General features: G+C 44.5%; 153 protein-coding genes, 2 tRNA genes, 1 rRNA gene, 1 pseudogene and 3 riboswitches (1 of these 160 cut by a window edge). Of the genes and pseudogenes, 124 read left to right on the top strand and 33 right to left on the bottom strand.

Going from position 1 to position 162158, the window contains the following annotated elements:
* The first annotated feature begins 191 nt into the window (after positions 1 to 191).
* The 8 genes from rrf (at position 192) to tsaD (ending at position 4484) form a co-directional block, all read left to right on the top strand.
* Positions 192 to 307, top strand: a 5S ribosomal RNA gene (rrf, locus tag ABVF09_RS12515).
* Between the two features lie 47 nt (positions 308 to 354).
* Positions 355 to 431 (top strand) — tRNA-Met (locus tag ABVF09_RS12510).
* Positions 432 to 616: 185 nt separating this feature from the next.
* A tRNA-Asp gene (locus ABVF09_RS12505) sits at positions 617 to 693 on the top strand.
* Positions 694 to 855: 162 nt separating this feature from the next.
* Complete coding sequence (thiL, locus tag ABVF09_RS12500) at positions 856 to 1839, top strand: thiamine-phosphate kinase (protein ID WP_371069333.1); 984 nt, start codon at positions 856 to 858, stop codon at positions 1837 to 1839.
* Between the two features lie 12 nt (positions 1840 to 1851).
* Positions 1852 to 2307 (top strand): tRNA (adenosine(37)-N6)-threonylcarbamoyltransferase complex ATPase subunit type 1 TsaE, encoded by a 456-nt coding sequence (tsaE, locus tag ABVF09_RS12495; protein ID WP_371069332.1) that lies wholly within the window; start codon positions 1852 to 1854, stop codon positions 2305 to 2307.
* Complete coding sequence (gene tsaB, locus ABVF09_RS12490) at positions 2304 to 2999, top strand: tRNA (adenosine(37)-N6)-threonylcarbamoyltransferase complex dimerization subunit type 1 TsaB (RefSeq protein ID WP_026770882.1); 696 nt, start codon at positions 2304 to 2306, stop codon at positions 2997 to 2999. The genes tsaE and tsaB overlap by 4 nt, the downstream gene beginning before the upstream one ends.
* 1 nt (position 3000) lies before the next feature.
* The gene (rimI, locus tag ABVF09_RS12485; RefSeq protein WP_026569148.1) at positions 3001 to 3447 is read left to right on the top strand and encodes a ribosomal protein S18-alanine N-acetyltransferase; all 447 of its coding nucleotides are present in this window, start codon (positions 3001 to 3003) and stop codon (positions 3445 to 3447) included.
* Positions 3441 to 4484 carry a tRNA (adenosine(37)-N6)-threonylcarbamoyltransferase complex transferase subunit TsaD gene (gene tsaD / locus ABVF09_RS12480; protein ID WP_153464578.1) on the top strand — a complete coding sequence of 348 codons (1044 nt, stop codon included), beginning with the start codon at positions 3441 to 3443 and terminating at the stop codon, positions 4482 to 4484. The genes rimI and tsaD overlap by 7 nt, the downstream gene beginning before the upstream one ends.
* Positions 4485 to 4930: 446 nt before the next feature.
* Here the strand turns inward: tsaD and ABVF09_RS12475 are convergent, their stop codons facing one another.
* Entirely contained in the window at positions 4931 to 6859 is a 1929-nt protein-coding gene (locus ABVF09_RS12475) for an ABC-F family ATP-binding cassette domain-containing protein (protein WP_371069331.1), read from the bottom strand.
* A gap of 832 nt (positions 6860 to 7691) precedes the next feature.
* Between ABVF09_RS12475 and ABVF09_RS12470 the strand changes: the two genes are divergently transcribed.
* Positions 7692 to 8342: a redox-sensing transcriptional repressor Rex gene (locus tag ABVF09_RS12470; RefSeq protein ID WP_371069330.1), complete on the top strand. Its 651-nt coding sequence runs from the start codon at positions 7692 to 7694 to the stop codon at positions 8340 to 8342.
* Between the two features lie 70 nt (positions 8343 to 8412).
* Complete coding sequence (locus tag ABVF09_RS12465; protein ID WP_371069343.1) at positions 8413 to 9822, top strand: MDR family MFS transporter; 1410 nt, start codon at positions 8413 to 8415, stop codon at positions 9820 to 9822.
* 30 nt (positions 9823 to 9852) lie between these two features.
* On the opposite strand, the gene ABVF09_RS12460 is transcribed toward ABVF09_RS12465, so the two are convergent.
* Both ABVF09_RS12460 and ABVF09_RS12455 read right to left on the bottom strand, forming a co-directional pair.
* Positions 9853 to 10056, bottom strand: coding sequence for a YdiK family protein (locus ABVF09_RS12460; protein WP_026569153.1), 204 nt, complete (start codon positions 10054 to 10056; stop codon positions 9853 to 9855).
* A gap of 7 nt (positions 10057 to 10063) precedes the next feature.
* Positions 10064 to 10774: a CPBP family intramembrane glutamic endopeptidase gene (locus ABVF09_RS12455; RefSeq protein WP_026770878.1), complete on the bottom strand. Its 711-nt coding sequence runs from the start codon at positions 10772 to 10774 to the stop codon at positions 10064 to 10066.
* 299 nt (positions 10775 to 11073) lie between these two features.
* Here ABVF09_RS12455 and groES point away from each other — a divergent pair, with 299 nt between their 5' ends.
* The 4 genes from groES to ABVF09_RS12435 all read left to right on the top strand — a co-directional run bounded on the left by groES (position 11074) and on the right by ABVF09_RS12435 (position 15753).
* Positions 11074 to 11358 (top strand): co-chaperone GroES, encoded by a 285-nt coding sequence (gene groES, locus ABVF09_RS12450; protein ID WP_026569155.1) that lies wholly within the window; start codon positions 11074 to 11076, stop codon positions 11356 to 11358.
* Between the two features lie 58 nt (positions 11359 to 11416).
* On the top strand, positions 11417 to 13054 hold the full coding sequence (gene groL / locus ABVF09_RS12445) for a chaperonin GroEL (RefSeq protein ID WP_371069329.1): 1638 nt from the start codon (positions 11417 to 11419) through the stop codon (positions 13052 to 13054).
* A gap of 299 nt (positions 13055 to 13353) precedes the next feature.
* Positions 13354 to 14886, top strand: a complete 1533-nt coding sequence (locus ABVF09_RS12440; RefSeq protein ID WP_371069328.1) for an AAA family ATPase — start codon at positions 13354 to 13356, stop codon at positions 14884 to 14886.
* Positions 14887 to 14892: 6 nt separating this feature from the next.
* The gene (locus tag ABVF09_RS12435) at positions 14893 to 15753 is read left to right on the top strand and encodes a hypothetical protein (protein WP_371069327.1); all 861 of its coding nucleotides are present in this window, start codon (positions 14893 to 14895) and stop codon (positions 15751 to 15753) included.
* Positions 15754 to 15902: 149 nt separating this feature from the next.
* Here ABVF09_RS12435 and ABVF09_RS12430 read toward each other — a convergent pair.
* Positions 15903 to 16391: pseudogene (locus tag ABVF09_RS12430) on the bottom strand (site-specific integrase); the annotation flags it as partial.
* A 588-nt stretch (positions 16392 to 16979) separates the two neighbouring features.
* On the opposite strand from ABVF09_RS12430, the gene ABVF09_RS12425 reads away from it, so the two are divergent.
* The 10 genes from ABVF09_RS12425 (at position 16980) to ABVF09_RS12380 (ending at position 30375) form a co-directional block, all read left to right on the top strand.
* Positions 16980 to 17789 (top strand): hypothetical protein, encoded by an 810-nt coding sequence (locus tag ABVF09_RS12425; RefSeq protein ID WP_371069326.1) that lies wholly within the window; start codon positions 16980 to 16982, stop codon positions 17787 to 17789.
* A gap of 466 nt (positions 17790 to 18255) precedes the next feature.
* Entirely contained in the window at positions 18256 to 18606 is a 351-nt protein-coding gene (locus ABVF09_RS12420; RefSeq protein WP_371069325.1) for a hypothetical protein, read from the top strand.
* Positions 18549 to 20816 carry an AAA family ATPase gene (locus ABVF09_RS12415; RefSeq protein WP_371069324.1) on the top strand — a complete coding sequence of 756 codons (2268 nt, stop codon included), beginning with the start codon at positions 18549 to 18551 and terminating at the stop codon, positions 20814 to 20816. Before ABVF09_RS12420 ends, ABVF09_RS12415 begins: the two co-directional genes overlap by 58 nt.
* A 1297-nt stretch (positions 20817 to 22113) precedes the next feature.
* Entirely contained in the window at positions 22114 to 22734 is a 621-nt protein-coding gene (locus ABVF09_RS12410; protein ID WP_371069323.1) for a class I SAM-dependent methyltransferase, read from the top strand.
* Positions 22735 to 23005: 271 nt separating this feature from the next.
* Complete coding sequence (hutP, locus tag ABVF09_RS12405) at positions 23006 to 23458, top strand: histidine utilization transcription antiterminator HutP (protein ID WP_371069322.1); 453 nt, start codon at positions 23006 to 23008, stop codon at positions 23456 to 23458.
* Between the two features lie 110 nt (positions 23459 to 23568).
* Positions 23569 to 25095, top strand: coding sequence for a histidine ammonia-lyase (gene hutH / locus ABVF09_RS12400; protein WP_371069321.1), 1527 nt, complete (start codon positions 23569 to 23571; stop codon positions 25093 to 25095).
* 14 nt (positions 25096 to 25109) lie between these two features.
* Positions 25110 to 26768 (top strand): urocanate hydratase, encoded by a 1659-nt coding sequence (gene hutU, locus ABVF09_RS12395; RefSeq protein WP_371069320.1) that lies wholly within the window; start codon positions 25110 to 25112, stop codon positions 26766 to 26768.
* Positions 26769 to 26889: 121 nt separating this feature from the next.
* A complete protein-coding gene (hutI, locus tag ABVF09_RS12390; RefSeq protein ID WP_371069342.1) occupies positions 26890 to 28104 on the top strand; it encodes an imidazolonepropionase in 1215 nt (404 codons plus the stop codon).
* Positions 28097 to 29056 (top strand): formimidoylglutamase, encoded by a 960-nt coding sequence (gene hutG, locus ABVF09_RS12385; RefSeq protein ID WP_371069319.1) that lies wholly within the window; start codon positions 28097 to 28099, stop codon positions 29054 to 29056. The genes hutI and hutG overlap by 8 nt, the downstream gene beginning before the upstream one ends.
* A complete protein-coding gene (locus ABVF09_RS12380; RefSeq protein ID WP_371069318.1) occupies positions 29056 to 30375 on the top strand; it encodes a Na+/H+ antiporter family protein in 1320 nt (439 codons plus the stop codon). The genes hutG and ABVF09_RS12380 overlap by 1 nt, the downstream gene beginning before the upstream one ends.
* 340 nt (positions 30376 to 30715) lie before the next feature.
* On the opposite strand, the gene hpaB is transcribed toward ABVF09_RS12380, so the two are convergent.
* A complete protein-coding gene (gene hpaB, locus ABVF09_RS12375) occupies positions 30716 to 32173 on the bottom strand; it encodes a 4-hydroxyphenylacetate 3-monooxygenase, oxygenase component (RefSeq protein ID WP_371069317.1) in 1458 nt (485 codons plus the stop codon).
* Between the two features lie 357 nt (positions 32174 to 32530).
* On the opposite strand from hpaB, the gene ABVF09_RS12370 reads away from it, so the two are divergent.
* From ABVF09_RS12370 to ABVF09_RS12305, 14 genes are all read left to right on the top strand, one after another.
* Positions 32531 to 33238, top strand: a complete 708-nt coding sequence (locus ABVF09_RS12370; RefSeq protein ID WP_371069316.1) for a nucleotidyltransferase domain-containing protein — start codon at positions 32531 to 32533, stop codon at positions 33236 to 33238.
* Between the two features lie 262 nt (positions 33239 to 33500).
* Positions 33501 to 33866, top strand: coding sequence for a DUF2089 domain-containing protein (locus tag ABVF09_RS12365; RefSeq protein ID WP_371069315.1), 366 nt, complete (start codon positions 33501 to 33503; stop codon positions 33864 to 33866).
* A gap of 12 nt (positions 33867 to 33878) precedes the next feature.
* Positions 33879 to 34280, top strand: coding sequence for a hypothetical protein (locus tag ABVF09_RS12360; protein ID WP_371069314.1), 402 nt, complete (start codon positions 33879 to 33881; stop codon positions 34278 to 34280).
* A gap of 12 nt (positions 34281 to 34292) precedes the next feature.
* Entirely contained in the window at positions 34293 to 34574 is a 282-nt protein-coding gene (locus tag ABVF09_RS12355; protein ID WP_371069313.1) for a hypothetical protein, read from the top strand.
* Positions 34575 to 34852: 278 nt separating this feature from the next.
* Positions 34853 to 35533: a polyphosphate polymerase domain-containing protein gene (locus ABVF09_RS12350; protein ID WP_371069312.1), complete on the top strand. Its 681-nt coding sequence runs from the start codon at positions 34853 to 34855 to the stop codon at positions 35531 to 35533.
* A 78-nt stretch (positions 35534 to 35611) separates the two neighbouring features.
* Positions 35612 to 36253: a DUF4956 domain-containing protein gene (locus ABVF09_RS12345; RefSeq protein ID WP_209369088.1), complete on the top strand. Its 642-nt coding sequence runs from the start codon at positions 35612 to 35614 to the stop codon at positions 36251 to 36253.
* 16 nt (positions 36254 to 36269) lie between these two features.
* Positions 36270 to 38345, top strand: a complete 2076-nt coding sequence (locus ABVF09_RS12340; RefSeq protein WP_371069311.1) for a carbohydrate-binding domain-containing protein — start codon at positions 36270 to 36272, stop codon at positions 38343 to 38345.
* Positions 38346 to 39146: 801 nt separating this feature from the next.
* The gene (locus ABVF09_RS12335; RefSeq protein WP_026569174.1) at positions 39147 to 39827 is read left to right on the top strand and encodes a response regulator transcription factor; all 681 of its coding nucleotides are present in this window, start codon (positions 39147 to 39149) and stop codon (positions 39825 to 39827) included.
* Entirely contained in the window at positions 39811 to 41250 is a 1440-nt protein-coding gene (locus tag ABVF09_RS12330; RefSeq protein ID WP_371069310.1) for a HAMP domain-containing sensor histidine kinase, read from the top strand. Before ABVF09_RS12335 ends, ABVF09_RS12330 begins: the two co-directional genes overlap by 17 nt.
* A gap of 120 nt (positions 41251 to 41370) precedes the next feature.
* The gene (locus tag ABVF09_RS12325) at positions 41371 to 42216 is read left to right on the top strand and encodes an SPL family radical SAM protein (RefSeq protein WP_026569176.1); all 846 of its coding nucleotides are present in this window, start codon (positions 41371 to 41373) and stop codon (positions 42214 to 42216) included.
* 544 nt (positions 42217 to 42760) lie between these two features.
* Positions 42761 to 43417, top strand: a complete 657-nt coding sequence (locus ABVF09_RS12320) for a TetR/AcrR family transcriptional regulator (protein WP_371069341.1) — start codon at positions 42761 to 42763, stop codon at positions 43415 to 43417.
* A 31-nt stretch (positions 43418 to 43448) separates the two neighbouring features.
* Positions 43449 to 44330 (top strand): ABC transporter ATP-binding protein, encoded by an 882-nt coding sequence (locus tag ABVF09_RS12315; protein WP_371069309.1) that lies wholly within the window; start codon positions 43449 to 43451, stop codon positions 44328 to 44330.
* Positions 44331 to 44355: 25 nt separating this feature from the next.
* Entirely contained in the window at positions 44356 to 45969 is a 1614-nt protein-coding gene (locus ABVF09_RS12310) for an ABC transporter permease (RefSeq protein WP_371069308.1), read from the top strand.
* A 102-nt stretch (positions 45970 to 46071) separates the two neighbouring features.
* Positions 46072 to 46200: a hypothetical protein gene (locus ABVF09_RS12305; RefSeq protein WP_371069307.1), complete on the top strand. Its 129-nt coding sequence runs from the start codon at positions 46072 to 46074 to the stop codon at positions 46198 to 46200.
* 95 nt (positions 46201 to 46295) lie between these two features.
* Here the strand turns inward: ABVF09_RS12305 and ABVF09_RS12300 are convergent, their stop codons facing one another.
* Entirely contained in the window at positions 46296 to 47186 is an 891-nt protein-coding gene (locus ABVF09_RS12300) for a glycine betaine ABC transporter substrate-binding protein (RefSeq protein ID WP_026569180.1), read from the bottom strand.
* Positions 47187 to 47374: 188 nt separating this feature from the next.
* Entirely contained in the window at positions 47375 to 47926 is a 552-nt protein-coding gene (cudC, locus tag ABVF09_RS12295; RefSeq protein WP_026569181.1) for a choline uptake/conversion transcriptional regulator CudC, read from the bottom strand.
* A 294-nt stretch (positions 47927 to 48220) separates the two neighbouring features.
* On the opposite strand from cudC, the gene betB reads away from it, so the two are divergent.
* Together betB and betA are read left to right on the top strand one after the other, a co-directional pair.
* Positions 48221 to 49693, top strand: coding sequence for a betaine-aldehyde dehydrogenase (betB, locus tag ABVF09_RS12290; protein ID WP_371069340.1), 1473 nt, complete (start codon positions 48221 to 48223; stop codon positions 49691 to 49693).
* 126 nt (positions 49694 to 49819) lie between these two features.
* Positions 49820 to 51505: a choline dehydrogenase gene (gene betA / locus ABVF09_RS12285; RefSeq protein WP_026569183.1), complete on the top strand. Its 1686-nt coding sequence runs from the start codon at positions 49820 to 49822 to the stop codon at positions 51503 to 51505.
* Positions 51506 to 52011: 506 nt separating this feature from the next.
* Here betA and ABVF09_RS12280 read toward each other — a convergent pair.
* The 7 genes from ABVF09_RS12280 to ABVF09_RS12250 form a co-directional block, all read right to left on the bottom strand.
* Positions 52012 to 52872, bottom strand: coding sequence for a methyl-accepting chemotaxis protein (locus ABVF09_RS12280; protein ID WP_026770851.1), 861 nt, complete (start codon positions 52870 to 52872; stop codon positions 52012 to 52014).
* 20 nt (positions 52873 to 52892) lie between these two features.
* Positions 52893 to 54350: an aldehyde dehydrogenase family protein gene (locus tag ABVF09_RS12275; protein WP_026770850.1), complete on the bottom strand. Its 1458-nt coding sequence runs from the start codon at positions 54348 to 54350 to the stop codon at positions 52893 to 52895.
* A 229-nt stretch (positions 54351 to 54579) separates the two neighbouring features.
* A complete protein-coding gene (locus tag ABVF09_RS12270; protein WP_026569186.1) occupies positions 54580 to 55020 on the bottom strand; it encodes a cell wall hydrolase in 441 nt (146 codons plus the stop codon).
* 170 nt (positions 55021 to 55190) lie between these two features.
* Positions 55191 to 56111 (bottom strand): methylisocitrate lyase, encoded by a 921-nt coding sequence (prpB, locus tag ABVF09_RS12265; RefSeq protein ID WP_026569187.1) that lies wholly within the window; start codon positions 56109 to 56111, stop codon positions 55191 to 55193.
* Positions 56112 to 56128: 17 nt separating this feature from the next.
* Positions 56129 to 57571 carry a bifunctional 2-methylcitrate dehydratase/aconitate hydratase gene (locus ABVF09_RS12260; RefSeq protein ID WP_371069306.1) on the bottom strand — a complete coding sequence of 481 codons (1443 nt, stop codon included), beginning with the start codon at positions 57569 to 57571 and terminating at the stop codon, positions 56129 to 56131.
* Positions 57572 to 57641: 70 nt separating this feature from the next.
* Positions 57642 to 58757 (bottom strand): citrate synthase, encoded by a 1116-nt coding sequence (gene mmgD, locus ABVF09_RS12255; RefSeq protein WP_026569189.1) that lies wholly within the window; start codon positions 58755 to 58757, stop codon positions 57642 to 57644.
* A gap of 553 nt (positions 58758 to 59310) precedes the next feature.
* Positions 59311 to 60198 (bottom strand): SDR family oxidoreductase, encoded by an 888-nt coding sequence (locus ABVF09_RS12250; protein ID WP_026569190.1) that lies wholly within the window; start codon positions 60196 to 60198, stop codon positions 59311 to 59313.
* A gap of 562 nt (positions 60199 to 60760) precedes the next feature.
* Here ABVF09_RS12250 and ABVF09_RS12245 point away from each other — a divergent pair.
* The 3 genes from ABVF09_RS12245 to ABVF09_RS12235 all read left to right on the top strand — a co-directional run bounded on the left by ABVF09_RS12245 (position 60761) and on the right by ABVF09_RS12235 (position 65960).
* On the top strand, positions 60761 to 61984 hold the full coding sequence (locus ABVF09_RS12245) for a sugar ABC transporter substrate-binding protein (protein ID WP_237648679.1): 1224 nt from the start codon (positions 60761 to 60763) through the stop codon (positions 61982 to 61984).
* A gap of 78 nt (positions 61985 to 62062) precedes the next feature.
* Positions 62063 to 64423: a beta-galactosidase gene (locus tag ABVF09_RS12240; RefSeq protein WP_371069305.1), complete on the top strand. Its 2361-nt coding sequence runs from the start codon at positions 62063 to 62065 to the stop codon at positions 64421 to 64423.
* 91 nt (positions 64424 to 64514) lie between these two features.
* Positions 64515 to 65960: a sulfatase family protein gene (locus ABVF09_RS12235; RefSeq protein ID WP_371069304.1), complete on the top strand. Its 1446-nt coding sequence runs from the start codon at positions 64515 to 64517 to the stop codon at positions 65958 to 65960.
* A 773-nt stretch (positions 65961 to 66733) separates the two neighbouring features.
* Here ABVF09_RS12235 and fabF read toward each other — a convergent pair.
* Positions 66734 to 67969: a beta-ketoacyl-ACP synthase II gene (gene fabF, locus ABVF09_RS12230; protein WP_026770843.1), complete on the bottom strand. Its 1236-nt coding sequence runs from the start codon at positions 67967 to 67969 to the stop codon at positions 66734 to 66736.
* The gene (locus ABVF09_RS12225; protein WP_026569194.1) at positions 67966 to 68547 is read right to left on the bottom strand and encodes a TetR/AcrR family transcriptional regulator; all 582 of its coding nucleotides are present in this window, start codon (positions 68545 to 68547) and stop codon (positions 67966 to 67968) included. The genes fabF and ABVF09_RS12225 overlap by 4 nt, the downstream gene beginning before the upstream one ends.
* Before the next feature lie 238 nt (positions 68548 to 68785).
* On the opposite strand from ABVF09_RS12225, the gene ABVF09_RS12220 reads away from it, so the two are divergent.
* From ABVF09_RS12220 to ABVF09_RS12210, 3 genes are all read left to right on the top strand, one after another.
* Positions 68786 to 69481, top strand: a complete 696-nt coding sequence (locus ABVF09_RS12220; protein ID WP_026770842.1) for a response regulator transcription factor — start codon at positions 68786 to 68788, stop codon at positions 69479 to 69481.
* Complete coding sequence (locus tag ABVF09_RS12215; RefSeq protein WP_371069303.1) at positions 69474 to 70589, top strand: sensor histidine kinase; 1116 nt, start codon at positions 69474 to 69476, stop codon at positions 70587 to 70589. Before ABVF09_RS12220 ends, ABVF09_RS12215 begins: the two co-directional genes overlap by 8 nt.
* A 93-nt stretch (positions 70590 to 70682) precedes the next feature.
* Positions 70683 to 71540 (top strand): M15 family metallopeptidase, encoded by an 858-nt coding sequence (locus ABVF09_RS12210; RefSeq protein ID WP_371069302.1) that lies wholly within the window; start codon positions 70683 to 70685, stop codon positions 71538 to 71540.
* Positions 71541 to 71709: 169 nt separating this feature from the next.
* Here ABVF09_RS12210 and ABVF09_RS12205 read toward each other — a convergent pair whose 3' ends face one another.
* Positions 71710 to 71871: a hypothetical protein gene (locus ABVF09_RS12205; RefSeq protein WP_371069301.1), complete on the bottom strand. Its 162-nt coding sequence runs from the start codon at positions 71869 to 71871 to the stop codon at positions 71710 to 71712.
* 170 nt (positions 71872 to 72041) lie between these two features.
* Between ABVF09_RS12205 and ABVF09_RS12200 the strand changes: the two genes are divergently transcribed.
* The 9 genes from ABVF09_RS12200 (at position 72042) to ABVF09_RS12160 (ending at position 80842) form a co-directional block, all read left to right on the top strand.
* The gene (locus ABVF09_RS12200) at positions 72042 to 73700 is read left to right on the top strand and encodes a peptide ABC transporter substrate-binding protein (RefSeq protein ID WP_026569198.1); all 1659 of its coding nucleotides are present in this window, start codon (positions 72042 to 72044) and stop codon (positions 73698 to 73700) included.
* Between the two features lie 253 nt (positions 73701 to 73953).
* Positions 73954 to 76032, top strand: a complete 2079-nt coding sequence (locus tag ABVF09_RS12195; RefSeq protein ID WP_371069300.1) for a BglG family transcription antiterminator — start codon at positions 73954 to 73956, stop codon at positions 76030 to 76032.
* Positions 76029 to 76535, top strand: a complete 507-nt coding sequence (locus ABVF09_RS12190; RefSeq protein WP_026569199.1) for a PTS sugar transporter subunit IIA — start codon at positions 76029 to 76031, stop codon at positions 76533 to 76535. The genes ABVF09_RS12195 and ABVF09_RS12190 overlap by 4 nt, the downstream gene beginning before the upstream one ends.
* The gene (locus ABVF09_RS12185; protein ID WP_371069299.1) at positions 76514 to 76798 is read left to right on the top strand and encodes a PTS sugar transporter subunit IIB; all 285 of its coding nucleotides are present in this window, start codon (positions 76514 to 76516) and stop codon (positions 76796 to 76798) included. Before ABVF09_RS12190 ends, ABVF09_RS12185 begins: the two co-directional genes overlap by 22 nt.
* A 90-nt stretch (positions 76799 to 76888) precedes the next feature.
* A complete protein-coding gene (locus ABVF09_RS12180; protein WP_026569201.1) occupies positions 76889 to 78154 on the top strand; it encodes a galactitol-specific PTS transporter subunit IIC in 1266 nt (421 codons plus the stop codon).
* Positions 78155 to 78178: 24 nt separating this feature from the next.
* Positions 78179 to 79210, top strand: a complete 1032-nt coding sequence (locus ABVF09_RS12175) for a zinc-binding dehydrogenase (RefSeq protein ID WP_153464310.1) — start codon at positions 78179 to 78181, stop codon at positions 79208 to 79210.
* A gap of 44 nt (positions 79211 to 79254) precedes the next feature.
* Positions 79255 to 79479, top strand: a complete 225-nt coding sequence (locus ABVF09_RS12170) for a hypothetical protein (protein ID WP_035426504.1) — start codon at positions 79255 to 79257, stop codon at positions 79477 to 79479.
* On the top strand, positions 79436 to 80488 hold the full coding sequence (locus tag ABVF09_RS12165; RefSeq protein WP_371069298.1) for a galactitol-1-phosphate 5-dehydrogenase: 1053 nt from the start codon (positions 79436 to 79438) through the stop codon (positions 80486 to 80488). The genes ABVF09_RS12170 and ABVF09_RS12165 overlap by 44 nt, the downstream gene beginning before the upstream one ends.
* Before the next feature lie 168 nt (positions 80489 to 80656).
* On the top strand, positions 80657 to 80842 hold the full coding sequence (locus ABVF09_RS12160) for a hypothetical protein (protein ID WP_026569204.1): 186 nt from the start codon (positions 80657 to 80659) through the stop codon (positions 80840 to 80842).
* Positions 80843 to 80971: 129 nt separating this feature from the next.
* On the opposite strand, the gene ABVF09_RS12155 is transcribed toward ABVF09_RS12160, so the two are convergent.
* On the bottom strand, positions 80972 to 81334 hold the full coding sequence (locus ABVF09_RS12155; RefSeq protein ID WP_371069297.1) for a spore coat protein: 363 nt from the start codon (positions 81332 to 81334) through the stop codon (positions 80972 to 80974).
* A 263-nt stretch (positions 81335 to 81597) separates the two neighbouring features.
* Between ABVF09_RS12155 and ABVF09_RS12150 the strand changes: the two genes are divergently transcribed.
* The 5 genes from ABVF09_RS12150 to ABVF09_RS12130 all read left to right on the top strand — a co-directional run bounded on the left by ABVF09_RS12150 (position 81598) and on the right by ABVF09_RS12130 (position 89579).
* Positions 81598 to 82560: an AAA family ATPase gene (locus ABVF09_RS12150; RefSeq protein ID WP_153464314.1), complete on the top strand. Its 963-nt coding sequence runs from the start codon at positions 81598 to 81600 to the stop codon at positions 82558 to 82560.
* A complete protein-coding gene (locus ABVF09_RS12145) occupies positions 82560 to 83825 on the top strand; it encodes a DUF58 domain-containing protein (RefSeq protein ID WP_371069296.1) in 1266 nt (421 codons plus the stop codon). The genes ABVF09_RS12150 and ABVF09_RS12145 overlap by 1 nt, the downstream gene beginning before the upstream one ends.
* Complete coding sequence (locus ABVF09_RS12140; protein WP_371069295.1) at positions 83825 to 86032, top strand: transglutaminase TgpA family protein; 2208 nt, start codon at positions 83825 to 83827, stop codon at positions 86030 to 86032. The genes ABVF09_RS12145 and ABVF09_RS12140 overlap by 1 nt, the downstream gene beginning before the upstream one ends.
* A 63-nt stretch (positions 86033 to 86095) precedes the next feature.
* Positions 86096 to 86197, top strand: a riboswitch (purine riboswitch).
* Between the two features lie 182 nt (positions 86198 to 86379).
* Positions 86380 to 87900, top strand: a complete 1521-nt coding sequence (gene guaA, locus ABVF09_RS12135; RefSeq protein WP_371069339.1) for a glutamine-hydrolyzing GMP synthase — start codon at positions 86380 to 86382, stop codon at positions 87898 to 87900.
* 105 nt (positions 87901 to 88005) lie between these two features.
* A riboswitch (purine riboswitch) is annotated at positions 88006 to 88107 on the top strand.
* A 137-nt stretch (positions 88108 to 88244) separates the two neighbouring features.
* The gene (locus tag ABVF09_RS12130; protein ID WP_371069294.1) at positions 88245 to 89579 is read left to right on the top strand and encodes an NCS2 family permease; all 1335 of its coding nucleotides are present in this window, start codon (positions 88245 to 88247) and stop codon (positions 89577 to 89579) included.
* Positions 89580 to 90311: 732 nt separating this feature from the next.
* On the opposite strand, the gene ABVF09_RS12125 is transcribed toward ABVF09_RS12130, so the two are convergent.
* Complete coding sequence (locus ABVF09_RS12125) at positions 90312 to 90743, bottom strand: Hsp20/alpha crystallin family protein (RefSeq protein WP_371069293.1); 432 nt, start codon at positions 90741 to 90743, stop codon at positions 90312 to 90314.
* Positions 90744 to 90859: 116 nt separating this feature from the next.
* Between ABVF09_RS12125 and ABVF09_RS12120 the strand changes: the two genes are divergently transcribed.
* The 38 genes from ABVF09_RS12120 to rlmD (ABVF09_RS11935) all read left to right on the top strand — a co-directional run bounded on the left by ABVF09_RS12120 (position 90860) and on the right by rlmD (ABVF09_RS11935) (position 133422).
* Entirely contained in the window at positions 90860 to 91453 is a 594-nt protein-coding gene (locus tag ABVF09_RS12120) for a DUF2179 domain-containing protein (protein WP_026569211.1), read from the top strand.
* A complete protein-coding gene (locus ABVF09_RS12115; protein WP_081718050.1) occupies positions 91398 to 91646 on the top strand; it encodes an NETI motif-containing protein in 249 nt (82 codons plus the stop codon). The genes ABVF09_RS12120 and ABVF09_RS12115 overlap by 56 nt, the downstream gene beginning before the upstream one ends.
* Before the next feature lie 110 nt (positions 91647 to 91756).
* Positions 91757 to 91856, top strand: a riboswitch (purine riboswitch).
* A gap of 164 nt (positions 91857 to 92020) precedes the next feature.
* On the top strand, positions 92021 to 92512 hold the full coding sequence (purE, locus tag ABVF09_RS12110) for a 5-(carboxyamino)imidazole ribonucleotide mutase (RefSeq protein WP_026569213.1): 492 nt from the start codon (positions 92021 to 92023) through the stop codon (positions 92510 to 92512).
* Positions 92499 to 93626 (top strand): 5-(carboxyamino)imidazole ribonucleotide synthase, encoded by a 1128-nt coding sequence (gene purK, locus ABVF09_RS12105; RefSeq protein WP_371069292.1) that lies wholly within the window; start codon positions 92499 to 92501, stop codon positions 93624 to 93626. Before purE ends, purK begins: the two co-directional genes overlap by 14 nt.
* Before the next feature lie 62 nt (positions 93627 to 93688).
* Complete coding sequence (purB, locus tag ABVF09_RS12100; protein ID WP_371069291.1) at positions 93689 to 94981, top strand: adenylosuccinate lyase; 1293 nt, start codon at positions 93689 to 93691, stop codon at positions 94979 to 94981.
* Between the two features lie 61 nt (positions 94982 to 95042).
* Entirely contained in the window at positions 95043 to 95756 is a 714-nt protein-coding gene (gene purC / locus ABVF09_RS12095; protein WP_371069338.1) for a phosphoribosylaminoimidazolesuccinocarboxamide synthase, read from the top strand.
* On the top strand, positions 95753 to 96004 hold the full coding sequence (gene purS, locus ABVF09_RS12090; protein WP_026770828.1) for a phosphoribosylformylglycinamidine synthase subunit PurS: 252 nt from the start codon (positions 95753 to 95755) through the stop codon (positions 96002 to 96004). The genes purC and purS overlap by 4 nt, the downstream gene beginning before the upstream one ends.
* Entirely contained in the window at positions 96001 to 96684 is a 684-nt protein-coding gene (gene purQ / locus ABVF09_RS12085; protein ID WP_371069290.1) for a phosphoribosylformylglycinamidine synthase subunit PurQ, read from the top strand. Before purS ends, purQ begins: the two co-directional genes overlap by 4 nt.
* On the top strand, positions 96668 to 98893 hold the full coding sequence (gene purL, locus ABVF09_RS12080; RefSeq protein WP_371069289.1) for a phosphoribosylformylglycinamidine synthase subunit PurL: 2226 nt from the start codon (positions 96668 to 96670) through the stop codon (positions 98891 to 98893). Before purQ ends, purL begins: the two co-directional genes overlap by 17 nt.
* The gene (gene purF, locus ABVF09_RS12075; protein WP_371069288.1) at positions 98869 to 100281 is read left to right on the top strand and encodes an amidophosphoribosyltransferase; all 1413 of its coding nucleotides are present in this window, start codon (positions 98869 to 98871) and stop codon (positions 100279 to 100281) included. The genes purL and purF overlap by 25 nt, the downstream gene beginning before the upstream one ends.
* Positions 100282 to 100316: 35 nt before the next feature.
* Positions 100317 to 101345, top strand: a complete 1029-nt coding sequence (gene purM / locus ABVF09_RS12070) for a phosphoribosylformylglycinamidine cyclo-ligase (protein WP_371069287.1) — start codon at positions 100317 to 100319, stop codon at positions 101343 to 101345.
* A complete protein-coding gene (purN, locus tag ABVF09_RS12065) occupies positions 101338 to 101937 on the top strand; it encodes a phosphoribosylglycinamide formyltransferase (protein WP_026770825.1) in 600 nt (199 codons plus the stop codon). The genes purM and purN overlap by 8 nt, the downstream gene beginning before the upstream one ends.
* A complete protein-coding gene (purH, locus tag ABVF09_RS12060) occupies positions 101934 to 103466 on the top strand; it encodes a bifunctional phosphoribosylaminoimidazolecarboxamide formyltransferase/IMP cyclohydrolase (RefSeq protein ID WP_153464330.1) in 1533 nt (510 codons plus the stop codon). The genes purN and purH overlap by 4 nt, the downstream gene beginning before the upstream one ends.
* A 74-nt stretch (positions 103467 to 103540) precedes the next feature.
* Positions 103541 to 104812, top strand: coding sequence for a phosphoribosylamine--glycine ligase (gene purD, locus ABVF09_RS12055; RefSeq protein ID WP_026770824.1), 1272 nt, complete (start codon positions 103541 to 103543; stop codon positions 104810 to 104812).
* Positions 104813 to 105617: 805 nt separating this feature from the next.
* Complete coding sequence (locus ABVF09_RS12050; protein ID WP_371069286.1) at positions 105618 to 107360, top strand: adenine deaminase C-terminal domain-containing protein; 1743 nt, start codon at positions 105618 to 105620, stop codon at positions 107358 to 107360.
* 52 nt (positions 107361 to 107412) lie between these two features.
* Complete coding sequence (locus tag ABVF09_RS12045; protein WP_371069285.1) at positions 107413 to 108483, top strand: DUF3048 domain-containing protein; 1071 nt, start codon at positions 107413 to 107415, stop codon at positions 108481 to 108483.
* 39 nt (positions 108484 to 108522) lie between these two features.
* Complete coding sequence (locus ABVF09_RS12040; protein ID WP_026569227.1) at positions 108523 to 108837, top strand: YerC/YecD family TrpR-related protein; 315 nt, start codon at positions 108523 to 108525, stop codon at positions 108835 to 108837.
* Between the two features lie 70 nt (positions 108838 to 108907).
* Entirely contained in the window at positions 108908 to 109894 is a 987-nt protein-coding gene (locus tag ABVF09_RS12035; RefSeq protein WP_026770821.1) for a Gfo/Idh/MocA family protein, read from the top strand.
* A 203-nt stretch (positions 109895 to 110097) separates the two neighbouring features.
* Positions 110098 to 110502, top strand: coding sequence for a VOC family protein (locus ABVF09_RS12030; protein ID WP_026569229.1), 405 nt, complete (start codon positions 110098 to 110100; stop codon positions 110500 to 110502).
* 136 nt (positions 110503 to 110638) lie between these two features.
* On the top strand, positions 110639 to 111478 hold the full coding sequence (locus ABVF09_RS12025) for a DUF4037 domain-containing protein (protein ID WP_371069284.1): 840 nt from the start codon (positions 110639 to 110641) through the stop codon (positions 111476 to 111478).
* A gap of 39 nt (positions 111479 to 111517) precedes the next feature.
* Positions 111518 to 112132, top strand: coding sequence for an HAD-IA family hydrolase (locus ABVF09_RS12020; RefSeq protein ID WP_153464343.1), 615 nt, complete (start codon positions 111518 to 111520; stop codon positions 112130 to 112132).
* 53 nt (positions 112133 to 112185) lie between these two features.
* Positions 112186 to 112767 carry a hypothetical protein gene (locus ABVF09_RS12015; protein ID WP_026569232.1) on the top strand — a complete coding sequence of 194 codons (582 nt, stop codon included), beginning with the start codon at positions 112186 to 112188 and terminating at the stop codon, positions 112765 to 112767.
* Between the two features lie 275 nt (positions 112768 to 113042).
* The gene (locus tag ABVF09_RS12010; RefSeq protein WP_026770817.1) at positions 113043 to 113486 is read left to right on the top strand and encodes an RrF2 family transcriptional regulator; all 444 of its coding nucleotides are present in this window, start codon (positions 113043 to 113045) and stop codon (positions 113484 to 113486) included.
* Between the two features lie 63 nt (positions 113487 to 113549).
* On the top strand, positions 113550 to 114449 hold the full coding sequence (locus ABVF09_RS12005) for an NAD(P)/FAD-dependent oxidoreductase (protein WP_371069283.1): 900 nt from the start codon (positions 113550 to 113552) through the stop codon (positions 114447 to 114449).
* A 40-nt stretch (positions 114450 to 114489) separates the two neighbouring features.
* Positions 114490 to 115077, top strand: coding sequence for a class I SAM-dependent methyltransferase (locus ABVF09_RS12000; RefSeq protein WP_371069282.1), 588 nt, complete (start codon positions 114490 to 114492; stop codon positions 115075 to 115077).
* Positions 115078 to 115358: 281 nt separating this feature from the next.
* Positions 115359 to 116051 carry a heptaprenylglyceryl phosphate synthase gene (gene pcrB, locus ABVF09_RS11995; RefSeq protein WP_026569236.1) on the top strand — a complete coding sequence of 231 codons (693 nt, stop codon included), beginning with the start codon at positions 115359 to 115361 and terminating at the stop codon, positions 116049 to 116051.
* Positions 116052 to 116077: 26 nt separating this feature from the next.
* A complete protein-coding gene (gene pcrA, locus ABVF09_RS11990; protein WP_371069337.1) occupies positions 116078 to 118291 on the top strand; it encodes a DNA helicase PcrA in 2214 nt (737 codons plus the stop codon).
* A 15-nt stretch (positions 118292 to 118306) separates the two neighbouring features.
* The gene (gene ligA / locus ABVF09_RS11985) at positions 118307 to 120310 is read left to right on the top strand and encodes an NAD-dependent DNA ligase LigA (protein WP_371069281.1); all 2004 of its coding nucleotides are present in this window, start codon (positions 118307 to 118309) and stop codon (positions 120308 to 120310) included.
* A gap of 11 nt (positions 120311 to 120321) precedes the next feature.
* Entirely contained in the window at positions 120322 to 121437 is a 1116-nt protein-coding gene (locus ABVF09_RS11980; protein WP_153464355.1) for a CamS family sex pheromone protein, read from the top strand.
* A 118-nt stretch (positions 121438 to 121555) separates the two neighbouring features.
* The gene (gene pruA / locus ABVF09_RS11975) at positions 121556 to 123103 is read left to right on the top strand and encodes an L-glutamate gamma-semialdehyde dehydrogenase (RefSeq protein WP_026770812.1); all 1548 of its coding nucleotides are present in this window, start codon (positions 121556 to 121558) and stop codon (positions 123101 to 123103) included.
* A 242-nt stretch (positions 123104 to 123345) separates the two neighbouring features.
* Positions 123346 to 124611, top strand: coding sequence for a helix-turn-helix domain-containing protein (locus ABVF09_RS11970; RefSeq protein ID WP_026569241.1), 1266 nt, complete (start codon positions 123346 to 123348; stop codon positions 124609 to 124611).
* Positions 124612 to 124623: 12 nt separating this feature from the next.
* Positions 124624 to 124815, top strand: coding sequence for a hypothetical protein (locus ABVF09_RS11965; protein ID WP_371069280.1), 192 nt, complete (start codon positions 124624 to 124626; stop codon positions 124813 to 124815).
* 568 nt (positions 124816 to 125383) lie between these two features.
* On the top strand, positions 125384 to 126898 hold the full coding sequence (gene putP / locus ABVF09_RS11960; RefSeq protein WP_026569243.1) for a sodium/proline symporter PutP: 1515 nt from the start codon (positions 125384 to 125386) through the stop codon (positions 126896 to 126898).
* Positions 126899 to 127427: 529 nt separating this feature from the next.
* Positions 127428 to 127718, top strand: coding sequence for an Asp-tRNA(Asn)/Glu-tRNA(Gln) amidotransferase subunit GatC (gatC, locus tag ABVF09_RS11955; protein ID WP_026569245.1), 291 nt, complete (start codon positions 127428 to 127430; stop codon positions 127716 to 127718).
* Positions 127719 to 127733: 15 nt separating this feature from the next.
* Positions 127734 to 129203, top strand: a complete 1470-nt coding sequence (gatA, locus tag ABVF09_RS11950; protein ID WP_153464363.1) for an Asp-tRNA(Asn)/Glu-tRNA(Gln) amidotransferase subunit GatA — start codon at positions 127734 to 127736, stop codon at positions 129201 to 129203.
* Complete coding sequence (gene gatB, locus ABVF09_RS11945) at positions 129203 to 130633, top strand: Asp-tRNA(Asn)/Glu-tRNA(Gln) amidotransferase subunit GatB (protein ID WP_371069279.1); 1431 nt, start codon at positions 129203 to 129205, stop codon at positions 130631 to 130633. The genes gatA and gatB overlap by 1 nt, the downstream gene beginning before the upstream one ends.
* 255 nt (positions 130634 to 130888) lie before the next feature.
* Complete coding sequence (locus tag ABVF09_RS11940; protein ID WP_371069278.1) at positions 130889 to 131824, top strand: diacylglycerol kinase; 936 nt, start codon at positions 130889 to 130891, stop codon at positions 131822 to 131824.
* A gap of 218 nt (positions 131825 to 132042) precedes the next feature.
* Positions 132043 to 133422 (top strand): 23S rRNA (uracil(1939)-C(5))-methyltransferase RlmD, encoded by a 1380-nt coding sequence (rlmD, locus tag ABVF09_RS11935; protein ID WP_026569250.1) that lies wholly within the window; start codon positions 132043 to 132045, stop codon positions 133420 to 133422.
* A 120-nt stretch (positions 133423 to 133542) separates the two neighbouring features.
* On the opposite strand, the gene ABVF09_RS11930 is transcribed toward rlmD (ABVF09_RS11935), so the two are convergent.
* Both ABVF09_RS11930 and ABVF09_RS11925 read right to left on the bottom strand, forming a co-directional pair.
* A complete protein-coding gene (locus ABVF09_RS11930) occupies positions 133543 to 133884 on the bottom strand; it encodes a hypothetical protein (protein ID WP_026569251.1) in 342 nt (113 codons plus the stop codon).
* 12 nt (positions 133885 to 133896) lie between these two features.
* Entirely contained in the window at positions 133897 to 134358 is a 462-nt protein-coding gene (locus tag ABVF09_RS11925; protein ID WP_026569252.1) for a DUF4879 domain-containing protein, read from the bottom strand.
* A gap of 264 nt (positions 134359 to 134622) precedes the next feature.
* On the opposite strand from ABVF09_RS11925, the gene ABVF09_RS11920 reads away from it, so the two are divergent.
* On the top strand, positions 134623 to 135618 hold the full coding sequence (locus ABVF09_RS11920) for a tRNA dihydrouridine synthase (RefSeq protein ID WP_152525491.1): 996 nt from the start codon (positions 134623 to 134625) through the stop codon (positions 135616 to 135618).
* A 250-nt stretch (positions 135619 to 135868) separates the two neighbouring features.
* Here the strand turns inward: ABVF09_RS11920 and ABVF09_RS11915 are convergent, their stop codons facing one another.
* Genes ABVF09_RS11915 through ABVF09_RS11895 form a run of 5 tightly spaced genes read right to left on the bottom strand, consistent with a single transcriptional unit; the run spans position 135869 to position 137575 of the window.
* Positions 135869 to 136204, bottom strand: coding sequence for a hypothetical protein (locus ABVF09_RS11915; protein ID WP_371069277.1), 336 nt, complete (start codon positions 136202 to 136204; stop codon positions 135869 to 135871).
* Between the two features lie 19 nt (positions 136205 to 136223).
* Positions 136224 to 136565, bottom strand: a complete 342-nt coding sequence (locus tag ABVF09_RS11910; protein ID WP_371069276.1) for a DUF1433 domain-containing protein — start codon at positions 136563 to 136565, stop codon at positions 136224 to 136226.
* Between the two features lie 18 nt (positions 136566 to 136583).
* Positions 136584 to 136865, bottom strand: coding sequence for a DUF1433 domain-containing protein (locus tag ABVF09_RS11905; protein WP_371069275.1), 282 nt, complete (start codon positions 136863 to 136865; stop codon positions 136584 to 136586).
* A gap of 59 nt (positions 136866 to 136924) precedes the next feature.
* Complete coding sequence (locus tag ABVF09_RS11900) at positions 136925 to 137263, bottom strand: hypothetical protein (protein WP_026569259.1); 339 nt, start codon at positions 137261 to 137263, stop codon at positions 136925 to 136927.
* Between the two features lie 15 nt (positions 137264 to 137278).
* Positions 137279 to 137575 (bottom strand): DUF1433 domain-containing protein, encoded by a 297-nt coding sequence (locus ABVF09_RS11895; RefSeq protein WP_161629524.1) that lies wholly within the window; start codon positions 137573 to 137575, stop codon positions 137279 to 137281.
* Between the two features lie 122 nt (positions 137576 to 137697).
* Between ABVF09_RS11895 and ABVF09_RS11890 the strand changes: the two genes are divergently transcribed.
* The 12 genes from ABVF09_RS11890 (at position 137698) to ABVF09_RS11835 (ending at position 147934) form a co-directional block, all read left to right on the top strand.
* Entirely contained in the window at positions 137698 to 139092 is a 1395-nt protein-coding gene (locus ABVF09_RS11890; protein WP_371069274.1) for an alpha/beta fold hydrolase, read from the top strand.
* Between the two features lie 30 nt (positions 139093 to 139122).
* Entirely contained in the window at positions 139123 to 139443 is a 321-nt protein-coding gene (locus ABVF09_RS11885) for a hypothetical protein (RefSeq protein ID WP_110943264.1), read from the top strand.
* Positions 139444 to 139605: 162 nt separating this feature from the next.
* The gene (locus tag ABVF09_RS11880; protein ID WP_371069273.1) at positions 139606 to 140451 is read left to right on the top strand and encodes an ion transporter; all 846 of its coding nucleotides are present in this window, start codon (positions 139606 to 139608) and stop codon (positions 140449 to 140451) included.
* A 245-nt stretch (positions 140452 to 140696) separates the two neighbouring features.
* Complete coding sequence (locus ABVF09_RS11875) at positions 140697 to 141269, top strand: histidine phosphatase family protein (protein WP_371069272.1); 573 nt, start codon at positions 140697 to 140699, stop codon at positions 141267 to 141269.
* 50 nt (positions 141270 to 141319) lie between these two features.
* Entirely contained in the window at positions 141320 to 141793 is a 474-nt protein-coding gene (locus ABVF09_RS11870; RefSeq protein ID WP_026770799.1) for an 8-oxo-dGTP diphosphatase, read from the top strand.
* A gap of 308 nt (positions 141794 to 142101) precedes the next feature.
* Positions 142102 to 142791: an aspartate/glutamate racemase family protein gene (locus tag ABVF09_RS11865; RefSeq protein WP_371069271.1), complete on the top strand. Its 690-nt coding sequence runs from the start codon at positions 142102 to 142104 to the stop codon at positions 142789 to 142791.
* Positions 142792 to 142952: 161 nt separating this feature from the next.
* Positions 142953 to 143507 carry a cysteine hydrolase family protein gene (locus ABVF09_RS11860; RefSeq protein ID WP_371069270.1) on the top strand — a complete coding sequence of 185 codons (555 nt, stop codon included), beginning with the start codon at positions 142953 to 142955 and terminating at the stop codon, positions 143505 to 143507.
* Positions 143508 to 143998: 491 nt separating this feature from the next.
* Positions 143999 to 144436, top strand: coding sequence for an RDD family protein (locus tag ABVF09_RS11855; RefSeq protein ID WP_153464594.1), 438 nt, complete (start codon positions 143999 to 144001; stop codon positions 144434 to 144436).
* Entirely contained in the window at positions 144397 to 144789 is a 393-nt protein-coding gene (locus ABVF09_RS11850; protein WP_371069269.1) for an HIT domain-containing protein, read from the top strand. Before ABVF09_RS11855 ends, ABVF09_RS11850 begins: the two co-directional genes overlap by 40 nt.
* 35 nt (positions 144790 to 144824) lie before the next feature.
* Positions 144825 to 146165: a M3 family metallopeptidase gene (locus tag ABVF09_RS11845; protein ID WP_371069268.1), complete on the top strand. Its 1341-nt coding sequence runs from the start codon at positions 144825 to 144827 to the stop codon at positions 146163 to 146165.
* Positions 146147 to 146626, top strand: a complete 480-nt coding sequence (locus ABVF09_RS11840; RefSeq protein ID WP_371069267.1) for a gluzincin family metallopeptidase — start codon at positions 146147 to 146149, stop codon at positions 146624 to 146626. The genes ABVF09_RS11845 and ABVF09_RS11840 overlap by 19 nt, the downstream gene beginning before the upstream one ends.
* Before the next feature lie 57 nt (positions 146627 to 146683).
* Complete coding sequence (locus ABVF09_RS11835) at positions 146684 to 147934, top strand: MFS transporter (protein ID WP_371069266.1); 1251 nt, start codon at positions 146684 to 146686, stop codon at positions 147932 to 147934.
* A gap of 75 nt (positions 147935 to 148009) precedes the next feature.
* On the opposite strand, the gene ABVF09_RS11830 is transcribed toward ABVF09_RS11835, so the two are convergent.
* Positions 148010 to 148927: a class I SAM-dependent methyltransferase gene (locus ABVF09_RS11830; RefSeq protein ID WP_153464392.1), complete on the bottom strand. Its 918-nt coding sequence runs from the start codon at positions 148925 to 148927 to the stop codon at positions 148010 to 148012.
* Between the two features lie 106 nt (positions 148928 to 149033).
* The gene (locus ABVF09_RS11825) at positions 149034 to 149906 is read right to left on the bottom strand and encodes a LysR family transcriptional regulator (RefSeq protein WP_371069265.1); all 873 of its coding nucleotides are present in this window, start codon (positions 149904 to 149906) and stop codon (positions 149034 to 149036) included.
* 117 nt (positions 149907 to 150023) lie between these two features.
* Here ABVF09_RS11825 and ABVF09_RS11820 point away from each other — a divergent pair, with 117 nt between their 5' ends.
* The 3 genes from ABVF09_RS11820 (at position 150024) to ABVF09_RS11810 (ending at position 152121) form a co-directional block, all read left to right on the top strand.
* On the top strand, positions 150024 to 150743 hold the full coding sequence (locus ABVF09_RS11820) for a GNAT family N-acetyltransferase (RefSeq protein WP_153464397.1): 720 nt from the start codon (positions 150024 to 150026) through the stop codon (positions 150741 to 150743).
* A gap of 1 nt (position 150744) precedes the next feature.
* Positions 150745 to 151281 (top strand): GNAT family N-acetyltransferase, encoded by a 537-nt coding sequence (locus ABVF09_RS11815; protein ID WP_026770793.1) that lies wholly within the window; start codon positions 150745 to 150747, stop codon positions 151279 to 151281.
* 339 nt (positions 151282 to 151620) lie between these two features.
* Complete coding sequence (locus ABVF09_RS11810) at positions 151621 to 152121, top strand: hypothetical protein (RefSeq protein WP_153464401.1); 501 nt, start codon at positions 151621 to 151623, stop codon at positions 152119 to 152121.
* 63 nt (positions 152122 to 152184) lie between these two features.
* Here ABVF09_RS11810 and panF read toward each other — a convergent pair whose 3' ends face one another.
* Both panF and ABVF09_RS11800 read right to left on the bottom strand, forming a co-directional pair.
* Positions 152185 to 153618 carry a sodium/pantothenate symporter gene (panF, locus tag ABVF09_RS11805; RefSeq protein ID WP_153464403.1) on the bottom strand — a complete coding sequence of 478 codons (1434 nt, stop codon included), beginning with the start codon at positions 153616 to 153618 and terminating at the stop codon, positions 152185 to 152187.
* Positions 153615 to 153902: a YhdT family protein gene (locus ABVF09_RS11800; RefSeq protein ID WP_026569275.1), complete on the bottom strand. Its 288-nt coding sequence runs from the start codon at positions 153900 to 153902 to the stop codon at positions 153615 to 153617. The genes panF and ABVF09_RS11800 overlap by 4 nt, the downstream gene beginning before the upstream one ends.
* A 253-nt stretch (positions 153903 to 154155) precedes the next feature.
* On the opposite strand from ABVF09_RS11800, the gene ABVF09_RS11795 reads away from it, so the two are divergent.
* The 4 genes from ABVF09_RS11795 to ABVF09_RS11780 all read left to right on the top strand — a co-directional run bounded on the left by ABVF09_RS11795 (position 154156) and on the right by ABVF09_RS11780 (position 157023).
* On the top strand, positions 154156 to 154509 hold the full coding sequence (locus tag ABVF09_RS11795; RefSeq protein ID WP_026569276.1) for a DUF4260 family protein: 354 nt from the start codon (positions 154156 to 154158) through the stop codon (positions 154507 to 154509).
* Positions 154510 to 154677: 168 nt separating this feature from the next.
* Complete coding sequence (rlmD, locus tag ABVF09_RS11790; RefSeq protein WP_371069264.1) at positions 154678 to 156072, top strand: 23S rRNA (uracil(1939)-C(5))-methyltransferase RlmD; 1395 nt, start codon at positions 154678 to 154680, stop codon at positions 156070 to 156072.
* Positions 156073 to 156264: 192 nt separating this feature from the next.
* Positions 156265 to 156732 (top strand): HI0074 family nucleotidyltransferase substrate-binding subunit, encoded by a 468-nt coding sequence (locus ABVF09_RS11785; RefSeq protein ID WP_321172159.1) that lies wholly within the window; start codon positions 156265 to 156267, stop codon positions 156730 to 156732.
* The gene (locus tag ABVF09_RS11780; RefSeq protein WP_026569279.1) at positions 156733 to 157023 is read left to right on the top strand and encodes a nucleotidyltransferase domain-containing protein; all 291 of its coding nucleotides are present in this window, start codon (positions 156733 to 156735) and stop codon (positions 157021 to 157023) included.
* A 221-nt stretch (positions 157024 to 157244) separates the two neighbouring features.
* Here the strand turns inward: ABVF09_RS11780 and ABVF09_RS11775 are convergent, their stop codons facing one another.
* A complete protein-coding gene (locus tag ABVF09_RS11775; protein ID WP_371069263.1) occupies positions 157245 to 157472 on the bottom strand; it encodes a hypothetical protein in 228 nt (75 codons plus the stop codon).
* A gap of 84 nt (positions 157473 to 157556) precedes the next feature.
* Positions 157557 to 158168, bottom strand: a complete 612-nt coding sequence (locus tag ABVF09_RS11770) for a TetR/AcrR family transcriptional regulator (protein ID WP_371069262.1) — start codon at positions 158166 to 158168, stop codon at positions 157557 to 157559.
* Positions 158169 to 158358: 190 nt separating this feature from the next.
* Here ABVF09_RS11770 and ABVF09_RS11765 point away from each other — a divergent pair, with 190 nt between their 5' ends.
* Both ABVF09_RS11765 and ABVF09_RS11760 read left to right on the top strand, forming a co-directional pair.
* Positions 158359 to 159120 carry an SDR family oxidoreductase gene (locus tag ABVF09_RS11765; RefSeq protein WP_371069261.1) on the top strand — a complete coding sequence of 254 codons (762 nt, stop codon included), beginning with the start codon at positions 158359 to 158361 and terminating at the stop codon, positions 159118 to 159120.
* Positions 159121 to 159258: 138 nt separating this feature from the next.
* Positions 159259 to 159507 carry a DUF3949 domain-containing protein gene (locus ABVF09_RS11760; protein ID WP_371069260.1) on the top strand — a complete coding sequence of 83 codons (249 nt, stop codon included), beginning with the start codon at positions 159259 to 159261 and terminating at the stop codon, positions 159505 to 159507.
* A gap of 12 nt (positions 159508 to 159519) precedes the next feature.
* Here the strand turns inward: ABVF09_RS11760 and ABVF09_RS11755 are convergent, their stop codons facing one another.
* The gene (locus ABVF09_RS11755; protein WP_371069259.1) at positions 159520 to 160218 is read right to left on the bottom strand and encodes a class I SAM-dependent methyltransferase; all 699 of its coding nucleotides are present in this window, start codon (positions 160216 to 160218) and stop codon (positions 159520 to 159522) included.
* A 191-nt stretch (positions 160219 to 160409) separates the two neighbouring features.
* Here ABVF09_RS11755 and ABVF09_RS11750 point away from each other — a divergent pair, with 191 nt between their 5' ends.
* The 4 genes from ABVF09_RS11750 to ABVF09_RS11735 form a co-directional block, all read left to right on the top strand.
* The gene (locus ABVF09_RS11750; protein WP_371069258.1) at positions 160410 to 160910 is read left to right on the top strand and encodes a hypothetical protein; all 501 of its coding nucleotides are present in this window, start codon (positions 160410 to 160412) and stop codon (positions 160908 to 160910) included.
* Positions 160911 to 161231: 321 nt separating this feature from the next.
* On the top strand, positions 161232 to 161714 hold the full coding sequence (locus ABVF09_RS11745; RefSeq protein WP_371069257.1) for a DUF2975 domain-containing protein: 483 nt from the start codon (positions 161232 to 161234) through the stop codon (positions 161712 to 161714).
* A 10-nt stretch (positions 161715 to 161724) separates the two neighbouring features.
* Positions 161725 to 161946 (top strand): helix-turn-helix domain-containing protein, encoded by a 222-nt coding sequence (locus ABVF09_RS11740; protein WP_153464450.1) that lies wholly within the window; start codon positions 161725 to 161727, stop codon positions 161944 to 161946.
* 95 nt (positions 161947 to 162041) lie between these two features.
* Positions 162042 to 162158: the beginning of a DUF817 domain-containing protein gene (locus tag ABVF09_RS11735; protein ID WP_371069336.1), read on the top strand. 654 nt of this gene lie beyond the right edge of the window; 117 of the gene's 771 nt are visible here — the first part of the coding sequence; it begins with the start codon at positions 162042 to 162044; its stop codon lies beyond the right edge, outside the window.

The following is a 162158-nucleotide window of genomic DNA, read 5'->3' as shown; positions in this document are numbered from 1 at the left end:
GACGACCGTTAAGGTCCGACTGGATAAGTAAGACCGCGAAAAGGCTGGTTTTCAGCCTTGTAGAGGAATTGCTTATACAGCGAGGACCTGGGAGTCGGAGCTGGATTAAAGCACTAGCACGTGTGAAATTCGTTGATGTCTTCCTTCTTATCTAGTTTTGAAGGTACACTTTTCTTAAAAGAATACCGATGTCTGGTGGCAATAGCGGAGAGGCCACACCTGTTCCCATGCCGAACACAGCAGTTAAGCTCTCCAGCGCCCATGGTAGTTGGGGCTTTGCCCCTGCGAGAGTAGGACGCCGCCAGGCATAAATACTTTTCTTATAAATAACGTTTATTATGTTATTTACAATGTCGCGGGGTGGAGCAGTCTGGTAGCTCGTCGGGCTCATAACCCGAAGGTCGCAGGTTCAAATCCTGCCCCCGCAACCAATTAATTTTCTTACAACGTTGAATTTACTTCTTCGCTAGAAAATGATAATAGTGCTTGAAAGAGTGCAACCAAAATATTTCACTTACTACGTCGAGTTACTCCTTGGCAAGTGAAGAATCCAAGTACTTGAAAGAGTGCAACCAATTAATTTTCTTACAACGTTGAATTTTACTTCATACATATTGGTCCGGTAGTTCAGTTGGTTAGAATGCCTGCCTGTCACGCAGGAGGTCGCGGGTTCGAGTCCCGTCCGGACCGCCACTTACATATCAAACAATGACAAGCCTTAGGAAAAATTCCTAGGGCTTTATTTATGTCCGTACGACACTAAAGGAGAATCTCTAAGCGTGACGCCTCCTTTTCTTTTTCTTACCTGTTTTGCTATGATGGAAATAACATTATAAACTGAGTGAGGAATTGCGAATGGATGAGTTCTCTTTTATTCGATCCATTGCCCCGAAAGTACATCGTCAATCCGGACTAATAAAGGGGATCGGCGATGATACAGCAGTGTTTCGACAACCATATCAGGATATTGTAACAGCAGTGGATACCTTTGTAGAGGGCGTCCATTTCACCAGGAAAACAATGGCCCCTTATCATGTTGGTTATAGAGTGTTGGCGGCAAATATAAGCGATATTGCCGCAATGGGAGGTACGCCTGCCTTTTATATGATATCAATCGTTATCCCGGAAGGATGGAGCGAAGAAGACTTGGCATCCATCTATAAAGGAATGGATGATCTTGCTTCCCTGTATCATATCGATTTAATTGGCGGGGATACTGTCTCAGGTAAGGAGTTATCCATCTCTGTCACCATCATCGGGTATGTTGAACAGAATAAAGTACGGTATAGGAGTCATGCAAGAGAGAAGGATATCGTTTTTGCCACGGGTACTTTGGGTGATGCGTCTGCTGGACTGGATCTGCTGACAAATGCGGACAGTGGTCGAGGTCTGCCTGAAGAGGCAAGAAACTATTTTATTCACAGACACCGGATGCCGTCTCCAAGGGTTTCATTTGCCAAAGCGTTGCATGCCGCTGAAAGAGTCGCTTTGAATGATATCAGTGACGGGATAGCCAATGAAGCTGCAGAAATTGCGGAAGCTTCCAATGTTTCCCTTCATTTATACGACGAGCAAATTCCTGTTCATCAGAGCTTTAAAAGGTTCAACAGGGAACAGCAGCGGAAGTGGAAGCTTTTTGGCGGCGAAGATTTTGAATTGCTCGGAACGATTCCAGAACGAGACTGGCCCATCGTTTTATCGGCAGCAAATAAGGCTATGATTCCTGTTGCGAAAATAGGCGTAGTAACCACCCCGTCTTCTGGGGCAGGCAATGTTGTATTGCACGAAGGAAATCGTCATACAATCCTGGACAAAGCAGGCTATACACATTTGAAATAGGTGAGAATAGAGATGGAAGAGTTAACGATAACGACACAGACAGAAGCAGAAACAAGAAAAGTAGGAGAGAGACTTGCACTTTTACTGAAGCCCAATGATGTCTTGACACTTGAAGGGGATCTGGGAGCAGGAAAAACAACCTTCACTAAAGGGCTGGGTGCAGGTCTGGGAGTGCGTAGAACGATAAACAGTCCTACTTTTACCATCGTCAAAGAATACACAGGTGAACTCCAGTTATACCACATGGACGTGTATCGATTGGAAGACAGCGATGAAGACATCGGTTTTGATGAATACTTTCATGGCGGAGGGGTCACGGTGATCGAATGGGCTCACTATATTGCCGATTTTTTGCCGGACCACCGCCTGGATATTGACATTCGATTGAATGAACAACAGGAACGGGAGATTACATTTTACCCGAGAGGACATCATTTTGAATCCATTTGTAAGGAGCTAGCTCGATGAATATACTTGCGATAGATACCTCCAATCAAGTATTGGGGATTGCTATTCTTAAGGATGGTTCGCTGGCCGGAGAATATACAACCAATGCTAAGAAAAATCACTCCGTCCGCCTCATGCCGGCGATAGACCAACTGATGAAGGAAACAGAGATGACACCGGAGCAGCTCGACCGGATAGTCGTGGCTAAAGGACCTGGCTCCTATACCGGTGTGAGGATTGGTTTGACCACTGCCAAAACAATGGGATGGGCACTGAATATTCCGGTGACAGGAGTGTCGAGTTTAAAAGCACTCGCATTGCAGGCACAGCTGACGGACGCGTCGATCTGTCCGTTTTTCGATGCGCGTAGAGGGCTCGTTTACACCGGACTCTACAAAAACAAAGACGGCGCCCTTTCATTAGAAGAAAATGAAGTGAACATTCCATTTGCCGAGTGGTTGGAAAAATTGGCGCAACGCGGGGAACATGTCGTGTTTTTAAGTCCGGACATCGAATTGCACCGACAGGTTATCACCGATTATATGAAGGATTTGGCCATCATTCCGGAACTCGTCAGCCACTATCCGCGGGCTGGATATCTGGCTGAAGCCGGGGCATTGGAAGAATCGGGGCCGGTCCATGCTTTGACGCCAGAATACCTAAGGCTTGTAGAAGCCGAGGCCAAATGGCTGGAACAACAGGGGAAGAACTAATATGTCAGATACAATCATCAGGCAAATGAGGGTAGAGGATATCGACCAAGTCATGCAGGTGGAAGCTGTCAGCTTCGGAACCCCGTGGACCAAGGACATTTTTGTGAATGAATTGAAAGAAAATCCATATGCTGTTTATTTCGTCGTCGAAAAAGACGGCACGGTCATTGGTTACTGCGGCTTATGGGTGATCATCGATGAAGCACAAATCACCAATATCGCGATTCTTCCGGAGCATAGAGGGAAAAAATACGGCCAGGCATTATTCCACTTTGTTATCAATCAGGCAGTAGCCTTAGGGGCAAAGCAGCTTTCCCTGGAAGTGAGGGTATCCAATCTGCCTGCTCAGAACATGTACAAAAAATTCGGGCTCGTTCCGGGCGGAATCAGGAAAAACTATTACACAGACAATTATGAAGATGCATTAGTAATGTGGGTGAAATTATGACAAAGAACGATGTATATATATTAGGAATAGAAACCAGCTGTGATGAAACAGCCGCAGCCATCGTCAAAAATGGAACGGAAATTGTCTCGAATGTGGTTGCTTCCCAAATCGAGAGCCACAAACGGTTTGGCGGGGTGGTGCCGGAAGTGGCGTCCAGGCATCATGTCGAGCAAATCACCATGGTATTGGAGGAAACGTTTCAACAAGCTGATATGACTGCGGAGGAAATGGATGCCATCACCGTGACGGAAGGACCTGGATTGGTCGGCGCACTGCTGGTAGGTGTCAACACGGCCAAGGCGCTTGCTTTCGCCAAGCATAAACCGTTGATCGGCGTCCACCATATTGCCGGCCATATTTATGCCAACCGCCTTATCAAGGAATTTCAGTTCCCGCTATTGGCGCTCGTCGTTTCCGGAGGCCATACTGAATTGATTGTCATGCATGAGCATGGTTCATTTGAAGTGATCGGCGAAACGCGTGATGATGCAGCGGGTGAAGCCTATGATAAGGTTGCCAGGACATTGAATCTGCCTTATCCCGGTGGTCCGCAAATGGATCGACTAGCTGCAACAGGAGAAGCAAATATTGCTTTCCCAAGGGCATGGCTGGAAGAAGGCTCGTATGATTTCAGTTTCAGCGGGCTGAAATCTTCGGTCATCAATACTCTGCACAATGCGGCACAGCGCAAGGAAACGTTAAAAGATGAAGATGTAGCAGCGAGTTTCCAGGCGAGCGTTGTCGAGGTATTGGCGGAAAAAACGTATCGGGCGGCACAGCAGTACGATGTGAAGCAAGTCATAGTGGCAGGCGGAGTAGCTGCCAACAAAGGATTGCGGACAGCGCTGGATAATAAGTTCGACGATGCTAAACAGGAACTATTGATACCTCCTCTGGACTTGTGTACAGATAATGCGGCGATGATCGCTGCTGCAGGCACAATCGCTTATCAGCAAGGACATCGTGCAGGCTGGGACTTGAATGCCAATCCATCGCTGGATTTGGAACGATACGGCAAAAGAGGATTAAAGCGATAAATTTAAAGGCAAAGAAAAAATCTGTCCCCTGGGTGTGGGCAAAACTCAGCAGGACAGATTTTTTTGCTGCAAGAAAACCACTTATCAACAGGATAGCTTTCAATATGTGGAGAAAATCAACCGAGCTTTGGGAGAGTAAGCGTGGATATGTTGACAGCTTTTGTGGATAAATGAATGCTTATTTGTGGATAATGGGGATAAAATGGTGGAAAACTTATTAGACCGGTTTTGGCATGTGTGTAAGTTTGTGCATAACTCACTATTTTGATTGGAATGAACCTGCCAATCGTTATAGCGATGGAAAGGTTAGGAACACGCAACAAACCACAGGATAAAAGAAGTCTATTTAAGGGACACAAAAAAGAAAAAAACGAACGGATTTGATGTATGCACCAAACCGGTTCGTTTTTTACTTTTATGGCCAGGGTTTTGTCCCGGCCACTTCGTCACTCTTCATGAAGCTCTTCCCATTCTTCCACCAGGTTTTCCAATTGCAAATCCTGCTGTTCTTTTTCTTCCGTCAGCTTCAACGCCTTTTCGTGATCCTGATAGATATCTGGGTCGCATAACAACGCATCGATTTCTTCCACTCGTTTTTCCACTGATTCGATTTCCTGTTCGATTTCCTGGATGCGGCGTTCTTTCTTCCGTTTTTCTTTTTTTAATTCTTTTTCCTGTTCAAAAGTCGTCTTAGCCGCAGCTGCCGGCTGCTCTGGAGTACGGTCTTGTTCGTTCAGCTGTTGTAATTCATATTCCTCTTGTTTTTTATCGAGGTAATAATCATAATCTCCTAAATAAATCGTACTGCCGGCAGGCTGCATTTCGATAACCTGTGTCGCCAGTCTATTGATAAAGTAACGGTCGTGGGAAACGAACACTATCGTGCCGGGGAAGTCGATCAATGCTGATTCCAGTACTTCTTTGCTGTCCAAATCAAGATGGTTGGTCGGTTCGTCGAGGATCAGCAGGTTGGCTTTTTCCATCATCAGCTTGGCAAGCGCCAGTCTGGCTTTTTCGCCACCGCTCAAGCTCGTTACATTTTTCAGCACGTCGTCTCCGGAAAACAGAAAGTTCCCGAGCACAGTACGGATGTCTTTTTCATTGGTCATCGGATACTCGTCCCAAAGCTCGTTTAATACCGTTTTGTTGGAATGTAGCCGGGTTTGTTCCTGATCGTAGTAGCCGATTTGTACATTGGTTCCGAGCTGGATGTTCCCCTTGGCTTGCTTCAAGTCGCCGACAATCGTTTTCAACAACGTGGTTTTGCCGACGCCATTCGGTCCGACCAAGGCGATGCTATCACCTCGGGAAACATCGAAGCTTAGGTTGGAAAAAATAGGTTTATCGCTATCCTCGTACCGAAAGGCAAGGTCCTGCACTTTCAATACGTCATTACCGCTGCGGCGGTTGATATCGAATGTGAATTTTGCCGAGGATTCATCTCCCTGCGGCTTATCCAGGCGCTCCATTTTTTCCAGCTGTTTACGGCGGCTTTGTGCCCGCTTTGTCGTAGAAGCACGGACGATATTTTTCTGGACAAACTCTTCCATTCTTTTAATCTCAGCCTGCTGTTTTTCAAATTGTTTTACATCCCGTTCGTAATTGGCTGCTTTCTGTTCCAGGTACTTGCTGTAATTCCCATGGTACTTTGTAGAATGGTTCCGGGATATTTCATAGACAGTTTCGACCGTTTTATCCAAGAAATAGCGATCATGGGAAACAATCACGACGGCACCGCTGTAATTGTTCAAATAGCCTTCCAGCCAGGAAAGGGTTTCGATATCAAGATGGTTGGTGGGCTCGTCCAAAACCAGGATGTCCGGCTTGGATAGGAGCAGCTTGCCCAGTGCCAAGCGGGTCTTCTGGCCGCCGCTCAATTCTGCTATCGATGTATCCCAATCCTGTTCATAGAAATGAAGGCCATTCAAGACGGCCTTGATGTCTGCTTCATACTGATAACCGCCCTCCATTTTGAAGGCTTGTTGTTTGGCGTCATAAGCAGCCAGCAATTTTTGATAGGCATCCTGATTCTCCAGCACATCCGGGTCACCCATCTGCAATTCCATTTCCCGCAGTTCTTGTTCCGTATCGACAAAATGCTGAAATACGCCCAGCATTTCCTGCCAAATCGTCTGATTTGATTCGAGACCGGTGTTTTGGGCGAGATAGCCAAGTGTCGTCTCTTTCGGCTTGTGGATTTCCCCCTCGTCAAAGGGCAGGATTCCCGCGATGATTTTCAACAGCGTCGATTTTCCTGCTCCGTTCCTTCCGACGACAGCAATCCGGTCATTGGTCTGCACTTCTAACTTTATATTGGATAAGATAAGCTCGGCGCCATATCTTTTTGTGATGTCATTGACTTGCATCAAAATCATTTTGTTCACCTCAATGCTTTAAGTGTATCTTAATCCTCTTTGCGGTGGCAAGCGTCACAGCAATGCTTCCGGTGATTATTTTGCTTCATGCGTTCCCCCGATTTCGATATAGTGATAAGTATGGAAAAGAATGTGAATAAAATCACGACTTATTGCTGAATTTTTGATAAACTAAAGAAGTTAAACAAAATAAGCAAAAGTACTTGTATAAAGGAAAGCTCTTTCCCCAAACTTGTAACATTGTAAATGATAAACAGCATCTATTTGATAGAAACTTCGTTGGTTTGCTAGTAAGGTTCAGTGCTAGAGCGAACTCCGCATAACACTTCGCTTTTGATGAGCACGGTTGTAAATGTGGGGCTGTTTTTTTACTTGCGAGGAGTCGGTGTCGAAGCGTTCCTTGTCTTCATAAGTAATTGCTTCTGCTAGGGTAGCTGTTTTTGGAGTGTACGCATTCAGAAGCGGCTGATATACCGACTAAAAAGGAAAAAGATTTGTGAAAAACAACAAACATACTCACGGCGGAGGAAATCCACGAAGACTCCTGCGGGAGGAAAGGCCTAGGGGAGACCCCGCAGAGCGCAGCTCGAGGAGGCTCACCAGCCGCCCGCGGAAAGCGTAGTGGATTTCCGCAGCCACACCCATTTGTCTAGAGAACAAAGCAAAGTGTTTGTGGAAAACTGCCTAATCAAAAAAGATAACGGTTACGAAATGAAATTATGTACAGGAGCTTGATAGCTGGTCATCGATTATCCGAAAAAGGCATCGATAAACCTGATTGCTTCTTAGAAAGCGGACACAGGACAGAAGGGCAACTGTAAGGAGGATATGTATGAACAACGAGCAAAATAAAATACCACAAGCAACGGCAAAGCGCCTGCCACTATATTACCGATTTATCAATAACCTGCATCATCAGGGAAAGCTGCGCGTTTCATCCAAGGAACTGAGCGACGCGGTCAAAGTAGATTCTGCCACCATCCGCCGGGATTTTTCTTATTTCGGTGCATTGGGAAAAAAAGGGTATGGCTACAATGTCGAATACCTGCTCAGTTTTTTCCGGAAAACCCTTGATCAGGACGAAGTGACCAAGGTCGCACTCATCGGAGTCGGGAATCTTGGAACAGCTTTTCTCCATTATAATTTTATGAAAAACAACAATACGAAAATCGAAATGGCCTTTGATGCCGACCCGAATAAAGTAGGATCCGATATTGGCGGTGTCCCTGTGTATCATGTAGATGATTTGGAAGATCATTTAAAAAACACGGCTGTCGCCATACTGACGGTACCTTCCACAGAAGCACAGGGAATTACCGAGCGACTGGTAGATGCCGGTGTCTCCGGTATCCTTAACTTCACACCCGCACGGATCACCGTTCCCGATCATATTCGGGTGCATCACATCGATTTATCCGTCGAGCTTCAGTCGCTGGTTTACTTTCTCAAGCATTACCCTCTGGAAGAAGAAGCGGGAGAGTAACCCTGCATACCCTCTCGCTGAAGAGGGTATAGGTTTACGATTTACCGTAAACTCATAGGGGGGTGGACGTATCAAGAAAATAGATTCTAAATGGCTGGTTGTCGTTTCTGTTTTATTTGGCACTTTCACCGTGATTTTAAACAACAGCATGTTGAATCCGACCTTGCCGCACTTCATTGAGCTGTTCGACTCCAACGCAGTGTCGGTGGGCTGGATTTTGACAATTTTCATGGTATCGATGGGGATGACGATGCCGCTGACCGGCTACCTGGGCGATCGGTTCGGGAAGAAAAAGATTTACCTGATTGGTTTATCGATTTTTCTGGTCGGCTCGCTGTCCGGTGCATTGTCCCATACATTGGGAATGATGATTGCCTCGCGGGCGGTACAGGGCATGGCAGGCGGACTGATGATGCCGATCGCCATGGCCTTGATTTTCCAGGCCTTTCCCCGAGAGGAACGCGGGCTCGCCGTCGGTATCTATGGAGTTGCAGCGATGGTGGCCCCGGCAATCGGGCCGACCATCGGCGGCGTGATCATCGAATTTTTGCCGTGGAATTTTCTATTCTTATTCAATATTCCATTCGGACTTATCGGGTTGATCATCTCCAGTAAATACTTGATTCCGACCAAGCCGGACCCGAATCTGAAATTCGACTTGACCGGTTTCCTGCTGGTGACAGCTGGTGTCGGGGCGATTTTGTTTGCCCTCGGCAGGGGCTCGACATGGGAACTGTTGACACAGCCGTTCAGTTTTCTCATGATCGGCGGAGGCGTGGCGGCCGTTATTCTGTTCATTATTTACGAACAAAGACAAGACCAGCCACTACTGGAACTGAGTGTTTTCAAAGTCCCGACCTATGCTGTTTCCATCGTAGTGACGGCCACCGCATCGATCGGACTGTTTTCGGGTATTTTTTTATTGCCGCTATTGATCCAGAATGTGTACGGCTTGAGCGAAATCCAGACCGGCTTGTTGTTTCTGCCGGCGGCTTTATGCAGCGGTTTGTTCATGACCCTCGGCGGGAAACTGCTGGATAAAAAAGGGCCACGCTATGTGGTTCCGCCAGGGCTGCTGCTGTTGGCGGCTACCACCTTTGCCCTGGGGAACCTTCAGTTATCGACACCATTTTGGTTGATATTGCTGATCAACACGGTCCGTGGTGCGGGTCTTGGCATGTCCAATATGCCGGCGACCACTGCCGGGATGAATGCCATACCCGAAAAGCTGGTCGCTCAAGGATCGGCGATGAACAACGTATTGCGGCAAATTTTTTCTGCCTTCGGGATTGTGTTTTTCTCGATTTACTATGAAGTAAGAAGAGCGCAAATTTCTGCTGTCAGTGGATTGGCCGGAGAAGAAGCGGCCTTGCAGGCAATCAACGAAGCTTTTATTTTTTCTTCGATATTGATGCTTGTTGTCGTTCCCGTTTCTTTTATCCTGAATGGAAAACCAAACAATGATACAAAAAACAGCTGACGGGTGTCAGCTGTTTTTATATGGCTGGAGCTATTTGTTTTTTTTCGATTTTCGAATTTTAAAATGCAAGCCGATCAATCGGAAGGAAACGACAAAATCGAGGGTGGCGAAAATAGCCAGCAGGATCGTGATGAAGTTCCAAATCGTTTCTTCCACCGATTGGGCTGCAATATAGGTGAATACAGCTCCCATTGCAAAATACAAGAAAGCCATAAACAACGGGGATGTTCTCATAAACTGATTAGCCTCCAATTAAGATCATTTGCATTTTTTCCCATTGTTCAAGCATTTGATCAAGTTCTTCCGGGTCCACACTGAACTGGGCGATGACCGTGATGGTGTTCATGGCCATATGGGTGATAATCGGAACGATGATCCGGTTGGTGTGCACATAAAGAAAGGCAAACACCAGTCCCATGCCTGTGTAGGTGATGATGTGAGTGACATCCATGTGGACAAGACCGAAAATAATCGAAGATGCTAGAGCGGCGATGAAAAAATTCGTCCGCTTGTACAGACTGCCGAAGATGATTTTCCGGAAAATGATTTCTTCTAAAATCGGTGCAATCAGAGCAGGAATGATGATGAAAATCGGAGCTGCTCTGGCAATCTCCATAATCTGCATCGTGTTTTCAGAGCCCGGTTTGATACCGAGAACCAACGTTTCGATGATGACAGCCGCATATTGCGCCATGTAAGCCATCGCCACTCCGAGTACACTCCAGCCGATGATGCCGCCGGCTCCGGAAGCGTTCCGGTCACTGCCCTGCCGCATGTCCGGCCGTAATAACAGCAAGGTGATCACAAGAGCCGCAACAAAGCTGATGATGCTCCAGCTGACACTGAAGGTGAACCGATCTATGTTCCACATATCGATGAACGGTACGAGAAAAGCTCCGGAAAGCTGCATGATTATATAGGTCATGATGACATACCAATATCGTTTAGGCACCTTAAACTACTCCTTCAAAAACAGATTTACTTTACTACATCATTGTACGTATTTTAACATACAATTAGAATAGTCATGTAGTAGAAGGACTGAACAGCTCCTGCTGCAGCCGTAGTGGAATGCTGGCGGGAGTCCTTTTTTGCTGTTTGCAGGCCGTTCATAATTTGTCGAAAAAATTTCTGATTGCATTGCTTGCAAAATGAAATCGAATTGATTATTATAATAACTGTGTTAGCACTCATCACTCACGAGTGCTAACAAACAAACCAATTAAATAACGGTTAGGGAGGGTTTCACACATGTTAAAGCCACTAGGTGATCGTGTCATTATTGAACTTGTAGAGCAAGAAGAGAAAACAGCAAGCGGTATCGTGCTTCCTGATTCTGCAAAGGAAAAACCGCAGGAAGGGAAAGTCGTTGCGGTAGGTTCAGGACGTGTCACAGATAATGGAGAAAAAGTTGCCCCTGAGGTAGCTGAAGGAAACCTCATCATCTTCTCGAAGTTTGCTGGTACAGAAGTAAAATACGAAGGCAAAGAATACTTAATTCTTCGTGAGAGCGACATCTTAGCTGTAATCAGCTAAGGAAGCGAAGGACCATTTACAATAACATAATTTTTAAAAGTTCAAGGAGGGCATACAAATGGCTAAAGAAATCAAATTTAGTGAAGACGCTCGCCGTGCGATGCTTCGCGGTGTAGATACATTGGCAAACGCAGTTAAAGTTACATTGGGACCAAAAGGCCGTAACGTAGTACTGGACAAAAAATTCGGCTCCCCATTGATTACGAACGATGGTGTTACCATTGCCAAAGAAATCGAGTTGGAAGACCACTTCGAAAACATGGGTGCGCAATTGGTATCCGAAGTTGCTTCGAAAACAAACGATGTTGCCGGTGACGGTACGACAACCGCTACTGTGTTGGCTCAAGCAATGATCCGTGAAGGATTGAAAAACGTTGCTTCCGGCGCTAATCCTGTAGGAGTCCGCCGCGGTATCGAACAAGCGGTAGAAGTTGCAACCGAAGAGCTTAGAAAAATCTCCAAGCCGATCGAAGGCAAAGACTCCATCGCGCAAGTAGCGGCTATTTCTTCTGGCGACGACGAAGTAGGTAAGCTGATTGCAGAAGCGATGGAGCGCGTAGGTAACGACGGTGTTATCACAATTGAAGAATCCAAAGGCTTCAACACCGAGCTTGAAGTAGTGGAAGGTATGCAGTTCGACCGTGGATATGCATCTCCTTATATGGTTACAGACCAGGATAAAATGGAAGCTGTCCTTGAAGATCCGTACATCCTGATCACGGATAAGAAAATCTCCAACATCCAGGAAGTACTTCCTGTACTGGAGCAAGTCGTACAACAAGGCAAGCCACTTCTAATGATCGCTGAGGATGTAGAAGGCGAAGCACTTGCTACATTGGTAGTAAACAAACTTCGCGGAACATTCAACGCTGTTGCCGTTAAAGCTCCTGGCTTCGGTGACCGTCGTAAAGCAATGCTTGAAGACATCGCTACCTTGACTGGTGCAGAAGTCGTAACTGAAGATCTTGGACTGGATCTGAAAAACACTAGCATCGAACAGCTGGGCCGCGCTTCTAAAGTTGTCGTAACCAAAGACAACACAACAGTTGTTGAAGGAAGCGGAGATCCAGAAAAAATCTCTGCACGCGTAGCACAAATCCGTGCCCAAGTAGAAGAATCTACTTCTGAATTCGATACAGAAAAACTGCAAGAGCGTCTTGCTAAACTTGCAGGCGGTGTTGCTGTCATCAAAGTCGGTGCAGCTACCGAAACAGAATTGAAAGAGCGTAAACTTCGCATTGAAGACGCCTTGAACTCTACTCGCGCTGCAGTAGAAGAAGGTATCGTTGCCGGTGGTGGTACCGCACTTGTCAACATCTACAACGCTGTAAAAGGATTGACGCTGACAGGCGACGAAGAAACAGGCTCCAACATCGTGCTTCGTGCGCTTGAAGAGCCAGTTCGTCAAATCTCCCACAACGCTGGCCTGGAAGGTTCTATCATCGTAGAACGCTTGAAAGGCGAAAAAGTCGGCGTAGGCTACAACGCTGCAAGCGGCGAATGGGTAGACATGGTTGAGTCCGGTATCGTCGACCCAACAAAAGTTACCCGCTCTGCCCTACAAAACGCAGCATCTGTTGCAGCTATGTTCCTGACAACCGAAGCAGTCGTTGCTGATCTTCCAGAAGAAGACAACAACGCTGGCGGCGGCATGCCAGACATGGGTGGCATGGGCGGAATGGGCGGCATGATGTAAGCTGTCCCCAAACCCTTTGCTATACAAGGATTTGAAACCCTATAAATGAATATTGACTGGATTTTGACTGGATTTCACATCGAATTCTAATTAAAATCTAGAGCCTCTGGTGATTAGTAAGTTCATCAGGGGCTTTTTATTTGAAAAAAAGCTTTTTTGAATTTTTAATTCCGATGATTTTCCCATTTTTTCATTTTGAAGAGTATATCTACTTGGGTTAAAATGGGATATAACAACACCGGAAGTTTTTTTCCGTCTAATCTATATTATAAATTAGAAATTGTATAAGGAGATTAACAATGGAATTTTATGATACCCCATATGGAAGACAAAAAGTAAAAAATGGTGTCCATCTAGTAAAAGATAATTGGAATGATTATGGTTTTTATACACTTTATAAAGCATTTTTCGTAAATGAAGGTCAAATATCTGAAATAGGTCTGGTTAAAATAGGTAGGGAAGATATGGACGATGAAGAAAACACGCGGACTAACATCCCTGATGAATTCACCGAGTTAGAGGATACATATTTTAGTTTGGGTCAAGGTAAAAGTTACTATGAAAATCTGAAGAAGCTGGGTTCAGAAGTACGCCGTGACATCTTATATAGTTTAAAAGATATAGCTTATGATTTAGACTTATTTGAACAAGTTAAAAAATATGAAGTCACTAAAACATCTTTATTAAGAGACTTCAAAGTATTTAGTGTTAAGAACCAATTTCATAGGATAGCTAATGGGGGAGTCCCCCTTACACCATATGAATTTAGCTATAGACATAGCCTAAATGGAAGTGAACCTGTAATTTTTGACTTTGAAGTAGAACCGGACTCAATGCCTCCGACAAATATTCATGCCTTAATTGGAAGCAATGGTGTTGGAAAAACCACGATTATCAATGATATGATCCACTCGTTGTTAAATGGTTCTACATTGGAAGGTAATAATAACGCTTTTTATGATACGGAAACACTGGATACTACCAATCTTTTTGCCAATACAATTTTTATATCTTTTAGTGCATTTGATAACACTCCCCATTACCGTGATAAAACAGATGAAGAAGACGGCCCCCTCTATTCATATATAGGTCTCAAAGATAGTGAAGAAGTAGAAGTAGGAGATAATGAAGAGGAACTTGATGTTATAGAGAAGTATTTTTCTAAGAGTCCAGAAAATTTAATCATAGAGTTTATTGATAGTATTAAAAGGATTAAAGATACTAATGATTTATGGAAACTGCATAAATGGGAAGAATCAATTTCAATGTTAGAAAGCGACCCTCTTTTTAAAAGTTTTGGAATAAAAGACATGGATATTAGGGATATTGAGGAGCTGAAAATTACCTTTAATAGTCTTAGTTCTGGCCACAAAATCATTTTATTAATTATAACTAAATTGATTGAGAAAGTTGATGAGAAATCCTTATTAATATTAGATGAGCCTGAGTCACACTTACACCCACCTCTACTGGCTGCTTTTATTAGAGCATTATCTGATCTATTGATTTCTCAAAATGGTGTTGCAATAATAGCTACACATTCACCCGTGATACTTCAAGAGTTGCCTAGGAGTTGTGTCTCCATAATTAAAAGAAGAGATAGTGAAAATATTAAGATACAGAGACCTGATATTGAAACATTTGGAGAAAATGTGGGTACTTTAACAAGGGAAGTTTTCGGTTTGGAAGTTACATATTCTGGATTTCATAAGATGCTAGAAGATTTGGTGGAAAAAGGTAAAGATTACGACGAAATTATAGATTTATTTAATGGTGAACTAGGAATGGAAGCCCGTACCATACTTCGATCACTTTTACTTTATGAGGAGTAAACATATATGCGAACATTGCCTAAACCGTCATTTTCTACAGGAGAAGTATTACTAAAGTGCATTAGCAATTATTCCGATACTGAATTGTTAAATCGATTTACTAATTCCAAAGAGGAGATTGTTGATTGGAGCAATTTCCTTGAAGAAAAAATCAATAATAATGAAGTCTACACAATTGAAGAAGGCGTGACTCCACGAGAAATTACTGATACTGAAATGGTTAAAGTATATAAGGATAAATTTTCTAAGCAGAAACAACCTGGTAGAACTTATTACGATAAATTGATGAATTTACCCATAAACGACATGTGTCCAATATGTGGTTATAGAACGGTCGATAGTTTAGATCATTATCTCCCAAAGGAGAAATACCCAATATTTTCTATTAGTCCAATTAATTTAATTCCTACATGTATGGGATGTAATAAGAAGAAATTTAGTGACGCTCCAACTAGACCAGAAGAAGAATATATACATCCTTATTTTGATAATATAGAAAATGATCTTTGGTTATATGCAGAAATAATTGAAGAGCTTCCTATATCTGTATTATATAAAGTAAAGCCACATAATTCCTGGGACGACGTTATGAGTGAAAGAGTTACTAAGCACTTCAAAAGATTTAAACTTGGTCAATTGTACAGTAGTTATGCAAGTGAGGAACTATCTGGGAAAATTTTTTCTCTAAAGCAATCATTTGAACAAGGAGGAACTTCAGTCGTAAAAAGAGAATTACAAAAAGAAGTAGAGAGTCTACGTTTCTCGCATGTGAATTCTTGGAAGACAGCTCTTTATACTGCGTTATATGAGAGTGACTGGTTTTGTGAAGTGGCATTAGATTATTCAATTGAAAAAATATTAATGTAGTTTGAATGAAAATCTATATAAAATATTGATATTCTTACCTCTTTAGTATTTATACCATAAGATATCTATTAAAAATGCCCGAATATACAATACGTTTAAGCCTTAATGTGTACTCGGGCTTTTAAATGTGAATTAGATTATCCAGAAAGTCATTCCAACGCTCCTTTCATAAGCTCACTAAATTTTTGTGATGCAACCTTTTCCATGTTTTTGGTTATATGAGCATAAATATTCATAGTGGTATTAATGTCCCCGTGCCCCAATCTCTGCTGAATTTCTTTTGTTCCAACACCGGCCTCAATCAATAGAGAGGTATGGGTATGCCTGAATGAATGGGGAGTAACTTTCTTTTCGATACCGCTAAGCTTCAACAGCCACCTCATACGGTTTTCAACTGTCTTTATAAAATCGGGATAACCGGGGTTGTTGATTTCTTTAGCAAAGATAAATCCAAAATCATTGTACTGATTTCCAAGAGCCATTTTCATTTCTTTTTGATATGTTAAATGCTTCTTAAACTCACATATTACTTGCTTGTCCATTTTTATCGTCCGTATAGATCCTTTTGTTTTAGGAGTGAGCAGCTGATAATTCTTTGTATTATTATTAGGATTATAATAGGTCTTTGTAATACGGATATATTTTAATTTTGCCTTTTGACATTATCTGAATATACACTTAATTACACCCGTTGGAAAATCTATACCTTGGTTTTATCACTAAGCTGACAAAAAGTAGTATAGATACAGACTGTTTACCATTGGAACCCTTCTGATAATAAATTATATAAAACATAGTTTTGAAAATTAAGTATGGTGTATAACTTCCATAAGATCAGTCTTCAGCAGATAGGCGATATTAAAAATTGTATTGCGTAGTAGACTAAATACTGTGCAACAAGGAGTCATCCATTTTCAATCAATTTGTGAAAGAGAGTGCTTAATTCTAACGAGTTCTTTAATTGAATAAAGATTTACAAAAACATAGCCCTTAGGTCTATGCTTTTTATTGTTAAATACAGTGTTAATATACTGCTTTTAATGTATTAATTTAGGTGTGAATTAATGATTTCACTTCCTGCAAAGAACTCGTTACTAACTTACTGGAGGGCTTTTTATTTCACTAGTTTTTATACTAATTAATTATTTTATAAACTACTAAATATCAGCGTATAATCCTGTAATATATTAAGGTGGTATGATTATCTTAATTTTTAGGAGGAAATTATGTTACATGAAGATGATGAAAATGTTCTAATAATCACAACAGAGGAACTCAGAAGAGAAACAGCGCAATTTAAAGAATGGTCTGGACCAATCTTAATAAAGTTTTTAGCCGATAATGAGGATTATATATATTCGCTAGGTTCCGGTGGATTGGTCAAATATAAAGAGCGGTACTTTGCAATTACTAACGAACATGTCGTTAGGTCAATAAACCAGAATGAAAGAATAAGTGGAATTAATATACCATACAAAGATAAAAATGGTGTTGATAAACGCATGACAATCATTGCTGAGGCTGAAGATAAAGATAATGACATTGCTGCTTTTGAAATAAGTCCTCACTCGGTAATAAATATAGATAACTGCCGATTTCTAGAAGAAGACCAGATGGAGAAGAATGTAAAAGGTTATATTGAAAATACATCAAATATAGTCTTTTCTCATGGATATCCTATGTATGAAACTACAATTGACTATGAGGAGAAAGTTGTATCAATGGAGACACTTCCTTATACAACTTTCGTAGATAGTTACGATGAATTTTCAGATATTATTATGTTAACCTGTGACCTAAAGGGGACGTCAGAATTTGGAAATGAAATTGAGATATCAAGCTTTGGCGGAATGAGTGGATCGTTAATATATGGTTATTATAAAGAGGATGATAAAACTAATTATAAGTGTTTGGGTATCTTGTCTTTCTGGGAACAAAATAATAATCGACTAGGCGTATATCCAATAAATGATGTGCTCAACTTTATAGAAACTGTCTTTTTCTCTTCGGGTGGAGACAAAAGACTACAGATTTAATTATTGAATAGTACAACCATACTATTCAATAGAAAAAGATGTTAAAAATATCTTACGTTTCTATATGGTAAATTCGTTAATAGCAAGTTGTAATTTTCGTGGCTGTAATCAGGCGAGTAAATTGCTAACATTTTGCTAACGCAATACCATAAAAAAACGGTAAATCGACGTTAAAGATGTTCCAACCAGCGATATCCAAAACGTTGATTTACCGCACTTCTTGAACCTCTCGTTAACGATATTACACACTCTCAGCTTACGGGTGGCATGATGTGATTAGCCCTCGAAAACACTGATATATAAAGGTTATAGAGTTTGTCTTCAAAATAGAATCCGAAAAAGCGACAGATAAAAAGAGATATGTCTCAGAAACCTGGGCACATATCTCTTTTTATGTGAAAAATGTAAAATTTTGTAGGAGGTTATATGCTTATTATGTAGAATTAGGTCTGAAGAGGTGATTTAAATGGAAACAAAATACCAAGAAATAATTGAATGGTTAAAACAAAGACCCCTTTGGCTACAAGATGCGGCTAACAAAGTAATATCGAATGGGAACCTATCTCAAGAGGATTTAAATCAAGTCGTAGCAAATTGTAAAGCCGAAGAAGGAATAGGTGAAACTAAAGAAATTAAAGGGGTAGAGCGTAGTATTAATCTAAATGAAGAAAAATTGGACCTGTTTCTTGAGTCGATCTCAGATACACAAAATATTAATGCTTTATCATCAAGAGAGCCTTTAGATTTTGTAATACAAATTTGTCTATCATTTATGGACCAAATGGTACGGGTAAATCAGGTTACACAAGGTTATTAAAACACATTTGTGGAGCTAAAAACAAAGGGAAACTTTTACATAATATTTATGATACTTCGAATAACGAACAAGTATGTACTTTGAATTATAGGATAGGAAGTGAAAAACAAGTAATTAAATGGAATGCGAAAGATGGAATCCTAGATCCTTTGAGGTATGTGGAAATTTATGATTCAGAAACAGCACTGGATTATATTAATCAAGAAAATGAAGCTACATACGAACCATGGGTATTAACAATATTAACCAAGTTGATAGAGATATGCACGTATGTTCAAAAAAGTATTGATGAAGAAATTCAACAATCTGAAACATCTTTAAATAAGCTTCCTTTTGAGTTTAAAAAAACAGATATTGGTATTTGGTATGAAAGCTTGTCCCACAAAACTACTCCCCAATCTATTAATGAAAAATGTGCATGGAGTGAAGAACTCTCTGAAGAAGAAGAAAGTATAAAAGCAAGGTTATCTGAGTTAAATCCTGCTCAAAAGGCTAAAGATTTAAAAAATACGCATGATAACCTATCCAGTTTACAACAAATGATAAACAAGATTGTGGATGAGTTGTCTTTTGAAAATTGTAAAAAAGTTATTTCTAAAAATTATGAGGCAGTAAAGAAGAGAAGGGCTGCTGAACAAACAGCTACTAAAGTATTTAAAGATTTCCCATTAGATGGTGTAGATAGCGAAACCTGGAAAGTTCTTTGGGAAAAGGCAAGGTTATTTTCAGAAAGATACGCATATCAGGAGAAAACCTTTCCACATGTAGAAGAGAATTCTCTGTGTGTACTATGTCAACAACCTTTAGATAAAGAAGCGAAAGATAGATTTATGACATTTGAAAGCTATATTAAAGGTGCATTGGAGAATGAAGCAAAAAGTGCAGAGATTTCATTAGAAAAACATATAGATTCAATGACCGAGATTCCTGAAGCAAAGTCCATAAAATTGTTGATGGACTCTGCCTTAATTACTAGAAATGAAGAAAGAGCAAAAATAGAAAAAGTTTTTGACATGTTATCTAAAAGAAAAGAAACATTACTTAATCACTTTAGTATAGAAAAATATATGCCATTACCTGAGTTTGATAATATTAATTTTATAAAAGAAAAAATAGCTGCTCTTAGAAAAAGTATAGCTTATTATGAAAAAGACGCTCATATGAAAGATGACGAAAAGATGAATTTAAGGTTACTCGATTTAAAAGCATTATATTGGATTAGCCATCAAAAACAAAATATCGAAAAAGAAGTTGGTAAATTAGCTCATGTAGAAAAGTTAAATAAAGCAAAACGAAAAGCCTCAACAAGACCTTTATCCGTAAAAAAATCTCAGCTATCAGAGGTCCTAATAACTGAGGCTTATGTAAGCAGGTTTAGGAAGGAACTAGAGTTTTTAGGTGCATCACACTTGAAAATTGAGTTGATAAAAACCAGAACGCGTAGAGGACAGGTTCTCCATGAAATTAAGCTGAATAATACTTCAGTTAAAGCTACTACTTCTGAAGTACTAAGTGAAGGTGAACAAAGAGTTGTTTCACTGGCAGCATTTTTGGCAGATGTGGAGGGGAAACCCCAGAATTCTCCATTTGTATTTGATGATCCTATATCCTCTCTTGATATAATTTATGAAGAATCGACCGTCAATCGGTTAATAGAACTAAGTAACCAGAGACAAGTGATCGTATTTTCTCACCGGATTTCTTTGGTTACTCTATTAGAAAGCATGGCAGAAAGAAAAAAGGTAGAACATAAAATTATAGGATTAAGGAGAGAGGGGACTAGAACAGGGGAAACGGGCGATACCCCTTTGTTTGCTAAAAAACCTGAAAAAGCGTTGAACAAGCTTAAAAATGAGAAACTAGACAAAGCAAAAAGAATATTAAATGAATTTGGAGAAGAGGAATATCAGCTAATTGCAAAAGGAATTACAAGTGAATTCAGAATTTTGTTGGAGAGATTAGTGGAATCTATACTATTAAGAGATATTGTGAAAAGGTTTAGAAGAGAAATTAATACAAAGGGGAAAATTCACCAATTACCAAAAATCACAAAGTCAGATGTAGCAGTGCTAGATGAATATATGACTAAATATTCTAAGTATGAACACTCACAATCGGTAGAAACGCCAATTACTTTACCTTTACCAGACGAATTACAAAATGATATGGAAATAGTTAAAAATTGGATTGAAGATTTTAAAAAAAGATAAAGATTTTAACACTTACTCTCTTTAACGCACTTCTTTAAAAAGGAGAGGGAGTATGAAAAAAAACTATTAGCTTCGCTATACGGTTTTTTCTTTTTCCTAGGAGCTGTACTTTCAGTAAAATTCATCCTTAACGAAGATAACTCGCTTACTTTTATAAATTTTATGATATTTGTTTTAAGTCTCTTGGTAACAGCGGTGTTCAATTATTTTACTCGATTAGAAGTTAGTACTGGAACAGCTATTGTTTTTGTTTTTATCACTTTGGTTTTAATAACCCTTAATACTTTGGTTAGAAATCGAAAATAAAAGCAGGTAATCTATCCATCTCAGTGATTAGTTTATGACGTATGTAGACCATTATGTATTTCAACTCATTAATGAAATTAATATTTGATACCTTGATTTCGAGTCTTCAACAATAGGGGCGATTAGTGAATAAGAGATGGCCAATCCAGGTTTGAATTGTGACAGGTAAATAGCGTAAAGGAGCAATATATTGAAGAAATTTATGTAGCATAAAGTTTTAAGAATATTGATACATTTCTTTACGTTAGGCAGACAAGATAATGATTCACTAAGAATAAAGAACCAATACTTTCTCCCCTGCTTAGAAGAAATTTTAAATAGTTCTATGTTAAATTACTTGAAAACTAATAGTAGTGCTTACACCTTGATAACACAACCCCATAAAAAACGGTAAATCAACATTAAAGATGTTACAGTAAATAAAATCCAATACGTTGATTTAACCGAACTTGTTGCACTCAATGTTAACAATTTTAACTCTAGCAACTTACGGGTGGAATGATGTGATGGTCGCTCAACCCCTTGCTATATAAGGGTTTTGAAGTGATGTGCTAACAAAATGCTAACATCAAGTATATAAAAGAGGCTTCTCATTAGTTGATTTGAACTTTTGAGAAGCCTCTTTCTTTTTTTAGTGAAACTAGTTCTTATGTTCTCATACCTTATTATAATTACTTAAAAAAATTTCACCATAACAGTTATAGTGATTGCCTAGGGCCAGATTAGTAGCCCATTACTTCGTAGTAAAGCTCTGCCTTATATGAATAAATGTGAAAAAGAGCCAAACCGGAAGTAAATGGGTTTCTTAAACATTTGTGGGCATTTATAAATATGTTGTTCAATTGAATGGCGTTGTTTTTAAATTAAAGGAGTAACTCTTGTAGATGTGGAATTAACTTTACTATAGAGACCAAGTTTGCCCTGCGGGAGCTTATCTTGCCAAGCAATTTTGCACACGTACTTTTTAATCGATTTTGGGAGGTAAAAGTAATTGGGAAAAGAAAAGCTAATCAAAAAGTATGATAATCAGGTAAAGATGTATGAAAGACATCGTAGAAATAAAATGCTTGCTGACTGGAGAAATAAACTGATTAAACATGCGTCTGGAAGAGTACTGGAGGTAGGTATTGGTGTTGGCGCCAATTTTCCTTACTATGATAGAGAGCAAGTTGAGATAACTGGTGTTGACTTCAGCCCAAATATGATTAAGAGTGCCAAGGAAGCTGCTTCCATTTATCAAGTAAAAGCAAACTTTATTGAAGCAGATGTTGAAGACCTGATTCTTGAAGATAACTCTTTTGATAGCATTGTTTCTACCCTATCCCTCTGCAGCTATCCTGATCCTATTGACACATTAAATCAATTTAATCGTTGGTGTCGGAAGGATGGGCTCGTATTGCTTATGGAACATGGACTCAGTACCAATCGATTATTTTCTGTTACGCAAAAAATAATTGACCCCCTATACTCAAAGATTTCTGGATGTCATTGTGACAGAGATTTAAGTATGGTTTTGGAGAAATCAAATCTTCAAGTGTTACATATAGAACGCTACCGTTCAGATATTTTCTATCTAATACGAGCAAAGCCTTCTAAGGATTCGTATGTTTAATGAAGGCGAGACTGAAGAGTACAACCATCCTATTCAATAGAAAATGATGTTAAAAACATCAAACGTTTCTATATGGTAAATTCGTTAATGGCAAGTTGTAATTTTAGTGGCTGTACTCAGGCGAGTAAATTGCTAACATTTTGCTAACACAATTCCATAAAAGACATTAGTGTTAGTAATAATATAAATTTTCAAAAAATACTTTGACATCACCTTTGTAAGCGATTACAATAGTGGTAGTTCTTTAGATATTAGAAGAGAGTGATCGAACTTGCTGTTACAGGTTGACCGACGAATTGGCAAGCAGGCGATGCTGTTGGTATTAAATGAACAATTTGAAAACGATCCTGATTTTAATAAGCAAATTGAGCGTCAAAATTGGCAGTTTTGTACAGGGAAAGTAGGTTCGATGGATTCACACAAGGTGGTTGCAGCTATCGAAACAGCGGCGAAAAGAAACGGTATTATCAAAGCCGATCTTTACAGGGAATTGCACGCCTTGTACCATGCGACCATCGAAGCGCTTCACGGTGTGACCCGCGGGCAAGTCCAGTTGGGTACAATATTACGGACGGTCGGATTAAGATTCGCGCTCGTGCGGGGAAATCCGTACGACAACGAAGAAGAAGGCGAATGGTTGGCCATTGCGCTTTATGGAACGATTGGTGCTCCTGTCAAGGGATTGGAGCACGAAACCATTGGATTGGGAATCAATCACATATAATGTAGCCCATAGATATTAGCGAATAGGGGGCTGTACCGAAGAAATCAAATTTTCTTTGGTACAGCCCCTTTTTATATCCACTTTATTACGGTAGAGGAAAGGAGCATAAAATGATTACATTGGAAGGACATTCATTAACGTTAGATGATGTCAAACACGTTTTGTACGATCAGGAAAAAGTGCAGGCTTCAAAGGAGAGCTGGGAATGTGTCAGCAAAAGCCGCCAAGCAGTAGAGAATGTAGTCAACGAAGGAAAAACCGTTTACGGAATCAACACCGGATTCGGAAAGATGAGTGACGTGTTAATCGAAAAAGGAGATGTCGAAGAACTGCAATTGAACTTGATTCGCAGCCATGCCTGCGGTGTCGGCGAACCGTTTCCCGAAATCGTCAGCCGTGCCATGGTGTTGCTTAGGGCGAATGCGCTTCTGAAGGGATATTCGGGTGTAAGAAAACAACTGATAGAAAAATTGTTAGTCTTACTGAATGAGCATGTTCATCCCGTTGTTCCCCAACAAGGTTCACTTGGAGCTAGCGGTGACCTTGCTCCTCTTTCCCATTTGGCATTGGTTTTAATCGGGGAAGGGGAAGTGTTTTATAAAGGTGAGAGAATGCCGACAATGAAAGCTTTTGGCACTGTCGGACTTACGCCGATTACATTAACCGCGAAAGAAGGCCTGGCTCTGATCAATGGTACGCAAGCCATGACAGCGGTGGGAGTCGTTTCTTATTTGGAAGCGGAAAAACTCGCACTACAAACCGAAGCCACTGCTTCCGTGACGATGGAAGGGTTACGCGGAATCATTGATGCGTTTGACGAAGATATCCATTTCGCAAGAGGGTACCCGGAACAAGTTGACGTGGCAGAACGGATGCGTCGATATCTTGATGGAAGCAATCTTATTACCAGGCAAGGGGAAATCCGGGTCCAGGATGCTTATTCACTACGCTGTATTCCTCAGGTACATGGCGCGACTTGGCAAACCCTTAACTATGTAAAAGATAAGCTCGAAATCGAGATCAATGCGGCCACAGACAACCCACTCATTTTTGAAGGCGGCCAGAAAATCATCTCAGGCGGCAATTTTCACGGCCAGCCGATTGCATTGGCCATGGACTTTTTAGGGATTGCAGTTGCCGAGCTTGCCAACATTTCGGAACGCCGTATTGAACGGCTAGTCAATCCCCAGTTAAACGATTTGCCGGCGTTTTTAAGCGCCAAGCCGGGGCTGGAATCTGGAGCGATGATCATGCAATACAGTGCGGCTTCCCTCGTGTCTGAAAACAAAACACTTGCACATCCAGCCAGCGTCGACTCGATTCCGTCATCAGCTAACCAGGAAGACCACGTCAGCATGGGAACGATCGCGGCCAGACACGCTATGCAAATCATTGCCAATACAAGAAGAGTTGTAGCGATCGAAATGATCTGTGCATTGCAGGCTTCAGAGTTTCGGGGTGTCCAACACATGGCCCCACGAACACAGAGGATATACCGGAAAGGGCGCGAGATTGTCCAATCCATGACAAAGGACCGTGCCTTTTCAAAAGATATTGAGTCTGTTGCATTATGGATGAAACAAGGAAATTGGGATTCGATTTTACATCCATTAAGTGAAGAAAAACAATTCATATAAAGGGAGAGATGATCATGGCAGAGGTAAAAACAAACATTCGTGCACCAAGGGGAACCACATTAAATACGAAGGGATGGATTCAGGAGGCCGCTTATCGGATGCTGATGAACAATCTCGATCCGGAGGTGGCTGAAAAGCCTGAAGAACTTGTAGTATATGGCGGGATCGGAAAAGCGGCCCGCAACTGGGAAAGCTATCACAAAATTGTCGAAACGTTAAGGACGCTTGAAAATGATGAAACGATGCTTGTCCAATCCGGAAAACCGGTTGCCGTATTCAAATCACATGCCGATGCGCCGCGTGTATTGCTTGCCAACTCAAATATTGTTCCTGCGTGGGCAAACTGGGAAACGTTCCGGGACCTTGAAAAAAAAGGCTTAATGATGTACGGCCAAATGACGGCCGGAAGCTGGATTTATATCGGCTCACAAGGTATTTTACAAGGAACATATGAAACGTTTGCGGAAGCAGCACGCCAGCACTTTAACGGCTCACTTAAAGGGACGTTGACGGTTACTGCCGGCCTCGGTGGCATGGGTGGAGCTCAGCCTCTTTCTGTCACGATGAATGAAGGGGTGGTCATCGCCATTGAATGTGATAAAAAACGTATTCAGCGCCGGATTGATACGAAATATTGTGACTTGATGGTAGAGTCTTTGAATGAAGCGCTCACGTTGGCGAAGGAAGCAATGAATGAAGGCAAACCCCTGTCGATCGGGCTTTTTGGCAATGCCGCTGAAATTTTGCCAGAACTCGTGCGTCGCGGGGAAGTTCCGGATCTTGTGACAGATCAAACCTCTGCACACGATCCATTAAACGGTTATTTGCCGATAGGGATGTCCCTTAGTGAAGGCGAAGAGCTTCGAAAAACCAATCCTGACGAATACTTAAAGCGAGCGAAATCAAGCATTAAAGACCACGTTCAAGCGATGCTTGAGTTGCAAAAGGCGGGTGCGGTTACGTTTGATTACGGGAACAACATTCGGCAAGAAGCGTATAACGAAGGTCTCAAAAGTGCGTTCGATTTTCCTGGGTTCGTCCCGGCATTTATTCGCCCGCAGTTTTGTGAAGGAAAAGGTCCGTTCCGCTGGGTTGCGCTTTCGGGTGATCCAGAAGATATTTATAAAACAGATGAAGTGATATTAAGAGAGTTTGCCGATAACGAACACCTATGCAAGTGGATCAAAATGGCAAGGGAGCAGGTATCTTTCCAGGGACTTCCTTCCAGAATCTGCTGGCTCGGTTATGGAGAAAGAGCAAAGTTTGGCAAAATCATTAATGAAATGGTCGCATCTGGTGAAATTTCAGCACCGATTGTCATAGGTCGCGATCACCTTGACTGTGGTTCGGTTGCATCGCCGAATCGAGAGACAGAAGGGATGAAGGACGGCAGTGACGCAATTGCCGACTGGCCGATCTTAAATGCCATGATCAACAGTGTGAACGGGGCCAGCTGGGTGTCCGTCCACCACGGCGGCGGTGTCGGAATGGGGTATTCAATGCATGCGGGCATGGTTATAGTTGCCGATGGGACAGAAGAAGCGGCGAAACGTTTGGAACGAGTCCTCACCTCAGACCCGGGTATGGGTATTGCCCGCCATGTTGATGCCGGTTACGATCTTGCGATTCAAACCGCGAAAGAAAAAGGTGTTCATTTACCAATGATGGAATAGACATGACGGGAGTGCAGACAGTCCAGAATACTGTCTGCTTCCCATTATCTTTTACAGGGAGTGGAGAAGAGTGACACAAGAAGCAGATATACTGTTATATCAAATTGGTCAACTGTTAACGATGGATGGCAGCGAGGGGCCGGTGAAAGGCCAAAATATGAGCAAACTCGATGTTTTAGAGGACGGCGCAGTCGCTATCAAAGACGGCAAGGTCATTGCTGTTGGAAAAACAGATGACTTAAAACACATCGAGGCAAAAGAAAAAATTGACTGCCAAAGAAAATTAGTGACACCAGGACTCGTCGAGCCGCACACGCATCTCGTATTCGGCGGATCACGTGAGCACGAAATGGCGTTGAAACAACAAGGCGTGCCATACCTTGATATTTTAAAACAGGGCGGAGGCATTCTTTCAACCGTCCAATCCACGCGTGAAACGCCGGAGGAAGAGCTGCTCGAAAAAGCAAGATTTCATCTCAACCGGATGATGAGCTATGGAATTACAACGATGGAAGCGAAAAGCGGATACGGGCTTGATTATGAAACGGAAATGAAACAAATGCGGGTTGCGAAACAACTTCAGGAGGAGCACAAACTTGATGTGGTTTTGACCTTCCTGGGCGCCCATGCGATACCTGAAGATTATAAAGACGACCCTGATACGTTTTTAAATGAAATGATAGCAATGCTTCCCGAAATCAAAGAAAAAAACCTTGCCGAATTTGTTGATATCTTCTGTGAAACGGGTGTTTTCAGTGTGGAGCAGTCCCGTGAGTATTTACAAAAAGCAAAAGAATCCGGGTTCGAGGTTAAAATTCATGCCGATGAAATTGATCCTCTCGGGGGAGCGGAAATGGCTGCGGAAGTCGGGGCGATTTCAGCTGATCATCTTGTCGGCACAAGCGATAAAGGCATCCAAATGCTTGCGGAAAACAACGTGATTGCTACATTGCTTCCCGGAACTTCGTTTTATCTTGGGAAAGAAAAGCACGCAAGAGCGAGAGACATGATAGAAGCAGGTGTGTCGGTTGCACTTTCGACCGATTTCAATCCGGGTAGTTCCGTAACCGAAAACTTACAATTCATTATGAATCTGGCTGCCTTGAATCTGAAAATGACTCCGGAAGAAATTTGGCATGCGGTAACAGTGAATGCGGCTCATGCAATCGGCCGCGGGGATCAAGCAGGAATAATTGCTGTGGGCCGAGCTGCGGACATCGTCATCTGGGATGCGCCAAACTACTTGTATATTCCATATCACTATGGAGTGAATCATGTTAACACTGTATGGAAAAACGGTGAAAAAGTGTTTGAAAGAGGTGGTTGGCATGGCTGACATCCCCTATTTATGCCCTGCGGGAAAAGCGACTTTCAAAGATAGCGAAGTGACAAAGGCGCACGAACTCATCGTGCCATGGAATGGGAAAAAAGTGAAAGGCTTTGGTGTTCTTGGTGCCCCGCTTTCCAAGCCGTCTATCAGTCATTCTGGTGCGGCGAGTGCACCCGGGGCCATCCGTTCCGCTTTTTCTTCCTACACCACATATGCCATTGAGGACAATGTGGATCTGAAGTCTATCCAATTACATGATTTTGGCGACGTGAACATGCACGTGACGGACCTGATTAAATCCCAGCAACGCATTGAAGATGCATTTTATGAAGTATTCCGATCACAGACAGAAATGACTCCGATCATTTTCGGAGGTGACCATTCGATAAGCTCCCCGAGTATCAAAGCTTTTTCCAAAGCAAGGGGAACAGTCGGCGTTATTCAATTCGATGCCCATCATGATTTGCGGAATTTAATAGATGGGGGGCCTTCCAACGGTACGCCTTTCCGAAATCTAATAGAGTCCGGTACGTTAAAAGGAGAAAATCTCGTCCAAATCGGCATCCGCAGCTTTTCAAATAGCCGCGAATACCATGATTACGGGAAGGACCACGGTGTATCCATTTATACGATGAAGGATGTGCGGCGGCGCAGCATCACTGATATTTTACGAGAAAGTGTAAATCGTTTGAAAGAAAAAGTCGATGTAATCTATGTCTCCGTTGATATGGATGTATTGGATCAAGCGTTTGCTCCCGGGTGCCCCGCAATCGGCCCAGGAGGCATGGACAGCGAAACGCTTCTGGAGGCGGTTCATTATCTTGGAGGTGAAAAATCTGTACGTGCCATCGATATTGTTGAAATTGATCCGACGATTGACTTTCGTAACATGACAAGCCGGATTGCAGCACATGTGGTATTACAATTTCTGAATAGAAGTAAAGAGGGGGAAGGTTAATGGAATGGGTTGTTATTATTTCAGTTCTTGTTCTCATCGCATTAAGTTTAATGCGGGTGAATGTCATATTTGCCATTATTGTAGCTGCTGAGACAGCCGGACTGCTGACCGGTCTCTCCTTGACAGAGACAACGAATCTACTGATTTCCGGCATGGGTGGGTTGGCCGATACCGCATTAAGCTATGTTTTGTTGGGAATTTTCGCTGTAATGATCGGTTTTTCCGGGATCGTCGGTTTTTTGGTGAAAAGACTTGTAAAACTAATAAGCGGAAAACGTTCGATTCTTTTACTAGTGATTGCCGGAGCAGCATGTTTATCTCAGAATGTCGTACCAGTTCATATTGCGTTTATTCCAATACTTATTCCACCGTTGTTGCATCTGTTTGACAAGATGAAGGTGGACCGACGCGGTGTGGCAGCGGCGTTGACTTTTGGTCTGAAAGCACCTTATTTGACGATACCAGCTGGTTTTGGGTTGATTTTTCAGGGAATCATCGTAAGTGAAATGTCTGCTAATGGCATGGACGTAGCACTTTCAACTGTTACAAAAGCGATGATCCTTCCGGGTGTTGGTATGGTTGCCGGTTTACTATTTGCCATATTTATTACCTACAGAAGAGACAGGGAACTTAGTGCAATAAGTGATTCCCCGTTAGCAGAAGGGGAGATTGCTGCGTCGGCGGAACACGAACAACTTGTATTTTCAAAACATCATTTCCTTACATTAATAGCCATTGCCGCCGCCCTCGTTGTTCAACTGATTACCGAGTCTCTGGTTTTGGGGGCGCTTACAGGGATTGTTTTCATGTTTGCACTTGTTGTCGTCCCGTTTAGAGACGGGGATCGTTTTGTGAACGAAGGTATTCACATGATGGGTATGATTGCATTTGTCATGCTGATTGCTTCAGGTTATGCAAAGGTTTTGACAGGTACAGGCGCAATCAAAGCACTTGTTACTTCAGCCTCCCAATTTTTGGGTACCAGTCACCTTGTTATTGCAGTGGTGATGTTGCTTGTCGGGCTATTGGTAACAATAGGGATCGGCTCTTCCTTCGGCACCATTCCGATTATTGCAGCGCTGTTCGTGCCGATTTGTTTGGAAGTCGGTTTTTCACCGATGGCTACTGCGGCTTTGATTGGAACGGCTGCAGGATTGGGGGATGCAGGCTCGCCGGCTTCCGATAGTACGTTAGGTCCCACCTCTGGGTTGAATGCGGATGGAAAACACCATCATATATGGGATACATGTGTACCGACATTCATGCATTACAACATCCCTTTGTTTATTTTTGGTGTGCTGGCTGCTGTGGTGCTATAACGAAATCCCACTAGATCAAGTCCTTCCGTCCATTTGCTTGATTTGCATCCGGACTGTTTATTCCGTTCGATGATGGAACTGGACATCACGCCTCCATTCACAAGGGGACAGTTCTATGAAGCCAACAAACATTTTAAACAGGTTTGTTGGCTTTTTTCATACAATAATTCTTTTCATGCTAAAAAAGAAAAGAAGATAAGGTATGTCAGAAACAAACCGATGTAAACCGTGCATAACCTAAAGCGATAAGATAATTACGAAAACGTGTCGCAAAACTCTTTCAAATCAGTGGAAACATGAAAGAGTACGTGACCTTATAAAAAATCTTTAATAAAATTCATTATTTATCATCCGATTCCAATCCTAAAAAACCCCCGACTTCCTTCACATAACCAGCAAGTGGATAGGCTTTGTACAGGCGGCTTGATAATCGGATCGGGTCTCCAAAAAAGTACCTTTCAAATTGAGTTTGTCTCGTTCCGAACGAACTCATGGTCAGGTCCCAGGCCAACCGGAATATTTTCACCCGGTCCTCTGCGTTCTTCGTTGCGGCTTGGAGATACTGATCGATATCAGATCGGATCGAGGAATGAAAGGCGTTTTCCGTAGGTAATCCAACCAGTCCGCTGGCCCCGATTAATTGAACAATTTCAGTGAAGCGAGGATAAATTTTGGGAAAGATGTTATTGGCAACCTGCAGTGGAACATCACTTGGACGCATGGTCCCCCACTTATCCAAAGCTGCATCGTTTTCTGCCTTCTCCAATAGAGCTTTCATTGTTTCAAGACCAACGATGATTTCTGACAGCTTATCTTGGATATGTTGATACTCGCTCACATTGATTGTTTGTACGAGAAGCTCCGCCAGCCCTAGAAAGAATTCGGTTTTGACAATTCGTCTGATCAAGGATTGATGGGCTGTAAAAGTATGAAAAGAATTTTGGAATGAGAATTCAGCGGCTGCAACTCCATTGTCATAATAAAATACCCGATTCCACGGTACGAATACATTGTCGAAAACAAGGATGGTATCCATCTCTTCGAATCGAGAGCTTAAAGGGTGATTGAAAAGGGACTCCCCGCCCACAAATGACTCTCTGCAAATAAACTTTAAACCTTTCGTATCTGACGGAATGGAGAAGGCAAAAGCTTCATTTTCATCCAGTAAAAAATTAGGAGTACTAGTAACTAGCACTTCGTCGGTCAACCCGCCTTGAGTAGCTAAAAGGCGTGCGCCTTTAATAATTATTCCTTCTTCGTTTCGATCAATCACCCGGGCGACGATGGGTTCTTCCTCAGAGGACTCAGAGTAGGTAATGGAACGATTTACTTGAGGGGTGACAAATGTATGGGTGAACGAAAGGTCTTTTTCCATAGCCATTTCATGTAAGGATCGGATATTCTCTGGAAAACAATTGACTTTTCCTTTTAACAGAGGAGATGAGGAAGCGAAGCTCATCACAGCGGAATTGAGATAATCAGGACTTCTTCCCATAAAGCCCTTCGTTTTCCTGGCCCAATGCTCACTTACTTTTCGTCTTTTGATTAAGTCCTCTTTTGTTTTGGGCTGCAAGAAAGAAAGCCCGACAGCATCCCCTGTATTCGGTGAAAAGAAAGTCATTTCATCTTTCAATTCAGGGTCATGCTGCATATCATATAGGGAAGCCTTTGTCTGAAGGATTCCTTTGAATGCGGGGTGCTCAGAGATTTTTCCCTGAACCTTTTTTCCATCTAGCCAAATTTCAGTTTTCAGCGAATTGATGCGGTCAAGAAATTCTGCCCCCTTGATAGCTCCCATAATAACACTCCCATATCCATTTACTTTTATAAGGACCTGTGGTTTTAACTTGCACAAGGGCCCTTTGTTTTTAAGTACAAAGTAAGGACTGGATAACAGGCGACAAACCTTTCAAGGAAACCGTACAATTGTCCGGCGTGTACCAGTCCATATATCAATCAGTTGGGTAAAGCCAGAATCCTTTTCCATTTATGAGCCAAATATACATAGTCGATCTATAATATGCTGAAAAACAGTGGAAAGTTAAAAAGGGAGGACGAAAATCTATAGCGAAAATGATTCAGGACTTTTCAGATAGATAATGCCTTTTAGAACACCAATCATTTAGGTGAATATCCTGGTATGGGAGGTGTTTATATGAGAGAGTCGATCAAGCGGATAGCTCAACAGTTTATCGTTTCACACTTTCCTGAGTCAGATGTAGCTTTGTTAGGTGGAAGTGCTGTTTATGGAAATGTGACAACAGAATCGGATATTGACTTCATTATCATTGATGAAACAGAAACACCAAGACTTGAATGTTTTCATTTTCTAGGGTGGAAAATCGAAGCATTTATTTATACAGCTTTTTCTCTTGAGTTGGAATTTCAAACAGCTAGATATAAAGGGATGCCCACCATCCTTAAAATGTGTGCCGAAGGTGTACTTATAGAAGATAAACATGGGGATGGAAAGAAACTGCAAAGAGAGGCAAAAGAACTTTATGAACAGGGCCCGCAACTTTGGGATGAGGACAGAATAAATGCAGCGAGGTATCAGATCACAGATTTTTTGTCAGACTTCAGAATTTCAGAGGATTTTGAAGAAAGTTTATTTATTTTAAATAAGTTGATCCATACGTTAACCGAACTGGTTTTAAGGGTGGACGGCAATTGGTTTGGGGAAGGGAAGTGGGTTGCTAGAAACCTTAAATCATATGATAAAGATTTGTCTGATAAACTGGTTAAATATACAAAGGAATACGTGAAGACAGATGATAAAACGGAATTGATTTCATTCATTCAATCTACACTTGATAGGTATGGTGGACAATTATTTGCTGGTTATAAAGGATTCTTTTTTTAGATGCCTCTGTACAGGGCTTTGTGTTTGTCATAGGCATCTTTTTTGTGTCTATAAACAGGATGATTAAGTTTCTGCTTTCCGCTTAATCAGCCGAATCTCGTGAGTGCATGGAGTATATTTTAAATTTAAACATCATCGATTGAAAAAATAAAACTAAAAATCAATAAAATTAATTATTTAATTAATAATATAAACAATTTAAGTTTACATTATTAATTTTGTTGTATATAATCAAATCAAACAAAAAAGAAAGGAATCAGATATGGCTCATCCACTACTAACCAATTGTCCTGTTTGTTCACAAAAACTCACGGTTACGAAACTGAATTGCTCACATTGCCAGACGACCATCGAGAACGAATTCGAGTTATTCAAGTTTGCTTCATTAACGAAAGAGCAGCTTCATTTTGTTGAAGTTTTTCTCGTATGCAGAGGCAATATTAAAGAGGTTGAAAAAGAACTTGGAATTTCCTATCCAACCGTTCGGGGCAAGCTGAATGACATTGCATCCGCATTGGGTTATGAACGAAAGAAGAAGAAGGAAGTAGACGAGAAAAAGGTCGTCATGATGCTGGAAAGGGGAGAAATCTCCGCAGATGAAGCAATCAAAATCTTAAAAGATGAATAGGAGGAATGTGAAATGAAAAATGAGATTGAAAAAGTGTTGGCAATGGTCCAGGAAGGCCAGGTTGATGCGGAAAAGGGCGCTGAACTAATTCAAGTTTTAAAAGAAAAGGAACAGAGTGCTTCGGTTGAACCAAGTGATACTTCCCAGAAGACTGCTGGCTTCATGGACAAAACATTAAAGATACGCGTCATCTCTACTGAAAATGACAACGTCAATGTGAACCTTCCGATCAAGCTGGTAAAGGTCGTTTTATCGGCCGGTCACAATATTGCTTCCAAAATTCCTCAGTCTGAACAATATGTGAAAGATATCGATATCGATCTGATTTTAGAAGCGATCGAAAATGAACTGGACGGCCAAATTGTTGATGTGAAATCAGCAAACGGTGATACTGTTTCGGTAGTTATCGAGTAAAGGGTGCAGAGCATGTTGCATGTTAAGGTGAAAACAGATGAAGCAAAATTCGTGATACCTGTCCCTTATGTCCTCTTAAATGTAGGTGTATCCATTTGCACCTCGAAACTGTTGATTCGGTATGCAAACAAATGGTCTAAACCTCATCTGGAAAAGAAAAATATATCTTTTACCATTCCCTCCATAGATAAAGCAGACCTCAAGCGTATTATCAAAGAATTGAAAAAGAACAAAGGTCTAGAGTTGGTTAACGTCAAAGCTGAAGATGGGACAGAAGTAATCGTGAGATTGTAGAAACGAGGTGAATTCCTGTGTTTCAGGATGTCGATATTTATTATGAGTAGGGACGGGGACTAATACCTCGTCCCTTTGTGTGCCAAAAAAGGAATATAGTGAAGTTAAAATAAAAGAAAAATACTTTTATACCGTGTTTTCTCTGTTTACACAATCTCTCTCATGAACTACCCAATGAGCCCTCTCTGCATAAAAAACCAAACAAAAACTTTACTTGACATCTTGCTGACACTTTTCTGCTTTAACATAACAAATGTACCAGGAAGGAGGAAGACAGGATGTCATTGGGAAGACAAGAATTAAAACACGCCATCTCACATGCGGAATATCAAGTGTTGAGAAAAAAACTCGCTCATTTTATGAGAATCGATCCACATGCAGCGTCCGATGGAAAATATATGATCCGCTCTACTTACTTTGATAATTTTGACAACAAAGTGCTACAGGAGAAAAAGGAAGGTTATTTAAACCGGGACAAGTATCGGGTGAGGATATATGGAAAGTGTGATCATGTCATTAATTTAGAAAGAAAAAGCAAGCGGAATAATCTTACCTTTAAATCCAAATGTCAGATCACAAAGCGTGAATTTGAGAAGATCAGAAAATCAGAGATTGCCTGGATGGAAGAGGATGACCGTCCTTTAGTAAGGGACTTGTTTTTTGAAATGTACCATTATCAGTTAAGGCCAAGGACGGTCGTCGATTATATCCGGGAACCTTATGTCTATCCGTTCGGGAATGTACGAGTCACGTTCGATTTGAAAGTACAGACAAGCATGCACAATACGAACATGTTTGCCCGGGACTTGCCGATGGTGGACGTATTAGAGCCGGATATCGTGATTCTGGAAGTGAAATATGATGAATATTTGCCAGATGTGATTAAACATTTGCTTCAGCTGTCAGATACGAGGCAGGAAGCATATTCCAAATACCAATTAAGCAGAATGTATGGATAAAGAAGAGGAGAGAAAAAAGTGCTATATACAACAACCACAACTACAACCAATTTTTCAGATATATTTAAATCCAGTTTTATGGAGAATACCGCGTCATTTTCTATTATTGATTCCTTGCTAGGGCTGGGTGTTGCGTTCTTGATCGGTTTGTTTATTTACGGAGTCTACAAGAAAACCTTTAAAGGGGTGATCTATTCCCATTCCTTCAATATATCGCTCGTGATTATGACGATGGCAACCTCGCTTGTGATTATGGGAATAAGTCAGAACGTGCTCTTGTCACTTGGAATGGTCGGGGCCCTGTCAATCGTTCGTTTCCGTACTCCGATAAAAGACCCGATGGATTTGGTGTTCTTGTTCTGGTCGGTGATTGCAGGAATTCTGAGTGGTGCAGGTTTCGTTTTATTAGCCGCAGTAGGTTCGTTTTTGATCGGCGTAGTGATTGCTTTATTCTCGAACAAAATCAAAGTGGAAAATCCTTATTTGTTAGTGGTGAAATTCGATAAAGATGCAGTTGGAGAGAAAGTGGAACAAGTTATCGGGAACAAGGTGAAGAAATATGTGCTGAAATCAAAATCGATGATGCAGGGCGATGAAGTGGAAGTGACGTATGAAGTACGCGTGAAAGAAAACGATGCGCAAGTGACATCGACCGTTTCGCAAATCGATGGGGTCCGTTCAGCCGTGATGCTGAGCTATGACGGGAATTTCACTGCGTAATCCAGGAGGGAATAACATGAAAAAATCAATCAAGGGAAGGTTTCTCCTTCCCTTTTTTATAGGAACGGCAATCATGATTGCCGGCTGTAGTAAAACAAATGACAATGGAACATTAACCGAGCAGGCCCAATCGGCAGTCAGCTATGATGCAGAGGATGCGTACACCGGATGGGAAGAGCAAGATGCCACGAACATCACTTTCGATGACCAGTCAATTGACGTAGAAGAAGACAACAACGGTGTCATTGTCAATGAGAATACAGTGGAAATCCATACTTCTGGAACCTATGTTTTAGAAGGAAGCGCAACAGACAGTCAGGTGCTTGTCGATGCAGAGGATGAAGGAACCGTTCGACTGATACTGAACGGACTGTCACTTGAGTCGACGACAACAGCTCCTATTTTTGTCAAACAGGCGAAAAAAACCGTTGTTTCAGTCGAAGAAGGGACAAGCAACACCCTCACGGATCCCTCGGAATATGTGTATGAAGAGGACGCAGATGAACCGAAAGCCGCCATCTACAGCAAGGATGATCTGACGGTAAACGGCACGGGCAATCTAATCGTAAATGGCAATTATAATGATGGAATTACAGGCAATGATGACTTGAAAATCATCGGAACAACCATAGACATTACAGCAGAAGACGATGGCATCGTGGGCCGTGATTTGTTTGCATTGAATGAAGCACTGGTAACGATCGACGCAGGCGGTGACGGGGTGAAATCCTCCAATGATGCGGATGAAGATAAAGCAAACATTGTATTGGAAAGCGGCTCCTTAACCATAAATGCTGGCGGTGACGGTGTACAGTCAGAAAACACGGTAACCATATTGGATGGAGAATATGAGATTACGGCTGGAGGGGGCAGCCCGGAAACGATCGAGGCTACAACTGAATTTGGAGGCGGCTTCGGCGGTCAGGGGCAGGGCACAATGCCTGGCGATCAGGACTTCTCCGAAGATAACATGCCGGCGGAACGGCCGGACGGAATGGAGCCGCCGACAGAAGGTGATGGCGATGATTTTGAAGACAGACAGCCTCCTGAACAGATGGAGGAAGAACAAGCACAAACTAATGCAGAAACAGAAGAAGACGATACACCAAGTACCAAAGGAATCAAAGCAGAAAACAGTCTGGAAATCGCCGGTGGCACCATTGCGATCGATGCGAATGATGATGCCTTGCACAGCAATAAAGAATTGACCGTTGCAGCTGGTGAAATGACGTTGGCCACCGGAGATGATGCGGTTCACGCAGATGAGGAAATCATCATCACGAATGGTTCCATCCAAGTCGAAAAAAGTTATGAAGGAATCGAAGCGGAATCAATAACGGTGTCAGATGGAACGATCCATCTTGCTGCAGAAGACGACGGTTTTAACGTGAATGGCGGGACAGATCAGATGGGGATGCAAGGATTTGGGGAAAACGAAACGGAGGATGAAGAGGAAAGCACGGAAGAAGAAGCAGATCAAGGAAAATTGTTGATTGAAGGTGGGTACATCTATGTCGATGCAAATGGCGATGGCCTTGACTCCAATACTTCCGCCGAAATGACAGGTGGTACAGTAGTCGTGTACGGTCCGACGAACGATGGCAACGGAGCCTTGGATTACGATCAATCCTTTGAAATCAAGGGTGGAACTTTGATTGCTGCTGGGAGCAGCGGGATGGCTCAAGGCGTTTCCGACAGCTCGGAACAAGCTTCGTTTATGATGACTTTTCCTGAAATGCTCGAAGCCGGTTCTACGGTTTCCGTACAGGATGGCAATGGAGACATTGTTGTCGCGGTTGCACCCGAAAAGGATTTTCAATCGGTCGTCATCAGTTCACCAGATTTACAGCAGGACCAATCTTATACGCTTTACACAGATAGTGGGCTGTCCGGCGATGAAACAGATGGATTCTTTGAAGATGCCACAATGGAAGGCGGCACAAAAGTGCTGGAGTTTTCGTTAACAAGTACGATGACGTATTTGGATGAAACAGGCGAAACCGAACAAGCGAGCGGCATGTTTGGTGGCGGACGCGGACAAGGCCGGCAAGGGCAAGATGGAAGCGAAATGCCACAGCCCCCATCCCAGTAAATAGCAAGCAGGGCCCAAATAAGAGATCCAAAGAAAAATCGAACGATGATTCGACCCTTAAACAGTCGAACTCGTTCGATTCTTCATTTCTGGTTTTTATTAATTCAAATTAATCCGAATTGGTAGCAAGCACTCCGGCAAGGTACTTCGCTTTCCGCGGGCACGGCTTCAGCTAACTTGGTAAAGAAAGTCGCTTTACCAAGTGGATCTTCAGCTCGCGCTGTTCCCGCTGGAGTCTCCGTACCTTGCCTCCGTTAATTGAAGCGGTTCTGTTTTAGTGAGAGATTCCTTGTTAAAGATAACTGTCTCCGGAAGATAAGCAACATTGAATCAATGTTAATTGCTCTATGCTAGTAATTGTAGTCTTCATAACACTTTGTTGGCGGAAATGAAATCGAAACACCCTGCTGATTTTTATTTATAGAGTGTCCATTAGAATTACCTTTTTATACTGTTCAAATCCTGGTCCATGGTCAATGCAAAGTAGTAAATGCTGGTTTTTTAATTGCATCCACCATCCTGTATGCAGAACACTGTAAAACAGCGAAGGCAAGATGCGGAGACTCCTACGGGAACAGCACGAGCTGAAAATCCCACAAGAAAGCGATCTATGCTTTCTGAGGAAGTTGAAGCCGTGCCCGTGGAAAGCGTAGTGTCTTGCCGTAGCGATTAGAAGCACTCATCAAACAGCAGAACGAAAAGAAATTTATTTTGGTAGAATCATTGTTGGTAATCACCTGAGTAATATCAGGAAAGTAAGGCTTACTTTCTGTGATAAAATAACCTTGGGAGTTGAAAAGAATGAGCAGAGTGTTGATCATAGAAGATGAAGTCGCTATTAGCAAAGTGTTGAATGTTTATTTGCAAAAAGCCGATTTTGAAACAAAAGTAGTAATGGAAGGAAACCAGGCCATTCCGGCTTTTCAAGAATGGAATCCTGATTTAGTATTATTAGACATTATGCTCCCGGGAACAGACGGCTGGCACATACTAAAGGAAATAAGAGAAACAAGTACATGTCCGGTTATTATGTTGACTGCTCTAGGAGACGTCAACTATCGGCTGGACGGTCTGAACGGAGGAGCAGACGATTATATTACAAAACCGTTTATCGGAGATGAAGTGATCGCCAGAGTGAACGCCGTATTACGCAGGTTCCGCACCGATGATAACCAATTGAAAAAGTTCGGAGCCTTGCATATAGATCACGAAGCACACCGGGTCCTCCTCCATCAAAAAGAAATCGAATTAACACCACGTGATTTAGCATTGCTGTTGTTCTTATCCGAGCACCCGAATAAAACGTTTACGAGAGACCAATTGATCGAGCAAGTATGGGGTTGGGATTACGAAGGCAGCGACCGGGCTGTCGACTTATCGATCAAACGGTTAAGAAAATCATTGAAAGACTGGTCCGGTGAAGAAGGAGAAATAAAAACGCTCAGAGGGGTGGGGTATCAGTTCCGTGTTCAAGAAAAATAAAAAAGTATCATTACAACGATATTGGACAACCCGATACCTGATTACACTTGTGGTTGGACTTGCGGTTATCACGGTTCTTTCAGCGATGTGGATTCGCCATACCACCCTGGAAAACCGTCTGAACATGATGGAATTCATGGCAGAAGAAACAGCCAACCGAATTGAAAATATGACAGATGATACGCTGCCACCCGAATTTGAGATACATCGCCTTTTGACAGATAGAGGCAGATTTATGAATATGGAAAGCAATCCGGTCATTTATGCAACCGACTCAGAGGGCACGATCATCAGTAGTAATTTGCCCCCGCAATCCAATGGCCAGGAAATCCATACTTCTATATTGGAAAAAGAAGATACCATTCAAACCATCACTTCTGATAACGAGGAACAAGTCAAACTTTATGTTGTGAAAAAGCCGATTGAGACGGAAGATGCGACCCTTGGCTGGGTGCTCTATGTGGAATCAAAGGCGGAACTGACGAAAGTTCGCCAGGAATATGGACAATTAATGATTGTAATAGGCAGTCTGCTAATATTGGGCTGGATTGCCATTTATTTTATAACGGGCCGATTATCCAAGCCGATCAAGGAAGTTGCTGCAGCTGCCAAACAAATAGAAGAAGGCAACTATGATGTCCGTTTTTCCATGGATGCAAAGGAAGAGGAAGTCCATGAGCTGATAACCTCCTTCCAGCAAATGACGCAAAAATTAGAACATCTGGAAGCCCTTCGGACGGAGCTGTTGGCAGGGGTTTCTCATGAACTGAAAACACCGGTCACCTCGATAAGCGGGCTGTTGCAAGCGATTGATGAAGGTGTCGTCGACAAAGAAGAAGCAAAAGAGTTTCTGCAGCTTTCCATCAGAGAATCCGAAAAAATGAAAAAAATGGTGGAAGATCTGCTGGCGTTTAATAAATTTGCAGCAAACGCAGTACCGGTTTCAATGGATACCTATTTGATCAATGAATTGATGATGGATACCCTGGACGTTTGGAAAAAAACCAACATGCAAGAAGGCATACAAATGGATGTTTCGTTGTTGAAAGATGATCGGACGGTTGAAGTGGATCCTTTGCGCATCCAGCAAATCATGACCAATCTCTTGAACAATGCCTCTCAGGCAATAGGGGACAAAGGAAGGATCACGGTAAAACTCCATACTAGTCAGGATAAGGTAATAATCGATGTGAAGGATACCGGCGAGGGAATTCCGGTGCAGGAACAATCGTATATATTTGAGCGGTTTTACAGGGGAGAGAACAAAAAGTACAAAGTTGGCGGATTAGGACTGGGACTGCCTTTCAGCAAAATGATTGCGAATGTGTTGAACGGTGAGCTCATGCTTGTTGAAAGCAGCCATACCGGAACAACTTTCCGCGTTGAATTACCTCTTTCCGAACAAGACCGTGTTGTGGAATAGTGGGGGTCTTACACAATAGAAGGAGTTATACGGCGGAAGTTTTACAAGTTAAGATTGGAAGATTGTGTGAGTACACAGGATTCTTAGTCGGACTGGAAAGTTGGTGAACAGGAAAAGAGTATGAATACACAGTTGAAAGAAACGCATACGAAGAAAATTTTAACGGAAGCCAAAGGATATCTGAATGTTGGCTTCACCCATTCCTTGAATCCATACAGTGGTTGTGGATTCTCTTGTTTGTACTGTTACGTCAGAGAAATGCCTATTCAAACGTTCAGAGACAGTGCATGGGGCGAATGGGTGGATGTAAAACTAAATGCAGCCGATAAATATCGGCATGAAATAAAAAGACTTCGGAAGAAACAGTCTTCCGTGAATCTTTTCATGTCTTCTGCGACAGACCCGTATCAGCCGATAGAACGCAAGGCACAGATAACAAGGGGCCTGCTAGAAGAAATGGTTGAAAATCCGCCCGATTTTTTACAGATCCAAACCCGTGGCCCTCTTATCACGCGAGATATCGATTTGCTAGTTCAACTACAAGAGAAATGTAAAGTGCTTGTATCCATGACAATTGAAACGGACAGAGAAGATATAAAGAAGCTGTTCGCCCCTTATGCTCCGGGGATCAAATTGCGATTAAAAACGTTGAGAGAAGTCCACGAAGCCGGTATCTTCACCCAGGCTTCGATTTCACCGGTTTTGCCATTTACTCCTGACTTTCCAAAGGCACTGGAAAACATCGTGGACAGCATTTGGATCGATACATTGAATATCGGAGATGGTATGTCGGGAAAGCGTTCCGCCAGATTGGGTATGCCCAGGTTATTTAAGGAAAATGGACTGGAAAAATGGTATCAGAAAGATATCCACGTAAGAGTGAAAAATTATTTTAAAAAATACTTTCCCGAACATATGGTCAGAGTTTCAAGAGAAGAAGCATTTCCGGCATTATGGAATAAGTAGTTTAAAGACAAGCTTAAGCACAGCCTCGAGGGAACAGGCGCTGAAACTAGACATCTCTGACATGTATCCTTGCTTATCTTATAAAAAGAAATCAATTAAAGATTTGAAAAAGAACAAAAGCCTGGAGTTAGGTAATGTGAAAGCCCGAGAGATGGTAAGATTATAAAAACGAGGAGAATTTGGTGTTTCAGATGGCGATACTTCGGCACATCAGCACCTGTTCTCCTCTTCGCGTCTTTGCACGTCGATTCTCTCTTTTTCACTCATGGTTTTTTATAGCATAATCTCCACAAAAAACACCTCCATTCTAAAGATTCTTTCCTTTCACTTCAGCTTCACAACTTAATTAAAACTTCTTGCCCATAAGGAGTGTTAAGGCGATGACTTTGTATATTTTTCGCGGCAATATTGACTAAAGGTGACTCTTTCTAGTCGCATCAGAGCTGGATATCAATCTACAGTGATAATCAAAGACCAACGCAAAAAGAAAGACGAGTTTACGTATTGACCAATGTGGTCAATACTGTTAAGATAAAAATGACCAATCTGGTCAAATAATCGAGGGAAGGAGATCGCGATTATTAACATTCATTTTCATAAATTACACCCGGAGAAAAAAACACTTATTATTAATGCCGCAATAAAGGAATTTATCCAAAATGGATTTAATCGGGCATCCACAAATGAAATGGTAAAAGAGGCAAAAATATCTAAAGGTTCCTTGTTTAATTACTTTAATAGCAAGAAGGATCTTTACGTCTATTTAATTGAATATGGCATTCAAGTGATTGAGCGTCTTTATGAACAAATTGATTTAAATGAAACGGATTTATTTAAAAGAATCGAAAAAATCGGCTTACAGAAAATGCACATTCAAAAAGAGTATCCTCACGTATTTGATTTTCTGGCTTCCTGTGTGCAAGAGGAATCGGCTGAAGTAACCGATATGATTAAGGACAAAGTCAATCCAGTCCAAGAAGATGGGAAAAAGCTAATCTATAAAGATATTGATTACACCAAGTTCCGTGAAGATATCGATATCGAAAAAGCAATTGAAATTCTGAATTGGACCATGTTTGGTTTTGGGGAGAAATCCATCCATCAAATCGATACCTTTGAAGATATCGGGAAATTCGGAGATTACTATCTCAAAGAATGGGAGAGCTATGCCCAAATTCTGAAGCATAGCTTCTATAAGTGAGCGTTAATTCTAATTAAGGAGTGGCATGGTGATGACAAACATTGTAAGCATTCAAGGTTTGCAAAAAAGGTTCGGTAAGTTCCAGGCGTTGAATGACGTGAATTTTACTGTGAATGCTGGAGAGGTTGTCGGTTTTATCGGCCCCAATGGAGCTGGTAAATCTACAACGATCCGGATATTACTGGGAATTATCAAGCGGGATGCCGGTAATGCGGAGATATTCGGAAAGGATGTTTGGAAAGACAGCCTTGAAATTCATAAACGCATTTCATATGTTCCAGGAGACGTCACGTTGTGGGGAAACCTGACAGGCGGTGAAATGATTGATTTATTTCTTAAATTGCACGGCGGGGGAGATAAGCAAAAACGCGACGAGTTAATCAAACGATTTGAATTAGATCCAAAGAAAAAAGCGAAGGGGTATTCAAATGGAAATCGCCAAAAGGTAGGGTTGATTGCCGCGTTGGCTGCTGATTCGGATTTATACATTTTCGATGAACCGACATCCGGACTTGACCCTTTGATGGAGGCCATATTTCAAGAGGAAGTAGAAAAAATCAAAAAATCCGGTAAATCCATTCTTTTATCCTCTCATATTTTGAGTGAAGTAGAACGCTTGGCAGACAAGGTTGTGATCATTCGCCAAGGTGAGGTCGTGGAAACTGGCACCCTCGATGAACTCCGGCATCTGACTCGTTCTACTGTCACGTTGGCAACAAAGGGGGATGTAGCAGAAATGGCTGGTTTAAAGGGTGTATTTGATTTCAACCAAAAAGATGACGAAGCGACATTCTCCGTTGATAACCAACACCTTGATGACATTTTAGTAAAAGCGAGCAAATTAGGGGTTAAGAAATTCGAATCCGTCCCGCCCACCCTTGAAGATTTGTTCATGCGTCACTATGAAGGATAATCGCCTGGAAGGAGGTTGACAATCGATGAAGGAAAAACTTGCAAGTTGGCCTACACTGTTTCTGCTTTTTCTAAAACGTGATTGGAAAAAAATAGTTGTTTGGGTGGCAGGACTAGGTTTATTTTCAGCTGCTTATGTTCCAGCTTTTGAAGAAATAACCAAAGGGCAGGGACTAAAGGGAATGTTCGAAACATTACAGAATCCGGCTATGATAAGTATGGTTGGCCCTACGCCTGTCGAGACAGCTGCTGATTACACTTTAGGTGCCATGTATGCACACGAAATGTTGCTCTTCTGCAGTTTATTTGCGATGGTCATCGCTGCTTTACATGTGGTAAGTCATACTCGTAAAGAAGAGGACCATGGTTTGCTGGAACTTGTGCGCTCATTTCAAATCGGTCGCCAGGCAAACTCGCTTGCCGCGATGATGGAAATCCTTTTCATCAATGTCTTACTAGCCCTCTTTATTGGTGGGGTGATGATAAGCTTTGGTGCTGATACGATTACTGTCGAAGGCTCCTTTTTATTCGGAGCATCCATCGGAATGGCTGGTATTCTCGGCGCCGTGATTGCTTTGGTTATGGCACAAATCATGCCTGCTTCCTCCGGGGCGACGGGATCATCCCTTGGCATTATCGGTTTGCTTTATATCATTCGTGCGGGGACAGATGTCTCCAATGCTGACTTTTCTATGGTCAATCCTTTAGGATGGACTTATTTAACCTATCCTTTTACGGATAATAACTGGCTCCCGCTCATCTTTGCTTTGATTTTCAGTATCATTTTGGTGGTCCTTGCTTTTACGCTTGAAGGGAACCGGGATTTGGGGGCTGGCTATCTCCCTGAAAGAGAAGGACGAGATAGAGCCAAGAAATCCTTGCTGTCCGTCCGTGGTTTGTTTATTAAAATGAACAAAGGCGTCATGATTAGTTGGTTGATTGCGTTTGTCATTATGGGAGCTGCGTATGGTTCCATTTATGGAGACATGCAAACCTTCCTTGGAAGTAATGAAATGATGGAGCAAATGTTTGCCCAATCAGGCGTTTCGATTGAAGAATCCTTCACCGGAACAATCATGGTGGTCATGATCAGTTTGGTTTCCATTTTACCCATTGTCATTGTAAACAAACTTTTTTCGGAAGAAAGGCGATCGCGCTTAAGCCAGCTTTATGCGACTAAAGTGACCCGCAGCCAATTTTATTGGACCAGTATTGGTTTAGCTGTTTTGGCAGGCCTGGCAGGTATTTTCTTAGCAGCAGGCAGTCTCGGAGGGACAGCTAGCGCAGCCATGGGGGATAACGTAACGATGGATGTGGTTGATTTTTTTGCTGCTGGTTTCAACTTCTTGCCGTCTGTATTCTTTTTTATTGGTCTAGCGGCTTTAGCTCTCGGTTGGGCACCTCGATTAGGTAAAGTGGTTTATGTTTATCTTGGCTACTCCTTTGCGATAAACTATTTTGGCAACATTTTAGACTTGCCGGAGTGGTTTTCCAAAACGGCCATTCAAAGCTGGCAATCTCGAATGCCATTAGAAGATTTTAATGCTCCAAGCTTCCTTACAATCATTGTCATTAGCATCGCTTTGATGATAATTGGTTATCTGGGCTATCATAGACGGGATTTGATGGAAGGGGCTTAATAGGATGATAGAAACACCTCCTTGGTCGAAAAAACGTAACGGCTGAAAGGAGGTGTTTTTCTATTATCGCCCTTTTTGGTAAAAGCGAAAGGAGGCTATCAAGTGTATCAAAAAACGGATAAACAGGGAGTGAGAAATGTAGCTGCCGGTAAAACGATGGAGAAAAGTGGGAAACATTTTCGGAACTTGAAAAGGGAAATCATGCGGGAATCGGGCTGGATGTGTTGTTAGGGGGTAGAAACCGTGAAAGGCGTCATTCAAACAGGAAGCCAGTCCCTCCAAAATAGAGAGACTGGCTTCCTTTCATCCTTCTCCTAAAAGGCGCTTTATTTCACCCATTCATCAATCAAATCCTGATTCTCTTCGACCCATTTTTTCGCCCCGTCTAGCGGTTCTTCGGCATTTTCTGTGTAATCGATCAGTTCGCCGATTTGCTTATCATTCATCTTCCAATTTTTAAACCATTCGCTTACTTCAGGGTAATCTTCCGCAAACCCTTGTCTTGTGGCATGATGGATTTTTTCTACACCGCCGAATGTTTCTTGCGGGTCCTCCAGGAATTTCAGATCATATTTGGAGAATATCCAGTGCGGGCTCCAAAGCGGTGCAACGATTGGTTCCTCAGCTTTTACCGCTTCCCCTATTTCAGCCAACATGGCAGGTTCAGAGCTTGGCAGCAGCTCATACTCGAGATCATAGTCTTTAATTAATTGTTCGGTTACTTCCATCGTACCAGCGCCAGGATCAAAACCGACAATTTCGCCATCGAATAGTTCTTTGTGGTCGTTTAAGTCCTCTACACTGTCGACTTCTTCCAAATAACTTGGCACGACAAGTCCTACTTTTGCATTGTCGAACCACGTTGCATCAGAGAAATTGACCGTATCCTGGTATTTCTCCAGGTAATTGGCATCCTGGACGGGCAGCCATATTTCCAGGCTGGCGTCCAACTCGCCATCTTCCAAAGCCTTCATCGTTGTACCCATGTCCAGTACATTTAACTTCACGTCATAGCCTTTCTCTTCTAAAATAGCTTTCCACATATTTGTAACAGCAATATTTTCAGCCCAGTTAATTTGGCCGATCGTTAATGGTTCTTCACTTTCTTCTGTTCCTGCTTCGCTGTTAGATTCTCCGCTTGTGTTTCCGCATGCTGTCAGTACTGCGAGCATGAGAATCGCCAAAATAAGACTAAGCTCTTTTTTCCAAGTATTCATGTTGAAAAAAACTCCCCTTTGTTTTTGTATATTTATTTAAATACATTCAAAACATTAAATGTATTTAGAAATAATTTAACTAAATCGTCGAAAGAATCCATCTCTTTTCCACAAAGAGACGGTAACATTTAGATGGCCGGGTAGTCTATCGTCATCTTTCTATAGACTACCTGATAACCATTTGTCATTTATTCTTGCTTATCTTTTGGTAAAAATTCAAATATCTTCCCGCTTCTAATGCTTGCAACTAAATCATTCAACCAGTGGTAGTAGGTTTTCGATTCCTCCAATTGATCATAGTACTTTTTGGCATCGGCAACGATTTCCGTTGTACTGCTGGTTTCTTTTATGACATCGATTAAATCTTCTTGTGCTTCCTCGATTGCTTCCATATTCATTTTCACTTCGCGTTCCCACATCTGACAATAAAACACCATGAAGGAACGGAAGAAATTTTTCTCCGCAGCATAGGTATGCTTCCGGGAACCGCGTGTGAAAGTCTTTTTCACCATGGCTATTTCCTGGAGTTTGCGGACACTGGTGCTCATGCTCGGTTTGCTCATGTCCAGCTCCGTACGCATTTCATCCAAGGTCATCTGGTCTTTAAAATACATGGTCGCATATAGATTTGCTGCAGAGGGAGTTACCCCATATAAGTCCATTGTCTCGGCAATGGCGCCAATGACTTTGTCTTTGGCCTCTTCTATTTTCATTCTGGATCTTTCTGTCGAATCACTCATAAAGTCGCTCCTTCGCGATAAAGTAAAGCGGGTTAAATAATAATTAAATCTTTTTTACAAACTTCATGTTAACGTGTTCAGATGAAATGTCAAATCAAATTGCTGCATTTTCTCGTATGCAATTGCCTCTTACCGTAGAATTCGCAACTATTAGCACGTAATTCAATTTATTAAAAAATATTGGAGGATGAATTTTTTTGACAGCTTTAAAAAGACGTGTTACGATTTTAAAACGTTAAATATATTTTTAATAAACTTAATCTAAAATGAAAAATGGAGTTGATAGATTTGGATTTGAATCTAAAACAACAACAATACATCAATGGAAATTGGGTCGACGCCAATGTCGGAAATACGCGAGATATCATTAACCCATTTAACCAGGAAGTGATTGCCACGGTTGCGGAAGGAGATGCATCCGATACAAAAGCAGCAATTTCTGCAGCAAGGGAAGCATTTGATAAAGGCGAATGGCCGACTACCCCGGCAACAGAGCGGGGTGCGATCGTAAGAAGAATTGCTGAACTGATTGAAAGAGATAAAGAAGAGCTTGCTCGTCTGGAGTCGTTGGATACTGGTAAAACAGTAGAAGAAAGCCGCGGGGACATGGAGGATATCGCCGGTGTTTTCCGTTATTTTGCCGAGCTTGCCGACAAAGATGGAGGCGAGCTGATCGATTCTCCAATCCCTAATTCCATCAGTAAAGTGGTCCGCGAGCCGGTTGGTGTTTGCGGCCAGATTACGCCTTGGAATTATCCATTGCTGCAAGCGTCCTGGAAATTGGCTCCGGCGCTTGCGACCGGCAATACGTTGATCATGAAACCAAGTGAAATCACACCACTGACGACGATAAAAGTCTTCGAACTAATCGAAGAGGCAGGGGTGCCTGCTGGTGTTGCCAATTTGGTGCTTGGTGCTGGCAATACCGTTGGTGCTGAGCTGTCTGATAACACGGATGTAGACCTTATTTCTTTTACAGGCGGTATTGTAACCGGAAAGAAAATCATGCAAGCAGCAAGCGTGAATGTGAAAAAGCTGGCGCTTGAACTTGGCGGAAAAAACCCGAACGTCGTCTTTGCGGATGCCGATTTCGAGGTAGCAGTCGACCAGGCGTTAAACGGGGTCTTTTTCCACGCAGGACAAATTTGTTCCGCCGGCACCAGACTGATTGTCGAAGAAAGGATTCATGATGAATTCGTAAACGCACTTGTTGAGAGAGTGAAAAAGTTCAAGCTCGGAAACGGATTTGATGAAGATACGCAAATGGGCCCGCTTATTTCGGCTGAGCACCTTGCAAAAGTAGAAAAATATGTAGAGACAGGTATTAAAGAAGGTGCAACAGTAGCAGTTGGCGGCAGTCGTCCGGATGATCCGGAACTACAGGATGGGTTTTTCTATCTGCCTACCATTTTCACAAACTGCACAACCGATATGCGTATCGTTCAAGATGAAGCTTTCGGCCCAATTATCACGGTCGAAAAATTCCGGACAGAAGAGGAAGCGGTAAAGCTTGCAAATGACTCTATCTATGGTCTTGCCGGCGGCGTTTGGACCAATGATATTGCAAAAGCGGAGCGCTGTGTGGCGAAGATGCTTATGGGGACGGTTTGGATCAATGACTTCAACCTTTACTTCCCGCACGCACCATGGGGTGGATTCAAGCAGTCTGGCATCGGACGCGAACTAGGGAAACTGGGGATGGAAGAATATACCGAAACAAAGCATATCTTTCAAAACCTGAAACCTGAATCGATGAACTGGTTCTAAGCTATCAATCTATTAGGATGTCCATAGTTGGGAGGGATACTTTTCATCCCTCCCAACTTAACGCCCTGATCTTACAGTAAATGACAGATGAAAATAAAAACAACCTACACCGAGGAGGAACAGAAGATGAGTGAAACATACGATATTGTGATTGTTGGCGGGGGGAGTGCGGGTTCCGTGCTTGGTGACCGCCTGAGCGAAGACGGGAAAAAAAGTGTCCTTGTTTTGGAGGCGGGACGCAGTGATTATCCATGGGATCTATTGATTCAAATGCCGGCGGCTTTGCCATTCCCGGCAGGTAAAAGCCTTTACGACTGGAAATATGAATCGGACCCCGAGCCGCATATGAATGGCCGACGTATCAAGCATGCGCGTGGAAAGGTACTCGGAGGATCGAGCTCCATCAACGGGATGATTTATCAACGCGGAAACCCGATGGATTATGAACGCTGGGGAGCCGACGAAGGGATGGAAACGTGGGATTTTGCTCATTGTCTTCCATATTTCAAACGCTTGGAAAATGCTTTGGGATCACCGGACGATGATCTTCGCGGCCACGACGGGCCGATCAAATTGGAGCGCGGGCCGGCCAAAAATCCTTTGTTCCAAGCCTTCTTCAATGCAGGGGTAGAAGCCGGTTACTCACGGACCCCTGATGTGAACGGTTTTCGCCAGGAAGGATTCGGTCCGTTTGATAAACATGTTTACAAAGGCCAGCGATTGTCAGCTTCACGCGCTTATCTGCGCCCGGCGATGAAGCGGGAGAATCTGACGGTCAAGACGCGCGCTTTTGTGATGAGCATCGATTTCGATGGTACGCGTGCTAAAGGATTGACCTATCGGCGCAACGGGAAGACGCACCAAGTGAACGCAGGGGAGGTCATTCTCGCAGGCGGTGCAATCAATACACCGCAGCTGCTTCAGCTGTCCGGTGTAGGCGATGCGGAACATCTGCGTTCTCTGGGCATTAAGCCAGTGGTCGACCTTCCGGGTGTGGGAGAAAACCTCCAGGACCACCTTGAAGTCTATGTGCAACATGCTTGTTCAGAACCGGTTTCCGAACAGCCGAACTTGAATAAATTGCGGATGCCTTGGATCGGGCTGCAATGGATGCTCGGACGTACGGGAGCTGCGGCGACCAATCATTTCGAAGGCGGAGGTTTCGTCCGTTCGAACGAGGACGTCGATTACCCGAACTTGATGTTCCATTTCCTTCCGGTAGCGGTCCGTTACGATGGACAAAAAGCGGACACCGCACACGGATTCCAAGTGCACATCGGACCGATGTATTCCGATGCCCGCGGATCATTGAAGATTCGTTCAAAAGATCCGAAAGAGCATCCGAGCATGGTTTACAACTATCTATCGACAGAACAAGACAAACGCGAGTGGGTGGAAGCAATCAGAGTCACTCGTGACATCATGTCACAACCAGCTATGAAGCCTTACAACGCAGGGGAAATTTCGCCTGGCCCTTCCGTCCGGACAGATGAGGAGATTCTGGAATGGGTGCGGAACGATGCGGAGACGGCACTTCATCCGTCTTGCACGGCAAAGATGGGACCCGCTTCCGATCCTATGGCTGTTGTAGACCCGCAGACCATGAAGGTTCATGGTCTCGACAATGTACGCGTGGCAGATGCTTCGGCGATGCCTTACGTCACGAACGGCAATATCCATGCGCCGGTCTTGATGCTGGCGGAAAAAGCAGCGGACTTAATCCAGGGGCGCAAACCGCTCGAACCTATTCATGCGGATTACTACCGTCATGGAGTACATCCGGCCGATGCAGGCACCGTAACTGCTAAATAATTATGTTTTATGAGAAGGCCTCTTTTATGATCTGTGTATGCTCGAAAAGCATTCAACCTATGAAAGAGGCCTTCTTTTTTTAGGAGAAAGAAAAGAATCCTGACATGGATGCTGTATCTCGGGGAACATTCCGTTAAGAAGCTGGAACAAAAAACGAATGATTCCAATTCGCTCGGTTTATGAGTTGTAAAAAGTAAACCGTTCTAACATTCACTAACCTAAAGAGTTACGCTCCACTCCGGCAAGGTACTTCGCTTTTCGTGGGCACGGCTTCAGCTACCTGGTAAAGAGAAGCACTTTACCAAGTGGATCTTCAGCTTGCGCTCATCCCGCAGGAGACTGCGTATCATGCCGTAGCGATACGAAGGACGCATCAAACAACAGGATGAAAAGAAGTCTATCTAAGGAATACAAATAGTAAAAACCGAACGAATTTGGTTGATAGCTCAAATTCGCTCGGTTTTTGTTTTGGTGGCCTAGCTTTTGTCCCGGCCACTTTTGGTTCTTTATTTGGTTTCCAGTTGAGTTTCAGCTAATTTTGCCAGGTCCTGGGCGTTTGTGCTGATTTCTTGGACTGTGGCAGAAATGTCTGTGATTGCAGTTGCCTGTGTATCCGTCATTTGATGGATACCGGAAAATGCATCATCCAGTTTGGCAATGAGCGTTTGGATATTTTTGGTGGCATCGTTGATTTTTTTAACGTTATCTTTTGAGTTATTGGCAAGTTTCCGAATTTCCTCTGCGACAACACCGAATCCTTTCCCCGCTTCACCCGCACGTGCGGCTTCAATCGATGCATTCAGACCCAGCAGATTGCTTTGTTCGGAAATGCCCTTGACCACTGTTGATATTTCGCCGATTTCTTCTGTACTTTCACTTACTTTTTTCACTTGTGAAGAAACATCTGTTACGTGTTCCGCCAGATCATTTATGGAGCCTGTGATTTCCTGAACAGAAGCTGCAGACTGTTCAACAATTGCTAGAAGGCTTTCAGCCACTTCGTGCAATTTATTGGCTTTTTCCAGACTGGTTCCGATTCCGACTCCCCCGATAACGGTTCCATTTTCGTCGCGCAATGGAATAGCACGGGCGATTAGTGGGAAGCCGAATAATTCTTTCGGAACTATTTCCGACTTCGGACAGTTTTCCCTAATGGCCTTTGTGATGATGTCCCCCTCTGTAAGCGGATCGCCGGGGTTGACGTTAAGGGAGAATGTTTCACCTGGAATATTGATGATCAGTTTCTCCGTATCATAGATGCCGACCGTGATGTCATCGTTTATTAATTGATTTAAGACGGGTGCCACCTTGACAAAAGAATCTAACAGCTCTGAATCGGTCCCGGTTTGAATTTTAACTTCGGTCATTTTATTCCTCCTCGTTTTGTTTAGTATGGAAACTGGCGCTGTCCATAATTGATCGAAATCCATTTCAACGTCGTAAATTCCTCAAGACTCCATTCCCCATTAAGTCGACCTAGACCGGATTGTTTTTCTCCTCCGAATGCAACAATTGGTTCGTCATTGATCGTAATGTCGTTCACGTGAATCATGCCGGTCTGTACCTGCTTTGCCAACTGGACTCCGCGTTCTCCATCTCTTGTGTGCACAGCACCACTTAGACCAAAGTCGGTATCATTCGCAATCTGTATTGCTTCTTCATCCGTATTAAATGTCATAACACTGACTACAGGGCCGAACATCTCCTCCCGAGCAATGTCCATGTCCGGTGTCACACCTGTCAATATGGTCGGTTCCACCATATTACCTGAAATATTGCCTCGTAGCAGTGGTTCAGCCCCTTGTTCTATGCCTTTCTCGATGATTGCTTTTAAGGTCTGGGCCGCTCTTTCGTTTACGACAGGTCCAATAACGGTATCAGGGTCTCGCGGATCGCCCGTTTTAAGGGAAGCAATTTTTTCTCTATATTTGCTGATGAACTCGTCATAAACAGACTGATGGACAATGATACGGTTTGCGGACATACAGATTTGGCCCTGATGGGTAAAACGGCTGAATGCAGCTGCGTTCACCGCATAGTCGATATCTGCGTCGTCCAAAATGATAAATGCGCTATTCCCGCCTAATTCGAGCAGGGCTTTTTTGAAATGCTTTGCTGCCAGTTGTGCGATATGTCTACCTACGCCGGTGGATCCTGTAAAGGAGATAATCCTTGGGATAGGGTGCTCTACAAACGAATCGCCGATTTCATTAATGTCCGTGACTACTACATTGAAGAGACCTTTTGGAATGCCGGCTTCTTCAAAAATCTTTGCAATCAATGTACCTCCGACGATAGGTGTTTCCTCGTGCGCTTTTAGAACCACACCATTTCCAGCGCCGATTGCTGGGGCAATCGATTTGATGGACAAGAAAAATGGAAAGTTGAATGGGCTGATGACTCCTACTACACCAGCAGGCATGCGATATAGTCGGTTCTCCTTCCCGTTTTCAACGGATGGCAGGATTTTGCCTTCCTTCTTAAGTGGAAAAGTTGCTGCTTCCTTGATCATATTTTTGACAAGGCCTATTTCGAACGCGGCTTTTAATCGTGTTCCACCGAGTTCATCGATAATGAGGTTCGTGATCTCTTCTTCATGGGCGTCAATATAGGTTACCGCACGCTCAAGAATGTCACGTTGTTGGTAAGGGTTGATTTGATTCCATTCATCCATGGCTGCTTGTGCTGCTGAATAGGCAGCATCTATATCCTCTGTTGAAGCCATTTTGAATTCTGTTATTACATCACCGTTATATGGATTTATATCTTTCAATGTGCGGCTGCTTTTTCCATCAATCCATGTGCCGGCAATGTATTGTTTGTTGAGCGAGTTGATGTCTAACATGCTATTCCCCCTGGTATGTAAAATGTAAATACTTTCTTTTCTAATATCGGTAAATATAGCCTATAAGTAAAGGGGTGTTTGCGAGGTAGCTTCATGCCTTTTGGAGATAGCATTCGTTGGCGGATCGACGGAACTTGATTGTATGGGCATTCTTGAAAGCGATAAAAAGCTGCGGAGAGATGAAAAAAGGACGAAAAAAATCCCCACATAGTTGTGGGGGGAGAGGGGCCTACCAGCCATATACGCCTTCGCACGTATTGGCCTGTGGTTCATAATAACAATGTTGTTTAAATTGTCCCGTGAATGGCTGGCCGTACCACTCAGGAGGACATTCACCATAAGGGTTGAAATACCAGAGGGCAAATTTGGAAGGGTGCTGTCTCCAAAAGTCCAACACTTGTCTGGCCAGCCTTTTTTCTACACCTCTGGCTCTGTTATAAAAAACATTCCCCTTTTGCACAGCTTCGAACGAGTAGTTGCCACCTTGCACTTGAAAGATGACATCCCGTATCGATCGCAAATCTTCAAAATCCAGACAATTTGCTTTCATCCGATTCACAATGACATTGCCCACCATCAGCATTCCTAGTTTTCCTTCCCCTTCTGCTTCTGCCCTCATCATTCTTGCGACAAGGTTGACATCGTTCTCCGTATATTTTACTCTTGCCATTTTTGTATCACCTCTAAGAGCATTCTATGTAAAATGCCCATAAAGTTGCTTTTTATGTGAACAATATAGTGAAAGAAGATGAGTATGGCTAACTGGGCTGCTTATATACAAACACCCGATGGTCGGATAATTGCTTGGAGCGCTTTGGTCTTAGTGACCATTTTCCTCGATTACTTATTTTCCTTCCCTATCTCCGGGAGTACGGTCTTTGCCACTTTTTCATCCAATGCTTCATAATCGTAATACTTGATGGTTTCATATAGCTCTTGGCGGGACTGCATGTCTCCGAGTTTTTCCTTTTGCGTGTCGTGTTCCATGATTTCCATGAACACCCGCTCGTAAGCTTTGGCTGCAACGCGTAAGGACGTAACGGGATAAATGACCATACTCATTCCGAATGAAAGGAAATCCTCCCCTGTAAAATAAGGGGTTTTTCCGAATTCAGTCATGTTGGCGAGCAGTGGTGTTTTGATTGCTGACGATGCCAGCCGAAAGTCTTCTTCACTTGTCAATGCTTCAGGAAAGATGGCATCGGCTCCAGCGTCGACATACATATTGGCACGCTCGATGGCTTTTTCCATTCCTTCCACCGACTTTGCATCTGTCCGGGCTACGATGACAAGTGTGGGCGCGACTTCTCTGATGGTCCGGATTTTTTGCATCATTTCTTCTGGTTCGATCAATTTTTTGCCATTCAAATGCCCGCATTTTTTCGGCAGCAGCTGATCCTCTATTTGCACGGCTGCAACTCCGGCTTCGACCATTTCCCTTGCGGCCCGGGCTACGTTGATGACTCCTCCGTAGCCTGTATCGATGTCGACGAGCAGGGGAAGATCGGAAGCCCGGATAAGTTCCCGGGCTTTTTCAGCCATTTCATTTGAATAAATGAGACCAAGATCAGGAAGCGCCCGACTGGCCGTATAGGCAGCACCGGACAGATAAATGGCCTGGAATCCGACATCCCGGGCGATTTTGGCGGAAATCCCGTCGTGAGCGCCGGGGATTTTCAGCAATTCCGGTCGGTTGATCAATTTTCTAAAGGTCTCTGCTCTTTCTGACTGTGTTGATTTTGGTTCGACAATCCATGACATCTATGCTTCCTCCTTCATTATATGCGGAATAGCTCCATGAACTGATTGACAGGTGTATCTGTCAATTCTTCATAGTTCTCGCACAATTCAAGTATCCGGTTGGCCTGGCGAAGCGGGAACCGGGTCTTCACATTGTGCTGGAACTTTTCCAAAAGTAACGGAATGCCTTCGTTGCGGCGGCGTCTGTGTCCTATCGGATATTCTACAGCTATTTGTTCGGTATGTGTCCCATCACGGAAGAACACTTGGACAGCATTGGCGATCGAGCGCTTATCCGGATCTAGATAGTCTTTGCTGTATTGTTCATTTTCGGTTATCACCATTTTGTTTCTCAAGCGGTCGATTTCCGGGTTGGCGGCTACCTCGTCTTCATAGTGGTCCGCATTCAATGATCCATATAGAAGGCCGATGGCTGTAATGTATTGGATACAATGATCTCGGTCTGCCGGATTGTAAAGCGGTCCCTTTTTATCGATAATGCGGATGGCTGATTCATGCGTTGTAATGGTTACTCGCTCGATCTCTTCGATTCTTCCGTCGATTTGTTCATGCAGTTTGATTGCTGCTTCCGCTGCAGTTTGAGCATGAAATTCAGCAGGGAAAGATATCTTAAACAAAATGTTATCTATTACATAGGAGCCAAAAGGACGTGCCAACGTCAGTTCTTTCCCGCTAAAGAGTACGTCCTGGAATCCCCAACCCGGCGCCGAAAGGGCAGTCTTATAGCCCATTTCTCCATTCATGGTCATTAAGGCCAGTCTTACCCCGCGGCTTGTCGCATCTCCGGCCGCCCACGATTTCCTTGATCCTGTGTTGGGTGCATGACGATAGGTTCGAAGGCTGGAATTATCGACCCATGCTTGTGAAACCGCATTGATGACATCTTCTTTGCTGCCTCCAAGCATGGCGGTCACTACGGCTGTCGTGGCCACCTTGACGTAAAGCACATGGTCAAGCCCCTCGCGATTGAGGCTGTTTTCCAGAGCCAAAATCCCTTGAATTTCGTGAGCTTTTACGATATTTTCCAGGACAGTGCTCATCTGCAGCGGCTGGTTTCCTTCCGAACATCTTTTACGGCTGATATAATCAGAAATTGCCAGGATTCCTCCTAAGTTGTCAGAAGGATGCCCCCATTCTGCAGCAAGCCAGGTGTCATTGTAGTCGAGCCAGCGAATCATGCATCCGATATTGAAGGCTGCGTGGACAGGGTCCAGTTCATAAGATGTACCGGGAACACGGGAGCCGTTCGGGACGACGGTGCCAGGTACGATAGGCCCTAAATGCTTGGCGCACTCTGGATAGCGTAAAGCCAAGAATCCACAGCCAAGCGTATCCATCAATACATATTGTGCTGTTTTCAACGCTTCTTCGCTATCGATTTTTCCATAAACGGCATAATCTGCAATACGTTCTAATACTTGGTCGGCAGTTTTTGCCGTTTTTACATTCATTTCTGTCATTGTCAACGCCACCTTTTCATTATGTAGTAGTTTTAAAAAAGCCAGCCGGGTTACCCCGGCAGATTGAGTTTTAAGGGTGGAGCCCGCGTGGTCCAGTATAGAGAACTCTTGGTCTGAACAACTTATTGTTGGCATACTGCTCAGATACATGGGCACATAATCCCAGCGTCCTGGCAGCAAAGAAAATAGGGGTATACAAGTCGATCGGGATACCCAATAAGTAATAAACAGGCGCTGCATAGTAGTCCAGATTCGGATAAAGTCCTTTTTCTTCTTTCATCAATTGTTCCCCGGCTTCACACATTTCCATGAGGTCATTCCGGTTATTCACCGCTGCCAGTTCGCGTAATGCTTCTTTCATCAGCAAAGCTCTCGGATCCATCTTTTTCATATAAACACGATGTCCGAAGCCCATCACTTTTTCTTTCATTTTAAGTTTTTCATAGAGGAGATGGCGGAAACCATCGGTTGTTTTTCCTTCCAACAACATATACATAACTGCTTCATTCGCTCCCCCGTGCAGGTTTCCTTTCAACGAAGCGACTGCTCCGGTCAACGCCCCGTATATATCTGAGTTCGTCGACGCTATGACGCGTGCAGTAAAAGTTGAATTCGGCATTTCGTGTTCACTGTAAACCATCAAAGACTGATCGAAATATGCAGCTTCTGTTGCTGTAGGCTTTTTACCTGTAATCATATGCAAGAAATTCTCACTGTACGACAGTTCCTGACGCGGCGGTATCACTTTCTCGTCATGAAGAAGGTGATAGCTGTTCGCCACAATGTTGGGGATCTTTGCCAATAAACTGAGCGCAATTTGTCTGATTTGTTCTTCGCTCCGTCCGTTCAGATCCTGTTCATATCCAGCGAGTGCGGAAATCCCTGTCCGTAATGCATCCATCGGGTGTGTTTGCTTAGGCAGTTTGTGGAAAAGAGAGAAGAAATCATCTGGGAGGTCATATTCTTTTTTTAATTGTTGTTCAAGAGTGGAGCGTTCTTGTTGATCAGGCAATTCTCCCTGAAGTAACAGCTGAACGAGATCTAAATATTCCCTGTTTTGGGCGAGCTCGATCAAATCATATCCTCTAAGGACAATTTCTTCCGCTTCCACATCCAAGTAAGAAAGCTTCGTTTCGGATGCAATCACCCCGTCCAAACCGGGTTTATAACTCGTTTTTTCTTGCATAAGACCCCTCCTAGCAGTTTTTAGTAAACGCTTTCAAAAAAGCGATAAAACAAACACGGCTGGTGACAATCTTCCAAGCTTTGTGAAATTCCACTCTATGCGCATTTTCACTTCTTCAATATAACAAATTTTTAGAATGTAAACAATTTTTGTAAGAGAGGGGGACGGGTTATTTTCACTATGGAAAAAGGAGAAGTCAGCATTCTTTTTTTATCCATGGGGGGTGAAGCTATCCACGATATTGGGTGGACCCCATACAAACGTCAAGTTGGGAGCCCGCAATACATGAGCGTACTAACGTGTCTTGGAAAAAACAAGTCCGGTCAAAACGGTTTTTTGGTTGCAAAAAGTAAACCGTTCTAAATTTCCCTTTTATAAAGAGGAACGCTCCACTCCGGCATCAACTAACAGGATAATAAGAAGTCTATCTAAATAGTAAAAACCGAACGAATTTGATTGATCGTTCAAACTCGCTCGGTTTTGGCTTTGGTGGCCATGCTTTTGTCCCGGACAAGAACTTCTAAGTGAGACATGTTTTCTTACGGACCGAAACTTAGTTTGCGTTCAATCCTCCGGTTGCGCTATAAACATGACCGGTTACATAACTAGCTTGTTCCGATGCCAGGAATACATAAATCCCGCTCAGCTCGACCGGCTGACCTGCTCGTTGCAATGGCGTTTCCGGTGTTTCTTTTCCGAAGGTCGGAATGTTTTCCTGCGGCTGGCCGCCGGAAATTTGCAGGGCAGACCAGAACGGTCCTGGTGCTACGGAATTCACGCGTATGCCCTTGGAGGATAGTTGTTTCGCCATGGACTTGGTGAAGCCTACAATCGCACTTTTCGTTGCCGCATAGTCCGGTAAAAGCGGGGATGGATTATAAGCCTCTACGGAGGAAGTGGTAATGATCGAACTTCCTTCAGGCATATGAGGCAGCGCTTCTTGGACCATCCAGTACATGGAAAATACATTGGTTTCGAACGTGGAAACAAGTTGTTCGGTTGTAAGGTCGGCGATATCTTTCACTGCCTGTTGTTTACCGGCTACAAGGACCAATGTATCAAGGCCGTCCAATTCTTTAACAGCATCCTGTACGAGAGACCGGCTAAATTCCTCACTACGCAAGTCTCCCGGCAGTAGGACTGCTTTTTGTCCTTCTTGCTCGATTAATGCTTTCACTTCCTGCGCATCTGGTTCCTCGACGGGAAGATAATTGATTGCAATGTCTGCGCCTTCCCGAGCATAGGCGATTGCAGCAGCACGGCCGATGCCGGAGTCCCCACCTGTAATCAATGCTTTTCTTCCTTTCAACTGGCCGGAGCCTTGGTAACTATTTTCCCCACAGTCGGGAACAGGGTCCATTTCTTTTTGAATACCTGGCGGATTTTGATATTGTTTCGGGAAATCTTTATGATAATACTTTTCTAATGGATTCTTAGGCATGAATAAAACCATCCTTTCTTTAAATCTTGTAAGGACATGTATTTGTGTACCTCGTAAGAAGCAAGAATAAACCTAACTCGATCAAGCAAAAGGAACATACAGGGAGGATGGGGAGGGATAAAAGAATGGAATAAAAAAAGTTGAAAGCGCATTCATTTTTTGGTAGTGTATAATTATCGAAACGTTTCAATTATTGTGAAAAGAGATGAAGAGGAAAGTTGGAATGGAGGGAGGGAATGGTGTTTTTTTCAACTTAGAGGATGCATAAGTGGCAAACGAAAGCAAATGAAGGAAAGGTGATAGGTGAAAATTGGAAATGGTAGAAGATCGCGCCAGATGAGACTAATTTTCTGGCTGTTAACTTGATGTAACAGGAATGTCTGAGTGGGAAACGAAAGAAGAGGTTCAGCAGGAAGCAATCCGGCAAAAGATATGTTACTGGAAGACAGTACAACGTCAAGAAGTGCATTGACAGCTATTGTACGGATGGTTTCATGATGGTTTTGATTGAAACGTTTCAATGAATGGCGTGGTTTTATAAATATCAAAGGAGCGTGGAAAGTTGAAAAAGGGAATCAAAGTCTTTCTGTTTGCAATAGTCCTGGTTGGCACTGCTTTTGTGTTGGGGGCATGTTCCGATGCATCCTCTGGTTCTAACGATGCGCTTCAAGTATGGACGATGTCTGATGAGTTGGAAGGGTTTGTAGAAGATTATGAAGCAGAACATGATGTCGAAATAGAAGTGCAAACAATACCTTGGGAAAACGCGCATGACAAATTATTGACGGCAGTCGCTTCCGGAAAAGGTCCCGATGTGCTGCAGATCGGCAACACGTGGGTTGCGGAATTTGCGGAAGCAGGAGCATTTTATGATATGTCGGATGATATTGGCGACTATGAAAATTTAGATTTGAATAATTTTTTTGATGGGGCGAGAGGGACAGCGGAGTATGAAGGTCAAGTAATCGGGATTCCATGGTATGTGGATACGCGTGCTCTTTTTTATAGAACGGATATTTTAGAAGAAGCGGGTTATCCAGATGGGCCGAAAACATGGGACGAGATGATCGATGTTTCTGAAAAACTTGCGGACAGAGGGGACGGTCAATATGCGATCGATTTACCACGGACTGACCCGCAGTTTCCGTTTATGTTGGGATGGCAGCAAGGTTGGACATATGAAGTAGGCGAAGGATCAGCAAATTTCGATGACCCTGCTTTTAAAGATGCGGTTGATATTTATACCAAATTCTATGAGGAAGGCTATTCCCAGTTGGAAGAAGGCAAGGAGATTGTTCAGGCATTCAGCGATGGATCTAAACCGATGTTCTTCAGCGGTCCGTGGGATATCAAGACATTAAAGGATAACGGCGAAGATATTGAAGGGAAATGGAATGTCGCGCTAATGCCAGAAGGAGAGACAAATAAATCGATGATGGGTGGAGCGCATTTGTCGATATTCCATAATTCGGAGAAGGTGGACGAAGCGCTTGATTTCATTAACTGGATGGCTGATACAGATACGCAATTGGCCTGGTATGAAACAATGAGCGAGCTGCCGGCCAATCAAGCGGCATGGGAAGATCCGATTTTAGCCGATGACCCGATGGTGAGTACCTTTGGAGAACAATTGCAGTCAACGGAACCACTGCCATTGATTCCAGAATACGAAAGAATGGGCAACGAGCTGTTAGACACACTGGAACAGATTTATCGAGGAGATGCGGATACTGACGAAGCACTCGCAAACTATCGGAAAGAAGTAGACGATATTTTGGCCGATTAGGTTTTTAGTAGAGAGGGTAATGTGCACCTCTCTCCTTTTCTTATAACACTTCGATAACCGAATAAGAGGAGAATGGAAATGATAGAAGTCAAGGACGAAAAAATGATCATTGACGGGAAAGAGGTACTGCTCTTTGGAGGAGAACTGCATTATTTTCGAGTGCCGAAGGGGGAATGGAGAAACCGCATCAGGCAAGCAAAGGAAGCAGGGCTGAACATGATCAGTACGTATATTCCCTGGGGAATTCATGAATATGAAGAAGGCAAAATCGACTTATCGGGTACTTCGAGAGAGGAACTCGATCTCCTTTCCTTTCTGGAAATCATCAAGGAGGAAGGGATGTATTGTTTGGTCCGTCCGGGTCCGTATGTAATGGCCGAGGTGATCGATCATGGAATTCCGACCTGGTTTATCGACCATTACCCAGACGCCATGGCAAAAACGGAGGAAGGAAATGTCCATCCGACCAGAGTGGTAAGCTACATGCACCCGACTTATTTAGAGAAAGTGGAAAATTGGTACAGGCATGTTTGTCCGATCATCGAAAGATTTCAGTGGCGTCGTGGCGGACCGATTATCATGTTTCAATTAGACAATGAAGTCGGGATGTTTCATTGGGTCACAAACCAGGGAGATTTTAACTCTGTCACATTGGATTTCTTCACGAACTATTTAGAAAACAAGTATTCCTTAAACGAGTTTAATGACACATTCGGTGTAGAGGAAAATAGTATTGCCCGTTTCGTGGAAACAAAGCTGTGCCAACCGCAAGCGGCCTACGGCATGCCGTTGAAAAACGAGTTCAGTTTATTTATGCGACAACATTACCGGCAGTACATCGAACATTTGAAACAGCTGGCAGATAGCGAGGGCATTCAGGTGCCTTATGTGATAAACATCCATGGGTTTGACACCGTGGACCACTTGAAACGGGGAACAAAATACCCGATTGGATTATCGCAGTTAGTAGAGGTTGCCAAAATAGATGGAGTGATGGCTGCTGGCGATTATTATATCGGTAATATCGACTATGATAATTTCGTGGACATTGTCCTGGCGAATGCTTTCACCAAATCCATTCAATGGAAAGAGCAGCCTCTGTTCTCGGCTGAATTCCAAGGGGGCAGCATTCCCGATCGGCCGAGGCTGCAGCCAAGCACGTTCGACTTAACGACTCGTCTTTGCATTGCCAACGGGATGAATGCGGCAAACTATTATATGTTTGTCGGCGGCGAAAACTTTGGGGGGATCGGGATACTGGGCAGGCGTCATGAATGGCAGGCCCCTTTAACAATGATGGGGGAAAAACGGGCACACTTCCAAGTGATCCAGCATCTGGGGAATATGCTGCAGGTTTATCAGCAGCCATTGACAAGTTCGAAGCCGGAAATCGATACTCACTTTGCTTTCTACCCGGATTACTTCATGACCGAATTCAGCAATCAGTTCACGGCTGAACTGGATGAATCGCTCCAAAAGGAAAGAGAAGCCAATCTCTTTAACGGGCTGGCGAAAGGCTTGCGCGTGAACAATATCGTCTATGATGGCTGCAACTTATTGAAGGACGGCGATATAAATCCGGCAGAAGTACCGTCCCTGTGGGTATTTGCCCACGACCGGATGGATGGAAAAGTCCAAAGTAAGCTGATGGATTATATCGAAACGGGCGGCGAACTCGTCTTGTTTCCGGTTATCCCGACTAAAGATATTAACGGGGAGCCATGCACCGTTTTAAAAGATTACATTCAGGTGGAGGTAAAAGGGAGTGAAGCTGGCGGGTTTGTTCAGGTAGATGATGTGGACAATGTGAAAATCGACCGCATGGAAATGTATGACATCCGGGAAGGTGCCTTCGGATGGGCTGAAAACAGGGAAAAGTCCGTGGTCGCATTTGAGAAGCGCTTAGGAAAAGGCAAATTAGTGATGTTCGGTGTCAGCATGGAATTTGACTATCAATATAAAAAAGAAATATACAGAAATCTAGCCGCGAAAATCGGTGTGAGTAGCAAGTTCCGTGTTGAGGAGGAAGTGGATGTTTCAGTGAGAGATGGCCGGAATGGAAAGTTTTTATTCTTGAACAACTTTGATGAATACGAAAAGGAAACAACGGTCGATTATCGAGACAGCCAGTTGTTCGACGGGAAAGCCATAATCGTTCCTGGGAAAGGCGGCCTCCTGCTACCGATAAATGTGCGGCTGCGCGAGGATTTAACGATTCTGTATGCCACGGCGGAAATCGTCGAGCTGACAGAGTCCTATCAAAAACTGTCGATGGTGATCAGGAGAAGACAAAGCCAAGAAGAAATCGTATTTCAGTCACCACACTGGCGCCCCGAACCGAATGGAAATATTCAGGTCGTTGAGAAAGGAAGAGGAACGTATGGTGTGAAAGTTAATGTTCTGACGGAGTATGCAACAATAGAGCTCCTCCGAAAGTAAAGGGGATACTTTGTTGTATTGTCGGGAGCAACACACCTGTCGCATTTGGAAATGATCTTTCTTGGATTTTGTTGAAAGGGAGGACAAGTCTATGAAAATACTCTATCTCGATATCGATGCCTTGCGCCCTGATCATTTAGGCTGCTATGGTTATCACCGTAATACCTCGCCGAACATCGACCGTATTGCGGAACAGGGCGTCCGTTTCACTAATCATTATGCCTCCGACGTACCGTGCGCCCCGTCACGCTCTGCTTTGTTCAGTTCACAGTTCGGAATCCATAATGGAGTCGTCAACCACGGAGGGTTGCAAGCGGATATGCGTCCTATCGGAAAAGACAGACCATTCAACTTTCATGATTCGCAGTACCAGACTTGGGTGGACACGCTGCGAAGCAAAAACATGCATACGGCGATTATCAGCCCATTTCCCGGCAGGCATGAAGCTTGGCACATATTACGCGGATTCCTGGAAACATATGATACAGGGAAGCATGCGGGAGAAACAGCGGACGATGTGACAAAAGAGGCGCTGGATTGGCTGGAGTCCCGCGGCAGGGAAAAAGAGGATTGGTTCTTATACCTCAATGTTTGGGACCCCCATACACCTTATCGGACTCCTGCATCGTATGGGAATCCATTTGAAAAGGAGCCCGCCCCTGAGTGGCTTACCGAAGAAATGATTGCCGAGCATCGGGACAGTTTCGGCCCCTACAGTGCCCGGGATCTACCACCGGTAAGACAATGGCCGGGAATACCGGAAGAAATCCGTGACCGGGATGACTTCAAGGCATGGATAGATGGGTATGACACCGCCATCCGTTACGTCGATGAGCATATTGGGAAAATCATCGATCAGTTGGAGAAGCAAGAAATCCTGGAAGAAACAATCATCATCATTTCCGCTGACCACGGGGAAAACCAAGGGGAATTGAATGTCTATGGTGACCACCAGTTAGCCGATCACATCACTTGTCGTATTCCTTTTATCATTTCCGGACCGGATATCGCAAGCGGCCTTGTGGATGAAGATTTGCATTACCAAATCGATGTGGGGCCGACACTTGCAGAACTTGCTGGCGGGAAGCGGCGTGAAAAGTGGGACGGGCAAAGTTTTTTGCCTGCCATTATTGATGGAAAATCGTCGGGGAGGCCACATTTGGTTGTCAGTCAGTGTGCTTGGAGCTGTCAGCGAGGCGTGCGTTTCGATCATTGGATGCTTATCCGAACGTATCACGACGGATTAAAAGAACTTCCCGATTTCATGTTGTTTGATATTGAAAAGGATCCGCACGAAACCAATAATCTGATAGACGAACACCCTGAGGTGGTGGCGAAAGGCCTGCGCATCCTGGATGAGTGGGTGACAGAACAGATGAAGACATCTGATTCACCCGTCGATCCGATGTGGAGTGTGATTCATGAAGGCGGCCCTTTTCATACGAGAGATGACCTGGATTTGGACCGATATTTACAAAAGTTGTACAAAGAAGGCAGAAATGAGCCAGCCGCGAGATTGGAACAGCGTTATCGATAAGAAAAATCATAAACCAAATGGTAAGATGGAAGAGCGCTGTCCAGCAAAGAACATAAAAAGAGCTTGGGACAAAAGCATAGTGACCATAACAAAAACCGAACGATTCGTTCGGTTTTTTGTTTTATCATAATCTGGCGTTTAACCTTTTCTTATGAATAGGCGTCCCACTAATCCGGCAAGATACTTCGCTTTCCGCGGGCACGGCTTCAGCTAACTTGGCAAAGAAAACCTCTTTGCCAAGTGGATCTTCAGCTCGCGTTTATCCCGCAGGAGTCTACGCACCTTGTCCCCGTTGAATGAAGATGGTTCTTTTCTGGCGTGATTTCCGTCTTGTCTATTGCTGTTATGGATAGAAAGCTAAACCGCATGGAAGCGAGGAGTATTTTCCTTCTTATACTGTTGATCTGCGTCCTCCAATTTCTGAAGAATAACGAATCTTCCCCTGCTGATTTTTCGTCTTTGTCACTATTTAGAAACTTAACGTCAATAGAAGAATACAGTTCTGTTTATTTTGTCTTGATAGGTAGAGATCAGACCACGAAAACGTAGCGGAGGCAAGATACGGAGGTCCAACGGAACAGCACGGGCTGCAAATCCCGCAAGAAAGCGGTTGGTGCCTTCGGAGGAAGTGGAAGCCGTGCCCGTGGAACGCGTATTGTCTTGCCATAGCGATGCGAAGCGCGGATCAAACAACAGGAAAAAAGAAGTTTATGAACATACAAGTAAAAAACGAACAAATTCGATTGATACTTCGAATTCGCTCGTTTTTTCCTTTACTCAGTAAACTTTTTAAATGCCAGCACGGCATTGTGTCCGCCGAAACCAAAACCATTGGAAATGGCATGGTTTATCTCTGTTTTGACAGCTCGATTTGGTACGTAATCCAAATCGCATTCCCCATCGGGTGTTTCATAATTAATGGTCGGCGGAGCGGTGTCTTCCAGGATGCTTTTCAGTGTGATGACTGCTTCAAGCCCGCCTGCTGCTCCGAACAGATGCCCGGTCATCGATTTCGTCGAGCTCACCTTCAGGTCATAAGCGTGCGAGCCGAATACACGTTTAATCGCGTTTGTTTCCGATTTGTCTCCGTCGGGCGTGCTTGTTCCGTGGGCATTGATATAATCCACAGCCGTCGGTTCGATATTCGCCATATTCAAAGCAAGCTTCATGGCGCTGGCAGCGCCCTCGAAATCAGGAGCGGTGATGTGATGGGCATCCGTAGTCGATCCATAGCCGACGATTTCTCCCAATATGGCTGCCCCTCTTGCTTTGGCATGCTCATATTCCTCCAGGAATAAAATGCCCGACCCTTCTGACATGACGAATCCATCCCGGCCGCTGTCAAAAGGACGGCTGGCTTGTTCAGGAGCATCATTGAAAGTGGACATGGCCCTCATTTTAGAAAACCCTGCAAAAGCAACCGGTGTGATAGAGGCCTCCGCCCCGCCGGCAAGGATACCGTCGGAATAACCGTGTTTGATATTCAGATACGCCTCCCCGATTGCCTGATTCCCTGTGGCGCAAGCCGAGACAGGGGAAAAGCTTGGACCCTTGAAGCCATTTTTGATGGAAAGGATGCCTGAAGCCATATTGCTGATCATCATCGGCACCATAAACGGCGAAACCCGCTTCGGCCCTTTGTCGAGAAATGATTTGTGCTGTTCCAGCGTTGTATGGATTCCTCCGATGCCGGATCCGACATAAACGCCGAGTCTTTCCTTGTTTGCTTTTTCCAAATCCAAGCCGGACTGAGTCAATGCTTGTTGAGCTGCGGCAACGGCATACTGAATGAATAGGTCATACTTACTTATTTCTTTTTTTTCGAGATATTGTGTGGCATCAAAATCGGTAACATAACCGGCGATTTGTGTGTTTATGTTTTCATAACCATCCGCTTCGATTCGTTTAATGCCGGATTTTCCTTGTTTCACCTTGTCCCAGAGAGCCTCGACAGTGTTCCCGAGCGGCGAGACAACTCCATATCCTGTTACTACTACTCTTCTTGTCATATCCCTGAATCTCCTTGATCACATTTTAAAAGTCTAGTGAATGTTGTCCATATCTTTGAAAAAACTTCCTCTCCCAGTACGCGCTGATACTGCAAGCCGCCTTTCGCACTGGCGATTAGGAGGGCTGCCAATCCTTCCGAATCCTCCATCGCTTTCAAGCCGCCATCCTGCTTGGCGTCTTCAAGCAGCTCTGTCATTATCCCGATTTCCCTTTGGCTGATCTGTCGGACTTTAACCTGCATAGTTCCGGGCAAGTCATTATAATCAGCCTGTAACGCCGAAATCGGACAAACGGCATGTGAATCAACTTGAACTGCTCTTTTGGAGAGGAAAGCAAGCGGTTTGTCGATGTTTTTCATTTTATCCTGTTTGATGGCGGAGTATGTTCGTTCAAGTGTTTCCTCTAGATGTGTACAAACGGCGACGCCCAATTCCTCTTTCTTTTCAAAATGATAATGAATGCCAGCCTTTGTGACACCGAGTTCTTTGGCCAAGTCATCATAGCTGAAAGCTGAAAAGCCTTTTTCTTTTATAAATTTCATCGTTAATAAAATGATTTGCTCTTTTTTAGTGGTCATGGCAATACACTAACTTACTAGTAAGTAAGTTGTCAAATGATCAAGATCCGGGAAAATGGAAATGTCGGTACCCCGACCCCGCGTTCAGGACAGGGATAACCTTGATAATCCCCAGGATATAATAGAGAATGAATAGCAGGACAGGAAAACTTGTCACCCTATGTTTTCCTGAAGCCGTTTGATTAAGGTGATCCAATAAGTCAAGATACTACTCGACAGTTTTTGGGGAGTGACCAATATGCAGGATATTTCTATTTTAATAGCGGAAGATGAAAAGGAAATTGCCGATTTGATTTCCATTCATCTTGAAAAAGAAGGGTATCGCGTTTTTGTGGCAGCGGATGGCCGAGAGGCGTTGGACATTGTGCAGAGCCGGTCTGTCGATCTGCTTGTGTTGGATATCATGATGCCGAAAATGGATGGTTATGAAGTGACCCGTCAGATCCGGGAGCGTTACAGCATGCCGATTATTTTTTTGAGTGCAAAGACTTCGGATTTTGACAAGGTGCAAGGGTTGGTGATCGGTGCGGATGATTATATGACAAAGCCCTTCAACCCGATTGAGTTGATCGCCCGGGTCAATGCACAGCTGCGCCGGTTCAAGAAATGGAATCACAAGCAGACAACACAGACTTCCGACCTGGAGTTCGGTGGTTTGCATATTTCTCCTGACCAGCGACGTGTATTGCTTTACGGAGATACGGTTGAATTGACGCCGAAAGAGTTTGATATTTTGTTTTTACTGGCCAGTCATCCGAATAAAGTTTTCAGCGTGGAAAATATCTTTCAGCGCGTCTGGGACGAAGCGTATTATGAAGGGGCCAATACCGTGATGGTCCATATCCGCACCCTCCGGAAAAAGCTGAAGGAAGACAAGCGGAAAAATAAATTCATCAAAACAGTTTGGGGCGTGGGGTATGCATTCAATGGGTAACCTGTTACATAGTTTTCGGGCAAAAATGGTCATGTTATTCGGTTTGAGTATGCTGCTTTCCGGGCTTGTCACGTATCTGATCTATAAGGTTTTGCAATATTATTACCATACAATGGTTGATTACCAGGATCCACTCACACGGTTGCGTGCCTTTATTCTCCAAGTGGGTGATTTTAATTTCTTTTTAATCATTTTTATACCGGTTGCCATTTTGTTTTTCTTCGTACTCACGAAGCCATATTTAACTTATTTCGATGAAATATCGAAGGGAATACACAATCTTGCCCGAGGAGATTTTCAACACACGATTGCCATCCAGACAAATGATGAATTCGGAGATATAGCAAAAGACATCAATCTGGCAGGAGAGAAACTGAAAGAAGCGATTGAAAGAGGGGATTTTTCAGAGAGCAGCAAAGACCAGCTGGTAGTGAATCTGGCGCACGATTTGCGGACACCGCTCACCTCTGTTTTGGGATATTTGGATTTGATATTGAAGGACGATGGCTTGACGGAGGAGCAAAAAAAACATTATATCACCATCTCTCATACGAAATCCCAGCGCTTGGAGAGACTGATTGATGAATTGTTCGAGCTGACAAGAATGAATTATGGCATGTTGACCGTCGAAAAAAAACAGATTAACTTAAGCAATTTACTGAATCAATTAACAGAAGAACTATACCCGGTTTTCGAACAAAATCAATTGGCTGCCAGATTGGATATTGTTCCGGATTTGCCCGTTTCGGGAGACGGCGAACTCTTGGCCCGGGTATTTGAAAACCTTCTGACCAATGCGATCCGCTATGGGCAGGATGGTCAATTCGTAGACGTGAAGGGATTTATAGACGGAGGAGATGACGTGGTAGTCCAAGTCATCAACTATGGAGACAGTATTTCGAAAGAGGAATTGCCCTACCTTTTCGATATGTTTTATAAGGGGGATAAATCCAGGGCGCACCAGGAAAACAGTACTGGTCTCGGTTTGTTCATCGCTAAGAACATCATGGAACAGCATGGCGGTACGATTGCTGCGGACAGCAATTTGATTCGTACGGTGTTCGAAGTCCGGATACCGCTGAATGGAGGAGAGACCGACCAGCAGTAAGCATCATTTAAGAAATATTTAAACTTTACCCCACTTCTTTTTTAAAAAGTTTTTCCTATTCTAATACCAGTTCGGAATGAGGAGGAAACAGAAATGAAGAAGTGGGTTTTATTATTGTTGTTACTATTAATCGGTGTTGGTTATTTTTACGGAGGTAAGGCCACTCCGTTTTTACAGGAGAAGGTGAAAGTAGAAGAAAAGGAACAGGAAGGTTTCCGGGATGTTGAGAAAATAGCAGTAGGAAAAGAGCAAATATATGAGGGAGAGTTATTGTTGGTGAATGAGCAGCATGCAGTACATGAAGAGAGTGTCAGGCAAGATATAGTAGAATTGTTTGACCATCCGGAATTGACGAAGAACTATGGACTGCTGAACAATGACATAAAACTATCGGAGGCATTGGCAGAGGATTTTTTATCGATGGTACAAGCTGCTGAACAAGACGGTGTACACGATTTTTTGATCAGCAGTGGCTATCGCGGTTTTGACGAACAAAATCGATTATATCAAGATATGGGTGGGGATTACGCCTTGCCGGCAGGAAAAAGCGAGCATAATCTCGGGCTGTCACTTGACGTGGGATCGACAGAGGGCGAAATGAGGATAGCAGAGGAAGGGAGATGGATAGAAGATAATGCTTGGAAGCATGGTTTTATCCTGCGTTATCCAAAGAATAAGACGGAGATCACGGGCATTTCCTATGAGCCGTGGCATATTCGGTATGTTGGCTTGCCGCATAGTGCGATTATACACGAAAAGAACCAGGCGTTGGAAGAATACCTCGATTATTTGAAACAACATAAAGAAATAACCGTAGAAGTGGATGGAAAAAAATATGTCGTTTGTTACTATCCGGTATCGGAAACCGAGACCATCGAGGTGCCGGCGGATGGCGATTATACTATATCCGGCGACAACATCGGCGGTGTCATTGTGACATCGGAGAAATAATAGAGCGGAAGCCGGCAGATTAACAGGTTTGGAAAAACAAAAACTTGCAGAAAACCGGAGTAAGGTTTATCTGCAAGTTGAACGGCATTGCCAAGGGAATGTCGCTGTGCGATGAACATATGTTGCCATTGCCTGTACGGCCCGGTCTGAAGCCGATATGGTTAATCCGTTAGTGGGGGTGGTTTTTCTCTGTATTCTGCAGGTTGTGTTTCCTCTCATGTTGTAACTCCATCACGTATTCCTGGTTATCCTTAATGTCTTTCAATTGTTTCAGGATAATGGCCAAACAGACTACTATAACGAATGAGAATAAAATGATTCCGAGCTCCATAAAGAAAAATGCCTCCTTTCCTCTTTCCTCTGATTAGGTTTAAGTGTACCAGGAAGCTTTTGCAGAAACATCAGCTGTGAATCTTCTGAAAAGGAACCTTCCCGGTTGAATTTCTTGTCTAACCCTCTATATAATGAAAAGCATTGCAGCAAAGAATAGGGGGAGAAAAATTGGGATACATAAGAAAATTTTTGCCGGTGGTGGCATTCGTGCTGCTGTTGGCGGCCTGCAGTAACAATGAATCCAGCGAAACAAACGATGGAGATGAAGGTGGAGAGGAAGAGAAGGTGCTCCAGTTAAGTGCACCGGGTGAAATTCCTGGACTGGATCCGACGATGGCAGACAACGACTTCAGCTTTAACATGATCAATCAAGTATTTGAAGGTTTATATCGTCTCGATAAGGAAGGGAATCCGGAACTGGCCCTTGCGGCAGAAGAGCCGGAAGTAAGCGAGGATGGAAAGGTCTACACTTTTTCCATTCGCGAAGACGCAAAATGGTCGGATGGAACTCCTGTTACCGCCGGTGATTTTGAATACGCATGGAAAAAAGCGGTCAATCCGGATACGGCGGCGGCTTACGGTCCGCAGTTTGAGGAAATCGTCGCCAATGCTTCCGAAATCCTTGTCGGCGACAAGCCGGTCGATGACCTCGGAGTCGAAGCCCTCGATGAAAAAACCTTGAAAGTGACATTGGAAAACCCGATTCCATTCTTCAAGGAACTGCTGACAACGGCCATTTTCTTCCCGCAGCCGGAAGACTTTGTAGAGGAACAAGGGGAAGCATATGCGAGGGATTCGGAACATATTCTGTTCAACGGGCCATTTGTCATCGAAGACTGGTCTGGCACCGACACTTCGTGGACCTTCGAAAAAAATGACCAATATTGGGATAAACAAGCGGTCAACGTTGATAAAATCGAAATGAATGTAGTCAAAGATACGTCGACGGCTGTGAACCTTTACAAAAAGGGCCAGCTGGATCGAATTGATTTGACCGGCGACTATGTCAATGAGTATAAAGATAGCGAAGAATACCACACCTTTTTGACCGGTGCCACTTCTTACTTGAAGATGAATCAGGGCAAGGATGGCGAAACGACAGATTTAGCCAATTTGCATATCCGCAAAGCGATCAACATGGCGGTGAATAAACAGGAAATCGTCGATACCATCCTTAATAACGGGTCGATCGTCATCCAAGGCAATGTGCCAAAGGGACTGGCAGAAAATCCGGAAACCGGAGAAGATTTCCGTGCCGAAAACGGTGCTTTGGTCGAATATGATGTGGAGCAGGCGAAGAATGAATGGCAAAAAGGATTGAAAGAGCTTGGTAAAGAGGAACTGGAATTTACCTTGACTACTTCTGACTCCGGTACGTCAAAGCAGTTTGCCGAAAACCTCAAATACCAGCTAGAATCGAATCTTTCCGGCATGACGTTGAATGTCAAAAGCGTGCCGCCGAAGGCCAGCATTTCGGCGAACGTGAACCAGGAGTATGAACTGATTTTGACCGGATGGAATGGGGACTACCAAGATCCGTTGACATACTTGAACCTGTTCATTACGGATAGTCCCGGGAATCACACAGGATATTCGAACGAAGAATACGACAAGCTAGTCCTCGGTGCCAAATCCAATTTGGCCGACAAGCCACAGGAACGTTGGGATGCCTTGTTGAAGGCGGAAAGAATGCTGATTGAAGACAGTGCGGTGCTCGTGCCGCTGTATCAGAAAGGCAGTGCTTATTTACAGCAAGATTACGTGAAGGACCTGGTTACCTACCAGGTGAGTGCTGATAATTATAAGTGGGTCGACATTGAAAAATAACGATTGAAATTGTGAAGAGGCCATTCTGTCGAGGTGGAGAAAACCCATCGACGGAATGGTCTTTTTTTGTTAGATGAGAGGGAGTTATAAATCTCATTCTAAACCAGCGCCTGTCATGACTGTAACAAGGCGGTATCTGGATAAGTAAATCACAATACTGCACAATGATTGCTCATCAATCTAAACTGAAAGCGTATACAACGGTGTTTTTTTCCGTGCTACAATGAAACCAGCAAGAGGGGGGTGATGCAGTGTGGACGATCGCAGTGATCGAATCTTAAAAGAGATACTGAATTATCCTGGAACAACCAGCAAGCAGCTGGAAAAGAAATATAACTTGTCACGTCGGCAGCTTGGCTATAGTCTCGGCAAAATCAACAGCAGGCTCAAGGAGAACAAACTCCCTGCCATCGAACGGACTCGGCAAGGGCAGTTTCTAATCGGTCAGGAAGTATACTTTTACTTCAACCGGGATTCCGAAGTAATCGAAACGTCGGCTCCGGCTTTATCGGAAAAACAGCGTGTACAGTTGATAGCTTTGATGCTTGTCAGCAGGGAAGACCTATCTCTTTTCCATTTCACGAGTGAATTTTATGTCAGCAAAAACACGATATTACAGGATTTGAAACTAGTAGAGGAGCTTGTCGGAAAATTCACCCTTTCCGTCCGCTATTCCCGGAAACAGGGTTATCTTTTGGAAGGAAATGAGTTTCAAGTCCGGCGTTTATTGACATACATCACGAACAAAACCCTGGAAATGGTCAATGGCAAAACACATTTTCTTCGTATTACCGGCATTGGAGAAAAAGACATCCAGGCACTTGCAGAAAGAGTCGGTGGGGTGGAAAAAGAGCTTGGCTTGAAATTCACCGATGAGAAACTGACCACGATGCCGTACATTCTTTCTCTGGTCATCAAAAGAATCGACAAAGGGTGCTTGATCAACTCTTTTTATATCAAATATGAAGAACTGTCGGATACCAAGCAATATCAGGCCACGGAAAAAATATTAGCCGATATCGGGCCGATTCCGATGGAAGAGCGACTGTTCATCACGCTGTTTCTCTTGTCTACCAATGTTTACTGGTCGGGTTTTTTGACAGAAGAAACGATTCCCAATCTGATCAGTGCGCTCAGAAAAATGCTGCGGATATTTGAAAAACGGGCATGCATTACCTTGCAGGATAAGGAACAGCTGCTCAACAAACTCCTTTTGCATGTCAAACCTGCTTATTATCGTATTAAATACCACCTGACGGAAATGACGGAACACCTGCATGAACAGAACAAGCAGCTCCAAGAACTGCATCATTTGATAAGACAATCTACCGGACCGCTGGAAGAGTTGATCGGAATGCCGATACCCGAAAGCGAAACAAGTTATTTAACGCTGCTGATCGGCGGATGGATGACCAGACAGGGGGAAGATATCCGCAAAAAATGGAAAGCGATCGTTGTCTGTCCGAAAGGGGTATCAGTGTCCAGGATGATGTACAGCGAGCTTCGTAATTTATTTCCGGACTTTATTTTTCTCGATACCTTGTCGATGAGGGAGTTTCAGGAATATCAATTGGACTACGATATCGTCTTTTCCTCTGTTCCGATAAACACCACGAAAAAGCTGTTCATTGCCAGCCCGATTATGGAGCTGGAAGAAAAGGAAAGGCTCAAAAAGCAAGTGATGCTCGAGCTTAGCGGGGTCATCCCCTCGGCCATCGAGGTAGATGATTTGCTCGAGGTCATTTCCGACCATGCCGACATCCGGAACGAAAAGCAGCTGGCCACTGCCCTGTATCAATACATCCACCGAGATCCCACTGCTGCAATAAAACGAAGCAGCAAGGGGCAAGATGGTCTGGCACTGGCCGATCTGTTGACTCCGGAACAAATCACACTGAAACAAGCAGCAAGCTCTTGGGAAGAAGCCGTCCGAATTGCCGGCGGTCCTTTGCTGGAAAACGGGACTGTCACGGAAGAATATGTAGAGGCGATGCTGGAGAATGAAAAAGATCCATATATTGTGCTTGCGCCAAATATGGCGATTCCCCATGCCGCACCTGATCAGGGTGTCCGGAAAGTGGGCATGAGCATGCTCCGACTGGAGGAGGGAGTCCCCTTCACAGATGATTACTCGATCCAAATCATTGTAGTAATAGCAGCTGTGGATAAGAAAAAGCATTTGAAAGCCTTGGTCCAGCTCATGGAGCTGGCCAGGTCGGAAGAAGCGCGCAGCCAGGTGATGAACGCCGATACCTCTGCCGCTGTTCATGCTGTGATTCAGCAATATGCCGACACATATAATTTACAACTAGGTAGCGAGGTGGAGACATGAATGACTTCTATTTTGAAGAAGCGAACGTACTTTTGAATCTGGAAGCAGAAAACGATAAAGACGTACTAGTGCGGATGGGGAGAAATTTGCAGAAGCTTGGCCTGGTACGGAAGAGCTTCATCGACGCGATTGTCGCCAGGGAAGAAGAATTTTCAACAGGGCTTCCGACCAGCAGCGTTTCCGTAGCGATTCCCCATACCGATATCGAGCATGTGAAACAGAAGTCGATCAGTATCGGCGTTTTAAAAAATGAAGTGGCTTTCGGCGTGATGGGCGATCCCGAAGAAACGACGCCGGTCAAGGTGGTGTTCATGCTGGCGATGGATGAAACACATTCCCAGCTTTATCTGTTGCAGCGATTGATGAGCATTTTTCAGCATAACACCATGTTGACCACCATCGCCCAGGAGCAGGACAAAGCAAAGATTGTCAGGCTTGTAAAGTCAGAATTGGAAGAGATCAATGAAGGAGGAGAAGTGACATGGCAAAAAAACAAGTATTAGTGGCGTGCGGGGCAGGAATAGCGACATCGACGATCGTAAACAATGCAATCGAGGAAATGGCGAAAGAGCATCAGCTTGATTTGGATATCAAACAAATCAAAATAGCAGAGGTGAACAGCTATGTGGAAACAGCGGATTTTCTGGTGACGACAGCGACCATTCAAAAAGACTACGACTTTCCCGTCATTACGGCTCGTTCCTTTTTGACTGGTATCGGAGTGGAAGATACCAAAAAGCAAATACTCGATGCACTGCTGAAATAATAAAAAGTGGAGGTAGGAAGAGCGTATGGGTATGGTTGGAATACTACTTGTGAATTATTTCACATTAAATGAAAATCAGGGGGGATGAAAGTGCAGGGATTTGTCGATTTTATACAAGGATTTCTGGATTTAGGAGCCACGGTCATTTTACCGGTAGCGATTTTTATATTGGGATTGGTCTTCGGGCAAAAGCCGGGGAAAGCATTCCGCTCCGGCTTGACCATCGGGGTGGCGTTTGTCGGTATTTTCCTGGTCGTCGATCTGCTCGTCAACAACTTAGGACCGGCTGCCCAGGGGATGGTGGAAAGACTTGGTGTGGAGTTGAATGTCATTGATGTCGGATGGCCGGCAACGTCGTCGATTGCCTGGGCATCTGTGGTTGCGGCCTTTATCATTCCTGTAGGCTTGGTTGTCAATGTCGTCATGCTGTTGACGAAAACGACCAAAATCATGAACGTGGATATTTGGAACTTCTGGCATTATACCTTCATGGGTGCAGTCGTATATTCCATCTCCGGTAGTATTGTCCAAGGGCTTGTCGCGGCGGTCATTTTTCAAATTATCACCCTCAAAATTGCCGATTGGACAGCGCCGATGGTAAGGGACTTTTATGATTTGCCCGGGGTGGCCATTGCAACAGGAAGTACGGTTTCCTATGCGCCGGGAATCTGGCTGGTGAAATTACTGCAGAAAATACCAGTCATCAAAGACTTGAACGCCGATCCGGATACGATTCAAAAACGTTTTGGGATTTTCGGGGAGTCGATTTTTATCGGGTTGGCTTTAGGAGCGATCATCGGCGCTTTGGCAGGATACGGAGTCGGTGACATCATTGATATCGGCATGGCGATGGCGGCTGTCATGGTCTTGATGCCTAGGATGGTCAAAATTTTAATGGAAGGCCTGATGCCAGTGTCGGAGTCGGCACGTGAATGGCTCAACAAACATTTCGGCAACCGCGAAATCAACATTGGCCTCGATGCTGCAGTATTGCTCGGTCATCCTTCAGTTATTGCAACAGCTTTGATCCTGGTGCCGATAACCGTCATCCTCGCAGTCATTTTACCGGGAAATGCCTTGCTGCCTTTCGGCGATCTGGCTACCATTCCGTTCGTGGTCGCTTTCATCGTAGGGGCCGCCCGGGGTAATATCATCCATTCCGTCATCGTAGGGACAGTGATGATCGCACTGTCGCTGTACATGGCGACAGATATTGCACCAGTGTTCACCGAGATGGGTGCCAACGCTGATCTGGAAATGGATATAGCCGAAAAGTCGACAAGGATTTCCAGTATCGACCAAGGCGGCAACTTAATCAATTGGGTTATCTGGAGAGTTTTCGAAATATTCAACTGATGAAAAGGGAGGAGCAATCGCTAGATGAAGTCATTAGTCAAAACAGCACCCGGTTTCGGTCACCTGGAGATTCAGGAACGTCCGGAGCCGACGCCGGGGAAAGACCAAGTGAAGATTCAAGTAAAATGTGCCGGTATCTGCGGGTCCGACATTCATACGTATGAAGGCAACTATCGCGTGGCAGTTCCCGTGACACTGGGGCATGAATTTTCCGGTATGGTGGTGGAAACCGGCGAAAATGTTTCGGAGTTCAAGGTCGGTGATCGAGTCACTTCTGAAACGACTTTCCAGATCTGCGGCGAGTGTGCCTACTGTCAGACCGGAGATTATAATCTCTGTAGCAATCGCAAAGGGCTAGGTACCCAGCAGGATGGCGGTTTTGCCGAATATTTGATTGCCCGGAAAGAAAGTGTGCATCTTTTACCGGAAAATGTTGATTTTCAAGCTGCTGCCATGACAGAACCTTTGGCCTGCACGTATCATGCCATAGAAAAATCCGTTATCCATCCAGGTGACCTTGTCGTCGTCCTTGGGCCTGGACCGATTGGTCTTTTGACTGCACAGGTTGCTAAAAGCCGCGGTGCCGTTGTCATTATTACCGGCCTTGATCAAGATCAGATCCGTCTGGATAAAGCGGCGGAAATCGGAATCGATCATGTGGTGAATATTCAGCACGAGGATTTGAAACAGTTGGTGGACCACCTAACGGATGGCTATGGAGCAGATATAGTGATGGAATGCTCAGGGGCTGCCCCTGCAGCAAAACAAGGGTTGGATTTGCTGCGGAAGAAAGGGCAATATGTCCAGGTCGGATTGTTTTCGAAGCCGGAGATCCCGTTCGACCTGGAGAAAATCATCCAAAAAGAAATCCGTGTATTGGGGACGAGGAGTCAAAAGCATTCGGACTGGGAGCCCAGTCTGGCTCTGATGGAAGAAGGAAAGGTGGATGCGGCTGCACTGGTCACCCATGAATTTCCGATTACGGAATGGGATAAAGCTTATCAAGCGATAAAAAGCGGGGAAGCGATAAAAGTGCTTCTTAAACCGGTTGGGTGAACTAAAGCGTCGTTGCACCAGACATACTAAAAAGGGGTGGGAAAATGGTTGATGGATTTTTGGATTTGATGCTTGGCAATTTCCGTATGATCAGTACCTTTTATTTTCAGCACCAAACTTTGTTCAATGCACTCATAGTCGGAGCAGCGGTTTATCGGCTGTTTTTCCTAAGAACAACCCGGCTCGCAGCTAAACGCGCGGGGAAGGATAGAAAGGAGGGGGAGGATGAAAGCACTCAATCTTTACGGGGTGAAGGACATCCGCTGTGAACAATCTCCGGAACCTGTCATAGAAGATGGAAAAGAGGTCATCATAAAGGTGAAAGCAGCGGGTATTTGCGGATCAGATATCTCCCGCTATCAAAAGCTAGGTCCCTATGTAAAAGGGATGACATTCGGCCATGAATTTTCGGGAGAGGTCGTGGAAACCGGGGAAGCTGTCACCGAAATAAAAACAGGCGACAGAGTTGCTGCCTGTCCGGCGTACGCATGTGGAGATTGTGAAAGCTGTCGCCGTGGCGAACCGGCCCGCTGTGCTCAACTGTCTGTCATCGGTGCCCGCCATCCAGGAGCCTATGCAGAATTTGTGAAGCTTCCTGCCGGGCATGTCATGCGGCTTCCTGACAATGTGGACTATGACACAGCGGCTCTTGTTGAACCGGCTTCAGTCGTAGCCCACGGGTATTACCGTACAGATGTCCGGCCCGGGGCGGAAGTAGCGGTGATGGGAGCGGGCAACATCGGCCTGTTGGCGATCCAATGGGCAAGGATATTCGGTGCCCGAAAAGTATATGCTATCGATGTCGACGATCAAAAGCTGGAAATCGCCAGGGAGTTGGGGGCCGATGTGACGGTCAATCCATTGGTCCAGCCAGCTGACGAACAAATCATGGAACAAACTGGCGGGCGAGGTGTCGATCTGGCGGTGGAATCTGCCGGATCCCCCGCAACTTCTGCCCAGGTGCTGGCATTGCCTCGGAAAGGCGGAGAAGTGGTTTTCCTCGGGATTCCCTACGCCGATGTTACACTGGAGCGGGATTATTTTGAAAAAATCGTCCGCAATGAACTGCGGGTACTCGGTTCCTGGAATGCCGTGTCTGCACCTTTTCCGGGAAAGGAATGGACGTCGGCTATCCACTATATGAGCAGCGGTGCAATCCAGGCCGAACCGATGATTTCACATCGCTTGCAGCTGGAAGAAGGGCCGGGTATGTTTCAAAAACTCGTGAACCGTGAAGAGCAAGCCGCTAAGGTGCTTTTTTACCCGGATAAGGAATAGATGCCTTCCAGGAAAAATGATTTCAAAGCTAGTGTCACCAGCCATTGCTGGATTTATCAGAATAACAATCTCCAAATTATGGACTGCTTGCCTTGATAATTCCTTGTATCAAAAAGGATGGGAAGAGGAAAAGTAACAAGGAACGACCATCTAGGGGGTGAACAGCTCATGGACAAGCAACGAGGTATGTGGATTCCGCTGATTGCCTCAGTAGGAATCGGTGCCGCAGCTTACTACAGCATGACGAAAGGACAGGGGCTGGGCAAAACAATCCAGCAGTCGATGCCAATGATGTCCGGCATCACAGGCCAGGGCGGCAATGCTCATTCACCGCAAGCCCAGAACCTTTTCTAGAAGCCCTATAGATATATGAAAGAAGCACCCTGTACAGGGTGCTTCTTTTTGCGGGGACTGACCCCCACCGTGTCAGCGCGGTGCAGTGGTAGAGTGGTGGGGGTCAGTCCCTTCGATTCTCCCCTTGTTTTAGTCGAAGTCGTTGTAATCCTCGTAATCATAGTTGAAGGGTTGCTGTCCGTATGGGTTGTAGCCTTGACCGGGAAATCCTCCTCCATATCCTGGGTAACCGCCCTGGCCAGGAAAACCGTATCCAGGAAAGCCTTGGCCGGGATATCCATGCCCGTGTCCGGGATAATTCCAGTTGGGACCGCCGTGAGGGGATCCAGGGTAATGCTGCCATGGCTGGCCGCCGTAATGTGGCTGGTACCCATGCCCGCCATAGCCGATTCCGAAGCCTGGATAGGAATACCCTTGGTTGTAGCCGGGAAAGCTGCCTCCCCCTGCATAGCCGAATGGTGAAAACTGCCTCATTTCTTCTTCATGGAACAAACTCAATCACCTTCTTTTCTGGATTCATCATTATCTTATTGTGCCGGTGCCCAGAATGAGCTTATCCTGAAAGGAATTAGGCGTTTATCCAGGTGACGGCCAACATTTTTGCCAAGAACGGTTGTTTTTTCAGAAAAATCCGGTTATTTCCTTCTTTTCCTGCTGTTGCAGCTTGGACGCCTCTAGTCCGAATGTAGTATAGTTATTATAGGGAATATGTGTACAACCTGCACATAAAAAATTTGGAAGGAGTATGTATCTTTATGACCCAGCACGCTTTTTTGTACAACTCCAAGATTAGTAAGGTACTTAGAAATATCAACCAAGTAATCGTAGGAAAAGATGAACCCGCAACACTGAGCCTTGTCGCTTTATTGGCCGAAGGACATGTCCTTCTGGAGGACGTTCCGGGTGTGGGAAAAACCATGTTAGTCCGGACTTTGGCCAAATCACTAGATTGCGATTTTAAAAGAATACAGTTTACTCCGGATTTGCTTCCATCCGATGTGACCGGAGTTTCGATATACAATCCGAAAGAGTTGGAATTTGAATTTCGAGGCGGGCCGATTCTCGGCAACATCGTCCTGGCAGATGAAATCAACCGGACCTCTCCGAAAACACAATCTGCTTTGCTGGAAGGGATGGAAGAAAACAGCGTCACGGTCGATGGCAATACAATCGAGCTGAAACATCCTTTCTTTGTCATGGCCACCCAGAATCCGATTGAGTATGAGGGGACATACCCGCTGCCGGAAGCACAGCTTGACCGGTTCCTGCTCAAGCTGAAAATGGGCTATCCAACTGCACAGGAAGAACTGCAAATGCTGGAAAAAACATCGAAAACCCATCCCATTAACGACATCGAGGCCGTGATCGACAAAGAGGAATTGGTCACGATACAGCGGGAAGTCAAGGAAGTATATATGGACCAGAACGTCCAGCGCTATATCATCGATATTGTTACAGGAACAAGAGAGCACCGGGGAGCTTATTTAGGGGTCAGTCCCCGTGGGTCTATTGCCCTGATGAAAGCGGCCAAGGCATATGCTTATATTCATGACCGCGATTACGTGCTGCCGGATGATGTGAAATATTTGGCGCCGTTCGTATTGGCCCACCGGATCATTTTGACTTCGGAGGCAAAGTTTGAAGGCATAACGGCAGAAATGATCATCGAGGAGCTGCTCAGCAATGCCTCGATCCCTGTGCGAAAGGAATATAGTTGATGAAACGCTCGTTTTCCATGGGCTTTAAGTTTTTTTTCGTCTTGCTGTTATTCGGCACCTTTTTTGCCTATGCCATGTTCCAGGGGGGCTTCGTCAGCTGGTTTTTGTTTTACAGCTTTCTGCCGATCATTGTCTACATGTTCTTGTTGCTCATCTATCCAATTTCCAATTGGACGGTTAAGCGCCGTTTGTCCAAACATATTATCCAGGCTTCCGATCACCTTTCAGTCGAAGTGGAGCTGAGCCGTCGCTTCGCTTTTCCGCTTTATTACTGCATTGTCGAGGAATACTTTCCCACAAGTCTGCAAAAAGAAGATACCAGTCGGTCGAAATTCCAGCGTATGAGCAAGACAGATGCACTGGCGAAACGTAGGGTCGTGAAACGCGTGTCCTTTCCATGGTTCAAGCGGAAATGGACCTATCGTTATACCTTGGACAACGTGCCGCGCGGGGAGCATCACCTCGGTGCCTTCCGTGTCAAAACCGGTGATTTCTTCGGGTTTATCAAAAAAGAATATGTATATCCCACTCCCAGTTATCTGCTTGCATATCCATCGGAACGCGATATTGTTTTTCGCGAAAAAGTGAACAGTTTCGAGGAAGGGGCGTCTGCTTCTTACAATGTCAATGCCAAGAACACCAACGTTGTCACAGGCGTAAGGGAATATATGCCGGGAGATCGTTTTTCCTGGATTGATTGGAAAACGACTGCCCGTAAAGACACGGTCATGACCAAGGAATTCGAGCAGGAAAAGAGTTCGAACATTATGCTGATTCTTGATGCCATTTCCTTTCCTGCTCAGGACCAAATCGCCTTCGAAGGAAGTGTCGAATTGACTGCTTCCCTGTTGAAAACGTTGAAACGGAAAGCTTCGCAAATGACGTTCATCGGGCTGGGGGAAGAGCGCGTGTTTTTCCCTTTGCAAGAAGATCCGGCAAAAAATGTATTGATTCAGAACTATCTCGCAAGGGTACAGCCTGGCGGCAATATGCCGTTTTCCAGGCTGCTTGATCAGGAAATACGCAATATCCCGCAAGGACTGATCGCCATGGTTGTAACCAATCAGCTCGACCAAGCCACTATTGAAGCAATGGAACGCCTTAAGCGCAAAAGCAAAAAAATCATCGTCTTTTTGATCAAACCTTCTGCAAAAATTACGGAGGAAGATAAAAGGATGATTCACCAATTATCTGTTGGAGGCGCATCAGTGAATGTTCTGACTGAAGAACAGCTGGTGCAGCAGAAGCTGGAGGTGAGCAGCTGATGGCATTGTTTTCGAGCAGTAAACGCCAGCTCGTTTTCCGTATGAGCATCTACTTGTGCGGTTTCTTCTTGCTTTGGGAATGGCTGCGTCCCTTGGAAACGTTGACGGATACAGGGAGCCTTTCCGCTTTTGTGCTTTACACCGGATTTTGTTTTATCATATCGGTGCTGAATATGAAATGGTGGCTGTCGGTGCCGTTGAAATTGGGTGGGTTATTGTTTGTGCTGGATGGGTTGTTTATCTCGGAAACCATGTTTTCAAAAGGCTGGTTTTATTTACTATACTTGCACCTGCAATATAACTTCGAGATGATTTCCAGTCAGAATTGGACGGAAATCACACCGTTGTTCCGCAGCCTGCTGTTTTTGATTTTATTATGGCTGATGAGCTATTTAATGTATTACTGGTTTGTTATTTCAAAAAGAATATTCTTGTTTGTACTGCTCACTTTTATCTACTTGACGGTGCTCGATACATTTACTGCCTATGAGGCAAACACTCCCATTGTCCGTGCCTTTATCGTGTCGCTGATTGCACTTGGTGTCTCGAACTTTTATAAAGAATTGGGCAGGGAGGCAGTGACCTTTACTGGGCTAAAACGGGTCTCCGCCTGGGTACTGCCATTGGCTGCAGTGATCGCCTTTTCAAGTCTCGTCGGCTTTGCGGCCCCTAAATTGGACCCGCAGTGGCCTGACCCGGTTCCATATTTGACCAGTACTTCACCGGATGCCGGTTTCGGAGAAGAAGGTACCGGCGGGGTGCAAAAGGTAGGTTATGGCGAGGACGATTCCCGTCTCGGAGGTTCCTTTTTCCAGGACGACTCGCTTGTCTTTCAGGCACAAGTCGAAGAAAAACATTACTGGCGGATTGAAACGAAGGATATCTACACCGGCAAGGGGTGGGAGCGATCGACGGAACCGGAATATAACCTGACCAGCGATGGATCGATAGATTTCGATACATTTGAAAGCACCGTGGAAACAGAGTCGCTTCAAGGAATCGTCACTTTTCAATCCAATGCCTTTTTCTCTAAGCTTGTTTATCCATATGGAATCAAGCAGGTGGAAGGGGAGGAAGGTGTCAACTATCTCGTCGACGATCAGTTCGGTTCGATTGCCGTAGAAGCACCGGAAGAGCAGGGAATTGTCGATCAATACCAGATTTCCTACGACAAGCCGTCCTATTCGATCGATCTCTTGTCGGAGGCGGGGGACGAGGACCCGCAAGCAATTAAGGATGATTACCTTCAGCTTCCGGAAGATCTGCCAGACAGAGTCGGAAATCTTGCCGGTCAAATCGTTTCTGAAGAAGAGACGAGATATGATCAGGTAAAAGCGGTCGAACAGTATTTCAACCGCAACGGCTTCGTTTATCAGACAGAGGATGTGGCAGTGCCGGGCCGCAACCAAGACTATGTCGATCAGTTTTTATTTGAAACAAAGGCAGGTTACTGTGATAACTATTCGACGTCGATGACGGTAATGCTCCGTACACTCGGCATTCCCGCACGCTGGGTGAAAGGTTTTACAGGCGGAGAATTGGCGTCGGCTTCGGACGACAGCATCGAAGGCCTGAATAACTATAAAGTAACCAACTCGAATGCGCATTCCTGGGTTGAAGTGTACTTTCCGGAAGTAGGCTGGGTGCCATTCGAACCCACCCAAGGCTTCAGCAATCCGGTTGATTTTTACCGGGATGTCAACCAGGAGGAGGACAGCCCGGATACCGATGAAGCTGCTGAACAGGAAGAGCAGGAACGTCCCGGCAACCAACAAGAAGTGGGGGCGGATGAGGATGAGTCAGCTGCAGAGGGTGACGCCAATGTCCAGTTCACGGATGGGTGGAATTGGACAGTTGCCGTGGTTGCAGCGGTGCTGGTTGGAGCAGCCGTGATCATCTATCTTACCCGGTACCACTGGATGTCGGCCTGGGTACGCAGGAAGTTTCATCACCAGCAAACTCCGCAAGTTTACCAGGAAGCCTATCTGTTCCTGTTGAAGCTGCTGACCCATAAAGGCATGGGCCGTCAGGAAGGCCAGACTTTGAGAGAGTATGCCTTCCAGGTCGATAAGCGTTTTGAATCGCAGGATATGGTACGGCTCACACATCAGTACGAACGGATGCTTTATCGGAATGAAACAGATTCGGCCCAATGGGGGAATATTACTGAATTGTGGGAAAACTTAATTAAACGGGCATTGTCTTGACCAGCTGTCTGCAGCGCTGATAGAATAGTAACAATTCAAACGGGCCTGACTAGTCAGGACTGGAAAACAAAGGAATCAACACTTCATATATCCTCGATAATAAGGTTCGAGAGTCTCTACCGGAGCACCGTAAACGCTCTGACTATGAAGGTGGAAATCATCAGCTGTTTCAGGCTGTGCCGTATAGATTTCTGCCTTCCTCGAGACGGGAAGGCGGAAATCTATTTTTTTTGCGTTTTGTATAGAGGGATTATCGGTTTCTAATGATAAAACCGGCAGCTGCTACAGGAAAATGACAGCAATCAATTTGCAGAGCTAAGGAGATGGATGGGTTGGAAAACAATGAAATGATATTGGTCCTTGATTTTGGCAGTCAGTACAATCAGTTGATCACCAGAAGAATAAGAGAATTCGGCGTATATAGTGAATTGCATTCGCATCGCTTGACGGCTGAAACAATCAAACGGATGAATCCGAAAGGGATCATCCTCTCAGGTGGACCGCACAGTGTCTACGATGAGAACAGCTTTCGTTGTGATAAAGAAATTTTTGAACTGGGAATCCCGATTCTGGGAATCTGCTATGGCATGCAGCTGATGACCCTGCACTTTGGAGGTCATGTCGAAAGAGCGAAAGAAAGAGAGTATGGAAAAGCGGACATCGATTTGTCCGGCAGTCCGATTTTGTTCAATGGCACTCCGGCCAAGCAGACGGTTTGGATGAGTCATGGCGATAAAGTGATCGAGCCGGCAGAAGGTTTCACAATCGACGCGACCAGTCATTCAACACCGGTTGCAGCCATCAGCAACACGGACAAGCAGCTGTACGGCGTTCAATTCCATCCGGAAGTAAGGAATACGGAGTATGGCAATAATTTGTTGAAACAGTTTGTTTTCGATGTCTGTCAGGCAAGCGGTGATTGGACAATGGAAAACTTCGTCGATCAGGAAGTGGAAAAAATCCGTGCCAAAGTCGGAGACAAAAAAGTCCTCTGTGCACTTAGCGGCGGTGTGGATTCTTCTGTAGTGGCGGCATTGATTCATAAGGCAATCGGCGACCAGCTAACCTGTATCTTCGTAGACCACGGATTGCTGCGTAAAAATGAAGGCGACATGGTCATGGAAACATTCCGGGACGGATTCCATATGAACATCATCCGCGTCGACGCTCAGGAGCGGTTTTTAAGCAAGTTGCGCGGGGTGGCAGATCCGGAGCAGAAACGGAAAATCATCGGCAATGAATTTATTTACGTCTTTGATGACGAGGCGGATAAATTGAAGGATATTGATTACCTGGCGCAAGGGACCCTGTACACCGATATTGTAGAGAGTGGAACGGAAACCGCCCAAACGATCAAATCTCACCACAATGTAGGCGGACTGCCGGAAAACATGCAGTTCGAACTGCTCGAGCCGCTTAACACATTGTTCAAAGACGAAGTAAGGGAACTTGGCATCGAGCTTGGTGTACCGGAAGAAATCGTCTGGCGCCAGCCTTTCCCGGGACCGGGACTTGGCATCCGGGTACTTGGGGAGGTTACGGAAGAGAAGGTGGAAATCGTCCGGGAATCCGATGCGATTTTACGAGAAGAAGTGAAGCTGGCCGGACTGGAAAGAGATATTTGGCAATACTTCACTGTGCTTCCGGATATCCGGAGCGTAGGGGTCATGGGTGATGCCAGGACTTATGATTATACGATCGGCATCCGTGCGGTCACTTCGATCGATGGCATGACTTCGGACTGGGCGAGGATTCCATGGGAAGTACTCGAGAAAATCTCGACCCGGATCGTCAATGAAGTCGACCATATCAATCGCGTAGTGTATGATGTGACCAGCAAGCCGCCAGCTACGATTGAGTGGGAATGAAACCGGCAAAACCCGAACAATGATTTCATTTTACAATAAAACATTCGTAAAATGGCTTGACTAACGGATAGGACGTTAGTATGATAGGAATGTGATTTTAAAATGAATATTGAATGAAACAACCGTCGTATAATTTTGGGGATATGGCCCATGAGTTTCTACCGGACTACCGTAAATGGTCTGACTACGCTGGTGATTGACGGATTATTTTTTGTCAATTCCCATACGTGTGTCCGGTAGCGCTCTTGGTTTAGACCAGGAGCGCTTTTTTGTTTGAATCCGCAATTATTTGTTTTAGTAAATTTGAAAAGAATCTATTGCGACGGAATGGGGAGGAATAGAGAATGAAAAAATATTTTCGGTTTGAGGAACTTGGTACCAATTATCGGACGGAGTTCATCGCCGGGTTGACCACTTTTTTGGCGATGGCTTATATTTTGTTTGTCAATCCGGCAACACTGGCGTTGGTGGGTGTTGAGGAACTGCCGGAAGGCGTTACGCGAATCGACCAGGGAGCCGTATTTACCGCCACCGCGCTGGCCGCAGCAGTCGGAACGCTGGTGATGGGATTGTTTGCCAAGTATCCGATCGCACTCGCGCCGGGAATGGGCTTGAATGCTTTCTTTGCATACACGGTCATCCTTGGCTACGGAATTCCTTGGGAAACAGCTTTAGCAGGCGTGCTTGCTTCCGGACTGATTTTTATTGTCTTGACATTGACGGGCCTGCGGGAAAAAATCATCAATGCCATTCCCGGCAATCTTAAAATGGCGGTTGGAGCCGGAATTGGCTTGTTCATCGCTTTTATCGGTTTTCAAAATTCAGGGATCGTAATCGGAGATCCGGACACCATGGTGGCCCTTGGCGATTTGACCGATCCGAACACGCTGTTGGCGGTATTCGGAGTTGTCGTAACGGTAATCCTGCTCGCTTCCAATGTGAAAGGCGGCGTATTTTACGGGATGATCATCACTGCGATTGCCGGTATGATCGTCGGATTGATCGAGCCGCCATCCAGCGCTAGCGACGTCGTCGGGCCTGCTCCAAGCCTTGCGCCGACTTTCGGACAGGCTTTTGCCCATTTCGGTGATATCTTTACCATTCAAATGCTGGTCGTCATCCTGACGTTTTTGTTCGTCGACTTTTTTGATACGGCTGGAACACTGGTGGCTGTTGCGACCAAAGCAGGTCTTATGAAGGACAACAAATTGCCGCGTGCAGGAAAAGCATTGTTCTCGGACTCCGCAGCAACAGTAGTCGGAGCGACGCTTGGCACATCGACGACCACTTCTTATGTCGAGTCGACAACCGGCGTCAGTGCAGGAGGAAAAACAGGTTTCACTTCAGTGGTAACAGCCGCTTTCTTCTTGCTTGCGCTATTCTTCTCGCCACTATTGAGTATTGTGACGTCTGCGGTGACTGCGCCGGCATTGATTATCGTCGGTGTCCTGATGTGCTCTACATTGAGAGACATTGAATGGGGAAGCTTTGAAATTGCCGTGCCGGCGTTTCTGACGATCATCATGATGCCGCTGACCTACAGCATCGCTACCGGAATCGCCATCGGTTTTGTCTTTTACCCCATCACGATGCTGGTAAAAGGGAAAGCGAAAGAAATCAATCCGGTTATGTATCTGTTGTTTGTAATTTTCATCCTGTACTTTATTTTCTTAAGCTAATGAAAAGTGGTTGGAGGATAATATAGATTCTTAACAGAAATAATTCCACATTTTACTGATTGCGCAGTGGATAGAAACTGCGACATAGTGAAAATTTCTTTTTATAAGGCTCTCGCTCGGTCTAATTAAGTTGCGTGTAAACCCGGCGCTGCGGAAAACACTCCCTTTCCGGGGGCAGCACCTCAGCCTCCTCGTGAGCATAGTGCACTCCCTGCGGGGTCTTCGGAAGCTGCTCTTCCCCCAGGAGTGTCGCATTTTCCGCAGCTTAAGATAGATTTCTGATCAAAAGGTGAAGAAGTACTAAAATAGGTCTAACATGTTCATATCACTAACCAAAATTCAGAAAATGCCTACCAGCGGAGGAAATACCTGTAGACTCCTGCGGGAGGAAAGGCCTCGGGGAGATCCCGCAGAGCGCAAGCTCGAGGAAGCTCACCAGCCGCCCGCGGAAAGCGTAAGGTATTTCCGTAGCGTCTGACTACACATTTCTAATCAAGGACGGAAAGGAACCATTTAAACCGGCAAAGAAAGACCGAACGAGTTCGAAAGGTAAAATTCGAATCATCGTTCGGTTTTTGCTTTGGCCGCTGTGATATTTGTCCAAGCTCTTTTCTTCATTATTTTCATACCGGTGTATTAGCGCTCATATTCAATAAGCAAGGGAGAGGAATGGCTGTTACAACACAAGGGTGTTGTTTTATTCGAAAACACTCCTTTCTTTCATCCATCCTGCTAATCCTCCATGTCGACAATCTCTAAACGAGTTTTCTTGTTGTCCTTTTTCATCAAACGATGCAGCCGGATCACCAGTAAGCCACGTTGGTAGGAGGCGTCCACTTTTTCCCTGCGTACAGGAAAGGGTAAGTCGATTTTACGTTCGAAATGGCCGTGCAGGATCTCTTCACGGACGACTTGACCTTCCGCTTCCTTCATATCGATACTGCCCCGGATTTCCAAAGTGGCATGGTTGACGAATATATCAATGTTTTTCAAATCACTTACTCCCGGAAGGCTGGCGATACAGACAATTTCCTTTTCCTTTTGATACAAATTCACCTGTGGCAGAGTTGGTTTCAAAACACCTTCAAACTCGTTCCAGAAGCTGTCGCCGAAAAAGTGATCCATATTCCGCTTCCAATCTCCCATGTTTTTAAATGGATCCACAGCATTTCCCCCTTTTTTAGTTGTTTTAGCCAATTAAAATGCGATATATTGTATGCATGAAACAAAGATGGGTGAATGCCCTACCTGCTTTCGAAGCAACAGTTAGGAGGAATTAAATGCTCGATAATGCAATCATCATGGTATCCATCATTTTGATTATCAATATTGTTTATGTCTCTTTTTCCACAATCCGTATGATTCTGACCTTGAAGGGCAGAAGATATATAGCAGCCATCGTCAGCATGTTTGAAATCACCATTTATGTCTTAGGGCTTGGTTTGGTGCTCGACAATCTGGATCAAATCGAAAATATCATCGCCTATGCACTTGGTTTCGGAATCGGCGTTGTCGTCGGTTCGATGATCGAAGAGAAACTCGCATTAGGTTATATTACCGTCAATGTTATCTCCTCCGATCCGGAAATCGAATTTACGAAGCAGCTGCGCGATAAAGGATACGGTGTCACCAGCTGGTACGCCTACGGCATGGACGGCGACCGGCTTGCCATGCAAATTCTGACTCCCCGTAAATACGAACTCCAGCTTTACGAAACAATCCGTTTGATCGATTCCAAAGCTTTTATCATCGCATACGAACCGAAGCAAATATATGGCGGATTCTGGGTGAAGCAAGTCAGGAGAGGACGGATCAAAAGTGCCAAAAAAGAAGAACAAAAGCAGCAGGAAACCATCCAGCAAAACGAACAGTAAGCGAAGGTTTGAACTGTTGGAGGGTGAAACCATCGATCAGTGCCTGGACCGGATTGCCAAAGAAGGGTTTACTCCGATCAGGAGGACAGAGGAACCGATATTCGAAGAGGTCAACGAGAAAGGAGAAACCAGCTACCAGCCGGTAGATCGGACGGTTATATTTGAAGCTGTCCCAGTAAAACACGAACAATAAAATTATCTGGTTAAGGATTGTTCGATTTTTGTTGACCATTTTTATAAAGCTTGTTATCATAGATATGCATTCGCAAACAAGGGCGGACTTTGGAGCCGCATCAAGCATAATCAGCTGAATTTACCATACCTCATATAATTTTGGGAATAGGGCCCGATAGTCTCTACCCGTCACCGTAAATGACGGACTATGAGGGAGGATGTAACCCCCGCGTACTCAGTATTGTGGTGGTTCTATGGATGCATATATACGGTAGACGTGTGCCCATTCATCTTCTCTCATGAAAGCGAGGAGGAGATGAATGGGCATTTTCATTTTTACATTCGCTAAAGAGCCGGCGATACATAAAAAATAAGAAATGGGGAGAGTCTGCTATGGCAAAAGTAGGGGTTATCATGGGAAGTATTTCGGACTGGGAAACGATGGAGCACACTTGCAGCATGCTGGAAGAACTGGAGATCAGCTATGAGAAACAGGTCATTTCGGCCCATCGGACGCCGGATGACATGTTCGCCTATGCGGAATCCGCGAGGGAAAAAGGCTTGCGAGTCATCATTGCCGGTGCCGGCGGTGCTGCTCATCTTCCTGGCATGGTAGCGGCAAAAACCACCCTGCCGGTCATCGGCGTTCCGGTACAGACGAAGGCGTTAGACGGTATGGACTCTCTGTTGTCTATCGTGCAAATGCCCGGCGGTGTGCCAGTCGCCACTGTGGCAATTGGCAAAGCGGGCGCTAAAAATGCCGGACTGCTTGCCGCACAAATTATCGGCACTTTTGATGAACAAACTGCCGGCAGACTGGAAGCTTTTCAAGCAGAACAACGAAAACAAGTTGCGGAAATGAGGGATCAGCTTGCAGACAAATAACGTTTTACCTGGCAGCACGATCGGAATTTTGGGAGGCGGTCAGCTGGGAAGGATGATGGCTACGACAGCCAAACACATGGGATACAGGATTGCCATTCTGGATCCCACGCCAGATTGTCCGGCCGCTCAGGTGAGCGATCATCATATCGTCGCAGCCTATGACGACATGGAAGCCATCAAACAATTGGCGGAAATCAGTGACGTGGTGACGTACGAATTTGAAAACGTAGATTTAGATGCAGCGCGCTATCTGGAAAAGGAAAAGGTACTGCCTCAGGGAGCCGAATTGCTGCAGGTAACTCAGGATCGGGAAACGGAAAAACGCCGTTTGGTGGACAGCGGCCTGCAGGTGCCTGTTTTTGCAATCCTTGAGGATGAACGTAAATTGGCTGAAGCTGTGGCAAAAGTCGGATTGCCCTTCGTATTGAAGACCTGCCGCGGCGGTTATGACGGCAAAGGCCAGATGATAGCAAGGACGGAAGAGGATCTGGCAGAGGCAGCACAGTTCATCTTGGATAGCGGCCGTTGCATCCTGGAAGAATGGATTCCTTTCGAAAAAGAAATCTCGGTCGTTTTCACACGCTCGATAACAGGGGAAATCACCTTTTTTCCTGTTGCGGAAAACGAGCACAAAAACCATATTCTCCATAAAACGATAGCCCCGGCGACGGTGTCGGAGACAGTTCGTGACAAAGCGCTGGTTGCTGCACGTACTGCTGCTGAAAGTCTTTCTGTCGTGGGCACATTTGCAATCGAAATGTTCGTTGCAGGAGAGCAGGTGCTGATCAATGAAATGGCGCCGAGACCGCACAATTCGGGTCATTATACAATCGAAGCGTGCAACGTGTCGCAGTTCGAACAGCATGTCCGTGCGGTTTGCGGTTTACCGCTTGTACCGGTGTTTTTTCACGGAGCAGCGGTCATGATGAACCTGCTTGGCGATGAAATGACAGCCTGTCTTGACAACATGGACTCCTTCGCTGATGGACACCTGCATATTTATGGAAAAAAAGGTGTCAAGCCGAACCGGAAAATGGGGCACGTCACGTTTGTCGGCAGGCACTTGGAAGAATTAGTGAACAAGCTGGAAGAAGGAACAGTGATTCGTCAGTAGGATTTGACGAATACTAAACATATTAGCCAGTCACGGCATCGTGAACATTCAGGAGGTAGCTTATGATTAATCGATATACAAGAGAAGAAATGGGAGCAATTTGGACTGATGAAAATAAATACAAGGCATGGCTGGAAGTGGAAATTCTCGCCTGCGAGGCTTGGAGCGAGCTTGGTGTCATTCCGAAACAGGATGTGGAAAAGCTGAGGGCCGACGCTTCTTTCGATGTCAAACGGATTTTGGAAATCGAACAGGAAACACGCCATGATGTGGTTGCCTTTACAAGAGCCGTATCTGAATCGCTGGGGGAAGAACGTAAATGGGTCCATTACGGTCTGACTTCTACCGACGTTGTCGATACCGCCTTATCGTATTTGTTGAAACAGGCCAATGACATTTTACGCAGTGACATTCAGCGGTTCATCGATATTTTGGCAGCCAAAGCCCAGGAACATAAACATACAGTCATGATGGGACGCACACATGGTGTCCATGCCGAACCGACAACATTCGGATTGAAAATGGCGCTTTGGCACGAAGAGATGAAACGGAACTTGGAGCGATTCGATGCTGCGGCGAAGACAATCGAGACCGGAAAGCTTTCCGGTGCTGTCGGTACTTATGCCAACATTGATCCGTTTGTGGAAAAATACGTGTGTGAAAAACTAGGACTCACTCCTGCACCTGTATCAACCCAGACTTTGCAGCGTGATCGGCATGCGCATTATGTATCGACACTATCGTTGGTGGCCACTTCGATTGAAAAGTTTGCCGTGGAAATCCGCAACCTGCAAAAAACCGAAACACGCGAGGTAGAGGAATTTTTCGCGAAAGGGCAAAAAGGTTCCTCGGCGATGCCGCATAAACGTAACCCGATCGGTTCGGAAAACATGACCGGTATGGCCCGTGTGCTGCGCGGGCATATGGTGACAGCATACGAGAACGTTGCACTTTGGCATGAACGGGATATTTCCCACTCATCAGCTGAGCGGATTATCCTTCCGGACGCCACGATAGCCTTGGATTACATGCTGAACCGTTTTGCGAACATAGTCAAAAACCTGACAGTATTCCCGGAAAACATGAAGGCCAACATCGATAAAACCTATGGCGTTATTTTTTCCCAAAGAGTGCTGCTGACGTTGATCGATAAAGGCATGAGTCGTGAGGAAGCGTATGATCTGGTCCAGTCAAATGCGATGAAGGCTTGGGAAAAAGGCATTCCGTTCCGCAGCCTGGTGGAACAGGAATCCAAAATCACCAGCTTGTTGACTGAAGGAGAAATAGCCGATTGTTTCGACTATACGTATCATTTGAAAAATGTGGATGGTATTTTTGAACGTATCGGACTTTAAGCTGTAGAGGCACAGGAAACTGCAATCCAAACAACCAAAAGGAATGGATGGGGTGACGCAATTGAAGGGCGAGCTATTGTATGAAGGCAAAGCGAAGCAAGTATTTCAAGCAGAAGGCAATATCGATCAGTTGGTACTATCTTACAAAAATGATGCAACCGCCTTTAACGGCGAAAAAAAGGCGGTTTTTTCAGGAAAAGGCAAGTACAATAATTTGATATCGGCAAAGGTTTTTGCCTATTTGCGTGACAAAGGTGTGGCAAGTCATTTTGTACGCAGCCTGAACGATACAGAACAGCTCGTGGTAAAAACAGACATCATCCCAATCGAAGTGGTTGTACGGAACCTTGCAGCCGGCAGCATCACCCGCCGGCTAGGCATAGAAGAAAAGACGAAGCTTACACCTCCGTTGGTGGAGTTGTTTTATAAAAATGATGAACTCGGCGATCCGCTTATCAATGATGAACACGCATTGCTGCTGGCGGATGTCCAGTCGGAAGAACTGGAAGCAATCAAAGCAATGGCCTTGGAAGTGAATCAACATCTGCAGGCATTCTTTGAATCTATCAATCTGACACTGGCGGATTTCAAGCTGGAGTTCGGCAGAAATATGTCCGGCGACATCCTTCTCTCTGATGAGGTATCGCCGGATACATGCCGGCTTTGGGATAAAGACAGCGGCGCTAAGATGGATAAGGATGTATTCCGGGAAGATTTGGGCGACCTTTTGCACGTATATGATTCGATTCTTCAACGACTGGAGGCGGTAGTATGAAAACAGTGAAAATCTTCATTACTTTAAAGCAGGGTGTCTTGGACCCTCAAGGGAAAGCAGTTCAGGAGTCGTTGCACAAGCTGGGCTTTCCGGAGGTAAAAGGTGCAAGGGTTGGAAAATACATGGAGCTGCAGCTCGATTCCCAGAGGGACATCGATCGGCAAATCGAGGAGATGTGCTCCAAACTGCTTGCCAATCCAGTTATTGAAGATTATCAGTACACGATCGAGGAGGGAGCTGTCCAGTGAAATTCGCGGTGATCGTTTTCCCAGGCTCGAACTGTGACAGAGACATGTATCATGCAGTGAAGGATTCACTTGGCGAAGAAGCGGAACTTGTTTGGTACGAGAATGCCGATTTGTCCGGATTTGACGCCATTTTGCTTCCCGGCGGATTCTCATATGGAGATTACCTGCGATCCGGCGCGATTGCAGCGACCTCCACTATCGTCAACCAAATCAAACAAAAGGCTTCCGAGGGTACACCGGTTCTAGGGGTGTGTAACGGATTTCAAGTTCTTCTGGAATCAGGCCTTTTACCCGGCGCCATGCTCAGGAACAAAAAGTTGAAGTTCATGTGCCGTCAGGAAGAATTGGTGGTCGAAAACAATCAAACCCAGTTCACCACTTCCTATGGGGAAAAGGAAGCAATCATTCTTCCGATTGCCCACGGGGAAGGCAATTATTACTGTGACGAGGGAGTACTCGCCGACTTGGAGGCGAACCGGCAAATCGTTTTCCGCTACGCTGACAATCCGAACGGTTCTGTCGGGGACATAGCCGGAATCATCAATAAACAAGGAAATGTACTCGGCATGATGCCCCACCCAGAACGAGCAACAGAATCGGTGTTGGGAAGTGCTGATGGCTTGAAGCTGTTTGAATCGGTCGTAAACCATTGGAGGGAAGCATATGTTGCAGGTGTCTGAAATCAGCCCGAAAGTGATTGAAAAAGATTTGATCTATAAAGAGATGGGGCTCACCGATGCGGAATACCAGCACATCAAAAAGGTGTTGAACAGGCGGCCCAACTTCACTGAGACAGGTATATTTTCGGTCATGTGGTCGGAGCACTGCAGCTACAAAACCTCGAAGCCTCTGTTGAAAAAGTTCCCGACGAAGGCCCCTCATGTATTGCAGGGACCGGGGGAAGGAGCGGGAATCATCGATATCGGCGATGGCCAGGCGGCTGTGTTCAAAATCGAGAGCCACAACCACCCATCAGCTGTCGAACCTTATCAGGGGGCTGCCACCGGTGTCGGCGGCATCATCCGCGACGTTTTTTCGATGGGAGCACGGCCGGTCGCCTTGCTCAACTCGCTGCGTTTCGGCAGTCTTGCCTCTGAACGGGTCAAGTATTTGTTTGAAGAAGTCGTCAATGGAATCGCCGGTTATGGCAACTGTGTCGGCGTGCCGACAGTCGGCGGTGAAGTACAGTTCGACAATTGTTATGAAGGAAATCCGCTCGTCAATGCAATGTGTGTAGGATTGATCGACCAGAAGGATATTCAAAAAGGAATTGCTGCCGGAAACGGCAATACCGTTTTGTATGCTGGAGCGCCAACAGGGCGGGACGGCATTCACGGGGCCACTTTTGCATCGGAAGATTTGTCGGAAGAATCCGAAAGTAAGCGTCCTTCAGTCCAGGTCGGTGATCCATTTATGGAAAAGCTGTTGATCGAAGCCTGCCTGGAAGCGATTCATTGCGAATCATTGGTCGGCATGCAGGATATGGGGGCAGCCGGATTGACTTCATCCGCAAGCGAAATGGCCAGCAAGGCCGGGATGGGGATGGAAATGGACCTAGACCTGGTACCACAGCGCGAATTGGAGATGACCCCATATGAATTGATGCTGTCCGAATCGCAGGAACGGATGTTGATGGTGGTGAAGAAAGGCGAAGAGCAGGAAATCATCGATGTCTTTCAAAAGTATGGACTTGAAGCTGTTGCAGTCGGACGGGTGACGGATGACAAGCAATTCCGTTTGCTGCACAAAGGCGAGGTGGTTACGGATATCCCCGTAGATTCCCTAGCGGAGGATGCGCCGGTCTATCATAAACCTTCCGAAGAACCTGCTTACTTTAAAGCGTATCAGCAAGTCGATTACTACCCAGACGGTGTCCATAACTATACAGAAACGCTCAAGACACTGCTGCAGCAGCCGACCATCGCCAACAAGGAATGGGTGTATGATCAATATGATTCGATGGTACAGACAAATACAGTAGTCATGCCAGGCTCTGATGCGGCAGTGATCAGAGTGAAAGGGACTGACAAGGCCCTTGCCATCACCACGGACTGCAATTCTCGTTACATCTATTTGGATCCGGAAACCGGCGGGAAAATCGCAGTGGCGGAAGCAGCCCGGAATATCGTCTGCTCAGGCGGAAAACCGCTCGCTTTGACCGACGGGCTCAACTTTGGAAATCCGGACAAACCGGAGAACTTCTGGCAGATGGAAAAGAGTGTCGATGGCATGAGTGCAGCCAGTCTTGCTTTGAACACGCCGGTTATCAGCGGCAATGTATCGCTATATAACGAAACGAATGGCCAGGCGATTTTTCCGACCCCTGTTGTCGGAATGGTCGGCTTATTGGACTCACTGAATCATGTGACGCCATCTTTCTTCCAGAAGGCGGGAGACGCGATTTACGTAATCGGTGAAGCGAAAGCGGAGTTTGGCGGAAGCGAACTGCAAAATGTCTTGGAAAACAAATACTTCGGCAAAGCCCCTGCAATTGATTTGGAACTGGAAATGAAACGACAGACTCAATTACTAGAGGCGATTCAGGACGGTACCGTTGTTTCTGCCCATGATTTGGCGGAAGGAGGACTTGCGGTGGCCCTGGCTGAGAGTTGTTTTGCCGGCCAGGCCGGTCTGGACGTATCGTTGGAAGGGGATGCTGTGACCGAATTGTTCAGCGAAACGCAATCCCGTTTCCTCGTATCTGTAAGCCAGGAGAATCAACAGGCATTTGAACAGATTGTGGAAGATGCCATTCAAATCGGTGTCGTCACAGACGATGGACAGTATCGCATACGGATAAATGGTGAAACAAGAATCAATCAAGCGGCAGAAGATCTGAAAGCACTTTGGAAAGGGGCCATACCATGCTTGCTGAAATCAAAGGCTTAAATGAAGAGTGCGGCGTATTTGGAATTTGGGGTCATGAAAAAGCGGCTGAGGTTGCCTACTACGGGCTCCACGCATTGCAGCACCGTGGCCAGGAAGGAGCGGGGATTGTGACCAGTGATGGAGAATCCCTTCATCTTCATAAAGGAAACGGTCTGATCAATGAAGTGTTCCAACAGGACGAATTTTCCCGGCTGAGGGGGAACGCTGCTCTGGGCCATGTCCGCTATGCGACGCAGGGGGGCGGCGGCTACGAAAATGTTCAGCCGCTCGTGTTCCGGTCGCAAAAGGAAAGCATGGCGCTTGCCCACAATGGCAATCTGGTGAATGCGTATGCCTTGAAGCATCAGCTCGAAGCCCAAGGAAGCATTCTGCAGACGACTTCCGATACCGAAGTGCTGGCCCATTTAATCAAGCGGAGCGGCCACCTGCGGATGGAGGAAGCCATCATTCAAGCGCTTAGTATGATCAAAGGTGCTTATGCCTTTTCTATCCTGACCGAAAACAAGCTGTACGTAGCTTTGGATCCGCGCGGCTTGCGGCCGTTGTCGTTGGGCATGCTCGGCGGTGCTTACGTTGTGTCTTCCGAAACCTGTGCCTTTGATGTGATCGGTGCTTCTTACTTGCGGGAGATTAAGCCGGGCGAGCTGTTGATCATCGATGATCACGGGGTGAGTTCCAGTACATTCGCTTCTCCGTTAAATCGTACGCTTTGTTCAATGGAATATGTTTACTTTTCCCGCCCGGACAGTGACTTGAACGGAAAAAACGTCCATGCTTCCCGCAAAACGATGGGAAAGGAGCTGGCCAAGGAAGCTCCTGTGGAAGCTGATGTGGTGACCGGTGTTCCCGATTCCAGTATTTCTGCCGCCATCGGCTATTCGGAAGCATCTGGCATTCCGTATGAGCTCGGATTGATCAAAAACCGCTATGTCGGCCGGACTTTCATCCAGCCCTCCCAAGAGCTGCGGGAACAGGGTGTTAAAATGAAGCTTTCCGCCGTCAGGGGAATCGTGGACGGTAAACGGGTAGTCATGGTCGATGATTCGATTGTCCGCGGTACGACTAGTAAACGGATTGTCCGAATGTTGAAGGAAGCAGGTGCAACAGAAGTCCATGTCCGGATTGCTTCGCCTCCGATCGAGAACCCTTGCTATTACGGGATTGATACCTCGACAAAAGGTGAATTGATCGCCTCTTCCCACAGTGTCGAAGAAATCAGGGAACTGATCGGTGCCGACAGCCTTTCCTATTTGACGACAGAAGGATTGGAAAATGCGATTGTGGCAGGCGAGAATTCGGCCGAATATGGTATCTGCAATGCCTGCTTCACCGGAAACTATCCGACTGAAATATATCCTGAAACAGCACTTCCGGCCACAAAGGCATAGTGCCGTGGTCCGGCTGGCAGAAAAGGAGCGTTCATATGAGTGAAGCTTATAAACAAGCAGGCGTGGATGTGGAAGCTGGATACCGCGCAGTAGAGTTGATGAAAAAACATATTGCCAAAACCGATCGGAAAGAAGTGCTCGGCGGTGTCGGGGCTTTTGCCGGATTGTTCGAGCTCGGTTCATTTTCTTATGAGGAGCCTGTCCTTGTCTCAGGTACGGATGGGGTCGGGACCAAATTGAAGCTGGCTTTTGAAATGGATAAGCACGACAGCGTAGGGATTGACCTTGTAGCCATGTGTGTCAACGACATTGTCGCACAAGGTGCAGATCCGTTGTTTTTTCTTGATTATATTGCGTGCAGCAAAAATGAACCGGAAAAAATCGAGCAAATCGTCAAAGGGATCTCGGAAGGCTGCGTAGTTGGAGGCTGTGCGTTGATCGGCGGAGAAACAGCAGAGATGCCGGGGATATATCAAAATGGTGAGTATGATTTAGCCGGATTTGTCGTGGGCATCGCCGAAAAAACCAAAATCATCAATGGCAGTGACATCCAGCCTGGCGACGCGGTTATCGGAATTGCTTCCAGTGGCGTGCATTCCAACGGCTTTTCCCTCGTGCGCAAAATTGTAGAAGAACATCAACTCGATTTGAATAAAATCTATGAACCGTTGGATCGGACGCTGGGTGAAACCTTGCTGACGCCGACGAAGATTTATGCGAAGGCTGTTCAGTCCCTTAGCCGCCAAATCACGGTAAAAGGGATTTCCCATGTCACTGGCGGCGGTTTTTACGAAAACCTTCCGCGTGCATACCCGGAACATCTCGGTGTAACCATCGAAACCGGATCGTGGTCGGTTCCGCCAGTGTATGAGGTGCTTCAAAAACATAGTGGTCTTTCATTTCAAGACATGCTCGGCGTATTCAACATGGGGGTCGGAATGGCAGTCATCGTCCCTGAAGAAGAAGCTGCAGCTGCCATCACCCTGCTGGAACAACAAGGAGAAGCGGCTTTCCGTATTGGGAAAGTGACTAATGAGCAGGGAGTGAACCTTCGTCATGCATGACAAACAACGGCTGGCTGTATTTGCTTCCGGAACCGGCAGCAACTTTGCTGCAATAGCTGATGCAATCGACCAAGGGAGACTGGATGGAGAAATCGTTTTGTTGGTTTGCGATAATTCTGAGGCTAAGGTTATCGAAAAAGCCAGGGACCGTCAAATTCCCGTATTTGTTTTTCAACCTAAAACCTACACTTCAAAAGTGGATTATGAACGGGATATATTGCAAGAACTGAACGATTGCCAGGCAGAATGGTTGATCTTGGCCGGTTATATGCGGCTGGTCGGCGATACCCTGCTCGACCCTTTCGAAGGGCGTATCGTCAACATCCATCCCTCCTTGTTACCTGCCTTTCCAGGTAAGGATGCAATCGGACAAGCGTTTTTGGCAGGGGTCAAGGTGACTGGGGTAACGGTGCATTTTGTCGATGAAGGGATGGACACAGGGACAATCATCGATCAGGAAGCTATCAGGATCCAACCCGAGGATGACCAGGACACCTTGCAGGCAAACATCCAGGAAATCGAACACCGGCTTTTTCCCAAGACTATCCAGGCACTCATTCAGACGAAAAAGAGAGAGGAGATTAAATCATGAAGAAGCGCGCATTATTAAGTGTTTCAGATAAAAGCAATGTAGTTGATTTTGCGAAAGGGCTGGACCGGCTGGGCTATGAGCTGGTATCTACGGGAGGAACCCTGAGAAACCTGCAGGAGGCTGGACTTTCGGCTATTCCGGTTTCGGATGTAACCAAATTCGATGAAATTCTGGACGGCAGAGTCAAAACGCTGCACCCGAATATTCACGGCGGGTTGCTGGCAAAACGCGATGAAGGCGGACATCTGAAGCAGCTTGAGGAGCGGGGGATCGATCCGATCGATATCGTAGTCGTCAATCTTTATCCATTTAAACAAACGATTGATCAACCCGGAGTCACCGAAGCGACTGCAATTGAAAACATCGATATCGGCGGTCCGACCATGCTGCGGGCAGCGGCAAAAAATTTCCGGGATGTCACCGTGGTGGTAGATCCTGATGATTATCAGCAGGTGTTGGAAAAGTTGGAACATGGCGGACTCCAAGAGGAAGACCGTAAACGCTTAGCGGCCAAGGTTTTCCGTCATACTGCCAATTATGATGCCTTGATCGCAGGGTATTTTTCCGAAATTACTGAGGAGACGGCTCCGGAAACTTATACTGTTACATATGAAAAAGTACAATCGCTGCGCTATGGAGAGAATCCTCATCAGCATGCAGCATTTTATCGACAGCCGAATGGAAAGGGAGCGTCGATTGCCAATGCGGAACAACTGCACGGAAAAGAGTTGTCCTATAATAACATTCAGGACGCCAATGCGGCACTGGAAATGGTCCTGGAATACGAGGGAGCCGCAGCCGTAGCCGTCAAACATATGAATCCGTGCGGAATTGGGATCGGAGAAACGATCGGATCTGCCTTCCGCAAGGCCTATAAGGCAGACCCTGTATCTATTTTTGGCGGCATTGTCGCACTGAACCGCGAAGTAGATGCAGCTACTGCAGAACAGCTGAAGGAGATTTTTCTGGAAATCGTCATTGCTCCTTCCTTCTCGGAAGAGGCGATGGAGTTGTTGACAGGGAAGAAAAATATCCGTCTATTGAAAATTCCGATGGAGAACCCGGGCCCTAACCGGCAAAAAGTCGTAAGCGTAACCGGCGGTCTGCTTGTGCAGGACATCGATAGCGGCCAAGTGACCGAACAGGAATTGACCGTGGCGACGAGCAGAAAACCCAACGAAGAAGAAATGAAAGACCTGTTGTTTGCTTGGAAGGCAGTAAAACACGTGAAATCAAATGCCATCGTGATTGCCAATCAAGACCAGACCCTGGGAGTCGGTGCCGGGCAAATGAATCGTGTAGGCGCTGCAAAAATCGCGCTCGAACAAGCGGGAGAACGAGCAAAAGGAGCTGTGATGGCTTCCGATGCCTTTTTCCCGATGCCCGATACGGTAGAGACAGCTGCCAAAGCAGGAATCACCGCGATTATCCAGCCAGGTGGTTCCAAGCGGGACGAAGACTCTATCAAAGCTTGTGACGAACATGGTATCGCCATGGTATTCACCGGCATGAGGCATTTCAAGCATTAACAGGAAGGAAAAGCGGAACCTGGCAAAGTGGGTTCCGCTGCTTTTGATTCAGACCAGTACAGGGGAGGGGTTCGATGAACGTATTAGTAATTGGCAGCGGAGGACGGGAACATAGCATGGTAAAAAAGCTCAAGGAAAGCAGGCTTGTCGATAAACTGTATGCTGCACCGGGGAACGGCGGAATCAGCCGGGATGCGCATTGCGTATCAATAAAGGATGGGCAAATCGAAGAGCTTGCTTCATTTGCAAAAGAAGCAGCCATCGACTGGACCATCGTCGGTCCGGAAAACCCGCTGGCTGCCGGGATTGTCGACACTTTTGAGAAAGAACAGCTGCAAATTTTCGGTCCAGCACAGGAAGCGGCAGTCATTGAAGGAAGCAAGGATTTTGCCAAAGGATTCATGCATGACTATGGAATTCCGACTGCTGCCTATCAAACCTTTACGGATGCTGAAAAAGCAAAGGCTTATATCCGTGCTCAAGGTGCTCCGATTGTTATCAAAGCGGACGGACTTGCAGCCGGTAAAGGGGTGGTAGTGGCTGAGACACTTGAACAGGCGCTTACTGCTGTTGATCAGATGCTGATTGAGAACGAATTCGGAAATGCGGGAAGCAGAATTGTCGTCGAAGAATTTCTAGAGGGAAAAGAATTTTCTCTTATGGCTTTTGTGAATGGCAGCCAGGTCTATCCGATGATACCTGCCCGGGACCATAAGCGGGCCCATGAAGGAGATAGGGGACCGAATACCGGCGGAATGGGTGCCTATGCACCAGTTCCGGACTTGGCTGATGCGGTTGTCGAGTCAGCTATCTCTGATATTCTGAAGCCTGCCGCCGCCGGAATGGTCGCAGAAAACCGGTCATTTACCGGTGTACTCTACGCAGGTTTGATTGAAACTTCTGAAGGTCCCAAAGTGATTGAATTCAATGCCCGGATGGGTGATCCGGAAACCCAGGTCGTGCTCCCGTTGCTGGAGAATGACTTGCTGCAGGTCATCATCGATGTGAAAGCAGGAAGGGACCCGCGGCTTACTTGGAAGGAAGCTGCGTGCATCGGGACAGTGGTTGCTTCTGCCGGTTACCCTGGTCCTTATAAAAAAGCGAAGCTGCTTCCTGCTCTGGATGGAGCGGAGAAAGAAGACTGTTTTGTGATCCATGCCGGAACGAAACGGGAGGGAGAGCAATATGCTTCCACAGGCGGCCGTGTCCTGCTGGCTGGTTCGTTGCAAAAAAGTCAGAAGGCTGCACAGGAGGCGGTTTACTCCTTTCTGAAAAGGTTTGATGGCAATGAGAACTTTTTTTATCGACGGGACATCGGATTTGCCGACAAAACGGATAAAGTATAAAAGGGCAGCCCGCAGCTGCCCTTTTTCCATGCCTACACTAGCTTGATGATTTTTCCGATATTAAGAGAAGATGTTTATCTATGTGTTACCTTTGCGGAAAACATATAAACTACGACATAGTTTGGATGCGTCTTCCAGACTTCTTACTATTGTTGAGTTGGAATTCGACGCTGCGAAAATACCTTGCGCTTTCCGCGGGCGGCTGGTGAGCTTCCTCGAGCTAACGCTCTGCGGGATCTCACCGAGACCTTTCCTCCCGCAGGAGTCTACAGGTATTTCCTCCGCTGGTAGGCATTTTCTGAATTTTGGTTAGTGATACGAACATGTTAGACCTATTTTAGTACTTCTTCACCTTTTGATCAGAAATCTATCTTAAGCTGCGGAAAATGCGACACTCCTGGGGGAAGAGCAGCTTCCGAAGACCCCGCAGGGAGTGCACTATGCTCACGAGGAGGCTGAGGTGCTGCCCCCGGAAAGGGAGTGTTTTCCGCAGCGCCGGGTTTACACGCAACTTAATTAGACCGAGCGAGAGCCTTATAAAAAGAAATTCAAACTATGTCGCAGTTTCTATCAACTGTGAAAAGCTAGGCTTCAGGTTTCGACTAAGGATTAAACGGCTCCCCTGCTTATAGGAATAAAGGACGGTTTCATATTGGACCTGCTATCATCATAATAATCAAGACTTTCGTGAATAGAATGATAGTAAAAATATGAAGATTTTGTTATATTATCTTCCAAATGCTTATCTTTGGTTTACACCATGTGTTACGATAGAAAAAACAATCAGAGAATAGGAGAGTTTGCCATGAATGAGCATCGCTATCGCTGGAGAAACAAGCAACTGCGCGAACACGTTTCCGTTATCGACGGCCTGCTTGCACCGACATTGCTTTTGAAGAATGTCGTTTACTTAAATGTATTCCTGAAAAAATGGATTAAAGCGAATATATGGGTGTATCAAGACCGCATCGTTTACGTCGGAGACCGCCTGCCCAAAAACACGAATGGCACAGAAATAACCGACTGCGACGGAAAGTATGCTGTACCTGGATACATAGAGCCGCATGCACATCCTTTCCAATTATACAATCCGCATCAGCTCAGTGAATATGTTGCCCAAACCGGCACCACGACATTGATGAACGACAACCTTATCTGGCTATATTTATTAGAAATTAAGAAAGCGTTTACACTATTGGATGATTTTATGGATTTACCCGTGTCGATGTACTGGTGGGCAAGATTCGATTCCCAATCTTCGTTACAAGGTGAATTGAGTGTATTCAGCAATGCCCAGGTCATATCCTGGCTCGAACATGAAGCCGTTGTGCAGGGCGGGGAACTGACTTCTTGGCCCCAGGTCCTGGAAGACGACGACCGGATTTTGTACTGGATGCAGGAATCGAAACGTCTGGGGAAACCGATCGAAGGCCATTTCCCGGGCGCTTCAGAACATACATTGATCAAAATGAAACTGCTCGGTGCCAGTGCCGACCACGAATCCATGACCGGGCAGGAGGTATTGGACCGCTTGCAAGCAGGGTATCAGGCAGGATTGCGGTATTCCTCGATCCGGCCGGATTTACCGAAGATCCTGGAGGAAATTCAACAACTTGGGCTCGACCAATACGACCAGCTTACCATGACCACGGACGGGTCCACCTCTTCTTTTTATGAAAAAGGCATGATGAACCAATGTGTCCGCATAGCCTTGGAACAAGGGGTCCCTGTAGAAGATGCTTATATGATGGCCAGTTATAATGCCGCCAGGCACTTCAATATGCGAGACAGACTGGGGAGCATAGCCCCGGGGCAGGTAGCGCATATCAACCTGCTCGAAGCAAAAGACAATCCGGACCCTGTCTCGGTAATTGCCAAGGGCCAATGGATGAAACGGAATGGCAGTCAAGTATCACGTGACCGTACCATCGATTGGAAGGAGTACGGCATCGGACCACTGGAACTGGACTGGGAGTTGGAAGATGGCGACTTGCAATTTTCGATTCCAATCGGCCTGGAGATGATCAATGATGTCATCATCAAACCCGTTGCCTTGACATTGGATGTCACTGTGGATGAAATCGAGGAAAAGTATGACGAAGCGTTTCTGATGCTGGCAAGCCGCAAGGGGGAATGGCGGGTCAACACGGTTATCAAAGGGTTCACCAACAAGCTTGGGGGCATGGTCAGTTCTTATTCCAACACTGGAGATATCGTGTTGATCGGAAAGAACAAACAAGATTTGATGCTGGCTTTCCGACGCATGAAAGAAATCGGCGGCGGAATCGTACTGGCTCACCAAGGCGAAATCATTTACGAGATGCCGCTGCCTTTGGCGGGGATGATGTTTGCCGGTAAAATGGAAGACCTGATCGAGAAGGAAAGAGAACTGAAATCGATTCTGAAGGCATTTGGCTACCGGTACGAAGATCCGGTGTATAATCTGTTGTTTTTGTCATCGACCCATTTGCCGTTTATCCGGATAACCCCGAAAGGAATCATCGATGTGAAAAAGAAGGAGGTTCTTTTTCCGGCAATCATGCGGTAAAATAGAGGTTAAAACAAAAAGAGAGAGAAAAAAGACAAAGGTGTGTGGGGAAATGCGAAACAAATGGTTGAAGCTGGCTCTCGGTTTACTGCTGATCCTGATCGTTGGGTTGGCGGCAGCCTGCTCGAAGGACGAGCAGTCACAGGCGCCTAAAACGGAACCGGATGAGCAGGAACAGGAGGAACCGGTTGGCGAACCGGAAGAAACCGAAGAACCAGCATATGAAAATGTCTATCCGTTGACTGGAATTGGCACAAACGATCCAGTCGATAACCGGATCGTTGCTGTCATGATCAACAACCACTATAAGGCAAGGCCGCAGTCCGGCTTGACGAAAGCGGACATTGTATTCGAAATTTTGGCTGAGGGAAGAATCACGAGATTCATGGCATTGTTCCATAGTGAACAGCCGGAAGTGGTGGGACCGGTGAGAAGTGCCCGTCCGTATTATTTCAATTTGGCGGATGATTACGGGGCTCTTTATGTGTATCACGGTGCTGCCAACTTTATCGAGGATATGCTGAAAAATGGGGCTGCGGATCATTTGAACGGAGCGTATCATGATAATGACGGTCATTTGTTCAAGCGCTCGCAGGACCGTGTGGCACCTCACAATTCGTATTTGCAGTTTGACGCCGTGAAAGAGGTCGCCGAGGAAAAAGGATATGAGATGCAGGCAGACTATGAGCCGCTTCCTTTTTTGGACGAGGAGGAAACAGCTGCTATTTCCGGGAACAGTGCCTCCGAAGTTTCGTTTTCCTACAATGATACTCCTGTACGCTATGTCTATGATGAGGAACAGGAAAAATATTTGCGTTATAATGGAGACAGCCAGACAGTTGAACTAGACTCCGATAAAGCAGTACAATTAGATAACGTCCTGATTATGGCTACTCATCATGAAGTCATCGACGATGCAGGCAGGCGTGAAGTGGACATGGAGTCCGGAGGCAAGGCGTACTTGCTTCAAAAAGGTGTAGTACAGGAAGTCCAATGGGCAAATATCGATGGGAAAATCCTTCCGGTGAAAGATGGGGAACCTGCAGGACTGGTTCCAGGCAAAACCTGGATCAATGTCGTGCCAGACAGACAAAGCCTGGAAGAGACTGTCACCATCAACTAAGAGACGTATTGGACAACCTCTTACAAGGAGTGTAGTAAAATGCAAATAGATAAACTAAGGGGCGAACAGCTCGATCGATTGTTCGATGCCATTCTCAGCCTGGAGGACCGGGAAGAATGCTACCGTTTTTTCGACGACATCGCTACAATCAGTGAAATTCAGGCATTGGCACAAAGGTTGCTGGTAGCAAAAATGCTTCGCGAAGGGGACACGTATGGAGTGATCGTCGAGGAATCGAATGCATCGACGACCACGATTTCCCGGGTCAAGCGTTGCCTGAACTATGGGAACGACGCTTATTCGATGGTCCTCGACCGGCTGGAGCAAAACGATAAGGAAAAAGAGGAAAAGTAAAGGCGCCGGGTCTGCAATAACTGTAGACCGGCGTTTATTTTGAAGAATGAGAAGGCTAGGGGGTAATGACATGGTCAAGTTCGGGATAATCGGTACTAATTGGATCACGGAAAAATTCCTTGATGGCGCTGCACAAGTGGAAGATTTCCAAGTGACGGCGGTTTATTCAAGGACAGAAGAGAAAGCACGTGCATTCGCGCAGAAACACAAAGCCGAATATACATATACAGATTTACAAGCGTTCGCGGCAAGCGATGCTTTCGATGCTGTCTATATTGCCAGCCCAAACTCACTGCACGCAGAACAGGCTATAGAGTGCATGGAACGCGGGAAACACGTGATGGTAGAAAAGTCGATTGCTTCTAACAGCCGTGAGGTAGAACGGATGATCGAAACCGCAAAGCGGAACGGTGTTTTATTGATGGAAGCGTTGAAGACTATGTTTCTCCCTAATTTTCAAGCAGTGCAGGATAATCTGGAGAAAATCGGGACCGTCCGACGTTACTTCGCCAGCTATTGTCAATACTCTTCGCGGTATGATGCTTATAAGGAAGGGACCGTACTCAATGCATTCAACCCGGCTTTTTCCAATGGCTCACTAATGGATATCGGTGTGTATTGCATCTATCCAATGGTTACGTTATTTGGCACTCCTGAGCGAGTGACGGCCAGCGGTTTAATGCTGGATTCCGGCGTAGATGGCCAAGGAAGTGCCTTATTTGACTATCCGCAATTGAACGGGGCGGTGATGTACTCCAAAATAGCTGATTCCTTTCTCCCGTCTGAAATCCAGGGAGAGAAGGGAAGTATTCTGGTGGACAATATCAACACACCGACCCGGGTGGAAATCAAGTATAAAGACGGCACTAGCGAGGATGTCAGCAGACCGCAAGTGGAGAACGGCATGTTTTATGAAGCTGCTGCTTTTGTAGAACTAGTGAAACAAGGGAAAACCGAGTCGGACATCTGTACGTTCGAACGCTCGCTGGAAACTGCCAGGGTGTTGGAGGAGATCCGTAAACAGTCGGGGATTCATTTTCCGGCAGATGAACAGTAAAAACTCGGAAATCGAGAAGGAGCTTGAATCACACGGTGGTTCAGGCTTTTTCTATAGGAAAATGTAATGCAGGAATGATCAGACACCAGATTTATTTCAGATTTTTCTAAAAAACAATGGAAAGGAATGTTAAAATCAGGTTAGGTTGTTGCTATGTTTTTCCACAGCTATAGCAGTACATTGTTACGGAAAGGGGGATGACGATGGAGTTTGCCGATTTTTCCGCAACCCAGGTTAGAATCGCGAGACCTACTGATAAATTTGATGAGGTGGTTTCCTTTTATGAAAGGGGACTCGGCCTCAAGATACTTACAACATTCTCGGGCCACCGAGGGTATGAAGGTGTTATTTTTGGTCTGCCTGATCTCCCTTACCATTTGGAATTCACCCATCATGCAGACGGAAGTCCCTGTCCTGCTCCAACAAAAGATAACCTGTTGGTTTTTTATATCCCTGACAAGGAGGAACTGGAGAAGGTGGCTGAGAGATTGAACTGCATGGGTTACGGTGAAGTGGAACCGGAAAATCAATATTGGCAAGAAAAAGGGATAACAATCGAAGACCCTGATGGCTGGAGAATCGTATTGATGAATACGAACGGTATTTAAGGAAGGAAAAACCAGCGAGATAAAGAAGGGGAACAGTTTTCTCTTAACAGATGAAGATTGAGATAGCTATCGTCTCCATGCTGCAGGTTTTAGCGAAAAACAGTGAAACTCAATATCAAAGGCAAGGGGGAGTTAGATGGATTTATTGCAGTTGGCGACAAATCTTTCTAAAGTATATATGCGAAACGATAAGGTCGAAGCAGTCTTGCTTGGTGGTTCGGTGGCACGCCGTTGGCAGGATGACTATTCCGACATCGAACTTTTTATATTTTGGAAAGAAAGCCCGAATGAACAAGATAGAAAAAATCCCATTGAAGAAGTCGATGGAAACATTATCGATTTTCATCCTTATGAAGAAGAAGAGTGGTCGGAGACGTATATAACAGAAGGAATAAAGTTAGAGATAAGTAGCTTTTTGACTGACACCATCCATAGAATTCTGGATGAGGTAATCACTTGTCATGATACTGACTTGGATAAACAATGCTTGGCAGCCACTATTTTTGACGGGGTGCCGCTTGGCGGAAAGGAAATTATTGATTCGCTAAAGAAAAAAGTGGAAGTATACCCTGAAGAACTGGGCGAGGCCATGATTAGAGAAAATCTTGATTTAGGAAACAGATGGAGTAACCGAGAAGCACTGCTGGCCAGAGAAGATTGGCTGATGCTTTATAAGGTGATCACTTCTGTCCAGTCGAATATCATGGGAATGCTTTTTGGTTTAAACCGTTTATATGTCCATCATCCTGCCTTTAAATGGCAAAAGCAAACCTTGGAAAAAATGAAAACGGCCCCAAAAAATATAACGGAAAGCCTTCCATCAGTCTTGATAGATTCTCCCGAGAAAGGCATTCGGGAGATTGAAGGAATTCTTCAAGAAGTTTACGAATTGATCCAGCGGACACATCCGGAAATCGACTTGACGAGTGTTATGGAAAGAACCCGATTCTTGAGACCGCAAAGGCAGGGCGAGTAACGGTGATAGGCTATATTTTTCAACAGGAGGAGTCAGAACATGTACAAGCATATTATATGGGATTTCGATGGGACACTGTTTGATACATACCCGGTGATGGCAAAAATTTTTCAAGAATTGCTTCAAGAGAGAGGAATAGAAGAGCCAGTAGAAAACATAGTGAAACAATTGAAAGTCTCGATGTCAGCTGCTCTGAATTATTTTGAAAAGAAATACCAAATAGACGAGGAATTCAAGGCAAGCTATCAAGCACGCCGAAAAGAAGTGGAAGCTGACTCCTCCAAACCATTTGCAGGAATTGCAGAGGTTTGTAAATACATCCATTCAACCGACCGGAAAAATTATTTGTACACCCATAGAGGAGAATCTTCCATCATGTTACTAGAGAAGTTCGGGTTGGATGGTTATTTTTCGGATTTCATCACCTCGCAAAATGGATTTGAACGGAAGCCGAGTCCAGCCGCAATTCAATATCTGATAGAAAAACATGGTATCGTATCCGCTGAAGCGATCATGATAGGCGATAGGGATTTGGATTTAATAGCGGCAAAAAAAGCCGGCATAGATGCTTGTTTCTTTGATGAGCTGGGAGCCGCAAGCGACCATTCCGATCACGCCATTAAAGATTTTCAGCAGTTGTACGCCATAGTTTGAATGGACTTATAGTTTATACGGACAGCCATCGCGTTTTTTATGGGGGATTTTACGTGACAAATAGAACAAAAAGAATCATCGCCGGTGCGATTGGTTTGATTATACTTTATATCCTGACAATGACTTGGTTTTATCCTTATTCCATTTTCAGTCTCCATAAATCGTATGCGTACAAACCAGACCCGGTTATGGTGGATGGTTATCTCGAAGATGTTGAAGAGTTCAACGATGTTTTTGGAAAAGACTTGGAAGAACTGGAGTCAGAAACACCGATCGACATGACGGTGGAGAGAACGCAGTATATACTTCCTTTATTTGAAGAGGAATGGCTGGTTAGCAAGAATACGCACAAGATGAAGGAAGAAGATTTAGAAACGATGCTGTTTGAAGTGAGAAACGCAAGGGAGACTTTGCTTAGCCTGGTCGAGCAAGGCGATTATTCAAAAGAACAAAGAGGATATCTAGTTCTCAGCATAGAAAGCTTGCTTTCGTTAGAGGAATCGATTGTAGATTTCCAAAATAGCAGCTTCACCTCCAGAAAAACGTTGAAAATGCAATTCCATAATCTTCACGTCGGTTTCATGAACAATTTTATGATGTATAGAACCTTTTATGAAGTGAGTGAAGGAATGTAATGGAAAAAGGATGGCACAGCGACTGTCTGTATAAATGATCCTGGTGAGTTGCTTGTGGTCCTGCAAGGAAAAACCGAAGAGGCGAAAAAAACAACCGAGGGATTCACGATTTCGTCGGAATCACCTATGTGACATATGTTTAACAGAAGAACATGTCCTCTGAAAATCCGGAATGTTTCCATCCTGCGGCAATCCATTTGCATTTTGATTCCATAAGGTATAAACTAATTAAAGACATTAAAGGTCCTTAATATACAGAGAAAGGAGGAGCGTGCATGAAATATTCGAGAGCGACCAATTATGCCTTACACACCATGGTATATTTGATGTCGGCGCCCAGAGGGAAAACGGTTGGCGTAGATCAGTTGGCGAAGGCACAAGACTTGTCTCCGACATACTTGTCCAAAATCCTGACCAAACTGGTAAAAGCGGGTTTGATTGAGTCGACTCCGGGTGTAAAAGGCGGCTACAGTATCGCAAGGAATTCAAGCGAAATTTCTTTTTTGGATGTAATACAGGCAATTGAAGGGATGACAACGCTGTTCAGTTGCTCCATGGAACACCAGGAATCCCGTAATGGAGAATGTATGATTGAAAATGTGATGATCGATGCGGAAGAAAAATTGAGAGAAGAATTAGACAAAAAATATATAAGTGAAATCGCCAAACAAATGGAAGCCAAAAGAGAAGAGAAAAACAGGGTAAACCATTCCCATTAATTTTTTTGTTTTAATTATAGATATTAAGAGTCTTTAATATACTTTATAAAAGGAGGAAGCAATATGTTGTTGGATTGTGTAATTGTTGGAGGGGGACCGGCGGGTTTGAATGCATCGCTTGTCCTTGCCAGGGCAAAAAAGAATATTGTTCTGTTCGACGAAGACAAACCAAGAAATGCAGTCACGTACGAATCACATGGTTTCATTACCCGAGATAGGATCAAACCATCCGAATTCAAACGGCTTGCCAGGGAAGATTTGAAGGAGTACCCGAGTCTTGAAATCCGGAATCAGCTCGTGACAGCTATTCAAAAAGAAGACGGGTCCTTCTTGGTACAAACAGGCGATGGCGACCATTATCGGTCCAGAAAGGTTATTCTGGCCACAGGACTTACTGAAGTCTTGCCTGATATCGAGGGAATTCATGAATTTTACGGGACTAGTTTGTTCAGTTGTCCGTTTTGTGATGGGTGGGAACTAAGAGACCGTCCACTAGTTGTCGTGGCAGAAGATGAGCGTGCCATGCATGGGGTGAAATTGATAGCTAACTGGAGTAAGGACCTGGTGGTTTGTACGAATGGAAAAACTCCTTTCACAGCAGAACAGAAAGCATTGTTATCGAAGAAAAATATCCGGATCATCGACAACGAAATAGAAAGTTTTCAAGGTGACAAGGGTCAGTTAGAAAAAATCAGGTTCAAGGAAGGGGAGGAGCTGGAAAGGGAAGGAGGCTTTGTTGCTAGCGAGCTCAAGCAGGCATCCTCATTAATAGAAAGTTTAGGGTGTTCGTTGAACACAATGGGTGGAATAGAAACAGATGATTTTGGACGTACGGAGGTCGAAGGGGTATATGCATGTGGGGATAATGCACTCGTCGCTCCTGCCCAACTGGTTATTGCCGCAAGCGAAGGGAGTAGAACAGCGATTGGCGTAGTAGCTGATTTAGTGAACGAAGATTTTTAAAAACGATCTCACGTATTGAGAAAAAGGAGGAGAAAATTTAATGGAAAAACATAAGCATGATGAACGGACGAAAAAGGAACGATTGGCGAGAAAAATGGAATTCCTCGAGAACCCGGACAAAAGAGGGGATATACCGCCAGAACAACTATTGAGCATGATTCCCATCAAACAGGGAGACGTTATTTTGGATGTAGGTGCCGGAACTGGTTATTTGACGATTCCGGCGGCTAAGGCGACTGGTGGACCGGTTTATGCATTGGATTTAGACCCTGATATGTTGGAGATGATCGAATCCAAGGCGAAAGAATACGGTTTGACGGATGTCCGGACGATAAATGCGAATATCGATGATATACCATTGCCTCATGTTTCGGTGGACATTGCCCTTGCATCGCTGGTTCTTCATGAAATCGATCCGTTATCCAAATCCTTGCAGCAAATTAGAAAAGTACTCAGGCCTGGAGGATATTTTGTATGTGTAGAACTGGAAAAGGAGGAATCCGGCAACAATCACCATCCGCGGATTTCCGTCAAAGATATGGAACAAGAAATGGTGATGGCGGGTTTCAGCGTCATAAAGAAGCTGAAACCGACCGACAAGGTATACATCCTCATAGCGCAAAAATAGCCCCTGCTCAGGAAGGGGAAAAGCAGAAAACCGCTTGGAAACAATCCAAGCGGTTTTTTTTGGGGCCTGACCCCCAACATGATAACACTGCGTCGCGCTACCAGTGCGGCATGTTGGGGGTCAGGCCCCGGCACCTAAAAACTTCATGCATTTTTCACTCTTTTCATTGCTTGTTTTTTGGTATAATGATTAGATGGAGATATATTAGAACCTCTGTGCCATCAGAGGCTCATTTTTTAGCAGCCGGGCCGTGGCCGGCTCCGGATGGAGGTAGTTGTTGAATGTATGATATGAAGCAATGGGAGCATGTTTTCAAGCTGGATCCCGATAAGGAAATATCGGAAGAAGCATTGGAGCAGATATGCGAATCGGGCACCGACGCAGTGATTGTCGGCGGCACCGACAATGTCACCCTGGATAACGTCCTGAATCTGTTGGGGAGAATCCGCCGTTTTACGGTTCCTGTCGTTTTGGAGGTTTCCAACTTGGAAGCAATCACCCCGGGCTTTGATTTCTATTATATACCGATGGTGCTCAACAGTCGCGACAAGAAATGGATGCTTGATCTGCAGCACCAGGCTGTCAAGGAATACGGCGAGGTCATCGACTGGAATGAAATGTTTGTCGAAGGATACTGTATCCTAAATGAGGAAGCCAAGGCTTTTCAGGCGACCGACAGCTTTGTTCCGTCCGAAGAAGATGTCGTGGCGTATGCGCAAATGGCGGAGAACATGTTCCATTTGCCGATTTTTTATCTGGAATACAGCGGAACATATGGAGACCCCAGGCTCGTTGAAAAAGTCAGCAGGGAGCTGGAACAAACATTGTTGTTTTATGGCGGCGGCGTCTCGTCGCCCGGACAGGCGGAGGAAATGAAACAACAAGGAGCAGACGTAGTCGTCGTCGGCAACAGTGTCTACGAGGACTTGAAAAATGCATTGAAAACAGTCAAAGCAGTCAAGGGAAATAAATAAAGGTGGTGTCACATGTGAGTCAAACGATGGATGACTTGCTGAAAGGATTGAACGAAGAACAAAGAAGAGCGGTAACCCATACGGAAGGACCGCTTTTGATCATGGCCGGAGCTGGAAGTGGGAAAACTCGTGCGCTTACCCACCGGATTGCCTATTTGCTTGGAGAAAAAGAAGTCTCCCCGCGAAGCATTTTGGCAATCACGTTCACCAATAAAGCGGCAAGGGAAATGAAAGAAAGGGTATATCAGCTCGTCGGACCGGACGGGGCTAATATTTGGGTGTCGACCTTCCACTCGATGTGTGTTCGGATTCTGCGCAGAGACATCGACCGGATCGGCATCAACAGCAATTTTTCGATTCTCGACAGCAGCGACCAGTTGTCTGTCATCAAGCAAATCTTGAAAGACTTGAATATCGATCCGAAAAAATTCGAACCGCGTGCGATGCTTGGAGCAATCAGTTCGGCTAAAAACGAGCTGGTCACCCCGGAAGAATACAGCAAAACAGTCGGAAGCTTTTATGAAAAACAGATCGCGGAAGTCTACGAGCGTTATCAGAAGACGTTGAGAAAGAACCAGTCGCTGGATTTTGATGACCTGATCATGCAGACGATCAACTTGTTCGACCGTGTGCCAGAAGTACTGGAGTACTATCAGCGTCGTTTCCAATACATCCATGTCGATGAGTACCAGGATACCAACCATGCGCAGTATTACTTGGTAAAACAATTGGCAGACCGCTATCAGAATCTGTGTGTCGTCGGGGACTCCGACCAATCGATTTACCGCTGGCGCGGTGCGGATATTCAAAACATCCTGTCTTTTGAAAAAGACTACCCGAATGCCACCACAGTCATGCTCGAACAAAATTACCGTTCCACCAAATCGATTCTCGATGCTGCCAATACGGTCATCAAAAACAATTCCGGCAGAAAGCCGAAAAACTTATGGACAGAAAACAACGAAGGCAGCAGAATCCGTTATTATCAGGCAGCAACAGAGCAGGATGAAGGTTTGTTCGTAGCCGATAAAGTAGAAGAATTTGTTTCTTCAGGTGAATATACGTACAAAGACATTGCGGTCCTTTACCGGACCAATGCGCAATCCCGATCCGTCGAGGAAACGTTTGTCAAAGCGAACCTCCCTTATCAAATCGTCGGAGGCACCAAGTTCTACGACAGAAAAGAAATAAAGGATATGCTTGCTTATCTACGCCTGATCGCCAATCCGGATGATGACCTGAGCTTTGCGCGGGTCGTGAATGAACCGAAACGCGGGGTCGGGAAAACCTCTCTGGAAAAGCTGCAGGCTTATGCGGCAGAACACGGAATCTCCCTGTACACAGCCGTCCAGGAAGTCGACTTTACCGGTGTGAGTGCCAAAGCGGCCAAAGCGCTTGCCGACTTCGGTGCCTTGATTCGCAACTGGACGAAACAACAGGAATTCTTGTCCGCCACCGATATGGTTGAACAGGTGTTGAAAGGGACAGGCTATGAAGAAATGCTTAAGAATGAACGCAGTATCGAAGCACAGAGCCGCCTGGAAAACCTGGAGGAATTCAAAACGGTAACCAAGCATTTTGAAGAAAGCAGCGAAGACAAAACCTTGATCGCCTTTTTGACGGATTTGGCTTTGATCGCCGATATCGACAAGGTCGACGAAGACCCGATGGGCGATAACAAAATTGTCCTCATGACGCTGCATGCGGCAAAAGGGCTCGAATTTCCTGTCGTTTTCCTGATCGGCATGGAGGAGAACGTCTTTCCGCACAGCCGCTCGATCATGGATGACGAAGAGATGGAAGAAGAACGCCGTCTTGCTTATGTCGGCATTACCCGGGCCGAGAAGCAGTTGTTCCTTACCCATGCCAAAATGCGGACGCTATTCGGCCGTACCAATATGAACCCAGTCAGCCGTTTCATCAATGAAATCCCCGAAGAATTGATGGAAGGACTGGAAGAGGCCAAACAAGCGCCATTCGGGTTTGGGCCGACCCAGTCTAAACCAGATCCATTCGCCGCACCGAAACGCGCAGCGAAAAAGATCAATCGGCCGGCGACGACTGGCGGAGAAAGCATCGGCTGGCAGCCGGGCGATAAAGCCAACCACAAAAAGTGGGGACAGGGAACAGTGGTCAAAGTCCATGGCGAGGGCGAAGCAATGGAACTGGATATCGCCTTTCCTGCACCGACAGGCATCAAGCGGCTTCTGGCAAAGTTCGCACCAATCACTAAAGAATAAATTGAGGTGTATGAGATGAATCTGGAACAAGCCAAAGAAAAAGTCGAAGAATTACGAGACAAACTAAACCAGTATGGTTATGAATATTATGTATTGGACAAACCGAGTGTGCCAGATGCCGAGTACGATAAACGGCTCCATGAGCTGCTTGAGCTGGAAGGACAGTTTCCTGAATTGGTTACACCGGATTCTCCTTCACAGCGTGTCGGAGGAGAACCGATCGATGAGTTCAAAAAAGTCCAGCATGCTGTACCGATGCTCAGTCTTGCCAATGCTTTCAACGAAGAGGACCTCCGTGCTTTCGACCGCAGGGCCCGGGAAGGGGTAGGCGAAGCTGTCACCTACGTTTGTGAATTGAAAATCGACGGGCTGGCTGTCTCGTTGAAATATGAAGACGGCAAGTTTGTTCAAGGGGCGACCCGTGGCAACGGAACCGTTGGAGAGGACATAACCACCAATCTCCGGACGATTGGCAGTATCCCACTGAAAATCAGCCAGAAGGAACCGATCGAAGTCCGTGGTGAAGCATACATGCCGCAAAAATCTTTTCTCGCTTTGAACGAAGCGAAAGAACAGAATGGCGAAGAACCGTTCGCCAATCCGCGCAATGCGGCAGCAGGCTCATTGAGACAGCTGGATCCGAGAATTGCGGCCAAACGTAATCTCAGTATTTTTCTATATGGGGTCGGTCAGTGGGAAGCCGGTGCGCTTTCTTCCCATAGTGAACGGCTGGAATACATGCAGAAGCTCGGTTTGAAAACAAATCCTGAATGGCGCAAGTGTGAAAACATCGATGAAGTGATCGAATTTGTCGACGAGTGGGTCGAGAAGCGGGGAAGCCTCGATTATGACATCGACGGAATCGTGATCAAGGTGGACCGTCTCGACCACCAGGAACAGCTTGGTTTTACTGCGAAAAGTCCGCGCTGGGCGATTGCCTACAAATTTCCGGCCGAGGAAGCGGTCACCAGGCTGTACGATATCGAACTAAGTGTCGGCCGGACAGGTGTCGTGACGCCGACCGCCCTTTTGGATCCTGTCAAGGTTGCCGGTACCACGGTACAACGGGCTTCGCTGCACAACGAAGACTTGATCAAGGAAAAAGATATCCGGATCGGCGATACCGTCGTCATTAAAAAAGCCGGCGACATCATCCCGGAAGTAGTCCGAGTAGTGGACGAGCAGCGGACTGGCGAAGAACAGGAATTCCATATGCCCGATCAATGTCCAGCCTGCGGAAGCGGACTGGTCCGTCTCGAAGAAGAGGTGGCATTGCGCTGCATCAATCCTAACTGTCCGGCGCAGTTGAAAGAAGGGCTGATTCACTTCGTTTCCCGCAATGCCATGAATATCGACGGCTTGGGGGAAAAGGTGATCGAGCAGTTATTCGATGAAAACCTCGTGCACCATATTTCCGATATATATAAACTAGAACGCGATGAGCTGTTAAAGCTGGAACGAATGGGTGAAAAGTCGGTCGACAACTTGTTGAAGGCAATAGAGGTATCGAAGGAAAATTCTTTAGAACATCTGTTGTTCGGTCTCGGTATCCGTTTTGTCGGAGCCAAGGCTGCCAGAACATTGGCTGAAGAATTTGAACACATGGACAGACTGCAGGCCGCCGAGTATGAAGATTTGACTGCGGTATATGAAATCGGCGATAAGATGGCTGATTCTGTCGTCCGTTATTTCCAAAAACCGCAAGTGAAGGAATTGATTGAAGAACTGAAAGAACTTGGCTTGAACATGGAATATAAAGGCATCAAAAAATCAGAGACAACCGCGGATTCTGTTTTTGCCGGCAAAACCGTCGTGCTGACCGGCAAAATGGAAACCTTCTCCCGGCCGGAAGCAAAGGAGAAAATCGAGATGCTTGGTGGCAAGGTGACAGGGAGCGTCAGCAAGAAAACAGATTTACTGGTTGCCGGGGAAGATGCCGGATCGAAGTATGACAAAGCAAAAGAGCTTGATATAGAAATCTGGGATGAAGAACAATTGAAGAGAGCCTTGGAAGAGTGAGGGTGAACAGAATGAAAAGAAAAGCAGTCATTTGGTTATGCGTACTCCTGGCATTGGCCGGGTGTGCGCCATCCTTTGACAACGATGAGGAAATCATCGAAGAAAACCAGGATGATACCAACCAGGAAACGGCCATCATCCCCAGCTACAATGTGACGGAAGAAGAATACAAGGTAATTCTTCCTTACAAGGTCAGCAAAGCCCGGGGAGTGATCGTCAAGCAAGTCGCCAACCGTCTCGATATCGGGGAATTGGAAGAAGGCTTGCGCAGGCATTCCAAACAATCCTTTGATCCGGATAAGTTTTACTTTCAGGAAGGGCAAAAAATCGATGAAGACACAGTACTCTCCTGGATCGATGAGCTGAATCCGAAAGTGGAAAAGGGATCGAAAAAAGAAGTGTACCGGAATAACCCAAGGTATTTGTCACACGTTCTGGAACAGGATTACTTGCAGAAAACCGGAGAGAATACAGTGGAACTGGGTGGCATGTCGATCGGGATTGCCCTGAAATCGAACTACCGCTTCCAGACGGAAACCGGCGGCCCTTATTACTATGAGGAGATCAGCAAGAAAGAGATGCTGAGCGAAGGGAAAAAAATAGCCCAGCAAATCCTGGAGCGTGTCAGAGGGATGGAGGACATGCCGAACATTCCGATCATGATTGCCCTTTATCGGGAAGAAGAGCGCAGTGCGCTGGTGCCCGGTGAATTCGTGGCCAAGACGGAAGTGTCCGCCAATTCCTCTTCTCTCGGGGAGTGGGAAACGATCGATGAAGAAAACGTTCTGTTTCCTTCCGACGAAGCGAAAGAAAATTATTCCGAAGAAAGCGATCGGATGAAGACGTTTGAACAGGATGTGGGTGAATACTTCCCGAATTATACGGGAGTAATCGGCGAAGGCTTCTATATTGACGATGAATTGAAAAAATTGAGGATCGAGATTCCGATAGAATTTCAAGGGAAAGCAGAAGTGGTTGGATTTACCCAATATGTCTATGGGTTGGCCATGGAAACCTTTGAAAATTATTATGACCTGGAAATCAACATCATGTCCAATCAGCGGCAGGAAAGCCTGATCACCCGGGATGCGGGCGAGGATGAACCAGAAGTCCATATCTATCAATAACGGTACGAAAGCGTTTGAATTGCGCGACATTTTCGGTTAAAATGGGAAATGGTTGCGCCTGACAATCTAGTAAGCATGTTCAGGCCAGAATGTTTGATAGAATAAGGAGGTCATGTTCATGGTAACACCTTACAAGCACGAACCTTTTACAGACTTTTCGATTGAAGAAAATCGCAAAGCATTGGAAGCGGAGCTGAAAAAAGCTGAAGAAAACTTCGGCAAGGAGTATCCGCTGATTATTGGTGGAGAGCGTATTACTACCGAGGAAAAAATCGTTTCTTACAATCCTGCGAATAAATCGGAAGTGATTGGGTATGTGTCAAAAGCCAATCAGGACCTTGCAGAAAAAGCAATGAAAGTTGCAGATGAAACATTTGAATGGTGGAGGAAAACCAATCCCGAAATGCGTGCTGACATTCTGTTCCGCGCTGCGGCAATCGTGCGCAGACGCAAGCACGAATTTACTGCCCACCTCGTAAAAGAAGGCGGAAAACCATGGAAAGAGGCGGATGCCGATACGGCTGAAGCAATCGACTTCATGGAATATTATGGCCGCCAGATGCTTGATATGAAAAATGGCGTAGAAGTGAACAGCCGTGAAATCGAAAATAACCGGCTGCACTATATCCCGCTCGGAGTGGGAATCACCATTTCTCCATGGAACTTCTTATTCGCGATTATGGCTGGAACAACCGTAGCACCTATGGTAGCCGGCAACACTGTGTTGTTGAAGCCAGCAAGTACGACACCGATCATTGCTTACAAGCTGATGGAAGTGCTTGAAGAAGCTGGCATGCCTGCTGGTGTTGTAAACTTCGTTCCTGGAAGCGGTTCAGAAGTGGGAGACTATTTAGTAGACCATCCGCGTACTCGATTCATAAACTTCACCGGCTCCCGCGAAGTCGGAACCCGGATTTATGAACGCGCGGCGGTTGTACAGCCGGGGCAAAAATGGTTGAAACGATCCATTATCGAAATGGGTGGAAAAGATACCATTATTGTCGATGACAATTCTGACCTTGAGCTTGCTGCCGATGCGATTACTTATTCCGCTTTCGGTTTCTCAGGCCAAAAATGTTCGGCTTGTTCCCGTGTAGTGGCTCATGAGGACATCTATGATGATCTTCTGGCGCGTGTAGTCGAGAAGACGAAGGAAGTGAACGTCCAAGATCCAACACGTCATGACACGTACATGGGTCCAGTTATCGATGAGGCTGCATATAATAAGATTCTTGATTATATTGAGGTCGGCAAACAGGAAGGAAGGCTGATGGCCGGGGGAACAGGGGATAAATCCCAAGGATGGTTCGTCCACCCTACTGTTTTCGCTGATTTGGCGCCGGATTCCCGGATTATGCAAGAAGAAATTTTCGGTCCGGTGGTAGGCTTTACGAAAGCAAAAGATTTCGATGAAGCAATCGAAATAGCCAACAATACCGAGTATGGTTTGACCGGTGCAGTGATTACCAACAACCGGGAGCATATCGAACAGGCTCGTGAAGATTTCCATGTTGGCAACCTTTACTTCAACCGAGGTTGTACAGCTGCAATCGTCGGTTACCATCCATTTGGAGGCTTCAATATGTCCGGAACTGATTCAAAAGCCGGTGGACCAGACTATTTGTCCCATCTGATGCAGCCGAAAACAACTTCGGAAATGCTCTAAAATTTTTGAAAAACCCAGTCCTTTTGCAATCAAAAGGGCTGGGTTTCTTTATTTAGGAAAGTAGGAAAGTTATGAACCACTTAATCGCTATAAAACCCTCTCAACTTTCCCAATATGAATTTTCATGAAATGTGTTATTATGGAATTACAGGAAAAACCCATATTTATAGATTAGTCCAATAGGTCTAACGGTCATCTATAAACATAGGTTATTTACCCTAAAGGTACGAGGTGGACAATCTATGGAAATTGGCCCTTTTATCAAACTACATAGAATCAAACAAAACATGACACAGGAAGAGCTTGCAGAAGGAATTGTTTCAGAATCCTACTTATCCAAGATTGAAAATCGCCGCACAGAACCAAGTGCAGATGTCATCAACATGCTTTGCACCAAACTTGGAGTTGAAATCAAGGGTGAAGAAGACACTATGTTGAAAGAAAAGTGTCAGGAATGGTTCGATATGTTGTTCGAGGTCAACAGCAAAGAGGATATCTCGAATAAGTATCAGGAATTGCAGGAAATCATCGACAACAACTATTCCCACACCCAAGTTTTATTCGAAATCCATAAAATCCGTTATTACTTGATTATGGATGAAGTCAATTTAGCTCTGAAGCAGGTTAATAACTTGAAAGAAATATCCAACACCTTTGACAACTACCAGCTGTATTTCTGGATGAAGTTCAAGGGCAATTATAATTCTGTCATCGAAGAATTTGGTCAGGCGATCCGCTTATACAAACTAGCCGAAGAAAAGGCCAATCAAATTGATATTTCGGATGACGAGGCCGCTGATCTCAAGTACACTATGGCAGTCACTTACAGTAAGTTACGTAATACACTAGAAGTGATCGATTATGCGAACAAAGCATTAGAAGCTTATAGTAAGAATTATAATTTTATTCGCTGTGCACAATGCCATATATTGCTTGGCATCTCTTATCGAAGGATTCGTATTTATGATAAGGCAATTAAAAATTATAACCTTGCACAACATTTGGCTAAATTAAATAAAAAAGACGATTTGATACAACTAACTAATATTAACTTAGGTCACTTGTATGCTTCTAAAGGTGATACACAAAAAGCCATTGATTGTTTTAAAGAAGTTCTTGAAGATGAGGAAGCTTTAGGATTAAAAGAAAGAATACTATCCATAACATCTCTGGTAAAAGAGTTTTATAGAAGTCGCAATCATATTGAAGCTAGAAAGATGGTAAGTGAAGGGAATAAATTGTTAAGCGAAATAGATAAGGATAGGTTTAAATTTTTTGACTATGAGTTAAGAACATATAAATATGCATTAGATCAAGAGCATGAGTTGTTTGAGAGCTTTGTGATAGGTGAATTTATTCCATATTTAAAAAAACAGAAGAATTATGCAAACTTGGTCATATATGCAAATATGGTTGGTAAACATTTCGAGGATATAAAAAAGTATAAAAGTGCGACCGAGTATTATAAACTGGCCAACTATTCATATGAACAACTAATTAGAATATGAGGAGGAATTAACTTGAAAAAGCTTATTTTAAGTTTGGCGTTGTTATTAACAGTGTTTGGTGGAGCGAGTTTTGTAAATGAGAATGTAGGTGATATCGCTCATGAAGCAGAGCCGAGTATTTTTTCTCATGAACTCACTCATGAAGCAGAGCCAAGTATCTTTTCTATTAAACTGGCTCATGAGGCAGAACCAAGTATCTTTTAAGTAATCACTATTTTATTAATAAAGCAATTTTATATTGCTTTAATTATACTACTACCTACTAAACCTTACTTGCCCGGGATAGCGTTTTATAAACGCTGTTCCGGGTCTTTTTTTATAGTGATTGGTCATTGGAGGTGTGAAGCAGGATTAGGGGAAGTGTTTTGAAATACGATACCAGAAGAAAAGGACAGTTCGAACCGGATGCAGTAAAGAATGTTCATTTAATTTTATTAATTTTGGTGAATAGATATTATCCTAATCGCAAAATATAAACAAAAATCGGCAAAAAATTGCATATTTATTAATCTAAATGGAGTTTCGATAAATTTTACAATGTTCTGAAAAATGATGTATGTTATAGTTAAGAGGTTGTGTCTGTATTTTCGCTTTTACCCTTGTCTCAATGATAAAAACGAAAATGCATACATAATGTATAAAAAAAGGAGGAGAAACCATGGAAGACTTTGCACTGACTGGCGCCACCTGGTTTTGGTTATTTGTACCGATGCCAATTTTGATCATTTTATCAATTATCACGTTATTTACTGAGAGGAGAGAATAGGAAGACATGGGAACAGCTACGTTAGTAACTTTTATTGTATACCTGATCGGTATGCTGTTAATCGGAGTCATTTCATATCGTTTAACGAATGATTTATCAGATTACGTACTTGGAGGCAGAAGGCTTGGGCCTGGAGTAGCCGCATTGAGTGCCGGTGCTTCGGACATGAGTAGTTGGTTGTTATTAGGTTTGCCGGGAGCCATTTATGCTACAGGGCTTGCTGAAGGCTGGATGGCAGTTGGACTGGCAATCGGCGCCTATTTGAACTGGCAGTTTGTCGCCAAGCGTTTACGCGTTTACACCGAAGTATCCAACAATTCCATCACGATTCCGGATTTCCTGGAAAATCGTTTCCGCGATTCATCCCACATTTTGCGTGTGATTTCAGCAATTGTTATTTTAGTTTTCTTCACTTTTTACACATCATCCGGTATGGTAGGAGGCGCGAAGCTGTTTGAAGCATCGTTTGGACTATCCTACAATCAAGCACTGTGGATCGGTGCAGTCGTCATTGTGTCTTATACATTCCTTGGCGGGTTCCTGGCAGTAAGCTGGACCGACTTTATACAAGGGATTTTAATGTTCCTGGCCCTGATAGTCGTGCCGATTCGTGCCATCTTCGTCATTGGTGGCTGGGATGCTACAATCGATGCTGTCGGCCAAATCGAACCGAGCCACTTGAATATGGTAGCTGGTGTAGGAATCATCTCCATCCTTTCTTCGTTTGCATGGGGACTTGGTTACTTCGGCCAGCCGCACATCATTACCCGTTTTATGGCGCTTCGTTCACCGAAGGATGTACCGATGGCCAAGTTTATCGGTACCACGTGGATGATTCTAGGTTTATATGGAGCAGTGTTCACTGGTCTTGCCGGATTAGCGTTTATCAACACACAGGATGTTGGGATGCTGTCGCAATTCGGCATTGAAGTGACCAGTGAAAATGGCGTGCAGATGCTGGCTGACTCGGAAAAAATATTCATTGCATTCTCGCAAATCTTGTTCGATCCGATTATCGCCGGTATTCTGTTGGCGGCAATTCTTTCTGCAATCATGAGTACGATTGATTCACAATTGCTTGTTTCTTCTTCAGCAGTGGCAGAGGACTTTTACAAAGCGATTCTGCGCAAGAATGCCAGCGAGCGTGAACTGGTATGGGTTGGTCGGGCTGCAGTTATTGCGATTGCCTTGATTGCCACATTTGTTGCTTCCAATCCGGATAGTTCTGTACTGGAACTGGTTAGTTATGCTTGGGCTGGATTCGGTGCAGCATTCGGTCCGATTATCCTGCTTTCCTTGTTCTGGAAAGGAATTACCAGAAATGGTGCCCTTGCCGGCATTATCGTCGGTGCGATTACCGTGGTCATCTGGGGAGACTTCTTAGAGGGCGGCATTTTCGACTTATATGAAATCGTCCCTGGCTTCTTGCTCAACCTTATTGTATCGGTACTGGTCAGTATGGCCGGTAAACCGCATCCAGAGGCAGAAGCAGAATTCGATGAAGCAAAATCTCACTATTAATAAAAGCGAAGGAGTCCTTCCATTGGGAAGGGCTCCTTTTCCATTTGTCAGGAAGTTGACCTTTCGGTGCAAAGGAGCTTTGCTTATGCTTTTTCTTTGGAAAGGATTGGGACCATTCCATTTCAGCAAGCTGCTCAAACATGGTAAAATAGCAAGTGGCGGCTGTTGTACAAGTTGCCAATGTTCCGGTATTTTTGCTATTATCATAAATATTGCTTCTATTCGTGACAGGTAGCTTATCCAACCGAGAAACAACGGAGAACCTTTTTTATTGTAAAGGAAATGATAAATTTAATTGTCTATGGAAAATGATTGGCTGAAACAGCCAAGTCCAGCTCCAGCGCCAGCGTCTTAAGCCCACCCTCTGTGTGGCAAAATTTCCCACGTCATGGCTGTTAAGCTTGTCGGAGGCCCGCAGGATTTGGATCATGCAGGCGTTGCCACAGGACGTGGCGGATTTAGCCTGTACTCCTTATACAGGCGCTTGAGCTCTTGTCCTAGACGAATAAAACAAGCGGAGGTGACTGAGATGTCCAACATCTCGAAGGAACAGGTAAGGCATGTGGCCCATCTGGCCCGGCTGGCGATCAGCGAGGAAGAAGTCGAAAAAATGACGAAACAATTGGATGATATTATCCATTATGCTGAAAGTCTGAATGAATTGAATACGGATGATGTAGAACCGACAACCCATGTATTGGATTTGAAAAATGTAATGCGCAAGGATGAGCCTAGAAAGTGGATCGAGAAAGAAGATGCATTGAAGAATGCACCGGACAAACAGGATGGGCAATTCCGTGTCCCATCAATACTTGAATAGGGAGGTTTACAAAGCATGTCGCTTTTTGATTATACGCTAAAACAGTTACAGGACAAGCTACATAACAAGGAAATCACCGTCAGTGATTTGGTTGCGGAATCATATAATCGAATCAACGCTGTCGATGATCAGGTCAAAGCATTTTTGACGCTTGATGAAGAAAAGGCAAAAGCCAGGGCGGAAGAGCTCGATAAGCAGGATGGAGATGCCCGTTCCTTGTTATACGGGCTGCCGATCGGCATTAAAGACAACATTGTGACCAAAGGTCTGCGCACTACGTGTGCCAGCCAATTCCTCGATAATTTTACCGATCCGTTATACGACGCTACAGTAGTCGAGAAACTGCAGAAAGAGAATACCGTCACCATCGGAAAATTGAATATGGACGAATTTGCCATGGGATCATCCAATGAAAACTCGAGCTATTCCGCCACACGAAATCCGTGGAATACTGATTATGTGCCGGGGGGTTCGAGCGGCGGGTCCGCAGCAGCCGTTGCAGCGAAAGAAGTATTTTTCTCCCTTGGTTCCGATACAGGCGGTTCGATTCGTCAACCGGCAGCCTTTTGTGGTGTGGTCGGATCGAAACCGACTTATGGACTCGTATCCCGGTTTGGTTTAGTGGCTTTCGCCTCATCCCTGGATCAAATCGGTCCGATTACTCGGACGGTGGAAGACAACGCCCATCTGTTGCAGGCTATTGTCGGGCATGACCCGATGGATGCCACTTCCGCTGATATCGAGATTCCGGATTATACGGAAACTCTCGACCAGGGAGTCAAAGGATTGAAAATAGCTGTCCCTTCTGAATACTTAAGCGAAGGGGTCAATCCGGAAGTAAAGCAAGCAGTTCTCGAGGCTTTGAAGGTATATGAAGATTTAGGTGCCACATGGGAAGAAGTCTCCCTTCCGCACTCACGCTATGCAGTAGCCGCATACTACCTTTTATCATCTTCTGAAGCGTCTGCCAACCTGGCCCGCTTTGACGGTGTTCGTTACGGTGTCCGTTCCCAACAGGCAGATAACATGATGGACATGTTCAAGCGTTCCCGCAGTGAAGGCTTCGGCGATGAAGTGAAGCGCCGGATCATGCTTGGAACTTTTGCATTGAGCTCTGGCTACTATGATGCTTACTACAAAAAGGCACAGAAAGTCCGTACGCTGATAAAAAATGATTTTGAAAAAGTGTTCGAGGATTATGATGTGATAGTCGGACCGACGACGCCTACCCCTGCTTTCAAAGTGGGAGAAATCATCGATGATCCACTAACCATGTACACGAACGATATTTTGACCATTCCTGTCAACCTTGCCGGAGTTCCGGGCATGTCCGTACCGTGCGGATTCTCCAGTGATGGCCTGCCGATCGGACTGCAAATCATCGGCAAGCACTTTGACGAAGCTACCATGCTGCGGACCGCATATGCATTCGAGCAGGCAACCGACCACCATAAAAAACAGCCTGAATTGGGAGGTGCCAACTAATGAATTTTGAAACGATCATCGGCTTGGAAGTCCATGTCGAGTTGAAAACAGATTCCAAAATATTCAGCCCGAGCTTCAATCATTTCGGTGCTGATCCGAACAGCAATGTCAATCCGATTGATTTAGGGTATCCAGGGGTATTGCCGGTCCTCAATGAGGAGGCAGTGAACTTCGCGATGAAAGCGGCGATGGCCCTGAACTGTGAAATTGCCACCGACACTAAATTCGACCGGAAAAACTATTTCTATCCGGATAATCCGAAAGCTTATCAAATCTCCCAGTTCGATCAGCCGATCGGCGAACATGGCTGGATCGAGATCGAAGTGGACGGTCAGAAGAAAAAAATCGGCATTACCCGGCTACACCTGGAGGAAGATGCCGGTAAGCTCACACACAGTGACGACGGTTACTCACTGGTCGACTACAATCGCCAGGGTACTCCATTGATCGAAATCGTCTCTGAACCGGATTTGCGTTCGCCGGAAGAGGCGTATGCTTATTTGGAAAAGCTGAAAAACATCATTCAATATACCGGTGTTTCCGACTGTAAAATGGAAGAAGGCTCGTTGCGCTGTGACGCCAACTTATCCATCCGACCTATCGGTCAGGAAGAATTCGGGACAAAGACCGAATTGAAAAATTTGAACTCCTTCTCCTTTGTCCAAAAAGGGTTGGAATTTGAAGAAAAACGCCAGCAAAAAGTGTTGCTTTCCGGCGGAGAAATTTTGCAGGAAACAAGGCGTTACGATGAACAGTCAAAAGAAACCATTTTAATGCGGGTAAAGGAAGGTTCGGATGATTATCGTTACTTCCCAGAGCCTGACTTGGTACCACTTTATATCGATGAGGCTTGGAAAGAGCGCGTCCGTGCAGAGATACCCGAATTGCCGGATGCACGGAAACAGCGGTATATTCATGAACTCGAGCTCCCTCCATATGATGCCATGGTTTTGACCGGCACCAAGGAAATGTCCGATTTCTTTGAAGAAACCATTCAACAAGGGGCGGACATGAAACAGGCTTCCAACTGGCTGATGGGAGAAGTGTCAGCCTATATGAACAAGAAACAGGAGGAACTGCATGATTTAGCGCTGACACCGGAAGGACTTGCGAAAATGATCAAGCTGATCGAGGATGGAACGATTTCTTCAAAAATCGCCAAAAAAGTCTTTGCCGAGTTGGTTGAAAAAGGCGGCGATCCTGAGCAAATCGTCAAAGACAAAGGGCTGGTACAAATATCTGATGAAGGCCAGCTGAAAGAAATCGTCACCGGCATACTCGATGAAAATGAGCAGTCGATCATCGATTATAAGAACGGAAAAGACCGGGCGCTCGGATTCCTGGTCGGCCAGGTGATGAAAGCCACCAAAGGCCAGGCAAACCCTCCAATGGTCAACAAGATTTTGAAAGAAGAAATGGATAAGCGCTAGCACGAAAAAAGGGGGATGGCTTCTAATGGGAGCCACCCTTTTTTCTTTTATCGATTGGAAAGCAGGCGTTCCAAGCCTTCAGACAGGATGTGTCTTTATTCCTTCACCGAATGATGGAAAAAAACTTTTCAAACCGACGGAAAAGGGCTATGATGGAAGATGGACTAGCAAAAGTGCTTGTCTTTGTTTTTTTTCAGTAAGGCACTGACATAGTTACAGCTGCCTGTAATGATAGATGGAACAGGGGGAGACCTTATGAAAAGGGCCCGTATTATTTACAATCCAACATCAGGTCGAGAAGCCTTTAAAAAAGAACTTCCCGGCGTTTTACAATCGCTTGAACAAGCAGGTTACGAAGCATCTGCCCATGCCACCACCTGTGCGGGAGATGCCACAAAAGCTGCCCAGACAGCTGTCGATCGCAGATTCGATATCGTCATAGCCGCTGGCGGAGACGGTACGATCAACGAAGTGGTCAACGGCATCGCCGGCAATGATTTTCGGCCGAAACTCGGTATCATTCCAGTCGGAACCACAAATGATTTGGCGCGTGCGTTGCACATTCCACGCAATATTTCTAAAGCGGTGGACGTTATCCTGGCAGACCGGGTGAAAGCTCTCGACATTGGCCAGGTCAATGATCAGTACTTCATGAATATTGCCGGGGGTGGAAAGCTGACTGAGCTTTCCTACGAAGTGCCGAGTAAACTCAAGACTGTCCTTGGCCAGCTGGCCTACTATTTAAAAGGAATGGAAATGCTGCCGTCTTTGCGGCCGACCAAAGTAACCATCGAGTATGATGGGAAAATCTTCGAAGATGAAATCATGCTTTTTTTGGTGGCCAATACCAATTCGGTTGGCGGATTCGAAAAATTGGCCCCCGGTGCAACGATGGATGATGGCATGTTCGATTTGCTGATACTGAAAAAAGCCAACATTGCCGAGTTTATCCGTATTGCCACCCTGGCATTGCGTGGCGCCCATTTGGAAGACTCGCTTCTTTTCCATGCCCGGGCCAACCGGATCAAGGTGCACACGGAAGAAAAGATGCAGCTCAATGTCGATGGGGAATATGGCGGCGATCTCCCAGGAGAGTTCGTCAATCTCTATCGACATATAGAATATTTTGTGCCAGAAACTTTCATTGAAAAAGAAGAGGCCAAGAAGCAAGCTAGACTGGAAAATTCATGATAAAAGACGCACGACATTTCGTCTGTGCGTTTTTTTGTTGTCTTTCTACCATTAAAGAATGCTCCAAACAAATGACAACAGGACTGAAAAGAGTTGTCGAAAAGGCAAATATTTCCCGGGAAATTACCGGAAATGTCAGTTTGTGAATAGATATTTCCTTTCCGTCCCTATATGTGGTAAACTTTTGTCAGCAATTGACAAGAAGGACGATGATAGTTATGGCTAAACAAAAGCCGCCTGTAAAAAAGAATCAGACGATCGAGCTTTCGTTCCAGGATCTGACGCATGAAGGGGCAGGTGTCGGAAAAGTGGAAGGCTACCCACTTTTTGTTCCGTATGCACTTCCCGGGGAAACAGCAAAAGTGAAGGTTGTCAAAGTCAATAAAAACTTCGGATTCGGTAAGTTGTTGGATATAAAAGAAGTCAGCCCGGAACGAGTAGAGCCGCCATGTGACGTATATGTCCAGTGCGGAGGCTGTCAGCTGCAACATATGAGTTACGCGCTGCAGCTGGAAATGAAACAAAATCAAGTGAAGAATGCCCTGCGAAAAATCGCCCACTTGGAGGATGTGCCGGTTCATCCAGTTTTGGGCATGGAAGATCCATGGCGTTATCGAAATAAAGTGCAGATTCCTGTCGGAGAACGCGATGGAGAATTGATTACCGGTTTTTATCAAAAACGCAGTCACAAAATCATTGAAGGCATGGACCGCTGCGTCATCCAGGATGAAGTCAATGATCGGATGGTGGAAGTCGTCCGCCGTATGGCCGATCGACTGGGAATCTCCGCCTATGAGGAGGAAAGCGATAAAGGAGTACTTCGCCATATCATGGTACGGACCGGACAGGAAACCGGCGAAACCATGATCGTCCTGATTACCAGGACGGAAGAACTTCCCCATCAGGAGGAACTCGTCAAGGAAATTCACGAGACTTATCCGCACGTCAAGTCGATAGTGCATAACGTCAATAAAAAGAAGACCAATGTCATCTTTGGAAAAGATACCAAGGTATTGTGGGGGAATGAGTACATTTATGATACTATCGGCGACATTAAATTCGCCATCTCGGCACGATCTTTTTATCAGGTGAATCCTCCGCAAACAAAACGTCTATATGATACCGCCTTGGAATATGCAGCGTTGACCGGCGGCGAAACCGTCGTGGACGCTTATTGCGGAATCGGCACGATATCCTTGTTCCTCGCTCAGCAGGCCAAGAAGGTTTACGGGGTGGAAATCGTTCAGGAAGCGATTGCGGATGCCAAGAAAAACGCAAAGCTGAACCACATCGAGAATGCAGAATTCTATGTAGGAGAAGCGGAAAAGGTCATGCCATGGTGGACTGCGCAGGGACTGCGTCCGGATGTCATCGTCGTCGACCCGCCACGAAAAGGCTGCGACGAAGCTTTGCTTGAAGCAATGGTCACCATGAAACCGGAGCGGATCGTCTACGTATCCTGCAATCCATCCACCCTTGCAAGGGATCTGCGCATCCTGGAAGACGGCGGTTACGAAACCAAACAGGTACAGCCAGTCGACATGTTCCCGCAAACCGGGCATATCGAAGCAGTGGCGGAGATTCGCTTAAAAAAATAATTTTGGTTGTCGGCCCTGAGTTTGTTAATGCGGACTCGGGGTCATATTATGAATAGGAAGTAACATAAAAAAACAGCCTTCTCCTAAGAGAAAAGGCTGTTTCGTAGTTCCTTCCTGGTATCAGGCTTTTTGGTCAAACTTATTGATCAGCGTATTATCTTCATCCACCAATCCTAAAGCGAACGCTTTTTCCATGATACCTTTCACTTCCTGGGTGCGTCGTGGGTTATCTGTATAATTCATTTGTGTTTCCAAAGCACTCCGATGAAAGTCGGACATCTCTCTAACATTCTTTTGATTCACAACTTTTTCATCGTCCAGCAGTTCCTGAAACTTAGAAAAAGATAAATCTTCCTGTTGTTCACGCATACTTGTACCATCACGTAATTGGTTCCGCAAATGAGCGGAAACCGTCAGACGGCTGTAAGCGGCGAATTGTGTGTTATCGGGGGTAATTCTCATGTCTTAAAACTCCTATTCTACTTCAATATATAGATTTTCATACAGTGTATTGTTTGGCGGGTAGTAGTTGTTTGCGGAAATGGTGAATCTTCCACTTGAAACGGCGGATAACGGAAAGCCAACATACTTGATTGTGCCTATCACATTATTGCCGCTGTCGGTTACGTATTCATCATCTAAGGCTTTAAAGGTTTGGGAGGTGATATTATTCCCATTATTGTAAACGCGGAATGTACCTTGTTGTATCGTGCCTTCTACATAGACGGCCAGATACCCCGTTTCTCCCCCCATCGGATTCACAGCGCTTTGCTGGTTGAAGTTAACATCTTCCCATACATAATTGGCTGCGTCCGAAGTAACCCCGAATATTTGGACATTTGTCAATTCAGGCGCAGGTGCTGCAGATGCTTTATCGGCCGGTAATAGTGGAATGGCCAAGAAAGCAATAAGAAGTACTCCTAACAACTTTTTCATCCTTCGTCCTCCTCTTTTTTGGTAATAAATCCCTACATCACCATCCTAACCCAACTTATTACAAAAAACAACAATCTTCTGAAAAATAGGAAGGTTTATCTAATCATCTGCAAGATTGGGAAGTTTTAACTAATTAGCTTTTACTGTTTGATAAAGTGTGCTTAACCATGGTATAAGTGTAAAGGGAGCAAAGCCATTTTGCTTTTTTATTTTGGGGATAAGGATGTATTTTGGTATCCCGTGATGAGAGGAATGGAATTAAAAATGACAGATAATTTTTGGCGCGATTTACCACGGCCATTTTTTGTACTGGCACCAATGGAAGATGTGACAGATGTTGTTTTTCGTCATGTGGTGAGTGAAGCAGCCAGACCTGATGTGTTCTTTACAGAGTTTACAAATACAGAGAGTTATTGTCACCCAGAGGGAAACCAAAGTGTGCGCGGGCGTTTGACGTTTACAGAAGATGAACAGCCAATGGTTGCCCACATATGGGGGGACAAGCCCGAATTGTTTCGTGAAACGAGTATCGGTGTGGCGAAGCAAGGGTTTAAGGGGATAGATATCAACATGGGCTGCCCGGTAGCAAATGTTGCACCAAAAGGGAAGGGCAGCGGCCTTATCCGCCGTCCCGACGTGGCAGCTGAGATCATACAAGCTGCGAAGGCAGGAGGTTTGCCGGTAAGTGTGAAAACAAGGCTCGGCTACACAGAGGTAGACGAGTGGAAAGAATGGTTAGGACACTTGCTCAAACAGGACATTGTCAATCTTTCCATCCATCTGCGTACGAGGAAGGAAATGAGCAAAGTAGATGCCCATTGGGAGCTGATCCCAGAGATCAAGAAACTTCGCGACGAAGTGGCACCAGATACCCTGTTGACGATCAATGGGGATATTCCCGACCGTCAAACCGGGTTGAAGCTCGCACAAGAATATGATGTGGATGGGGTCATGATCGGGCGCGGTATTTTCAACAATCCATTTGCCTTTGAAAAGGAACCCCAAGATCATAGTAGTAAGGAATTGCTAGATCTGTTAAGACTGCACCTTGATCTCCATGACAAATATTCGCAAGAATTCGAGCCGCGTCCTTTCAAACCGCTTCTTCGCTTTTTCAAGATTTATGTAAAAGGATTCCGGGGGGCGAGTGAATTAAGAAATCAATTGATGAGTACTAAGTCAACAGATGATGTGCGGGCAGTGCTTGATGACTTCGAAGGTAAGAATTCTAATGGAATGGTGGAAAAAAGCGAAGCATGACGTGGGATTACCTACTTTAATTCGTTACTGATTCTGGAATATATCTACCAGCTTTCACTCTATAAGTACGTTATTCAAAGCCTAATTAAAGAAAAGCAGACACGACCCTGATTTCGTTAAAAAGTTTTTTCCGAAATTCGGGGTCTTTTTATATTGCTTGCACTTCAAATATTATAAAATACATGCAGGGGAAGAGAGTGCTAACATAAGTGAGGAAATTAACGTGGGAGGGATAAAACGCTAGTTCTCATTAATAACCACAAACCTTTTCTTTGCATTCATCTTTTACTTTAGGAAAGCCTTTTTTTTCGCCAAGGCTATTCACCGTAAATTCTTGTGGATCGACACTTGCAGAGAAACCAGCATTTCCATTGACAGTGCCGCGAATCATTAATCCCCCCATCGGGTCGCTTAGATCATCACTAAACTCTACCGTACGAATGTTTTCATAGTTATTATATAAATAACTTTCCACAGTATCTCTAGCTTTATTGACGGTTTCCTCATCAAAGTTGCTATTCGTTTTTCCAACGCATCCTGCCAGCATTGTAATTGTCAGCAAAGCAATGAAAAGATACTGTTGCATGATGGATACCTGCCTTGAGTTAGTAATCACAACTTTTTTCCTTGCATTCATCTTTCCGTTCAGGGAATTCCTTTCCTTTTCCAATGCTCCCTACATAAAATTTATTCTGAGATGAATCAATGTCAATATCGATGGAAAAGTTTGCTTTTTCATTTTCATTCACTATCCCTCTAATCATTAAGCCTCCCATTGGGTTACTATAATCCTCGCTAAACGTTATCGTATGAATGCTTTCAAAATTATTTTTAAGGTAGCTTTCAGCAGTTTCTTTAGCTTGAGAGATTGTGTTTTCGTCATATGGATTAGACGAATTACATCCAACACACATGAGCGTTGTTAACACAAAAAGAAACTTCCACACAGCAATTACCATCCTTCATTAATAATCACAAACTTTCTCTGCGCACGCTTCTTTTTCAGCTGGGAATCCTTCTTCTATACTGATTCCGGCTACTGTAAGATTCTCATTTAATGTTATGGAGAAACCACTTTTACCATTTACTTTCCCATCAATCGACAAAGCTCCCATGGGGCTTTGATAGGGTTCTTCAAATTTTATGGATTCCACACCTTTATAGTTGTTTTCAATATAGCTTTCAGCAGTTTTTTTTAGCTTGAGAGATTGTGTTTTCGTTATACGGATTAGACGAATTACATCCAACACACATGATAGTGGTTAATACAAAAAGAAACTTCCACACGGAAAATACCATCCTTAAATTAGTAATCACATGTTTTTTCTTCACATTCTTCTTTTTCTTCCGGAAATCCTTCGTTTTCCCCAATTCTGGATACCGTGAAATCCTTGTTTAGACTAATCGAGAATCCGACTTCTCCATTTACCGTTCCATCTACTGTCATGCTTCCCATAGATGCTTGGTATGGCTCTTCCAGTTCAATAGAATGAATTCCTTCGTAGTTATTTTCAATAAAACTTTTAGCTGATTCTTTAGCTTTAGATATTGTTTCTTGATCGTAATCTCCATTCGGTGAATTCGCATTACATCCTATAAGCAGTAAAGTGCTCAACAAAAAAGTAATAAGATACTTATGCATCATGAAAACCAACCTTAATTAATAATCACAAAATTTCTCTTTACACTCTTCTTTTTCTTCTGGAAAGTCCTTTCCTTTCCCTATACTGCCTACTTGCAATTTATCCCCCGAATCAATATCAATATCAATTGAAAAGTTTGCGTCCTCCTGCTCATTTACTGTTCCCCTAATCATCAACCCACCCATCGGATTACTATATTCCTCGCTAAATTCTATTGTCTGGATGTTTTCATAATTATTTCTTAAGAAACTCTCAGCTGTTTCTTTAGCTTGATTAATCGTTTGCTCATCGAAGTTGCTTTTATTAGTATTCACATTACAACCTCCTAATAGTATAATAGACTCTATAATAATTATAAAAAAAGTAAATATTTTCATGTTTCGCACATCCTTAATTACTTGAAATTTAATTGATAACTTTAAAAAGGGTGAGGATAATGAAAGATTCTCTGATAACTGATAAAACTGCTTCTAAAATTGCAGAACAATCTTATGATAAAATCTCGGAAGTTATAGTTGGTTTTCCTAGACGAAGAGAGGTTTGGAAAACGATCGAAACCATCACTGACAAAGACACCGGCCTTCACGGTTATGTCCTGCAAAATCCCGAGACAGAAGAGGTAGTTATCAGTTTCCGTGGAACAGAACTTCCGACCACTACCACGAAACAAGTCGAACAAAAATATGTTGGTTCCCCCTCACAGGATGCAAGGTTGGCAGGAGCTGGCGGAGGGGCGAAGTTAAAAGATGGCAAACTGATTTATGAAACGAAAGACACGGACTTTTCTGAATTCGCAAAAGATGTGAAAGAAGATGTGGAAGGTATCGTCCTTGGTAATTCCAATTATAGCAAAAAGGAATATCGAAAAACACCTTATATAGCAAGCCCCTCACAAGATGCTGCGCTTCTTGCTGGTACAGCTAAGTTAAATCCCCATGATAAATCCATCACATACACCAACAAAAACCAATTTACCGAAGCGGATAACGTCGTCAATAAATATGTAAAGCAATTTGGGGCCAACAACATTACCTTTGTCGGCCACTCGTTAGGCGGCGGTCTTGCTCAATACTATGCGGTAAAGTACGATTCGCATGCTATTACCTTCGCTGCTGCCGATATTTTTGATTTACTGTCCGATGAAAATCAAAAGCGAGCTCTAAATGGAGAATTTAAAGATAACATCATTTCTTACACCTACCCTGATGATTCTGTAGGGACCTATTATAAAAATTCCGTTGGTTCCGTTTATTATATGGGGGATCCTGCGCCTGGCGGCTGGGGGTTATCTAGCCATGGCATCAAGAATTATATGGACAACAGCATGTATGATGAAAACGGCTATTTTCTGCCAAGTCTCTTATATGATGAAAAGATTCAAGATCAATTAAAAATGTCGCCTTTAGCTCTGAAAAATAGTGGCGTATCGGATTTTCCTATCCGTATCCAGGCGAGTTTAATGGATAGTTACGTGACAGAGCTGAAGGACAGTGAGCACCAAATAGCAGTGACAAGAAAGGCTGTGACACATTTTCTCGACGACTACCTGGCAACGATGACAGAGTTGAAGAGTAAGTACATAAATATGGTAGGCTATGGTGAATATGATAAGTTGAACCCTTCCCACGTGGAAGAAGCCTTTCGTGATTTGACAGAGATTGGACCAGAAGGAATACCGATGTTACTTGAAATCGATGAATTGGAAGACCTGCTGGCAAAACTTCAAAGGTCCCATTTGGACACAGGGGATATTGCTTATAACATGGAAAAAATGAGCAAGGATTTTACCCAGGTGGATCAGCTGCTAGCCCAATGGTTAAAAATCCAATAATGCAATACAAGAAGAAAAGTGGTGGATGCAATGAAAGAAACGAATATAGCGGACTGGTGGGAAAATTATTTAGAAACGAAAAGGCAAGAGAATGAGTTGAAGAACCGCATCAAAAGCGATTTGGAAGCAAAAGTGGAGTTCTACAAGCAATACCTTGCCCGATGTTATAAGGTCCAGCCTCTTTCTGAAAAACACAGGGATATCATTGGTAAACTAGAACATAATTTTGACGGGAAGGCGAACCAGGCACTGATCCGGCGATTTGAGAAGAATCAATCCGATCTTACGGAAATCAACAATCTTTACAAGGATATCTATGAAAATATAAAGCTGAAATCATGGTTTTGGTAAAAAGTGTCCATTCGAGGTTCTGAATGATCCAGCGTAACTTTTTTGGATTTCATACAGTTCTCTAACTTAAGCCTTCCAAGTAATAAGAAACACACAATTCTGATATAATGCGAATAAGATATAACCGATATATAAGACAAAAACGGTTGAGAGGGAGGCAGCATGTCAGCAAGTAAACAAGTATCAAATCAACCGCATGTTCCCCGAAATAAACTTGGGGAGATAGCAGAAAATAAATACTTTCAAGCAATCATCATTGCCATCATTGTGTTAAATGGATTGGTCATCATTGGCGAAACCTACTTTGTGGGCAATCGAATGCTCCAACTGATGGATCGGATCATTATTTGGATATTCGTGGTGGAAATGGTGATCAAATTGGTTGGACTCGGTGCGAAAAGGTATTTCTCGGATAATTGGAATGTCTTTGACTTTTTGATCGTGGCCGCAAGCTTGATTTTTTATACAGCACCATTTGTCACGGTTGTACGGTTGGTACGGGTCCTGCGTCTGTTAAGAATGATTCCGGCCGTTCCTGCGTTACGAAAAATCGTCGACTCTTTGATACGGTCAATCCCCGCTTTAACAGGAATACTGGGTTTGACGGTATTGATTTTTTCCATCTACGCGATTATCGGAACCACCTATTTCAGGGATGTCTTGCCGGCTGAATACTTTGGCAGCTTCCATGCTTCCTTGTTCACCCTGACGCAAGTGGTCACATTTGAATCGTGGGCAAGCCAGGTAGCAAGGCCGGTAATCAACGAAATACCATGGGCCTGGATTTACTTTATCTCCTTCATTGTGATCGGCGCCTTGGTAATCCTCAACCTGGTAGTAGCGGTGATTGTAGACTTCCTAAGTCAGGAGGGCGAAGATCTGCATCAAGACCAGTTGGCGAAGCTATCGAAGGATAACCAGGAACTGAAAGCGGAAATGCGGGAGATCAAGCAACTGCTTCTTGAGCGAAAGAACCCAGAGGCCGACAGGGAAGAAGAGCGGGAATAGGATTGATATTCTCGTTGGGAACCACTAACTTCTTTGGCAAGTTAGTGGTTTTAATTTAAACCAGCATTGTTCTTAGAATTTTTTCGCTGTTCTTCATTTGATGTGGCTTTCATAGTGAACGGAAAAAGTCAGCTACAAATAAAGAATATCCCATTCTTTTAGGCGTGAATGCTTACTTGGCATCTAGAATCTATCATGATGAGTTTTTATAATAAAATCCTTACCGACGAATGGGAGTGAAGATCATGGAATTAGTTTTTATAAGGCATGGCCAAGAAGAACATACCTTGTTTCCTCCTGAAAGTTTACATATTACAGACCCAGGATTGACTGAAGCAGGGAGGCTTCAAGCAATATCACTTCAAAAGCAGTTTCCTCTATCAGAAACAGATCTAATTATCAGTAGTCCCTTAAGAAGAACGCTTCAGACAGCTCAAATTTGGAGTGAAGGGACTTGCTGTGAGAAAGTGGTCAGTCCGCTCGTTTCTCCAAGAATGTTCCCCCAAAATCCAGAATGGGCTGCCTTGCCCTGTGACAATCTTCTGCCAAAAGAAAAAGTTAAAGAAGAATTCAATGATTTTTTCATAGAAGAGCAATTCGGCGAGTGGTGGTCAAAAGGTATCAATAAGTCCTCTGAACAAGTATTTGCAAGTATTGCAAAAAGATTCCTGAATAGGTGTAAGCAAACAGGAAAAGAAAGAATTTATATCATTTCTCATGATGGAACCATTACTTCTTATAGACAATACATGACGGGTAGAAAATTATCTCGTAACGACTTTCCAAAAGAAATCGGGGACTTGAAAATAAATTTTTAGTGGAACTTAGAGTGTGCCATGATTCGCTTCTTCATAAAGGGGGTTAATAAGTGAACGGAAACATTAATTATAAATTTTGGACTACCTGTATGATAAAAGATAAAAACAGAGTATTGCTGCTAAATAGGCAGCATGATGAATTAAAAGGATATATTCCTCCTGGTGGAAAAGTGGAGTTTCCGGAAAGTTTTGTGGAAGGCGCCATTCGTGAGGTGAAGGAGGAGACTGGACTAACGGTGAGAAATCTGGTCTACAAAGGTCTGTATGAATTTGTGAATGAAGAAAATAGCGATCGTTATATCATTTTTAATTACATAACGGAAGACTTCAGCGGCGAACTGTTAGAAAATCCACCAGAGGGAGAACCGACTTGGATACAAATAGACAAGGCCCTGAAACTTCCCATGCAGGTCGCAACGAAGTTGAGTTTTCCTTATCTGTTTGAAGAAGGTACTTTTGAAATGCAAATCCATTGGGATAATGAACAAGACCGAGAAGGAAATGTGACTGTTAAACGGACTTGACATTCATTTGAAAAATCCACACAGTGAAGTAGTAGTTTCATTACTAGAGTTGTTGCTATACATAAAAAGCTTACTTGCTAAAAGAATATTTAGCCAAAATATCAAGGATATTGGGGTGAGTAATAATGGAACTGTTTCTCTCTGGATTATTTACATTTTTACCGATTATCATATTAGCCTTTTTAATTAGATGGGTACGCCTGATAAAAGTAAATAGTGATATTCAAGTTAAACAAAATGAAGAAATTATTTCCCTGCTTAAAAAAAGGGATTTGTAAAATCGCAATCTAGACATGGAGGGATAAAATTTGAAAACGATCGGACTTATAGGTGGCATGAGCTGGGAATCATCCGTAGAGTATTACCGGATCATCAATGAAGAAGTGAAAAACAAGTTAGGCGGGTTACATTCGGCTAAATGTCTGTTGTATAGTGTGGACTTTGAAGAGATTGAACGTTATCAAGCGAAAGGCGATTGGGAAAGTGCTGGAAAGCATTTAGGTGAAGTCGCATTTTCTCTTGAGAAAGCGGGTGCGGACTTTATCGTGATTTGCACCAACACGATGCACAAAGTGGTTGATTACATAGAAGACAAAGTGAAAATACCTGTTTTGCATATCGCTGATGCCACTGCAGCCCAAATTCACACTGCCCGTATGAAAACAGTAGGATTGCTCGGAACAAAGTATACGATGGAACAGGATTTTTATAAGGCGAGATTGGAATCAAACGGTATCAACGTTGTAGTTCCGGATGAAGACGAACGCACTAAGGTGAACAGTATTATTTATGATGAATTATGTTTGGGTGAAATTGCCTCTTCCTCAAAGGATTATTATAAACAGGTTATTCGCCATTTAGTGAAAAATGGAGCAGAAGGAATCATTTTAGGATGTACCGAAATCGGTTTATTAGTTAAACCCGAAGACGCAGATGTTCCGTTATTTGACACAACAATTATTCATGCAAGGGAAGCGGTAAGGAAGGCTTTGGACTGACCAGACTAGTGAACCGGCGAAGATCATTGAAAGGGGGTTGGTGCCGTGGATTTATCAGTTTTTTTGACAACAACGTTTTTAATGATATCTATAGTATGCTTTTTGTTCATCGGCATAGCAAAGGTTTACCTGGACAAAAAGGGGAGTAAAGGAGAAAACAGATGAATAAAAACAAAGCACTGATCATTGTCGATGTACAGGAAGCTTTTGAAGATGAAAAGTGGGGAGTGAGAAACAATCCGCAAGCCGAAGAAAATATTCGCAAAATCCTGAATGTATGGAGAGAAAAGGAATGGAAGGTCATCCATATCCAACATACCTCGGACAATCCCGACTCGCTATTTCACCCAGGCAACAAAGGGTTTGCCATAAAAGTATCCGTGCAGCCGGAGGATGGGGAAAAGGTTATCACAAAGAAAGTGAATAGCAGCTTTATTGGTACGGATCTGGAAGAGACTTTGAGAAGGAATGACATTTCAACCGTAGTCATAACAGGATTGACCACTCCGCACTGTGTCTCCACTACCACGAGAATGAGCGGCAATTTAGGCTTCGATAACTACCTTGTCTCAGATGCCACGGCAGCCTTCGGAATTACGGATCATGATAACATTTACCATGATGCGGAGACTATTCATCATGTATCGCTTGCCACCTTGCATGATGAATTTGCGACGATTGTTTCCACCGGACAGCTCCTGGATAAAATCAGATAGGCCATTGTATTCATATGCGTTGGAATTTGGAAAGAGAGACCCTTGTCGCGAGATGATAAGGGTCTTTTTAAAAGACTGATTCTGTTTATTTGAACGCAGGCTTTTCGAGTTTCACCTTCATTCTCTCGTCTCTATATCAAACGTATGGATCATCCTTTTCTCCAATCAATAACTCTTTTCCCTTAGCTGTGCGGTTTCATGAAATTTCTGCTTCGTTCCATCACTTCCAACATCAAATGGTGCCAAAATGTATGACCATCTGCATATTTTACATCCGTAATATGGTAACCCTTTACTGTGTAATCCTGGTTTTAAAAAATGCAATTTTCTCCATATAAAAGTCTTTGGCCTGTTCCTTTGTCAAAGTGGTATCAAAAGAATAATCATGTTGACATTTAAGGAATTTTAGAAATGTTTGGAAAACTGTTAAAATAAATAGTAATCGAGAAGGATAGTATGTTGGATAAGGAAAAGGGGAATGACGAGTGGAAATGACAGAACCAGCAGGACTGGACAAGAGAATTGTTTCCAGAATAATCGATGGCATAATTATCACCTTGGGAACCGTACTTACCTCCTATATTTTTTACGGGGATTTTATTAATGGAGATGATTTTCGTGTCATTGATTTTATCGGAATTTTATATGGTTTGCTCTTACCTGTTCTCTGGTATGGCTATACCTTGGGAAGAAGGGTGACGGGAAATCGCATTGTCAGGATTGAAGGAGGAAAGGTCGGAGTCGGTACCATGTTATTACGGGAATTGGTAGCCGGTATTTTTTATGCACTCACATTTGGAATTGGATTGATTGTCAGTGTCTTAATGGTGGGGATTCGGGAAGACCGCCGTGCGATTCATGATTTTATTGCCGGAACCTATGTGACAAGATGTCCACCAGAGAAAAACGAGAATGCTCATCATATTTGAATAGGGAGTGGGACGCCGTGACGGAGGATTTTTACTGTGACGAGGTTTTAAGTGGAAAAACAGAAATTGAAAAAGTGCTGGAAACAGATAACGTGTTGGCTTACTATCACACCAAACCATTTTGGCCGGTACATATTGTTGCCATACCGAAGGAACACATTTCCTCGTTGATTACCTTGGAGGAAGAGGATAATGAATTGTTGCTGGAACTCCTCGAGGTCATCAGGAAAGTTGCCGCAATGGTGACAGAGGAACAAGGTGCCTGCAGAGTGATCACTAACTTGGGCGACTACCAGGATTCCAAACACCTACATTGGCATATTGTGTCAGGAGAGAAACTCTCGAGTAGGTGAAGTTACTGTCGCATAAATAAGTAGGAGGTGGAGAAATGGAAGAAGTGAAACACTTGGAAGCATGGAACTTAGATTCTTTGTTCAAGGGCGGAATTCATTCACGTCCGTTTCAAGATCATATTGAAACGTTAAGAAATAAACTGGAAGCACTTGAAAAAGACTTGGAAATTTTTATTCCTTCTCAAATAGAGTACCTGTATGACCAGATTCCAGAGCTAATGGAACAGTTTGGGCGTGTTCGGGAGTATCTATCACAAGCCAAATCCTTTGTCACATGCATCTTGGCGCAAAACCCGAAGGAACAGACCGCCAATTTTCTTCAAGGGGATATAGAGTACTTAAACGTTCGTTTCGAATCTACTATTCTGAACATGCAAAACAAGCTGGCAGGAATAGAGGGAAAAGTTTGGCGAAATATCATTCAACAGAAAGAACTCGGCAACTATGAGTTTATTTTAAGTGAATGGCGACAAAAAGGAGACAAACTGCTTCCCGAGAAGGAAGAAACCTTACTAACAAATTTGGCTGCCGATGGTTATCATTCTTGGGGAGCGATATATAAAGCACTGATCAATGATTTAAGTGTCCAAGTGTCCATGGATGGAGAACAGAACAAACTATCGATCGGACAGGCAATAAATCTACGGTCCCATCCAGAGGAAAAAGTGCGAAAAGAAGCTCATGAAGTTTTAGAACGAAAATGGACGGAAAAAGAGGATTTATACGCCAGAATTCTGAACCATATAGCCGGATTCCGTTTACAAATATATAAACGACGAGGAATCAAAGATGTTCTGGAAGAGCCTTTAAGAGATAATCGGATGAAACAAGAAACCCTCCAGACAATGTGGCATGCAGTGAATAACAATAAGCAGCCCTTTACAGCTTATCTAAACGAAAAAGCCCGCATTCTTGGTAAAAGGAAACTGGAAGCTTCTGATTTCTGGGCTCCTATATCAAAAAGCAAGAATAAGGTCTCCTATCAAGAGGCCGTTGATTTTATTATGAAGCATTTAGGTAGATTCGGGCCGGAATTAGAAAATTTTGTACGGGGAGCTTTTGAAAAAGGATGGGTAGAAGCAGAAAACCGTCCAAACAAGTCTGTTGTGGCATTTTGCGCCGGCTTCCCGCTCACAGGAGAATCCAGGGTATTTATGACTTATGGCGGAACCTTCAAGGATGTCTTGGCCCTCACCCACGAATTAGGTCATGCTTTTCATAATCACGCCATGAAGCAGGTTGATGGGCTGAATAAGCAATATCCAATGAGTGTTGCGGAAACGGCTTCGACATTTGCTGAGATGGTCATATTGGATGCAGCTATTGAAGCTGCTGATTCAAGAGAAGAGAAGCTTTTTTGCTGGACGAAAAGCTGAAGCGAAGTGTAATGAACTTTATGAATATCCACTCCCGTTGTTTATTCGAGAAAAAATTTTATGAAGAGAGAAAAAAGGGAAACGTTCCAGCTTGCCGTTTAAACGAGCTGATGGAAGAAGCAATGGATAAAGGCTATCAGGGCGCTCTTGATGGCGGATCTATCCATTCGTGGATTTGGACACCACATTATTATATTACGAATTCACCATTTTATAACTTTCCATATACATTCGGTTATTTGTTTTCCCTTGTTATCTATGCCAAAGCTAAGGAAAGTGGCAAGGCGTTCGAGCAAGCTTTCCTAGCATTACTGCGTGATTCAGGCAGAATGTCTGCAGAACAATTAGCAGCGAAACATTTAGAAGAAGACATCACATCCGAGACTTTTTGGGAAAAAGGACTGGAAATGTGCAGGAAAGACGCGGAGGAATTTTGCCGTTTGTCGGCAATGCTTTTTTAGTCGCAAATAGCAGGGAGAAATAAGGTAGACATCTTTTTGGCTCAGGGGGGAGCGAAATTGAATCGATGGGAGTTATTTCAACAAAAAAGCTTTGTCGTGTATTGGCTTGGTTACCTGTTTTCTGCTATGGGTGATTCGGTCTTCATTTTAGTGGTATCATGGTTTATTGTGCAACTAACGGGTTCTGGTGTGATGATGGGAACCTTTCTGCTTTTTGTGGGCATACCCAGAGTGGTAATGATGGTTTTGGGAGGCTCGGTAGTAGATCGCTTTTCTCCCAGAATGGTCATGCTTTTTTCGGACATCATGCGGGCTGTGATCTTATTGATTGTCGCAATCCTTTACATGACGGGCAGTTTACATATGCCGGTGCTCTTGGGGTTCGGGGTAATATTTGGAGTGGTGGACGCGTTTTATTGGCCATCCGTAACTGCAATCAGACAACGCATCGTGGTAGAAAGTCAGTATCCTCAGTCCAATAGTGTCCTTACGGGTACATGGCAAATTTCTGCAATAGTTGGTCCGGTGTTGGGTGGGGCGTTAATCAGTTTGCTGGGCTTTGGTTGGTGTTTCGGTGTGACAGGGATGTTGTTTTTTATTTCAGCTATCACCTTGTTCTTTATAAAACTTCTCCCTAAACAATCTGTGCCTGATACCGCTAAGGAAAGCAAAAAATTGCTTTCGGGTATGTTTGATGGTATCAAGTTTATCCGACAAAGTCCTTTATTATTAGTGATTATTACCACCGCTCTTTTTGGTAACGCGGCCATGAGCACGATAACGGTGGGACTGCCCTTTTTGGCTGAGGATTACCAGGTAGGAGCGGAAGGATTGGGGTACATGTCAGCCAGTCTCGGAATCGGCGGCATCCTGATGTCTGTTCTATTATCTGTGGTGATTATTATAAAGAAGGCGAGCCCCCGCATCATGATGGCTGTTCTCTTTTTTCAAGGGATGACCATTTTATTTATCGGTTTCACCCAAAACCACTGGCAGGTCGCTTTTCTGATTGGTTTGATTGGGGCTTGTGGAGCTGTGCTTGGAATCTTCGAACAAAGCATCTCTCAAAGCATCATCCCTCCACATTTAATGGGCAGGGTATATAGTATCATTTTGGTTGTTGCCCAAGGCGTGACACCACTGGCTCAGGCACTGAGCGGCTGGCTGCTGGATGTATTGGATGTTCATACGATTTTCGTTATTGGCGGGCCAACTCAAATGATCGCCGCAGGTATCGCATTTTTTCTTCCGGCTGTCATCTACCACAAAGAAAAGGAAAAACCACTAGGAAAGGCTTCGACATCTTGATATTGTAATAACTTCATTGTCTGCCACAAGAAAACGAACATCCCGATCGGGGGGATGTTCGTTTGACAGAATTGCTTATTTTTTGACCGCATGAATGTAGTGTATCGTCTCAAACGCAGTTAAATAGTCGGAACGGTTCATGAAAAATCGCTTCTGGATTGTCTCCGGTGATAAATGTTCATAAATAAGTAATCCTGCATCCTCTAACATTTTCTCCATTTCGTTAAAAGAGAAACTGGATTTCATTGGTTCACCGCTTGCTGCTGCCATTTGCACCATATGTTGGACCCTGTTCGATATTCCTTTTTCATCAAAAAGTGTATCGTCTGGGTAATCAAAAACGATCGAACTGCCCGAAGGCACTTTGGCAAACAGTTTCTTCAATAAATCGGCATTTTCTTCTTTCGTCAGATAATAGGACACGCCTAAAAGACTGAAGAATGTTTTGTTGCCGGGAGAAAAACCTGCTTCCACAAGCGGCTGCTCCGTAAATCCTCTGGTGAAATCCATCGGGATAAAAGAAAGGTTGGCCGGCACTTCATAGTCCGACTGTGTCACCCGTTCCCTTTTGAATGCTTGTGTTGCTGGGTGGTCCACTTCGAATATTTTTAACTGCTCCCTTAATTCGGGATGTCGTAAACTAAAGGTATCCATGCCGGCGCCAAGAATGACATACTGCTTAGCACCTAATCGGATTTCATGAAGCAATACACTTTCACAATATGCTGCACGTGCGAGCGGAGTAGGAGAAAGTTGAACTTGCGTAATCCATTTTAATATTTCATCTGGTTGGTCTTGAAACTGTCGGGCTATTTTTTCATTGAAAAAAGGAACCCCGTCGATCATGTTTTCACGGATGTCGGCGAATTCTTTTTGGGTGATCAGATTCTTTGCGACAAAGTCATCAAATACTTTTGGCTGGTCGTATTCACTGTGATAAACACGGGCGAATGTAGAAACAAGAGAAGTTAAACTGGACTTTTCTTTGTTCATTTATTGACCGTCTCCCTTAAACAAAATAAGATTCCCCTGGCCAGGAGAATCTTATTATACATTCAAGTCATGTAAAAGTAAATTATAGCATAACTAGAATTTTTTGTCAAATATTTAGTTTGCCGTTATTCCGAAGCTTTTCCACTACCGTTTGAATTGCCTCTTCTTGTCCTCTACTTTTCTTGTAGATAAAATACACATTTTGAGCAGGAATCGGTTTTTGGGACCCGACGGTAAGGGGGACTAAGTCTGTTCTTGTACGGTCCACCATTTCATCCGGCAAAAACCCTACCCCCTCCATTTCCTCGATCAGTTTCATTTCCAGCTCACTATGTCCGACTTCTATTAACGGCTTGAACAAGTCACTGCCTATTTCTTCTTTCAACCATTTTTCAAAATGGTGACCCCAGTTCATATAAATCCACGGCAAGCGGGGGAGTTCTAGTATGTTTTCCAGGTCTGTACCAGCGAAGTGCTTGTGCCCGTATAAACGATAGGTATCATTCAACACATGAATGGAGACGATGTTCGGGCTAACTGGTTTGTTATAGACAAAGCCAGCATCAATCGTGCCATCGAGAACTTTTTCAACGATGATGGGAGAGTGATCTGTTTCCAATCTTAAGGAAAAAGAAGATGATTGGAGATCTCTTATTATTTGGACCATGGTTCCTCTCCAAAGGGAGTAGGTAGCAGCGATAGTGATTGTGCGAAGGGCGGCATGATGTTCAGAAACCATCCGCAAAGACTTATTCCATAATTCCATTTGCCTTTGTAAATATGGCAACAGTTCTGTCCCGATTTCTGCTAGTTTTATCCCTCTCTTGCTTCTGGTCAGCAATTGTTTGCCGTAAAAGTTTTCTACTGCTTGAATTCTGGAAGTAACGGTAGACTGTGTGATATGTAACAGCTCTGCTGCTTTGGTAAAGCTTTTCACATCGGCCACGGTCAAAAAGGTTTTCAATTGTTCGTAATCCATTGTGCAAATCGCCCCTCTATTATTGGGAAATTCGATGATTCATATCGAAAAATTCGTTTTGTCTATTATAACATGTTGGATTAAAATGGTTGTCAAGAGGAGCGGGAGGCGAAAACAATGGAAAATCTTCAAGCATATATCGAGGCGTTTGCCAATGCATGGATGGAAGTGAGAAGAAAACCGAACACCCAACTGGAAAGACAACCACTTTTTATCAAAGTGGATTTCGGGGAGGAAGTGGCAGGACGAAGGAAAGAGTTTTTCGTTGTGCGGGAATCTGTCGATAAGGGGGATTTTCTGATGGATCAGGAAGACCATTGGGTAACCGTGATTGACGATGAAGATCCAGGAGAACTCGTCCATTATGAACAGGTCGCGAAAGAATACTTGATGTACCATTCCACTATCCAATCCGATGACTGGCATCTCGTCGAAAATGGAGACAACTCTATCAAGAGAATTGAAACGAGAATACTGGCCAATAAGGTCAATGCTTATTTTGACAAAGACTTTGCCGACGAAGAGCGACTGGAAAATACTTCTGTCGAGTACGATGTCCTATATGAAAAAGGGCAATTGGCGGGACACGGGAGGGTTTCGTTTCTGGGAGATAGAAGTCTCTGTTGCCTGGACAATATTTTTATAGATTCCAAGTATCGCAGAAAAGGTCTGGCGAAAAAGCTTTGTTCCCACTTGCTTGCCAGGTCGGCTGAAAAATCGTGCAGTCGTTGTATCCTGGGAGCTTCTCAACAAGGGATGCCATTGTATAAAAAACTGGGATTCGACATTGTTTCCCCCATGTATGTCTATCAACGCAAAACGGAGGAGGAGAAATAGAGTGAAATACCCATTCCCTGAACAAGTGAAAACAAATCGTTTACTGCTTCGTAAGCCAAGGCCGGAAGATGCCGGGGACGTTTTTAAGATAGAAAGTGATCCAGAAACCAATCGCTATAGACCGGCCGGGCCGATGAAATCGCTTGAAGAAGCGGTCGAAACCATAAAGGAGTGGCGGAATAATTGGTCGACCGATGGCTATGGGTATTGGCTGGTCGTTTTGCCGGAAACAGATGAAGTAATCGGCATCACCGGAATCAGACAGATTTGCTGGCGGAAGCGGGATGTGCTGAATTTGTATTATCGGTTTTCGCCTAAAGCATGGGGGAAGGGCTATGCGGCAGAAGCGGCCGCTAGTTCGATTGAAATGGCCCGCAATTACTTGCCGGAACTTCCTGTCCTGGCAAGAATCCGTCCGATTAATACAGCCTCCCGGAAAGTCGCGCAAAAAAGCGGACTAAAGCGCAGGCCGGATTTGGATACAGCTGGACATGAGGTTTTTGCTTTGGGATGGGAGGGTCTTAACGGAAATGGTTAGAGGAAAATAGGATTGTGAAATGTCATTTTATGCAATCACGGTTTATGTTAGTATTGGTTAAATTGTAACTGGATGGTGAGGTTCGTGTTTAAGTCGGATTTTGTAAACTATACAATTCGGATTATCCTTATGTGGGTGACTTACACAATAGTTGTCTCAAGCCAGGAGGGCTTCAGGAATAACACCGTGCTATTAGCCATTGTCACCATTTTGTATCTGTTGCTTTCCTCTATTTATGTGAGAAAAGCGGTAAAAGCGAGAAAAAAAGAAAAGGAATCCTGCTAATTCCGGTAAGAAGAATTCGTTGGCAGCAAAAATAGAAAATAGTGAGGCAATTACATGCGAAACATATTCATACTTGCGTTAGTATCGTGTACTATCCTGATTGGCGGATGCGGATCAAAAGAGAAAATGGATTTTTACGAGCAAACGAAAAGCACGGATTTATCAGATGTGACGATCGACACTTTGACGTTGAATGCAAAAGAAACCCAGGTGAAAGAGGTATTGGGGGAGCCGGATTTTACGGAAACAGTCGAGGAGCCTCCTTCCACGTACTACATATACGGAGAAGACGAGAAATTATATGATTTGGATATCAGGCTTGTCGATGGGAAAGCAAAGCGGTATTTCCTGGCGAAAAACATTGTTCATTCGGACCTTGGAGACCTGATTGGTAAGTCTGAACAAGCTGTGTTTCAGACGTTCGGGGATGATTACTATAAACGGATGGACACAGGCACAAATGTGATTGGCTATATTGACAAGCAAAATAAAATAAATATGGAATTCACGGTCGATGAAACGGTCACAGGCATCATTTTATCGGAAGTAGAATGAAAGCTTAAGCCCCGGGAACACAACTGTTTTCCCGGGGCTTGTTTCACATAAATAAAATTCTCTTCAATGCTTCAAGGGTTCTTGTCTCATACTCAAGCTAAATCCGACATAGGCAAGCAATGCCAGCAAAATCGATGTCACCACTGCGTGCATCCCGAATGGCTCGGGATAAAAAGACTGGAAGACTATATAAGAAATAATACCGACCAGCATCGAGGCGATGGCGCCATATTTGTTGCCTTTTTCCCAATAAAGGCCCATTACGATCGGCCAGATGAAGGCCGCTTCCAATCCGCCGATGGCAAACAGGTTCAGCCAAATGATCAAGTCCGGCGGGTTCACCGCCATCAGGAACACCAGGATGCCAAGCAAAGCGGTAATCCCCATGCTCATTCGCTGGACTTTTTTTCGGGACGCTTCCGGTTTTATATAATTGATGTAGACATCTTTGACGATTGTGGAACTGACAATCAACAAAAGCGAGTCGACCGTTGACATAATCGCCGCCAACGGTGCAGCCAAGACAACCCCTGCCAGCCATGGAGGGAGAACCTCCAGAGCAATGAGCGGCATGACTCTGTCGCCCACCTCGATGCCAGGCAAAATCGGTCTGGCGAATACCCCGATCAAGTGCATGTTCAGCATGATGACTCCGACGACGATGGTCCCGATCATCAATGCCAGATGGAACGACCTCGTATTTTTATAGGACATGGCCCGTACGGCGATCTGCGGCAGGGCGACTACACCGACTCCGACCAAAATCCAATAAGAGGATACGTAAGGTGCAGTCAATGTTCCATCCGAACCAAAAGGGGTTATCAGGTTGGGATTTTCCGCCTGCAAGTCTGCCATGATTTCCGAAATGCCGCCGCCAGCGATGATGACGGCTATTAACAGCACCAACGTTCCGATAAACATGATGCTTCCCTGGATGGCATCGGTCAACGTGACGGCACGGAAACCGCCGAATGTCACGTAAATCAATACTGTCACGACAAAAATGAACAAAGCCGATGTATAAGACAAACCGGTCAAGGATTCAATCAATCGCCCCCCGCCGATCCATTGCGCCGCCATTGCCGAAAACAAAAAGACGACGATACTGACGGCTGACAGGAGGACGACAAGCTTGGACCGGTATCGTTCCTTTAAAAAATCGACCAATGTCGTGGCTTTATATTGCCGGGTCACAATGGCGAATTTTTTCCCGAGGATCATTAAGGTAAAGTATCCAGTTGCCACCTGTGTGACGGATAATAATACCCAGCCCAACCCTTCATTGTAAGCTACACCCGGGCCGCCGATGAAGCTGCTCGCACTGCCGTAGGTAGCCGTCATGGTCATCGCCAGGACGAAACCACCCAAACTCCGGCCGCCAAGATAGTAATCCTGGACAAATGATTTTCCGCTTGTTTCTTTTCGGCTTGCCATCAACCCGATAAAAAAGATCAGGGCGACGGAGCCGAATAACGTAATTGCTGCTTCCCAATTCATTGGTCCTCATACACCTCATCATCAAAGGATACATCCGTGAAAAAATATTTCACGACAATAAACACAAGTGCCGCCATCACGACGACTCCTGCCACACAGCTGTAGAAAAACCATGCCGGCAATCCGAAAACATATGTATATTCTGAAGGGTCTTTTCCGCCTAATCCATAGGCGAAGGCAAACCACCAGATGAAATTGAAAACTGCTAAACCGATACCGATAAGTGCTTCTCTGTTGGCGATGCGAAAACGGGCATCTTTTCCTCCCGAAGGTTTTTTCTTCAAGGTTCATCCCTCCCTGGTTGAATTTTAAAGCAATAGACTTTCTCCTTTTCATCTATTTTAAAGGTTTTTCACCCTGAAAAGCGAGAAACTTGTTGGCATTCGTTATACCCTTATAGACCTTAGCGCGAATTTCTGCGTTATTCAACTCTGGGAGCCTACGGTAGAGGAATCTAGCTTTTACTTGTTGAATAGGGAAGCTATGGATATATCAAGTATACAGAAAGATAAAATACGGAAGAAGGGGTTGAGCACAATGTCTTTACGGAATGTCATATATGTGGAGTATGTTATCGGTTTTATTATCTGTCTGTTTATCTATATAAAGCTGGACTATTCCATCCTGTTATTTTTTCTCTTGTTATTAGTCCCTGATCTTACCATGGTCGGTTACTTATTCAACCTTAGAATAGGTTCTCTTGTTTATAATATCGGACATAGTTTGATAATACCTTGCATTTTACTTTTCATTGCTTATCTAGGTGGATTTTCTTTCCTCCTGATGACTGCTGTGATTTGGATTGCACATATTTACTTAGACCGCTCCCTTGGCTTTGGGCTAAAGTATTCGAAAGGTTTTAAAGTAACACATTTGCAAAAAATTGACTGATTGTATGGGCTCTTGGCAGTAGGGTGGCTGGTTTATGGAACTGGCAAGAAATTTATCTGGCATCTTGCAGAAAAACATGTTAAAAAAGGATAGGAATCAACTTAAACTAGCAATCCCTTTAAGGATACGATAGCGTAATAGATTCCGTTACTGGAGGGAGGAATGATGATGCCGAATTCAAAAGCGGAAATCATGGATACTGAAATCGATCATTTAGATAGAAAAGGATCCGGCCGCGCGGTTGTCTGGCGTGACACCGGAAACGAAAACCCGCGGAAATTAAAGCTGATGGTGCCCAAAACGCTTCCAGGCGAAAAGGTGCGGGTCTCTGTAGAGAACCCAAAGGCGAGACGGACCAAGGGGAGATTGGAAGAGCTTCTGGAAGTCCATCCGGAAAGAACCACGGCGCCATGTCCGCACTTTGACAAATGCGGGGGATGTGCATGGCAGCATTGGCAATATGAAGGGCAGCTGAAGCAAAAGACTGCCCACGTGAAAGATGCCTTGATATCTCAAGGATTCAATCCGGAATTGGTCCGGGACACCATTGGCATGGACGAGCCTTGGCATTATCGCAATAAAATGGAATTCACTTTTGCCCCGGACGGCTCGATGGGCTTGCATGAGCAAGGGAATTTCCGCAACATCATTCCGCTTGAAACATGCCTGATTGCGGGCGAAGAGATGACAGCAGCTGTCATGGAAGTTGCCGATTGGGCGAAAGAATATGCATTGAGCGGTTATGAAAAGGAAACACACCAGGGGCTGTTACGTCATTTAATGGTGAGACAGTCGTTTGTGACGGGAGAAATCATGCTTGGATTGTTTGCGACGGAAGGCCCTGACGGTAATCTGGCAGACGCCGCCGACCAGTTGAAGAAAAGAATCGAAGAAAATTATCCGCAGGTGAAAAGCTTGTTATGGCTCGTGAATACCGATTGGGCGGACCGTACCCAGGCGGAGGAAACCATCCTGCTGTCGGGACGAGACTTCATTTATGATGAAATCGGAGGCTATCGCTACCGCCTTTGGTTCGATACCTTTTTCCAAACAAACCCTGTACAGGCCCAGAAGCTGATCGACCTTGCTTTGGAAATGGGGCAGCCCAAGGAAACAGAAAAAATGCTCGAGCTTTTCTGTGGAGTCGGAACTTTTTCCCTCCCGTTCGCAAGCAAAGTCGGAAAACTTGCCGGCATAGAAATCGTGGAAAGCTCGATCGAATCGGCAAAACGAAATGCGTCAGATAACGGCATTTCCAACACGGAATTCTTGGCTGAGAATGCCAGAATGGGAATTGACCAGGTGCTTGGGAGACTAGGCACGCCTGATATCCTGCTATTGGATCCACCACGTGCCGGTGCAGGCGGAAAAGTGATGCGCAAAATCGGCCGTGCCCAACCGCAGCGAATCATTTATGTATCCTGCAACCCCGAGTCTTTTGCTGTGGATGTGAAGGAACTGGAGCAATTTGGGTATTCTTTGAAGGAAGTACAGCCGGTCGATTTGTTTCCGCATACGGTGCATGTGGAGTGTGTGGCTATAATAGAAAAGAAAAACATTTAATGACGAAGGAGTTCAGTGATGGACTCTTTTTGTTTGAAATAACGGATTGGAAAACAATTGGCCAACTGATTGTACTTTTTTCATAAAAACGGGATTCCTAGTTAAACTAGAATAATAGTTAATTACAAAACACAATCAGGTATAAAACTAGAAGAATTCTAGGTATAATAAAATGAATAGGGTATTAATATAGTGAGATTAAAAGAAAAGGCGGTGGATGTTGTGGAAAAAGATACGGACAAGTATGATGAATCGTTACGTCTTTCTTATAACCATGCTAACCGGATGTTGATTCACTTAAAGAACATAATAGATAATTACGAAAGGTTGGAAAATCCAGATGATATTACACTGGAGGTCTATCGGGACTCTATTATAAAAAAGTATGAGATGCTGGAAGATTTACTATGGAAGTTGCTGTCAAAATACTTTAAATCAACTGGCTTAAATCTAAATAATCCTCGAAGTTGTTACAAACAGGCTTTTAAGGAAGGGCTATTAGTTGATGTGGAGGTATGGGATGAAATTTTATTGTCAAGAAATGCTGCTTCCCATGTTTATAATGAAGAAGACTATGAGAAAATAAAAGATAATATTGTACAAAAATATGTACAAGCAATGGAAGATTTTTTGCATGAATTTAGGGAACGGGTGTTTTAAATGTACGGTATTCATGAGAAAGTGTACAAAAGAATAATGGAATACTTCAAAAAGAATGATCAAATAAATAAAGTAGTTCTTTTTGGTTCAAGGGCAACCAATAAAGCCACAAAAGAGTCTGATATTGACTTGTGTATAGATTATATTGGTGATACTAAAGGTGAAGTGGTAGATGCAATCAATGAAAAAGCGGGTTTGTATAGTTGCGATATTGTTCTATGTAATGAACTGAACAAAGAAATAAAAGATCAAATTAATCGTGATGGAATTACGATATATGAGAAACAATAATTCCGAAGAGTACTAAGATAAAGAGTGAATTTTTTTGCTGTTAAGGAGGGAAGTAGTTTCCGAACTTAACTGAGCAACAGAAATATTTTTAGCCTTTTGAATTTGGTAATATCCACAGTTAGTCTTGTATGAAACTCGTCCTTACTCATAAACCAGCTATTAGAAAGACGTCTATCACTTTCACAACTTTCAGCATTTACGCATTGACAAGCCTGTCATTTTTATTCAGTTGAAGTGCCTTTATTCTTTTTATGATAAAGAGCAACAAAAAACAACGAAACCAATTCTACAAACCAAATAATCCATAAAATGAACTGAACTTGCCCAATAGGAGTACCGCTTACTCCACCGTTTGCAAATTTATATAACCACACATATTCCCCCCACATAATGATGGCAATTAGTTGGGTAGATAACGTTAAAATGAGCAAAATAAGTAATCTTGTCATATAAAAACCTCCTTTATATATTTCATTAGTTTAGAAGCTTTTCTATCAAAATTTCAATATCCCTTTCAATCAACAGTGCTCTCGTTATTTCTCCAAATCGCTCCGTATCATGAACCTACTATTCACCGGACTGAACTTCAACATCTCCAATAACTGATCGGCCATATAAGACGGCGACAACTTGAATCCGCCTTCCACCCATTCCATGATCATACCGAAAATTGCATAGGCTTGATAGCTGGCGTGAAGTTCCGGATCAATGTCGGGGCTTGGTTCTATATCAGCTAAATCATGCAGCGGCAGTTTTTTCAATTCGTTGGTGATTCGTTTATGAAATCCAGGCAGAGCATTGGACTGGATAATCAATTGATAAAAGTTTGCATGGGCGTAAACATGCTCGAAAATTTTCACGGCCGAAGAAGATAGACTGTTAAATGTGAAGGAATCTGTGTCCTGATAGGGTTGGCGGTAGGAGTCGACCAGGTCCGTGATGACTTCCTCGATGATTTCTTCCAGCAATTCTTCTTTATATTTGTAGTGTTTATAGAACGTTCCCCGGTTATAATCAGCAAGCTCCACGATATCCGTGATAGTGATGGCCTTGAAATCGTGATTTTGCATCAAGGTAATCAGTGCGTTTTGTAGTGCTTTTTTCGTACGTTTGATCCGTTTATCGATCTTTTGGTTAGGTGACAATGTGATCCTCCTTTGTGCATTATCTGCAGTTTATTCAACAAAAGGGCTGGATTTGTTACTAACTGTACATTTGCAGGATGCATTGGTCATTGTGCTTCTTGCTTCCTTCTCATTATACTATAGTTAGATGTTCATTAATGAACATCTGTTTAGTAAATATGATAAAAACAATGAAGGGGAGGGGTAAAGCATGAAACTGAAAGATAAAGTTGCCATCGTAACAGGCGCAGCTTCAGGGATGGGAAAAGCAATTGCCCAGTTGTATGCTGCGGAAGGTGCAAAAGTGGTGGTCGCTGACATCAACCTGGATGGAGCAGAAGCTGTAGTGGAGGAAATCATCCGCAATGGCGGAAATGCCAAAGCTGTTTCCGTCAATGTCATTAAACAGGAAGATGTAGATAAAATGATCGATACAGCAATCAGCGAATACGGCACGTTGGATATCCTGGTGAACAACGCTGGTATCATGGACGGATTTCAACCTGTCGGGGACATTGAAGATGATCAATGGGATTTCATTTTCGATGTCAATACGAAAGGTGTCATGCGAGCGATGCGCAAAGCGATTCCAATTTTCCTGGAAAAACAAGCGGGCGTCATCATCAATACCGCTTCTACCGGAGGGCTTAACGGTGCGCATGCCGGGGCTACTTACGGTGCATCGAAGCATGCGGTGATCGGGCTGACGAAGAACACAGGCTTCATGTATGCCGATAAAGGCATCCGTTGTAATGCCATTGCTCCCGGTGGAGTAGAAACAAATATCGGTTCTTCCATGAAAAATATCAATCAGTTTGGCTTTGAGCGTACCAAATCTGTGCGTGATGTCATGCCTCGGACCGGCAAGCCGGAAGAAATCGCGAAGGTTGCCCTGTTCCTGGCTTCAGATGAAGCAAGCTTTGTCAACGGAACGGTAGTAACAGCCGACGGTGGCTGGACAGCCGCATTTTAATAAATGTAAAAACCCGGAATTGGAGGATGAAAGTCCTCTAGTTCCGGGCTTTTTTTCTTGCACGGGTTTCATTTACGCTGAAACTTTCAAGAATTTCATTCGTAAACACTAGTAATACCAAAGCATGGAGGGTTTTCTGTGTGGACTATATTTCTGGTGCTGATCTGTATTCTGGTTGTCGTAACGGGGGTCATGGTGCCCATGCAAGTCCGCTACTTAAAGGCTATGAAAGAAGAAATGGCACGAAAAAGAATGTCCCAGCAGGAGTATTTCGATAAAATGCCGGTCCAGGAAGAAATGCTGCATGCAACGGCCCAGAGCCATCCTTTTCTCATTCCGGCCAATTTTATTGCCTGGTTGTGGTTGAAGTGGAAGAAGGAATTATGACATTACGCCTGTTTAACTATGACAAATATACAAACAAGCCCCTAACTTAGAAGCAAATTTCTCCGTTAAGAATTGATGCTGCATCAACATATCGTTATATGCTCTATCCAGCTTTTCAATGCGGTACACTTCTCCGGGTGCTTCTTTATTTGCTGGAATCATTCTCGATTCCACTTGTTTAAAACCCGCTGTTGCAAGGTGGTATTCCCATTCTGTTTGATTGAGCAGTCCAGAAAATCCATAGAACGCTTTAAATTCTGCTTGTTCATCGGGCTCCAGGTGACCAATTTTCGTCATTTCGTTCATCATTAAAGTGCCATTAGGCTTCAGTACTCGCCTGTATTCCTTTAAAGCCTTCCGTACCTGGGTGAAAGCTGTCACGGATTCGGACAGGACCATATCAAAACTATTCTCTTCGAATGGAAGTTCTTCTATATTTCCTTTGAAGACCTTAACAGGCGATGGGCTTTCGGCGATACGCTTTCTGGTTTTTTGAATCATTTCTTCATGTTGATCAATGCCGTAAACGGTACATCCGTACTTTTGGGCAACGTAAGCGATGGTTTGCCCGGTACCACAGCCTGCATCCAGCACGTATGATTGCTTGTTCAAATCAACCGTGTCCAACATCTGCTTCGTCTGTTTAAGGCTGCCGGGATGGGCTCCGCCAATATGGAGTGCAGCCAGCAAATCGGTATAGTTTTTCTCCACTTTTGCTACCTCCGGACTTATTGAATTCCTTCCTTTTATGCTATGCGTGTTTGCGAGGTATGGGAGTAGGCTATCATATCAGTATTCATCCATTTGGTAAATAAAGCCTACTTGTGTTGCTTTCTTTTCCTGTTTTGCAGGTGGTATAATCATCTTGGCTATTTATTCATACATCAAAGGAGAGAACACAATTGAAAAAGTTTTTGCTGAGCATTCTTATGATTTCATTGGCTGTTCTGTTCACTGCTTGTTCAGAAAGTGACACAGATAAGGCGGACCAAGATACATCGAGCGCAGACGAAGAAACTGCTGAGACAAAAGAAGCGGGTTCGTCGGATGTGAAACCGGGCGATATCGAAATAACGGATGAAATAAAAGACATGACTTATTCCACGATGGAAGGGTATGAAGGAGTCAAAGACGCTTATATTGAAGTAGACGGCGATCAAATCACCATGACCTTGCAGGTAGACGCCAGTTTAAACGAGGATAAGCGCAAAGAACTGGGAGATAACTTCGTGCGAAATCTTTCTTCCAATGCTTCGTTCTATTACGATGAACTGGAGGGACCAGAGAAAGACAGTTATGGTACCCTGTTTGAAGTATTTGATCTGCAAATCGGAGTGGGGCCTGGGTCTGAAGATATTCTTCAGGGGGCAAAGGTGACTTCTGGAAAAAGCATTATGTGGTGATAGTTGTTGGAAGAGATCGGCTCCTTAGAAGGAGTTGGTCTTTTTTATTTGGAGACGGCGAGAAAAGCTGAGGAGGTATTTGTCGATCAGGGTTTTTAAAATCGACTGTACCAATGGGTAATACAACCATGGCAGGAAAAAATTAGGCAACAGTTCACATTAAGCAGTTTTGAGAGCATTCTTTTCACGACAGAATGCTCTTTTTATATATTTGAAACTGAATTAAAGATAAAAAAATGGTTTAATTCATTATTTATTTATTGAAAAACGATAAATAACATGATATTATTCAAAGGAATACTAATCAGGTGAGGTGCTCTTATGAAACGTGGAACAACACTTTTTTTGCGAATCGCTGTAATCCTTATCGGCATGCCAATTTTGGCATTGTGCATTTTTGTCGTGCCGGAAATCGGCAGTTTCGCAGCGGAATTATATCCGGACATGGCATACTTGAAGTATCTTGTCTGGACCGATTTGTATGCCTCGGCAATACCTTTCTACTTTGCTCTGTATCAGGCTTTTAAACTGTTAGATTATATCGACAAGAACAAAGCTTTCTCTGATTTCTCTGTACAAGGACTCAAGAAGATAAAGTATTGTGCAGCAGCCATTACTGTACTGCTCATGGCGGGCATGCCTCTTTTTTATCTAATAGCAGAGGCAGATGACGCTCCGGGAATCATCCTGATCGGCATGCTCCTTATTTTTGCGGCACTTGTCATTGCGGTATTTGCAGCTGTTCTCCAGAAGCTTTTGCAAGAAGCGATTCATATAAAATCGGAAAATGATTTAACGGTCTGAGGTGAGGAATATGGCGATTATCATCAATGTGGATGTCATGCTGGCGAAAAGGAAAATGAGTGTCACCGAACTTTCAGAGAGGGTCGGGATTACGATGGCGAATCTTTCGATATTAAAAAACGGAAAGGCGAAAGCGATCAGGCTATCGACTTTGGATGCTATTTGTAAAGCGTTGGATTGCCAGCCTGGAGATATATTGGAATACCGGGCCGATGAAGAAACCGGGACATAAGTGGAATGTTACAGAAAGAAGGAGGAAAAGCCATGAATCAAATGGGAAGAAGCGATGCTGCGCACGGGGGCTATCATGCAAAAACAGAGAAGTGGATAAGACCGGCAAAACAGCTTGTTTGTTTTGGATGGGAACAGGCAATGTCCTGTTTATTCCCGGTCGTTATTTTTGTTTCATTGGCCCTGACAAAAATTGTGCAGCTCCCCTTCCTG

The organism is Sediminibacillus sp. JSM 1682029 (assembly GCF_041366435.1).
Classification (GTDB): domain Bacteria; phylum Bacillota; class Bacilli; order Bacillales; family Amphibacillaceae; genus Sediminibacillus; species Sediminibacillus terrae.
Note: the sequence above shows the minus strand (reverse complement) of the source record. Positions and strands in the feature narration are given on the sequence as shown.

Coding starts and splice junctions, on each gene's coding strand:
- thiL (WP_371069333.1), top strand. CDS start 856: ATGGATGAGTTCTCTTTTATTCGATCCATTGCCCCGAAAGTACATCGT.
- tsaE (WP_371069332.1), top strand. CDS start 1,852: ATGGAAGAGTTAACGATAACGACACAGACAGAAGCAGAAACAAGAAAA.
- tsaB (WP_026770882.1), top strand. CDS start 2,304: ATGAATATACTTGCGATAGATACCTCCAATCAAGTATTGGGGATTGCT.
- rimI (WP_026569148.1), top strand. CDS start 3,001: ATGTCAGATACAATCATCAGGCAAATGAGGGTAGAGGATATCGACCAA.
- ABVF09_RS12475 (WP_371069331.1), bottom strand. CDS start 6,859: ATGATTTTGATGCAAGTCAATGACATCACAAAAAGATATGGCGCCGAG.
- ABVF09_RS12470 (WP_371069330.1), top strand. CDS start 7,692: ATGAACAACGAGCAAAATAAAATACCACAAGCAACGGCAAAGCGCCTG.
- ABVF09_RS12460 (WP_026569153.1), bottom strand. CDS start 10,056: ATGAGAACATCCCCGTTGTTTATGGCTTTCTTGTATTTTGCAATGGGA.
- groES (WP_026569155.1), top strand. CDS start 11,074: ATGTTAAAGCCACTAGGTGATCGTGTCATTATTGAACTTGTAGAGCAA.
- groL (WP_371069329.1), top strand. CDS start 11,417: ATGGCTAAAGAAATCAAATTTAGTGAAGACGCTCGCCGTGCGATGCTT.
- ABVF09_RS12440 (WP_371069328.1), top strand. CDS start 13,354: ATGGAATTTTATGATACCCCATATGGAAGACAAAAAGTAAAAAATGGT.
- ABVF09_RS12435 (WP_371069327.1), top strand. CDS start 14,893: ATGCGAACATTGCCTAAACCGTCATTTTCTACAGGAGAAGTATTACTA.
- ABVF09_RS12425 (WP_371069326.1), top strand. CDS start 16,980: ATGTTACATGAAGATGATGAAAATGTTCTAATAATCACAACAGAGGAA.
- ABVF09_RS12420 (WP_371069325.1), top strand. CDS start 18,256: ATGGAAACAAAATACCAAGAAATAATTGAATGGTTAAAACAAAGACCC.
- hutH (WP_371069321.1), top strand. CDS start 23,569: ATGATTACATTGGAAGGACATTCATTAACGTTAGATGATGTCAAACAC.
- hutU (WP_371069320.1), top strand. CDS start 25,110: ATGGCAGAGGTAAAAACAAACATTCGTGCACCAAGGGGAACCACATTA.
- hutI (WP_371069342.1), top strand. CDS start 26,890: ATGGATGGCAGCGAGGGGCCGGTGAAAGGCCAAAATATGAGCAAACTC.
- hutG (WP_371069319.1), top strand. CDS start 28,097: ATGGCTGACATCCCCTATTTATGCCCTGCGGGAAAAGCGACTTTCAAA.
- ABVF09_RS12380 (WP_371069318.1), top strand. CDS start 29,056: ATGGAATGGGTTGTTATTATTTCAGTTCTTGTTCTCATCGCATTAAGT.
- hpaB (WP_371069317.1), bottom strand. CDS start 32,173: ATGGGAGCTATCAAGGGGGCAGAATTTCTTGACCGCATCAATTCGCTG.
- ABVF09_RS12370 (WP_371069316.1), top strand. CDS start 32,531: ATGAGAGAGTCGATCAAGCGGATAGCTCAACAGTTTATCGTTTCACAC.
- ABVF09_RS12365 (WP_371069315.1), top strand. CDS start 33,501: ATGGCTCATCCACTACTAACCAATTGTCCTGTTTGTTCACAAAAACTC.
- ABVF09_RS12360 (WP_371069314.1), top strand. CDS start 33,879: ATGAAAAATGAGATTGAAAAAGTGTTGGCAATGGTCCAGGAAGGCCAG.
- ABVF09_RS12355 (WP_371069313.1), top strand. CDS start 34,293: ATGTTGCATGTTAAGGTGAAAACAGATGAAGCAAAATTCGTGATACCT.
- ABVF09_RS12350 (WP_371069312.1), top strand. CDS start 34,853: ATGTCATTGGGAAGACAAGAATTAAAACACGCCATCTCACATGCGGAA.
- ABVF09_RS12345 (WP_209369088.1), top strand. CDS start 35,612: ATGGAGAATACCGCGTCATTTTCTATTATTGATTCCTTGCTAGGGCTG.
- ABVF09_RS12340 (WP_371069311.1), top strand. CDS start 36,270: ATGAAAAAATCAATCAAGGGAAGGTTTCTCCTTCCCTTTTTTATAGGA.
- ABVF09_RS12335 (WP_026569174.1), top strand. CDS start 39,147: ATGAGCAGAGTGTTGATCATAGAAGATGAAGTCGCTATTAGCAAAGTG.
- ABVF09_RS12325 (WP_026569176.1), top strand. CDS start 41,371: ATGAATACACAGTTGAAAGAAACGCATACGAAGAAAATTTTAACGGAA.
- ABVF09_RS12315 (WP_371069309.1), top strand. CDS start 43,449: ATGACAAACATTGTAAGCATTCAAGGTTTGCAAAAAAGGTTCGGTAAG.
- ABVF09_RS12310 (WP_371069308.1), top strand. CDS start 44,356: ATGAAGGAAAAACTTGCAAGTTGGCCTACACTGTTTCTGCTTTTTCTA.
- ABVF09_RS12300 (WP_026569180.1), bottom strand. CDS start 47,186: ATGAATACTTGGAAAAAAGAGCTTAGTCTTATTTTGGCGATTCTCATG.
- cudC (WP_026569181.1), bottom strand. CDS start 47,926: ATGAGTGATTCGACAGAAAGATCCAGAATGAAAATAGAAGAGGCCAAA.
- betA (WP_026569183.1), top strand. CDS start 49,820: ATGAGTGAAACATACGATATTGTGATTGTTGGCGGGGGGAGTGCGGGT.
- ABVF09_RS12280 (WP_026770851.1), bottom strand. CDS start 52,872: ATGACCGAAGTTAAAATTCAAACCGGGACCGATTCAGAGCTGTTAGAT.
- ABVF09_RS12275 (WP_026770850.1), bottom strand. CDS start 54,350: ATGTTAGACATCAACTCGCTCAACAAACAATACATTGCCGGCACATGG.
- ABVF09_RS12270 (WP_026569186.1), bottom strand. CDS start 55,020: ATGGCAAGAGTAAAATATACGGAGAACGATGTCAACCTTGTCGCAAGA.
- prpB (WP_026569187.1), bottom strand. CDS start 56,111: ATGTCATGGATTGTCGAACCAAAATCAACACAGTCAGAAAGAGCAGAG.
- ABVF09_RS12260 (WP_371069306.1), bottom strand. CDS start 57,571: ATGACAGAAATGAATGTAAAAACGGCAAAAACTGCCGACCAAGTATTA.
- mmgD (WP_026569189.1), bottom strand. CDS start 58,757: ATGCAAGAAAAAACGAGTTATAAACCCGGTTTGGACGGGGTGATTGCA.
- ABVF09_RS12250 (WP_026569190.1), bottom strand. CDS start 60,198: ATGCCTAAGAATCCATTAGAAAAGTATTATCATAAAGATTTCCCGAAA.
- ABVF09_RS12240 (WP_371069305.1), top strand. CDS start 62,063: ATGATAGAAGTCAAGGACGAAAAAATGATCATTGACGGGAAAGAGGTA.
- ABVF09_RS12235 (WP_371069304.1), top strand. CDS start 64,515: ATGAAAATACTCTATCTCGATATCGATGCCTTGCGCCCTGATCATTTA.
- fabF (WP_026770843.1), bottom strand. CDS start 67,969: ATGACAAGAAGAGTAGTAGTAACAGGATATGGAGTTGTCTCGCCGCTC.
- ABVF09_RS12225 (WP_026569194.1), bottom strand. CDS start 68,547: ATGACCACTAAAAAAGAGCAAATCATTTTATTAACGATGAAATTTATA.
- ABVF09_RS12220 (WP_026770842.1), top strand. CDS start 68,786: ATGCAGGATATTTCTATTTTAATAGCGGAAGATGAAAAGGAAATTGCC.
- ABVF09_RS12215 (WP_371069303.1), top strand. CDS start 69,474: ATGGGTAACCTGTTACATAGTTTTCGGGCAAAAATGGTCATGTTATTC.
- ABVF09_RS12210 (WP_371069302.1), top strand. CDS start 70,683: ATGAAGAAGTGGGTTTTATTATTGTTGTTACTATTAATCGGTGTTGGT.
- ABVF09_RS12205 (WP_371069301.1), bottom strand. CDS start 71,871: ATGGAGCTCGGAATCATTTTATTCTCATTCGTTATAGTAGTCTGTTTG.
- ABVF09_RS12190 (WP_026569199.1), top strand. CDS start 76,029: ATGAATGACTTCTATTTTGAAGAAGCGAACGTACTTTTGAATCTGGAA.
- ABVF09_RS12185 (WP_371069299.1), top strand. CDS start 76,514: ATGGCAAAAAAACAAGTATTAGTGGCGTGCGGGGCAGGAATAGCGACA.
- ABVF09_RS12175 (WP_153464310.1), top strand. CDS start 78,179: ATGAAGTCATTAGTCAAAACAGCACCCGGTTTCGGTCACCTGGAGATT.
- ABVF09_RS12170 (WP_035426504.1), top strand. CDS start 79,255: ATGGTTGATGGATTTTTGGATTTGATGCTTGGCAATTTCCGTATGATC.
- ABVF09_RS12165 (WP_371069298.1), top strand. CDS start 79,436: ATGAAAGCACTCAATCTTTACGGGGTGAAGGACATCCGCTGTGAACAA.
- ABVF09_RS12160 (WP_026569204.1), top strand. CDS start 80,657: ATGGACAAGCAACGAGGTATGTGGATTCCGCTGATTGCCTCAGTAGGA.
- ABVF09_RS12150 (WP_153464314.1), top strand. CDS start 81,598: ATGACCCAGCACGCTTTTTTGTACAACTCCAAGATTAGTAAGGTACTT.
- ABVF09_RS12145 (WP_371069296.1), top strand. CDS start 82,560: ATGAAACGCTCGTTTTCCATGGGCTTTAAGTTTTTTTTCGTCTTGCTG.
- ABVF09_RS12140 (WP_371069295.1), top strand. CDS start 83,825: ATGGCATTGTTTTCGAGCAGTAAACGCCAGCTCGTTTTCCGTATGAGC.
- guaA (WP_371069339.1), top strand. CDS start 86,380: ATGATATTGGTCCTTGATTTTGGCAGTCAGTACAATCAGTTGATCACC.
- ABVF09_RS12130 (WP_371069294.1), top strand. CDS start 88,245: ATGAAAAAATATTTTCGGTTTGAGGAACTTGGTACCAATTATCGGACG.
- ABVF09_RS12120 (WP_026569211.1), top strand. CDS start 90,860: ATGCTCGATAATGCAATCATCATGGTATCCATCATTTTGATTATCAAT.
- purE (WP_026569213.1), top strand. CDS start 92,021: ATGGCAAAAGTAGGGGTTATCATGGGAAGTATTTCGGACTGGGAAACG.
- purB (WP_371069291.1), top strand. CDS start 93,689: ATGATTAATCGATATACAAGAGAAGAAATGGGAGCAATTTGGACTGAT.
- purS (WP_026770828.1), top strand. CDS start 95,753: ATGAAAACAGTGAAAATCTTCATTACTTTAAAGCAGGGTGTCTTGGAC.
- purL (WP_371069289.1), top strand. CDS start 96,668: ATGTTGCAGGTGTCTGAAATCAGCCCGAAAGTGATTGAAAAAGATTTG.
- purF (WP_371069288.1), top strand. CDS start 98,869: ATGCTTGCTGAAATCAAAGGCTTAAATGAAGAGTGCGGCGTATTTGGA.
- purM (WP_371069287.1), top strand. CDS start 100,317: ATGAGTGAAGCTTATAAACAAGCAGGCGTGGATGTGGAAGCTGGATAC.
- purN (WP_026770825.1), top strand. CDS start 101,338: ATGCATGACAAACAACGGCTGGCTGTATTTGCTTCCGGAACCGGCAGC.
- purH (WP_153464330.1), top strand. CDS start 101,934: ATGAAGAAGCGCGCATTATTAAGTGTTTCAGATAAAAGCAATGTAGTT.
- purD (WP_026770824.1), top strand. CDS start 103,541: ATGAACGTATTAGTAATTGGCAGCGGAGGACGGGAACATAGCATGGTA.
- ABVF09_RS12050 (WP_371069286.1), top strand. CDS start 105,618: ATGAATGAGCATCGCTATCGCTGGAGAAACAAGCAACTGCGCGAACAC.
- ABVF09_RS12045 (WP_371069285.1), top strand. CDS start 107,413: ATGCGAAACAAATGGTTGAAGCTGGCTCTCGGTTTACTGCTGATCCTG.
- ABVF09_RS12040 (WP_026569227.1), top strand. CDS start 108,523: ATGCAAATAGATAAACTAAGGGGCGAACAGCTCGATCGATTGTTCGAT.
- ABVF09_RS12035 (WP_026770821.1), top strand. CDS start 108,908: ATGGTCAAGTTCGGGATAATCGGTACTAATTGGATCACGGAAAAATTC.
- ABVF09_RS12030 (WP_026569229.1), top strand. CDS start 110,098: ATGGAGTTTGCCGATTTTTCCGCAACCCAGGTTAGAATCGCGAGACCT.
- ABVF09_RS12025 (WP_371069284.1), top strand. CDS start 110,639: ATGGATTTATTGCAGTTGGCGACAAATCTTTCTAAAGTATATATGCGA.
- ABVF09_RS12020 (WP_153464343.1), top strand. CDS start 111,518: ATGTACAAGCATATTATATGGGATTTCGATGGGACACTGTTTGATACA.
- ABVF09_RS12010 (WP_026770817.1), top strand. CDS start 113,043: ATGAAATATTCGAGAGCGACCAATTATGCCTTACACACCATGGTATAT.
- ABVF09_RS12005 (WP_371069283.1), top strand. CDS start 113,550: ATGTTGTTGGATTGTGTAATTGTTGGAGGGGGACCGGCGGGTTTGAAT.
- ABVF09_RS12000 (WP_371069282.1), top strand. CDS start 114,490: ATGGAAAAACATAAGCATGATGAACGGACGAAAAAGGAACGATTGGCG.
- pcrB (WP_026569236.1), top strand. CDS start 115,359: ATGTATGATATGAAGCAATGGGAGCATGTTTTCAAGCTGGATCCCGAT.
- pcrA (WP_371069337.1), top strand. CDS start 116,078: ATGGATGACTTGCTGAAAGGATTGAACGAAGAACAAAGAAGAGCGGTA.
- ligA (WP_371069281.1), top strand. CDS start 118,307: ATGAATCTGGAACAAGCCAAAGAAAAAGTCGAAGAATTACGAGACAAA.
- ABVF09_RS11980 (WP_153464355.1), top strand. CDS start 120,322: ATGAAAAGAAAAGCAGTCATTTGGTTATGCGTACTCCTGGCATTGGCC.
- pruA (WP_026770812.1), top strand. CDS start 121,556: ATGGTAACACCTTACAAGCACGAACCTTTTACAGACTTTTCGATTGAA.
- ABVF09_RS11970 (WP_026569241.1), top strand. CDS start 123,346: ATGGAAATTGGCCCTTTTATCAAACTACATAGAATCAAACAAAACATG.
- putP (WP_026569243.1), top strand. CDS start 125,384: ATGGGAACAGCTACGTTAGTAACTTTTATTGTATACCTGATCGGTATG.
- gatC (WP_026569245.1), top strand. CDS start 127,428: ATGTCCAACATCTCGAAGGAACAGGTAAGGCATGTGGCCCATCTGGCC.
- gatA (WP_153464363.1), top strand. CDS start 127,734: ATGTCGCTTTTTGATTATACGCTAAAACAGTTACAGGACAAGCTACAT.
- gatB (WP_371069279.1), top strand. CDS start 129,203: ATGAATTTTGAAACGATCATCGGCTTGGAAGTCCATGTCGAGTTGAAA.
- ABVF09_RS11940 (WP_371069278.1), top strand. CDS start 130,889: ATGAAAAGGGCCCGTATTATTTACAATCCAACATCAGGTCGAGAAGCC.
- rlmD (WP_026569250.1), top strand. CDS start 132,043: ATGGCTAAACAAAAGCCGCCTGTAAAAAAGAATCAGACGATCGAGCTT.
- ABVF09_RS11930 (WP_026569251.1), bottom strand. CDS start 133,884: ATGAGAATTACCCCCGATAACACACAATTCGCCGCTTACAGCCGTCTG.
- ABVF09_RS11925 (WP_026569252.1), bottom strand. CDS start 134,358: ATGAAAAAGTTGTTAGGAGTACTTCTTATTGCTTTCTTGGCCATTCCA.
- ABVF09_RS11920 (WP_152525491.1), top strand. CDS start 134,623: ATGACAGATAATTTTTGGCGCGATTTACCACGGCCATTTTTTGTACTG.
- ABVF09_RS11915 (WP_371069277.1), bottom strand. CDS start 136,204: ATGCAACAGTATCTTTTCATTGCTTTGCTGACAATTACAATGCTGGCA.
- ABVF09_RS11900 (WP_026569259.1), bottom strand. CDS start 137,263: ATGATGCATAAGTATCTTATTACTTTTTTGTTGAGCACTTTACTGCTT.
- ABVF09_RS11890 (WP_371069274.1), top strand. CDS start 137,698: ATGAAAGATTCTCTGATAACTGATAAAACTGCTTCTAAAATTGCAGAA.
- ABVF09_RS11885 (WP_110943264.1), top strand. CDS start 139,123: ATGAAAGAAACGAATATAGCGGACTGGTGGGAAAATTATTTAGAAACG.
- ABVF09_RS11880 (WP_371069273.1), top strand. CDS start 139,606: ATGTCAGCAAGTAAACAAGTATCAAATCAACCGCATGTTCCCCGAAAT.
- ABVF09_RS11875 (WP_371069272.1), top strand. CDS start 140,697: ATGGAATTAGTTTTTATAAGGCATGGCCAAGAAGAACATACCTTGTTT.
- ABVF09_RS11860 (WP_371069270.1), top strand. CDS start 142,953: ATGAATAAAAACAAAGCACTGATCATTGTCGATGTACAGGAAGCTTTT.
- ABVF09_RS11855 (WP_153464594.1), top strand. CDS start 143,999: ATGACAGAACCAGCAGGACTGGACAAGAGAATTGTTTCCAGAATAATC.
- ABVF09_RS11850 (WP_371069269.1), top strand. CDS start 144,397: ATGTCCACCAGAGAAAAACGAGAATGCTCATCATATTTGAATAGGGAG.
- ABVF09_RS11845 (WP_371069268.1), top strand. CDS start 144,825: ATGGAAGAAGTGAAACACTTGGAAGCATGGAACTTAGATTCTTTGTTC.
- ABVF09_RS11830 (WP_153464392.1), bottom strand. CDS start 148,927: ATGAACAAAGAAAAGTCCAGTTTAACTTCTCTTGTTTCTACATTCGCC.
- ABVF09_RS11825 (WP_371069265.1), bottom strand. CDS start 149,906: ATGGATTACGAACAATTGAAAACCTTTTTGACCGTGGCCGATGTGAAA.
- ABVF09_RS11820 (WP_153464397.1), top strand. CDS start 150,024: ATGGAAAATCTTCAAGCATATATCGAGGCGTTTGCCAATGCATGGATG.
- ABVF09_RS11810 (WP_153464401.1), top strand. CDS start 151,621: ATGCGAAACATATTCATACTTGCGTTAGTATCGTGTACTATCCTGATT.
- panF (WP_153464403.1), bottom strand. CDS start 153,618: ATGAATTGGGAAGCAGCAATTACGTTATTCGGCTCCGTCGCCCTGATC.
- ABVF09_RS11795 (WP_026569276.1), top strand. CDS start 154,156: ATGTCTTTACGGAATGTCATATATGTGGAGTATGTTATCGGTTTTATT.
- rlmD (WP_371069264.1), top strand. CDS start 154,678: ATGCCGAATTCAAAAGCGGAAATCATGGATACTGAAATCGATCATTTA.
- ABVF09_RS11780 (WP_026569279.1), top strand. CDS start 156,733: ATGTACGGTATTCATGAGAAAGTGTACAAAAGAATAATGGAATACTTC.
- ABVF09_RS11775 (WP_371069263.1), bottom strand. CDS start 157,472: ATGACAAGATTACTTATTTTGCTCATTTTAACGTTATCTACCCAACTA.
- ABVF09_RS11765 (WP_371069261.1), top strand. CDS start 158,359: ATGAAACTGAAAGATAAAGTTGCCATCGTAACAGGCGCAGCTTCAGGG.
- ABVF09_RS11745 (WP_371069257.1), top strand. CDS start 161,232: ATGAAACGTGGAACAACACTTTTTTTGCGAATCGCTGTAATCCTTATC.
- ABVF09_RS11740 (WP_153464450.1), top strand. CDS start 161,725: ATGGCGATTATCATCAATGTGGATGTCATGCTGGCGAAAAGGAAAATG.